The sequence below is a fragment of the Bradyrhizobium sp. PSBB068 genome (assembly GCA_016839165.1).
GTDB lineage: Bacteria > Pseudomonadota > Alphaproteobacteria > Rhizobiales > Xanthobacteraceae > Bradyrhizobium.
Map to the genome: position 1 here is coordinate 4,913,718 of CP069300.1, position 227,898 is coordinate 5,141,615.

At 63.2% G+C, this 227,898-nt stretch carries 230 protein-coding genes, 1 tRNA gene and 6 pseudogenes (2 of these 237 running past the window's edge); 89 read left to right on the plus strand and 148 right to left on the minus strand.

All coding sequences use genetic code 11. The annotated features are described in order from the left end of the window. The 23 genes and pseudogenes from JQ507_22925 to JQ507_23035 form a co-directional block, all read right to left on the minus strand. Positions 1-359 carry the 5' portion of a hypothetical protein gene (locus JQ507_22925; GenBank protein QRI67807.1) on the minus strand. The gene continues 22 nt to the left of window position 1, outside the view, so only the first 359 of its 381 coding nucleotides appear in the window; its start codon is at positions 357-359; its stop codon lies off the left edge, out of view. Between the two features lie 78 nt (positions 360-437). Then, complete coding sequence (locus JQ507_22930; GenBank protein QRI67808.1) at positions 438-824, minus strand: hypothetical protein; 387 nt, start codon at positions 822-824, stop codon at positions 438-440. A gap of 67 nt (positions 825-891) precedes the next feature. After that, positions 892-1,284, minus strand: coding sequence for a hypothetical protein (locus JQ507_22935; protein QRI67809.1), 393 nt, complete (start codon positions 1,282-1,284; stop codon positions 892-894). A 68-nt stretch (positions 1,285-1,352) separates the two neighbouring features. Then, the gene (locus JQ507_22940) at positions 1,353-1,790 is read right to left on the minus strand and encodes a hypothetical protein (GenBank protein QRI73468.1); all 438 of its coding nucleotides are present in this window, start codon (positions 1,788-1,790) and stop codon (positions 1,353-1,355) included. 72 nt (positions 1,791-1,862) lie between these two features. Next, positions 1,863-2,447, minus strand: a complete 585-nt coding sequence (locus JQ507_22945) for a hypothetical protein (protein QRI67810.1) — start codon at positions 2,445-2,447, stop codon at positions 1,863-1,865. Between the two features lie 973 nt (positions 2,448-3,420). Further along, positions 3,421-3,735, minus strand: coding sequence for a hypothetical protein (locus JQ507_22950; protein ID QRI67811.1), 315 nt, complete (start codon positions 3,733-3,735; stop codon positions 3,421-3,423). Beyond that, positions 3,732-5,207 (minus strand): hypothetical protein, encoded by a 1,476-nt coding sequence (locus JQ507_22955; GenBank protein ID QRI67812.1) that lies wholly within the window; start codon positions 5,205-5,207, stop codon positions 3,732-3,734. Before JQ507_22955 ends, JQ507_22950 begins: the two co-directional genes overlap by 4 nt. A 207-nt stretch (positions 5,208-5,414) precedes the next feature. After that, positions 5,415-5,978, minus strand: a complete 564-nt coding sequence (locus JQ507_22960; GenBank protein ID QRI67813.1) for a hypothetical protein — start codon at positions 5,976-5,978, stop codon at positions 5,415-5,417. A gap of 105 nt (positions 5,979-6,083) precedes the next feature. Beyond that, on the minus strand, positions 6,084-6,902 hold the full coding sequence (locus tag JQ507_22965; GenBank protein QRI67814.1) for a hypothetical protein: 819 nt from the start codon (positions 6,900-6,902) through the stop codon (positions 6,084-6,086). A 1-nt stretch (position 6,903) separates the two neighbouring features. Beyond that, positions 6,904-7,335: a hypothetical protein gene (locus JQ507_22970; protein ID QRI67815.1), complete on the minus strand. Its 432-nt coding sequence runs from the start codon at positions 7,333-7,335 to the stop codon at positions 6,904-6,906. A 13-nt stretch (positions 7,336-7,348) separates the two neighbouring features. After that, positions 7,349-8,002 carry a hypothetical protein gene (locus tag JQ507_22975; protein QRI67816.1) on the minus strand — a complete coding sequence of 218 codons (654 nt, stop codon included), beginning with the start codon at positions 8,000-8,002 and terminating at the stop codon, positions 7,349-7,351. After that, positions 7,999-8,331, minus strand: coding sequence for a hypothetical protein (locus JQ507_22980; protein QRI67817.1), 333 nt, complete (start codon positions 8,329-8,331; stop codon positions 7,999-8,001). Before JQ507_22980 ends, JQ507_22975 begins: the two co-directional genes overlap by 4 nt. After that, positions 8,331-8,642: a hypothetical protein gene (locus tag JQ507_22985; GenBank protein ID QRI67818.1), complete on the minus strand. Its 312-nt coding sequence runs from the start codon at positions 8,640-8,642 to the stop codon at positions 8,331-8,333. The genes JQ507_22980 and JQ507_22985 overlap by 1 nt, the downstream gene beginning before the upstream one ends. Beyond that, complete coding sequence (locus JQ507_22990; GenBank protein ID QRI67819.1) at positions 8,642-9,004, minus strand: hypothetical protein; 363 nt, start codon at positions 9,002-9,004, stop codon at positions 8,642-8,644. The genes JQ507_22985 and JQ507_22990 overlap by 1 nt, the downstream gene beginning before the upstream one ends. A gap of 77 nt (positions 9,005-9,081) precedes the next feature. Continuing rightward, a complete protein-coding gene (locus JQ507_22995) occupies positions 9,082-10,044 on the minus strand; it encodes a DUF5309 domain-containing protein (protein QRI67820.1) in 963 nt (320 codons plus the stop codon). Between the two features lie 504 nt (positions 10,045-10,548). Further along, complete coding sequence (locus tag JQ507_23000; protein ID QRI67821.1) at positions 10,549-10,983, minus strand: hypothetical protein; 435 nt, start codon at positions 10,981-10,983, stop codon at positions 10,549-10,551. A gap of 68 nt (positions 10,984-11,051) precedes the next feature. Continuing rightward, a complete protein-coding gene (locus JQ507_23005) occupies positions 11,052-11,357 on the minus strand; it encodes a hypothetical protein (protein QRI67822.1) in 306 nt (101 codons plus the stop codon). A gap of 52 nt (positions 11,358-11,409) precedes the next feature. After that, complete coding sequence (locus JQ507_23010; protein QRI67823.1) at positions 11,410-11,961, minus strand: hypothetical protein; 552 nt, start codon at positions 11,959-11,961, stop codon at positions 11,410-11,412. A gap of 103 nt (positions 11,962-12,064) precedes the next feature. Further along, positions 12,065-12,556 (minus strand): annotated as a pseudogene (locus JQ507_23015) (hypothetical protein). Between the two features lie 146 nt (positions 12,557-12,702). Beyond that, on the minus strand, positions 12,703-13,182 hold the full coding sequence (locus tag JQ507_23020) for a hypothetical protein (GenBank protein QRI67824.1): 480 nt from the start codon (positions 13,180-13,182) through the stop codon (positions 12,703-12,705). A 41-nt stretch (positions 13,183-13,223) separates the two neighbouring features. Next, a complete protein-coding gene (locus JQ507_23025; protein QRI67825.1) occupies positions 13,224-14,114 on the minus strand; it encodes a hypothetical protein in 891 nt (296 codons plus the stop codon). Positions 14,115-14,217: 103 nt separating this feature from the next. Beyond that, a pseudogene (locus tag JQ507_23030) lies at positions 14,218-15,762 on the minus strand (hypothetical protein). 1,006 nt (positions 15,763-16,768) lie between these two features. Continuing rightward, positions 16,769-17,137, minus strand: a complete 369-nt coding sequence (locus tag JQ507_23035) for a hypothetical protein (protein ID QRI67826.1) — start codon at positions 17,135-17,137, stop codon at positions 16,769-16,771. Between the two features lie 857 nt (positions 17,138-17,994). On the opposite strand from JQ507_23035, the gene JQ507_23040 reads away from it, so the two are divergent. Both JQ507_23040 and JQ507_23045 read left to right on the plus strand, forming a co-directional pair. After that, positions 17,995-18,225: a hypothetical protein gene (locus tag JQ507_23040; GenBank protein QRI67827.1), complete on the plus strand. Its 231-nt coding sequence runs from the start codon at positions 17,995-17,997 to the stop codon at positions 18,223-18,225. Positions 18,226-18,517: 292 nt separating this feature from the next. Continuing rightward, positions 18,518-18,832 carry a hypothetical protein gene (locus tag JQ507_23045; GenBank protein QRI67828.1) on the plus strand — a complete coding sequence of 105 codons (315 nt, stop codon included), beginning with the start codon at positions 18,518-18,520 and terminating at the stop codon, positions 18,830-18,832. A gap of 17 nt (positions 18,833-18,849) precedes the next feature. Here JQ507_23045 and JQ507_23050 read toward each other — a convergent pair whose 3' ends face one another. Then, positions 18,850-19,860: a hypothetical protein gene (locus JQ507_23050; GenBank protein ID QRI67829.1), complete on the minus strand. Its 1,011-nt coding sequence runs from the start codon at positions 19,858-19,860 to the stop codon at positions 18,850-18,852. Positions 19,861-19,952: 92 nt separating this feature from the next. Continuing rightward, complete coding sequence (locus JQ507_23055) at positions 19,953-20,525, minus strand: hypothetical protein (protein QRI73469.1); 573 nt, start codon at positions 20,523-20,525, stop codon at positions 19,953-19,955. A gap of 413 nt (positions 20,526-20,938) precedes the next feature. On the opposite strand from JQ507_23055, the gene JQ507_23060 reads away from it, so the two are divergent. Continuing rightward, positions 20,939-21,355 carry a hypothetical protein gene (locus JQ507_23060; GenBank protein QRI67830.1) on the plus strand — a complete coding sequence of 139 codons (417 nt, stop codon included), beginning with the start codon at positions 20,939-20,941 and terminating at the stop codon, positions 21,353-21,355. Between the two features lie 176 nt (positions 21,356-21,531). Here the strand turns inward: JQ507_23060 and JQ507_23065 are convergent, their stop codons facing one another. After that, positions 21,532-22,461, minus strand: coding sequence for a M23 family metallopeptidase (locus JQ507_23065; GenBank protein ID QRI67831.1), 930 nt, complete (start codon positions 22,459-22,461; stop codon positions 21,532-21,534). A gap of 129 nt (positions 22,462-22,590) precedes the next feature. On the opposite strand from JQ507_23065, the gene JQ507_23070 reads away from it, so the two are divergent. Then, the gene (locus JQ507_23070) at positions 22,591-23,454 is read left to right on the plus strand and encodes a hypothetical protein (GenBank protein QRI67832.1); all 864 of its coding nucleotides are present in this window, start codon (positions 22,591-22,593) and stop codon (positions 23,452-23,454) included. 41 nt (positions 23,455-23,495) lie between these two features. On the opposite strand, the gene JQ507_23075 is transcribed toward JQ507_23070, so the two are convergent. From JQ507_23075 to JQ507_23110, 8 genes are all read right to left on the minus strand, one after another. Continuing rightward, positions 23,496-24,782: a phage terminase large subunit gene (locus JQ507_23075; GenBank protein ID QRI67833.1), complete on the minus strand. Its 1,287-nt coding sequence runs from the start codon at positions 24,780-24,782 to the stop codon at positions 23,496-23,498. A 67-nt stretch (positions 24,783-24,849) separates the two neighbouring features. Beyond that, complete coding sequence (locus tag JQ507_23080) at positions 24,850-25,626, minus strand: hypothetical protein (GenBank protein QRI67834.1); 777 nt, start codon at positions 25,624-25,626, stop codon at positions 24,850-24,852. 216 nt (positions 25,627-25,842) lie between these two features. Then, positions 25,843-26,094: a hypothetical protein gene (locus JQ507_23085; protein ID QRI67835.1), complete on the minus strand. Its 252-nt coding sequence runs from the start codon at positions 26,092-26,094 to the stop codon at positions 25,843-25,845. A 467-nt stretch (positions 26,095-26,561) separates the two neighbouring features. Further along, positions 26,562-26,816 carry a hypothetical protein gene (locus JQ507_23090; protein ID QRI67836.1) on the minus strand — a complete coding sequence of 85 codons (255 nt, stop codon included), beginning with the start codon at positions 26,814-26,816 and terminating at the stop codon, positions 26,562-26,564. 1 nt (position 26,817) lies between these two features. Beyond that, positions 26,818-26,979: a hypothetical protein gene (locus JQ507_23095; protein ID QRI67837.1), complete on the minus strand. Its 162-nt coding sequence runs from the start codon at positions 26,977-26,979 to the stop codon at positions 26,818-26,820. A 606-nt stretch (positions 26,980-27,585) separates the two neighbouring features. Continuing rightward, a complete protein-coding gene (locus JQ507_23100; protein ID QRI67838.1) occupies positions 27,586-28,815 on the minus strand; it encodes a hypothetical protein in 1,230 nt (409 codons plus the stop codon). Between the two features lie 48 nt (positions 28,816-28,863). After that, positions 28,864-29,226 carry a hypothetical protein gene (locus JQ507_23105; GenBank protein QRI67839.1) on the minus strand — a complete coding sequence of 121 codons (363 nt, stop codon included), beginning with the start codon at positions 29,224-29,226 and terminating at the stop codon, positions 28,864-28,866. 253 nt (positions 29,227-29,479) lie between these two features. Next, positions 29,480-29,818 (minus strand): hypothetical protein, encoded by a 339-nt coding sequence (locus tag JQ507_23110; protein QRI73648.1) that lies wholly within the window; start codon positions 29,816-29,818, stop codon positions 29,480-29,482. 460 nt (positions 29,819-30,278) lie between these two features. Here JQ507_23110 and JQ507_23115 point away from each other — a divergent pair, with 460 nt between their 5' ends. Beyond that, the gene (locus tag JQ507_23115) at positions 30,279-30,464 is read left to right on the plus strand and encodes a hypothetical protein (GenBank protein ID QRI67840.1); all 186 of its coding nucleotides are present in this window, start codon (positions 30,279-30,281) and stop codon (positions 30,462-30,464) included. Positions 30,465-30,558: 94 nt separating this feature from the next. Here JQ507_23115 and JQ507_23120 read toward each other — a convergent pair whose 3' ends face one another. Beyond that, positions 30,559-30,846 (minus strand): hypothetical protein, encoded by a 288-nt coding sequence (locus JQ507_23120; GenBank protein ID QRI73470.1) that lies wholly within the window; start codon positions 30,844-30,846, stop codon positions 30,559-30,561. A gap of 215 nt (positions 30,847-31,061) precedes the next feature. On the opposite strand from JQ507_23120, the gene JQ507_23125 reads away from it, so the two are divergent. After that, on the plus strand, positions 31,062-31,322 hold the full coding sequence (locus tag JQ507_23125) for a hypothetical protein (protein QRI67841.1): 261 nt from the start codon (positions 31,062-31,064) through the stop codon (positions 31,320-31,322). A gap of 29 nt (positions 31,323-31,351) precedes the next feature. On the opposite strand, the gene JQ507_23130 is transcribed toward JQ507_23125, so the two are convergent. Continuing rightward, positions 31,352-31,705 (minus strand): phasin, encoded by a 354-nt coding sequence (locus JQ507_23130; protein ID QRI67842.1) that lies wholly within the window; start codon positions 31,703-31,705, stop codon positions 31,352-31,354. Between the two features lie 195 nt (positions 31,706-31,900). Between JQ507_23130 and JQ507_23135 the strand changes: the two genes are divergently transcribed. Beyond that, the gene (locus JQ507_23135) at positions 31,901-32,086 is read left to right on the plus strand and encodes a hypothetical protein (protein QRI67843.1); all 186 of its coding nucleotides are present in this window, start codon (positions 31,901-31,903) and stop codon (positions 32,084-32,086) included. A gap of 13 nt (positions 32,087-32,099) precedes the next feature. Here JQ507_23135 and JQ507_23140 read toward each other — a convergent pair whose 3' ends face one another. The 3 genes from JQ507_23140 to JQ507_23150 form a co-directional block, all read right to left on the minus strand. Further along, entirely contained in the window at positions 32,100-32,303 is a 204-nt protein-coding gene (locus JQ507_23140; GenBank protein ID QRI67844.1) for a hypothetical protein, read from the minus strand. Positions 32,304-32,446: 143 nt separating this feature from the next. Further along, on the minus strand, positions 32,447-33,580 hold the full coding sequence (locus tag JQ507_23145; protein QRI67845.1) for an alpha-hydroxy-acid oxidizing protein: 1,134 nt from the start codon (positions 33,578-33,580) through the stop codon (positions 32,447-32,449). Positions 33,581-33,730: 150 nt separating this feature from the next. Next, complete coding sequence (locus tag JQ507_23150) at positions 33,731-34,750, minus strand: DJ-1/PfpI family protein (GenBank protein ID QRI67846.1); 1,020 nt, start codon at positions 34,748-34,750, stop codon at positions 33,731-33,733. Between the two features lie 63 nt (positions 34,751-34,813). Between JQ507_23150 and JQ507_23155 the strand changes: the two genes are divergently transcribed. The 5 genes from JQ507_23155 (at position 34,814) to JQ507_23175 (ending at position 38,334) form a co-directional block, all read left to right on the plus strand. Continuing rightward, on the plus strand, positions 34,814-35,527 hold the full coding sequence (locus JQ507_23155) for a hypothetical protein (protein ID QRI67847.1): 714 nt from the start codon (positions 34,814-34,816) through the stop codon (positions 35,525-35,527). After that, on the plus strand, positions 35,527-36,819 hold the full coding sequence (locus JQ507_23160) for an MFS transporter (protein ID QRI67848.1): 1,293 nt from the start codon (positions 35,527-35,529) through the stop codon (positions 36,817-36,819). Before JQ507_23155 ends, JQ507_23160 begins: the two co-directional genes overlap by 1 nt. A 25-nt stretch (positions 36,820-36,844) precedes the next feature. Then, positions 36,845-37,600, plus strand: a complete 756-nt coding sequence (locus JQ507_23165) for a YqcI/YcgG family protein (GenBank protein ID QRI67849.1) — start codon at positions 36,845-36,847, stop codon at positions 37,598-37,600. Then, a complete protein-coding gene (locus tag JQ507_23170; GenBank protein ID QRI67850.1) occupies positions 37,597-37,917 on the plus strand; it encodes a cupin domain-containing protein in 321 nt (106 codons plus the stop codon). The genes JQ507_23165 and JQ507_23170 overlap by 4 nt, the downstream gene beginning before the upstream one ends. Before the next feature lie 231 nt (positions 37,918-38,148). Beyond that, complete coding sequence (locus tag JQ507_23175) at positions 38,149-38,334, plus strand: hypothetical protein (GenBank protein QRI67851.1); 186 nt, start codon at positions 38,149-38,151, stop codon at positions 38,332-38,334. Positions 38,335-38,480: 146 nt separating this feature from the next. On the opposite strand, the gene JQ507_23180 is transcribed toward JQ507_23175, so the two are convergent. The 4 genes from JQ507_23180 to JQ507_23195 form a co-directional block, all read right to left on the minus strand. Beyond that, entirely contained in the window at positions 38,481-39,743 is a 1,263-nt protein-coding gene (locus tag JQ507_23180) for a CoA transferase (protein QRI73471.1), read from the minus strand. A 305-nt stretch (positions 39,744-40,048) separates the two neighbouring features. Further along, positions 40,049-40,471 (minus strand): GFA family protein, encoded by a 423-nt coding sequence (locus tag JQ507_23185; protein ID QRI67852.1) that lies wholly within the window; start codon positions 40,469-40,471, stop codon positions 40,049-40,051. A 357-nt stretch (positions 40,472-40,828) separates the two neighbouring features. Further along, positions 40,829-41,401: a hypothetical protein gene (locus tag JQ507_23190; protein QRI67853.1), complete on the minus strand. Its 573-nt coding sequence runs from the start codon at positions 41,399-41,401 to the stop codon at positions 40,829-40,831. 92 nt (positions 41,402-41,493) lie between these two features. Then, positions 41,494-42,054 carry a hypothetical protein gene (locus tag JQ507_23195; GenBank protein ID QRI67854.1) on the minus strand — a complete coding sequence of 187 codons (561 nt, stop codon included), beginning with the start codon at positions 42,052-42,054 and terminating at the stop codon, positions 41,494-41,496. Positions 42,055-42,181: 127 nt separating this feature from the next. Here JQ507_23195 and JQ507_23200 point away from each other — a divergent pair, with 127 nt between their 5' ends. From JQ507_23200 to JQ507_23210, 3 genes are all read left to right on the plus strand, one after another. Next, the gene (locus tag JQ507_23200; GenBank protein QRI67855.1) at positions 42,182-42,817 is read left to right on the plus strand and encodes a S24 family peptidase; all 636 of its coding nucleotides are present in this window, start codon (positions 42,182-42,184) and stop codon (positions 42,815-42,817) included. 159 nt (positions 42,818-42,976) lie between these two features. Beyond that, positions 42,977-43,252, plus strand: coding sequence for a hypothetical protein (locus JQ507_23205; protein QRI73472.1), 276 nt, complete (start codon positions 42,977-42,979; stop codon positions 43,250-43,252). Positions 43,253-43,418: 166 nt separating this feature from the next. After that, positions 43,419-44,573, plus strand: a complete 1,155-nt coding sequence (locus JQ507_23210; protein QRI67856.1) for an OpgC domain-containing protein — start codon at positions 43,419-43,421, stop codon at positions 44,571-44,573. A gap of 38 nt (positions 44,574-44,611) precedes the next feature. Here the strand turns inward: JQ507_23210 and JQ507_23215 are convergent, their stop codons facing one another. After that, positions 44,612-45,916 (minus strand): glycoside hydrolase family 3 protein, encoded by a 1,305-nt coding sequence (locus tag JQ507_23215; GenBank protein ID QRI67857.1) that lies wholly within the window; start codon positions 45,914-45,916, stop codon positions 44,612-44,614. A gap of 319 nt (positions 45,917-46,235) precedes the next feature. Between JQ507_23215 and JQ507_23220 the strand changes: the two genes are divergently transcribed. From JQ507_23220 to JQ507_23255, 8 genes are all read left to right on the plus strand, one after another. Continuing rightward, entirely contained in the window at positions 46,236-46,940 is a 705-nt protein-coding gene (locus JQ507_23220; GenBank protein ID QRI67858.1) for a response regulator transcription factor, read from the plus strand. Then, positions 46,937-48,529 carry a HAMP domain-containing protein gene (locus tag JQ507_23225; GenBank protein QRI67859.1) on the plus strand — a complete coding sequence of 531 codons (1,593 nt, stop codon included), beginning with the start codon at positions 46,937-46,939 and terminating at the stop codon, positions 48,527-48,529. The genes JQ507_23220 and JQ507_23225 overlap by 4 nt, the downstream gene beginning before the upstream one ends. A gap of 85 nt (positions 48,530-48,614) precedes the next feature. Beyond that, entirely contained in the window at positions 48,615-48,764 is a 150-nt protein-coding gene (locus JQ507_23230) for a hypothetical protein (GenBank protein QRI67860.1), read from the plus strand. After that, on the plus strand, positions 48,740-49,771 hold the full coding sequence (gene dctP, locus JQ507_23235) for a TRAP transporter substrate-binding protein DctP (protein QRI67861.1): 1,032 nt from the start codon (positions 48,740-48,742) through the stop codon (positions 49,769-49,771). Before JQ507_23230 ends, dctP (JQ507_23235) begins: the two co-directional genes overlap by 25 nt. A 17-nt stretch (positions 49,772-49,788) precedes the next feature. Then, the gene (locus JQ507_23240; protein QRI67862.1) at positions 49,789-50,349 is read left to right on the plus strand and encodes a TRAP transporter small permease subunit; all 561 of its coding nucleotides are present in this window, start codon (positions 49,789-49,791) and stop codon (positions 50,347-50,349) included. Beyond that, positions 50,346-51,635 carry a TRAP transporter large permease gene (locus JQ507_23245; GenBank protein ID QRI67863.1) on the plus strand — a complete coding sequence of 430 codons (1,290 nt, stop codon included), beginning with the start codon at positions 50,346-50,348 and terminating at the stop codon, positions 51,633-51,635. The genes JQ507_23240 and JQ507_23245 overlap by 4 nt, the downstream gene beginning before the upstream one ends. Before the next feature lie 40 nt (positions 51,636-51,675). Further along, a complete protein-coding gene (dctP, locus tag JQ507_23250) occupies positions 51,676-52,713 on the plus strand; it encodes a TRAP transporter substrate-binding protein DctP (protein ID QRI67864.1) in 1,038 nt (345 codons plus the stop codon). Positions 52,714-52,748: 35 nt separating this feature from the next. After that, a complete protein-coding gene (locus JQ507_23255) occupies positions 52,749-53,948 on the plus strand; it encodes a CoA transferase (GenBank protein ID QRI67865.1) in 1,200 nt (399 codons plus the stop codon). Here JQ507_23255 and JQ507_23260 read toward each other — a convergent pair whose 3' ends face one another. From JQ507_23260 to JQ507_23300, 9 genes are all read right to left on the minus strand, one after another. Next, a complete protein-coding gene (locus JQ507_23260) occupies positions 53,949-54,803 on the minus strand; it encodes a CoA ester lyase (protein QRI67866.1) in 855 nt (284 codons plus the stop codon). 3 nt (positions 54,804-54,806) lie between these two features. Next, a complete protein-coding gene (locus JQ507_23265; GenBank protein QRI67867.1) occupies positions 54,807-55,262 on the minus strand; it encodes a MaoC family dehydratase in 456 nt (151 codons plus the stop codon). Next, positions 55,263-56,039 carry an enoyl-CoA hydratase/isomerase family protein gene (locus JQ507_23270; GenBank protein QRI67868.1) on the minus strand — a complete coding sequence of 259 codons (777 nt, stop codon included), beginning with the start codon at positions 56,037-56,039 and terminating at the stop codon, positions 55,263-55,265. Then, the gene (locus tag JQ507_23275; protein ID QRI67869.1) at positions 56,036-57,262 is read right to left on the minus strand and encodes a CoA transferase; all 1,227 of its coding nucleotides are present in this window, start codon (positions 57,260-57,262) and stop codon (positions 56,036-56,038) included. The genes JQ507_23270 and JQ507_23275 overlap by 4 nt, the downstream gene beginning before the upstream one ends. A 27-nt stretch (positions 57,263-57,289) precedes the next feature. Beyond that, positions 57,290-58,006, minus strand: coding sequence for an ABC transporter ATP-binding protein (locus JQ507_23280; protein ID QRI67870.1), 717 nt, complete (start codon positions 58,004-58,006; stop codon positions 57,290-57,292). Next, on the minus strand, positions 58,003-58,761 hold the full coding sequence (locus JQ507_23285; protein QRI67871.1) for an ABC transporter ATP-binding protein: 759 nt from the start codon (positions 58,759-58,761) through the stop codon (positions 58,003-58,005). Before JQ507_23285 ends, JQ507_23280 begins: the two co-directional genes overlap by 4 nt. Before the next feature lie 2 nt (positions 58,762-58,763). Then, positions 58,764-59,783 carry a branched-chain amino acid ABC transporter permease gene (locus JQ507_23290; GenBank protein ID QRI67872.1) on the minus strand — a complete coding sequence of 340 codons (1,020 nt, stop codon included), beginning with the start codon at positions 59,781-59,783 and terminating at the stop codon, positions 58,764-58,766. Beyond that, positions 59,780-60,682 carry a branched-chain amino acid ABC transporter permease gene (locus JQ507_23295; protein ID QRI67873.1) on the minus strand — a complete coding sequence of 301 codons (903 nt, stop codon included), beginning with the start codon at positions 60,680-60,682 and terminating at the stop codon, positions 59,780-59,782. Before JQ507_23295 ends, JQ507_23290 begins: the two co-directional genes overlap by 4 nt. 96 nt (positions 60,683-60,778) lie before the next feature. Continuing rightward, entirely contained in the window at positions 60,779-62,038 is a 1,260-nt protein-coding gene (locus tag JQ507_23300; GenBank protein QRI67874.1) for an ABC transporter substrate-binding protein, read from the minus strand. 170 nt (positions 62,039-62,208) lie between these two features. On the opposite strand from JQ507_23300, the gene JQ507_23305 reads away from it, so the two are divergent. From JQ507_23305 to JQ507_23325, 5 genes are all read left to right on the plus strand, one after another. Further along, the gene (locus tag JQ507_23305; GenBank protein QRI67875.1) at positions 62,209-63,705 is read left to right on the plus strand and encodes an AMP-binding protein; all 1,497 of its coding nucleotides are present in this window, start codon (positions 62,209-62,211) and stop codon (positions 63,703-63,705) included. Next, complete coding sequence (locus JQ507_23310) at positions 63,702-64,343, plus strand: TetR/AcrR family transcriptional regulator (protein ID QRI67876.1); 642 nt, start codon at positions 63,702-63,704, stop codon at positions 64,341-64,343. The genes JQ507_23305 and JQ507_23310 overlap by 4 nt, the downstream gene beginning before the upstream one ends. After that, positions 64,340-65,113 carry an SDR family oxidoreductase gene (locus JQ507_23315; protein ID QRI67877.1) on the plus strand — a complete coding sequence of 258 codons (774 nt, stop codon included), beginning with the start codon at positions 64,340-64,342 and terminating at the stop codon, positions 65,111-65,113. The genes JQ507_23310 and JQ507_23315 overlap by 4 nt, the downstream gene beginning before the upstream one ends. Before the next feature lie 9 nt (positions 65,114-65,122). After that, on the plus strand, positions 65,123-67,045 hold the full coding sequence (locus tag JQ507_23320; protein QRI67878.1) for an NAD(P)-binding domain-containing protein: 1,923 nt from the start codon (positions 65,123-65,125) through the stop codon (positions 67,043-67,045). Between the two features lie 505 nt (positions 67,046-67,550). Further along, positions 67,551-68,180 (plus strand): DsbA family protein, encoded by a 630-nt coding sequence (locus JQ507_23325; GenBank protein QRI67879.1) that lies wholly within the window; start codon positions 67,551-67,553, stop codon positions 68,178-68,180. Positions 68,181-68,219: 39 nt separating this feature from the next. Here the strand turns inward: JQ507_23325 and JQ507_23330 are convergent, their stop codons facing one another. Together JQ507_23330 and JQ507_23335 are read right to left on the minus strand one after the other, a co-directional pair. Further along, complete coding sequence (locus JQ507_23330; GenBank protein ID QRI67880.1) at positions 68,220-69,230, minus strand: glutathione S-transferase; 1,011 nt, start codon at positions 69,228-69,230, stop codon at positions 68,220-68,222. Beyond that, positions 69,227-70,723, minus strand: a complete 1,497-nt coding sequence (locus tag JQ507_23335; protein ID QRI67881.1) for a M81 family metallopeptidase — start codon at positions 70,721-70,723, stop codon at positions 69,227-69,229. The genes JQ507_23330 and JQ507_23335 overlap by 4 nt, the downstream gene beginning before the upstream one ends. 187 nt (positions 70,724-70,910) lie before the next feature. On the opposite strand from JQ507_23335, the gene JQ507_23340 reads away from it, so the two are divergent. Further along, positions 70,911-71,705 (plus strand): class II aldolase/adducin family protein, encoded by a 795-nt coding sequence (locus JQ507_23340; GenBank protein QRI67882.1) that lies wholly within the window; start codon positions 70,911-70,913, stop codon positions 71,703-71,705. A 221-nt stretch (positions 71,706-71,926) separates the two neighbouring features. On the opposite strand, the gene JQ507_23345 is transcribed toward JQ507_23340, so the two are convergent. Next, on the minus strand, positions 71,927-72,859 hold the full coding sequence (locus JQ507_23345; GenBank protein ID QRI67883.1) for a LysR family transcriptional regulator: 933 nt from the start codon (positions 72,857-72,859) through the stop codon (positions 71,927-71,929). Between the two features lie 113 nt (positions 72,860-72,972). On the opposite strand from JQ507_23345, the gene JQ507_23350 reads away from it, so the two are divergent. The 17 genes from JQ507_23350 to JQ507_23430 all read left to right on the plus strand — a co-directional run bounded on the left by JQ507_23350 (position 72,973) and on the right by JQ507_23430 (position 88,738). After that, entirely contained in the window at positions 72,973-73,299 is a 327-nt protein-coding gene (locus tag JQ507_23350; protein QRI67884.1) for a hypothetical protein, read from the plus strand. A gap of 47 nt (positions 73,300-73,346) precedes the next feature. Next, complete coding sequence (locus JQ507_23355; GenBank protein QRI67885.1) at positions 73,347-73,823, plus strand: hypothetical protein; 477 nt, start codon at positions 73,347-73,349, stop codon at positions 73,821-73,823. Positions 73,824-73,955: 132 nt separating this feature from the next. Further along, positions 73,956-74,093: a hypothetical protein gene (locus tag JQ507_23360; protein QRI67886.1), complete on the plus strand. Its 138-nt coding sequence runs from the start codon at positions 73,956-73,958 to the stop codon at positions 74,091-74,093. A 68-nt stretch (positions 74,094-74,161) separates the two neighbouring features. Beyond that, entirely contained in the window at positions 74,162-75,160 is a 999-nt protein-coding gene (locus JQ507_23365) for a helix-turn-helix transcriptional regulator (protein ID QRI67887.1), read from the plus strand. 400 nt (positions 75,161-75,560) lie between these two features. After that, a complete protein-coding gene (locus tag JQ507_23370; protein ID QRI67888.1) occupies positions 75,561-76,349 on the plus strand; it encodes a sensor histidine kinase in 789 nt (262 codons plus the stop codon). Then, positions 76,346-76,531, plus strand: a complete 186-nt coding sequence (locus JQ507_23375) for a hypothetical protein (protein QRI67889.1) — start codon at positions 76,346-76,348, stop codon at positions 76,529-76,531. The genes JQ507_23370 and JQ507_23375 overlap by 4 nt, the downstream gene beginning before the upstream one ends. After that, entirely contained in the window at positions 76,512-77,834 is a 1,323-nt protein-coding gene (locus JQ507_23380) for an alpha/beta fold hydrolase (protein ID QRI67890.1), read from the plus strand. The genes JQ507_23375 and JQ507_23380 overlap by 20 nt, the downstream gene beginning before the upstream one ends. Positions 77,835-77,890: 56 nt before the next feature. Continuing rightward, positions 77,891-79,945 (plus strand): FUSC family protein, encoded by a 2,055-nt coding sequence (locus tag JQ507_23385; GenBank protein QRI67891.1) that lies wholly within the window; start codon positions 77,891-77,893, stop codon positions 79,943-79,945. Continuing rightward, the gene (locus JQ507_23390) at positions 79,942-80,151 is read left to right on the plus strand and encodes a DUF1656 domain-containing protein (GenBank protein QRI67892.1); all 210 of its coding nucleotides are present in this window, start codon (positions 79,942-79,944) and stop codon (positions 80,149-80,151) included. The genes JQ507_23385 and JQ507_23390 overlap by 4 nt, the downstream gene beginning before the upstream one ends. After that, positions 80,148-81,122, plus strand: coding sequence for an HlyD family secretion protein (locus tag JQ507_23395; protein ID QRI67893.1), 975 nt, complete (start codon positions 80,148-80,150; stop codon positions 81,120-81,122). Before JQ507_23390 ends, JQ507_23395 begins: the two co-directional genes overlap by 4 nt. A gap of 278 nt (positions 81,123-81,400) precedes the next feature. Beyond that, the gene (locus JQ507_23400) at positions 81,401-81,865 is read left to right on the plus strand and encodes a GNAT family N-acetyltransferase (protein QRI67894.1); all 465 of its coding nucleotides are present in this window, start codon (positions 81,401-81,403) and stop codon (positions 81,863-81,865) included. 324 nt (positions 81,866-82,189) lie between these two features. Continuing rightward, positions 82,190-83,776, plus strand: coding sequence for an ABC transporter substrate-binding protein (locus JQ507_23405; protein ID QRI67895.1), 1,587 nt, complete (start codon positions 82,190-82,192; stop codon positions 83,774-83,776). 56 nt (positions 83,777-83,832) lie between these two features. Continuing rightward, positions 83,833-84,771, plus strand: a complete 939-nt coding sequence (locus JQ507_23410; GenBank protein QRI67896.1) for an ABC transporter permease — start codon at positions 83,833-83,835, stop codon at positions 84,769-84,771. 67 nt (positions 84,772-84,838) lie between these two features. After that, entirely contained in the window at positions 84,839-85,660 is an 822-nt protein-coding gene (locus JQ507_23415; GenBank protein ID QRI67897.1) for an ABC transporter permease, read from the plus strand. Continuing rightward, the gene (locus JQ507_23420) at positions 85,657-86,637 is read left to right on the plus strand and encodes an ABC transporter ATP-binding protein (protein QRI67898.1); all 981 of its coding nucleotides are present in this window, start codon (positions 85,657-85,659) and stop codon (positions 86,635-86,637) included. The genes JQ507_23415 and JQ507_23420 overlap by 4 nt, the downstream gene beginning before the upstream one ends. Continuing rightward, a complete protein-coding gene (locus tag JQ507_23425; GenBank protein QRI67899.1) occupies positions 86,630-87,643 on the plus strand; it encodes an ATP-binding cassette domain-containing protein in 1,014 nt (337 codons plus the stop codon). The genes JQ507_23420 and JQ507_23425 overlap by 8 nt, the downstream gene beginning before the upstream one ends. Before the next feature lie 57 nt (positions 87,644-87,700). After that, positions 87,701-88,738 (plus strand): AI-2E family transporter, encoded by a 1,038-nt coding sequence (locus JQ507_23430; GenBank protein ID QRI67900.1) that lies wholly within the window; start codon positions 87,701-87,703, stop codon positions 88,736-88,738. 97 nt (positions 88,739-88,835) lie between these two features. Here JQ507_23430 and JQ507_23435 read toward each other — a convergent pair whose 3' ends face one another. The 7 genes from JQ507_23435 to JQ507_23465 all read right to left on the minus strand — a co-directional run bounded on the left by JQ507_23435 (position 88,836) and on the right by JQ507_23465 (position 97,052). Further along, a complete protein-coding gene (locus tag JQ507_23435) occupies positions 88,836-90,593 on the minus strand; it encodes a metallophosphoesterase (protein QRI67901.1) in 1,758 nt (585 codons plus the stop codon). 8 nt (positions 90,594-90,601) lie between these two features. Continuing rightward, positions 90,602-91,744 (minus strand): epoxide hydrolase, encoded by a 1,143-nt coding sequence (locus JQ507_23440; GenBank protein ID QRI67902.1) that lies wholly within the window; start codon positions 91,742-91,744, stop codon positions 90,602-90,604. A gap of 75 nt (positions 91,745-91,819) precedes the next feature. Then, the gene (locus tag JQ507_23445) at positions 91,820-92,773 is read right to left on the minus strand and encodes a hypothetical protein (protein QRI67903.1); all 954 of its coding nucleotides are present in this window, start codon (positions 92,771-92,773) and stop codon (positions 91,820-91,822) included. Positions 92,774-92,882: 109 nt separating this feature from the next. Then, complete coding sequence (gfa, locus tag JQ507_23450) at positions 92,883-93,446, minus strand: S-(hydroxymethyl)glutathione synthase (protein QRI67904.1); 564 nt, start codon at positions 93,444-93,446, stop codon at positions 92,883-92,885. A 33-nt stretch (positions 93,447-93,479) separates the two neighbouring features. Further along, positions 93,480-94,589, minus strand: a complete 1,110-nt coding sequence (locus JQ507_23455; GenBank protein ID QRI67905.1) for an S-(hydroxymethyl)glutathione dehydrogenase/class III alcohol dehydrogenase — start codon at positions 94,587-94,589, stop codon at positions 93,480-93,482. Positions 94,590-94,639: 50 nt separating this feature from the next. Further along, complete coding sequence (locus tag JQ507_23460) at positions 94,640-95,122, minus strand: c-type cytochrome, methanol metabolism-related (GenBank protein ID QRI73473.1); 483 nt, start codon at positions 95,120-95,122, stop codon at positions 94,640-94,642. Positions 95,123-95,246: 124 nt separating this feature from the next. Then, positions 95,247-97,052, minus strand: coding sequence for a methanol/ethanol family PQQ-dependent dehydrogenase (locus JQ507_23465; GenBank protein QRI67906.1), 1,806 nt, complete (start codon positions 97,050-97,052; stop codon positions 95,247-95,249). Between the two features lie 420 nt (positions 97,053-97,472). Here JQ507_23465 and JQ507_23470 point away from each other — a divergent pair, with 420 nt between their 5' ends. Next, positions 97,473-98,447, plus strand: a complete 975-nt coding sequence (locus tag JQ507_23470; protein QRI67907.1) for a helix-turn-helix domain-containing protein — start codon at positions 97,473-97,475, stop codon at positions 98,445-98,447. Between the two features lie 30 nt (positions 98,448-98,477). After that, on the plus strand, positions 98,478-98,891 hold the full coding sequence (locus tag JQ507_23475) for a DUF1232 domain-containing protein (GenBank protein ID QRI67908.1): 414 nt from the start codon (positions 98,478-98,480) through the stop codon (positions 98,889-98,891). Here the strand turns inward: JQ507_23475 and JQ507_23480 are convergent. Next, complete coding sequence (locus JQ507_23480; protein QRI67909.1) at positions 98,872-100,245, minus strand: HAMP domain-containing protein; 1,374 nt, start codon at positions 100,243-100,245, stop codon at positions 98,872-98,874. The two genes, JQ507_23475 and JQ507_23480, sit on opposite strands and share 20 nt — an antisense overlap. A 181-nt stretch (positions 100,246-100,426) precedes the next feature. Here JQ507_23480 and JQ507_23485 point away from each other — a divergent pair, with 181 nt between their 5' ends. Further along, entirely contained in the window at positions 100,427-101,047 is a 621-nt protein-coding gene (locus JQ507_23485; GenBank protein QRI67910.1) for a response regulator transcription factor, read from the plus strand. Between the two features lie 30 nt (positions 101,048-101,077). Next, positions 101,078-101,917, plus strand: a complete 840-nt coding sequence (gene fghA / locus JQ507_23490; GenBank protein QRI67911.1) for an S-formylglutathione hydrolase — start codon at positions 101,078-101,080, stop codon at positions 101,915-101,917. Positions 101,918-102,067: 150 nt separating this feature from the next. On the opposite strand, the gene JQ507_23495 is transcribed toward fghA, so the two are convergent. After that, complete coding sequence (locus JQ507_23495) at positions 102,068-102,547, minus strand: DUF3280 domain-containing protein (GenBank protein QRI73474.1); 480 nt, start codon at positions 102,545-102,547, stop codon at positions 102,068-102,070. 177 nt (positions 102,548-102,724) lie between these two features. Here JQ507_23495 and JQ507_23500 point away from each other — a divergent pair, with 177 nt between their 5' ends. The 6 genes from JQ507_23500 to JQ507_23525 all read left to right on the plus strand — a co-directional run bounded on the left by JQ507_23500 (position 102,725) and on the right by JQ507_23525 (position 107,582). Then, on the plus strand, positions 102,725-103,906 hold the full coding sequence (locus JQ507_23500; GenBank protein ID QRI67912.1) for an ABC transporter substrate-binding protein: 1,182 nt from the start codon (positions 102,725-102,727) through the stop codon (positions 103,904-103,906). 5 nt (positions 103,907-103,911) lie between these two features. After that, positions 103,912-104,889 carry a YVTN family beta-propeller repeat protein gene (locus JQ507_23505; protein QRI67913.1) on the plus strand — a complete coding sequence of 326 codons (978 nt, stop codon included), beginning with the start codon at positions 103,912-103,914 and terminating at the stop codon, positions 104,887-104,889. A 59-nt stretch (positions 104,890-104,948) separates the two neighbouring features. Further along, complete coding sequence (locus JQ507_23510; protein ID QRI73475.1) at positions 104,949-105,701, plus strand: ATP-binding cassette domain-containing protein; 753 nt, start codon at positions 104,949-104,951, stop codon at positions 105,699-105,701. After that, on the plus strand, positions 105,698-106,546 hold the full coding sequence (locus tag JQ507_23515; GenBank protein QRI67914.1) for an ABC transporter permease: 849 nt from the start codon (positions 105,698-105,700) through the stop codon (positions 106,544-106,546). The genes JQ507_23510 and JQ507_23515 overlap by 4 nt, the downstream gene beginning before the upstream one ends. Before the next feature lie 35 nt (positions 106,547-106,581). Further along, positions 106,582-107,160, plus strand: coding sequence for a hypothetical protein (locus tag JQ507_23520; protein QRI73476.1), 579 nt, complete (start codon positions 106,582-106,584; stop codon positions 107,158-107,160). 125 nt (positions 107,161-107,285) lie between these two features. Further along, the gene (locus JQ507_23525; GenBank protein QRI67915.1) at positions 107,286-107,582 is read left to right on the plus strand and encodes a copper-binding protein; all 297 of its coding nucleotides are present in this window, start codon (positions 107,286-107,288) and stop codon (positions 107,580-107,582) included. Positions 107,583-107,606: 24 nt separating this feature from the next. Here the strand turns inward: JQ507_23525 and JQ507_23530 are convergent, their stop codons facing one another. Both JQ507_23530 and JQ507_23535 read right to left on the minus strand, forming a co-directional pair. Then, positions 107,607-108,161 carry a PQQ-dependent catabolism-associated CXXCW motif protein gene (locus JQ507_23530; GenBank protein ID QRI67916.1) on the minus strand — a complete coding sequence of 185 codons (555 nt, stop codon included), beginning with the start codon at positions 108,159-108,161 and terminating at the stop codon, positions 107,607-107,609. Then, the gene (locus JQ507_23535; GenBank protein ID QRI67917.1) at positions 108,158-109,039 is read right to left on the minus strand and encodes a substrate-binding domain-containing protein; all 882 of its coding nucleotides are present in this window, start codon (positions 109,037-109,039) and stop codon (positions 108,158-108,160) included. The genes JQ507_23530 and JQ507_23535 overlap by 4 nt, the downstream gene beginning before the upstream one ends. Positions 109,040-109,206: 167 nt before the next feature. On the opposite strand from JQ507_23535, the gene JQ507_23540 reads away from it, so the two are divergent. Together JQ507_23540 and JQ507_23545 are read left to right on the plus strand one after the other, a co-directional pair. Then, positions 109,207-110,133, plus strand: coding sequence for a quinoprotein relay system zinc metallohydrolase 2 (locus JQ507_23540; GenBank protein ID QRI67918.1), 927 nt, complete (start codon positions 109,207-109,209; stop codon positions 110,131-110,133). A gap of 43 nt (positions 110,134-110,176) precedes the next feature. Then, positions 110,177-111,001 carry a quinoprotein dehydrogenase-associated SoxYZ-like carrier gene (locus JQ507_23545; GenBank protein ID QRI67919.1) on the plus strand — a complete coding sequence of 275 codons (825 nt, stop codon included), beginning with the start codon at positions 110,177-110,179 and terminating at the stop codon, positions 110,999-111,001. Between the two features lie 25 nt (positions 111,002-111,026). Here the strand turns inward: JQ507_23545 and JQ507_23550 are convergent, their stop codons facing one another. Next, a complete protein-coding gene (locus JQ507_23550) occupies positions 111,027-111,398 on the minus strand; it encodes a hypothetical protein (GenBank protein QRI67920.1) in 372 nt (123 codons plus the stop codon). 86 nt (positions 111,399-111,484) lie between these two features. Here JQ507_23550 and JQ507_23555 point away from each other — a divergent pair, with 86 nt between their 5' ends. From JQ507_23555 to JQ507_23570, 4 genes are read left to right on the plus strand one after another with little or no spacing between them, the layout of a single operon-like run. Then, positions 111,485-112,465, plus strand: a complete 981-nt coding sequence (locus JQ507_23555) for an ABC transporter substrate-binding protein (GenBank protein QRI67921.1) — start codon at positions 111,485-111,487, stop codon at positions 112,463-112,465. Positions 112,466-112,467: 2 nt separating this feature from the next. After that, positions 112,468-113,205, plus strand: coding sequence for an ABC transporter permease subunit (locus tag JQ507_23560; GenBank protein ID QRI67922.1), 738 nt, complete (start codon positions 112,468-112,470; stop codon positions 113,203-113,205). Next, positions 113,195-113,905 (plus strand): ABC transporter ATP-binding protein, encoded by a 711-nt coding sequence (locus JQ507_23565; GenBank protein ID QRI67923.1) that lies wholly within the window; start codon positions 113,195-113,197, stop codon positions 113,903-113,905. Before JQ507_23560 ends, JQ507_23565 begins: the two co-directional genes overlap by 11 nt. 41 nt (positions 113,906-113,946) lie before the next feature. Continuing rightward, on the plus strand, positions 113,947-114,300 hold the full coding sequence (locus JQ507_23570) for a hypothetical protein (protein ID QRI67924.1): 354 nt from the start codon (positions 113,947-113,949) through the stop codon (positions 114,298-114,300). A gap of 3 nt (positions 114,301-114,303) precedes the next feature. Here the strand turns inward: JQ507_23570 and JQ507_23575 are convergent, their stop codons facing one another. The 4 genes and pseudogenes from JQ507_23575 to JQ507_23590 form a co-directional block, all read right to left on the minus strand. Continuing rightward, on the minus strand, positions 114,304-114,540 hold the full coding sequence (locus JQ507_23575) for a hypothetical protein (protein QRI67925.1): 237 nt from the start codon (positions 114,538-114,540) through the stop codon (positions 114,304-114,306). A 118-nt stretch (positions 114,541-114,658) separates the two neighbouring features. Further along, positions 114,659-115,543, minus strand: coding sequence for a hypothetical protein (locus JQ507_23580; protein ID QRI67926.1), 885 nt, complete (start codon positions 115,541-115,543; stop codon positions 114,659-114,661). Positions 115,544-115,829: 286 nt separating this feature from the next. Beyond that, entirely contained in the window at positions 115,830-115,910 is an 81-nt protein-coding gene (gene pqqA / locus JQ507_23585) for a pyrroloquinoline quinone precursor peptide PqqA (GenBank protein QRI73477.1), read from the minus strand. Between the two features lie 331 nt (positions 115,911-116,241). Continuing rightward, positions 116,242-116,484 (minus strand): annotated as a pseudogene (locus tag JQ507_23590) (EF-hand domain-containing protein). A gap of 318 nt (positions 116,485-116,802) precedes the next feature. Here JQ507_23590 and JQ507_23595 point away from each other — a divergent pair. Genes JQ507_23595 through JQ507_23605 form a run of 3 tightly spaced genes read left to right on the plus strand, consistent with a single transcriptional unit; the run spans position 116,803 to position 119,754 of the window. Further along, positions 116,803-118,467 carry a methanol/ethanol family PQQ-dependent dehydrogenase gene (locus tag JQ507_23595; GenBank protein QRI67927.1) on the plus strand — a complete coding sequence of 555 codons (1,665 nt, stop codon included), beginning with the start codon at positions 116,803-116,805 and terminating at the stop codon, positions 118,465-118,467. A gap of 34 nt (positions 118,468-118,501) precedes the next feature. Continuing rightward, a complete protein-coding gene (locus JQ507_23600; protein QRI73478.1) occupies positions 118,502-118,831 on the plus strand; it encodes a cytochrome c in 330 nt (109 codons plus the stop codon). Beyond that, on the plus strand, positions 118,828-119,754 hold the full coding sequence (locus JQ507_23605) for a transporter substrate-binding domain-containing protein (GenBank protein QRI67928.1): 927 nt from the start codon (positions 118,828-118,830) through the stop codon (positions 119,752-119,754). The genes JQ507_23600 and JQ507_23605 overlap by 4 nt, the downstream gene beginning before the upstream one ends. Before the next feature lie 18 nt (positions 119,755-119,772). On the opposite strand, the gene JQ507_23610 is transcribed toward JQ507_23605, so the two are convergent. From JQ507_23610 to JQ507_23660, 11 genes and pseudogenes are all read right to left on the minus strand, one after another. Then, positions 119,773-120,681 (minus strand): flagellin, encoded by a 909-nt coding sequence (locus JQ507_23610; GenBank protein ID QRI67929.1) that lies wholly within the window; start codon positions 120,679-120,681, stop codon positions 119,773-119,775. 10 nt (positions 120,682-120,691) lie between these two features. Then, positions 120,692-122,470 carry a flagellar hook-associated protein FlgK gene (gene flgK, locus JQ507_23615; protein QRI67930.1) on the minus strand — a complete coding sequence of 593 codons (1,779 nt, stop codon included), beginning with the start codon at positions 122,468-122,470 and terminating at the stop codon, positions 120,692-120,694. A gap of 27 nt (positions 122,471-122,497) precedes the next feature. Beyond that, positions 122,498-122,953, minus strand: coding sequence for a flagellar protein FlgN (locus JQ507_23620; protein QRI67931.1), 456 nt, complete (start codon positions 122,951-122,953; stop codon positions 122,498-122,500). Positions 122,954-122,972: 19 nt separating this feature from the next. Further along, positions 122,973-123,227, minus strand: a complete 255-nt coding sequence (locus JQ507_23625) for a hypothetical protein (protein QRI73479.1) — start codon at positions 123,225-123,227, stop codon at positions 122,973-122,975. Beyond that, entirely contained in the window at positions 123,227-124,534 is a 1,308-nt protein-coding gene (gene flgE, locus JQ507_23630) for a flagellar hook protein FlgE (protein QRI67932.1), read from the minus strand. Before flgE ends, JQ507_23625 begins: the two co-directional genes overlap by 1 nt. Before the next feature lie 19 nt (positions 124,535-124,553). After that, the gene (locus JQ507_23635) at positions 124,554-125,222 is read right to left on the minus strand and encodes a flagellar biosynthesis protein FlgD (GenBank protein ID QRI67933.1); all 669 of its coding nucleotides are present in this window, start codon (positions 125,220-125,222) and stop codon (positions 124,554-124,556) included. A gap of 470 nt (positions 125,223-125,692) precedes the next feature. Next, positions 125,693-125,914 (minus strand): annotated as a pseudogene (locus tag JQ507_23640) (hypothetical protein). 199 nt (positions 125,915-126,113) lie between these two features. Further along, positions 126,114-126,557, minus strand: coding sequence for a flagellar protein FliS (locus JQ507_23645; GenBank protein ID QRI67934.1), 444 nt, complete (start codon positions 126,555-126,557; stop codon positions 126,114-126,116). After that, complete coding sequence (fliD, locus tag JQ507_23650) at positions 126,557-128,263, minus strand: flagellar filament capping protein FliD (GenBank protein ID QRI67935.1); 1,707 nt, start codon at positions 128,261-128,263, stop codon at positions 126,557-126,559. The genes JQ507_23645 and fliD overlap by 1 nt, the downstream gene beginning before the upstream one ends. A 63-nt stretch (positions 128,264-128,326) precedes the next feature. Continuing rightward, positions 128,327-129,151 (minus strand): flagellin, encoded by an 825-nt coding sequence (locus JQ507_23655; protein QRI67936.1) that lies wholly within the window; start codon positions 129,149-129,151, stop codon positions 128,327-128,329. Between the two features lie 140 nt (positions 129,152-129,291). Further along, positions 129,292-129,993 (minus strand): RNA polymerase sigma factor, encoded by a 702-nt coding sequence (locus JQ507_23660; protein QRI67937.1) that lies wholly within the window; start codon positions 129,991-129,993, stop codon positions 129,292-129,294. Positions 129,994-130,501: 508 nt separating this feature from the next. Between JQ507_23660 and JQ507_23665 the strand changes: the two genes are divergently transcribed. Genes JQ507_23665 through JQ507_23675 form a run of 3 tightly spaced genes read left to right on the plus strand, consistent with a single transcriptional unit; the run spans position 130,502 to position 135,181 of the window. Further along, on the plus strand, positions 130,502-133,006 hold the full coding sequence (locus JQ507_23665; GenBank protein QRI67938.1) for a hypothetical protein: 2,505 nt from the start codon (positions 130,502-130,504) through the stop codon (positions 133,004-133,006). Positions 133,007-133,064: 58 nt separating this feature from the next. Then, entirely contained in the window at positions 133,065-134,423 is a 1,359-nt protein-coding gene (locus JQ507_23670; GenBank protein ID QRI67939.1) for a hypothetical protein, read from the plus strand. A 32-nt stretch (positions 134,424-134,455) separates the two neighbouring features. Further along, a complete protein-coding gene (locus JQ507_23675) occupies positions 134,456-135,181 on the plus strand; it encodes a methionyl-tRNA formyltransferase (protein ID QRI73480.1) in 726 nt (241 codons plus the stop codon). On the opposite strand, the gene JQ507_23680 is transcribed toward JQ507_23675, so the two are convergent. Then, positions 135,178-138,231 carry an AAA family ATPase gene (locus JQ507_23680; GenBank protein QRI73481.1) on the minus strand — a complete coding sequence of 1,018 codons (3,054 nt, stop codon included), beginning with the start codon at positions 138,229-138,231 and terminating at the stop codon, positions 135,178-135,180. The genes JQ507_23675 and JQ507_23680 overlap by 4 nt on opposite strands. 291 nt (positions 138,232-138,522) lie before the next feature. On the opposite strand from JQ507_23680, the gene JQ507_23685 reads away from it, so the two are divergent. Continuing rightward, positions 138,523-139,011, plus strand: coding sequence for a hypothetical protein (locus JQ507_23685; protein ID QRI67940.1), 489 nt, complete (start codon positions 138,523-138,525; stop codon positions 139,009-139,011). Between the two features lie 96 nt (positions 139,012-139,107). Here JQ507_23685 and JQ507_23690 read toward each other — a convergent pair whose 3' ends face one another. The 4 genes from JQ507_23690 to JQ507_23705 form a co-directional block, all read right to left on the minus strand. Next, the gene (locus tag JQ507_23690; protein ID QRI67941.1) at positions 139,108-140,061 is read right to left on the minus strand and encodes an aliphatic sulfonate ABC transporter substrate-binding protein; all 954 of its coding nucleotides are present in this window, start codon (positions 140,059-140,061) and stop codon (positions 139,108-139,110) included. Between the two features lie 10 nt (positions 140,062-140,071). Beyond that, positions 140,072-140,323: a hypothetical protein gene (locus tag JQ507_23695; protein QRI67942.1), complete on the minus strand. Its 252-nt coding sequence runs from the start codon at positions 140,321-140,323 to the stop codon at positions 140,072-140,074. Between the two features lie 364 nt (positions 140,324-140,687). Next, a complete protein-coding gene (locus JQ507_23700) occupies positions 140,688-142,142 on the minus strand; it encodes a short-chain fatty acid transporter (GenBank protein QRI67943.1) in 1,455 nt (484 codons plus the stop codon). Between the two features lie 51 nt (positions 142,143-142,193). Continuing rightward, entirely contained in the window at positions 142,194-145,595 is a 3,402-nt protein-coding gene (locus JQ507_23705) for a molybdopterin-dependent oxidoreductase (GenBank protein ID QRI67944.1), read from the minus strand. A 144-nt stretch (positions 145,596-145,739) separates the two neighbouring features. Between JQ507_23705 and JQ507_23710 the strand changes: the two genes are divergently transcribed. Continuing rightward, positions 145,740-146,417 carry a GntR family transcriptional regulator gene (locus JQ507_23710; protein ID QRI67945.1) on the plus strand — a complete coding sequence of 226 codons (678 nt, stop codon included), beginning with the start codon at positions 145,740-145,742 and terminating at the stop codon, positions 146,415-146,417. A gap of 36 nt (positions 146,418-146,453) precedes the next feature. On the opposite strand, the gene JQ507_23715 is transcribed toward JQ507_23710, so the two are convergent. The 5 genes from JQ507_23715 to JQ507_23735 form a co-directional block, all read right to left on the minus strand. Further along, positions 146,454-147,614: an acyl-CoA dehydrogenase family protein gene (locus JQ507_23715; GenBank protein QRI67946.1), complete on the minus strand. Its 1,161-nt coding sequence runs from the start codon at positions 147,612-147,614 to the stop codon at positions 146,454-146,456. 101 nt (positions 147,615-147,715) lie between these two features. Next, positions 147,716-148,483 carry a crotonase/enoyl-CoA hydratase family protein gene (locus tag JQ507_23720; GenBank protein ID QRI67947.1) on the minus strand — a complete coding sequence of 256 codons (768 nt, stop codon included), beginning with the start codon at positions 148,481-148,483 and terminating at the stop codon, positions 147,716-147,718. Between the two features lie 80 nt (positions 148,484-148,563). Continuing rightward, the gene (locus tag JQ507_23725) at positions 148,564-149,346 is read right to left on the minus strand and encodes an SDR family NAD(P)-dependent oxidoreductase (protein QRI67948.1); all 783 of its coding nucleotides are present in this window, start codon (positions 149,344-149,346) and stop codon (positions 148,564-148,566) included. An 18-nt stretch (positions 149,347-149,364) separates the two neighbouring features. Then, positions 149,365-150,615 carry an acetyl-CoA C-acetyltransferase gene (locus tag JQ507_23730; GenBank protein ID QRI67949.1) on the minus strand — a complete coding sequence of 417 codons (1,251 nt, stop codon included), beginning with the start codon at positions 150,613-150,615 and terminating at the stop codon, positions 149,365-149,367. Positions 150,616-150,725: 110 nt separating this feature from the next. Further along, entirely contained in the window at positions 150,726-151,088 is a 363-nt protein-coding gene (locus JQ507_23735; GenBank protein QRI67950.1) for a helix-turn-helix domain-containing protein, read from the minus strand. Between the two features lie 1,045 nt (positions 151,089-152,133). On the opposite strand from JQ507_23735, the gene JQ507_23740 reads away from it, so the two are divergent. The 4 genes from JQ507_23740 (at position 152,134) to JQ507_23755 (ending at position 157,045) form a co-directional block, all read left to right on the plus strand. Beyond that, positions 152,134-152,685, plus strand: a complete 552-nt coding sequence (locus JQ507_23740) for a spore coat protein U domain-containing protein (GenBank protein ID QRI67951.1) — start codon at positions 152,134-152,136, stop codon at positions 152,683-152,685. A 23-nt stretch (positions 152,686-152,708) separates the two neighbouring features. After that, positions 152,709-153,509 (plus strand): molecular chaperone, encoded by an 801-nt coding sequence (locus tag JQ507_23745; GenBank protein QRI67952.1) that lies wholly within the window; start codon positions 152,709-152,711, stop codon positions 153,507-153,509. 40 nt (positions 153,510-153,549) lie between these two features. Next, positions 153,550-155,955 (plus strand): fimbrial biogenesis outer membrane usher protein, encoded by a 2,406-nt coding sequence (locus tag JQ507_23750; GenBank protein ID QRI67953.1) that lies wholly within the window; start codon positions 153,550-153,552, stop codon positions 155,953-155,955. 85 nt (positions 155,956-156,040) lie between these two features. Further along, a complete protein-coding gene (locus JQ507_23755) occupies positions 156,041-157,045 on the plus strand; it encodes a spore coat protein U domain-containing protein (protein QRI67954.1) in 1,005 nt (334 codons plus the stop codon). 123 nt (positions 157,046-157,168) lie between these two features. Here the strand turns inward: JQ507_23755 and JQ507_23760 are convergent, their stop codons facing one another. Further along, positions 157,169-158,152 (minus strand): VOC family protein, encoded by a 984-nt coding sequence (locus tag JQ507_23760; GenBank protein QRI67955.1) that lies wholly within the window; start codon positions 158,150-158,152, stop codon positions 157,169-157,171. 161 nt (positions 158,153-158,313) lie between these two features. Between JQ507_23760 and JQ507_23765 the strand changes: the two genes are divergently transcribed. After that, on the plus strand, positions 158,314-159,105 hold the full coding sequence (locus JQ507_23765; protein QRI67956.1) for a DNA-binding transcriptional regulator: 792 nt from the start codon (positions 158,314-158,316) through the stop codon (positions 159,103-159,105). On the opposite strand, the gene JQ507_23770 is transcribed toward JQ507_23765, so the two are convergent. Beyond that, positions 159,102-160,283 (minus strand): cytochrome P450, encoded by a 1,182-nt coding sequence (locus tag JQ507_23770; GenBank protein QRI67957.1) that lies wholly within the window; start codon positions 160,281-160,283, stop codon positions 159,102-159,104. The genes JQ507_23765 and JQ507_23770 overlap by 4 nt on opposite strands. Before the next feature lie 27 nt (positions 160,284-160,310). Continuing rightward, positions 160,311-161,459, minus strand: coding sequence for an ABC transporter substrate-binding protein (locus tag JQ507_23775; protein QRI67958.1), 1,149 nt, complete (start codon positions 161,457-161,459; stop codon positions 160,311-160,313). A 208-nt stretch (positions 161,460-161,667) separates the two neighbouring features. Between JQ507_23775 and JQ507_23780 the strand changes: the two genes are divergently transcribed. Both JQ507_23780 and JQ507_23785 read left to right on the plus strand, forming a co-directional pair. Then, on the plus strand, positions 161,668-163,182 hold the full coding sequence (locus JQ507_23780; protein QRI67959.1) for a bifunctional 3-(3-hydroxy-phenyl)propionate/3-hydroxycinnamic acid hydroxylase: 1,515 nt from the start codon (positions 161,668-161,670) through the stop codon (positions 163,180-163,182). Between the two features lie 21 nt (positions 163,183-163,203). Then, positions 163,204-164,049 carry a fumarylacetoacetate hydrolase family protein gene (locus tag JQ507_23785; protein ID QRI67960.1) on the plus strand — a complete coding sequence of 282 codons (846 nt, stop codon included), beginning with the start codon at positions 163,204-163,206 and terminating at the stop codon, positions 164,047-164,049. Between the two features lie 134 nt (positions 164,050-164,183). On the opposite strand, the gene JQ507_23790 is transcribed toward JQ507_23785, so the two are convergent. From JQ507_23790 to JQ507_23945, 32 genes and pseudogenes are all read right to left on the minus strand, one after another. Continuing rightward, on the minus strand, positions 164,184-164,615 hold the full coding sequence (locus tag JQ507_23790) for a TonB-dependent receptor (protein ID QRI67961.1): 432 nt from the start codon (positions 164,613-164,615) through the stop codon (positions 164,184-164,186). After that, positions 164,546-165,244 carry a sulfite exporter TauE/SafE family protein gene (locus JQ507_23795; protein ID QRI67962.1) on the minus strand — a complete coding sequence of 233 codons (699 nt, stop codon included), beginning with the start codon at positions 165,242-165,244 and terminating at the stop codon, positions 164,546-164,548. The genes JQ507_23790 and JQ507_23795 overlap by 70 nt, the downstream gene beginning before the upstream one ends. A gap of 34 nt (positions 165,245-165,278) precedes the next feature. Then, positions 165,279-166,322 carry a hydrogenase nickel incorporation protein HypB gene (gene hypB, locus JQ507_23800; protein QRI67963.1) on the minus strand — a complete coding sequence of 348 codons (1,044 nt, stop codon included), beginning with the start codon at positions 166,320-166,322 and terminating at the stop codon, positions 165,279-165,281. Then, positions 166,322-166,663 carry a hydrogenase maturation nickel metallochaperone HypA gene (locus JQ507_23805; GenBank protein ID QRI67964.1) on the minus strand — a complete coding sequence of 114 codons (342 nt, stop codon included), beginning with the start codon at positions 166,661-166,663 and terminating at the stop codon, positions 166,322-166,324. The genes hypB and JQ507_23805 overlap by 1 nt, the downstream gene beginning before the upstream one ends. Before the next feature lie 10 nt (positions 166,664-166,673). Continuing rightward, positions 166,674-167,741: a hydrogenase expression/formation protein HypE gene (gene hypE, locus JQ507_23810; GenBank protein ID QRI67965.1), complete on the minus strand. Its 1,068-nt coding sequence runs from the start codon at positions 167,739-167,741 to the stop codon at positions 166,674-166,676. After that, on the minus strand, positions 167,738-168,871 hold the full coding sequence (hypD, locus tag JQ507_23815) for a hydrogenase formation protein HypD (protein ID QRI67966.1): 1,134 nt from the start codon (positions 168,869-168,871) through the stop codon (positions 167,738-167,740). Before hypD ends, hypE begins: the two co-directional genes overlap by 4 nt. Then, entirely contained in the window at positions 168,868-169,560 is a 693-nt protein-coding gene (locus JQ507_23820) for an SIS domain-containing protein (GenBank protein ID QRI67967.1), read from the minus strand. The genes hypD and JQ507_23820 overlap by 4 nt, the downstream gene beginning before the upstream one ends. A gap of 12 nt (positions 169,561-169,572) precedes the next feature. Continuing rightward, positions 169,573-169,854 carry a HypC/HybG/HupF family hydrogenase formation chaperone gene (locus tag JQ507_23825; GenBank protein QRI67968.1) on the minus strand — a complete coding sequence of 94 codons (282 nt, stop codon included), beginning with the start codon at positions 169,852-169,854 and terminating at the stop codon, positions 169,573-169,575. Further along, positions 169,824-172,295, minus strand: coding sequence for a carbamoyltransferase HypF (hypF, locus tag JQ507_23830; GenBank protein ID QRI67969.1), 2,472 nt, complete (start codon positions 172,293-172,295; stop codon positions 169,824-169,826). The genes JQ507_23825 and hypF overlap by 31 nt, the downstream gene beginning before the upstream one ends. Then, positions 172,292-173,494, minus strand: a complete 1,203-nt coding sequence (locus tag JQ507_23835) for an NHL repeat-containing protein (protein QRI67970.1) — start codon at positions 173,492-173,494, stop codon at positions 172,292-172,294. The genes hypF and JQ507_23835 overlap by 4 nt, the downstream gene beginning before the upstream one ends. Positions 173,495-173,496: 2 nt before the next feature. Then, complete coding sequence (locus JQ507_23840; GenBank protein ID QRI73482.1) at positions 173,497-174,366, minus strand: NifU family protein; 870 nt, start codon at positions 174,364-174,366, stop codon at positions 173,497-173,499. A gap of 29 nt (positions 174,367-174,395) precedes the next feature. Then, positions 174,396-174,620, minus strand: coding sequence for a hypothetical protein (locus JQ507_23845; protein ID QRI67971.1), 225 nt, complete (start codon positions 174,618-174,620; stop codon positions 174,396-174,398). A 12-nt stretch (positions 174,621-174,632) separates the two neighbouring features. Next, entirely contained in the window at positions 174,633-174,842 is a 210-nt protein-coding gene (locus JQ507_23850; protein QRI67972.1) for a hypothetical protein, read from the minus strand. Positions 174,843-174,910: 68 nt separating this feature from the next. After that, positions 174,911-175,873 (minus strand): annotated as a pseudogene (locus tag JQ507_23855) (hypothetical protein). Positions 175,874-175,969: 96 nt separating this feature from the next. Further along, positions 175,970-176,290 (minus strand): hypothetical protein, encoded by a 321-nt coding sequence (locus tag JQ507_23860; protein ID QRI67973.1) that lies wholly within the window; start codon positions 176,288-176,290, stop codon positions 175,970-175,972. After that, on the minus strand, positions 176,287-176,775 hold the full coding sequence (locus tag JQ507_23865; protein ID QRI67974.1) for a hydrogenase maturation protease: 489 nt from the start codon (positions 176,773-176,775) through the stop codon (positions 176,287-176,289). Before JQ507_23865 ends, JQ507_23860 begins: the two co-directional genes overlap by 4 nt. A 78-nt stretch (positions 176,776-176,853) precedes the next feature. After that, positions 176,854-177,162 carry a hypothetical protein gene (locus JQ507_23870; protein ID QRI67975.1) on the minus strand — a complete coding sequence of 103 codons (309 nt, stop codon included), beginning with the start codon at positions 177,160-177,162 and terminating at the stop codon, positions 176,854-176,856. A gap of 38 nt (positions 177,163-177,200) precedes the next feature. Then, a complete protein-coding gene (locus tag JQ507_23875; protein QRI67976.1) occupies positions 177,201-177,512 on the minus strand; it encodes a hypothetical protein in 312 nt (103 codons plus the stop codon). Positions 177,513-177,606: 94 nt separating this feature from the next. Then, the gene (locus JQ507_23880; GenBank protein ID QRI67977.1) at positions 177,607-179,205 is read right to left on the minus strand and encodes a nickel-dependent hydrogenase large subunit; all 1,599 of its coding nucleotides are present in this window, start codon (positions 179,203-179,205) and stop codon (positions 177,607-177,609) included. Between the two features lie 64 nt (positions 179,206-179,269). Next, on the minus strand, positions 179,270-180,232 hold the full coding sequence (locus JQ507_23885; GenBank protein QRI67978.1) for a hydrogenase: 963 nt from the start codon (positions 180,230-180,232) through the stop codon (positions 179,270-179,272). Positions 180,233-180,571: 339 nt separating this feature from the next. After that, positions 180,572-180,817: a hypothetical protein gene (locus JQ507_23890; GenBank protein QRI67979.1), complete on the minus strand. Its 246-nt coding sequence runs from the start codon at positions 180,815-180,817 to the stop codon at positions 180,572-180,574. 8 nt (positions 180,818-180,825) lie between these two features. Beyond that, positions 180,826-182,268: a sigma-54-dependent Fis family transcriptional regulator gene (locus tag JQ507_23895; protein ID QRI67980.1), complete on the minus strand. Its 1,443-nt coding sequence runs from the start codon at positions 182,266-182,268 to the stop codon at positions 180,826-180,828. A gap of 193 nt (positions 182,269-182,461) precedes the next feature. Beyond that, on the minus strand, positions 182,462-183,622 hold the full coding sequence (locus JQ507_23900; protein ID QRI67981.1) for a DUF2336 domain-containing protein: 1,161 nt from the start codon (positions 183,620-183,622) through the stop codon (positions 182,462-182,464). Then, positions 183,606-185,306 carry an EAL domain-containing protein gene (locus JQ507_23905; GenBank protein ID QRI67982.1) on the minus strand — a complete coding sequence of 567 codons (1,701 nt, stop codon included), beginning with the start codon at positions 185,304-185,306 and terminating at the stop codon, positions 183,606-183,608. The genes JQ507_23900 and JQ507_23905 overlap by 17 nt, the downstream gene beginning before the upstream one ends. A 578-nt stretch (positions 185,307-185,884) precedes the next feature. After that, positions 185,885-185,960, minus strand: a tRNA-Lys gene (locus tag JQ507_23910). A gap of 177 nt (positions 185,961-186,137) precedes the next feature. After that, a complete protein-coding gene (locus JQ507_23915) occupies positions 186,138-186,719 on the minus strand; it encodes a Spy/CpxP family protein refolding chaperone (GenBank protein ID QRI67983.1) in 582 nt (193 codons plus the stop codon). Between the two features lie 148 nt (positions 186,720-186,867). Then, positions 186,868-188,151 (minus strand): TRAP transporter large permease subunit, encoded by a 1,284-nt coding sequence (locus tag JQ507_23920; GenBank protein ID QRI67984.1) that lies wholly within the window; start codon positions 188,149-188,151, stop codon positions 186,868-186,870. Beyond that, positions 188,151-188,723, minus strand: coding sequence for a TRAP transporter small permease (locus JQ507_23925; GenBank protein ID QRI67985.1), 573 nt, complete (start codon positions 188,721-188,723; stop codon positions 188,151-188,153). The genes JQ507_23920 and JQ507_23925 overlap by 1 nt, the downstream gene beginning before the upstream one ends. A 201-nt stretch (positions 188,724-188,924) precedes the next feature. Continuing rightward, positions 188,925-189,929, minus strand: a complete 1,005-nt coding sequence (locus JQ507_23930; GenBank protein ID QRI67986.1) for a TRAP transporter substrate-binding protein — start codon at positions 189,927-189,929, stop codon at positions 188,925-188,927. A 58-nt stretch (positions 189,930-189,987) separates the two neighbouring features. After that, positions 189,988-190,215, minus strand: coding sequence for a hypothetical protein (locus tag JQ507_23935; protein ID QRI67987.1), 228 nt, complete (start codon positions 190,213-190,215; stop codon positions 189,988-189,990). 149 nt (positions 190,216-190,364) lie between these two features. After that, on the minus strand, positions 190,365-191,576 hold the full coding sequence (locus JQ507_23940; GenBank protein ID QRI67988.1) for an ABC transporter substrate-binding protein: 1,212 nt from the start codon (positions 191,574-191,576) through the stop codon (positions 190,365-190,367). Positions 191,577-191,689: 113 nt separating this feature from the next. Beyond that, positions 191,690-192,277 carry an exopolysaccharide biosynthesis protein gene (locus JQ507_23945; protein QRI67989.1) on the minus strand — a complete coding sequence of 196 codons (588 nt, stop codon included), beginning with the start codon at positions 192,275-192,277 and terminating at the stop codon, positions 191,690-191,692. Between the two features lie 88 nt (positions 192,278-192,365). Between JQ507_23945 and JQ507_23950 the strand changes: the two genes are divergently transcribed. After that, positions 192,366-192,887, plus strand: a complete 522-nt coding sequence (locus tag JQ507_23950) for a hypothetical protein (protein ID QRI67990.1) — start codon at positions 192,366-192,368, stop codon at positions 192,885-192,887. Positions 192,888-192,940: 53 nt separating this feature from the next. On the opposite strand, the gene JQ507_23955 is transcribed toward JQ507_23950, so the two are convergent. The 5 genes from JQ507_23955 to JQ507_23975 form a co-directional block, all read right to left on the minus strand. Beyond that, positions 192,941-193,645 (minus strand): substrate-binding domain-containing protein, encoded by a 705-nt coding sequence (locus tag JQ507_23955; protein QRI67991.1) that lies wholly within the window; start codon positions 193,643-193,645, stop codon positions 192,941-192,943. Positions 193,646-193,662: 17 nt separating this feature from the next. Then, on the minus strand, positions 193,663-194,418 hold the full coding sequence (locus JQ507_23960) for a dienelactone hydrolase family protein (GenBank protein ID QRI73483.1): 756 nt from the start codon (positions 194,416-194,418) through the stop codon (positions 193,663-193,665). 73 nt (positions 194,419-194,491) lie between these two features. After that, positions 194,492-197,278 carry a formate dehydrogenase subunit alpha gene (gene fdhF / locus JQ507_23965; protein ID QRI67992.1) on the minus strand — a complete coding sequence of 929 codons (2,787 nt, stop codon included), beginning with the start codon at positions 197,276-197,278 and terminating at the stop codon, positions 194,492-194,494. Positions 197,279-197,314: 36 nt separating this feature from the next. Next, the gene (locus JQ507_23970) at positions 197,315-199,027 is read right to left on the minus strand and encodes an NAD(P)H-dependent oxidoreductase subunit E (protein QRI67993.1); all 1,713 of its coding nucleotides are present in this window, start codon (positions 199,025-199,027) and stop codon (positions 197,315-197,317) included. Positions 199,028-199,227: 200 nt separating this feature from the next. Beyond that, positions 199,228-200,481: a molybdopterin molybdotransferase MoeA gene (locus JQ507_23975; GenBank protein ID QRI67994.1), complete on the minus strand. Its 1,254-nt coding sequence runs from the start codon at positions 200,479-200,481 to the stop codon at positions 199,228-199,230. A 184-nt stretch (positions 200,482-200,665) separates the two neighbouring features. On the opposite strand from JQ507_23975, the gene JQ507_23980 reads away from it, so the two are divergent. Beyond that, positions 200,666-201,550 (plus strand): formate dehydrogenase accessory sulfurtransferase FdhD, encoded by an 885-nt coding sequence (locus JQ507_23980; GenBank protein QRI67995.1) that lies wholly within the window; start codon positions 200,666-200,668, stop codon positions 201,548-201,550. After that, positions 201,543-202,160 carry a molybdenum cofactor guanylyltransferase MobA gene (gene mobA / locus JQ507_23985; protein QRI67996.1) on the plus strand — a complete coding sequence of 206 codons (618 nt, stop codon included), beginning with the start codon at positions 201,543-201,545 and terminating at the stop codon, positions 202,158-202,160. The genes JQ507_23980 and mobA overlap by 8 nt, the downstream gene beginning before the upstream one ends. 12 nt (positions 202,161-202,172) lie before the next feature. On the opposite strand, the gene JQ507_23990 is transcribed toward mobA, so the two are convergent. Continuing rightward, on the minus strand, positions 202,173-202,361 hold the full coding sequence (locus tag JQ507_23990) for a hypothetical protein (protein ID QRI67997.1): 189 nt from the start codon (positions 202,359-202,361) through the stop codon (positions 202,173-202,175). A gap of 190 nt (positions 202,362-202,551) precedes the next feature. Then, positions 202,552-204,111 carry a 2-isopropylmalate synthase gene (locus JQ507_23995; protein QRI67998.1) on the minus strand — a complete coding sequence of 520 codons (1,560 nt, stop codon included), beginning with the start codon at positions 204,109-204,111 and terminating at the stop codon, positions 202,552-202,554. Between the two features lie 745 nt (positions 204,112-204,856). Between JQ507_23995 and JQ507_24000 the strand changes: the two genes are divergently transcribed. From JQ507_24000 to JQ507_24010, 3 genes are all read left to right on the plus strand, one after another. Then, entirely contained in the window at positions 204,857-205,222 is a 366-nt protein-coding gene (locus JQ507_24000) for a nuclear transport factor 2 family protein (GenBank protein QRI67999.1), read from the plus strand. A 172-nt stretch (positions 205,223-205,394) separates the two neighbouring features. After that, positions 205,395-206,477, plus strand: coding sequence for an ISAs1 family transposase (locus tag JQ507_24005; protein ID QRI73484.1), 1,083 nt, complete (start codon positions 205,395-205,397; stop codon positions 206,475-206,477). 413 nt (positions 206,478-206,890) lie between these two features. Further along, positions 206,891-209,098 carry a hypothetical protein gene (locus JQ507_24010; GenBank protein QRI68000.1) on the plus strand — a complete coding sequence of 736 codons (2,208 nt, stop codon included), beginning with the start codon at positions 206,891-206,893 and terminating at the stop codon, positions 209,096-209,098. Positions 209,099-209,293: 195 nt separating this feature from the next. On the opposite strand, the gene JQ507_24015 is transcribed toward JQ507_24010, so the two are convergent. The 8 genes from JQ507_24015 to JQ507_24050 form a co-directional block, all read right to left on the minus strand. Further along, entirely contained in the window at positions 209,294-210,376 is a 1,083-nt protein-coding gene (locus JQ507_24015) for an ISAs1 family transposase (protein QRI73485.1), read from the minus strand. Between the two features lie 178 nt (positions 210,377-210,554). Continuing rightward, a complete protein-coding gene (locus tag JQ507_24020; GenBank protein QRI68001.1) occupies positions 210,555-211,490 on the minus strand; it encodes a polyphosphate kinase 2 family protein in 936 nt (311 codons plus the stop codon). Beyond that, the gene (locus JQ507_24025; GenBank protein ID QRI68002.1) at positions 211,456-212,466 is read right to left on the minus strand and encodes a branched-chain amino acid ABC transporter permease; all 1,011 of its coding nucleotides are present in this window, start codon (positions 212,464-212,466) and stop codon (positions 211,456-211,458) included. The genes JQ507_24020 and JQ507_24025 overlap by 35 nt, the downstream gene beginning before the upstream one ends. Beyond that, a complete protein-coding gene (locus JQ507_24030; GenBank protein QRI68003.1) occupies positions 212,463-213,344 on the minus strand; it encodes a branched-chain amino acid ABC transporter permease in 882 nt (293 codons plus the stop codon). The genes JQ507_24025 and JQ507_24030 overlap by 4 nt, the downstream gene beginning before the upstream one ends. Positions 213,345-213,531: 187 nt before the next feature. Continuing rightward, a complete protein-coding gene (locus JQ507_24035; GenBank protein ID QRI73486.1) occupies positions 213,532-214,236 on the minus strand; it encodes an ABC transporter ATP-binding protein in 705 nt (234 codons plus the stop codon). 5 nt (positions 214,237-214,241) lie between these two features. Beyond that, complete coding sequence (locus JQ507_24040) at positions 214,242-215,015, minus strand: ABC transporter ATP-binding protein (GenBank protein ID QRI68004.1); 774 nt, start codon at positions 215,013-215,015, stop codon at positions 214,242-214,244. 331 nt (positions 215,016-215,346) lie between these two features. After that, positions 215,347-216,048, minus strand: coding sequence for an NUDIX hydrolase (locus JQ507_24045; GenBank protein ID QRI68005.1), 702 nt, complete (start codon positions 216,046-216,048; stop codon positions 215,347-215,349). A 42-nt stretch (positions 216,049-216,090) separates the two neighbouring features. Next, on the minus strand, positions 216,091-217,116 hold the full coding sequence (locus tag JQ507_24050) for an ABC transporter substrate-binding protein (GenBank protein QRI68006.1): 1,026 nt from the start codon (positions 217,114-217,116) through the stop codon (positions 216,091-216,093). Between the two features lie 156 nt (positions 217,117-217,272). Here JQ507_24050 and JQ507_24055 point away from each other — a divergent pair, with 156 nt between their 5' ends. Then, complete coding sequence (locus tag JQ507_24055) at positions 217,273-217,722, plus strand: cupin domain-containing protein (GenBank protein ID QRI68007.1); 450 nt, start codon at positions 217,273-217,275, stop codon at positions 217,720-217,722. A 349-nt stretch (positions 217,723-218,071) separates the two neighbouring features. Continuing rightward, complete coding sequence (locus tag JQ507_24060; GenBank protein QRI68008.1) at positions 218,072-219,397, plus strand: 4Fe-4S binding protein; 1,326 nt, start codon at positions 218,072-218,074, stop codon at positions 219,395-219,397. Between the two features lie 6 nt (positions 219,398-219,403). Here the strand turns inward: JQ507_24060 and JQ507_24065 are convergent, their stop codons facing one another. After that, complete coding sequence (locus JQ507_24065) at positions 219,404-220,126, minus strand: SDR family oxidoreductase (protein QRI68009.1); 723 nt, start codon at positions 220,124-220,126, stop codon at positions 219,404-219,406. Between the two features lie 16 nt (positions 220,127-220,142). Beyond that, positions 220,143-221,036 (minus strand): SDR family oxidoreductase, encoded by an 894-nt coding sequence (locus tag JQ507_24070; GenBank protein ID QRI68010.1) that lies wholly within the window; start codon positions 221,034-221,036, stop codon positions 220,143-220,145. A gap of 91 nt (positions 221,037-221,127) precedes the next feature. Here JQ507_24070 and JQ507_24075 point away from each other — a divergent pair, with 91 nt between their 5' ends. Together JQ507_24075 and JQ507_24080 are read left to right on the plus strand one after the other, a co-directional pair. After that, positions 221,128-221,976: a helix-turn-helix domain-containing protein gene (locus JQ507_24075; protein QRI68011.1), complete on the plus strand. Its 849-nt coding sequence runs from the start codon at positions 221,128-221,130 to the stop codon at positions 221,974-221,976. 57 nt (positions 221,977-222,033) lie between these two features. Then, positions 222,034-222,615, plus strand: a complete 582-nt coding sequence (locus JQ507_24080) for a GNAT family N-acetyltransferase (protein ID QRI73487.1) — start codon at positions 222,034-222,036, stop codon at positions 222,613-222,615. 5 nt (positions 222,616-222,620) lie between these two features. Here JQ507_24080 and JQ507_24085 read toward each other — a convergent pair whose 3' ends face one another. Next, positions 222,621-223,406, minus strand: coding sequence for an ABC transporter permease (locus tag JQ507_24085; protein ID QRI68012.1), 786 nt, complete (start codon positions 223,404-223,406; stop codon positions 222,621-222,623). After that, positions 223,406-224,221 (minus strand): ABC transporter ATP-binding protein, encoded by an 816-nt coding sequence (locus tag JQ507_24090; protein ID QRI68013.1) that lies wholly within the window; start codon positions 224,219-224,221, stop codon positions 223,406-223,408. Before JQ507_24090 ends, JQ507_24085 begins: the two co-directional genes overlap by 1 nt. Positions 224,222-224,365: 144 nt before the next feature. Here JQ507_24090 and JQ507_24095 point away from each other — a divergent pair. After that, positions 224,366-225,350 (plus strand): annotated as a pseudogene (locus JQ507_24095) (2-dehydropantoate 2-reductase). A 305-nt stretch (positions 225,351-225,655) separates the two neighbouring features. Further along, on the plus strand, positions 225,656-226,036 hold the full coding sequence (locus JQ507_24100; GenBank protein QRI68014.1) for a DUF1330 domain-containing protein: 381 nt from the start codon (positions 225,656-225,658) through the stop codon (positions 226,034-226,036). Between the two features lie 426 nt (positions 226,037-226,462). On the opposite strand, the gene JQ507_24105 is transcribed toward JQ507_24100, so the two are convergent. Further along, positions 226,463-227,898, minus strand: the 3' portion of a protein-coding gene (locus JQ507_24105) for a hypothetical protein (GenBank protein QRI68015.1). The gene runs 2,332 nt beyond the window's last position; the window shows 1,436 of its 3,768 coding nt (coding positions 2,333-3,768); its start codon lies off the right edge, out of view; its stop codon occupies positions 226,463-226,465.

Genomic DNA, 227,898 nt, shown 5'->3' on the forward strand with positions numbered 1-227,898 from the left:
CGGCGCGCATGACCGCCTGTAACTGTCTCGCTGAGCCCCCTGTCGACAAAACTCAATTGAGCAATCAGCCCCATGTCATCGGCAATCTGAAACTCGAATGTCCTCTTCACCGGTGCGCGAGGGGCTGGAAGCTCCCGCAACAAGCGTCCTTGCGTCGTACCGAGGATGTCTGTTGCCGCGATCTTCAGCCATCGCTGACCGTCATGAAGGTCTGCAGGAGAGGCCTTTTTCAACGCATCGCAGGTCGCTTGATCACCTACCCAAAATCCACGGAATTCCGACGGGAATTCGGCCTCAGCGGCGGCCAAGATTGGTGAGCAAAAAATCAAGAAAAAAGCGGATACCAAAGCAATTCGCATTCAACATACCTCGCGACGTCTCGACCGCTTTGCCAATGTCTCGACCGCTCTGCTGGAGATCATTTCAGATTCCACCGGTCAGCATCTCAAATATGTAGCAACGCCACGCGCCTGGATGATTCGTTCGACGAGCCGATCGTCACGCGTCAATGCCAATTCCGACATAAGGTGATTGTCCGAAAACGTCTGGATAGCAACCGACAGCCGCGTCGAAAGAAAACTCAGGCTGTCGATCGGTAACTCACCGAAAAACCGTCCCTGCGTCGAACCGAGGACATCGGTTGCAGTTATCTTCAGCCAGCGCTCGTCTGCGCGAAGCGATCCGGGCCCTCTGCTCTTCAGGATATTGCAGGTCGATTTCTTGGCAACCCAGAAGCCCCGCATTTCATTCGGAATCTCATCAGCCGCGACGGCGACAGATGCACCGGGCAGCAAGAGCAAGAAACACAACAAGATGGTTCGCATGACGGCGCCTGTCAGAAGGATCAGACCGGACAGAGATGATCAATCGGCAAAAGCTGCGCGAGCGCGATCATGAACATCGCTGATATGTTCCGATTTCGCGTCGGCCTTCACCGAGCAAGATCTCGCGAAGCTGACCGTGGGCGGAAAGCGTCAGCAGAACGATCGCCCCTTTTGCATCCAGGGTCTGCATTTCGGCTGACACCTCGGCGGTCGAAGCGGCCGGAGCCTGGCCGGCGACCTCCTTCAAAAAGCGGCCCTCCGTGGAGCCGAACACACCCTTGGCAGATATCTTCAGCCACCGGTGGTCGCCGTGAACATCTGCTGCAGTTTGCGTTTTCCAATATTCGCATGTCTCCTTGGCTTCCCCCCACAGTCCGCGAAGCGGAGGCGGAAACTCCTCACTGGCGCCATACGACGGCCAGGACAACATGACGAAAACCCACGCCAGAAGAAACCGCATCCAACCTAACCTGCGCATGCAACCACAAGCTTAGTAGTCGCCTACCATTGAACAAACAGTGAACAATGTCAATCCCCGTTAGCATCGCTCAAGCCTGGACAATCCGGCCTCAAGACCGTGATCTCCTTGTCCATGATTACATGCTTCTCACGATAGCCGTCGAGCACACGCAGCCAACCTTTGCGACCGTAGATCCGCACGCGCGTGCAGCCTTCATCCCTTGCGTAGGCTTCGATCCCGTCGAGCAGCGGCAGCCAGCGCTTCATCCCGGACCCGCCGCACGCGGTGATGATGCAGACCTTGCCGATATCGGAATTGATGAGGACTGTCGTAGCAGCCGCCTCGATCGCATTTCCATTCCACGCGAACCACAAAAGACTGCGCCCCGATAGAACATCGGCGGCGATATCGCCAAACGCGTTCAATGTAGTCCGTCGACAGGCCTCCCTCAGCAGTTTAGCGATATGCGGCCAGAACTCATGCACCTTCGTGGGCGCAACGCAGATTAGTGCGGAGGTTAAGCGAGCACTCATCGACCACCTCACGCATTCACAACTAATCTCGCGAACGCGAGCAAGTCACATCATATCGTTAGCTGGCTTGAACGGAGGCAGTTCGTCCGGACTGCCATCGCATGCTCGCTTTGGACGGAATTCATTGTATCGTTCGAGGACGTTCTTCCGAATGAATCCCGGTGGCGCACCGTCCACGAAATCGCGCTCGCGCCCAATGTCGGGAACACCACGCACAATCTGCAGCGACATGATATCTTCGAGGACATCTGATAGCTCGCTACCTCGCCCGAGCATCAACAGTATCCGAGCCTTCTGGCCAAGCGCTTCTCTGCGCCAACACTTAGTCCGATAGGCACGCTCCAGCGCAACATCGATCCACTTTAAGGCTTCCTCAGGTCGATCGAGCGAGTAGAGGCAAATGTTGGCTTTGCTCATCGCACAGCGAACATCATCCGAATAGCGCCGCATAACCTCATCTAGGACCTCCAGCGCTTCGTCATCCCGCTCGGCTTCGCGCAGGAGCCAGACCAACTCATTGAGAATAAAGCGACGATCACTATCGCACGCACTCGACGCGCGATCTTTGACAATACAAATCGTCGAATGCAGCGAACTCTGACTTCGGAGCTCCCTGATCCAATCCCCCAATTCCTTTGCTGTACCGAACGACGCTATGGCTACACCTTACAGCCGAGTCGAATCATGGTTTCCGCAGGGAACGCTACTAGACTTCTGCGAAGGATATCATTGCTGGTTCACCGAGCGCAATCCTTGTTCCTAGCGCTGGTCATTGAACCAATTCTCTTCATCCTGCTCATTCCATTCGTTGGGCTCATCTAGTGCAGGTCGTCTCCCATTCTTGTTGCACGCGAAATACCTTTCCCATGCCCGATCCTTGCAACCCTGAAGGAAATCGTCCCACGGATATCCAACTTGTCCGCTATCACGACGCTCCTGCCACGTCTGCCAGCATCTACTTGTTTCCTCACCCCGTCTCTCAGTGCAAAAGTCACCGCCATCATTTCCGCGGCTGTTGCTGCCGCCGCTACCGCCGGCTCCAGTGCTGGTCGCGCGGCTAGCGGCGCTTCGTCTGCGCGATTTACCATATGGAGCCAACGACGGCGCCGCAACGTTCGGCAAACGCTCTCGATCACCCAAGACGGGAGGGCTCGCAGCATCACCGTCAGGCGGAATGCGCATCAGTAGCCTAGCATCTGGATCATGCGGTCCCGAACTAAACCCGTGGTTCGGCTTATTTTCAGGCTGCCCTCCCTGTGGATCGGCTGGCGTTGATAGATTTTTGTTTTCATCGCGTAGGATTGATTGCCGCCATTGCTCGTACTTCAGAATCAGACCAAGCAGTCCACTAAGCGGACTTGGCGGGCGAGGCGGCTGCTCCCCACCAGAATCAGATTGAACGGGCGGCGAGGGAAACGGATTGGGCATTCCGTACGGAACAAATCTAAATCCTGGAAATCGAGGAGCCATTGAAAACTTCCTTGCTAGAAGAGAGAGCATGGTCACAAGACGCAACGCGGTGCGGCCGGGCGGCGGCCGTCCGGAATGCGGGCTTTCTGAGAGCAGCCAGCGCTCAAACGCGATGCGCTAGTCTCTGTGATGACTAACCAAGCACCGCATAAAAGAATGTCCGCCCCGGCGTCGTCGAATTCACATGCGTGATCGTGAACGACCCGTTGGCTACCGCGCTGACGTAAATCGTGCCGTTGCCGAGCTCCGTCGCGGCGCTTGGCGATGCCGGCGTCAGGATCGGCGTCGAACCTGATGCCGCATTCGGTGTCGACACCGTCGTCGTCGACACGCCCGTCGCGAGCGTCACTGTCCCGACCGCGTTCGATCGGCCGGCGGCGAGACCCTGGATAGCGAGCACGATCTTCTTCAGATCCGTTTCGGTGATGCCCGGAACATACGCCGTCATAGCGCACCGCTCGCGATCACATCCGGTACCACGCCTGCGCAGAAGCTCCATTGCGTCGCCGCGGGAATCCGCACCTTGAAGCGCGAGTAGCGTGTATCCTGCATCATGTCGCAGCGTCCGGTCCTGGCATTCACGAGCACTTCGGTACCCGGGACCGCAGCGGCGGATGGCGTATCTCGGGTCGAGACGGAGCCATAGAGCGTCGACGCATCGGTGATCGGCCGGAAGCCGCGAATCGTGATCCGGTTCTCGTCGTTCCCCTGCTCCGCGCTTTCCAGCGTCGCTTCCAGATTCTGACCGCGGAAGAAGCCGAGCACATGCGCATTGTTGAACTGTGCGATTTCGGGCTGAACGGCCGTGGCATAGGCATCGAGACTCAATGTCATCGCATCGATCGAGGACGAGATGGTGTCGAGGTTCTCCAGCGTCAGGCCGGTCTGCGAGACGCCCAGCAGATACTCACCCGCCATCGAGACCGGGAAAAATCGATCAAGCAGAAAGTCGTAGCCGAGCAGCTTGTCATAGGTGGTTCCGACGGCGCCGGAGACCGATTTGTAGGCCCAGTACACCCGGGTGCTGCGCGGATCGGCGGCACCCATGAAGAGTTGCAGATTGCCCTTGTCGAGATCCGCCAGGAACGTTCGGTCGACCTTTTCGCGGCCGATCTGCTCCGGCACGCCGCCCGGCTCGATCTTGTGGAATCCCTGGCCTGCGTAGAAAAAGATGCGCTCTCCGGCCCGGATGATCGAGTACGGCGCGTAGAGGCCCTTGTCCTGCGTGATGCGATCGATCTGGAATACGATCGGCGAACCCGGAACATAGGACATCCGCCGGATCGCCTGGTCCTGAAAGATGATCCCTGCCTCGCCGCCGGCGACGCCGCGAACGATGCCGCCATCGGGAAAGTCCTGAAAGTCTGACGACTTGATGCCGCTGATCCAGCTGTCGGCCGCATTAAAGTTATTCAGCCCCGACCACTGAATTCGATAAGGGTTCGAGAGCAGCCCGGATAGCACCAAAAACCTGCCGACGACCCCGATATAGGCTGCCTGCGGCGGCGAGCCGAGTGCATTACCGAACGTCGACGCTGACGACAGGTCGAACATCTGCAACGTTGCGTTGGCTTGCGTGGCGAAGACAAAATTGCCGGTCTGCGCGAACTGCCACTGCGCGTTGGCGCTCAGCACGCTGTACGTTCCGCCCCCCGACGACACGTCGGTCCATGTAAAATCGGTATTGTTCAGCTTGAACAGCCTGTCGCTGGTTCCTGCGAATGTAACCACCGTGCCGTCTGACTTCAGCGCGTAGAAAGCGCCACGGCAAGCAGCTGGTAACGGTGCCGCGTAAGCCGACAGGCTCGGGAACGGTCCGTAGCCGTCACCACGCGGGATCACGTTCAGGATGTTTCGCGTGGCCTGACCTTCATAGTCGCTGACATCGGGGCGATACTCGCCAGTGGCAAGTAAGGGCATATTTCAATCATCTCCAGAGAATTCGGCCGCAGGCGTGGCGGACCGCATCACCGGCTCCGGCGCGACACCGCGCCGCAACCCCGCCGGCCATGACCGGCGGCGTCCGGCGGGGGCGCTTCGCGCAAAGCCGCACTCGTGCACATTTGGATTCCGGCTTGCCCGCTCGGAATCAACGATCCAGGCGCACGCTGGAACAGCCTAGAGCGTCTAGGCCGAGACCGCCGGAACGCCCGCGGTCCAGGCAGGCGAGACCGATATGCTGATCGTCCACTCAGGGGACGGAGCAATCTCACCGGTCCAGTTGCTTGCGATGGGTTGGGTGGGCCACCAATTCACGTAATCTCGACTCAGCGCCGCAGCGCTGCCGGTCACCTGGTAAGCGGCGATCCCGGCGTTCAGTGCAGCAGTTCCCGCCACCCGGTTATAAACAATGATGTAGCTTCCTACGGCAACGCTGAGCGCCATCGCCGTCTTCACGGGATTTCCAACGATGGAATAGTTCGTCCCGATTGACACTGCACTTATGGAGAAGAGAGCGGCGTCGCCACTCTCATGATAGCTTCCCGCGCTCCCACTCAGCGTCGGGATAAACGCGGCGGCATTGCCGGCAAGTGCGTAGTTTGTCGCCACCCCCGTCGTACGAAGGCCGAAGATCGCCCCATTTCCTCCGATGACGTATGATCCCGCGCCACCGGCCACAACGTTCGAGCCACTTACGCGCATCTGTCCCAGAGCGAGGCGTCCGATCGCATCGAACCCGAGTATCGACATTGCTAGACCCCCCTGATGCTCGAAATTGCGCGGCGGTGCCCCGCACCTCGACGATGAACCTCGTCATGTTGCCCAAAACTTCGCACCGAGGATCCAGCTGGTGCATCAGGCGCCAATTCTGAAGCCTTGAAAATGGGTGCTTGCCGCAGCGCCGAATAATGTCGTGACCCCGTTCGGCAAATAGACATAAGCCTCGACGTAGTCGGTGCTTCCGTTCATCGGGACGGCGCAAACAAGCAGCTTGTTGGCATCGGCCGACATTCCGTTCGAAACTGCCGTATAGGCGCCGTTTTTGATGCGTGCGCCGTTCTTGTAAAGCGACGGCTGACAGCTTTCGGTTAGAGACGTACCTGTTGCAGTCGAGCAATCCAGGACAAAGAGATAGGTGCCGGCAGTCTGCGGGGTGTATCTCCCGGTCGAGGTGTCGAACCAGGTTTCGTTATCGACCGGCTTGTTCGTCCACGTGATCTTGTTATATGCCGCTGCCGTTAGTCCGGTCTGATCAGTGCCGTTTCGGTCGACGATGAAAACACCGCTTTCTGAAGGGTTGGCCCGGATGTTGGTCCGAGCCTGGGCGCGTTGTGCCGCGGTGAAATTGTTCGCTTCCTCGATCGAGATCAGATCTTCTCTCAGGGCCACGATCGCTACTTGCGGCGATACAGTGAAATTGATCTTCGAGGTCGTTCCTGATGAGTTGAACAGGATCGTGGTTCGAGAAAGGACACCGGTAGAGGCGTTCCAGGTTCCTTCGCCGAGCTCCCATTGGGAGAGATCCGCGCTCTCCGCGCGGTACTTGTAGGTCCGGCCATTGACTGCTCCGGCCGCCGCGGGCGCCAGATATCCGCCGACGGGCCCCGCGACCAACCAGTCGGTGGTGCCGCCGGTCGACGGCGAAAATCTGCACGTGTCAAGAAATGCTGCCATGTTACGTAATCGTCAGAATGCCGTTAATCTGGTCGAGAGCGACCGTGAACGTGTTGCCGTTGGTGAGCATCAGGCCCGTGCCGTAGTCCCACCACCCGATCAAAGGCCTCGTTGGAGACGTCGAGTTGTAAAGGACAGCATATTGAAACGGGCCGATCGATCCACCGGCCGCGGTCCAAGCCGGATTCGTTGCGCCGAAGAACCTGAACGTGCCGGAGGTTTGTGATCCCGCGATCGTGCCGATTGACGTTCCACCCACCACGTAACCGTTGCCGGCGGAAAGATCGGCAGGCACATTGTAGACGGTGTTGGTCGCGGCAGGCAGCGCGTTGGTGAGATACACCTTGTAGACCTGCGCGGTTCCGGTCTTCATGTCATGCAGCGCGTTGGCCACGTCCTGCACGAAACAGTTGAACTTGTTGAAGGCAGCCATTGTATGGATTTTCCTAGATGATCTGACCGGAAGCGCGAACCGTCATCGGCCCGGCGTTGAAGGTCGAGGTCAGCCCCAGATTGTTGAGACTGCTGAGTGCGGCCGAGAAGCCGAGCGCCCAGGTCTGGATGCGCCCGTCATCCTTCAGGTAGGGTGCGGCTTCCAGCAGCGCGCCGTAGAGATACAAGTCCGGCGCCGCCGACAGCAGCCAGTTCGGATCATTGCTGGCGAGCGGCGGGACTACCCGCCGATAGACCATTTCAATCGTGTAGGCCTTGTCGGGCGTCGGTGCGATTTCGATCTCGTTGCCGAAGATTGTGAAGTAGCGCGGCTGTCCTGCAACGTCGGAGATGCCGAACCGATATTCGTCAAGCTGCTTGCCTGACTTGAACTCGAGACTGGGCATCCCCGACACACCCGACAGCCGAATCCGGCGCATCGACTGGAAATCCGACGGCAACGCAATGAACTCGGGCTGGTTGGAGGTGAGATCGATCACGGCGATCGCGCGCTGTTCCATCTGGCGAACAAACAACTCTCGATTGAGCTTCGCCTCGGAGAGCTGGATGAAGGTCGGAATCCGCGCGATCAGAACCGTATCCTGATCGCGCGCCAGATACTCCGTGACCGCCGACTGCAGCGAGGCATAATCCACGATCTGTGTCACGTCGCCCCCGTTGTCCATCCGGACTGCAGCTTCGGTCGATCGGTCCGCAAGTAGGCCCATTCGGGATCGTCGAGCTTGCGCTGTACGATGCCGTCGAACTCGGGCGAAAACATCCGCACCGAGGTGTTGCCCTTGGCGTGCTCTTCGTTGAGCCACTTGACGTAGATCACGTTCGGGATCCGCGCGACGTGGCGGCCCCATTCGTTGCGCTGCTGGTCGCGCCGCGCCTCATGATTCCATTGCAGGATCGGCTCGACATCCTGCAGGTGCTCGATCGCAAGGTCGCGCCCGTTGCCGTCGAAATGTGGCCTGATCAGGACGCCGTCCATCACGACATCTCCGCGATCCAGAGAGTTCCGGCAGTTGCTGTGACCAGGCCATTGGTTGCCGCCTTGATCGCTGCGATCTGCTGTCCGGGACTGACGATGACGTATTCGACGACGTTCGCCGGGAGATAACTATCCGCGATCGTCGCGGTCTGAGTGCCGTCGCCGATCCGATAGCAACAAGCGGAGTTGGCGACCAGGCGCAGCTGATAGGTCTCTGTACCGAACGCGTTCGCCGCGCCGACACTCGAATCGTAAGCAATCGTCTGGGTGACGCCGAGGCGCGACGCCGGCTGCTTGGGAAAGAATGACATCAGGCCGTCCTCACCGAGAGAGAGAAGTACATGGGAACGGCGGCCCCGGACGCACCCGACGGCGTCAGCACGACGACATCGTCTTCGTTCAGATAGGTCGGCGAAGGCGGCACCGCCGAGAACAGCAGCCCCGCGGCCGATCCGGCTTGAGGTACCGTGAAGGTCGCCAGTGTGTTGCCGTTGGCGGTGACCGTAACGCTGCCATCGGTCGTGGTGATCGCGCCGCCGAGTACTCCTGTCGCCTTCAGCACGCGGCAACGAAAGGGAATACGAATGTAGGCGGCAGCGGGAGACGCACCGCATGACGGCGTATAGGCCGTCAGATGCTCGGTATTGAGAGTGTGATTACCGGGAAGTGGCATAAAGGCCTCCTGATGCAAAGGAAAGCGGACAAGGGAAAGCGGGCAACCAAGGTTGCCCGCGGATCGCGATGACCCGGCTAGGACGTGGTGTTGTCGAACACACCGCCGGAGGCCTTCTCGTTACGCGCGACCAACGCGTACTCGGCGAGCACCTGACGCCGGTCGGAGTCGCCGGTCTTTGCCAGCGGGATCGAGATCATGTTGCGGCCGTTGAGATAGGCGACGGCCCACTTGTCCATTTCAAGCACCAGAACGTCGCGCGGACGCTGGAAGCGATTGGCGATGACCTTCAGCTTGCCGAAGTCGGATTCGTAGGCGTCGACCGACGCCACGATCTTCTTCGACTTGGCTTCCTCGATCGCAGTGGAGCGGCCGGTGAAGGTGGAGAAGACCTGCTTATTGAAGGCGCCGGTCATGATGGTGCCGGGCTTGCCGCCATTGGTCCAGATCGACGACAGCACGGTCTTCAGCCGCACTTCCGTGAACGCCAGCTGGGTGCCGTCGGTGCGCGTACCGGTGCCGTCGGCCGCAGCCGGATCGGCGCCGCCGCCGGCCGTTCCCTTCGACGTATTGCTCACGATCCACGACAGCACCGACGCCGTCTTGCGCGGTGCGCTGGTCGAGCCGGCAGCCTTCGCCTGGCTGCTACCGACGAGGATCGTCTCGATGTCGCGTTTCAGCTCGAGGCCACGCAGCATCTCCTGGTAAGCGAGCTCGTTGTCGCGGCCGGCATGGTCCACCGCCTGCTGGGTCCCCGACACCTGCGCCATTTTGTAGGAGATCTGGCAGAGGTTGCCGAGCCGCACGGTCGGTACCAGCGCGTTGGCGGTGGGATCGTCACCTTCGAGCTGAGCGTTAGCGTTCGAGGCCGGCGCCAGCGCCTGGGTCTGCCACTCGTGGTTGACGGCGGAGGCCTTTTCCTTGTCGACGCCGCTCATGAACGGCGTGTCGGTCGGATCGATGCGATAGATCATATCACTGAGGTCTTCACGGTTGCCGATCGCCTGATATGTCGTCACCGTGTTGGTAGGCAGAGCCATGTGTTGGTCCTTGTGCTGTCCGACAACGCATGCGACCGCGCCGCCGGTTGGCGGACGCGTTCGTCATCCTGATGTGCGGACGTGATGGTCTTGGGTGGTGAGCGCTCGGGCTGCGCGATGGCGCGGAAGCTTGCTTCCGGTTCGGCCCGCCCTTGTCTCCGCCGTGGCGCCTGCGTGTCGCACAGGGTCGGCGTCACGAAAAAACCCGCGACGTTTCCGGCGCGGGCTCAAAACTCTTGATGGTGAGATTATGCTAGTGAGTTGCCCGACGTGTCAACTCGTATGTTGGGTTTTCTTCATCGACTTGAGAAGCAACCGCCTCGGCGACCTCCATCGATTTTCAATATCTGACACGCGTACTGCCCAGATGGCGGATGGGTGCGGCTGGCGGCGTCGATAAGATCGATTGTATGCTCAGATCCATTGGACGCTCGCACTGTGACGGAATTGCAGATGCGCGTACGCGGGCAATGATGACTGCCACGGGAGATCGACAGCAGTCGATCAGGCCGAAAGCTTGATGAGGCTCAAAAGGCCGCTGGTCACCGCGACGAACAGAACGGGCACCAGATTGGTGGCAGCCACGATCATGCCCACGAGGACGCTATTGTAAACACCGCCTGAGACGGAAAGGAGCGCAACTAAACTCGCGATGAAAAAGACGTTGGCGGAGATCAGCACAAGGACGAACCTGAGGAGACGGCTGCGCCGAATGTTTGCCTCCTCAAGCGACTCCACAAATCTGCCACCGAGGAAAAGGCAGAGAAAATGAAGACTCGAAAGCGACGCCGCCAAGACAAGGCAAGCGATCACCGGCTCGAAGCCACCGGCTGCTATCATGCCCAGAGTAATGAGAGCAGCCGACCAATAGATGAGCGCGGTCTTAATCACGACGTCCAGGATGAAGGCTGCCCACCATTGCGATGTCGAGAGGATCATCCTGAGGCTCGCACGAGAAACACCAAGCAACCCAGAATTGAACATAACGGGAACGTTGTCAAGCGGTCCTACAGGATACCGAACCGCTTCCTCCGCTCCGCCGTCTGCGCCAGCTCCTTCAGTTCAGCCTTCGCCAGTCTGCCGTTTGTGACCGCAGCGGTAAGGTGATCGCGCACCTTGCCGACCACGTTGATGGCGAGGAACAGCTTTTCACGGCCGGACGCGTCGTCGATCGTCGTCGACCGCCAAGCAGCTGTATACGCATGCTCGAGGCTCGCGAATGCTTCGGCGAGCAATTCGTCGGCGAGCAGGCGTTCGGCCCTGACCGCGCGGCCTACGGCCTGGTCAAGTCTCGATTCATCAGTATTCGTCATTGCTGGGGTTCTCCAGAGAAGGGACCGTGTTCGACGGATGCTGCGCTTTGCTTCATTCTCCGCTTTCGGATCCGCATCGAGCAGCGCCGATCGTGGCTTTCAGCCCGGCCTTAGCTGTGGCCAGTTCGCTCTCTCGCGTCTTGGCGTAGCGATGGATGGTAGTGTTCTGCGCGTGCTGTTGTTGCGCCGGCGGGCGGCGATCGCGACTTCGATCCGCGTTCGTTGCCTGCACCGCGATCGCGGCCCGGATTGACGTGGACGCTACTTCGCCGTAGTGCTGCACATCCTCTTTGGAGGCGTCTATCGCTCGTTGCGGTAACGTCGCAGCTTGGACCATCTTGGCATAGGCAACCTTGCTGGCAATTTCGGCCGCCTTGTTGACGAATGGGATTCCGGGGGAGAACTGCCCCCCGTCATCAATGGCCGGCGGCCCGACATCGGGCAGACCTGTGCCCGTCGCAAGCGGTTGGGGCGGATTGTCCAGCTGTCGTCCGGCCTGTTGGGGCGCCTCATCGACGCTGAACGGGTCGTGGTCCACAGGGATTAAGGATACATCTGTGAAGTCCGGTTGATGGTCGACGGGCACCAGCGAAAAATCAGACACGATGAACGACCATCAGGAATTTGCCCGGTCGCTTCGGATCCGGAACATAGTGGTGACCGTCCCTCGCCCTTCGCGCACCGGGCAAGGAAGCACGTTCCGATCTCCGCGCCTCCGTCGCAGCCTTTAGATGTGCATCGAACACCTTGATCTGGGCGTCGAGCTCGGCCTAGATCTTGGCCAGCTCGATCTCGGCTTCGGCCTTGAGCTTTTGATGGATCGCATCGGCCTACGCCTTGGTCTGCAGTGCCAGCACCCGTGGATCGGGCGCCGGTGATGGCGGCGCCGGCGGCGGATACAATAGCTGCCCGGTCTGCGGATTGACCGCGGTCGGATCGTTGAAGAACCGGCTCGGGTTCTTGTGCCCCATGATCCGGGTCAACTCGACGGCCGTGTTGTACAGTTCGCGGTCTCCGACCATGTTGGCCTTGCCGCAACTAATCAGCTCCTTCTGCACATTGGCAAGCGCTGTCACCTGCGCGAATTGTTGCGCCTTGCCGCCGGTGCCGAGGCCGACATTGATCGTCATGTCATCGCGGGTCTTCCAGTTGCGCGGATCGACCGTGATCCAGGCGTTACCCAACCGCACCGTCTGCTGTGCTAGCGAAGTGCACGTTAACCGACCCGCAAGAGCCGCTAGATTGGCATTGCGGCGCTGAACCTTGTCGTTGCAGCATCAAACGGCTTTCGGCGACGTCGAAGCTATGCCCTGCTGATTTCGCATTGGTGCCGGCAACCGCTCCACTAAATGGCTGGCCGAGCCGTCTTTAGCAATTCATCACCGATCGACAGTTCCGGATCTGCGCGAACAACCGCGAAGCGAGGAGCGTCCTTCTTCGCAAAGGTTAGTCGCACTCGCTCGTCTTCATGGGTGCCAGACGGTTGGAAGAACTCGCAGCGTAGCAGAAACGATCCGGCCGGCAGCTCCAGCGGAACGGTCTCCGAAATACTTCCGACTTCTATGGCCCCGTCAGCGGGAACCTCGAAGGGGACCTCTACTGCGCGTACCGCATTGGGGTGAACGGGAGCGGCGTGGTTCACCACATGGATATCGACCGAGTGTCGACCGGACCCGACCATAGAGCTGAACGACACGCTGCCAGGCCGCCAAGTGAAGCCCTGCGAGATATGTTGATCAGTCCAGTCATTATATGGATCCTTCAGCGCGCTCGCGAACACTGAAAGTTGCCCATAGGAGAGCTGGAAACCGATCGTGACTGCCATCGTCAATCTCCAATGTTGATCTTGATTCGCGCCCCGTTGGGCTATCCACGACCTGAATTGCCGACAGAAGCACCGCCCGACCGGTTGTGATTTCGATTGATCGCCCGAACGTCAGCCTCAGCACCGCCTTCTCGAAACATCGCACCAGGGTACTCGTCTAGGTCCTTGCCAGCAACCTTATCCAGCTTGCCAGTCGCTGCCCGTCTGTTCGCGCGGCTGCCAGGGCGATTAATCGTCAGGACGCTTGGGTGACCTGCATTAATGGCATCGGCCGCATGCGCGGCTGCCTCACCGTGAATCGAGCGCGAAAGAGTTATCTCCTTCGCAATATTTGCGGCCTTTAGCGCACCCAGCCGCTTTGCGCCCGGTATCATTCCGGTTGCCGCCGCCGCGGCCCTCGGGAGATCGTCGCGACGTTTCGCATCGATAAGGTCGAGCGCAGAGCCGACAACGCCAAACGGCGTTAACCCAAGCACATTGCCAATGCGCGAGGCCAGATCGTTGGCGGTGTAGGGCTGCATGCCAAGCGCTATCAGCGCGTCGGCTGCGAGATAGCCAATGCGTTGCGTGGGCGTGTACTTCGCCGTCTTCAATTCGCCGGTCGGCCGATTGTACGTCGACCAATCGCCGTTCGAACCGCTGGGAGGAGATATCGCCGCTGACGTCGAATTCTGTGCGGCGATTTGACCCGCGACACCATTGTCCACGGAATCTTGATCATAGGGTACACTTGGCCTTGCTGGCGGCGCGATTGATGCACTGACATTCGGGGCGACAGCGCCGGTCGGACGTGGCTGAGGTTGGCTTTGGGCTTGCGTTCCAGCAGCCTGACTCAAATCGTCCAGGCTGAACGGGTCGTGATCAACCGGAATGAATGAAACATCTCCGAACTCCGGTTGATGCTCGACGGGCACCAGAGAGAATTCAGACATGATGAACGACCATCAGGAATTTGCCGGGCCGCTTCGGGTCCGAAACATAATGGTGGCCGTCCCTCGCCTTCCGTGCGCCCGGCACCGAGGCGCGCTCTGATTTTCGCGCTTCTGTCGCGGCCTTCAGATGCGCGTCGAACACCTTGATCTGGGCGTCGAGTTCGGCCTTGATCTTGGCCAGCTCGATCTCGGCCTCGGCCTTGAGTTTTTGGTGGATCGCATCGGCCTGGGCCTTCTGCTGCTCGACCTGAGCACGATGCGCGACGGCAAGCTGATCCGCCTGCGCCTTGGCCTGCAGCGCAAAGACCCGCGGATCTGGCGGCGGCGCTGGCGGCGCCGGCGGCGGATACAACAACTGGCCGGTCTGCGGATTGACGGCGGTCGGATCGTTGAAGAACCGGCCCGGGTTCTTGTGCCCCATGATCCGGGTCAGCTCGACGGCGGTGTTGTAAAGCTCCCGGTCGCCGACCATGTTGACCTTGCCGCCGCCGATCAGCTCCTTCTGCACATTGGCAAGCGCCATCACCTGTGCGAATTGCTGTGCCTTGCCGCCGGTGCCGAGGCCGACATTGATGGTCATGTCGTCGCGGGTCTTCCAGTTGCGTGGATCGACCGTGACCCAGGCGTTGCGCAGCCGCACGGTTTGTTGCTGCTGGCCGTGCTTGCGGATCGTGCCGTGCAGCAGCGCAAACATGTCGCGCACGCCTTCCGCCATGATCCGTGCGATCAGCTTGATCCGCATCTGCGAGGCCGAGAACACCTGGGCCACCGCGGTCGCCGACTGGTTCTGCAGCGCGTCGGCGTCGATGCCCTGCGACTGTCGGCTGAGGCCGGTGCGGCTCTCGAGCTCGGCGTCAAGATACTGCATCATCGGATAGATCGACGTGGTGATGTCGGGCACCACCTGCCAGTTCAAGCCGCCTGCCGTCTTGGTGCGCACGACGCCGCCAGGCCGCGAGACCAGCAGATCGTCGAGCGTGTTGGGCCCGGCATTACTCTCGGCGACCTCGACGCGCGGATTGTTGTGCAGATAGAGATTGTCCAGCGCGCCGCGCTTCAATGCGGTCTTCTCGCGCTGCAGCGGCATCACCAGGTCGGCGATCGAGCGGCCGAAGAAGCGGTGCGTCATCGGCACCGGCGTCGTCGACGCGAACGGAATGGTGTCGAACGGCGTGATGCAGTCACGGCCGTCTTTGCGCAGGATCTCGCTTTGTTCGCCGCCGGTGATCACTTGGTAAAGGCACGGACGGCCGTTATCTTCATAGTCCATCCGCACGTAGTGCTCGGTGATCCGCACCTGCCGCGCCGCCGAATTGGCACCGCCGGCGCCGGTGCCGAAATGCTCGTCGGCGGTGTCGCGCGCCAGCGTCTCGATATTGGCGTAGCCTGTATAGTCATTCAGCGACTTGATCTGCGCGGCATCGAAGCCTTCGGCAATGAGCTGCGCTTCCGTCTTGGTAACCACTTCGTGGAAGCAGTAATTGCAATCGCGGATGCTGCGTGCGCCGCGTTCGATGCCGAATTCTTCCGGCGGCACGCCCATCACCCTCGCCTGCGCGAGCTTTCGCGTGGTGACGATGGTGACGTCGTGCGTCACGATCGAGGCAAGCGGCATCGCCGCCGGCCCCGGAAGCAAGGGAACAGCCATTTTGTTGAGCTCATCTGATGGAGGTTGGCGGCGGCTTAGGCGCGCGACACGCGCAGGAGCAAACGCCGCGCGTCTATCTGCGCACGAAGCTGCTGCGCACGTAATCTTGCAGAAGATCGTTCAGATCGTACGATGACGGATCGGAAATCCGCGGGTCACCAAGGTCACGCTGCAACGGTCCGGAAACTCGATCGAGAAAACGGACGGGAGGCGCACCTTCGCTGAACACCTCGGCCGGTCGCCGCGGCTCGATCGCGGGTGCCGACCATTCTCGATTCCGGGCGTTGTCACCTAACGCAGCAATCTGCCCCAGAAGGCCGCCGCTCGCACCAGGATGCACGCCGCCATGCGCCGGCGCCTCGTTCAGGGGAGGCGACCCCGACGCGGGCTCCGGATATCCATACTCAAAGACGTTATTGCGACTGGGTACACCGGCCCCCGCGGCGGAGTCGCGCACGAATGTGCTGGTTCGCCCCACTCCATCAGGCTGCGGAGAAACGAAGAACCGAGCAAGAAAGTCTGCGATTTCACGAGGCGAACGGACTGGCGCGGAAGCCCCTGCAGCGTCAAATGACGTAGACCGCCCTGTGCTAGCGTCCGGGTAGTCGTATTCCCAGACATTGCTTCTGGTAGGGATTCCCGCAGCTGCGGCAGAATCGCGGATCAGTGGCCTCTTCCAGGGCTGCGAATAATCATCGGACAGCTCGTAGGGCCCAAAGCCATATGTTATGCCGTAACCAGGCGTACCAAAGCCAACACCGGTGGCACCACCGCTCGTCCCGATATTCCCGCGAACTGGCCCGAATCCGACGCCGCCGGATGCAGACGGTCCCGTCAGCAATCCTTCAAGATCTGAAGTATATCCCGCAGACAGTCCTAAGCGAGGCGTTCCAACGTAAAACTGAGGATAGAGCCTGCCACGATTGTCGATATATGCACCACCTCCAACACCCCACTTGCTGCCAAACGTTCCTCCACCATAAGTACCTGCTGTCATATCTGCTCCTTATCCCGCCTGACCGTCTGCCAGCGCGCAGTTCGCTTGATAGATCTTCCGGGATTTGAATGTCTGATAAGAGGCCCAGAAGAACCCGATCAGAACGAGGCATCCGAATACAGGGTTTCCTGCCGCGAAGAATCCGAGCGAACCGCTCAGGGCTGCCGCACACCCGCCGTACAGCGTCTTCATGTATTCAGCTTGCTGAGATAGTGGCGTCGACGACGCGAGAGCATAGGTGTGGAGCGCGTATCTCGACATGAGGTCGTCCTGAAACTGGGGAGGAAATGAATCGACAAGCTCGCGGTGAATAACTTCGGTTTTGACGGCCGACCAGATCACGGCGATCGCGGTGATGACAAAGAAGACGGCGGACATGGCAATTCCCCGGACATTTCGACGACAGTCGACACTATGCACCGAATTCCGGGCGCTTCGCCATCCCACGGCAGACGTCAGCGACCCGTCGACGGTTGTCGCGCGGATAATCCAGCATCAAACCGCACAAGCCACCCGGTCGCGGCCGCGATGCCGCCCCTGCTGGACTCCAAGGCTCGACGGGCGCGGTTGACGTAGGCCAATCCCCCATGCTCTCGCGGAACGGACCTCGCTCGCTCCGGCCCAGATAGCTGACCGGCGATTCGCTGGCAGCGCCGACCGATCCGACACCGATACGTACACGGAAAAACCGTCGATACATTTCCGCTGATGCCTGGACCAAGCGTGTCATTCCCTGCCTGCGGAAGACCACAGTCGCGCCGGCGCCCGGCAGACCAAAGCTTCGCGTTACGGTAAAGTGTGGGGCATCGGCCTGCGCCCGGGCTCCAGTAGTACGTTCCACCGACCCTTCCGAACGGAACAGGCAGACAGACGGACACGCCATCTGGCTACCGGACCTTCCTTTCGTTGACTGTCATTCATATGCTCCGGTTTGAACGTTACCGTGATAGCGAATATCTCTACGATCGAACCGGCACGCCAGAGCGACGCCCGGGATGCCCCGATCCATAGCGTTGCCGGCATCGAGAGAAACTCAAATGGCGAGACGACCATGAGTTACCTGCTAAGCGGCCTCATCGCGATATGGCTTTGTGGTTTGTATCTTCTCGCTTCATTGAATGTGAGAGATGAGAGAAGGATTGTCCGCCACATCTCGCCAGACGAACAGATGCGGCCGCAAGACGTGCGATCATCGCAAGCGGCGGTGGTGCGCAAGGGCGGGCTCTGGCTGATTGATGCGCTTTTCGTTTGGCCCCGGCATCGCTGTCGCCATGCGAGTGTTCGGACGCATCTTCAACCTCGGTGATTTCCGCGGCGTCCGTCCGACACAAATCGATCCAGCGCGCCTCACCGAGGACGGCCGCGAACATCTCGCGCGGGCGATCCGCAACGAACGGATATTGTATATGTGGTTGGCAGCAGGCAGCGTGCTGCTGATATACGCGGTGTACTATTTCAAGAACTGAGAGTGAGCGATCGACGCCCGAGGATACCAGAGATCGGAAATTGACCGGAAGCCCGAGAGGATCGGAGCGCTTACGGCGAAATCCCGAGCGAGACTTGAGTCCGCCATCCCAATGCAAACCGCACCGCGCGTGGCGGACCGTTGGAGACAAAAGTCATGACCAACGGGGCTCGCAGCAAAGACAAGTGGGTTGAAACTTCTGGTAGCAATCAATATTTTTATCAAGAAAGGTATCGATAGGCACAACCGGTCGAACTGCTCGATGCAGACGAAAGGAAGCTAGATGTGACAAAATGTCCGCATCTGCGCAGATCATGACAAACGAAGCACTACCACCGCCTGACGATGAGAAGCGCTCGATTGCTCGCCTTGTGCTTTCGGTATTGTTTTGGATATGCTTTCTGGCTTGGCCATGTTTGTTGGCGATTCCCAATCCGCTCCTGGGAGAAGACAAAGATGGCTCTTGGAGATTGATTCAGGCGGGCTGGCTGATATTCGTGTTGATCGAAATACAATTTCCAAGTCCTCAGCCCGATTTGAAACGCAGTTCAATCGCAGGCAATATCGTGAATTTCCTGGTGGAGGTCCTGCTCGCATTCCGAAAGTGAAGCGAGGGACGAGATTTTCACTTTCCACGATTTCCCCGAATTGCGAGCGCCAACGGAACACCGCGGCGCAGCCAGGGCCAGCCTTTCTGCAAAGCCTGCCCCGCGGAACTCTCCGGATAGGCATCCTCCATCGCCTGAACCGCCACGCCTGGCAGCACGGCATGTTTGGACAATGTCGCGGGCAGCCGACGTAGAACTGCGCCCGACTTCGCCAGGTTGCGTGCGGCGACGAGCCCTTCTCCGCCGACCAAGGTCGGTACCATTTCGCCAATCGTTTCCGCGTAACGTCCGGCCGCAGTCTTCGGCTGATACAATTCGCCGACAAGGTTTTCGAGCGAATGCCGCCAGGCGTCTGCATTCCACGACTCGAAGTAATCGGGTGCATCGTCGGGGAGCGGCGGAAGATCGTTACTCCGTCTCCACAGGTTCGGAACGGCGTTCTTCGGAAAATGACCAAAACCGGTAAGCACATCGCCGGGCAAGCCGGCGATACCGATAGCACCGTTGACGGCTCCAATCCCTGCTGACTTCGCGATATCAAGCGGATCCGGTGCCGGCGCATTCGCTCGAACCGCACTTCTCACGCCGCGAGCCACTCGCGCCGCAGCCACCTCTCGCGCTTGCAGCGCCTGATCGCTCTCAGATTGTGGAATCGAAGGTGGAGGTGTCGCCCGTGACGCTGGATCGTCGGGCACCTGCGGTTGAACGTTGTTTGGAAGTCGCGAAAGCTGCCTGAAGCTTGGATCACGCGGCATACGAAGCGTTCCTTCGCCAGAGCCTGGAATCGACTGGTCCTGGTCCTGCTCCATTTTCAACGCCTGGAGTCTGCGAAGCAGCCCGCCCTGCGCGCTACTGAAAATATCGCGGCCGTAGTTGGGCACGGCGTTCGGCGGTTCGCCAGAATCACCCTCCATCTGCAGCAAATTCCGCTGTTGCATCGCACGCCGCAGCAGGCCGGACAGGCCACCGCCGGTGGCGTAAGTACCGGGGTCGAATTCGTACCCGTCGCGAAAATTGATTGCGCCCATTGCTGCGATCTCCCTCCATCGTGATGTTCCTGCCTTCATCGCGCCCCGGCGACGACCCATCCGAGATCAGGCGTCGACAGGGGACGGCAATGTCAGCTCGTCGCTTCGGTCTGGGTCTCGCCGGCAAGATCGTGCGCGGTATGCTCGATGATCTTCATCGCGCCGTTCGACTCCGTCACCGCCTGCGCCAGCAGCGCGAACTGGTCGTCGGTGAGATCATAGTAGGTCTCGCGGCTCTCTTCCTCGCGCTCCTCCCACCACACTTTGACGACGCCGACCTTCGACAACAGCGCGTCCTTAACGAAAGAATAGAGCGTCATGAAGCCGGGGTTTTGCTGCATGAAGACGTGATTGACGTAATCGGTCTCCTGCTGCGCGGCGGCCTCGTCCTCGGGGCCGACAGGCTCGAAGCGCACCACCTCGTCGGAGCCAGCGAAGATGTCCATCAGCGAAGGCATCAGCCCTTCGATGGTGTCGGCGACGTCCGTCGAGACGGCGCGCGAGCGGCCGTCCTGCGCCGGCATGTCCTTGCGCATGTCGCCGAGATAGTAGTCCATTGCATCCGCCCGCTCCTCCGCGAGCCGCGCCGCGGACAGCGCCGCGAGCGCGTCGGCCTTTTCGGAGGCGAGCATTGCCTTGAGGTCGGAAGTCGACATTTTTGCCATGATTGAAAACCTGGGTATGGGAATGTGACGTCTGAGATCGCTATTCTGACAGGCAGTTGCGCCGGTCAGGACGCACGCCAAAGCAGCTTGATTGCCTACTCGTTCGCAGAGGCGCATCCGCAAACAACCAACTCCGACGATTGCCCGGCTCGCATCGGTGGCCACGATCTTGACGGCCATTTTGTCGCATCAACCACCCCGGAGATAAGCATGACAACTTGGAATAACGTAATGAACTGTCAACCGCGGCATGTTTCGGGCCGATAATTGCAGAACCCGGAGCTAGCGCGATATATTGCGCAACATCGAACCCGCGGTGCGAGGACCAATGCAATCTCGACGTCAATCTCCAAACATCAAACCATCGACCGGCCGCTCGGCGATACGGTTCACCTTCGGCATCGCGGGTCCTGGTGATTGCGGCTGAGACGGTCTCTGCGCAAGAACCCGCAAAGCCCGCGATGGACGCTTGGCGTCCGAAGGATGGTGTCTACGCCGTGACTGGACGAGGATTTAACGACCGATGCCTGGAATTTGGTGACACCAGTATCGATTGGAAAAACAATAGTATCAACGGCGGCGAAGAAGAATGCAAGATCAACCGGACGACGGATACGGCGCCGGGTGAATTGCGGCTTGACCTGACCTGCACTGACATCGAGAGGCCGACGCCTCACACCGAAATCATCCAGCTCAAGAAGATCAACGAGACGACGCTCTTTCTTCGTGAGACTCAGAACGGAAAATTTGGGCGCCCGGGCGCACAGTTTGCATATTGTCCTGCGGCAACTCAGAAAGCGTACGTCAACGCTCGAAAGAAACCTCAGTAAGCGCCGCTTCTCCGGCGAACTGATCAAACGACGGCGGGCTGACGGCTGGTCCCGCGATACCTGATCCCTCGGTTGATATTTCCTGCCCAGCCCGGCGCCTCGGGCAGGTCGAAATCAGGACAGTCGAGCCGGCGGGGCGGCGGCTCGACCCAGCCATGCTCCGGGCCAACATTGAACTACTGTGTTCTCTTCCAGTTAGGTGACCGCAACTTGCCGTTAGCCCATTCACCTGGCGCGCCGGCCTCGTTTACAACGCCTCGGATCGACATCGGAAACGGATAATCCGGCGTCGGATCGCCAGAGACGATCCCGGATTGCGAGTAGACGTTCGGTGATATCGCTTGATAGGGGCCACGTGGTGCGGCTGTCGGCCCCGAAGACGTCCAATCCCCGAAGCGGCTTTCGAACGAGGCGGGCTGGTCGTCGGGAAGCTCGTTGGGCATTGTGGCTGGTCTTGTCATTTGGTCGGAAAGGATCGCCGCGGTCTGCGGTGACATCCGCACAAGGCGACGAACGTCCCTGTTATCGTCGGAGCCGGCGCCCGGGGCATCTCGATCCGCGGCGGATCTACCGGCTGCTCCCAGGTAACGCCGGTAGTCGTCGACGTGGGCTGGCGGTGCCGGGTTGGGGTCAAACGGTGCGTGTTGATCCCAGAAGGCGCTCGGGTCGATCACACGACCCGCGGGGTCTCGAAGTTGGTAGTGGACGTGATTTGCCTTTTTGGGATCGCTTGATGCGCCCGTATTGCCCATGGTTCCAATAAATTGGCCTGCAGCGACCGGATCGCCAACGGAGACGTACTGTGAATGGCTATGCAGAATTTCGTGAGAGAAGCCATCTGCATCTCGGATGGCTATCGTTCCATACCGACCTCCGCCTGCCTGCGTAACGACACCCGCCACCGGCGAACGCAATGCCGGATTGATTAGATTGGGGCCAAATTGCCCCGGGACGTTGTAGTTGAAATCGACGCCTCGGTGCGGGTTCGTTGAGCCCGGTGGTCGCTGCTTTACCTCACCATATCGGCTAGTGACATGAGGGTCGATCCCAACCAGTGGAGGCAATGTTCTTCGCATCGTATCTTGCCATGACATATCGAACTCCATAATCGGTTATTCTATTGATCAACCTTGAATTGATCAGGTATCTTCGGTCCGACAACTCTTCGATTTGACGGAGCAGGCACCGTGCGTGAGAGACTCGGACCAGATGCAAGATCGACGTCGGGTTCGCGCATGACATACGCCGCCTTGGCGCTCGCCTGCGTTGCCGGCCAAATCACCGATGTCTCGGCGCAGAACACGACCAAATTGACCGTCGAGAAGTGGCGTCCAGCCGATGGCCTTTACGCCAGTCCCGGCAAGGATTTCGAGGCGCAATGTTTGGAGTACGGTGACTTCATTATCGAGCTTTCGCGAAACTCAGTCGGCGGAAACGAATGGGGCTGCAGGGTCAGAACGGTTTCCGACATGGCCGATGGTACCGTCAAACTTGACATGAGCTGCGACGATTACAACCTCGCGGAAACTCTCGGCTCGCGGGGCCGCAACGCTGAGGACAGGAAATTCCGGGAGACCATGCTGGTCAGACAGGTTGACGGGAAGGCGATCTCGGTCCGGAAAACACTTAATGGAAAATTCAAAGGACCGGCATGGAGGGCCGACTATTGCCCCCCGGGGGCTCAGCGCCTGTATGCCGACAACAAAGCACAAGACGAAAGGAAGGCCGCCGAGCAAAGCGCGATGCAACATCCTTGGCGACCGAAGCCTGGCGTCTATGCGACCCCTGGCACTGATTTCAGCGAGCGCTGTCTGCAGTCAGGAACCACCACCATCGATCTCGATCAGCGATCAATTGCGAGCGGCACCGACAAGTGCGGCGTGACCTCCATCCGAGACAATCCGGACAACATCCAGGTTTTCGTCGCCTGCAACACGCCACCAAGTTCAGAAACCGTGATCTTGAAACGGATCGATGACAAAGCCCTGCTCCTGCGGAAAAGCTCGAACAGGGAATTCAAGGACGATGGCAGTCCACTTGCATACTGCCCGGAAGCGGTGCAGCGAATCTACGACGCCACTTCAAAGCAAAGGAAGTAACTGATCTCCGGATCCGGTCTGATGGCGCCTCGTACCACGACTTACACCCACCCCTGCTCCCGGTACTTGATCACTCGATTGAAACTCCCTGCCCTCCCCGGCGCTTCGTAGCAGATCGCCATCAGGCCGAGCGCGTCGGCGGCGTGGCTCGACCAGTCGTGCTCGGGGCCGAGGCCGACATTGCGCAGTTCGTCCTTGCGCTCGTGATAGAAGCCGATTGCGTCGCGCCCCGCTTCGGTCGTGTCCTCGTTCCACCAGATCTGCGGTCCGAGTCTGCGCAGCGCCTCGATCCGCATCATCACGGCGCCGCGGCCCTGGTTCTTCACCGGCGGCTCGACGGCAAAGCCGGCGTCGCGGAGATGGTCCTCGTAGCGTTTTCCCGTGACGTTGTTGGTTGCCATGCCGTCGTGCGGCAGATAGAGGATCGCGTTTTGATAGCCACGCGAGCGCAGCCAGTTGACGTGATACGCCAGTACCTGGCCGGCCGACTCGTAGTAATCGAGCACCTTGATCTCGCTGCCGGCCCATTGGACGATCCAGATCGTGAATGCGTCGGCCGTCGCACCAGCACCGCCGATGTCGATGAAGGCCCGTAGCGGCAGTAGCGGGTCTGCGGCGACCTTGCCGATCCGTCCGTCCTTGCGCGCCTGGCCGAGCAACTCCGCGAAGTAAGCGCCTTCGAATGCTTGCACGTATCCGCCTTCCCAGATGTGATCGTAACGGCCGGGGTAGAGCGAAAGGTCGGTGCGTCGCTCCTCGTCGAGCACGGGTGGAAACCACGGATTGTCGCGCCAGCTCGCGTTGATGACAATCGATCCCGGCGGCTTGCGGCCGCGCAAGAAATCATCGATCGCATCCGACTTGCGTCGTGGATTCCAGCTCGCCCATAGCTCCGAACCCGGCGCGCGGATTGTCGGCCGCAGCAGAGCCAGACTATGCGCGCTGAGGGACTGCGCCTCGTCAACCCACGCGACCTTGAACCCCTCGAGGCTTTTGATCGAGTCGGCCGTATGATCCTTCATGCCCCGGAAGATGATCACGCCATCGCCGGGCGCGGCGATCTTGTCGGAATAGAGCTTGAAGCCCGCACCGATGCCGAGAGACGCAATCTTGCCCTCGATCAATCGCTTGGAAGATTGCGCGAGCGTCCGCTGCGCCTCGCGAATGCAGACCGCGAGCGTGCCGCGTTCGGCCTGGCACATCTCGACCAGAAGCTCGCCAAAGAAGTGAGATTTGCCGGAGCCCCTGCCGCCAAATGCCCCCTTGTAGCGCGCGGGCTGCAACAACGGCTCGAACACTTTTGCGGTTGGAATTCTCAGGATCGACAAGGCTGCTCTCGATAGGCAAACGGGTCTGCGCCGGGCGGTGTCCTCGACGATCGTCGGCCGTGAACCGTCACTGACGAGGACGCGGCCGGATCCGGCCGGCAAGCCAATCGTCGAAATTCGTCTCCGGAACCTCGGACTCTTCAGGAAAGCCAAAGACCGACGGAGGCAGAAATCGCATGGGCTGTCCGCTGAAAGGGCTCAGCGGCCTCATCGCGTCCGAAGGCGTACCCGCCGGCGGAGCGGACGCTGGAAAGCGCTCTTCGAACGAAGCGAGCGGGCCGGGGCGAGGCATCGAGCCTCGCGGAGCGAACGGCACAGCCGGCGCTCCAGCCTCGAACGCATTTTGCTCCTCGCCTGAGACCGGGACACGAACGAGACGACGAGGAGGCGGTCCATCGCTCCTCGAAGCCTGCCAAGGACTGTCAGGTGGTGCGACGAATGATTGCGTCTCGTAGAGCGGTTGCGACGACGACGCTGATCCAGGCGAAAATTGCCGGCCGGTACCGAAACGACCGAATGCGCCGGCATTCGTTGGCTCCGGATTGAGATAGTTGTAGCGCGGATCCCGCGCTGTCCCGACGCGTGGTAACAAACTAGACGGCGGGAAGGCGGGATGATGGCTGGAGTTCAGTGGATCGTTGCCATAGAGCCCCTCCCAATATGACGGATCGGAGTCATAGAGAGCCCGCGCCTGAGAATAATCGTGAAGATTGAACTCCCGCTTGATTCGATCGACATACGGTTCATCGCGGTTGGTACTCACCTTCATGATTTCATTGGCAATGGCTTGAGCCGCCAACCATGTCGACGCTCCTCTGCCCATCTTGGCAGGCAATTTGGACATATTCGATCTCCATAGAAATCTGAAGTATCAGCGTGAAGCCAATCGAACTGGCTCGCGCATGCGCGATCTGCTGAGTACGCTCTATTGGAAGTTGGCCACTCGTTCGAAAATCGTCGGAGCCTCGAGTTACGCAGTCAGGACGGAGGCTGCGAACCTACGTGCGGCGGCTTCTGCGGACGACGGCCCACGCGATCCATTCGCCAAAATGCGCACTGATCAATGGGAAAAATACAGAGCTACCGCAAGGCCGGCGCAGCAGATCAACAAGCCGACCAAAGCAGCGAGCGTGGCCTTGATTTCCAGGCAACCGACTTCATTGCGCCTCCAGCCGAACCAATTGAATCCATCAGATTCGAATGGAGCAGCCCGGACTTTGCCGAACGAGACAAGAGGCAAGACTAGCCGAGCGACGGCATAGCCGGCCCCAAGCCAAATCAGATCGAAGATCGCAACTATTACCAGAGCCATCGCTACATCACCCAACGAACCATTATACCGCAGCCAGATAAAGCGCGCGAATCAGAAGCCCTGTTCCGCTCGCGATGCCTGCCCCAAGCATCAACCGTCCAGGGCCGTCACGCCGGCCGCCAAGCCAACCGAACTCTTCTTCGTCACGGCTGTACGCCGCGACTGTATATGTCCCAAGGAGACGGCGGGCAAAATGAGCCGAGCTGCGGTGTATCCGATCACATCCACAACAAAGGAGAGGAACAGCCCAACAAGATTCTCAATGACCCACATTGGCCCGCGCCGTGGCGGCTACTCCGCCTGAACACGTCGTGATTGATAGCATGCTGTCGAGCACGCAGGTAGAGCGGCTCCGTTGGAACCCGGCGAGCGTCGGCGAAGTCGTCCGACCTCTCACAGATGTGATTGAACGTGCCGGGGTGAGCTTCGACAAAGCGACACGGCCCAGTCGCGACGCCCGGCGGCGCTCAAGTCTCTTCCCCTTCAACCACCTCAGGCTCGACGATGATCCGTTCAATGCGGTGCACAAGCTCGAGCGCGCCGTCGCCGTTCTCGATCGCCTGCGGCGCTTTGCCCCAGCCGCGATCGAGGATGGCATTGGCGGCGGAGACCCGGGCAGCCGGGGTTGCGCTGGTCGATCGCATCACACCGACCAACACGTTGATCGCGCTTCTCGTATGGCTCCTCGCAAGCGAGCGGATCTGTGTAATCGTCTTCGCCACCCTACTTCTCCTGCCAATCGGACGGGAGATATTCACTCGGAGCCGTGTCCGCGTGATCCGTATCGGGATCGGGCGACGCCGAACGAAATGCGATTGTGGGAAAGTCCGTCTGGACGCGATCCTGGCGCGGTCGCGGGATGAACTGGATGATCTCGGCGCTCATGCCGCCTCCAGCAATGCAATGGCGATCAGACTCACGACCGCAAGCGATATCAGATAAGCAGTCATGCAAACCTCATTGATCGGCCGCCAGCGCGCGATGCGGCCACGGAAAGAAATGTGCGGCAGATCGCGCAGCGGGCGGCGATCTTTGGGGCGCGAACCTTATCCCTGACGAGTGGGGCCGCGGGCGGCGCCGGCTTTCGCCGCGCCGCAGGACCGGCGCGTTCGCGCGCGCCGGCCAATCTCGTGCTTGTCGCAATGGGTTCGGACGACGGCGCGCTGTCGACGCTCAGGCGACGGGCTGGGAGGATGTGGCGTCGTGACGTTGCGGCCGCCGTCCGATGGGTGACACGGCAAACAAAAAGCCCGCCGCGGATGGCTCCGCGCGGGCTCAACAATTTCTGATTTTCAGATTATGCACCTGAGTTGCCCGACGAGTCAATCGCTTTTGCAAACTGAATGCGATCGGTAAAAATGCGACGCGTCAGCTGCTACAGCGGCTCGTGCACTTTTGCGGTGGGAATTTTCAAGATCGACGAGGCATCTGCCGATAAGGCGAGACCACATGTCGAGTTGCCGCCTTGCAGCGATGGTTGCCCGTGCACGGTTACCGGCGAGAACGTGGCCGGATCAGGCCGGCGAGCCAATCATTGAAATCCGTCTCCGGAACGTCGGAACTGTCCGGAAAGTCAAACACCGACGGCGGCAGATATCGCATGGGCTGTCCACTGAACGGGCTCAGCTGTGTCATCGAAGTTGAGGACGCATCTTTCGGCGGAGTGGATGCAGGAAACCGTTCATCGAACGCAGCAGACCGGCCAGGACGTATTGTCGAAGCGGGAGCGAACGGTACAGGCGGCGCTCCAGCATCGAATGCAGATTGCCCCTCGCCTGTGGCCGGTACACGTGCGAGATGTCGAATAGTAGCCCTCTTGGCGACATCGTCCCGCAAACAGTCGTCTGGTGCCGCAGCGACGGACGGCGCAGCGACGTCGGTCGAAGCAGTTGCTGGCATCGCATTCCAGCGCCCTGCAAAGTCTGTCGGCGCGTCAGCCAACGCCCGAGCCACTGCGGCTTGGTTTGCCAGATATGTCGCGCCCGCACCATCTGCGCCAATCTGCGGAACATAGGGAGCACCGCGCTCCGCAGCATTCGATTTGCTTCTTAGCACCCGCTCCGGAGTCGGGCCCTGCTTGTAAAATTGCACAAGCAACGCCTGTTGCAGCGCCGGATTTAGGTTATTCCAAGCACTCAAGCCCGTATCAGGATCTCCACTGACACTCATGTTGGCTTGGTAAACACCAAGGCCATGCCGCAAATATGCGGCCATCGATGATGCCAATAGAGCTTTGTCGCTGCCGTTCTGTAAGGCGACGCCTGCGGAAAACAGATTGTTCCGATAAGGCGCAAAGGCGGGATCGTCTGGATTTTTCAGAATCGCTTGAATGGCGTTGTGGAATTTCACTCCCGCCGCGCCAAAGTCGGTAAGCAGAGGGTTCTCCCATTTTTTCTGATAATCCGATCCGACCGTTATCGCATTTGGAGCGACATTGTATCGGCTGAGGATATGGTCCGACGCGCCGCGCTTCGGGTCGAGAGGGTTCGTTATTACGCCCTCCGCAAATGCGTCGGCGAGAAGTCGATATGCATTGAGAGATGAACCAACTGCCCTTGCCTGATTCTCGTAGCTTGCCGTTCGATCGAGTAGCTCCTGAGCCAGACTTCCCGCAATGGCTTCGGCGGGCACTCCGTACCTTGCCGCCGCAGCGTTGATCTGTGGCGTCATCGACTGAACGTCAGCCAGGATTTTCTTGCCGTATGACGGAAGAGCATTCATGGACGGCCTCTTTTTGGATATCAGCCAGCGGGATCGGTTGGTGACAATTTATGAATGTAACCAGACCTGACCGGCAAGTTGCGCCCAATCGATAATGACGCACACCAGGACTACCGTGCTCCACAGACTCACGCGGTTCACGCGCGCGATCCGGAGCAGTATCGCAATCAGCACGACCGTGAACGGTGGAAAGACCAAAACCAGCAGATACGGAGCAATGAAGACTGCAACCGTGATCTCCGCCGCCAGTCGGGCAAGAGCGAAAGCGATGCCCAAGGACAAAACCAGTCTGTAAGTCGCAGGTCGAAGGCGAAGAAAATACGTTGGAAGCACGAACCCGATAGCGGCAATCGTGGCGATGTGATTGATCAGCGGTAGTGCGTCGAAGATCTGGTCGGCGACGTTTTCCACAGAAGCGCTCTAGCTAGGTCGCCGCCTGTCCGGTTCGGCAAGGGCGTGTTTGGCTTTTTGGCTGCTCACCTAAGATATCAGGCATCGTTCATTTCGACTCGAACATTCTTTGCGCACGGCTTCAGGATTCTTTGTGCAGAATGCCCTACGAATCTTGAAAAGCGATTTTCAGACGACGTATTCGTCAGAACATCTGTCTGTTGAAGTGCCGCACCGGGCGGACCGCCGACATTTGGACGGCTTGCGACCTCCGTCAGGTCTCAACCTCCTCGGGCACGATGATCCGCTCGATGCGATGCACAAGTTCTAGCCCACCGTCGCCATCCTCAATCGCCTGCGGCGCTTTGCCCCAGCCGCAGTCGAGGATGGCATTGGCGACGCAGGCGTGTGCAGCCGGGGTTGCGCTGCGAGTCTCGATGATGGCCGGCGGCACACGGTTTGGCCATCGAATGAAATGTGCGGCAGACCGCGCTCGGGCGACGATCTTTGGGGCGCGAACCTTATCCCTGACGAGCGGGGCCGCGGGCGGCGCCGGCTTACGCCGCGCCGCAGGACCGGCGCGTTCGCGCGCACCGGCCAATTCGTTGTTCATTTCAATTGAGTTCGGACGGCGGCACGCTTGCGACGCTCAGGCGACGGTCTGGGAGGATGTGGCGTCGTGACATTGCGGCCGCCGTCCGATTGGCGAAACGGCAAACAAAAAGCCCGTCGCGGATTGCTCCGCGCGGGCTCAACAATTTCTGATTTTCGGATTATGCCCCTGAGTTGCCCGACGTGTCAAACCCTTTTTCGAGCTGAATACGATCGGTAAAATGTGATGCGTCAGCTTCGGCAGTGAGAAACCGAGTTGATCGAAAGTCTGAGTTTGATCCGGGTATCGCAATACGAGCCGGCGGGGATCGCCTTATCCTCGTTGCGATGATGTCAGTGTGCCGCTGAGTTGCCCGACGCGTCAAGGGGACAAAGCAGCTTATCATTGGATCGACATCAGGACAGTTTTGGCTCGCGTCGATCGACCCGCGCCGCAGTTCGATTGCAAGGAGGAAGCGTCGATGTATTTCGTTGCTGCCGTGCTCGCGGTGCTGTCCGGCCTGTTCTATGCCGCCGGCCATCATCAGATCGGTTCGCTCGGTACCACCATGTGCCAGTATGGCGGCCTCTTCTGCGACAGCCCGGTGCTGGTTCTCGTCGGTGCGGGATTCGCCGCCGCGTGGGGTATGCTGGTCAGCGTGCGCTGATCACCAGCGACGTCGCCGACGATAATTTTGTCGCCGCTGATTTGCCCGACGAGTCAATTCCCGCACTTTGCGCCGGGTGCGTCGGCGCCTCGCATTACTGCGCAGCGATCGGGTTAGCCGGTTGTGCGGGCTTGGGACCTGGTGGAGCTGGTTCGATCGGGGCCCTTGGCTCGGTCGGCATCACCCTTGCGCCAGCCGCACGCGCCGCCTCGCCGGTCGTTGAATAGTTTGCGGTCGCGGCCGGCTGCACCTTCGGCTTGCTCCACGGACCGTGGTCGACGATCAGCATGCCCGACACGCCGAGGATCGCAACCACGGCCGCAACCAGCAGCGGCGCGCCGCCGTGCCGGTTTCGATGCTCGGCCGAACGGCCGTCCGCCATGCCATGCGCATGCATTGTCATCGTTGTCTCCTCCATGGAGACAAACCGCGACCTGCGCGCAAGTTTCCAGTTCCCCGATGAGAAAGCGAGACGTGCCGATGGAACCAATCCACAACTACTGAACTTTATATATGTGGCCGCGACCCACCGTTCAGAACACGCGATCGCGCAGCGGCCAAAGACACCTGACCGACAGTCAAACAGCAGCACGCCACATGAGCACCGAACCGCCCGAATCCCCACTTCAGCCCACGCTCGGTGAGCGCGCGATCGACGCCGCGACGGACGTTTCGCGCACCATCACGGAGGTGTCGGACGGACTTCGAGCGGCGGCCGATCGCCTCAGCGACGCGATCGCGACCTCGCGCCGGCCGGGCGGGGTCCTCGCCACGGTCAGTGCGGTGACGCGCGAAGCGCCGCTCGCCAGCCTGTTCGTCGCGTTTCTGCTCGGTGTTGCTGCAGCGCGCCGACGCTAGACGCCGACGCGCCGTGAAGGCCGTCCGCCCTAGAACTTGCCCTTCGTGGCGTCCTTGGTCGCGGACATCACGCTTCCGCTGATCTGCCGCATATGTTCTCCGGCATTGGTGAACTGGCTGCGCAGGAATTCCGACTGGATCCGCATCGCCTCCTGCAGATCGGTCGCGTGCACCAGTTTGCGCGCATGCTCGAACGCGGCCTTCATGTTCTGCTCGGTGAACGACAGCGCCTGTTTGGAAATCTCGGTCCCCGTCCCTGGCATCGCCGTCATCGACTTGCTCGCGGCATCAAAGAACAGGCTGAAGGCCTGTTCGGCCTGGTCGATGGTCTTCTCCGCGAGATCGCGCAACTCGGCGGGAACTTCAAGCTTCGGTTCAATCATGATCGCGTCCCCTGAAATAAGCGTTGCCGAGGTTAGCATAGATCGCGACGCCGTCAGCGCCGGCGTCGAGGAATAATTACCCAGTCCGGGTCGGACCGCGCCTCAGCCGATTCCAATCTTGTCAGCACTGTGGCATAGTGATTCGGCCTTCGCCGTTGGTCGCGTTCGCGTCTCTTGGGGAATTAAGGGGATCCGATGCTGCGCGCCCTTCGTCCGACACCGACCTGCACTCGCTTCAAGACCAGCATAGAGATGCCGTGCATGAAGTGCGGCACGCAAATGCGGCTCGCCTTGATCGAGCCGCGTGACCAAGTCTACGACGTGCTGACTTATCAGTGCACGCCCTGCAATTCCGGTGAAAGCTTCCTGAACGCCCGCTAGGCTGCCGGCCCGTTCAGTCGTTCAGCACCGCGGCCCCCGCCTCCGTCAGTTCGGGCTCGCCATCATGCAATTCGATCAAGCCGAGCCCGATGAGGACACGCAGATCCTCGTCGCTGACTGGTGACAATTTGAGCCTGCGGGCCTGGATATCCCGAAGGGTCCAGCGCAAGCCGATCGCGCGCTCGAGTGAAAATTCAGCGAATGGATTATCTGCCATTCGCCTCGACTAGTGCGGCATTGGGATCAGACTTTGTCTTTGCCGCGGCGGCTTCATGGACACCACAGATTGATGGCCCGCTGCTGCGATCAGGATGCCTGCACCCCGATCGCGTTATCGCTCCAATCGCCTCTCGCAGCGGCTCAGTAACGGTAGGGGTCAATATCGAGCAGCGGGAATGCGCTGAACACACTCGGCAGATTGGTCGGCGTTGCCGGGTGCAGATAGGACTTGTCCAGCTCGGCGAAACTGGTGGCGCCAAGCAGACCGAGGCAGCGCATCACCTCGTCCTCCAGCAATTCAAGCATCCGAACGATGCCGGCCTCGCCGGCCGCGGCGAGCGCCCAGCATTGCAGACGGCCGATCCCGACAAGGTCGGCCCCCGAGACGATGGCCTTGACGATGTCGGTGCCACGGCAGATCGAACCATCCACCATGATCTTGGCACGGCCGGCCACGGCTTGAACGATCTCGGGCAGCACATGCATGGACCCGCGGCCGTGATCGAGCTGCCGTCCGCCATGATTTGAGACGTAGATCCAGTCGACCCCGTGATCGAGGGCGATCCTTGCGTCCTCGGCAGTAGCAATACCCTTCAGAATGAGCGGAATCTTGAACTTGTCCTTGATCAACTTCACCGTCCGCCATTCCAGCCCTTTCTGGAAATCGCCGCCAGTGGCGCGGATACGGCTTTCCCGGACATAGCGTTTGGCGATGTCGCGCTCGCGCCGGCTGTAATGGGCGGTGTCCACGGTGAGGCAGAACGCGGCGTAACCATTGTCGATGGCGCGGCTAACCGTATCCTCGACGAACGCATCGTCGCCGCGCACATAGAGCTGGAAGATACGCAAGGCGTCGGGCGCCGCCTTGGCGGTATTCTCCAACCCGGGTTCCGACACCGAGCTCAGCATGTGCGCCGCGCCGAACGTTCCAGCGCCGCGCGCGACGGCAGCGCCGGCGTCGGGATCGAAGATCTCGAGCGCACCGACCGGCGCGATCATCACGGGAAGCCGAAGCTTGCGGCCGAATAACTCTGTGGAGGGATCGACGTTGATGACGTTGCGAAGGACGCGTGGCCGGAACGCGATCTCATCCAGCGCCATCCTGTTGCGGCGCATCGTGGTCTCTGTCTCCGAAGCGCCGACGATGTAGTCCCAGGCGTTCTGATTGAGCTTGGCGCGGGCCTTTTGCGCGAATTCGTGCAGGTTCTGGAATTCCTCGCCGCTGGCGCCGAGTTCGACATTGCGCGCCTGCCGAATGGAGGTCCCGTCGTTCATGGTGTTTCTTCTCCCGATTTGGCCGGCACATTAGCCGCAGACAAACCGGAAAAGCTACCGCCTTGACCCGCGAATCCGGCCAGCGAAGGCCAGCTATTCGCTTGTGAGATAGATCAGCTTCCTCGGCGACGCGGTTACCACCGAACCGAGCTAGCTGCCCGAAAACCGGTTTCGGTACTCGGTCGGCGACACGCCGAGGTGGCGCAGGAAGGCTCGCCGCATCCGCTCATCATCGCCAAACCCGGCGCGTTTGGCGACCTCGACCACGCCGCCGATCTGGCGGCTTTCGAGCAGCAAGCGCGCGGTCTCGACGCGCAGCGCTTCGACACCGCTGGCGGGTGTCATGCCCGTTCGGCTGACATAGGTCCGGGCAAAGGTGCGTGGCGTCATCCCGGCCTTTTCCGCAAGGGTCTCGACCTTGAGGTCGCTCGTGATGTTCTCGATGATCCAGGCATGCAGCGCACTGAAGCGTCCCTCGACGTCGGACGCCTGGGCCGCAAGGACGGTCGAGAACTGGCTCTGACCGCCCGGCCGCTTCAGGAACACCACAAGTCTGCGCGCGACGTCGAGCGCGATGGTGTGGCCGAAATCCTCCTCGATCATGGCGAGCGCCAGGTCGATCCCGGCGCTGACGCCCGCCGACGACCAGACATGTCCATCCTTGACGAAAATCGCGTTGGGCTCGACGCGGATGCTGGGAAAGCTGTCCTGCAAGCGAGGACAATAGCGCCAGTGCGTTGCAGCACGCTTGCCGTCGAGAATTCCGGTCCAGGCCAGTGCGAATGCGCCGAGGCAGACCGATGCGATACGGCGCGCCTCCGGCAGTGCCTGCGCAATCCAGTCCATCAACGCGGCGTCGTTGCGGATCTTCCAGATGCCTGGCCCGCCGGGGATGACCAGCGTGTCGACTTCGGCAGGCGCGATACTGGTGATCGGCGCCGTGTCGATCATCATCCCGACATCGGTCGGCACCAGGCCGCCTGACGTCGACAGGTAGGACAGCGAGTAGTCCGGTCCAGGGAGTTCGATGGCCTCGAGCTCCGCGAACACCTGAGCCGGCCCCGAGATGTCGAGCAATGTCACGCCCGGAAAGGCAACGATCGCGATCCGCCGCGTCGCTTTCCTGTCGCGCGGCTCAGGCCGGGGCGGTTTGGCAGTTTTCGAGGGCATATTGTCCTTTAAGCCATTCGAGGCCGCCCTGTATAGCTCGCGATAGAATTCTGGAGTTCTGCCATGTCGCGAAATCTGGGCAGTGGATACGAGGCGATCAAATCGCCTTGGACGGATTACGCGATTTACAGCCTGCCCGACGCCTCCCGGATCGAAGCCTGCGACCGTCAGCCGCTGATGGACGCCATGAACGGTATCATTGCCGTCAACTGGCAGGCCACCGAGCCGCATTGGACAGCAACCTCCTCGCCGTTCGACCGGAAGTACAGCCTGGTCCTCGTCTATGACGGCTCCGGGCTCGTGGCCTTCTCGGTCTACCGCATCCTGCAGATGTCCGCCGGACTTGGAATTTATCGTAGCGGCACGGAAGTGCTCCCGGCGCATCAGGGCCGCGGATTGTACGGCTTCTTCACCGCCGAAGTCCTGAAATGTTCGGGCGCCGCCGAGCGGGCCGACGGCAACGTGCTCTACGGCTGGCGGACCCGCAATCCGATCGTGTGGGCAGCGAACGCTAAGATTTGCGAAAAAGTGTCTCCATCTTTGCTCGATGACGCGCAGGACCCGGCGCTGCAGGCCGCCTGTGTCGAAATGTGCACGTCGCTTTATCCCGGCAAGCCACTCGAATTGCCCGACATGATCATGCGTGGCGCTTACGGCCACATTAAGCACCATCGGCAGGCCTATCATGGCACTGCGTCGCTGGTCGACGCCGCGATGTCGCGAAAGATTCCGAATTCAGCGGATGCTCTTTTCTCGGTGGGTTACGCGAGGGTGTGATGTCGATGCTCGGACAACAAGCTGTTTACGTCCCGACGACGCGCTTCACCGATCGCGCCTATCTCGCCTGGGCAGCCGTCGCCATCGCCTATGCCATAGCCTTCCTGCAGCGCGTGTCGCCGCAATCGGTCAGCCTCAGCTTCATGCACGACTTCAACACCGACGCGGCCGGTGTTGCGATGCTCGCCTCGAGCTACTTCTGGGGCTACACCCTGATGCAGATTCCGGCCGGACTCCTGGTCGATCGCTACGGTGTCAAGCGTGTCGTCCTCGTCAGCATGGTCGCTTCATCGCTCGGCAGCGCGGCATTTGCACTGGCGCCGAACCTGCTCGACGTGTTTGCGGCGCGCCTGATCGTCGCCTGCGGCGATGCGCTGGTCTTCACCGCACTCTTGAAGCTTGTCGCGCAGAGCTTTGCGGACGAGCGGTTCGGCATGATGTCGGGCATTTCGCAAGTCTCCGGCTATGTCGGCGGCGTGATTGCCACCACACCGCTCGCGGCCGCCGTCTCGGGGTTCGGCTGGCGCGCCTGCTTCCTGTTCATCGCCTGCATCGGCCTCGCCAACCTCGCCTTCGCCAAGGTCACGCTCAAGCCCGATCCGGCCTCGCATAGCAACAAGACGCTGAAGAGCGTCGTGATCGCTGCGCGGCAATCGCTGGCTCATATCGCGAACTGGGGTTGCGCAATGACGTTTGCGTCGCACTTCGCGGTCGTGACGACGCTGTCGGGCGTCTGGGGCATTCCGATGGTCGCCCACCTCTTCCATATCTCCCCAACGGCTGCCGGAACGCCGCTGCTCGCCTTCATGATCGGTAATGCGCTCGGCTCGATCTTCCTCGGTCACGCCGCCGATCGTGCCGCGACGGCGCTCGACCGCGCGCTGATCGGCATCTGCGTGCTGCGCATGCTGCTGATCGCGATGCTGCTGCCGCCGATCGCCGAGACATTCGGCCTCGCTTACGTCACCGTCGTGTTCACGGTCTTGGGCCTCGTTGCCGGCGGCACGGTCCCGCTGGTGCTGAAATGCGTCAAGAAGCTCTACACCTCCGACTTGATCGGCGTCGGTGCTTCCGTGAACACCACCGCCGCCGGGATCTTCGCCGGTATCTCGCAGCCGATCATCGGCTTTGCGATGCTTACCGCCAGCAACGCCTCCGGCACCGATGCCGTGCACAACACGGCCGCGATCGGTGACGGCGGCTACAGCGCCTTGATCGTCATTCTGCTTCTGATGTCGCTGCCGGGCATTGCCGGGCCGCTGCTGATGAGAAGCAAGTTGATAGCTCGTTAGTATCGTTATGTCTGTAGGGGGTGTTATGGAGCGCTTGTTCTTGAGAAAAGGCGACGTTGCGTCGAACTTTCCGGTCAGCAGCTGGCAGAGCGTGATGTTCTCGGAGTTTGAAGCGCAGATGAGCAGCGAAGCAAGGCCGTTTCCTTGCGTGTTCGGAGTGACCGGGCATCGCCAGGATCAGCTGCGCTACCTCTTCCTCGATCCGTATGATGTCGCGGTGCTCGGCGAACAGCTCGCACAATATGTTTCGGAGGCGCGCTCGTTCGGCCCCAACACATCGTTGATCGTGTTCACGCGGCCCCGCCCGGTGCAGACGCTCGACGCCTATTATCGCAAGATGTGGCTGACGCTCGACCAGCTCGCGCGCTTGGACAAGAATCCGTGGCCGAGCGATATTCCGGAACAGATCGACCACCCGATGTGGGAATTCTCGTTTGCGGGCGAGCCGATCTTCGTCGTTTGCACGACGCCCGCCCATGTGATGCGCCAGAGCCGCCGATCCAGCGCCTTCATGCTCACATTCCAGCCGCGCTGGGTGTTCGAGAAGATCCTCGGGACCGAAAAGGCGGCCAACGCCGCCTTCGCCGAGGTGCGCAAACGCCTGATCCCGTACGACAGCGCGAGCCCCTCTCCGCTTCTCGGCCGCTACGGCGCGACCGACGGCCGCGAATATCTGCAGTACTTCCTGCACGACGACAATAATGCGAGCGGCGGCTGCCCCTATGCCAAGCTCGCGCAGAACAAGACGCCATCGATCGCGAACAAGGAACAGGCGGCATGACCCAGATCATCGCAGGCACGAAGACCGAATTTGCCATCGACCCGGATATCCTGAACCTGCTCCCGGCCCAGGGTTCCGTCGAGCTGCAGCACGATGCGGCCGGCAAGGTGCATCACTTCCACACCCATCCGGTCGATGAAATCCTGATGATCATCAGCGGCCGGCTGAACTTCATCTGGGACGGCGGTGAGCGGGTCGTCGGTGCCGGCGACACCATCTTTCTGCCTGCTGGTACCCGACATCAATCCGAAGCGCTTGAGGGCGGTGCGATCTACGTCATCGCGACGCAGCCGCCCGCAAAGCCGATGAACAACTGACATCCAGGGAAACGCGAACACCTCAGGACAGTGAAGGATCGCGCGGCGGCTCAACCGCCAAACGTTCGACCAGCTCGATGACCTCGCAGCGCCGGTCGGGCGCCAATCGAAGGAAGGCCTTCAGCAGTCCGCAAGCCTTCCAGTGTTTCGCTCGATGGAGCTCCGAGCTTGTTCTGCAGCTCCGCAACATATGCGGGATTTTTCATCTCGCACCTTAAGTGAGGATTACGAATGGCATACCCAGGTAAGCGTGAAGGCTTGGCCCAGAAGGTCGACACCGCAGCACAGGAGGCCGAACGCCTCGGCCTGACCACGGCAACCTTGATACTCCGGATGGCCCGCCTCGAGATCGACCGGGCGGAACCCGAAGAGGCTGAAAGTATGCCAAGGAACAACCTGCGCAGCAAGCCGAACTGAGGTTGCGGATTCTCGCCCGTTCCGACTCCGAGGCGCCGTCGCGCGGCCGGCGACGTTTGAACGACATCATCCGAGGCGAGAGGCTTTGCTCTCGCCTGCGCTCGGGTTGTTCTATTCGTGCTTTATCTCTGGTGCAGATCGACCCGCTAGCCAGTGTTGCCGGCCCTGCCGAACGCACCTGCCTCTGCCAACGCGTCAATGCGCCGGTCGTCATAGCCGAGCGTCTTGATCAAGACATCCCTTGTATGCTGACCGAGCAGCGGCGCCGCAACGGGATCGACCGTCGGCGTCAGGCTCATATTGACCGGCGACTCGATGTTCGGAACCGAGCCGGCGGTTGGATGTGCGATCTTGCTGAGGCGATGACGATCGCGCACTTCGGGCGCGTTGAACCCTTCCTCAACCGTGCGCAGATAGCCGACCGGGATGTTGGCCTTCTTCATCTTCGCCATCCAGTGCTCGAGCGTATCGCTCGCAAACACGCTGGCAATGATGGCGCGCAGCTTTTCCTTGTTGGCGGACCGCGCCTTGCGGTGAGAAAACTCGGGGTCGGTGACGAGATCCGGGCGTTCAAGCACGTCGGTGACGAGCCGGCGATAGAGCCGGTCATTGGCACAGGCCATGTAGAGTGGGCCATCGGAGGCCCGGTAGACGCCGACGGTCGGCGAACCGTTCGGAGAGTTGCCAAAACGGCCGGGGTTGGTGCCATTGATGAGATAGGCCATGCCGTAGAAGCCGGTCATCGACACCGCAGTGTCGATCAACGCGACCTCGACCTGCTGCCCGCGACCGAGCCGGTCCCGTGCGATCAACGCCAGCAGAATGGCATTGCAGGCCGACATGCCGGTTGCCATGTCCACAATCGGCGGCCCGGTACGCACCGGTTCGCCATCCGGAAAGCCGTTCAGCGACATGAAGCCGCTTTCGGCCTGCGTGATCGGATCGAACCCCGGACGCAGCGCGAAATCGCCCTTGCGGCCGTAGGCTGAGATCGAGCAATAAACCAGCCGCGGATTGGTCGGCGCCACCGACGCATAGTCGAGACCAAATTTCTTCATGACGCCGCCGGAGAAATTCTCCACCACGACGTCAGCCTTGGCGATCAGCGCGCGCGCGATTTCGAGCGCAGCCTCATTGTTGAAATCGAGCGCAATGCCGCGCTTGTTGCGGTTGAGGCTCAGATACGCGGCGCTCTCCCCGCCGATTTCGGCGTGCTCGTAGGCGCGCGTATCGTCGCCGCCATCCGGATTCTCGATCTTGATGACCTCGGCCCCGAAGTCGGCCAGCGTCTGAGTGCAGGCCGGGCCGGCGACAACGCGGGTGAAGTCGACAACCAGCAGGCCATCGAGCGCCGTCGGAACGCCCTCCCCACGCGGCTCTCGTCCCGGCAATTCTGGTTTGGTCATGATCCGACGCTTCCTCTGTTATTTTGTCAGGCGAAATACGACGGCCCCTGCCAGGACCGGCACTGCACGCCTTTTAGCGGAAGCCCATCACCAAGACCAAACCCGGATTTTGCAGGGCGGGACGTTCGCCTGACATGGCTGTCGTCGGCATGAAGGTCCGCAGCGCCGACACGATCGGACGAACCGAGAGGCAAGTAAGCCGCCCGGATACTGGATATCGATCGGTGCGTCCGGCAAGCGGAAGAATGGATACAGGCCGGCAGCAACGTTCTGTTGCCACCCGCCTGTCCTCATCGAGAGTTGTCGCGTTATTCGGCGATCATTTCGCCGGAGCCGCCGAACTCAGCCGGAAAGTCCTTCAGCTTCGGCAAGCCATCGCGTATCGACAGCACCGCCTCTGAGTAGTTGACGTGAACGCCAGGGCTAAACTTCAGCGTCGGGATCGTCGCCGTGAACACGTCGACGAGTCCAAGCGTCGGGTGGTTGGTCATCAGGTGACCGCCGCACTTGGCGCAATATTTGCGCTGGCTCATCGCGGTCTTCTCGAATGTCGCGACGTGGTCGGCGCCCTTGGTGACCTCGACCGCTTCTGGCTTCCAGAGGCTGAACGCATTCACCGGACCACCGGACCAGGAGCGGCATGAACGGCAATGGCAGTAGCCCATCGCCTCAGGCTCCCCCGTAACCTTGAGCTCGACGGCGCCACAAAAGCAGTTTCCAGTGTGATTCATCGGTCGGTTCTCCCTTTCGTGAATTGATCGGACTCCGCGCCAGCATCGACCCACGTTACTCGTGATGTTCGCGATGCGGGATGAGATGTAGGCGGGCGTAGCCGCTGCGAACTCCGTTGTGGACGTACCGGACCTTTCCCCACACAGAGGCAATTACGCAGCGCTCGAATGCAGGCAGGTCGTCGACGCGCGCGAAGTTACATGAGAGTCAACGCCGCTGTCGACCATCTTCCGCCAGCCGAGCACGTCACCCAAAGGGGGCACTCGGGGTGAGGCAACGCACAGTGCCGCAATGCGATGAGCCGTTGCCGTGCCGGATGCTGCGCGGCAACCGGCACGTGAGTAAGTCACCTCAAGTCAGCCTTGACGGTGCTTTCCGGGAACCCGGTTCGCGGTCGCAAGTCCGTACGTCAGCGCCAGCCGATCCAGGCATTCCTTGAGGCGCCGCGCAAAATAGTCCTGCCAGCGCTGCGTACGCAATCCGCGTCGCTGCCCGACCTGCTCCATGGTCATGCCGAGGATCAGGACGTCGTGCACCAGCGCCGAACCGTCGGCGCCAAGCTCATGTTCGGCACGATTCAGGCGCAAGGTCGCCTGGCGCTGCCCCTCGGTAATCGGCTCGCGTTGCTGACCGCCGTCAACGTATTCACGCGTCGTATCCATCGCGCGAGGGCCACGCTCAGCCTTCTCCCAGTCGCCCTGGAAGGCCCGGCCGCTGCGATACTGTGTGTCGTCGATCTGCCGATGTGCATGCAACCGGCCGAGCGGATCGTTGCGGATCGAGCGAAACGTGATGATCTTCTCACCCGGTTCGAGTGCCAGGGGATCGTCGACCGCAATGGTCGCAACCTGGGCATTAATGGGCAGATCCTGCGAGCGACGGTCATGTGTTGCGGGATCGTATGGTTTCCGGCGTTTTGCGCGCGGCATTGGCAACCTCCAAAAACGTGTCACGAGAGCGCGCGGAGCCTTCCGCGCGGTTGCGGTTGCAGGACCGGCATCCGTCGGTCGGACAAGCGGCCTCAGGTGGCCCCGACGGCTCGAAGCCAGGCGTCGTTCAGCACCGGCCGCGCCGAGGCCTCAGGATCGCGGCTCAAGTGAAAATGCGCCGTGCAATAGCTCGAACCCGGCCGGCGCGGATGACCACAGAAGGTCATGGCTTCGCCGTCGGTATCCCCGCCATAGGGATAGCGGCAATCTCCGCGTTCGAGATCGAGCAGCGAAAGGTGCCGTGGCGCGACCGCCGCGCAGCGAAGTTGCGGCATCTCCACCGTTTCGATGAAGATTTTCGGCCAACGGAGCGGATCGGGCGTCGACTCGGCCTGCCCCTCGCGCGCTCGGCCGATTCGCGGGAGCTCCGGCAGGGGCGGCTTGGGTGCTTCAAGATGTCCCGGCAGGGACGGCTCGGGCCGATCGAGGCCCGCCATTCCCATCCGCTGCGCCCGGCTGAGCGCCGCGTTGCGGGTATAGGCCGTATTGAAGGTTGCGTTGATCGTGTCAGCAATTTCCGAATAGGACAAGCCGCGGGCGCGCAGGTCCTTCAAGGCTGCCGAATGCTCCGGCAGCCAGTTCATCGTTTCCATTCCAAATTCCCATTTCTGTCATTCCGCCGGCGCCTCGCACAACTTCCGATATTCCGAACAAAAAGTCAAGCTTGATTTCTGATAATCGTAACGGTAGTAATGTATCCGGGTTTGGAGAGGATGGAACATGTTGGACGCGGCACTGATTGAACGAGCACTGGAAAAGACGGGTAAGAGCAAGGGCGGGCTGGCCCGCGCGATGGGGGTTCGGGCCGGGGCGGTGTCCGAAATCCTGTCGGGAATACGATTGATCAAGGCATCGGAGATCGCCCCGATCATGGAGTATCTGGAGCTGAACTCGGTGCCGATCGTGGGCCGGGTCGGCGCCGGCGCTTCGATCCAGCCGGAGCTGGAACAGGTGCCGCCGGAGGGTCTCGGGGAGATCGAACTTCCGTTCCCGATGACGGAGGAGACCGTTGCTTTCGAGGTTTCCGGCGATTCGATGCTGCCGAAATACGAGAACGGCGATGTCATCGTGGTCTATCGCGAGCAGCGCTATCCACTGTCGAGCTTCTACGGAGAGGAGGCTGCGGTCCGGCTGAAGAGCGGCGAGCGTTATCTGAAGACGATCGAACGCGGCAGTTCTTCCGGCACGGTCAACCTGAAGAGCTTCAATGCCAAGCCGATCAACGGCGTTAAGCTCGAATGGATCGGCGAAATCTGCGTCACCTTGCCCCGCGGCCAGATCGAGCGGCTGCGCGGCAAGACGGCGGCGAAAGGGCGCAAGTCGGGCCCCAAGGGCGGCCGATCGTCCGAGAAATAGCAACGCTGCAGCTGCCGGCCTGACCGATTCGGACGCGATCGCACCGGATCGGTCTCGCCGCGAGCGGCGCGAATTCTGATTATCGTCAATTTATCTTGACAAAATTCCGATTATCGGAAACAATGGGTGGTAACAGTCAACACACCGGCCTCTCGGGCAATGCAATATTTCGTCGTGATGATCGACTATGGCCGGCGTGGCCGCGAGGCGATCGTCGATCCCGAACTGACGCGGCGCGAGGTCGTCTCGCGGATCGCGTCGGGAGAATATGCAAATATCAGCTTCATTCACGAGATTGACGGGTGTTCGGTCGAGGATGTCACAGACGATATCCTTTCGGAGGCCGCCCTGCCCGAAATCCCGCTGACCGGCGCCGAGCTGCAAGCCAATACGCTTGATCACGTCCGCGACCGGCGCAAGCACGAGCCGGTGTGACAGCGTTCACATGGCAATTGCGAAAACGTGATCTTTCTTGAGCCGACCACTTGGCCGGAACCCGAAACCGACTAGATAGGGTTCACGCAGAGTCTATTCGGACCAGGCCTGGGTTCCCTTTAGATTGGCGAATCGTTTTCTCGGGCCGGCAAGATTTCAGCTTCAGATGAGTTCGACAACCAACGCCGAGATCGCGAGAGCCGACGGCAATCTCCGGATCGCGCTGCTGCTTGGCATCGCAAACTGGTTTCTGTTCCTCGACCACATTCCGCATAACTTCGTCAGCGCGCTGACCATGCGCAATTTCGGCTTTAGCGGCGCGACCGACCTTTTTGTATTCATCGGCGGTTATGCGGTGACGCTCTTCTACGCCCAGATGGCGCTGGAGCGCGGATTCCTGGTGGCGGCAACCCGCATCTTCAAGCGGGTATGGCAGCTCTATGCCGCCTACATCGTCCTGTTCGTGATCTATGTCGAGTTGATCAGCTATGTCGCCGCACGCACCGCAGCGCCCGAGATCATCAGCGAATTCAACATCACCGGCTTCATCGACCACCCGGTCCGGACGCTGATCTACGGCTTGTTCCTGCAAGCCAAGCCGCTCAATCTCGACGTGCTGCAACTCATCATCGCGCTAATGGCATTCCAGCCGATCGTCATCTTCGGACTGCTGTACGTCCCGAACGCGACGCTTCTCGCGTCCGTCGCACTTTACGCGGCCGCCCGCGTACTCGACTGGAACCTGACATCCTATCCGTATGGGGCCTGGTATCTCAATCCGTTCTGCTGGCAATTGCTGTTCGTGATGGGCGGTTGGCTCGCGCTGATCGGCACGCGCTATGCTCCTGCGATCCGCGCGATGCAGGCCAATTCCGCGCTACGCGCGACGGCGCTGCTCTATCTGCTGTTCGCGCTGACGATTGTTTCCAGCAGCGAAATCCCGGCACTCGCCCAGATGATGCCCAGCGGATTGAGCGACGTGCTGCTGCAGAACGACCGCGAAGATGTCGCGCCTCATCGCATCCTGCATTTCCTGACCCTGACGTTCCTGTTCACCTGGTTGGTCCCGCGCGATTGGGGATACCTGCGATCTTACGCCCTGCAGCCGATCATCAAATGTGGCGAGGAATGGCTGGCCGTGTTCTGTGCAGGCGTGTTCCTCTCTTTCGCCGCGCACTTGATTCTGATCACCGGCCCGTATTCGCTGGCGCGGCAGATCGGGGTCAGCCTCGGCGGCATCGCGGCGATGACGGCCGTTGCCTACTACGTCTCGTGGTCCAAGCAGCAGGACAACAAATCGGCCGTCGGCGCTCATTCCTGAGCCCGCGCGATGACGCCTCAACCTGGTCTCATCGCGCTTTAGTCGATCAGCTGCGCGCGCCTTAGCCGCGTCTCGCTGTCGCGCAACATTGCGGTGTCGAGGCCCCCTCGCTCCGCTGCATCGGTTGCGCAAGCGAACAGACGGTAGAATTGCAACCCGTCATAGGCAACCAGCAAGAGATCGACGCCCGCGTTCAATGCCTCCACGACCGCCGTGCAGACGTCGTGCTGATAGATCGCGCCCATTACCAGATCATCCGTCACAACGATACCTTGGTAGTTCCAGGTCTTCCGGATCAGTCCGTCGACGACGGCCTTGGAATGCGACGCCGGCCGTCCGGGGTCGAGCGCACTCACCGCCACATGCCCGACCATCAGGCGCGCGCCGCTCGTCGACAGCACATCGCGGAACGGACGCCAGTCGGTGGCCTCGAGTTCGCCGACCGGCGTATCGAGATCGGCATCAAAATGGTGCGTGTCGGCGCGCACGCGGCCCAATCCGGGAAAGTGCTTCACGGTCGCACTGACGCCAGCGGATTCGAGGCCATGGATGTAGGCGCCAGCGACCGCGCTCACCTTGGCCGGATCATCGGAGATCGCACGCTGATTGGTCAGTGTGTTGAAATCGAGCTGATTGCGCTTGGCTTCCGGCCGAAGGTCGAGCACCGGGGCGAAATTGAGGTTGATACCAAGCGATGCCAGTTCGCGTCCATGGATACGCCCGAACTCCTCGGCTTTTGCCTTTCGCTCATCCGGCGCCAGCTCCGCCAACGAGGCAAGCGCGGGCAGCCGCGTCAGCGGCGGCGCGAGGTGCGAGACGATGCCGCCTTCCTGATCCGTCGCGACCATCAGCGGCGGCAGCCCCGCGGCATGCCGCCTGGCCTGGAGCGCCGCGATTTCCGCCTTCAACGGCTCAGCCGCCCGGCCCGCGACATTGCGCCGGGTGACATAGATGCCGGCAATGAACCCCCTCTCCACAAGTGGTACGACCTCGTCAAACGAGCGATAACCGACGATAAAATGCCGCCCAAGCGACCGGGTAAGCACCGGGTCCGCCTGGAGAACGCGGTGCTTCCGCACCTCGAACACGCCATGTGCGGCCAGCATCGCAAGCGGCGGCAGGCTCCACAGGACGACCAGAAGCCTGCCTGCCCAACTCCGCCTGCGCCACGCGACGCGGCGGATCAGGATATACGCGACGGCGATGCTTGCGACCGCGAGGAGAAGGTTGCCCGGCCCGCGCAGCGGAACCAGATACGGATCGTTGGTGTTGATGCCCGCGAAGACGAAGACCAGCCCTGCGATCCAGAGCAGGACTATTCCGATACACTTGCCGACTTGCATGGGACCACGTGCGACTGAAGAGGCTGATCGGCTTCGTCCGTATCAGACGAGATTCACCAGCGCGAGCCGACAAGCCGCCCCTGCACGCAATCTGCATAAAAATCCTGAACTCCTGCTCACCGCGTTCTCGGGCCCTGCGCATGCACGGCTCAACCTCTCCAGATTGCGGGGCTGAAGCAATCCACCCGCGATGGACTAACCCGCACGAGCCCGCTGACATGAAGCCGTTCGGTTCTTGTCTCCCGCCGCAGTTGCCTTGTAGAACAATTGGCTCAAGCGAGAGCGAGGCGTGGCCAGAACGCCGCATTCGGAGATCCCGTTGACCCACCGTATTCTCGTCGTCGACGATGACCCGCATATCCGCGAAGTCATCCGCGTCGCTCTCAGGAAGGCCGGCATGAGCGTGATCGAGGCCCGCGACGGCAAGGACGCATTGGCCCGCTTCGCCGGAGAAAGACCGGACCTGATCGTGCTCGATATCGGCATGCCGGAGTTCGACGGCCTCGACGTCTGCCGTGAGATTCGCAAATCATCCGACGTGCCGATCCTGTTCCTCTCCGCCCGTGACGAGGAGATCGATCGGGTGCTCGGCCTCGAGATTGGCGGCGACGACTATGTGACCAAGCCGTTCAGTCCTCGCGAACTGGTCGCGCGGATCAACGTCATCCTGCGGCGGTTGACGCCGCGCGCGGCGTGCGCAATGCCGGAGGCGACCGTGCTCTCGCGAGGGCAGCTCTCGCTCGATCCCGAGCAGCACGTCGCAACGTTCGCAGGCGCGGCGCTGCATCTCACCGCGATCGAGTTCGGAATCCTGCGCGCCTTCCTGACCCGCCCCATGGCGGTGTTCAACCGCGAGCAGATCATGAGCGCGGCCTACCAGCTCAACATCCAGGTCTCCGATCGCACGATCGACAGCCATATCCGCAATATCAGGGCCAAGCTTGCGGCCGCCAAATGCGACAATGTCATCGAGACCGTGCACGGCGTGGGCTTCAAGCTCGGCCGCTGCGAGCCGCAGGCATGACGTCTCACCGCGCCGATCAGAAGTGGCGACCGTCGCTCGGTTTCGTGATCTTCACGGTGCTCGCTTTGGTCGCGGTCCTGCCGCTGATGGGGCTGTTCTTCTTCCGTCTCTACGACAACCAGCTGATCCACCAGACCCAGGCCGAGTTGATCGCGCAGAGCCGCGTACTGGCCGCAATCTATGCGCGGGACGTACAGGCACGGCTCGACAACGGCATTCCGCTCGGCGCGGCAGTGCCGCCGGAGACGCTGCCTGATCCCGGCGATCAGGTGACGCCGATCCGGCCCGCGCTCGATCTCGCCGGCAACGACCTGTTGCGGCGACGGCCCGATGCGCTGCCGGCACCGAAACCCGCGGATCCCGGCTATGTCGAGATCGGCGCCCGGCTCATGCCGATCATCCTGGAGACCCAGAAAGTCACCCTGGCGGGTTTCCGCATCCTCGATCCGCAGGGCGTGGTGATTGCTGGACGGCAGGAGGTCGGACAATCGCTTGCCCATATCGAGGAGGTGGCCGCGGCCCTGCAGGGCCAGTACAGCGCCGCGCTCCGCATCCGCGTGCCGGACAAACCCCCGCCGCCGATCTACTCGATCAGCCGTGGCGTCGGTGTCCATGTCTTTTCCGCGATGCCCGTGATCGTCAACGACCACGTCGCCGGCGTGATCTATACGTCACGGACGCCGAGCAACATCTTCGATCATCTCTATCAGGAACGCGGCAAGTTCGTGCTCGCCACATTGGCCGTGCTGCTGACGACGATTGCGATCGGACTGATGTTCTCACACACCGTCACCCGGCCGATGCGCGAGCTCGTCGAGCGCGCCGCGCGAATCGGCCGCGGCGACCGCAATGCATTTCAGCCGCTGCAACATTATGGCACCCGCGAGCTCGCCCAACTCTCCGACAGCTTCCTCGACATGGCCCAGCAGCTGTCACGCCGCTCCGACTACATCGCAACCTTCTCGGCCCACCTGACGCACGAGTTGAAATCTCCGTTGACGGCGATCCGGGGGGCCGCCGAGCTGGTGCAGGATTCGCTGCAAAGCAAATCGGATACGCTGACCCGGTCCGAGCAACGGAGCTTCATCTCCAACATCCTTGGCGACGTCGAGCGGCTCGATGCGATGAGCCAACGGCTGCGCGAGCTGGCCCGCGCCGAGAGCGCGCCGCAGAATGAGCAGACCTCGCTCTCGAGCGTCATCGCGAATTTGAGGAGCCGCTTTCCCGGGCGGACGATCGTGGCCAAGGGCTGCCTCGACCGCTCGATCGGGATGTCCGCCGAGAAGGCGCTGATCGTGCTGGCTCATCTGGCCGACAACGCGTTCCGTCACAATGCCGGGTCGGTGCAGCTCGAGGCGACCGCCGACGTCGCAACCGTCCGGGCGACCGTGAGCAACGATGGCGACCCGATCTCCGATGCCAACAGCGACAAGATCTTCAATGCCTTCTTCACCACCCGCCGCGACAGCGGCGGCACCGGCATGGGGCTCGCCATCGCCCAAGCCGTCATGGTGACTCATGGCGGCACGATCCGTCTCCTGCCGTCCCACCGGGGTGTCGCCTTCGAGCTGGAGTTTCCCGCGGTCTGACCGGTCTCGGACTGCGCGACGATAACAGTAGGCACCGTGCCGAGCTGTCGACCGCACGCTCGAAATTTCCCGCGTGATGGACAAAATGGATGTCGAGATCCGGGGCTTTCTCAGGATCGGCTTTCATCATGCTGAGCGGGCCATGCTTGACGCGCAATTTCGTTTATGCGCAGCTGCTCAAAACAACAGTGATATTCAGGGGCAGGAGATATGGGCGGGCTTCGGCGCATATTAGCCGGTTACGGCTTCCTCATCGCATCGGTCAATCTGGCGGCAGCGGCGGAACCGATCAAGCTGCGGGTCGCCGACTCCTTTCCGAAAGGGCACTATCTCGTCCGCCTCGTGCTCGAGCCTTGGATGGCCGAGGTCCAGAAGCGCACCAACAATGCGGTGACGTTCGAGCACTATCCGGCGCAGCAGCTCGGCAAGGCCGCCGACATGCTCAAGCTGACGCAAACCGGCGTCGCCGACATCGGCTATGTCGCGCCCGCTTACGTCTCCGACAAGATGCCGGTCTCCGAAGTCGCGATGCTCCCCGGCGTGTTCGAGCATTCCTGCCAGGGCACGCTCGCCTATTGGAAGACCGCACGGAGCGGCGTGATCGCGCAGCAGGATTATACCGCGAACGGCATCCACCTGCTGCTCGCGGTGAGCCTGCCGCCCTATCGCATCCTGACCGTGAAGCAGCCGGTCAAGGATACAGCTGACATCAACGGACTGAAGCTGCGGTCGACCGGCGGCGCACAGGATCTCACCCTGCGCGCAATCGGCGCGGTGCCTGTGCGCATGGCGGCGCCCGATGCCTATGAGTCGCTGTCACGCGGCACGATGGACGGCCTGCTGTTTCCGCTCGAAAGCGTCGTCGCCTATGGCGCCGACAAGCTGGTGAAGCATTCCACCGACGGCTTTGGCTTCGCAAGCTTCGTGGTCGCCTATTCGATCAGCGAGACCGCCTGGAAGAAACTGTCACCGGATATCCAGAAGGCAATGGTCGATGCCGCTGAGGAAATCCTGCCGTCTGCCTGCAAGGAAGTACAGAAGCAGGACAGCGAGACCATGAAGTCGATGGAGGCCGCCGGCGTCCATTTCGACACCTTGCAATCCGATGTCGTCGCAAAGCTCAAGGACCTGACGAAGGGAGTCGGCAAGGCGTGGGCCGACGGGCTCGATGCGCGCGGCAAGCACGGCAGTGATGCGCTGACGGAATTCAGCACCGCCGTTGCGGCGGTGCCGGCCAAGTAACGCAGACGGAGCCCAAATTGATCAAGACAAGCCTGAAGGCCCTGGCCGCCATCGAGAAGGTGACCTCGGCCATTGCCGCGGCCTTGATGTTCGCAATCATGATCATCGTGTTTTCCGACGTCGTGATGCGCTACGTCTTCAACCGGCCGTTCTCCTGGGCCTACGACCTGATCTCGCTCTACGTGATGGCCGGCGTGTTCTTTCTGTCGCTCTCCGGCACTTATGCGGTCGGCGGCCATATCAGCGTCGATATCCTGCTGCCGCGCTTCTCCGTGATCCTCCAACGCCTTTGCGTCATCATCTCAAACATCGTTGGCCTGGCGATCTTCGTTCCGATCACCTGGCTCGGCTACCAGCGGGCGCTTGACAACTATGTCTCCAGCGACGTGATGGCGGGCGCGATCCCGTGGCCGACCTGGGCATCCTCGATTTTCGTGCCGATCGGCGCCGGCATCCTCGCGCTGCGCCTTGCCGTTCATCTCATCGCCAATATCGCAAGCCTGCTGACCGGCGAAAATCTGCTGCCGCTGCCGGCCATCTCCGGCCATTCGGAGAAGGCTGCCGGAGGTTTCGAATGATCCCGACTTTTATTCTCGCGCTGCTGTTCTTCCTGCTGGCGATCGGAACCCCGGTCGCGTTCGCCATGGCATTCTCCGGCGGACTCGGCCTCTATCTCACCGGCGGCCTACCGATCCTGCTCGGCGTATTGCAGACGACGCCGCTATCGGCCGTCACCTCCTACGAGCTGATCACCATCCCGATGTTCCTGCTGATGGCGGATCTCGTGCTGCTGTCGGGCGTCGCCGACGATCTGTTCAAGACCGCGGCGGCCTGGGTTGGACGCATACCCGGCGGCCTCGGCATGGCGACCGCACTGGCCGGCGCAGGGTTCGGCTCGATCTGCGGCACCAGCACGGCTTCCGCCGCAACACTGTCCTCGACCAGCCTGCCCGCCATGATCCGCCAGGGCTACGAGCCGAAAATGGCGGCCGGCGTCGTCGCGATCTCGGGCACGCTCGCGATGCTGCTGCCGACCTCGGTGGCACTGGTCATCTTCGGCCTGTTGGCCGAGGTCAACATCGGAAAGCTCCTGATCAGCGGCATCATCCCGGCGATCTTCGTCACCATCATCATCATGTCGACGATCTACATTCTGGTGTTGCTCGATCCCTCACGCGCGCCGACGATCTCGGCGGTGACGTGGTCGGAGCGGTTCAGCCTGCTGTGGCAGGTCAGCCCGATGGTGGTGCTGTTCTCGATCGTCACAGGCACGATCTATCTCGGAATCGCGACCCCGACCGAAGCTTCGGCCTTCGGTGCATTCGGCGCCTTCTGCCTCGCCTGCTGGAAGCGCAAGATCAACCTGACGTCACTCTATACGACGCTACGCCACGCTGCCCAGGGCACTTGCATGATCGTGCTGATCATCATGTGCGCGCATATCTTCGGTTATTTCTTCACTCTGACGCAGGTCACGCAGAATATCGTCGGCTGGGTCGGCGGGCTCGACGTCTCGCGCTGGATCATCATCACGCTGATCCTGTGCGGCTATATCGTGCTCGGCTCGTTCATGGATCAGATCGCGATCCTGGTGCTGACGGTTCCGATCGTGCTGCCGCTGATCAAGTCGCTGGGCTTCGACCCGATCTGGTTCGGTGTCATCAAGATCGTGACCGCCGAGGTCGGCATGATCACGCCGCCGATCGGATTGAACTGCTTCATCGTGGCGCGCTACGCACATCGCCCTGTGGGTGAGGTATTCCACGGCACCTTCCCGCATTTCATCGCGCACCTGATCGCCATCGCCATTTTCGTGGCATTTCCGGAGATCATCCTCTGGCTGCCGAACCACATGCAGCATTGAAGAAGCCGTCGGTTGAGATGGCCATGTCTGGGAGACCCCAATGAATCTCTATTCTCGTTTGCTCGCCGGCGTCGGCACGGTCTTGCTGGCCGCTTCCACATCAACGGCTTCTGCCCAGGAGAAGATCACGCTGCGTCTTGCCGACAGCCTGCCCTCCGGTCACGTGATCCATGAGCTCGTCGGCAAGCCGTTCTCAGAGCTCGTGACCAAGCTGACCAATGGTCAAGTCACCTTCCAGCATTTCCCGGCCGAGCAGCTCGGCAAGGCCAAGGACATGGCCCAGCTCACCGCGCTCGGCGTCGCCGACGTCTCCTACATCGTGCCGTCCTATTCGTCCGACAAATTTCCTCTGACGGCGGTCGCCGAGTTGCCCGGCATCTTCGACAATGAATGCCAGGGCTCGCTTGCCTTCTACAAGGTCTCGCACAATGGCGGCATCCTGGAGACCAGGGAGTTCGCACCCAACCAGCTTCGGCCGCTGGTGACGCTGGCGCTGCCGGCGTATCAGGTGCAGCTTGCGACCAGCCGTGAGATCAAGGCCGCAAAGGACCTCGAAGGCCTCAAGATCCGCACCACCGGCGGCGCGATGGATCTGATGATGCGCTCGATCGGCGGCGTACCGGTGCGGATGGCCGCGCCGGAAATCTATGAATCGCTGACCCGCGGCACGCTCGACGGGTTGATCTTCTCCTATCAGAGCTCGGCGTCCTACGACTTCGGCAAGTTGCTGAAATCCGGCACCGAGGGACTGAACTTCGGCACGGCGATCTTCACTTATTCGATCGGTGAGCTGAAGTTCAAGTCGCTGCCCGAGAACGTCCGCAAGGCGCTCGTCGAAGCCGGCGAGCAGACCACCCGCGAGGCCTGCAAGCGGTTCGAGGACGGCGAGAAGGCGGCAGCCGAAAAGATCAAGTCGCAAGGCATGAAGGTCATCAGCTTCGGCGCCGACGACAAGAAGGTGTTCGATACTGCCTTCAAGTCGGTAGCGCAGGACTGGGTGAAGGACGTCGACAAGCGCGGCAAGCCGGGCAGCGACGTGTTCAAGGCCTTCACCGAAGCGCTGGCGGCCGCCCATTGAGCGGGGCTTCGACGAGGGACGGATCATTTGCGCCGGTGGGCCCACTCGCCGGCGTCAGGATCATCGACCTCACCAGCGTCATGATGGGACCCTACGCGACGATGATCCTCGGCGACTACGGCGCCGACGTGATCAAGGTCGAGAGCCCTGATGGCGACGTGATGCGCCACGCCGCCCCGATGCGCCATCCCGGGATGGGCGCGATGTACCTGCAGGGCAACCGCAACAAGCGCTCGATCGCGCTGGACTTGAAGAAGGCGAGCGGCCGCGCGGTGCTGCTGCGGCTTGCTGCAGCGGCCGACGTGTTTGTCCACAACGTCCGTCCTGCGGCGATGGCGCGGCTGAAGCTTGGCGCCAGCGATCTTCTCGCAGCCAACCCACGGATCGTCTACGCCAGCCTGCACGGCTTCGGCGAGACTGGGCCCTATGCTGGACGGCCCGCCTATGACGACCTGATCCAGGGACTGACGGCGCTGCCCGCGCTCACCGGCCGGATCACCGGCGAGCCGCGCTACTCGCCGGCCACCATGGCCGACCGCATCGTCGGCCTCAACGCGGTCCATGCCATCCTGGCGGCACTGTTCCATCGTGAGCGCACCGGCGAAGGACAAGCCATCGAAATCCCGATGTTCGAGACCATGGCGCAGTTCGTGCTCGGCGATCACATGGCCGGCCGCAGCTTCGATCCGCCGATCGGACCGCCCGGCTACTCCCGTCTGCTGTCGCCCGACCGCCGGCCCTACCAGACCAGCGACGGCTACATCTGCGCGCTGGTCTATTCCGACAAGCAATGGAACGCATTTTTCGCCAAGATCGGCCTCGCCGACGAGGCCGACCGCGACCCGCGGCTGAACAGCATCTCGGCGCGCACGCGGAACTACGATTTCGTCTACGACTGGTTCTCGCAGATGATGAAGACCCGCAGCACCGCCGAATGGATGCACTTCTTCGCGGAGGCTGACATTCCGCACGCGCCGCTGCACGATCTCGACAGCTTGATCGACGATCCGCATCTGGCTGAGGTCGGATTGATCCAGTCGCTGGAACACCCAACCGAAGGCACGCTACGGGTCGCGGGTCCGGCCGCTACCTGGAGCAAGACGCCGCCGTCGATCCGGACCTATCCGCCGAACCTTGGCGAGCATGGCCGGGAGATCCTGCACGAGGCAGGACTTGCGGATGCGGAGATTGCCGCCCTCCTCAAGGAGGGCGCGCTGATCGAACCAGACCGCTGACTATTTCCTACGTGACGCCAAGATCTTCTCGGCGGCGCGCAGATGCGGCTTGTCCAGCATCTTGCCGTCCATCTTGGCGACTCCAGATGGATTATCGGCGAATGCAGCGATCACCCGCTCCGACCATGCGATCTCCTCGTCGGTCGGCATGAAGGCCGCATTGACGACGTCGACGTGCTTGGGATGGATCACGGCCTTGGCCAGAAAGCCGTCTTGCCGCGCGGCGATCGCCTCGGTCTTCAACGCGTCGAGATCGTTGATATCGGTGGCGATGGTGTCGATCGCGACCACGGCGGCCGCGGCCGCGCCGATCAAGCAAAGATCGCGGGCCAGGATGAAGGGCGAATGGTAGCGGCCGTCGGTCCTGTTGCGGGTTGCGCCAAGCGAAGCCGCGAGGTCTTCTGCGCCCCACATCATGCCCCAGAGCCGCGGGCTCATATTCTCGAAGTCGAGGATTTTCAGGACCGCCCGTGCCGTCTCGGTCGCGACCGTGATGATCCGCGTCGTGCCTTGCGCGATGCCGGAGGCCGCCTCGAACGCGTCGAGGTAGAGCGCGAGCTTGTTGACATCGGCAGCGCCGGCGCATTTCGGCAACACGATACCATCGGGCTTGCCGGGCATCACGGCGGCGAGGTCGCCGAGCGTCAGGTCGGTATCGAGCGCGTTGACGCGGATATAGAGCTTCTGCTCCGGATTGCGTGCATCGAGCATCTCGCGCGTGATCCCGCGCGCAACCACCTTCTGGTCGGGCGCGATGGAATCCTCGAGATCGAGGATCAACGCATCGGCCGCGGTCTTCTTCGCGCTCTCAAACTTCCGGGTGCTGTCGCCGGGAACGAACAGAAAAGATCGCATCGTTTACGCCTTCGGCTTGCAGTGCATCAGCCCGGTGCGTCGGCAGCTCGCCACCACCTCGCCGCGTTGGTTGGTCATGGTATGCTCGAATTCGACGATGCCCTGGGTCGGTCGCGACTTGCTGGCGCGCTTGCCGATGATCTTGGTATGCGCTTTCAAGGTATCGCCATGAAACACCGGCTTCGGAAACTTGACGTCGGTCATGCCGAGATTGCCGACCGTCGTGCCGAGCGTCGTGTCGTAAACACTCATTCCGATCATGATGCCGAGCGTGTAGAGGCTGTTGAACAGCCGCTGGCCGAATTCGGTCTTCTCGGAGAAATGCGCGTCGAGGTGCAGCGGCTGCGGGTTCATGGTCAGGAGGCTGAACATGGTGTTGTCCATCTCCGTCACGGTGCGGCTGAACTCGTGATGGAATTCCTGCCCGACCTCGAACTCTTCGAAATACAATCCAGCCATTTACCGTCCCTTGTAATTTGGCGTCCGCTTCTCGACGAACGCATTCAGCCCTTCCTGGCAGTCCTCCGTCGAGGCGACCACCACGAAGCTTTCCGCCGTGTTCTCCACCGAACGGCGGAAATCGGCGTCGACCGCGCGCATGAAGGCATCGCGGCCGATCTTCATCACGATCGGCGATTTCGTTGCCAGCTTCCCTGCGATCTCGCGAGCACGCTCCAGCGCCGTCCCCTTCGGCACCACCTCGCTGAGCAGGCCCATTCGATGGGCGGTCGCGGCATCGAAGGGCTCGCCGAGGAACAGGGGGCCGAACGCCTGGTGCTTGCCGACCAGTCGCGGTAACTGCACGAAATGGATCGCCGGGATCAGGCCGACGTCGATCTCGGGATAGCCGAAGGTCGAGCCGTCGCCCGCGACGATCATGTCGCAGGAGATCGCGATCGTCATGCCGCCGGCCCGCACCGCACCGTCGATCGCTGCGATCGTCGGCTTGCCCATGCGGTACTGCGTATCGTTCAGCGCGAAATACAGCCGCTCGAGGAACTTTTTGGTCTCGATCGCCGGCTTGCCCCTGACGATGTCGAGGTCGAGGCCGGCGCAAAACACCTTGTGGGCGCTGCTGATGATGACGGCGCGCACCGCGTCGTCATCGCGCGCCTTCGCCAGCGCCGCCAGCAACGCATCGATCAAGGGGATGCTGAGCGCGTTGACCGGCGCGCGATCCAGCACGATCTCCGCGATCCGGTTGCTGACCGAGTAACCAACGAGGTCCGTGCTCATGATGTTTTGCCTCCTGTCATCGCCCTGGCCTGCCGCACCGCGCCCGACATCAGCAAGCCGTCGATCTCCGCGGAGTCAAGTCCAGCTTCCATCAGCACAGCACGGCTGTCCTCTCCGACGTCCGGCGCGGGACAAAGATCATCCTCGGACAGGCTCGCGATCCCCGGCGTCCGCGGCGAATAGACCGCGCCGACACCGGGCGTATCCTGGCACACCGACGCCCTGGTCGCCTCGACGTGCGGATTGCGCAGCCATTCGCCGGGGTTGAGAATCCGCTCTGCGATGATATCGGCCGCGTGCAGCGCCTTGAGCCAGGCATCCGTCGGCTGGGTCAGGAACACCTCGCGCAGCTGCGGGATCAGCGTGTCCGCCGCGTCGGCGCGCCGGGCAAAGTCGGCGAAGCGCGGATCGCTTGCGAGATCCTCGCGCGCGATTGCACTGCACAGCCGCTTGTATTGCGGCTCGTTCACCAACGTCACCATCATCCAGCCGTCCTGCGTCTGGTAGGTGCCGGCCGGCACATTCAGCGCCCGCGGCGTGCCGCCCTCGAGGATGAACTCGGCGACCTTGTGCCCCAGCAGCGCGGACGTCGACTGGCAGAGATTGACGTCGATCCAGCGGCCGGTGCCGACCGTCGCGCGCGCGAACAGAGTCGTCGCGATGGCCTGGAATGCGTAGACGCCGGTGACGACGTCGGAAATGGTCGTACCGACCCGATGCGGCACGCCATCGGTGCCGACATTGACCGAGACCAGCCCGGAAAAGGCCTGCGCGACCGAATCCGAGCCCGGTCGCTTCGAGTACGGCCCACTCTGCCCGAAGCCGCTGACCGACAGATAGACCAGACCCTTATTGTCGCGCGACAGGCTCTCATAGCCGAGCCCGAGCCGCTCGGCGACGCCAGGTCGGAATCCCTCGATGAGCACGTCGGCCTCGCGTGCCAGCCGCTGGGCGACCGCGATCCCGTCCTTGTGCTTCAAGTCGAGGCACAGGCTGCGCTTTCCGCGGTTGTACACTGCCGACAGCGTCGTGTGATTGCCGTAGGTCGTGCCGAGATAGCGCGACCAGTCCCCCTCGGGCGGCTCGACCTTGATGACGTCGGCGCCATAGACCCCGAGCAGCATCGCGCAATAGGGCGAGGCGATCCCCTGCCCGAAATCGAGCACCTTCAGCCCGCGATACGGCGCCTCATGCGTCGGCGTCAACTTGCGTTCGCCCGCCATTTATCCTCCCACGTCTTACTAAGAGCCCTACAACGCCAGATAGCGCTGCCGGATGTTGTCGTTGGCCTTCAGCTCTTCGATGGAGGATGTGTAGACGATCTGCCCCTTGTCGATAACCGTCGCGTGGCTCGCAAGGCCAAGGCAAAAATGCATGTTCTGCTCGGCGATCAATACTGTGGCACCGGTGCCACGGAGCTGCCGCAGCAGCTCGCCGATGCGCTGCACGATGATCGGCGCCAGCCCCTCGCTCGGCTCGTCCAGCAGCAACAGCACCGGATTGCCCATCAGCGTGCGGGCGATCGCCAGCATTTGCTGCTCGCCGCCGGACAGCCTTCCCGCAATCCGATGCCGCAGCGGCTCCAGCAGTGGAAACACGTCGTAGACACGCCGGATCGACCATTCATCCTCGCCGTCAGGCCCCTTCTTCTGGCCGATCACGAGATTGTCCTCGACCGTGTGCTCGGGAAAGATCTGGCGATCCTCCGGCACGAAGCCGAGCCCGGCCCGCGCGATATGATGCGGCCGCATCCCCGACACCACCTGGCCACGGAGGCTCACCTTGCCTCGGCGCGCCGGTGCAAGGCCCATGATGGCCTTCATCGTGGTCGACTTGCCGGCGCCGTTGCGGCCGAGCAGCGCCATGGTCTCGCCCTTCCGTACGGAGAGGTCGACGCCGAACAGGATCTGGCTGGTGCCGTAATAGACGTTGAGGTTCTCGACCTGCACCACCGGCTGCGCGCTCATGCCACCACTCCCGCATGGTCGTCACTGCCGAGATAGGCCTCGATCACTGCTTCATTGCTGCGGATCACGTCCGGCGTCCCGGTCGCCAGGATCCGGCCGTAGCACAGCACGACGATTTTCGGCGCTATCTTGAACACGATGTCCATGTCGTGCTCGATGAACACGACCGTGATCTTCTGCTTCTCCCAGAGCTCGCGCACCTTGTCGATCATGCGCCAGCGTTCCTCGGTACCCATGCCCGCGGTCGGCTCGTCGAGCAGCAGAACCTTGGGCTCGAGCACCAGCGCGAGCGCGATATCGAGCAGCTTCTGGTCGCCATGCGACAGTGTCGCCGCGGTCATGTTGCGCTTGCCGGCAAGGCCAAGCAGCTCCATCGCATGCTCGGCGCGGTCGCGCGTCTCGGCCAGAGGGAAGCGGCGATGCATGACGCCGGCGCGGCGCTGATCGGCACAGACCGCGGCCAGCATCGTCTCCTCGACCGTCAGCGACGGGAAGATGCTCGCAACCTGGAAGGCGCGGCCGATGCCATGGCGCACGATCTCCGGCGGCGCCTTGCCCGCCAAGTCGATGCCATTGAGCAGGATCTGCCCGGCGTCCGGCCGCAGCGCCCCCGTGATCAGGTTGAAGAAGGTGCTCTTGCCGGCGCCGTTGGGGCCGATCACGGCGGTGAGCGAACCATCGGCAAAGTCGAGCGAGACGTTGTCGGTCGCCTTGACGCCGCCAAAGGATTTCGAGAGGGCCCGAATCTCCAGCATGGCTAACCGCGCCCCTCTCCGCGACGCTGCGCGAGCCGCTCGACGACAAAGTCCATCAGGCCCTTCCGCAAGCCGATGGCAAAGAACAGGATCACAATGCCGAGCACGATGCCGTGATACTCGGTCAAGCGCGTGACGGTGTCGTTGAGGATCAAGAGCAGCACCGTGCCGACCATTGGCCCGAGGAAGGTGGTCACGCCGCCGAGCATGTTGATGAAGATACCTTCACCGGAGACCGTCCAGTAGGCGAATTCGGGATAGGCGCCGGAGACGAACAGCGCCATGATCATGCCGCCGGTCGCGGCGAACAACGCCGCCAGCACAAAGATCGTCAACTTCGCGCGCCAGACATCGATGCCGATGAAGCTCGCCCGCGTGGCGTTGTCGCGGATCATGCGCAGCGTGTAGCCGAACGGCGACTGCGCGATCTGGCGCATCAGCAGCAGCCCGATCACCAGTAGCGCGCAGCTCGTGATGTAGAGATGCAGATGGTTGGACAGGTCGATGCCGAGAAACGGCGGCCGCGGGATGCCGCCGCGCAGGCCCTGGTCGCCACCGGTCAGCGATTGCCATGACAGGATGGTCGAGTGGATCAGCATCTGGAACGCGAGCGTGACGAAGGCGAAGTAGATCTCCTTCAGCCGCACGCAGATCGCGCCGATGACGACGGCGACCAAGAAGGTCATCGCCAGCGTCGCGACGAAAGCCACCGGGATCGGGACGCCGGTCTTCTGCATCATCAGGCCGAAGCCATAGGCGCCGAGGCCGAAGAACATGCCGTGCCCGAACGAGATCAGTCCGGTGTAGCCGACCAGGAGATTGAGCGACGTCGCGAACAGTCCGTAGGCCGCGCAGCGGATCACGAAATCGAGCAGCTGTTTGCTGCTGAACACCATTGGCAGCAGCGCCAGCAGGGCAAAGGCGATCAGCGCGATCAGCACGTCGCGATAGCGCTGCGGCCTGGCGTCGATCCGAGGCACCTTGAGGGGCTGCGCGCCCTCTCCGGCCTGCAACTCGGTCATGCGACCTCCTTGCCGAACAGGCCGGTCGGACGCGACACCAGCACAATCACCATGAAGAGGTACATCAGCCCCTCGGTGAACAGCGGAAAGCCGAGCGAGCCGAACGAGCGGATCAAGCCGATCAGCAGCGCACCGATCAGGGCGCCCAGGATCGAGCCCATGCCGCCGATCACGGTGACGATGAAGGACTCGATCAGAACCGAGAAACCCATGCCCGGCGTCAGCGAACGCACCGGCGCGGCCAGAGCTCCGGCCAACCCCGCCAGCATGCCGCCGAGCGCGAACACGCCGCCGTAGATCAGCCCGGTGTTGATGCCGAGTGCCGAGACCATGCCGGGATTATGCGCCGCCGCGCGGATCACCTTGCCGATCCGGGAACGCGCCAGTCCCAGTCCGAGAACCGCGGCCGCTGCGAGCGCCACGCCGATCAGCAACAGGTAATACGGCGGCACCACGCCGCCGGCGATGAAGAGCGGCGGAACCTGGAACGCGGCCGGCATGCCCATCGACTTGAATTCAGGTCCCCAGATCATGCGGACGACGTCGTCGAAGATCAGCACGAAGGCGTAGCAGACCAACAACTGCATCAACACGTCGCGGCCGTAGACCCGGCTCATGAATACGCGCTCGAAGATCAGGCCGAGGATCGCGGTGCCGGCGGCGCCAGCCAGGATCGACAGCGCGAAGCTGCCGGTGAGCTGATAGGCCGTCATCGCGAAATAGGCGCCGAACATATAGAAGGCGCCGTGGCTGAAATTGACCACCTTGAGCACGCCGAAAATCAGGGTCAGCCCGACGGCGACGAGAAACAGCAGCATGCCGATGATCAGCCCGCTGGTGGTCTGGGTCACCAGGCAAGCGGGGCTGACGAAGCAACTGGCAAGCGCGTCGAGGTCCACGGGAATCATCCATTACGGCGGGCCGCAACGCCGGCGCGCGACAAACATCAAATGGGAGGCGGAGGCAGTCGAGTGCGCCTCCGCCCCGCATGCGGGTCAGGTGTAGCCCTTACTCTTCTTCCACTCGGCTTCGAGTTCGAAGATGGTCTTCCAGTCACCGGCCTTCATATCGAGCACGTAGGGCTCCTGCGGGATCGTGGTGCCCCAGCCGATCGCGTAGCCAACCAGCGTGCGGTCGTCGGCGCGCATGGTGACGGTGCCATCGGCGCCGAACGGGCACTTGATGGTCAGTCCGGTCAGGACCTCGGCGAGCTTCTTGCCGTCGGTCGAATTGGCCTTCTTGGCCGCCTCATTGAGGAACATGACCGCGGTCGCGTTCTGCCACGACCAGTTGGTCGGGTATTCGTTGTACTTCGACTTGTAGGCATCGCCCCAGGCGGCATTCTCCGGCGTCGGCGGGAAGGTCTTGATGTAGCGGTCGCCGGAATGGATGCCCTTGGGCAGGTTCTTCACCACCGTGAGCGCGGTGTAGTCGGCCATGTTGACCGCGAACACCTCCATCTGGGTGAACAGCGCGTAGATGTTGGCCTGATCGATGTAGGAGGTGAGATCGCCGCCCCACAGGCACGAATACATCGCCTGCGGCTTGGCCTGCAGGATCTTGGTCACGACCTCGGTGTAGTCGGGCTGGAACAGCTTCGGCCAGGACTCGCTGATGATCTCGACGTCAGGCGCGAACTTCTTCAGGTACAGCACGAACTCGCCGGTGGTATCGCGGCCATAGGCATAGTCGGGCGAGCAGGTCGCCCACTTCTTCAGCCCCTTGGCCTTGGCGATGCCTGCCGCGTAACCCGCACCGATGATCGAGTCGTGGATGCCCTGCCGCACGCAGCGGAAGGCGTTCGGAATGTGCTGCTTCGGATCAGCCGTCAGCGACGATGCTTCCGAGCAGGTATGGATGCAGAGCACGCCGAGATCACGCGCGACCTCGTGAACTGCGAACGATCCCGATGACGCCTCGCCGTCGAGCAGCATCTCGCAGCCGTCGGTGTTGACGAGCTCGCGCGCGATCCGCGCGGCTTCTTGCGGCTGCCCTTTGGAATCGCGGATCACCATCTCGATCTGCCGTCCGGCAAGGCCGCCGGCCGCATTGACCTTCTCGACTTCCAGCATCACCGCGTTGCGCGAGGATGTGCCGAGCTGCGCGACGCGCCCCGACAGAATCGTCGGCATGCCGATCTTGATCGTCTTGGCCTGCGCGCGCGCCACCCATGGCGCAGCAAAGGTCGCCGCACCGGCGCCCATGAACGCAAGCGTCGCGCGCCGGCTGATGCCCGGTTTCCGGGTCCTGTTCATATTCCCCTCCCTATCGGGTTCGCGTTCCCAAAATCCCTGTCGGAGATCGTGCCGTCTCCGTGACCGCGATGTTTTCAGAGCAAGGGGGGTGACGTCAAGCCAAAGATGAATTACGAGTCATAATTCATCCAGGGAGAAAACCGGCGCCGGAATCGGCCCGACGGACGCAAATGATCAATCTTTCCAGCTTCATCGCATTCCATGCCAGGCGGACTCCGGATCGCTGTGCGCTGAAATATCGCGGCGAGAACGTCTCTTATGCGGATTTTGACCTGCGCATCCGCCAGGTCGGCAGCTGGCTCGTGTCATGCGGGATTGCGCCGGGCGATGTCGTCGCGGTGCTGATGAAGAACAGCACCTCCTTTCTCGAGCTGGTGTTTGCAACAAGCCATATCGGCGCGGTGTTCCTGCCGATCAACTATCGGCTGTCGGCCGATGAGGTCGGCTACATCGTCGGCAATTCCGGCGCGCGGCTGCTGGTCGCCGACGAGGAATTTGCCGCGATCGTAACCGGCGGCGCGCCGGTGGTGCTGCTGGGTGAAGTCGCGCAGTCCAGCGTCACCAACCTCGCGCCCGACATCGCGCCGGCACCGATCCATGTGCGGCAGCCACGCGATTTAATGCGGCTGATGTACACCTCGGGCACGACTGATCGCCCCAAGGGCGTGATGCTCACCTACGAGAACATTTACTGGAAATCCGCCGACCAGACGCTGGTGCTCGGGCTTAACTCCGAGACGCGGCTGCTCGTGGTCGGCCCGCTCTACCATGTCGGCGCGCTCGACCTGCCAGGCATCGCCGTACTCTGGCATGGCGGCATGCTGTGCATTCATCGCAACTTCGAGCCCGAACCGGCGCTCGCCGCGATCGAGCGCGAGAAACTGAACGCCGCGTGGTTTGCGCCGGTCATGACAACGGCGCTGCTCACCTGCCCAAACCGCGAACGCTACGATGTCGCCAGCCTGCAATGGGCGATCGGCGGCGGCGAGAAGACGCCTGAGGTCCGCATCCGCGCCTTCTCGGACTATTTCAGGAATGCGCGCTACATCGATGCCTACGGCCTCACCGAAAGCTGCGGCGGCGACACTTTCATGGATGCCGGCCGCGAGATCGAGAAGATCGGTTCGACCGGCCGCGCCATCGCCCATGTCGAGATCGAAATCCGCGACGACGCCGGCAAGCGCCTGCCGGCCGGCCGCAATGGCGAGATCTGCCTGCGCGGTCCGAAGGTGACGCAGGGTTACTGGAAAGATCCCGAGAAGACCGCGTCCGCCTTCTTCGGCGACTGGTTCCGCACCGGCGACATCGGCTATCTCGATGAAGACGGCTTCCTCTATCTGACCGATCGCAAGAAGGACATGATCATCTCCGGCGGCGAGAACATCGCCTCCTCCGAGGTCGAGCGCGTCATCTACGAAATGCCTGTAGTGCGCGAGGTCGCGGTGATCGGCTTGCCGGACGAACGCTGGGGCGAGAAGCCGGTCGCCATCGTGGTTCTGGCCGACGATGCCAGGCTCGATCTGTCTGATCTGATCGATTTCTGCCGCGCACGACTCGCTGCCTTCAAGGTGCCGAGGCAACTCATCCTCCGCGACAGCCTGCCGCGCAATCCATCCGGCAAGGTTCTCAAACGCGTGCTCCGCGCCGAACTCGAGGCCACCGCATGACACAAGCGACATCCGCCAAGGTGACGAAGCTCAACCGGGTCGAGCGCAACGCCTGGACCAAGCAGAAGATTTTCGACGCCGCGACCAAGGTGGTCGGCAAATACGGCTATGCCGAAGCCTCGGTTGCCCGTATCACCGAAGCCGCCGGCGTCGCGCAGGGCACCTTCTACAATCATTTCGAAAACCGGCAGGAGCTGCTCGATCAGCTGCTGCCGAAGATCGGCCTCGACATGGTCCGCTTCATCCATGCGCGCACCGGCACCGCCAGCGAAGCCCGGCAGGAGATCGAGCGCTTCAGCGCCTTCTTTGATTTCATCCGCGAGGTGCCGGAGTTCCTGCGCATCCTCAATGAAGCCGAGTTCTTCGCACCGACCGGGTACCAGAAGCACTTTGACAACATCTCGAATGCCTATGTCCGGATCCTCCAGCGTGCGCGCGCTGCCGGCGCTACCAACACATTCAGCGACGAGGAATTCGAGGCCGTCGTCCAGGTCCTGATGGGCGCGCGCGGCTATCTCAGCCGGCGCTATTCCTACTCCGAGCAAGGCGTTACCGCCGTGCCCGACTATGTCATCACGGCCTACCAGAAGCTGGTCACGCATGGCCTGTTCAACAGCAACGTAGGGAAGAAGCGATGAGCGCTGACGGCACCATCCTCATCACCGGCGGCAGCCGCGGCATCGGCGCTGCAACCGCAACGCTGCTTGCCGATCAGGGGCATCGCGTCGTCATCGTTGACATCGCGCCCGAGCCATTGGAGGGGACCAGCGCTATTCTTTGGCCCGCGCCATTCGACGTCGCAAGCGAGAGCGCCGTCGTCGCTGGAATCACCGACATCGAGAAGGCGCACGGACCGATCTCCGGTCTCGTCAACGCAGCAGGCGTGTTCGGCAAGATGCATACGATCGAGCGGGTGCGGATGGAGCAATGGGACCGCGAAGTCAATATCGACCTGCGCGGCACCTTCCTGGTCGCGCGCAGCGTCGGCATCGGCATGGCGAAGCGGCGACGCGGCGCGATCGTCAACGTCGCTTCGGTGGCCGGCATGACGTCGGGGCCGATCCACGCCTATACCGCGGCGAAGGCCGGCGTCATCCAGATCACCCAGACGCTCGCCGCCGAATGGGGCCGGACCGGCGTCCGCGTCAATGCGGTGTCCCCCGGCTTCACCCGCACGGCCGCGCTCGAAGCCGGCATCGCGTCGGGCGCCCTGAACAAGGACCTGCTCGCCAGCCCGACGGCGATGAACCGGCTGGTCGAGCCGATGGAAGTGGCGCAGGCGATCGCCTGGCTGCTCTCGCCGCAGAGCAGCGGCGTGACCGGCATCAACCTCCCGGTCGATGCCGGCTACATCGCGGGTACCACATGGGCGGCCTATGGCGGCCTGCCCGAAGCTCCACGCAGCTGAGGACAACGCATGAATATCGAGCTTCCGCGCCAACGCCTCGACCTGTCCTCCGCCATCGCCGAGGGCGATATCCGCGTGCTGCTGATGGTGCTGGTGCACATGACCGGTGACGAGAAGTGGCTCGAGCCGCCCTACAAGCCGAAGCGCGACGTCCGCCTGATCCCCGACCCGGACGCCGGCGTGCCGAAAGAGATCCAGGACGAGATCCGCGCGGCGGTCCTGAACTTGTTCGCGAACGGTGCGCCGAAGCCCGTCATCACCGATCCCGGCAATGAGCTGATGCTGCGGATGATGCGCGCGACGCTGGGCGAGAACGTCGCACCGGAATATGCACCGCTGATGCGGGAGGAGATGGGCTTCGTTCCCCGCGATGCACGCTGGCGTGCGCGCCCCTCCGACGAGAGATTGGCGCGGCAGCATGTGCTGATCGTCGGCGCCGGGGTCTGCGCGATCGCGCTCGGCGTTGCGCTCGGGCGACTCGGCATTCCCTACACGATCGTCGAGAAGCAGGACGAGATCGGCGGCACCTGGTACGTCAACCGCTATCCCGGCTGCGGCGTCGATACGCCGAACCACTCGTATTCGTTTTCCTTCGGCGCCCGCAATCCATGGACCCGCTATTTCGCGCAGCGCCAGGAATTGCTGGATTATCTGCTCAAGGTCGTGCGCGAACACGACATCCGCAGGCACGTCCGCCTCTCGACCGAGCTGGTCGCTTCACACTGGGACGAAGGCAACCGCCGCTGGATCTCGACGCTGAGGACGGCGAACGGTGAACAGACCTTCGAATCCACCGTGCTGGTCAGCGCGATCGGCCAGCTCAACGATCCCCAGCCCGCCCGCTTCAATGACGACGAGGATTTCGGCGGTCTCAAGGTCCACTCGGCGCTGTGGTCCGACGACATCAAGCTCGATGGCAAGCATGTCGCCGTGATCGGCACCGGCGCCACCGCGATGCAGCTGGTGCCTTCGATCGCGGACCGTGTCGCCTCGGTCACCGTCTACCAGCGTACCGCGCAGTGGGCGCGGCCGGTGAAGGGCTATTCCGATCCGATCAGCGAAGGCGCGCAGTGGCTGCTGGCGCATCTGCCGTTTTATGTGCAGTGGTATCGCTTCAACATGTTCTGGCGCTACGGCGACGGGCTGCTGCCGTTCCTGCGCAAGGATCCGGCCTGGCCACATCCAGATCGCGCCGTCAACAAGGGCAACGACCGGCATCGCCAGGAACTAGCCGACTTCATCCTCTCCGAGCTGAAGGATCGTCCCGATTTGATCGAGAAGTGCATGCCGACCTATCCGCCCTACGGCAAGCGCATCCTGCTCGATAACAACTGGTTCAAGACACTGACCAAGCCGAATGTCGAGCTGGTCACCGACAAGATCGACCGCTTTGCAGCCAACGGGATCGTCACCGCCGACGGCACAACGCGGCAGCACGAGATCATCGTGATCTCGACCGGCTTCAAGGTCTCCGAGATGGCGGCGCGTCTCAACATCACCGGACGCGAGGGCAAGAACCTGAAGCAGGTCTGGAGCCATGACAATCCGACCGCCTATCTCGGTCTCACCGTGCCCGACTTCCCTAACCTGTTTCTGATGCTAGGCCCGAACTCGGGACCCGCGCATGGCGGCAGCGTGATCTTCCAGTCGGAGTGCCAGAGCCGCTACATCTCTGCCTGTCTGGTCGAGATGATCGAGAACGACATCGCGGCGATCGACGTCGATCCCGCCGCGCATGACGAATACATCCGCAATGTCGATGCCGAGCATGAGCAATTGATCTGGACGCATCCGGGCATGACGACCTACTACCGCAACAGTCGCGGCCGGGTGTTCTCGGCGATGCCGTGGCGGTTCGTCGATTACTGGAAAATGACGCATGATCCCGACTTCACGCAGTATCGAAAAACCAAGGCGCGACAGGAAACCTGACCTGAATTCTCTTACGCGTTAACTTGACAGCAGGCCACAACTGCCGCAGCATTTGGCTGACTGCACCTGTTGGGGTGCTGGAGCGCCTGCTCCTCGCGTCGCAGGAATTGGCGGACGATTATGGGATCGGCCGCCAGGCAGCAGAAGCGGACAGATGTCCGTCGGCCCACCCTTGGAGAGGAGCATGACGCCACCGGCGAAAGCCAGCGACCTTGCTCAGCGGCAAGGTCTCGGTGCACGTTGAGGCGATAGCAGCTGCTAGCCGCGTGCGCTGCCGACAATCTGAACATATCCGCAGGACGAGAGCGCAAAGGCCAAGCGCTCTTGGATCCCGAAACACCACTGGTCTATACCAGATATCCTTCGCTAAAACGAAGTGGCAGGACCCCGCGATGCTTGAATGCACCGGGGTCCATTCGTTTGCGCGGCGCATCCCCTTCATCACGTCGCATTGCGCGATCGCACTGGATCAGGAACAATTGTCCTGACGGGGTGAGGAACGCTGATGGAAAAGCCGAAGGTCAGGATCTACACCGACTACAAATCTCCTTACGCTTATGTCGCCAACAAGCGGCTGTTCGAGCTCGAGAACATCTGCGGCGTCGAACTGGAATGGCTGCCCTACACGCTGCGCATTCCCGAATTCATGGGCACGGTCGAAGGGCGCACGCCGCATTTCTGGCGCAAGGTGCGCTACTCCTACATGGATGCGCGGCGGTTCGCCAATGCGCAGGGACTGACCATGAAGGGCCCGCGCCGGATCTACGATGCCTTCTATTCAAGCGCCGGGATGCTGTTCGCGCAGCGCCATGGGCTGTTCCGGCCCTATCACGACACGGTTTTCCAGAGGTTCTGGAACCATGAACTGGAGATCGACGAATTGTCGGAGATTGCCGGCGTGATTGCCGCGATCGGCGGTTCTGCCGACGCGTTCGAGGCCTATGTCAACGGCCCTGCCCGCGCCGAGCACGATCGCATCATCGACGAGGCCGAAGCGCTCGGCGTGTTTGGCGTTCCCAGCATGGTGTTCAACGGGGAACTGTTCTGGGGCGGCGACCGCATCGACCTGCTGATCGAACGGATCAGAAATCCGGGATCGATCGCACTCGCGCTCGGGAGCAGACACCGAACTTAAGCTCACGCTGTTTTGAACCTGCGTGCCCTCCGCGGTCGATCAGCCTCCATCCAGGATGGCCCAACATCCGGTGCGTTCCAGCACGGGCTTCACCGCAATGCGATCGCCGGTATCGAGCGCGGCGAACTTCTCGCGCAACTGCAGCAGGCACTTCACCTGATACTTGAACGGCGCCAGCGCATAAGGCAGGCCCCAGACGTTGATCTCGAGGCGCTCAAGGCCCTTCGCGAACGCATCTGCATTGGCGGCCAGGAATGGCAGGTAGAGTTCGCCTGCGATCCGCAGCAACGCCTCGGCGAACCCGCCGAGCGCCTGCTCGCGCGAGTACCAACCGCCCTCGACGCCGGACGCGTCGTCGAGCCGTCGCACCCAGTGATCGGTGAGCGGCGCGCGTTCGCGCATGATGCGCATCGGGGTCGGGTCGGTCGCCATCTCGCTGAGCTGGCCAAACCAGGCGAAATCCGCCAGCGACGGCCGGTTGCCGAACAGATAGTTCGTCATGCCGACATGGGCCTCGAACGCTGCCAGCGTCCGCCGATAGCTCTCCTCGAGCAGCGGCCTGTTCTCATCCGTCGCGCCGAGAATGACCATGCGCGAGATCTGGCGCTGCCGGAACTCCTCGATCTCCTCGCGGCTGCCGGTCTCAGCTTCCGACGTCGACCATTCCTCACCGGCCCAGCGCGAGACGTAGGCCTGGTCTTCCGGGTCCCACCAGCGATAGAGAAACAACGGCTTCACCGCCCATTCATCGGCGAGGTCCTCGAGCAGATCGCAGACGAATGCGACGGCCTTGTCCTCGGGTATCACCGAGCGGCCCTGATGGCGCGCTTCCAGATCATAGGCGAGCGTCGTGGTCTCGCCGCGAAAGCTGCCGTCGGGATATTGCAGCACCGGGATCAGCATCGGTTTCAGATGCGCGGTGGCCGCGCGCAGCGCCTTGGTCATGATCACCCAGTCGTGCGGGATCCGCCGGTAGCGCATCAGTGCGCGCAGCTTGATCGCATAGGGCGACGCGGTCGAACCGATCAGGCGGTAGCGGCCTCCGGTCATGACGACGCCTCCGGAAATGCTGGATTGCCGTAGGGATAGTACCGCGTGAGATCGACATTCCTGTAAGGCAGCTTGTCGAGACGCGTGGTGCCGAGGAATGGCTGCTCCGGCTCGACCAGCAGGATCGTCTTGGCGAAGCCATTGTCGTCGAAGCCGCGCCGGAAGTGGACCCGCGACTTGATGGCCATCACGTCGAACGCACCGATGTCAGGCACCAGCGCCTTCAGCGAAAACGGCTCCATGATCTGCACCAGATAGGTGGACAGGATCAGCACATTGTTGCGGCCAAAGCGCACGCAGACCCAGAACTGTCCGTAGCCCTCGGCCGCCGCCGAGATGGTGCCCTGGATCCGTACCGGATCGCCAGCCGACTCGTCGGCGAGGCCGCCGATCTCCATGTCGAAGTTATCGCCGGCCTTGGCACCGGCAGCCTTTAGGCTCGCCGTCGCTTTGCCATCCGCGATGGTCGCAATCACTGTATTGGCGAGGTCCTGCGCGATGATCTCGCGTAGCAGCCAGGTCGCCGATCCCGAACGGTCGCTGTGATCGGCGAGCACCACCGGCGTGTTGCGGTCGGCCGTGGCCTGCTTCGCCAGCGCGACGCCCTTGGTGATGCTGTGGAGCTTCGTCGATTGCAGCAGGGCCTCACGCAGCCGCCAGATCGTGCCGGCGAGATCGCGCGCGATTTGCTCGGCGAGCTTCGGGTTGTCGTTGGTCAGGACCTGCACGGTCATGCCGACATCAGGAACATCGGCGAATGGAAAGCCGAAGAAGATGTTGACGTAGACATCGACCTCGCGGGCCTCCCACACCAGCGCGCGCTGCACGAGATCCATCCACGGGCGCGCCCCGGTCCATTGCAGAACGGTAGGTGAGATCACCGGAACCTTGATGGTCCTGTGCGCCGGCTTGTAGTCGCCGCGGATCGCCCGCACCAGCATGCGTGCCGCGCGCTCGCCCTGCAGATGCGCATCATAGTGCGGGAAATATTTGACGGCGAACGCCATGTCGGCCTGTTCGAGGAACGCCTCGTCCTCGTTGCCGTGAGGATCGAAGGTTGCGGCGATGAATGCCGAGCGGCCAACCACCTCGCGGACCTGTCGCGCCAGATCAGCCTCCGGCCGCGGCACGTCGCGCACCGCCATGGCGCCATGCAGGCACAGATAGACGCCGTCGAACGGCCCCTCCTCCTTGAGCCCGGCAATCATCTTGCCGGTAAAGGTCCGATAAGCCTCCTGGGTGATCCAGCCCGATCCGGTGTAGGTCTTGGGCCAGAGCGGCGATTCGATGCCGACCAGCTCGACCTCGGAGAACTCGCGCGCAACCTGCACGAAGCCGCCCATGTAGTTCTTGGGATCGAACTGCAGCAGCGCCTCGCCCTTGGCCGGCGAGCCTGGATAGATAAAGTCGTCGAGCGTGGTCTCGTTCGGCAGGAACGAGACGGTTTCGTGGGAAAAATGCAGGACGGCGATACGTATCTTGCGATCGCTCATTTTGATGCGCCTCGGCTGTTTTCCGCAGTGTGGCATCGATGGCGCCGCGCGCCAATCCGCATTCGGTTTTTGCCCGCCAGACCTGCAAATAAGCAGACGCGTCACGGCTTGCCGCCGCGCCGATTCTGCTAAGGTCCCGCCAAATAGTCGGGCCCCTGCCTCGCAGACATCTCAAGGAGAGAACGCCATGAATCCCCCCGTCAGCTCGCCCGCGATCAAGGTCGTGAAATCCGTTCGCGAGCAGGTGAGCGCCGAGGAGTGGCAGGCCCGCGTCGATCTGGCCGCCTGCTATCGGCTCACGGCGATGTACGGCATGACCGAGATGATCGCAAACCACATCTCCTGCCGCGTGCCCGGCACCACCGACCAGTTCCTGATCAATGCCTACGGCATGCTGTATGAGGAGATCGACGCCTCCAGCCTGATCAAGGTCGACGTCGAGGGCAACACGCTGCTCAACGCCACCGACTATGACGTCAACGTTGCCGGCTTCGTCATTCACAGCGCGATCCACATGGCCAAGCACGACATGGACTGCGTTGCGCACACCCATACGCCGGCCGGCATGGCAGTCTCCGCAATGGAATGCGGCCTGCTGCCGCTGGCGCAGACCTCGATGCGCTTCCTGCACATCGCCTATCACGACTTCGAAGGCATCGCCGACAATGTCGACGAACGCGAGCGGCTGGTCCGCGACCTCGGCGACAACGAAGCGATGATCCTACGCAATCACGGTCTCCTGGTGGTCGGCCGCACCGTACCCGCCGCCTTCAACGTGCTGTTCCGCCTCGAGCGCGCCTGCCAGACCCAGGTGATGGCGTTGTCCTGCAACACCAAGCTGATCTATCCGCCGCAAAACATCCTCGAAGACACCTATGAGCGGATGCTGCCGAAGCCCGGCCGCGCTGCACGTAACGGCGAACTCGCTTGGCCGGCGCTGCTGCGCAAGCTGGATCGGGCCGATCCTTCGTATCGGGATTGAGGCGGTTGAAGACGAAGGGCGATGTTGAATAACCCTGTCGTCCCGGCGAAGGCCGGGACCCATACGCCGCAGCAGCCGTTGTAGGCGGGACCCGGCGTTCCAGCATCAGGTGACAATTTGCATTTGGGGTAATGGGTCCCAGCCTTCGCCGGGACGGCTGCGAGCATGTGGCGCGGCCTGCGAGTCATACGCCCGCTTTCTCGCAGCATCGCCGTACCGGCTCACAGCTCGGCAGCCAGCTGGGCCACCTGGTTTCGCAACCAGGCATGGGCCGGATCGTGGTCGTAGGAGGCGTGCCACAGCAACGTCACCGGCATCTCGCTCAGCTCCACCGGAGGCGGGCTGAGGCTGAGCCCGAGTTCGGCCGAGAACCGCGTGGCCAGCCGTGCCCCCATCGTGACGATAACAGGCGCCTGCGCCACCAGATGCGGAACGGTGAGAAAACGCGGCGTGGTCAGCGCAACGGTGCGCCGCAGGCCGAGCTTGTCGAGCGCCTCGTCCACGATCCCGCGCACGGTGCGGGCAGGCCGCAAGCTGGTCAGCACGTGAGGCAGCCTTACGTAGTCCTCGAGCGAGATCGGCGACGTGATACCGGTTTTCTCTGCATTGAACATGCACACGAAGCGCTCGGTCAGCAGCGTGCGTTGCTTGTGATGCAATTGTCCCTGCGGGAGCGGCCCATGGGCGACTGCGAGATCCAGCTCGTCGGCGTCGAGGTCATCGAGCAGCCGGGACGCGTCGACGTTGTGAATCCGGAAGTGAACGCCAGGTGCGATCTCGCGCATGCGCGCCAGCAGCGCGGGCATGATCAGGATTTCCATACTGTCCGATAGTCCAAGCCTGAAGGTCCGCACCGCCGTGGCCGGCTCGAAAGTCTGATCGCGCAACACCACGGCCTCGACCTGCGCCAGCGCGCTCCGCACTGGCTCGCGCAGGATTACAGCACGCGGCGTCAGACGCATGCCATCGGCCCCACGCGTGAGAAGCTCGTCACCGAACAGCTCGCGCAAGCGGGCAAGGTTGTGGCTCATCGCGGATTGCCCAATGCCGACGCAGGCCGCAGCCTTGGTCACGCTCCGTTCGGTCAGCAGCGCATCAAGATGAACCAGCAGATTCAAGTCGATACGACCTAGATTAGCGATATCGATGGCCATTATCGATCCCATCTGTTTGATCGATGATCATAGCCTGACCATGTCCTCCGACAAGGGAGCCGTCGGGCAACCGCCCGCCGCCCAAGTCCACACCCAAGCCAACGGAGGATCCCATGTCGATCCGCAGCACAGTCCTCGCCGCCGCGTTCACCCTGGCCTCGCTGGGAGCCGTGCACGCAAGCTCGCTCAAGCCGATCGAAGGCCACAGCGTCCATCTCGGCGATCTCGCAGGCGTCGTCTACTACACCGTCGAGCCCGACGGATATCGCGTGGTGACCACCCTCGCGCAGGGCGAGGCCGGGACGCCGGTCCGCTTCGTATCAGTGCTGGCGCCCGGTCAGCGTGCCCTGCTCTCGACGCCGAACGAGAGAGGCGCGCTGGAGATCAGCCGGAACGGCGAAGGCTTGACCGTCCGCACGTCAGGCCCGGTCTCCAACTAGTTCCGACACCGCCACCCGTCTTTCCGTCACTTGTGCAGGAACCACAGATGTCGACGATCCGCCTTCATCGAACAACCAGCCTGACAGCCGAGCAGTACGTCGCCGGCCTCACCGACTTCGGCCCGGGCCGCTCCAAACTCTTCAGCAACAGCGCCGACGCCTATCTCAAGGTGCATCATCGCGGCCCTTCGGCCGCCGACGTGACGGAAGGCTCGGGCGGCATCTGGGAACGTCTGCGCTACGACTGGTCCGATCCCAACCATGTCATCCTGACGACGACCGACTCCAATGTATGGGGCGGCGCGTCCGGCCACACCTACAACTTCACGCGCCGGCCCGATGGCACCACCGACATCGAAGTGGTCGTGGTGCGCGACGGCAAGAACCTCAGGGGATGGCTGCTCGGCCTCGTGCTCCGCACCGTCGGCAGAAGCGTGCTGGAGAAGGCGTTCGAAAACTCCGTCAAAGCCATCGAGCAGCGACACGCGGATGCGCTTCGACGGAGCGGGATTGCCGCCGCCTAGCGCAGAGCATTGGAAGAATTGCACCGAGATCAATGTTTCTATTGTACCGATCTTTGTGTCGGATCATACCTAAGCTCATTGGACGGATTGCACCGGGCCGAGCCCGCGCAAGCCAAGATGGAGGCAAGTGCAATGGATCTGAATTATCTCGACACCTTCCTGGCATTCCTCGGAATGACCTTCGGACTGGTCTCCGTGCTGCCCGGCCTGTTCTTCCAACCCAAGGCCGAGGCGCGCAGGACGACAAGGCTGGCCTCGCGGCGCGACTGAACGACGACCGGCCGGCGCCATGCACGCCGACAGACACAGATCGACGTCAGAGTAACAAGGACCGCTCCATGTCGACGCACAGCGCGCATCTCGTCACCGAGAGCCGGCACGAACCGCGGCCTTACTGCGACTTCTGGCAGGGCCGCGGCCCGACAAAACTGCTGTCGTCTTCGATCGATCGAGGCTGGTCGGGCCTGTCGGCGGAGGTGCGGGCGCATGGCAAGAGCGTGGTCCCGTGGACCGGGACGCAATCCGACACGGAGATATGTGTCGATGTCCACGGCAATGGATTTCCGGTCACGCGTCAGGCTAGCGGCGTGTCGGATCGAACCATCACCCGCCGCGATACGATTTGGCTCACGCCCGCGCGCTGGCGGGAAGGCTCCATCGATATCGGCGGCGACCTGCCGGAGATCGCTCACATCTACCTTCCGCCAAGCCAGTTCTCCCCAGGCAAGCTCGGCGTCGAGGTCGACGCTTCGGTACTCGGCGCGTTGCGATACGACAGCGCCTTCGAGGATCCCCTGCTGGGTGAGATGGCACGCGCCATCGCATCGGAGCTGCGGAGCGAAACCTCCGCCGGCAAGCTGCTGGTGGAATCATTAGCAAGCGGCATGGCGATACGGCTTGTTCAAAAGTACACCAGCAGTTCGGCCGCACGGTCCGCCGCCGCCTCGGCACGAGAAGGGCTGGACCGGCGTCGGCTTTTCCGCGTGCTGGACTACATCGAAGCAAACCTCGAAGGCAATCTCACGCTCGATCGCATGGCATCGATTGCCTTTCTCAGTCGATTTCACTTCGCTCGCGGCTTCAAACAGGCCGTCGGCCAACCTCCTCACCGTTACGTTGCCGCACGACGGCTCGAGCGTGCGAAAGCCCTTCTGATCCAGGGCGATCGGCCACTGGTGGACATTGCGCTGGCGCTCGGCTTCTCCAGCCAGGCCAATTTCAACCGCGCGTTCAAGCAGGCGGCCGGCGTAGCGCCGGGCCAGTATCGCCGCGGGTCCGGATCGCAGCCGGCGTTGTCGCTGGCCGACATTCGGAACGCGATTCCGATCCTGGCGTAATGCTGACGGTCGCGCTCTCCGCGACCTTCAGCAACCTATAAAAAACGACGGCATTCGACACAAAGCGATCGGCCGCACACCTCGATATTCTCATCTGCAGCAAGGAGCGAGGCGCGCACGCGGCAGCAGCGATGCGCGCGCCATCGTGCTCGCTTGCGCATCGGCATAGGAGATGTGCAGCCATGGACCTGATCCATTTTCGATCGTTCACCATGCTCGTGAGCGCGGGCCTCAGCATGGTGTCGCTCCTGATCCACAGATTGACCGAGCGCTTCGAACTTCGTCGACAGCAAGCAACGACAACATCACGGCAATCTAGGCGAAACAATGGGAGGCCGGACTCCCCATAATTCGGGTCAGGCCGGAAAGCCGCACATCCAGCGAATGCCAGGAGGCCCGCGTGCCCAGCGTTGCACCTACTCACGAGCTCGATGACCAGACGCTGCTGCGTGCACTCACGCACCGCATCCACGGCGACCTCGTCTCGTCGATCAACACGGTCTCCGCCGCAGTGCTGCGCACGGACAACCCTGCCGTCAAGCGCGCACTTGCCGGCGTCATCGAACTGCTCCAGCAGCATGCGAGCGTTCATCGCGCACTGGCGATGCCGGACCGCGACCGATTGGTGGACGCCGCCGAATCGATCCGCAAGCTCGCTCTCGGCCTCAGCCGATCCTCGCTGGAGCCGATCGGGATTCGTCTCGCGCTGAGCGCCGACAGCCTGCCACTCGAGGCGGAGCGCTGCTGGCGCCTCGCCCTCGTTGTCCGTGAGCTCGTGACCAATGCCGCGCAACATGCGCATTTCGAAGGCCGGGAGGGAGCGATCAAGATCAGGCTCTCCGTCGTCGGAACGGTCGTCAATTGCATCGTCGCGGACAATGGCTCGCACTCGGAGCGCTTGCGGTCGGGGCGCGGTCTGAAGATGGTCAGCGATCTGGCCCGCGGCCTCGGCGGCCGGATCGAGTATGGCTTCGGTCCGCAGTTCTCGTCGTTCCTCGTCGTGTTTCCGCTCGGCGCACGCGAACTGCGCGCCAACCGCGTCGTCGCGCGGCGGCGCCTGCACAGCCTACGTCAAGCAGTGCCACCGCGAATGCGGCCGCGATCGGCGCGCGCCCCTGTTGTTGCCGTGCCGGACGGCCTGCGCAGCGATGTCCCCGCCACGACGGAAGCTGCACTGGAGCCGCCATGAAGAGCATCTTCAGCCTCCTTCTGTTCGCGACCGGCGCGCTTTGCTTTGCGATGTTCCTGGCAACGCTGCGGCCGGAACCCACCGGACGCCCCACACGCGTCGCCAGTGCTTTCACGCGAATTCTCATCTCAGTCGAAGCCAACAATGCACAAGGAGAGAGCCATGACCACCAGCACAACTGACGAAATCATCGACCTGCGTCGCCGCCGAATTTTGAGCACCGCCGCGATGGGGGTCGCCGCCTTCGGCGCGGCAACCGTGCTTCCACCGGGAATCCGCACCGCGGCTGCCGGCGAGGCCGTCCGTCCCTTCCGCATCGATGTACCAGAAGAGCTGCTGATCGACCTGCGCCGGCGTGTTGCCGCGACGCGATGGCCCGACAAAGAGACCGTCGCCGATCCATCTCAGGGCGTGCAGCTCAAGACGGTGCAGCAGCTCGCTCAATATTGGCAGAACGGCTACAGCTGGAGAAACGTCGAGGCGCGGCTCAACGGCCTTCCGCAGTTCATCACCGAGATCGACGGACTCGACGTTCACTTCATTCACGTTCGCTCCAGGCATCCGAACGCGCTGCCGATGATCGTGACGCACGGCTGGCCGGGCTCGATCATCGAGCAGATCAAGATCATCGATCCGCTGACCAACCCGACCGCACATGGTGGCAGCGCCGCGGATGCGTTCGACCTCGTGATTCCGTCGCTGCCGGGTCACGGCTTCTCCGGAAAGCCGACTGCACCGGGCTGGACCCCGGTTCGTATCGCGCGGGCCTGGACCACCCTGATGCGGCGCCTTGGCTACAAGCAGTTCGTGGCGCAGGGTGGTGATTGGGGCAACGCCGTCTCCGAGACGCTCGCCTTGCAGGAGCCGGTCGAGCTGCTCGGCATTCACACGAACATGCCGGCCACCGTGCCGGCCGACGTCTCAAGGGCGCTGGCGTTCAATTCGGCGCCGCCGGCCACTCTCACGACCGACGAGCGCCGTGCCTGGGATCAGCTGCGCCTCTTCTACGACAAGGGCCTCGGCTACGCGATCGAGATGGCCAATCGCCCGCAGACCCTGTACGGGCTCGTCGATTCGCCGGTCGGCCTCGCGGCTTGGATGCTCGATCACGACGCGCGCAGCCAGGAGATGATCGCCCGCGTCTTCGACGGCGAGACGGAAGGGCTGTCGCGCGACGACGTGCTCGACAACGCCACGCTGTATTGGCTGACCAACACCGCGATCTCCTCGGCTCGGCTCTACTGGGACACCCATCAGGTATCGACGGGCGGCTTCTTCGATGTGCGCGGCGTCAAGATCCCGGTCGCCGTCAGCGCATTCCCTGACGAAATCTACACGGCACCCCGGAGCTGGGCGGAGCAGGCCTATCCGAAGCTGATCCACTACAACAAGCTCGACAAGGGCGGGCACTTCGCGGCGTGGGAGCAGCCCGAGCTGTTTGTCGCCGAAATGCGCACCGCCTTCCGCCCGCTGCGCAACGCCTAGTCATGCAACCGGCGGTGCGCGCGAATGTGCGCACCGCCATTCCTGTCGGACTTACGATGGACCAGTCGCATTCATTTCTGTCGCGGCATTCCGCTTCCGTCTTCGCGGTGCGGACGTTTGCCGCGGCCATGGTGGCGCTCTCGATTGCGCTGCTGCTTGACATGCCACGCCCCTACTGGGCGATGGCGTCCGTCTACATCACCTCCAACCAGCTGACAGGAGCGACGTCGTCGAAGGCGGTCTACCGCGCGCTGGGAACGCTGATCGGCGCCACTGGGACGATCGTGCTGATCCCGAATCTCGTCAACGCACCTGGGCTGCTCAGCCTTGCCATCGCACTGTGGGTCGGCATGTTCCTGTACTTCTCGCTGATCGACGGCACCCCGCGCAGTTACATGCTCCTGCTGTCCGGCTACACCGTCGCCCTGCTCGGCTTCCCGATCCTTTCGACGCCCGAATCGACATTCGACATCGTCGCCGCTCGCGTGCAGGAAATCCTGCTCGGCATCGCCTGCGCGAGCATCGCATCAAGGATCGTGCTGCCGAGCACCGTCGCCGACACGATCGCGGCGCGCGCGGACGCCTGGCTCGCCAACACGCGCCGGCTCACGGTGGACGTCTTCACCGGCCAGGGCAGCGACCAGGAGCACGATGGCGAACGCATGCGGCTTGCCGCTGCCGCCGCCGAGATCGACCAGTTGAGCCGGCATCTCGGCTTCGAGACCGTGACATCGGCGAACACCGCGCGCGGCCTCGAGCTGCTCCGCCAACCGATGCTGTTACTGCACCCGCTGCTGGCGTCGATCGAGGCCCGGCGGAACGCGCTCAACGCTCACGGCGGTGTGCCAGCGGCCATCGCCGATGTCATCCAGAGGATCGCAGGCTGGCTCGCGAACGGCGACCAGGACGGACGACAGGCCGACGGATTGCGTGCAACACTTGGTGACGTCGCACCACAACTCGGCGCCGACGCGGGCTGGATCGATATCTCGGCGGCCGGCCTCGCCCTTCGATTGCGCAACCTCGTCGACCTCATGCGGGATTGCCGCCTGCTGCACGAGGCGATCGCCGATGGCCGCGATCCGGGCTCGCTTGCGCTCGCCGTGACGCTCGATCCTGCGGCACCGGCCGCCCGGCACCGCGACCACGGGCTTGCGCTATGGGCCGCCGCGGCAACCACGCTGTCCGTTCTCGCCTGCTGCACATTCTGGATCGCGACCGGCTGGACCGATGGCGCATCGGCGGCTCTGTTTGCAGCCCTCGTAGGGTCGTTTCTCGCCGGCCTGGACGATCCGTTGCCGGCTTTTCGCAGGTTCTTCGGCGTGATCCTGGTCGTCATCGCCGTCACCGGCATATATGCATTTGGCATTCTGCCGCGCGTCACCACGTTCGAGCTGCTGGTCGTCGCACTCGCGCCGACCTTCCTGCTGTTCGGCTGGATGACGGCGCGGCCGGCGACCGGGTCCGCTGGCTCCTGGCTTGCCATCTTCACGTCGGTGCAGCTTGCATTGCAGTCATCCTACTCGGCTGATTTCGGCTCGTTCGCCAACGCCAGCCTGTCGCTCGTGGTGGGCGTCGCGCTCACGGCCGCGACGTGCGGCATCGTTCGCACGCTGGGCGCGGCTTGGATCGCGAGCCGCCTGGTGCGAAGCAACTGGCGCACGCTTGCTGCCGTGGCCGCGCGCAGCGCGCCGCGCGATCGCGCCGTGATCGGCGGTCTGATACAGCATCGTCTCGCCCTGCTTGCGGCTCGTATCGCCGTGGTGCCGGCAGAGGCGCAGAGTGACGCCGCCAACCTTCTGCAGTTGCGGACGGCGCTGAACGTCATCGACGTCAGGCACGCGAGCCTCGGTCTGTCACGCGCTGCCGTCGCCGGCATCGACGCGCTGTTCGACCGTCTTGCATCGGCTGCCCGGAACCACACGGCCGGGCGGCTGCCGGATGAGCTGGTCGGCCGGCTCGACAACGCGATCGCGTCGACGTTGCGGGAGCCCGCGAGCAAGAGTCGTAACGACGCGCTGATCGGCCTTGCCGGAATCCGCGCCGGCTTGTTTCCCGGCGCCAGGTCCTATCAGCCGCGCTTGTCAAATCAAGAGGGTATCGCGGCATGAGATACGAGTTCGACCTGTTTGGCGTGATCGTTCCAAGCTTCCTGCTGTGGGGCGTCGTCGCATACATGCTCACGCGCGTGGCGAGCACACTGTTCGCACAGGCTGGTCTCTATCGCCACGTCTGGCACGGCGCGCTGTTCAATTTCGCGCTTTACGTCTGTCTGGTCGCCGGCCTGATCTTCATCTCCAGGGAGTTGATCTCATGAAATCCGTTCTCAACGCGCTGCGTCGCGTCTCACCCACCACACTCGTGGTTCTGGTCGCGGTCTGGGCCGGCTACAAGCTCTGGGATTACTACATGAACGAGCCCTGGACGCGCGACGGCCATGTGCGGGCTGACGTCGTTCCGGTTGCCCCCGACGTATCCGGCTTCGTCACCGACGTGCTCGTCAAGGACAACCAACCGGTCCAGCGCGGCGACGTGCTGTTCCGGATCGACCGAGCGCGTTACGAGATCGCACTGAAGCAGGCCGAGGCGGTGCTGCTGGGCAAGGGCGCCCAACTCGATGAGGCCAACGCGGACCTGAAGCGCTACAGCGCGCTGACGCCCGACGTGGTCGTTTCCAAGCAACGCCTGGATCAAGTGATCGCCGCCCAGGGCGAGGCGCAAGCCGCCCATGACCGGGCCGTCGCCGACCTCGATCTGGCCAAGCTCAATCTCGAGCGCAGCGAGGTGCGTGCCGCCGTCAGCGGCGTCGTCACCAACAACGAGCTGCGTCCGGGGACCTATCTCACCACCGGCAAGGGCGTCATGGCGCTGCTCGATTCCGACACGCTGCGCGTCGAGGGCTATTTCGAGGAGATCAAGCTGCCACGCATCCATCTCGGCGACGCCGTCAGTGTTCGACTGCTGGGTAGTGACCACGTGCTGCACGGGAGGGTAGACAGCGTCGCGGCCGGCATCGAGGATCGCGATCGCAGCGCCGGCGCGACCTTGTTGGCCAACGTCAATCCCACCTTCAACTGGGTGCGGTTGGCGCAACGCGTTCCGGTCCGGATCGCGCTCGATCCCGCCGCGCGAAGCCAGCTCGTTGCGGGAGCCACCGCGACCGTCGAGGTGCTCGGATCTCCATTGCACGGCGACCCGCGCGAGGCGCGGGGCGAGCACGGCGCCTCGCGCCCGAGCTTATGCCGGGCGGTGCAGGCCGCCTTCCGAGTTCCGCCGCGATGTGGCTGATCGCACGCCACTTGCGGCCTCGCAGCGCGCACGTCGGCTGCCAAGTTGAATGGTGCGCTCCAGCGCCGCGGCGAAGCCGTTGAGCGGGACAATGAAGACAACCGCCTGGCCAGTGTTGATGTTCTGCGCTGCGACCGTTACGTCCGGCAACCGATTATCCATGTTGTGGGCATATTTCCCACATACGCGAGGTACATGTACTTAGAGAGCCGCGGGCGTGCAAGAGCTTATCCTCGCGCGATTTGCCCAGGGGGCGCGTCTTCAACTAAGGTCGCCGGATGGACATGCTCGTCAAGCTCTACGCCCTGCCCGACTCCCGGCCCGCCTACGATCGGCTGCAGCAGGCCGGAATTGTGATGCGCCGTGCGCTCGCCCCCGAGAAGCACAAGGTCACAGCCTGGGTGCGGGAGACCTTCAGTGAGGCTTGGGCCAGCGAAACCGAGGTCGCGTTCAGCCGCCAGCCGGTTTCCTGCTTTATCGCGATCCAGCAAAAGGCGATCATGGGATTCGCCTGCTACGACGCGGCCTGTCGCAACTTCTTCGGTCCGACCGGTGTCGCACCGAAGTCGCAGCAGAACGGGATCGGCAAGGCGCTGCTGTTCGCCTGTCTCGAGGACATGAGGCACCAGGGCTTCGGCTACGCCATCGTCGGCGGCGTCGGACCGGCGGACTTCTATGCGAAAGCCGTCGGCGCGGTGGCCATCGACGACTCCGCGCCGGGGATCTATCGGGGACTGCTGTAATTCACATGATCGCGGGTCTCGCTTCGCCCGACCCGACCTACCAGCCTCATCAGAAGAAAACCCTGCCTTCGCGAATTCAGGACGGAACCTGAAATCCGTTCAATCGCAATCCCTTACATACAAGCAAAAGTTGCACGCCGCTCGACACCACCCCGGACCGGATGCACGCCGCGCGCTGCGCGTTTATGAATCCACCCCTCAGATCGAGGCAGCACAAATATTTGGTGCCGGTCGCCATTGACCCGACACGAGGACCTTGCGCTTGACGTGCTGCCGATGGTCAACTCGCTGATCGGAATGCTTCTGCATCGTTGGGGAAACATGATGTTCAAGATGATTGCGATCGCGGCCGGCCTGGGTCTCGCACTCGCCGCCACGGCGGCGGCCGAGACGCCGCGCAAGGGCGGCACCATTCGCATGACGGCGCCCTATGGCTCCAGCTTCACCAGCATGGACATCCACACGACACCCCGCGCGCAGGACGAAATCTACGCCAAGGGCCTGCACCGATCGCTCTACATCTGGGACTCGACCGAGGGCAAGCCGGTCCTGGAACTTGCCAAGGAGGTCGTCGTCTCGGGCGGGGGCCTCGTCCACACCTTCAAGCTGCGCGACGACGCCTATTTCCACAACGGCCGCAAGATGACGGCGGACGACGTCATCTGGTCCTATAATCGCATCATGGACGGCACCAAGGCCTATCCCGGCGCCCGCTTCGTCCGCATCATCGAGGGCGCGGCCGAGGTCGAGAAGGGCCAGGCCAAGGAGATCTCCGGCCTGAAGAAAGTCGACGACTTCACCCTCGAAATGAAGCTGACAGAGAAAGTCGATCCGGCCTTCTATTTCTTCACCGCGCTGACCTCGATCTATCCCGCCGACGAGGGCGGCAAGGAAAGCTTCCTCCAGAAGCCGATCGGTCTTGGTCCGTTCAAGTTTGTCGAGCACGTGCCGGGATCGCGCATCGTGCTGGAACGCTGGGACCGTTTCTACAAGCCCGGCAAGCCCTATGCCGACAAGCTCGTGATCTCGCTGATGGGCGAAGCCGCGGCCCGCGACGTCGCCTTCCGCAACAAGGAGATCGACACCTCGGTGCTGGGGCCGGCACAGTATGTCGCCTATCAGGCCGACCCCGACCTCAAGGGCACCATCGTCGAGGTCGCCGAGGTCTTCACGCGCTATATGGGGATGAATCCGGCGTTCAAGCCGTTCGCCGACAAGCGGGTTCGGCAGGCTGTCAACTACGCGATCGATGCCAATCTGATCATCAGCAAGCTGGTCAAGGGCAAGGCCTATCGCGCCACGAGCTGGCTGCCTTTGACCTCGCCCGCCTACGACAAGGCCATGAAGCCCTACCCCTACGATCCCGCGAAGGCGAAGCAATTGCTCGCAGATGCGGGTTATCCCACGGGCTTTGAGTTCGAATGGACCACCAGCCAAAATGAAAGCTGGGGGCTGCCGATCGTCGAAGCCGCGATCCCGATGCTGGACAAGGTGGGCATCAAGGTGAAGGTCAAGCAGGTCGAGACCGCGGTGCTGGCGGAGGTCATCCGCAAGGGCGACTTCCAGGCCTTCATCTATTCCCAGGCGACCGGTCCGGATCCGCAGGCCGCGTTGAAATGCTTCCACTCGGCGACGCCGCAATCGGCCTGCAACTATGCGAACTTCAAGAACGCGGAGTTCGACAAGACGATCGATGAAGCCGGGCAGACCGACGACGCCGAAAAACGCGTGCAGCTGCTGCAAAAGGCCAATGCGCTGCTTTTCGACGAAGCGCCGATCTGGTTCTTCAACTACAACAAGGCCGTCATGGCGGTGCAGCCCTGGCTCAAGGGAATTCAGCTGGACGCAACCGAACTGACCCATCAAAACGTCGAAGACCTCTGGGTCGACGAGACCTCACCCGCGAAGTGACAGGTGCCGTGCTCCTCCATCGCGACAAACGATCGAGGGAGTGAGGAAAGCGTCCCATGCTGTCGTTCGCGATCCGTCGGGTCCTGCAAACCATTCCGACCGTGCTGGCCGTCGTGCTGCTGATCTTCGTGCTGTTCAGCGTCGTTCCGGGCAGCATCGTGTCGAGCATGGGCGACGATGGTCGAGGTCCGACGGACCCGCAAGTCGTGGAACGCATGAAGAAACAGCTCGGCCTCGACGATCCCGTTTACGTGCGTTTCGGCGCCTATATCGCCAAGCTCGCGACCGGTGATTTCGGGACCTCGTTCCGGACCCGCGAGCCGGTCACGATCATGATCGCCAAACGGATGTGGCCGACGCTGCAACTGATATTCGCAGCCCTGGCATTCGCCGTTGTGGTCGGCGTACCGCTCGGCTTCATCGCGGCGCTGAAGCCAGGCAGCCTCGTCGACACGCTCTCGATGGTGCTGGCGGTGTCCGGCCTCTCGATGGCCAAATTCTGGCTCGGGTTATTGCTGATGTATCTGTTCGCATTGAAGCTCGGCTGGCTGCCGAGCTTCGGCTATGGCGATGGCGGGCTCAAATTTCTGCTGCTGCTGCCTGCCGTGACCCTCGGCGTCTCGCCGATGGCGCTGCTGGCGCGAACGACCCGTGCCGCGGTGCTCGAGATCATGACTGCGGATTTTGTCCGCACCGCGCGCTCGAAGGGCATGAGCGAGACCCGGGTCGTGACCTGGCACGTGATGCGCAACGCCCTCGTCATCATTCTGACGGCGATCGGCCTGCAATTCGGGGTGGTGATGGGCCAGGCGGTGGTCGTCGAGAAATTGTTTTCCTGGCCGGGCATCGGCTCGTTGCTGGTCGACAGCGTGCTGCAGCGTGACATTCCTACCGTACAGGGCACCATTCTCGTGGTGGTGCTGTTCTTTCTCGCCGTCAACACGCTGGTTGACCTGCTCTACGGCGTGATCGATCCCAGGATCCGATACGCATGAGCGGCAGCCGGTTTCATTGTGCCCGTGCACGATCGGCCGTGCAGGCCGCCACCGCGGAGCGGCCGCGATGAAGCTTGGAACCAGCGCGATCATCGGCGGGGTGCTGTTCGCGCTGGCGGTCTTCGTCGGCCTGTTCGCGCCCTGGCTGGCACATACCGATCCGGTCATGGGCGCCAATCTCATGAACGCGGAGGAACCGCCGAGCTGGATCTGGTGGTTCGGCACCGATGCGCAGGGGCGGGACATCTATTCCCGCGTCGTGCACGGCGCCCGCATCTCGCTGACGGTCGGCATCGTCTCGCAGCTCGTCAACAGCATCATCGGCGTGACGCTCGGTCTGACCGCAGGCTATTGGGGCGGCTGGTGGGACGATTTCGTCAACGGGCTGACCAATGTCATGCTGGCGATCCCGTCGCTGATCTTCGCACTCGCCATCATGGCGGTGCTCGGACCCGGCCTGACCAGCCTCCTGATCGCGCTCGGCTTGACCAACTGGTCTTTCACCTGCCGGATCGCACGGGCCTCGACACTGTCGCTCAAGAGCCAGGGCTATGTGCAGGCAGCAAGAGTGCTCGGCTATGGAGATTTGCGCATCATGATCACGCAGCTGCTGCCGAACATGGTCGGTCCCATCATCGTCATCGGCACGCTCGGCATGGGTGGCGCCGTGCTGGCCGAAGCCTCGCTCTCGTTCCTCGGCCTCGGCATCCGTCCGCCCTATCCAAGCTGGGGCAGCATGCTGTCGGAGGCCCGCGACCAGATCACCACGGCGCCCTGGCTGTCGGTCTTCCCCGGGCTTGCGATCTTCCTGACGGTGCTCGGCCTCAATTTGCTTGGCGACGGCTTGCGTGACGTGCTCGATCCCCAGTCGCGGAGCCGGCGTGCATGACCACGGCTCCGCTGATCGAAGTCCAGGACCTGCGCATCGATCTCGCTGACGGCGGCAGCCATGTCGCAGCGGTCGAGGGCGTTTCGTTCCGCATCGATCGCGGCGAGACATTCGGCCTGGTCGGCGAGTCCGGCTGCGGCAAGAGCATTACGGCGCTTGCCCTGATCGGCCTGCTGCGCCGGCCGCTCTCGATCGCCGCCGGCGCCATCCGCTTCGAGGGCCGCGAAATCCAGGGACTGTCCGCGGCCGAACAGCGCGCACTGCGCGGCAACCGCATCGCGATGATCTTCCAGGAGCCGATGACCGCGCTCAATCCGGTCTCGCCGGTCGGCCGGCAGATCGCGGAAATGTTCGTGCTGCACAAGGGCAAGAGCTGGCGCGAGGCCAACCAGCTCGCGGTCGAGGCGCTGGCGAATGTCCGCGTCCCCGCGCCGGAGCGGCGGGTGAAGGATTACCCGCACCAGCTTTCCGGCGGCATGCGCCAGCGCGTCATGATCGCCATCGCCCTTGCCTGCGATCCGGATCTTCTGATCGCCGACGAGCCGACCACCGCACTCGACGTGACGGTGCAGGCCGAGATCATCGAGCTGATGCGCAATCTGTGCGCCGAGCGGGGCACCGCGATCCTGATGATCAGCCATGATCTCGGCCTGGTCGCCAATGTCTGCCGCCGCGTCGGCGTGATGTATGCCGGTCGCATTGTCGAGGAACGCCGCTCGGACGACATCTTCCGCGCCGGCGCGCATCCCTACACCCAAGGCCTGGTCGACTCGCTGCCGCGGCTGGGAAGCCGCGCGGCACTTGGCCGGGCGCGGCTCAGGGAAATCGCCGGCGTCGTACCGGCGATCGCGGACTTCCCGGCCGGTTGCCGCTTCAATCCGCGCTGCGCGCTGGCCACCGAGATCTGCCGGACCACCGTGCCCGAGACGACATGGCTGGATGCTGGCGGGCTCGTCAGGTGCCACCATCATGCCTGAACCCACGGCGAATCCCGGCGACGACGTCATCCTCAGCGTTGAGGATCTCGCGGTTCATTTTCCGCTTGGCGGCGGCCTGCTCGGCAGCGGCCGGCGGCTGCTGCGCGCGGTCGACGGCATCGATCTCGAGCTCAAGCGCGGCGAGTGCCTCGGTCTCGTCGGCGAATCCGGCTGCGGCAAGTCCACCGTCGCCCTTTCGCTGCTTGGGCTTCTGACACCGACGCGCGGCCGGATCGTGCTGGACGGCCACGTCGTGACGGAACAGCAATCGGTCGATCGAAAGCGATTGGCCCGTATCGCCCAGATGGTGTTCCAGGATCCCTACGCTTCGCTCAATCCGCGCCAGACGGTTCGCCGTACGCTTGAAGATCCGCTGCGCCTGCACGGCGTGACGGCCCAAAGCGAGATCGACGGGCGCGTTGCCGAGATGCTCAGGCATGTCGGCCTGCGGCCCGAGCAGGCCGGCCGCTACCCGCATGAATTCTCGGGCGGTCAGCGCCAGCGCATCGGCATCGCCCGCGCGCTGATCCTCAATCCGAAGATCGTCATCTGCGACGAACCGGTCTCAGCGCTCGATGTCTCGATCCGTGCCCAGATCATCAACCTGCTGCTGGAGCTGAAGGAAAGCCTCGGCCTGTCCTACATCATGATCAGCCACGACCTCGGCGTGGTCGAGCACATGAGCGACAGGGTCGCGGTGATGTATCTCGGCCGCATCGTGGAGACGGGCGGCTGGCGCGACATCTTCGAACGGCCGGCGCACCCCTATACGCAAACCCTGATCGCTGCGATTCCCGATCCGCTGCGCCGCGCACCGTTGGCGACGGCGAGGGGCGAGCTTCCCAATCCGCTTGATCCGCCGGACGGATGCGCATTCAGTCCGCGCTGTCGTTACGCCGAAACAGCGTGTCATCGCGAACCCGGGCCTTCGCTCGAGACGCGTCCGGACGGGCACGCGGTGCGATGTTGGCGGGCGGACGAGATTGCCGGTCGGCTTCCAAGCTGAATGGCGCGCCCGAGCCTCGATTTGCCTGCGGGACGCGTTTTCCACTAAGGTTGCCGGATGGCGACGGGCGGGTTGAAGATCACGACCGGCATCATTGCCGCGGTACTGGTCACTGCGGCGGTGGCTCAGGCGCGCAGCGTGCTGGCCCCGCTTGCGGCCGCCCTGTTCATCATTGCGATCGTCTGGCCCGTTCAGAAGCGGCTACAGTCGTGGCTGCCGAAACTCCTCGCGCTTGCCATCACCGTCGTCGTTACGACCACTGCCTGCGTCGCGTTTGCCTCGCTCGCGGCGTGGGGATTCAGCCGTGTCGGGCGCTCCCTGATTGCGGATGCGGTGCGATATCAAGCCTTCTACGACGCCGCGGTGATATGGCTGGACGGCCACGGCATCTCGTTCGCAGGCCTTTGGGCGGAGCATTTCAATGTCGGCTGGCTGCTGCGCGTCACGCAATACGTCACCGGCCGTGTCAACACCACGTTGAGTTTCTGGCTCATCGTGCTGGTCTATGTCGTGCTGGGACTCCTCGAGGTCGAAGACGCTGGTCGACGCATCCAGCGACTGGAGAATCGCACAGCCGCGCGCGTCTTGCTCGAGGGCAGCAAGGCTACGGCCGCCAAGTTTCGTAAATATATGCTGGTGCGGACGCAGATGAGCGCGGTCACGGGTCTCCTGGTCGGCCTGTTTGCCGCCGTGACCGGACTGCCATTCGCGTTCGAATGGGGCGTCATCGCCTTTGTCCTCAACTACATTCCTTTCATCGGCCCTTTCATCGCGACACTGTTCCCCACGCTGCTGGCCATGACGCAGTTCGACAGTTGGCCCGCGGTGTTTGGCGTATTCGCCTGTCTCAACGTCATCCAGTTCGTGGTAGGCAGCTATATCGAACCGCGGGTGGCTGGCTCGACGTTGTCGATCTCGCCATTCCTGGTGCTGTTTGCGATCTTCTTCTGGAGCTCGCTTTGGGGCCTGTTCGGGACTTTCATCGGCGTGCCAATCACGCTCGCCATTCTGACCTTCTGCGCCGAGAGTCCGTCGGCTGCATGGATCGCTGATTTGTTCGGCGGAACGCACGAAGACAGGCCGGAAACGTCCTAAAGCATGATCCGGAAAAGTGCGAAGCGGCTTTCCGAAAAGATCATGCTCAAACAAAGAGCTAAAACGCGATGACGATTCAACCAAATATCATCGCGCTTTAGCTTCCGGCAATTTCCACCCGCTCGGGCTCGGCGAGGCGGAGCTTCCGGTCCGGCCCGACCACCATTCTGTGGATATAGAAATAAGTGACGGCGTCATCGGCCGCCCCCATCACCGGCGACGGGGCAGAGACGATCTTCGACGCACCGCATGTACCGATCCAATCGATATGCCGGTGACCGTGCATCACGACCGAGCGATCGGAGAACTTTTGCAACCTGCGTACAAACCAACTGCCGTTGATCAGGGCCGTCCCGATGCGTTCGGCAAACGTCTTGACCGGCATCGGATACTCCATCAGGTGATGATGCAGCGCGATAATCCAGCATGACGTCGGGAGATGACGGATTGCGGCCTCCAATCGCCGTGTTTGGGCTTCCGAAACCAAACCGAGCGCGTTGGTGAAGGAAAAGTGGGTTTCTGCGTTGGAGTTGAGAATGGCGATCCCGAGGCCGCCATCCTGGTCCGGCGGCAGGACCATTGGGAATTGGTCGTCGAACAAGCCGCGGACCGCCATTGCACGTCGCACACCTCCGTGCTGCGCAAATTGCGTTATCCGGTCCTGGTAAGGTTCCAGCGCCTGGTTCAGCGTAGCCGATGGTTTGCCGGAACCGTCGATGACGCGCACGCGATCGCCCTGAACGGCCGCAATCGCCGACAGGGTGCGCATCTGCCGTAGCCGCTTGCCTGGGCTGAACGGCAGGTCGAGGCGCGCGGGATTGGCGCGGTCCACGACGTTAACGTCATGATTGCCCGGCAGCATGATGATGCGTGCTGCAAGCTCAGGATGCCCCGCCAATGCATCGAGAAATTCCGCCCATTCGCCGGTCCGGCCGGCATCCGTCATATCGCCGCTGATCAGCACATGGTCGAGCGGATCGACGGCGTGGATTTCCGCGAGGCGAGCCAGCACGCGATGGAAGCGTCGGTTTCCCCGCGGACCGGCCGTCCCGCTTTCGATGCGGAAGCCGTATCGCTCGCCGACCACGTGAAGGTCAGACAAATGCGCGAGGCGCCAGCAGCGGCCTCCGGGCGGCGTCCCGTCGAAGGCAGCAAGGTCGGCCGGTTGATCCATGCTGGCGTCGGCCACACTCCAGGCCAGTGATGCGACTGCAAGATAGCCGGACACCAGCACCACGGCGTTCGCGAACGTCGGCACTACAAGACGATGGATCAGAACGAGGTCATTGACGGTCGCAGTCCATTGCGAAGCAGGCCAGGCCAGGACCGCGAGCAATGCCGCACCTGCGGAGAGCAGCATGCCGGCGCCGATTGAGCAAATGCGGCGCAGCCTTATGCGAGAAGCAGGAGTTGCGCCGGTTCGCCAGAGCAGTTCCGCCAGATGGCCCAGCGCCTCGCGCGTGAAGGTGTAGCTCGGTTGCACCGCGAGCGCATTCAACGACCAGAAGTTTGTTTCTGCGATTTGAAACAGCGGTCGCCCGCCGAGCCACCCTAACGCCGCGATCACGACCAACGCCAGCACTGCCCCCACTTCGGACAACGCCAGAACGTGTTGCGAAAGGCTCGAGATCCAGGCGGACGCGACCAGCGGCGCAAGGCCGAGCAGCAGGCCGGGAAGCAGAAGGGAAACCGTCCAGGCGAATAGCAGCTTCGCCGGGCTTATCTCAACCAGAAGGCTGCCCACGATCGCGAACAACGAACGTTGTTCGGGACTGGCGGCATTGTCCTCAAAGTCGCCGTCGCGGGGATCAAGCAGCACGCCGACGTCCCTCCGTTGCGCAGCGCATTCTGACACAAACGCAGCTAACGCAGCTTCCCGAAAAACTCCCGCACCTCGCCGACGAACAGCTCGGGCTGCTCGAACGCCGAAAAATGCCCGCCCTTCGGCATCTCGCTCCAGTGCTGGATGTTGGTGAAGTTGGTCTCCATCCATTTGCGGACCGGCGTGACGATCTCCTTGGGAAACACGGCAACCCCGGTCGGCACACTGACCTTGTGCGGGGTTCGCTTGCCCGGCCCAAAGCTTTCCCAATACAGCCGCGCTGACGATGTCGCCGTCTCGGTGACCCAGTACAGCATCACGTTGTCGAGCAGCTCGTCGCGGCTGAGGATGTTTTCCGGATGCCCGTCGCAATCGGTCCAGGCCCAGAACTTCTCCAGGATCCATGCCGCCTGCCCGCTCGGTGAATCCGTCAGGCCATAGCCGAGCGTCTGCGGCCGGGTGGACTGCTGCTTCGAATAGCCGGAATCCCAGTCGGCATAATATTTGATGCCGTTGAGCGCACGTGTCTCCTCCGGCGTCGGCTGCCCCTCGACATTGGGCCGCGTCGACATCGCAAGCGTGATGTGGATGCCGCCGCAATGCGCCGCGTCCTGGCCGCCGATCGCGGTCGTGACCGCCGAGCCCCAATCGCCCCCTTGCGCGAAATAGCTGGTGTAGCCGAGCCGCTGCATCAGGACGGCCCAGGCGCTGGCGATCCGGTCGACGCCCCAGCCTGTCTCAGTAGGCTTGGCCGAGAAGCCGAAGCCCGGCAATGATGGGCACACCACATGGAACGCATCCGCGGCACTGCCGCCATGCGCCGTTGGATCGGTCAGCGGTTCGATCACCTTGTGAAATTCGACCACCGATCCCGGCCAACCATGCGTGATGATCAGGGGCCGCGCCTCCGGATGCTTCGAGCGAACATGGATGAAATGGATGTCGAGCCCGTCGATCTCGGTGGTGAACTGGCTGAACCGATTGAGCCGCGCCTCGCGCTGCCGCCAATCATAGGTCTCGGCCCAATACTGGCAGACGTCCTTGATCCATTGCAGCGGCGCGCCCTGGCTCCAATCGTCGACCAGTTCGGCTTCCGGCCAGCGGGTCCGGCGTAGCCGGGTGCGCAGGTCCTCAAGGACATCGTCGCTGACGGCGATACGAAACGGGCTGATGGCGGTATTCATGGCGTCTCCCCGGCGTGCAGAGCTGTCCGGGAAAGATAGGATCAGAACATCAGCCGATCAAACTACCGGCTGACGCTATTTGCCGATCGCCGTCTCCAGAAGCGACTGGGCCTGTTTGGTGGCCGCGGCGAAGGCCGGCTGCTGTGGCGCCTGCTGGACGAAGCACCGCTTGAATGCGTCCTCGCCTTGCTGATGCAGGTCGCCGAGCTTGTCATAGGCTGCCTTGCTGATCTGCTTGCGCTCGAGCTTCTCGGCCGCCGCATCGGCCTTCCTGTTATAGTCGGTGCGGATCGCGGTGCAGGCCGGCACCTGCACGGTGGGCTCGATCTCGCCATAGGCGATGTAGACCTTGCCGTCGGCGAGCGCTGCGACGAAAACCTCGTCGGCGGCCTCGGGCGTCGAGTCCTGGGTGCGGCCGGCCAGAAAACCGTAGGTAACCGTGGCCGACGCCGGCTTGGCGACCGGCAGTTCGTTGAAGTTGATCACGGCCGCATCGGTCGAGATCGCCTGGGTATAGAGGCCCTCGAACTTCAGCGCCGGTTCGATCTGCTGCGGCACGTTCTTGCTGCCCTTGTCCCACCAGGTCTTGTGCTCGTGCAGCCAGCGGGTGAACAGGGATTCTGACGTGACGATGATATGGGCTTTCGGCTCGACGAAGCTGCCGTCGGCGCGCTTCTCGCCGATCTTGGCGCCGTCCCTGCCGGTATCGGCGTCGAAGCGCAGGCCGTCCAGCATGCCGAACCCCATGTCGCCCCTATATAGAGTGTCGAGATTGAGCTGGGCGGGCGCAAAGCCCGGCCGGGCGGGCTGGGACAGGATCGCGACCAGCTGCCCCTTGAGCTCGTCGCGCGCGGCCGCCTCGGCCTTGTCGACGGTCTCGTTGATCTTGTTGTCGTTCGACAGCTTGGCGAATTTGGCGATCGCGGCGTCACGCGTCGCGATGTAGCGATCTTCCGGCGACGCGGCACTGGCCGGCGACAGGGTCAGGATCGGGAAGAGGACGAGGGCAAGGCGGCAAATAAAATGCATGCCCTGTGGTCGCCCGCAGGGCATGCAAGGTTCAAGGTCACGGGTACTACCAGCATATCCGCCGCCGGCAGGCCCTCTGCCGGCGCCGAATCTCGTCAGGCCGCCCCTATCAGGCGGCTTTGGATTTCGCGACGTGGGTGGCGATCGCGTCCATCAACGCCGGCGACAGGCAGTCATAGGGCTCGAGCCCAAGCTCCTTCAGGCGCGACCGGATCCCGGCCATATCGGCCGGCTTGACGCCGGACTCGATCACCGACGACACGAAGGCGGCAAATCCCGGTGCCGCCGAGCCTTGCTCCTGGAACAGCTCGGGATGGATGAAGTCGAGGCCATAGAACGGATGGCCCTTGTTCTCGATCCGGCCGTACATGTGGGTGCCGCATCCGGTGCATGCATGGCGCTGGATCACCGCGGCGGCATCCACGATCTTCAGCTTGTCGCCGTTCTCCAGCACGGTGACGTTCTCGCGCGGCACGACTGCGACCACCGAGAAGGTGGCGCCCGAAGGCTTCCAGCACTTGGTGCAGCCGCAGGCATGGTTGTGGGCGACATCGCCCTTGATCCCGACCTTGACCTTCTTGTCCGCGCATTTGCAGACGAGCGTGCCGCCGGCAAAACTGCCTGAGCCTTGTTTGACGCCATTGTCGACCGACGGGTGGATATGAACAGTCATTGGTCTATCCTCCTAGTGCTTGGTGTTTTGATTTCAGAATACGACGACCGAACGGATCGACTTGCCCTCGTGCATCAGGTCGAAGCCCTTGTTGATCTCGTCGAGCTTGAGCACATGGGTGATCATCGGATCGATCTGGATCTTTCCGTTCATGTACCAGTCGACGATCTTCGGCACGTCGGTGCGACCGCGCGCGCCGCCGAACGCGGTGCCCTTCCAGACCCGCCCGGTGACGAGCTGGAACGGCCGGGTCGCGATCTCCTTGCCGGATTCCGCAACGCCGATCACGACCGAGACGCCCCAGCCGCGATGGCAGGCTTCCAGCGCCTGGCGCATCACATTGGTGTTGCCGGTGCAGTCGAAGGTGTAGTCGGCGCCGCCGTCGGTCAGGCCGACCAGATGCTGGACGATGTCACCCTGCATCTTGGTCGGGTTGACGAAATGCGTCATGCCGAACTGGCGGCCCCAGGCATCCTTCGCGTCATTGATGTCGACACCGATGATCTTGTCGGCGCCGACCATCTTGGCGCCCTGGATCACGTTGAGGCCGATGCCGCCGAGACCGAACACGACGACGTTGGAGCCCGGCGTCACCTTGGCGGTGTTGACCACCGCGCCAACGCCGGTGGTGACGCCGCAGCCGATGTAGCAGCTCTTGTCGAACGGCGCGTCCTCGCGAATCTTGGCCACCGCGATCTCGGGCAGTACGGTGAAGTTCGAGAAGGTCGAGCAGCCCATGTAGTGGAAGACCGTCTTGCCCTTGTAGCTGAAGCGCGAGGTGCCGTCGGGCATCACGCCCTTGCCCTGGGTGGCGCGGATCGCGGTGCAGAGATTGGTCTTCTGGCTCAGGCAGCTTTTGCACTGGCGGCATTCCGGCGTGTAGAGCGGGATCACGTGATCGCCCGGCTTGACCGACGTCACACCGGCGCCGACTTCGCGGACGATGCCGGCACCTTCATGCCCGAGGATCGAGGGGAAGATGCCTTCGCTGTCGAAGCCGTCGAGCGTATAGGCATCGGTGTGACAGATGCCCGTCGCCTTGATCTCGACCAGGACCTCGCCGGCCTTCGGGCCTTCCAGGTCGAGCTCGACGATCTCAAGCGGCTTCTTGGCTTCGAATGCGACTGCGGCGCGGGTCTTCATCTTGGTCTCCACAAAACATCAAACAGGTTTGTCATTCGCGCCGGTCACGCTCACTTCTTGTCGTTGTGGCCCATGCAGGCGTCTTCCGCCTTGCCGTAGGCTTCCGATTTGTCTTCGTGCTTGGCCGGCCGTACGCGCCCAACCGCATCATTGGAACGAGCGCGCAGGTACACATAGAGGTCGTCCATGTAGCAAGCAACGTTCGGATTGTCGCCGAACGCGGGCATGACGTTCTCCTGCGACGTCGAGACGTTCTTGCGTCCGCTCGCGACCACGCCGAGAAAATCGGCATAGTTCATGCTCTTCAGCGAGTCCTTCAGCGCAGGCGCGTACGTCGAACCCATGCCATCCGGCCCGTGGCAAACGTGGCATTCCGAATGGTAGCGCCGATATCCGGAGTAGGTGTACCAATCCACGGTCCCGTCAGCCTCAATCTTGTAGGTCGGGTTGCCGTCTTTATCGAGATACTTGCCGTCCTCGGATTTGACCGCTGTCGGGTCGCCGGGAGCTTCGGCAAAGGCAACTCCTCCCATTGCCACGACCAAGATCGCAGCAGTCACAAACCAGATCTTACGCAAAAGCATATCCTCGCGTGCGGATTGACAACGGACCGGCGCATGGAGATCGCCCCATGCGCCGGAACGAGGGTTGCTCAGCTCACTGCTGCGGCAGCGAGAACACGGTGAGCGTTCCGCCGAGCGCGGTGTAGTTGCTCAGCGCCGCATAGCCGCCGACTGCACCGAGACCGGCCGTCGGATCGGTCAGACCGGCCGCGAGGCCGATGCCTGCCCAACCGCCAACACCCGACAGAACGGCGACGTACTGCTTGCCGTTGTTCTCATAGGTGGTGACGTTGCCGATGATGCCGGACGGGGTCTTAAACTTGTAGAGCTCCTTGCCCGTCTTGGCGTCGACTGCCTTCAGATAGCCTTCCAGCGTGCCGTAGAACACAACGCCGCCGCCGGTCGCGAGCGCACCGGACCAGACCGAGAACTGCTCCTTGTTCGACCAGACGATCTTGCCGGTCTTGCCGTCCCAGGCGATGAAGTTGCCCATGTTGGTCTCACCGGGAGGCGGATACATCGACAGCGTCGCGCCGACATAGGGCTGACCTGCGGTGTAGCTCACCTTGAACGGCTCGTAGTCCATGCAGACGTGGTTGGTCGGCACGTAGAACAGTTGCGTGTCCGGCGAGTAGGCTGCCGGCTGCTCGTCCTTCGAACCCAGCGCCGCCGGGCAGATGCCCTTGACGTTGTGGTCCTCGCCGGCCTTGTCGGTCGACGCTGCGTCGAGAACCTTCGGACGACCATAGGTCGGCGAGCTCTTGTTCATGTCGACGCCGGAGGTCCAGTTCACCTTCGGATCATACTTGTCGGCGACCAGCAGTTCGCCGGTGGCGCGATCGAGCGTATAACCGAGGCCGTTACGATCGAAGTGCGTCAGCAGCTTGCGCGCCTTGCCGTCGATCGACTGATCCGAGAGGATCATCTCATTGACGCCGTCATAGTCCCATTCGTCGTGGGGCGTCATCTGATAGACCCACTTGGCAACGCCGGTATCCGGGTTGCGCGCCCAGATCGTCATCGACCACTTGTTGTCGCCGGGACGCTGCTTCGGATTCCAGGTCGAGGGGTTGCCCGATCCGTAGTAGACGAGGTTAAGTTCGGGATCGTACGAGATCCAGCCCCAGGTCGCGCCGCCGCCGATCTTCCACTGATCGCCTTGCCACGTCTTCAGGCTCGAGTCCTTGCCGACCGGCTTGCCGAGTTCCGTGGTCTTGTCGTCGACCAGGATCTGGTCATCCGGACCTTCCGAGAATCCGCGCCAGACCAGCTTGCCGGTCTTGATGTCGTAGGCGCTCATGTGGGCCTGAACGCCGAACTCGCCGCCGGAGATGCCGATCAGCACCTTGTCCTTGATCACCATCGGTGCCGAGGTGCCGGTCGAACCCTTGCTGGGATCGCCGTTCTTCACCGACCATTCGACCTTGCCGGTCTTGGCATCGAGCGCGACCAGTGTGGTGTCGGCCTGGTGCAGGAAGATCTTGCCGTCACCATAGGCGACGCCGCGATTGACCGTGTCGCAGCACATCACCGGAATGACGTTCGGATCCTGCTTCGGCTCGTATTTCCAGACGATCTGGTTGTCCTTCGAAAGGTCAATAGCGTAGACCTTGTTGGGGAACGGGGTATGCACGTACATCATGTTGCCGATGATCAGCGGGCCGCCTTCGTGGCCGCGCAGCACGCCGGTCGAAAACGTCCAGGCGACCTGCAACTTTCCGACGTTCGAGGCGTTGATCTGATTCAGCTTCGAGTAACGCTGATTGGTGTAGTCGCCGGTCGGCATCACCCAGTCCTTCGGGTTCTGCGACATCTTGTGGAGTTCGTCATTGGCGCTGGCAGCACCGACGGCAAACACCGCCATTGCCCCAAGACCGGTCGCGTAAAGCATCTTGCGCATCGTGGATTTCCTCCCAGGTTCAAGAGCTCAAGGGTTTCCGCCGAAACGGCCCCACTTCTTCCATTTTGGTTCCCCAGTCGTAGTCCGATCGAGCCCTGCTGACTTGCCCAATAGAGAAGAGCCGTTTGCTCAAAAGCGAAGCTGCGACAGATTTTTGCAGGCCCGCCCCGAATTGGCAGGACAGGTTGCTTCATGTTGCAGGGCATCAATGCGGGCCGCTGCAATTCGAGCGCCAGATCGACGCGTGCTAAGGTTGCGCTTGACGAGTCCAGAACTAAGTCGGAGGATCGCCCGGCCGTAACCGGGAAGAAATCCCGCCGCCTCCCTAAACTATTCAGAATCAGGGAGAAGGCGCATCATCCGGGCCAGACTCAAACGCGGTTGGCGGTCACGTTGGGGATCGAATCGGTGGCTGGAAAGATGTCCGATACAGTCCATTCACTCAGCACGAACGGATTGACGCCCAAGCGGCAGATCCAGCGCTGGTCGGATGCGCTCACTGACCTCTGCGGTCAGTTCGACGTCGACGCGCTCGAGGGGTCCTCGCTCGAGGGCCGGATCAATTTCACGACGGTCTCGCGCTTGAAGCTGTGCCAGATCGAGGCAAGCCAGCACCGGATCGCGCATACCATCTCGCGCATCAAGCTGAGCGAGCATCCCTACATCAAGATCGTCTTCCAGACCCACGGCGTGTCGCATTTCGAGCAGGACGGCTTGCACTTCGACATCATGCCGGGCGACTGCTTCGCCTACGACGTGTCCTGTCCGCATACCATCATCAGCCCGTCCCTGACGCGCCATGAGGTCGTCATCGTTCCAAAGGACCTGCTCAAGGAGCGCGGCTTCCAGCTCTCCAAGATGGCGCCGTGCAAGCTCTCGGCGCGCAACGGCACCGGCCGCATCGCCTATGATTTCGTCCATGCCGCGTTCGGCGAGGCGCCGACGCTGACCCCGGTGAATGCGGTCGGCGTCGCCGATGCGCTGATCGACCTGCTGCTGTTGCCGCTGCGCGAGACCGGCGCCATGTTCGACCGCGGCAGTGCCGAGGCCACCTATGTGCGGGCCCAGGGCTTCATCCGCGAGCATCTGCGCGATCCAGATCTGTGCATCGACCGCATTTCCGCGGCGCTCGGCTGCTCCAAACGGTATCTGCACATGCTGTTCAGCGATCGCGGCATGACGGTCAGCGATTACATCTGGAAGGCCCGGTTGCAGAACTGCCGTCAGGAGCTGGAATCCCAGAACGGCAAGACCATCACCGACGTCGCATTCTCCTGGGGCTTTTCGAGTTCCTCGCATTTCAGCCGCGTGTTCCGAAAGTATTTCGGCATCGCGCCCTCCTCGGTCCACAAGGGTCTGCACGGCGGCCTGCCGGCGGATGTGGTGCTGGAATAGTGCTGCTGCCCGGCGTGCAGGCGTCACGCCATGCTGTCCGCCCTCAAACTCTCCTCGATCAAAGCTTTCTCCTCAATCAAGGCTTGGGCGCGCAACCTCAAACGCGACAGCGTTGCGCTCTATTTCGCATCGCGTGACCCGCGCGTACCGTGGTACGCAAAGGCCCTCGCGATCGCCATCGCAGCCTATGCGCTCTCGCCGATCGACCTAATTCCGGATTTCATCCCGATCATCGGCTATCTCGACGATCTGATCCTGCTGCCGTTTGGCATCTGGCTTGCCATCTCGCTCATTCCAGATGACGTGATGGCGGAATGCCGCGCCAATGCCAGCGCGGTATTGCAGCGCCCGACCAGTCGGGCGGGAATGATCGCAATCATCGTGCTCTGGATCGCCGGCGCATTGGCACTGGCGTGGGCCGCTTTCAAATACTGGCCGCGGTAGCAGCCTTCGGCACCAGCGCTTCGACCGTCACGCCATCATCGGTGGAGTTGATCTTGAGCGAGCCGCCGAGCGCGAGGATCCGTTCCTGCATGCCGGTCAAACCGCGCCCAAGCCTGTGATCCCTTAGCAGCCCGCGGCCATTGTCGCGAACCCGCACCAGCGCGCAGCCGCGGCTGCCGCGCAGGCCGGTCTGCCGCTCCGCGGGCTCGATCGTGATATCGACCGCCGTCGCGCCGGCGTGACGGAACACGTTGGTGAGGGCTTCCTGAACGATGCGATAGATCGTCAGATCGGCCATCTCGCCGGTATCACCGAGATCAGGCGAAATTCGGCTGTCGATCTCCACCTCCGGGTGCGTCTCGCTCCACAACCGCACCAGCGCGCCAAGCGCTTCCGCAAGCCCGAGCTCGGCCAACCCTACCGGCCGCAATCGCTCCAGGATGCGGCGGGTAAACTGCTGGAGCGCATTGACCTGCTCGAGGATGGCGTTGCCGTGCTTGCGCAATGCCGCAGGGTCAGCCTTGTCCACCTCCGACAGTCGGGTCAGCGCGCCGGCATGTGCGCGCAGCGCAAACAGATAGGGCCCGAACTCATCGTGCAGCTCGCGCGCGATCTCCTTGCGCTCGGAATCCTGCAGCGAGACGGCACGTTCGGCGAGCTGCCGTTTGCTGTCCACGGCCTCGCCGAGCGTCGCCGCCAAATGGTTCAGTTTGGCACATATCGCCGCCAATTCAGGCGAGCCGCCGGGCTCGACCCGCGCGTCGTAATCCCCGGCCTCGATGCCGATCATGGCCTGCGACAATGCCTCCAACGGCGCCAATGCACGGCCGACAACAAGCATGGTGACCAAGAAAAGCGCGAGCGCGATCGCGGAGCCGACTTCGAGCTGGGTGACGATGCCGTCCCAGATCTCGGCGATTTCGTCGTCGGGATGCGAGGTGATGACAAGCGATTGCGGCTTGCCGTGGACCGAGATCGGCACCCGCACCGAGGTCTGCTCGGGATGAACCAGCGCGACGAACCACTCCGGCGGAGCGCGCGGATCGGTGGGCTCCTCAGCTCGCTCGGGAGACTTTGCGGTCGCGTCATCCTGCCGCGTGATGCTGACGTGACGCAGCCGGCTCAGGTCCTGCACGATCCGGTCGAGCCGCGCATCCGGATCCGGCGCCTCGTCGAGACCAGCCACGATGGTCGTAACAAACTCGCGCGCCAGCCTGATAACACTTTGGTCTTCTGCCTGTACGCGAGGTCCCGCCTCCAGCACCAGGCGCGCGATATTGATGCTCAATCCAAGCGCCAATATCAGCGCCAACAGCAGGTTGATCCGTGCGCGCAAGGATAGCTTTTGCCACATGACGTTGCCCCCGACCGCGATCCCTCCTCCGAGAGGATCGTTGACAGCCAAATTTGCCCGGCTATCTAATCGCACCCTATCGCAATCCCGTGCGAGGTGCACAACCGGTCGGAACCGAGGTGTTCTTCGTGCAAGCCGACGTGACGACACGTGAATCGAAGCAGGTCGCCGGAACAACGCCATGCGCATTCTGATCGTTGATGATCATCCCATCGTTGCCTCCGGCTGTCGCACCGTGTTCGCCGACGATCCCGAGATCATCCTGCTCGAAGCATCGGATGCCGAGAGCGGCGAGCGCGCGTTCGTCGCGGAGAAGCCTGATCTCTGCGTGATCGACATCAACCTGCCCACCGTCTCCGGCTTCGAGCTGGCCCGGCGCATCCTGACCCGTGATGCCTCCGCGCGCCTCATCATGTTCAGCATGAACGACGACCCGGTGTTCGCCGCCCGTGCCATCGACATCGGCGCCAAGGGCTACGTCTCGAAGACCGGCGACCCCAATGATCTGGTCGAGGCGGTGCGCGAGGTCGGCAATGGCGGCGTCTATCTGCCGCCGGCGATCGCCCGCAATGTCGCCTTTGCCCGGCCGGGCTTTGCGCAAAATCCGCTCTCCAAACTCACGTCGCGCGAGATGGAGATCCTGCGCCTGCTCAGTTCCGGCAAGAGCCTGTCGGAGATCGCCTGGCTGGTGCATTCGTCATACAAGACGGTCGCGAACACGTCATCGATCATGCGCCAGAAGCTTGGCGTGCGCACCTCGGCCGAGCTGGTGCGCCTCGCGATCGAGAGCGGTGTCGGCTGACGCCGCGCGCCAACACAGAGGAATACGACGATGCAGACGGTTTCCCAGAACAAGTCGCATGGCGGCACGCAGGGCGTCTACCGGCATCCGAGCCGCGAGACCAGGACCGACATGACCTTCTCGGTGTTCATCCCGGAGCATGCAGCCGGCGCCAAATTGCCTGTCGTCACCTACCTGTCGGGCCTGACCTGCACGCACGCAAACGTCACCGAGAAGGGTGAATTCCGCGAGGCCTGCGCGGAGCTCGGCCTGATCTTCGTTGCGCCCGATACCAGCCCGCGCGGCGAAGGCGTCCCCGGCGATCCCGCCAACGCATATGATTTCGGCCTCGGCGCCGGCTTCTATGTCGATGCGACCGAGCAGCCGTTTGCGACCAATTACCGGATGTGGAGCTACGTCACCGAGGAATTGCCGAAGCTGATCGCCGAGCAATTCCCGGTCGATACGACCCGACAATCGATCCTCGGTCATTCCATGGGCGGCCACGGCGCGCTGACGGTGGCGCTGCGCCATCCCAACCGCTATCGCGCGGCCAGCGCATTCGCGCCGATCGTGGCGCCGTCGCAGGTGCCGTGGGGCAACAAGGCGCTCGGCGGCTATCTCAGCGGCAACAAGCAGGCGTGGCGCAAGCATGATGCGGTCGCGCTGATCGAAGACGGCGCCCGCTTCTCCGATCTGCTGGTCGATTACGGCGACGCCGACGGCTTCCTCACCGAACAGCTACGGCCCGAGCTCCTGAAAGCTGCCTGCGAGAAGGCCGACATTCCCCTCACCTTGCGGCGTCAGCCGGGCTACGACCACAGCTACTACTTCATCTCGACCTTCATGGCCGATCATCTGCGCTGGCACGCCGCGCGGCTGAAAGCGTGATCCTTCCCGCGCCAAAGCGGCGTGATACAAAAATGTCGAAAACAACCCCATGCAAAGGGGCCGGTTCCGGTGTTCGACCAGACGACTTGACACGTCGGGCAACTCAGGGGTATATTTCTAATATTCAGAAATCATCCAAGCATCCGTCGCTCATCGTGCCTGCGGGGCGCCGTAGTTCGGCGCGAGCAGACGGTTGCGCACGAGATAGGCGGTGGCGCGCGACCAGGATTCGTCGGTGTTGCCGCGCATGTCGGCACTCGCCGCGGCCACCAACTGCCCGGTATGCACGTCCCGCAGGTACAGATTGATGTTGAGGATGAGGTTGGAGACCTTCTGTACCACGCCGGTCATCGCGAGGTCGGCCCCGAGCTCGCCGGCCAGCTTCACGTCGCATCCGCCGCAGGCCTGAAGATTGCTGCCGTGCGCCGCAGCATTGACGGGCGCGATATCGAGCACGCGGAACTTGCCGGAGTCCGCGAGCTCCTTGCGCACCTGGTCGCCGGCCCGGAGCAGCCGCGCCTGCTCGTCGGTGCGCGGCCCGTTCATCTCTCCCTGCAGGCTGGTGTCGATCAACTCGAGATCGAACACCGCGAGCTTGGGCGGTTCGGCTCGCACCGCCCCCGCCGACATCGCCAGCAACGATACGACCAACGCGAACGCTGTTCTCATGATTGTGAACCAATCGAAATTTGGTACCTGGCAACGACAAAAAGCGGGGTTGCAAGCCAGGCCAATTCGGTCATCTTGCACGTCAACGCATGGTGCGACAATGCCATGCCCGAATGAACAAGGACTGCGGGAGGAGTTATGTTCCGATGGTTGATCGGCACGATCGCGCTCAGCATGATGGCGACCGGAGCGCTGGCGGCTGATCCCGTCGAGATCCATATCGGCTATCTCGGCCATGCCGGCGTCAAATCGACGCTCTCGCTGGTCGAGCAACCGGCCGACAATGACGGCATCGCCGGCGCGCGGCTTGCGATCGAGGACAACAATACGACCGGCAAATTCCTCAACCAGCGCTTCACGCTCGACGAGGTCAAGGTCAAGGACAGCGACGATGTCGCCAGGGTCGCAACCGATCTCGCCGGCCGCAACGACTACATCATCACCGACCTGCCCGCCGACGCACTGCTCAAGGTCGCCGATGCGCTGCGCGATCGCGGCACCGTGCTGCTGAATGCCGGTGCGATCGACGACCGGCTGCGCGAGCAGGACTGCCGCGCCAACATTATCCATGTCGCGCCGACCCGCTCGATGCTGGCGGACGCGCTCGGCCAATACCTGGTGTGGAAGCAGTGGAAGCGCTGGCTGCTGGTGGCAGGCTCGCACGACCAGGACAAGCTCTACGCCGATGCGCTGCGCCGCGCCGCCATCCGTTTCGGCGCCAAGATCGTCCAGGAGCGAACCTTCGAGGACACCGGCGGCGCGCGCCGCACCGACTCCGGCGTAACGCTGATCCAGCGCCAGATGCCGGTATTCACGCAGCAGGCACCGGCCTACGACGTGCTCGTCGCTGCCGACGAGAGCGAGGTGTTCGCGAACTATCTGCCCTACCGGACCTGGGACCCGCGACCCGTGGCGGGCTCGGCGGGGCTGGTGCCGACCAGCTGGGACGCGGCACATGACCAGTGGGGTGCGGTCCAGATCCAGAACCGCTTCGTCAAGCTGAACATGCGCCGCATGACGGCGCTCGATATGCAGGCCTGGACCGCCGCGCGCATGATCGGGGAAGCCACGTCCCGCACCAATTCGGGGGATTCCAAGAAGGTCATCGCTTTCCTCAAGAGCAAGGATTTCTCGATCGCCGCCTTCAAGGGCACGCGACTGACCTTGCGCGACTGGAATCTGCAGCTGCGCCAGCCGATCCTGCTGGCCGACGGTCGTATGGTCGTTTCGGTCTCGCCGCAGGAAGGTTTCCTGCATCAGGTCTCCGAACTCGACACCCTCGGAGTTGACCGGCCTGAAACGAAGTGCAAGCTGCAGTGAGGGAGATGAAACGCATGTGGCGCCGCCGTCTGTTGACCGGGATGCTCGTTTGGCTTGCCGCGACACCGGCGTCCGCTTTTGTTGCCTATGTCTCGAATGAGAAAGGCAACACGGTTACCGTGATCGACACCACTAGCTGGACGGTGACAAAGACCATCAAGGTCGGCCAGCGGCCGCGCGGCATCGAGTTCTCGCGCGACGGCAAGTTCGTGATGGTCGCGGTCGGCGACGACGACACCATCCAGGTGATCGACACCAAGACCCAGGAGATCGTCGACACCCTGCCCTCCGGCCCCGACCCCGAATTGTTCACCCAGGATGCCGCCGGCAAGACCATGTATGTCGCCAACGAGAACGACAACACGGTCACCGTGATCGATCTCGAGAAGCGCGCCCGGCTTGGCGACATCCAGGTCGGTGTCGAGCCCGAGGGCATGACCATCAGCCCCGACGGCAAGATCCTGATCAACACGTCTGAGACCACCAACATGGCGCATTTCATCGACACCACGACGCGCCAGATCGTCGCCAATGTGCTGGTCGATTCGCGGCCGCGCTTTGCCCAGTTCAAGCGCGACGGCTCCGAATTGTGGATCTCCTCCGAGATCGGCGGCACGGTGTCGATCATCGATCCGGTCAAGCGCGAGGTAACCGGCAAGATCACCTTCGAGATTCCCGGCCTGCGTAACGAGGCGATCCAGCCGGTCGGCATCGGCATGACCAAGGACGGCAAGACCGCGTTCGTCGCCCTCGGCCCCGCCAACCGCGTCGCGGTGGTCGATGGTGCGACCCACAAGGTGCTCAAATATCTCCTTGTCGGCCAGCGGGTCTGGCACATGGATTTCACCCCGGACGAGAAATATCTGATGGTCACCAACGGCGTTTCGAACGACGTCTCGGTGATCGACGTCGCGGCCCAGAAGGTGATCAAGACCATTCAGGTCGGTGAGCTTCCGTGGGGGATCACGATCGCGCAGCCATGACCGCAACCGACACCCATATCGCGAGCCAGCCTTCGCCGGATGCAGGCACCGTAGCGGCGGTGCAGCCGGCGCTGTCGATCGGCAATGTCAGTCACAGCTACGGTCCGCGCCGCGCGCTGATCGATGTCAATTTCACGGTTCGGCCCGCGAGCTTCACCGCGCTGCTCGGCCTCAACGGCGCGGGCAAGAGCACGCTGTTCTCGCTGGTGACGCGGCTGTTCGGCATCCAGAACGGCCAGATCAAGATCTTCGGTCACGACATCAGCCGGACGCCCGGTGAAGCGTTGCGGCTGATGGGCGTGGTGTTCCAGCCGCGCACGCTCGATCTCGACCTTTCGCTGACGCAGAACCTGCTCTATCACGCCGCGCTGCACGGCATCTCGCGGCGCGAGGCGCGGCAGCGCAGCGCCGAGGTGCTCGGCCGTATCGGCCTTGCCGACCGCGCCGGCAGCAAGGTGCGTGACCTCTCGGGCGGCCAGATGCGGCGGCTCGAGATCGCCCGCGCATTGCTGCACCGTCCGCGGCTGCTGCTGCTCGACGAAGCCACCGTCGGGCTCGACGTCAAGGCGCGCGCCGACATTCTCGACCATGTCCGCCAGCTGGTCACCGAGCAGGGCATCGGCGTGCTCTGGGCAACCCATCTGTTCGACGAGATCATGCCGGGCGACGACCTCGTGGTACTGCACCAGGGCCGGATGCTGGCGCACGGCCCGATGTCGCGCGTCATCGCGGATGCCGGCGCCCAGGACGTCAACACCGCGTTCATGCGCCTGACCGGAACGGCAACCCTCACCGGAAAACCGCCAACATGAGCAGCACGACGGCTACGCCCGAGCGACGCGGCTTCTCGGTGTCGGAATACATCGTCTGCCTGAACGGCATCGTGTGGCGCGAGGCGCTGCGCTTCCTGCATCAGCGCGAGCGCTTCGTCTCGGCACTGGTCAGGCCGCTGGTCTGGCTGTTCATCTTCGCGGCCGGCTTCCGCCAGGTGCTCGGCATCTCGATCATCCCGCCCTACGAGACCTACATCCTCTACGAGGTCTATATCGCGCCCGGCCTGATGGCGATGATCCAGCTGTTCAACGGCATGCAATCCTCGCTGTCGATGGTCTATGACCGCGAGATGGGCAACATGCGCACGCTGCTGGTCAGCCCACTGCCGCGCGGCTATCTGTTGTTCTGCAAGCTGCTCGCCGGCACCGCGGTGTCGCTGCTGCAGGTCTACGCCTTCCTGCTGATCGCGTGGTTCTGGGATATCACGCCGCCGACCATCGGCTACCTCACCGTGCTGCCGGCGCTGGTGCTGTCGGGACTGATGCTCGGCGCGCTGGGGATGCTGATCTCGGCCAGCATCAAGCAGCTGGAGAATTTCGCCGGGGTGATGAACTTTGTCATCTTCCCGATGTTCTTCGCATCGTCGGCCCTCTACCCGCTCTGGCGCGTGCAGGAAGGCAGCCCGATGCTGTACTATGTCTGCCAGTGCAATCCTTTCACGCACGCCGTGGAGCTGATCCGGTTTGCGCTCTACGGCAAGATGAACTGGGTTTCGCTCGCGGTGGTCGGCGGCTGCACGGTGGTATTCATGATCGGCGCGATCCTGGCTTACGATCCGTCGCGCGGCCTGGTGCGCCGCGGACCCGGCGGAGGCGAGGCGTGACAGGCTGGCGAACAGGACGTGGCGCACTGCTCGCAATGGTGCTGTCGAGCCAGGTCGCAACGGCCGCGGATCCGCGTTACCCGGACTGGCCCTGCCAACAGGCCAAGGTGCCGGAGATATCGCTCGCCGCGGTGTGGGCCGGACCGCCGCTCGGGGATGCCGAGACCAAGTGGAGGGACGACCCGAAGGTCAGCGCACTCGCGACCAAGCTCGCGGCGCGCCGTATTCCGCTCGAGGATGCGCAGAAGCAGATCGCCGAGTTCCTGCAGTCCGCCGCAGCCGACAAGGCCAATGCGGGAAAATTGCTGTTCGCGGGCCTGTTCGATACGCTCAATGGGCAGCGGGCCTCGGTGATGAATGGACTCGAACGCGTGATGCGCAAGCAGCGCGAGGCCGCGGAGAAGATTCGCGACGATACGATCAAGCTGCAGGCATTGCAGGACGCCACGCCGCCGGATCAGGCCAAAGTCGACGAGCTCGGCAACCAATTGGTCTGGGAGACGCGCATCTTCGAGGACCGCGGGCGGGTGGTGAAATTCGTCTGCGAGGTGCCGACCACCATCGATCAACGGCTGTTTGCGCTCAGCCGCACCATCCAGCAGGAACTGGATTGAGGCCTCCGCCCGATCGCCCCGGCAATCATTGACCTGTTCCCAGCCGCTTCTTGACCGCGCCGGTCCGGAACCAACCGCGCTACCCGTTCGTTGTCTCCAACTATATCTGAAGTTGGGAGACCTCGATGAGAGCAGCCAAGATCGTCATGACCAGCCTCGCCGCCGCGAGCCTGATCACCTCAGCGGCTTTCGCCCAGCAACCGTTGACTGGAATTGTCACCAAGATTGACCGATTGAATGGAACCATCTCGCTCCAGCAGACGCAAAGCGGAACGGTGGGCGCGGCCGGCGGCGCGATGCTGGAATACAAGGTATCCAAGGGTCAGTCCCTGGAGGACTTCCACGCCGGCGACAAGGTAACGTTCACCACCTCAGACAGCGATGGCGGCAAGACCATCAACAAGCTCGACAAGCAGAAATAACCGGCACGACGCGTGAGGACGGGCTCAATGCTCGCCCTCGCGCGGCTCGGGCTCCGATTCCGCCAGCGGCAATTTGGCGCGTCCCCAGCCGTCGGTTCCTTCCGGATACCACGCCACGTTGCGGTAGCCGTAGGACAGCACGCGCTTGGCCGCGTTCCACGACATCCAGCAATTCTCCTGGCAGTAGATCACGAGCAATTTGGCCTTGTCGTCGCCGGAGGCGCGGGCCAGGCCGCGTTGCAGATAGCCCTCGGTCGATGCGGCGAGCTTGCCGTAGCCGGTGTCGGGCAGCCAGATGCTGCCGGGAATGTTGAGATGCGGCCGCTCGCGCCACACCGTGCCGGCGGGCAGGGTTGGCTTCGGCGCGCGTGGCAGCACGTCGACGAAGGCACCGGACTTGTCGCGCCAGATCGCTGCCGCGTCATCCGTCGTGAGCACGCGTGCGCCGGCGAGCGTGGCCGGCACCGGTGCGCGGTAGTCCTCGGTGCGATACCCTTCGGGCTCCGCAGGCTGGTCCTGCGCGCGGACAGGCGAAGCGGCGACCACCAGCACCGCCAGGATGGCCGCGAACCTGATCATGGCGACTTGGTTGCGCTCTCCGGCCCGATCGGACGGTCGTTCTCGTCGAGCAGCGGAACGCCGAAGTCGAGCAGGATCTTGTTGATCGCGGGCTGGTTCTCCTGGATCAGGCGATTGAGCTGCCGCTTCCAGTTCTGATCGGACCCGCGCACACCCATGCCGATGCGATACACCAGCTTCGGGCCCGTGGTCTCCTTGACCAGCGGCGTGACATGCAGCGGCGGGTTCGCCTTCTTGGCATAATAGCCCGCCATCGGCCCCCACAGGATGCCGGCATCGATCTCGCCCTTGTCGAGATCGTTCATCATCGCCTCAGCCGACGAATCGTAGCGCGTGTCGATCATCAGCGGATATGGCTTCGCATTGCCCATCAGCCCGTTGATGGCCATGTTGGTCGCGGGCGGCGTTCCGGCGACGATGCCGATATGCTTGCCCTTCAGCCGCTCATCCTCGAGCGTCGTGACCTCATCCAATCCGCTGCCCGGCTTGGCGACGATCGCGTAAGCCGTGCGGTAATATGGGTTGGTGCCTTGTGCGAGATCATCGCCTTGCGGGAATCCCATGATCACGTCGCAGCGATGCGAGCCGAGGGTGACCCGCACGAAGCCGGTCGCCTGCGGGAAATACATGTAGTCGAGCTTCTTCTGCAGCTTCTCAGCGAACAGCTCGCCGATCTTGTTCTCAAAGCCTTCGCCCTTGTCGTTCGAGAACGGCAGGTTGCGCGGATCGGCACAGATGCGGAGCACCTTGGGATCGACCAGCTCGATGGAGAGCTCGCCCTGCTCATTGACCTGTGCACGCGCGATGTCGCGGCCGGCGAGACAGGCGATGAAACCGACAAGCGCGAACAGGACAGGACGGCATCCGACAACTCTCATGACGCGGTCTCCTCTCGAGCGGACAGGTCACCGTGGTCAAGCAATTGCCCGGCGCGCCATGACGTGCAACAGGGATAATGATTGCGACGGCGCCGCGTTGCTTGTTGCAGCGCAAACGGACGTGAGACGACATCGTTCGCGCGTCCCGGAGAAACTGAGGCGGAAACATGGCTCATGGCGGTTCGGTGCTTGCGCTGCTCCTGATGCTTTGGGCGCCGACCATAGCGCGGGCGCAAGAGGCGGAATTGCCTGTGAGCGAAGTCGCCCCCGGAATATTCGTTCACACCGGCGTCACTGCATTGATGACGCGCGAGAACGAGGGCGCCATCGCCAATGTGGGGTTCGTGATCGGCGATAGCGCCGTCGCCGTCATCGACACCGGCGGCAGCGTCCGCGAAGGGCGGCAATTGCTCGCCGCGGTGCGCAGCCATAGCGACAAGCCGATCCGCTACGTGATCAACACCCACGCGCATCCGGACCACAGCTTCGGCAACGCGGCGTTCGTGGCTGACGGGACCAGCTTTGTCGGCCACAAGGCCCTGCCCCGCGCGCTGGCGGCGCGCGGGCAGTTCTATCTCGACGGGTTTCGGCGCACCATGGGCGATGCCTTGATCGACGAGGTGCGGATCATTCCACCGACCGTGCTGGTCGAGGACACGCTCAAGCTCGACCTCGGCGGACGGAGCCTCACCCTGAAGGCCTGGCCGCCCGCCCACAGCGACAACGACCTCACCGTATTCGACGAACGCAGCGGCACCCTGCTCGCCGGCGACATGGTGTTTCTCGAGCATATTCCCGTGGTCGACGGCAGCCTCAAGGGCTGGCTGCGCGCGCTCGACCAGCTCGCCGCAATTCCCGCCGAGCGCGTGGTTCCCGGTCACGGGCCCGTGAGCGCGTGGCCTGCGGCGCTCGCCGATGAGCGGCGTTATCTCGAGACGCTGGCCGCGGACATTCGTGCACTGGTCAAAAGCGGCAAGCCGATCACGGCTGCGGCGGAGCACGCCGCGGCAGCCGAGCGTCCGCGCTGGCAATTGTTCGACGATTACAACGCCCGCAACGCAACTGCAGCATTCTCGGAAATTGAATGGGAGTAGCTGTTGGTCCTATAATGAGCTGGATGCATAGGATTCCGCGAACATGACCGGACATCGCGCCCGCCTGTTTTGCATCGCCAGCCTCGTTGCGATCGCGCTGGGCACACCGGCTGCGCCCGCGGCGGAGACCTATGATCCCTGGCCGGGTCTCGTCCAGGACATCTTCAGCAACCGTCCGATGAATGACGGCAATGATGTCATCGGCATCGAGATGCCGGCGCGCGCCGAGGATGCGGCGATCGTTCCGGTGACACTGCGCACCAAGCTATCGCCCGGCGACAGCCGCCGCGTCGTCGCCATCACGCTCGTGATCGATGAGAACCCGGCGCCGATGGCTGCGAAATTCACGCTGGCCCCGGACGCCAACGTTACCGAGATCTCGACGCGAGTCCGCGTCAACAACTACACCAACGTGCATGCCGTCGCGGAGCTCAGCGACGGCAAGCTCTATGTCAGCAAGGTCTATGTCAAGGCATCCGGCGGCTGCTCGGCGCCGGCCGGCAAGAATGTCGAGGAAGCCAAGAACCGTCTCGGCCAGATGCGCTATCGCCAATTCACGAAGGCCGAACAGGGAGCGGCGACAAGCACGCGCGAAGCCCAGATCATGATCGGGCATCCGAACAATTCAGGCCTGCAGATGGACCAGGTCACGCAGCTCTATATCCCGGCCTTCTTCGTCAACGAGCTGCACATCTGGCAGGACGACAGTCCGGTGCTGGCGATGGAGGGCGGAATCTCGATTTCCGAGGATCCCAACATCCGCTTCACCTACGTCTCGAACGGCGCCAGGCGCTTCCGCGCCGAAGCCAAGGACACCGACGGGCACGTCTTCGAGCACGAATGGAAGATCGAGAATCCCGGGACCTGAAGGGTCCGCGAACTCGCGGTCAAGACTAGAAACAGCGGACTTCAGCTTCGGCCTGGGCGCGCCTGAGGTCGTTGAGTGCGTTGGCGGCCTGCTCGGATGAGCGGAACTGGCCGCCCAGATTGCCGCGCACCTGCGCCATGCTCAGCACCGTTTCGGCGGTGACGTAGCGATCATAGGGGATGATGGAGGCGACGACGTCGATCGAGCAGGAACATTGCTCGATCGATTGCCGGGATTCGCCATTGGCCTTCATGCAGCCGAACACATATTCTGCCCGCGCCGAGGTCGGGTAGTCATTGATCTCCTGGGCCCGCGCGCCCACGGAAGTCCCGGCGAGCACTGCCAGGAGCATGGCCGGGACGGCGACAATCGGTCGTAGCATGCCAGCTCCTGCCATGGTCGTGCTTCCTCTTCTCTTCCCGCAAGCTATGCTATGGGTGTCGATCAGAAAAGAAGACATTCGGGGAAGTGGCTCAAGAAGCGATGATCATGTCTGTACGCACGGTGTTGGCTGCGGCAGTTCTGGCGGTCATGCAGTTCGGCACCTCGTGCAATGCGGAGACCATCCGCGTTGCAGCGCAGAAGACCGGAACGTTCGCCTGGGAACTGGCGGTCATTCGCTCCCATGGTCTCGACAAGAAGGCCAACCTGTCGATCGACGTCGTCGAGCTCGCCAGCCCCGAGGCCGGCAAGATCGCGCTGCGCTCCGGCACGGCCGACGTGATGGTGTCCGACTGGCCCTGGGTGTCGCGCGAGCGCTCGCTCGGTGCCAAGCTGCAGTTCTATCCGTATTCGAGCGCGCTGGGCGCGGTGATGGTGCCGGCTGCCTCACCGGTCAGGACGCTCGCTGACCTCAAGGGGCGCAAGCTTGCGGTCGCCGGCGGCGCGATCGACAAGAACTGGCTGCTGCTGCAGGCCGCCTTGAAGCAGGACGGCGTCGACCTGAAGTCGCAGGCGACCATCGTCTACGGTGCGCCGCCGCTGCTCGCCGCCAAGACCCTCGGCGGCGAGATGGACGCGACGCTCAACTACTGGAATTTCTGCGCGGCGCTCGAGGCCAAGGGCTTTCGCCGCCTCGCCGGCATGGAAGAGATCCTGCAGAAGCTCGGCAGCAAGGGCCGCATCGCGATGATCGGCTATGTGTTCGACGAGGCCTGGGCTGGCGCCAACAAGGACCTGGTGGCCCGCTTCATCGCGGTGACGCGCGCTGCGAAAGAGGTTCTGGCGACGTCGGACGCCGAATGGGATGCGATCGCGCCACTCACCGGCGCGCAAGATCCGGCGACGTTGCAGGCCTATCGCGACCGCTACCGCGAAGGCATCCCGCGCCGTCCGATCGTTGACGAAGAGGCTGATGCCCGCGTGCTCTACCGGGTGCTGGCGCAGCTCGGCGGCCGCGATCTGGTCGGCACTGCGACCGAGCTCGATCCCGGCACCTTCTATCAAGCGATCCCGGGAGACTAGCGGTGCTGCGCCTGCTGTCATTCGCGCTGTTCATCGCGACCTGGTGGATTGCCTCGCTCGTGATCGGCGATGCGAAGCTGCCGGCACCGCCGGCGGTGCTGTCGGTGCTCATTGCCGAGGCCCGATCGGGCGCGCTGTTCGTCAACCTCGGCGCAACGCTGGCCCGCGTCGCGCTGGCCTTCACGCTGGCGATGGCGCTCGGCTCGGCGATCGGCTACCTGATGGGCCGCGTCTCGCTCGCCAATCGCCTTGGCGATCCCTGGCTGATCCTGCTGCTCAATTTGCCGGCGCTCGTCGTCATCGTGCTGGCCTATATCTGGGCCGGGCTGACCGAGGTCGCGGCGATCGCGGCCATCGCCATCAACAAGCTGCCGACCGCCGTCGTCACGTTGCGCGAGGGTGCTCGCGCGCTCGATCCTGCGCTCGACGAGATGGCGACGGCGTTCGCCTTGCCGCGCGGCCGCGCGTTCCGGCATGTGATCCTGCCGCAGCTTGCGCCCTATATCGCTGCCGCGGCGCGCTCCGGGCTCTCGCTGGTCTGGAAGATCGTGCTGGTCGCCGAATATCTCGGCCGGCCGAACGGTGTCGGCTTCGAGATCGGCGTCGCCTTCCAGCTGTTCGACATTCCCCTGCTGCTCGCCTACTCGCTGAGCTTTGCCGGTGTCGTGCTGGTCATCGAGACGGTGATGGTGCAGCCGTTTGAAACCAGGCTAACGCGGTGGCGGCTCCGTGCAGCTTGAGGTCAATATCACCGGCAAGAGTTTTGAGAGCGCGGCCGGGAAGCGGCACGACGTGCTCGACAACGTCACCTTCACGTTGAACGCCGGCGAGGTGGGCGTGCTGTTCGGCCCATCGGGCTGCGGCAAGAGCACCCTGCTCCGGATTCTCGCCGGGCTCGACGGCAACTACCGGGGCCATGTCGCGCGCTCGCCGGGCATGCGCCTCGGCATGGTGTTCCAGGAGCCGCGGCTGCTGCCCTGGCGCACGGTCGAGGAGAACGTGCGCCTGGCCGCACCTGGCGCCGACGACGGCAAGCTGTCGGCGCTGTTCGAGGTGCTCGAACTGAGCGCGCATCGCAACCACTTTCCGGGCGAGTTGTCGCTCGGCCTCGCACGCCGCGTCGCGCTTGCCCGCGCCTTCGCCATCGAGCCGGACTTCCTGATCCTCGACGAGCCGCTGGCCTCGCTCGACAATGCCCTCGCGGGCAGGCTGCGCGACCAGGTCGCGACCCTGGTGGCGAGCCGGACGATGATGACGCTCCTTGTCACCCACGATCTCGACGACGCCGTCCGCCTCGGCGACCGCCTGTTCTTCCTGTCGCCGCGGCCCGCCCGAATCCTTCACGTCGAAACCATAGCCGCGCCGCGTGCAATGCGAGGTGAGCCGGAGATCGGCGAGATCAAGCGACGGCTCTCGCAGTTGGACCTTGCAAATATGTGAGACGCCGTCATCCTTGGATGAAAGCTGCAGGGAGAGGTTTGATGTTGCGCGCGTTGATTGCTGTTGGTGTCGCCTTGCTGGTGCTGCCGGCGACCGTGCTCGCCCAAAGCAAGGGCAAAGGCATCCGGCTATGGAATCTGACCAGCGCCACGATTTCGAGCTTCGAGCTGTCGCCGGCCGGCAAGAATGAATGGGGCCCCAACCAGACGCTGAACGACAAGGACAAGGAAGTCGACCACGACGAGCGCCTGCGCATCACCGGCGTCGAGCCCGGCCGTTACGATGCCAAGGTCGGCTACAGCGGCGCCAGGCAGTGCTTCGTCCGCGACATCGAGATCAAGGCCGATGCCGTGTTTTCGGTCTCCGACAAGGACCTGAAGGACTGCAACAAATAGGGGTTAGCCCGCCGGCGGCTTGCCGTCCGTGCTCGCGCGATCATTGCTGTGCGGATATTCGCAGCGCCATCGCACCGCGGTCCATTTCGGATGCTCGCCGACCCATTGCGCGATGTAAGGCGGCGCAGCCATGGCGCATTGCTGCAGCGAGCCATTCCAGTTGAACACCAGATGCTGCTCCTCGCAGGTGGCGGGCGACAGCACGGCACATACGGTGACGATCAGATCAATCGGGTTCATGCGCGATCCCTAAGCGTGCCCATGAAAAAGATAACACGACGGAATACGGAGTCAGCCGATCGCAAGTTTCACAGCCCCGTGAAACGACGCGAGAACCCGGTCTCGAGGCCTTTGCGTCCTAGAAATTCAGACCATACACCAGCCGCGCCTGTTGGCGCTCGAAATTGACCAGGTCGAGCGCGGCATTGCTCCCGGCCCGCTGTCCCCAGGCCTGCACGCTCCAGGTCGCGGTCAGGCGCGTGCGCTCGGAGAGCTGGAAATAGGCGGTTGGGCCGACGAATAGCGCCTGCCCGGACAATTCATCGAGGCCGATCCCGTCATACTTCCTCAAATAGCGCACTTCGCCGCCGATCAGGACATCCGGCTTCACCTTGGCCATCAGCCCGAACGCGACGCCGACCGTGGCGTCCTGCTCCGCCGCACCGGTGCGCGGCATGCGTGTCCATTCCGGCTCATAGCTGACGTTGAGGGCCGCAACCGCAAGATTCGGGATCACCTCGCGGTCGAACGCCACTATGAGTTCGGTGCCGTAGCTGCGGACCGCCGCGGCGGTCGTTTCGTCGATGCGGTTGGCACGCGTCGCCAGCGCGACCGTCATGCCGAAGGGCGCGGCCTCGCGACCGAGGAAGCGATAGCGGAAATCGACCGAGACGCCCTGCCACGCCGATTGACGGCGATCGTCAAAGCCCGGGACGCCGTTGATGTCGTACGCGCCGAACGAAGTGCCGAGCTCGACACGAAAGTTCGGTGCCGGAACGAGCTCGAGCTCCATTTCCTGGTTGAGCGCGCGGTAGCGGCCGCCGTCCTTGGCGAAGCGGCCGGTGGTCTGGCTCTGGAATTCCCGCTCGCCGACCTCCCCGACATCGGAGCCGATCATGAAGCCGAAGATGTGCTCGGTATCAAATCCTTCCGCGTAGGCAGCGAGCGGCAGCACCGCTGCAACGCCGGCGACCGCAGCGCACAGCGCCCCCACCCAACGCCCTCGTTTGATTTCCAGACCCATCGACCCCGGACCACCGCCTCAGGCCGCACTGTAGGGCAAAGCAGCACGGCCTGCCAATCGCGCACGCGGTGTCAGTGTTTCGTGGGAAGGATGCGGGGGAAGCTATCCGGGCGGCGGCATCGCGGCCGCGAAAGGCGCCTGCCCGGCTCGATACAGCAAGCTGCACGAGTCGGGCGGGCTGTCTCGCATGACTTGTCTTAGATCACTTGTCTTAGATCACTTGTCTTAGATCACTTGTCTTAGATCACTTGTCTTAGATCACTTGTCTTAGATCACTTGTCTTAGATCACTTGCGCGCTGCGCAGGCGTACATGTTGATTTCCATGCCGACCGGCACTTCGACGATCTTCGGTGCTTTCCAGGCCATTTCCTTCTCCCAAGTACAGGTTGGCGCAAGCCTCGCGCCGCACGGCAAGCTAGGGCTGGCGCTTCCAGGGCGCAAGCCGGCCGGATAAGGACCCGACTTCGCTGCTGGACATGCCGACACGGACGACGGCTCGCGGGCATCAGCCCGGCTTCGAAACGGCTGGGAAATTCCGACACTGATCTGTCAGGCATTTTCCGGCTGCCGGAGGACGACGCGCGCATAAGCAGACCGGATTGCGTCGGCCAAGTCTTGCCCGGGAGCGAAATCGCAACTTTATTTGTTATGCGCGGAATCCAGCGTCAATATCCGGAATTCGCCCGGCAGAACGAGCCTATTTGAGCAGGCGCAACAGTGCCCGACCGGCGCGCGATTTGAACTCTTTCGCATCCGGTGTTCCGTCATTGTCGGGACCGGCGGCCCTGAAACGCTGCTCGACGAGCGCGAGGTACTCGTCGAGCGTCAGGGTGCCGTCGTGATCCGGATCCGCCGTCTTGAGCTCCTTCGCGGTCAGCCGCCCGCGTAATTCGCGCACACCGAGCGTGCCGTCATGATCGGGATCGAGCTTCGCGAACAGGTCGACGTATCGACAATTGCAATGTGCCGCCGGACAAGCGGGGAACCAAGCCGCGTCCAAGTGCCTGTCCCCATGCGCCGTCGAGCTGATCGAACCGTTCGCGCTGCGGCACAAGTGCGAACCGCGCTTGGCATTGCGTATTCCGCACTACGGTAAGCCACGGACGCATCAGCGGAAAAGCTGACGCCTTCGACCGGCCTGCTGCCGTGGCTGGGGTTCGTTCACGTTTTCGTATTGACCCGTTTTGGTTTCAGGCCGATGGTTCCGTCCGCAACGTCAGGAATAGGCGTGCAGAGCAAGGTTCATTGGGAGGATATGATGAGACGCATTGCGCTGGCCGCAAGCCTCGTAATTCTTGCATCCTATGGTGCAAGCGCTCAAACCAACGAGCAGTTGGTCAAGGGTGCGACTGATACATCGAACGTTCTCAATTACGGAATGGGTTACAATCTTCAGCGCTTCTCGACGCTGAACCAGATCAACAAGGACACCGTCAAGAATCTGGTGCCGGTCTGGAACTACAGTTTGAACGACGACCGCAGCGAGGAATCGCAGCCACTCGTCTACCAGGGCGTCCTTTACGTCACCACGCACAACGCCACGATCGCGATCGACGCCAAGACCGGCAAGCAGATCTGGAAGACCAAGGTCGAATATCCCGCCGAGACGCCGCGCATCGTCTGCTGCGGCATCATCAATCGCGGCGCCGCTCTCTATGACGGCAAGCTGTTCCGCACCACCCTCGACGCCAATGTGATCGCGCTCGATGCCAAGACCGGCAAGGAGCTGTGGCGCGAGAAGGCTGCGGACATCAAGGAAGGCTACTCGATGACGGTGGCGCCGCTGGTCGCCGACGGCGTCGTGATCACCGGCATCTCGGGCGCCGAGTTCGGTACCCGCGGTTTCATCGACGGCTGGGATCCCGCGACCGGCAAGAAGCTCTGGCGCACCTACACGATCCCGACACCGGACGAGCCCGGCGGCGACACCTGGAAGGGCGATACCTGGAAGCTCGGCGGCGGTTCGACCTGGATCACCGGCTCCTACGACGCCGAACTGAACACGGTGTATTGGGGCATCGGCAATCCCGGACCATTCAATGCCGCCGTGCGCCCCGGCGACAATCTCTACACCTGCTCGGTGCTCGCGCTCGATCCGAAGACCGGCAAGATCAAGTGGCACTACCAGTTCTCGCCGAACAACCCGTTCGACTACGACTCGGTGGCCGAGATGGTGCTCGCCGACATGAACGTCGAGGGCAAGCCGACCAAGGTGCTGATGGATGCCAACCGCAACGGCTTCTTCTACGTGCTCGACCGCACCAACGGGAAGCTGCTGGCGGCCAATCCCTATGTGAACGTCAACTGGGCGACCGGCGTCGACATGAAGACCGGCCGCCCGATCGAGACCGACATCGTCAAGGACGCGCGTGACGGCAAGAAGGTCACGGTCTATCCGTCGATCCTCGGCGGCAAGAACTGGGAGCCGATGTCGTTCAATCCGCAGACCGGCCTCGCCTACGCCAACACGCTCGCTTTCGGCGGCAAGTACAAGTCCGAGCCGGCGACGTTCAAGCAGGGCGAATGGTATGTCGGCATGGACCTCACCGATCCCTGGGAATGGGGCACCGGACCGCGCGGCCATCTCAAGGCCATCGATCCGATGACCGGCAAGGCGAAGTGGGAAGCGCCGAGCGATATTCCGCGCTTCTCGGGCGTGCTCTCCACCGCCGGCGGCGTGGTGTTCTCCGGTCAGTTGACCGGCGAATTCGAGGCGTTCGACGCCGACACCGGCAAGAAGCTCTGGCAGTTCCAGACCGGCTCGGGCATCGAGGGACAACCAATCACCTGGCAGCAGGACGGCGTGCAGTATGTCGCCGTCAACTCAGGCTATGGCGGCGTGTATTCGCTGTTCTCGGGCGACGAGCGGTTGGCCAAGGTGCCGCCCGGCGGCTCGCTGTGGGTTTTCGCGGTCAAGAACTGAGCGCGGAGCACACGTGACTGAAAGAGTACCCCTGTTGACGGCGGCGATCTTCGCCGCCGTCGCGGCAGCCTTGATCACCTTGATCCCGGCGGCCGCACAGCAAGCCAGTGCAATCGACCTCGAAGGTCAGTCCGACCAGGGCAAGGTCACCTACGCCAAGAACTGCTCGCATTGCCATGGGCCCAACATGGTCAACTCCGGTACGATCACGCCGGACCTGCGCGCGTTCGCCGGCGACAAGACTCGCTTCGTGACCACCGTGAAGCAAGGCAAGAACGGCAAGATGCCGCCCTGGGCCGATATCCTGAGCGAACAGGAGATCGCCGACGTTTGGGCCTTCCTGCTGAGCCGGAGGCCCCAATGAAGGCCCTCCTGGCGACTGCCGCGACCGCGCTGCTTCTCGGCATGACGGCGGCAACGCATGCCGGCAACGAACCGCTCAGAGTATGCCTCGACGAGGACCTGCCACCCTTGTCGGCGCATCATCGCGGCAAGCCGGATGCCGGCTTCGACGTCGCGCTCGCGCAAGCGATTGCCGAGCGGCTCGGACGTCCGCTCAATATCCAATGGTTCGAGAGCAAGCTCGACGAGGATTCCAGTCCGGCGCTGGAAGCTAATGCCTTGCTCTCGGACGGGCGCTGCTCGCTGGTCGGCGGCTATGCCCTCACGACGGATTCGCTGAAGGCGCCCGGCGTCACGACGGCCAAGCTGCCGGACTTTGACGGCGCCACCCGCGACGATCGCCGCCGCCGGATCCCGATCGGGGTGCTGGTGCCGAGCCAGCCCTATATCTATTCGCCGATGACCGTCGTGCTCGGTCCCAAGGCCAAAGACCGCAAGATCACCGATATCGGCGATCTCGCCGGCCTTCGCCTGACGATCGAAAGCGGCACGCTGGGCGATGCCGTCCTGATGAACTTCGACAAGGGAAGGCTGATCGACGACATCACCCACCTCGTTCCCGGCCGCAGCGACCTGCTCGGAGAGCTCGAGCGCGGCGAATTCGACGCCACGTTGCTCGACCTCCGCCGGTTCGACGCCTACCGCGCGAGCCGTCCGGATACCAAGATCACAGCGTCGGGCTATTATTATCCGATCGGCGCCAACCGCGGTTACGTCGCACTCGAGACCGACAAGGCGCTGCTGGACGCCGTCAACAAGGTGCTCGCCGATCTGCAAGCCAAAGGCACCATCGCCGAGCTCGGCAGAACCGCCGGCCTCACCTGGCTCGCCCCGCGCGAGCCGATCATCCTCGGCGATGTCTGGCTCAAGATCCTGAACCGCTGAGCCGCTCGCGGCGGCCCGCTATTTCAGATAGTTGGCCAGGTTCATGCTCTGGATCTTGGCGATCGCCGAATAGGACGCCGTCAGTTGCGCCTGATAGGTCGACAACTGCGCCGTCACCGCAGCGACGTCGACGCTGGTGAGGTTGGTCGACAGGGTTTTCGCGAAATTCTGGTAATCGCTCTGGCTGGTGCTGGCGGTCTCGATCTGCGACGCGGCCGTCGAAAGCTTTGCCTGCACCGTGGATGTCGCATCCAGCGCATTGCTGGCAAGGTCGAGCGCCTGCGAGATATTGCTCGACGTCAACGTCGTGCTGTTGCCGACGTATTTCAACAACCGCATGACCTGCTCGAAGGCCGGATTGTCGGCGGTGACGCCGTAGGAAACGGACTGACTGTCCGAAACCCGCACCGAGGCGATCTCGCTGTCGCCCTTGTAGTAGCTGGTGTCAGACGTCGTCAACGATCCGGTGCCGGTGTCATAGCTCGACAGATCAACGGGCGCGGTGTCGGTGCGGGCGCCGCTGAAGACATACTCACCGTCATACTGGGTGTTGAGCAGGCCCTGCATCTGCGATATCGCCTGCTGGGCATAGTTGATCACCGACGCCGTCGCCGTGCTGCTGCCGGTGGTCGCCGCGCTGAGTTGGGTGCGAAGCTGTGTAATGATATCGGTCACCGAGCCGACCGCCGAATACATCGCCTGCACCTTGTTGTCGGCGAGATTGCTGGCATCGATATAGGTCTGGGCACGCGTCACCGACACCTGCAGATTGATCACGCGCCCGGCGTTGGAGCCGTAGCCGCCGAAGTCCTCGGATTGCAGTCCGGAGGACTCCTGCACCTGTTCATTGGCCATTGCGGCCTGTAGGCGCAGCGCACCGGTGACCATCTGATCCGACAGCGCAAAGGTAGCAACACGCATCATCATGACGATGGCCTCACGCTGTGGTCATCGCGGTCATCAACGCCGAGAACATGGCGTTAATGGACGTGATGATCTGGGACGCGGCAGCGTATTTGTTCTGCAATGCACTCAGGTTCGCGCTTTCCTGGTCGATGTTGACGCCGGATTGCGACGACATCGAGCTCGCATAAGTCGACTGCGCGGTCTGCTTGGCGGTGTAGGTCGACGACGCCTGAGCGGCCTTGCCAGCGACGTTGGCAACGATCGCTGCCGCGTAGTCGGTGAAGGAGCCGGTGGTGGCGCCGAGCCCGCCCGCCATGGCGAAATTGGTCGACCCCGTCAGCGCGCTCGAGAGTGCATTCACGACGGTCGCCGAGCCCGCCGACAGCACCGAGCTTCCAACCGCCAGGGTTGACGACGCGTCGAGCGTCGACGTCGGCAGCGCCGCCGTGCCGTTGAGGATATCGCTACGTACCGCAATATTCGAAGCGCTGGTGCCGGTGATCAGGTCGTTGAGCCCGAAGTAATCCGAGAATCCCTCCGCCGAGCTGCCGACCGAGCTCGTCATCTCGTTGATGGCAATGCCGTTGCCCGATCCAGAGGCAGAGATCGTCAGGTGTCCGTTGGCATCGACCGACGCGGACACGCCCGAGATTCCGTTGATCGCTGTGGCGAGCGCGCCGACTGTCGTATAGGACGCCAGATTGAGGTCCTGGTAGGAGACGAGGTTGCCGCTCTTGTCCGCGACCGCGATCCGCACCGTGCCGGTCGCCGAGAGCGGCGTCGCGTTGCTCACGGTGGCAGTTCCGGTCAGGCTGGCCGGGGGCGGCACCGATGTGCCCTGGTTCGATACCGCGTTGACGCTGGCGGTCAGCTGCTGGGCGAGCTCGTCGAGCTGCGACTGCGCGGCCGGCAGCGTCTGATCACGCAGGTTGACCAACGCGCTGACCTTGCCGGAGGAGATCTGCGAAGTGATGTCGACCCCGTTGACGGTGATGCCACTGAAGCCGCTCGTCGGCGAGCCCGCGACATACGTCGTCGATGCCGTCACATTGGACGTCGGGGTGAAGCTTAGGGGATGGGCCGTGCTGTCGACCAGCGCCTGCCCCGAGCCGGTATAGATCTGCAGATCGCCGCTCGATGTGGTGAAATAGCTCACATTCATTTGCGACGCGAGGTCCTGCAGCGCACTGTTGCGCTGGTCCTCGAGGTCGGCAGTGGGCTGGCCCGCGGCCGCCTCCTGCTTGATCTGCTTGTTGAGGTCGGAGATCTGCTGCAGATCGGAATTGATGTCGCTGACCGACGAGGCGATGTCCTGGTCGGCATTGGCACGCAGCTTCTGGATACCCGTCGAGGTCTGCTGCAGCTGCGTCGTCACCGCGCTGAGCGCGCTGACGGCGTTCGACTGCAGCGACGCGCTGCTCGGCGTGCTCGCCAGCGACGACAGCGCCGATTCGAATGCTGCGAGCGTGTTGGCGAGCGAGGTGCCCGTCGTCGAACTGCCTCCACTCGACGTGCTGCCGTAGAGCTGCTGCAGCTCGGTCAGATAGCTGTTGTTGGTGTTGGCGGCACCGAGATCGGAATCGGCTCCGACCAGCGACTTCAAGAGCAGCTTGTCGACCGCGCTGCTGATCCCGGTGATCGTGACACCGGTGCCGACGCCTGCAGTGACGTTGCTGCTCTGGTTGGCGGTCTTCTCGGTATAGCCCTTGGTGTCGGCATTGGAGATATTCGCCGAGGCGATGCTGATCTGCACCTGCGTGGCGGACAGCCCGCTGAATGCGATGCTTCGTGCAATATCGAGCGACGACACGACCCACTCCCTCCGGCGCCGGCCCGATCAGGCCCGCACGTTGGTGCCATAGGACATCGCGGACGTGACGCGACGGCCGCCGGCGCCGTAGGGCGATACGTTGGCGATCTGCTCGCGGATCGCCTGCATGATCGCCTCGATCCTGCGGTTGCTGGCATCGATCGCCGCGCGCAGCCGCATCACATTCTCGTCCATCGCGACCCGGAGCTTCAGGATCCGATCCAGCAGCTGCTCCCGCAGCACGCGATCCTGGACGTTGAGGTTTGCGGCCTTGCCGACGGCTTCCGCCACGCACTGCTCGAACAAGGAGGCAAGCCGGTTCTTCTCGTCGACCTGCTTCAGCCGCGAGGCCGGTAGCCCCTTGGCGAGCTCGACATTCTCCTCGTTCACGATCGCGATCAGATTGTCGATCAGCGTGATCAACGACCTGGCGCGCTCGTCATTGCCCGCGGGATTGATCTTGATGTTGCGTTCCGGTGTCATGTCATCGCTCCCGTTCAAGCTAGTGTCCGCGACGCAGGGCGCGAACCGATTGTGCGCTGCGCCCATATGCGGTGATGGCCGTTACCCGGGCCGAAGCCCGGTTGAATTCCTGGTCGAGCCGTACGCATTCGCGCATCAGCAGATCGCGTAAGGTTCCGATATCGTCGAGCAGCGCAATGAGCTGCGCCCGATCGCCGGCCCTGACGCTGGCGGCTCGCGCGGTCAGGCGCCGCAGCTTTCGCAACAGGGCATCTTCGCGGCTTGCGTTTGCCATCATCGCGACACCGCCGAGATCAGCGTATCGAACATCTTGTTGACGGTGGTGATCACCTGCGACGCAGCCGAATAGGCCTGCTGGGCCGAGATCATGTTGGAGAACTGGCCGCTGGTATCGGTGGTGCTCGATTCCAGCTCGCTGCCGTAGATCGTGCCCGCACCGTTGTTGCCCGAGGTCTGTAGCGTGGCGTTGCCGGAGGCCGCCGTCGCCGAGTACATGCCGTCGCTTGCCGCGGTCAAACCGTTGGGGTCGCTGAAGGTCGCGACCGCGATCTTGTAGATCGCGATGGTCTGCCCGTTGGAGTAGGTGGCGTCGACCACGCCGCCCTTGCCGATCGCGATGCTGCTCAGCTTGCCGTAAGGCAGGCCGTCCGAGTTGATGCTGGTAAGATTGATCGCGGGTGTCGTTTGCCCCGACGAGTATTGCGTCAATCCGTCGGTCTTGCCGGCCGTGCCGAAATCGAGCGCAATGGCGCTGGTGCCGGAACTGTCGGCCGCGCCATCGGTCCAGCCGGTTATGCTGATGCTCGGATTGGCCGGCGTCGTCGAGGCCAGCGACCCGTCGGGGTTGAAGGTGATCGATACAGTATCGGTGATCGGAGCGGCTGTGGTCTTGGTGGGGTCCGACGCCAGTTTCGGCTGGCCAAACGAGGCCGTCCAAGTGTTGGTGCCGGTCTTCGCCCAGGTGACCTCGACCGAACTCGCGGTTCCCAGCGAATCGTAGACCGTCATCGAGCTGGTGAACGCGGGAGCGGCGGCGGTGGGGGGTGTTGCCGTAACTGCCGCATCAGACGGCAGGTTCAAGGCAAATGTCGTCTTTGTGGTGGCGCTGCCACTGGTGGCGACCGCTTGCGTGTTGATCGGCGCCAGGCTGGAGGCGGAGGCATTACCGATGATGTTGCCTTGAGCGTCGGTGCGCCACCCCTCGAGGTAATTGCCGTTGTTGACGAGATATCCCGAGTTGTCCGTCGTGAACGCGCCGTTGCGGGTGTAGGAGGTGGTGCCGCCGGTCGTCGCATTGGTGGTGACGAAGAAGCCGCTGCCCTGGATCGCGACGTCGGTGGCGTTGGTGGTCGCGGCGAGCAATCCCTGCTGGGTGATGTTGGCGCGGCCGGATACATTGACGCCGCCGGATGTGTATGAGGTGGCGCTGCTCGACGCCGTCACCAGATCGTTGAACATCGCCGACGTGGTCTTGTAGCCCGTGGTGTCGGCGTTCGAAATATTATCGGAAATCATTGCCAGCGACTGGCTCTGCGCGTTGAGCGCCGAGATCGCCGAGGAAAGTGCACCAGTGAGACTCATGATAATACTCCGGAAGCAATCAGGACGTGACGCCGATGATGTTGGCGGCGCTGACCGGGACGCCGTTCACGAGCAACGAGGGCGTCGAGCCGGAGGCATCGATCCCGGTCACCGTTCCAGTCATCGTGGTGTAGCTGAGCAGCGAGTTCCCGGCCGCGTCGGTCGCGTTCACCTGGATCGTGTACTGGCCGCCATTGCTGAGCTGGGTGCCGCTCGTGGTCTGACCATTCCAGGCGAAGGTGTTGGAGCCGGCATTTCCGGTCCCCTTGCCGCTCCACACCGTATTGCCGGAGGAATCCTGGATCTTGATCGCGACGTTGGAAGCGGCCGAGGTGAGCGAGTAGCCGAAGGTCGCCGAGCCGTTGGTGAGCTCCGCCGTGTTCGTCTTCGCCTCGACGGTGTGGCCGATGTAGTTGACCGAGTTGAGCGTCACGAGGCTCGAGAACGAGTTCGCGAGCGACGTCATGCTGGCGTTGGTCGACTGCTGTTCGGTGAAGTTGGCGTAGGAGGTGAGCTGGTTGATGAAGTCGGTCGTGCTGGTGGCGTTCAGCGGATCCTGGTTCTGCAGCTCGCTGACGAGCAGGTTGAGGAAATCGGTCGAGCTCATCCCCATCGACGCGCTCGTCGACGAACTCGACGAGCCCGAGGCGGCGGAGGTTGCAGCAGAGGTTGCCGAGGAAACGGTCATGACAAGGCTCTCTTCGCCGCTGGCTAAGGCGACGGAACGCGTTGAAACATTGGGATCGTGAAGTCGTTCGCAGATAAAACGGATGACGCGCCGAATTCAGGCGCGGATTCATCCGTGCGGAATCACTTGATTAATCGGCAGAATCTGCCGATCGGCCGCGGTCCCGAGGCGTCCAAATGCATGCAGGCCAACGCGCCACGCGAAGGCGCGGCGTGCCGCAAAGGCGATGCGGAAGCTTAGAGCGAGAGGCTGAGCAGCAGATCCGGTTCGCCGAGCATCAATGCCGGCGGCGCCAGCGCGGGCAGCAGGCACAGCGCCAGCAACAGGGCCGGCAGCACCTTGCCTTGCTGGGCGGATTCGCCTGGCCCTTGCGCATCGTTTGGCTGCGCGTCGGGCGAAGCCGGCTCCGAGCCCGACGCTTGCGGCAGATCCTCTTGCGGCAGGTCCTCTTGCGGCAGTTCCCTTTGGGGCAGTTGCGCCGCCGCGGTCACGATGCGGTCGGCAAGGCCCTTGGGGGCACGAACCGGTGGCGCCGCGAGCGCCCGGCGCACTGCGCTCGCCTGCTCATAGAGCGTCCGCGCTTCGGCCGAAGAAGCCAGCAGCTGGACGGCGGCAAGACGCTGATCATCGGGCCAGCGGGATAGGTCCTCCCCCAGCCGGTCGATCAGGTCTTCGAATGTCGCAACGTCCATCCCGCGTGCAGATCCAGCCTCGTCGCCAAGGCCGTCATAAAGCATTCGCGGGACGGCGGAAATCAATTTCCGCCGCCGCAGCGTCAGGTCCAGCATGGTGCTCACCGGGCGGCCATTTTCCCCATCAGGACGCCCGCCCGGGCGCCCTGCCCCCCGCCCGGAAAGGCCGCTTCGCCGGGCGATTCGTGCCGTCCCGCGCTCAGCGGCCGGCGGCTGATTCGAGCGTCTTCTCGGATGTCTTGGCCTTGGCGGCCTTGCCGGCGGTTGCCTCGACGAACTTCCAGGCGTCGCGAAGCTCCGTCAGGCTGGCGATGATGCGCCGGAAATTCTCCTTGGCCTGCGGTCGCCCATAGGAGCGCAGGCATGCCATGATCAGGGCATTGTAGGTCCGGAACAGGCGATCGGCCATCGCCCCGCCGCGGGTGACGTCGAGATTGTGGCTCAGTCCACGCAGGATCGCGGTCGCCCGCGTCAGATGGGCGTGGCCTTCCTCGAAGCGCTTCGCCTCGTGCGCATCCAGCGCCTTCTGCAGAAACGTGATGGCGCCGTCGCACAGCATCACCACCGCCTTCAACGGCGGCACCGCCACCGCGGCGGATCGGTAGGCATTGTTGGCGTGGTAGGCCATTGCATTCTGGGTCATTATTTACTCGATGATGCGTTCAGGAGGGCGCTCAGGTAGCCCAGCGTGTTGTTCGCGCTTTCGATGGCGGCCTGGTAATTGGCGAATTGAAGCTGCAGCTGCGCCTTGAACGTCGCCGCATTGCTCTGGATGTCGCTGACCTGGGATTGCAGGTCGGTGTCGCGCGACTGCAGATTGGTGATCAGCGTCTGCAGCTGGCCGCTGGTCCCGGCATTGGTGTGCGCGAGCTGGTAGATCTGCGATGCAAGGCCTGATGTCGACGACACGGTGATCGATTGCGAGGTCGAACCGGTGTAGGTGAACGCCATCCCGGCGTAGATCGTGCCCGAGTTGCCGATAATGGTGTTGCCGACGACCGAAAAGCCGGAACTGTCGCCGCCGACGGACGCGCCGTTCAGCGTCCCGGTCGAATCCACCGTCACGTCGAGCGTGAAGGATTGCGGCGACGTGCCGGTGTTGACGACGTTCAACTGGCTCGACGAGGTCGTGGTCTGCGCCGACAGCAGCTTGGTGACACCGGCGAGATTCTGCGTCAGCACGGTCGACAGCGTGCCGGTGTCGAGCTGCAGCTCGTTGTTCTCGTTGAACGACAGGCCGAGATCGGCCATCGTCATGCCGTTCACGGTCCCGCTCAGCACCTGCTGGAGCTGGGTCATGATATCGCGCATCGTGCTGTCGCCGAACAGCACGGCGCTCGATGCGGCCGTGCCGTCGGAGTTCTGCGCGGACTGTGCGATCACCTGGTCGCGAAACGCATTGTAGTTGGTGACGAAGGTCTGCAGCGCCGTGGTGATCTGGCTGGTGTCGGTCTGGATGCTGATGTTCAGGCTGGTGCCGCTCGGCGTCGGCTGCAGCAGATCGAAGGTGACGCCGGAGAGCACGTCGGAAATATCGTTGGTGTTGCGGGTAAGCGCGATGCCGTCGAGGCTGAATTGCGCGGACTGCGCCTTCTGCAGCACATTGGTGAAGGCCCCCGTCGTGTCGGTGACGCCGAGCTTGTTCATGATGTCGTCGCCCGAGGTCGACGAATAGGTGATGTTGGCGGCATCCTGGGTCCCCGTCAGCACCATCTCATAGGACCCGCTCGACACCTGGACGATCGAGGCCTGGACGTTGGTGGTCGAGGTCTGGGCATTGATGGTGTCGGCGACATCCTGCATCGACATGCCGCTGGTGATCGAGATCGCGGCGCTGCTGCCGCCGGCCAGCCCCAGCGAAAACGTGCCGGAGAGGCCCAGCGCCGTCGACGTGCTCGATTGCGTCGAGCCGATCACCTTCTGCGCGGTCGCGAGCTGGGTGATCTGGAGCGTGTGATTGCCGGTCGCCGAGCCGCTGTTGACGCTCATGTTGAGTGCCGAGGAGGCGCTGACGTCGCCGGTGGAGGAAATCGTCGCCGAGCGCGTGGCGAACGCATTGGTGGCGATCGAGTTGATGATCGAGGTGCTGAGCGACGACAGGCCGCTGGCCAGCGTCGACAGCTCGGTCTGCAGGGATTGGTAGGCGGTGATCTTGGCCTGGTTCGCAGTGATCGATGTCGTGATGTTGGTCGCCTGCGCGAGCTTGGCGTTGACCTCGGCGTTGATCAGCGCGGTCCAGTCGATACTGGCCGAATTAGTGGTGCCGGTCGTTGTCACCGTGCTGGCGGAGCTCGCCGACGTCGTGCTTGACGTGCTCGAGGTGCCCGAGGTCGCGCTGCTAACCGTCATGTCGACACTTCCGCCGCAACAAGAATCGGGCCGGCATCATGCCGGCCCGATCAGCCGTTCAAACTAGCCGAGCAGCTTCAGCAGGTACTGCGGCATCTGGTTTGCCGCCGTTTCCGCCGAAACCGCGGCCTGGGTCTTCACTTCGGCCGAAGACAGCGTCGCCTGCTCGGCGGCGATATCGACGTCCTTGATCGCCGAATTGGCGGACTGCAGGTTCTGGGTCTGGGTCGAAATCGAGTCGGCGCTGAAGTTGAAGCGCGATTCCTGGGCACCGATCTCGGCACGGGCGGACGACACGCTGTCGATGGCGCTGTCGAGGGCCGACATCGCGCTGGTGGCAGCCGACAGCGTCGAAACGTCGAGCGAGGTGACGCCGAGCGAGGACGCGGTGAGGTTGGTCAGCGTGATGGTGATGGTGTCCGCCGAGGTCGAGCCGACCAGCACCGCGACGCCCGAGGAGAACACGCTCGAACCATCCAGCAGGCTCTGGCTGCTGTAGCGGGTGCCGGTAGCGATCGAGTCGATTTCGCCCTTGAGCTGCGTGAATTCCGAGTTGATGTAGGCACGGCTGGAATCGGCGACGGTGCCGGAGGCGGACTCGGAGGCCAGCGACTTCATGCGGGCCAGGATGTCCGAGATGTTGGAGGCGCCGCCGTCGGCGGTCTGCAGGATCGAGGTCGCCTGCGCCGCGTTGGTGGCGGCCTGCTGCAGCGTCGTGATGTCGGAGGAAATGCGGGTCGAGATCGCGAGGCCGGCGGCGTCGTCGGACGCCGAGGTGATGCGCGAGCCGCTCGACAGCTTCGACAGCGCGCTGGTTTCCTGCATCGAATTGATGTTGAGGTAGCGGACCGCGGAGTTGGCGGCGGTGTTGGTGGAAATTGCGGGCATGAGTAGCTCCTGTGCTGATGGGGCATGGCATGCCGCATCGTGAGAAAGTGAGGTGACGCGGTTCCAGCCCCCGTCCGCCCGATCAAACGGGTCGGCCGTCGGTGGTCAGGCGCGAAATCTTCAGAAGCCGGAATTTATGGTTAGCAGTCGGTAAACGCGCCGCGCAGGTCACGCTCGTGCCGCTTCAGCATCTCGCGAAGCTGTTGTCGCCCGCGCTTCAGCAGCGACTCCACTGCGGCTACGGTCGTGTCCATCACCTCGGCGATCTCGCCGTTGCTCATGTTCTCGTGATACGAGAGGATCACCGCGACGCGCTGCTGCTCGGGCAGCCGCTGCATCGCGACCTCCAGCAGATTGCCGATTTCATTGCGCTCGATCACAGTGCTCGCATCGAGCTGCGTGTCGGCGACCTCGGGCACGACATCGACATTCTCGGTGCGCGGCTTGCGACGCAGATCGATGCAGCGGTTGCTGACGACGCGATAGAGCCAGGTTGAGAACTTGGCGCGGCCATGCTGCCAGCGGCCGCGATGCGTCCACACCTTCAGCATCGTGTCCTGCACCACGTCTTCGGCGTCTGCGGCGTTGCCGACGATGCGCAGTGCGATCGCGTAGGCGCGATCGACATGACGTTCGACGAGAGCACGAAACGCCGCCTCGTCGCCGGCGGCGAGGCGGTCGAGCAGTTCCTTGTCCTCGTCCTGGATCTCGACGGTGTCGAGCGGGCCTGCATCGGCAACGGTGGGGACGTTGCTCCAGGGAGCAGCCGCTTCGACCGGCGCAGCCGCGGCCGCCGTGGCCTCCACCTCGACCGCTGCCGTCACATCAAGCGCGTAACTCATCCGCCGCTCTCCAACCAACGCCGCTGGCACACATCCCATACGGCTTCTGAGCGTTGAACGGAGGGCTGGAGTAAACCAGGCGAACTTTTTTTGTTATTTTTCAAATGCTTAGCTGGATTATTTTGCCGACTGCCCGGCAAAAGCTGCCGCTGCGCGGAGGCGCAGCCGGCAATTCTACGGAGAATGGAGCAGTCGTTCAGCATCGCCTCGCATGCCCGCGGAAGAATTCGTCGCGTCGGAAAACGCTGTTGTCACATCAACTAACGCCACGCGAACACATGCATGCGCGGAGCATGCGGGTGATCCATCGCCGTTGGTCGCCATCTTGCATTCGATGAATTCGACTAGGCAATTTTTTCCGAATCACTATTTCGACGTTATCGGATTTTTTGAATCTGTCAGTCGCGAAGCGCGCGTTTTCGAATCCCGCATCAACTTTTTTGAATGATCGCGCCTGATTTGTCTCACGCAGGCGTTCAACGCATGAGGACCGGCGGGAATTTTGCGCATGACGATCATGACGGTCGACGCAACGCGTCGAGCGCAGAATATTTCTGCATGTTCATTCGATGTTTTCGATACATTTCTGTTGCGTGCCTGCACGACGCCAGATGGCGTATTTGAAAGGGTTTTTCAGCTTTCGCGCATTGCTGAAAAATTTCCGAGCATGTCCGTCAGTTTCGTTCAGCATCGAATCCAGGCAGAGGCACGCGCGCGCAAGCTGGCGCTGGAGCGCAGCGCCACCACCGAAGTGCGCATCGCCGACATCTACAAGTACTTTCCGTTCAGGTTGTTCGGCCTGAACCGCGATGCGTTGCAGGATCTCGCACGGATCGAATTCGACGCCGAGCTCGAGCTGTGCCGCGTCAATCCGGAAATGCTCGAGCAATATATCGACATGAAGCGCGGCGGTTTTCGCACCGGATTCATCTCCGACACCTATTGGAATACCGACCAGCTCGCGCAGCTGCTGCGGTCCTGCAGCCCCGGACTGACCTGGGATTTCCTCTACGCATCCTGCGATCACGGCAGCAGCAAGAGCGAGGCGCTGTTCGGGGCCTATCTCGCCGAGCAGGGCATCGACGCCGCGAGCTCGTTCCATGTCGGTGACAATCACAACGCGGATATCAAAGGCGCCCGCCGTCACGGCATCCGCCCGCGCTATTATCCGCAGGCCAGCGCGGCGCTGGCATCGAAGCTCCAGCGAGAGACGTCGATCTTCGAACTGCTGTGCCCCGATCAGCCGTCGCGACTCGATTGCGGCGCGCGCACGCTACGGCGCGCGGTGACGGCCCGGAGCGCAGAGCAGTCTCCGGCCTTCAACCTCGGCGTGACCGTGCTCGGCCCTGTCATGGCGGCGTTCGACGCATTCATCGAAGCGCGGCGGACGGCGCTGGCGCGCGAGGGCGCACGCGTTGCGATCGGATTCCTTGGCCGCGACGGTCTGCTGCCCTATCGCGTCTGGCAGGCAAGTCACGACGAAACCGGCGCCTATCTCGAGATCAATCGCCGTGTCAGCCTGGTCGGCTCCGCCGACACGCTCGAACCTCTCAGTGAGCTATTGAGCCGGGTCGTCAAGATCGACGCGCCGACCTTCGTCGATATCGTCAAGGTGCAGCCACCCGCGGTGATGAATTTCTTCGCGCAGTATCCCGACGGCATTGCGAGCGGCCGCGAACTCGCCGACGCGCTGCCCGATCTGATGGATCCGCGCGAAATCACCGATATCGCCGCCGGTATCCGCAGCCGCCTGCTGGCCTACATTCGCGCCAAGATCGCGAATTTCGACGACTGCACCGACCTGATCCTCGTCGACCTCGGCTATTCCGCGAGCGTGCAGAAGTCGCTGCGGCGGATCTTCGATCGCGAAGGCATTCGCACTCGCCTGCACGGCGTCTATCTGCTGACGCTTGACGATGCCTTCGACGACGTCGCCGACGACGACACCGCGGAAGGCCTGATCTCGGATCGCATCGTCACACCGCACGTCAAGCGCATGCTGATCCGCAACGTCGCGTTGCTGGAGCAGCTTTGCTGCTCTGACGAAGGATCGGCGCGCGATTATCGCGGCGGCGAAGTGTTGCGCGAGGGCGATCAGCGTCCGGCCGCCCAGCTGGCGCTGGCAAACGAAGTGCAATCCGGAGCGCTGGCCTATGCATCGCGCGCCCGCGATTTGGCCCCGCGCTACGCATTGCAGCCCGATGCGGACCCCGCTGTTGCGGCACGATGGGCCACCGCCGTGCTCGGACGCCTGCTGCTGCTGCCCGACGATGACGAACTCGTGCTGCTCGGCGGTATCAGGCATGACGTCAACCTCGGCACGCAGGCGCTGGCGCCGCTGCTCGACGCCAACCTCATCAATGACTGCATCATTGCCCGCGGCCTATCCACGGCATGCACTGCACCGGCGCCGCCGATGTGGCTGGCCGGAAGCTTTGCCGCGCTGTCGCCGTCGCACGCCTATCTCTACACGCTGTTCGGCGCCAACCGCCTGCCTGCGAACGTGTTCGGCGAGGCGCAATGCGGCACCTTGCAGGTCGGCCTGTTCGGGCACGACGGCCAGGCAGCGCTCGAACCCGTCAGCGTCTATCACACCGGGCTCGGCGACCTCCGCCTGCGGATTCCGCTGTCGCGGCGCATGGCGGTCGCGACCATTGCACTGCCGCTGGCAAAGCTCACCCGTCACGGAATGCTCCACGGCATCACGGTGCAGTACGGCGAGAGCGCCGCGAAGGCTGCTGAGAGCTCGAACCTGAAGACGGTCGCGGAGGCACGGCTGATCGATGCCGGCCTCGAGAGGCGCGGCCGTCAGTTCCGTGCCGACACCGACGACGGCATGCTGCTGATCCCGGTCGACGGCTTCGAAGCCGATGTTGCGATCTACACGATCGCGCTGACCGCACTCGACCACGACCGCATCCTCGCCGTCGAGGACCGCGACGATAACCGGGCGCCCGCGGCCACGCTGAGCTGGCGCAACGCCAACGATGCGAAAGCGACCAGCGCCGAGTGATTTGTCCGCCTGATCTGGCCGCCCCGCCCGTAGAAGGTTAACGAGGGGTAGCGCGGGCATGACTTCGGCTGACACGGTGCAAGCGGACGGCTTGCAGACGAATTTTGATCAATTGCTGGCGGAGAGCGGCATCCGGATGAGCGCTGCGCAGCGCCGGCGGGTCGCCTGGCTATCCGACCGGCTCGGAGGCGCGACCGTCCATCCGGCTGGTTCCGAGCCGGGGCGCGACCATGGCGTCATCGTCCTCGCCGAACCGCCGAGCGGCCCCGCTGCTGAATTGCTTTACCGGTCGCTCCGCACCGACTGCGCGATCGTTATCCCGTTCGGCGAGAATCCCGCGTTCGATTTCCTGAAGTCCAAGCTGACCGACTTCGGGACGATCGGGCCGAGCTTCGACGGCCCGCACGAGATGTGGTGGGGAGGCCTCAACTGGCGTCCCATCGCACCGGCGGAGGGCGCGCGATCCGACGCAGCGCTGCGCGTGGTCTCGTGCTATCCCCGCGCCCGCGGCGACGATCCTGCCCGCGCGCTCCGGGAGAAGCTGGCTGAATTCGAGATCGCCTGCGACATCGTGCCGATCGACACTGCCGACGGCGAGCACATGCGTCCATCCGAGAAGTCCGGCTTCATGCTGCGAATGTGGGAAGAGCATCGCGAGCCGCTGCTCTTCATCGAGGCCGATGCAACGCTCAGCGAGCCGCCGCTGCTACCGTCATTCCTCGATTGCGACATCGCGCTCCACAAGTGGAACCGGTGGGAGATGTCGGCGCGCACTCTGTATGTCGGTCGTTCCCCGGCCGCCGAGGCGCTGCTGCGCAACTGGCATCACATCGCGACCGCCTATCCCGCGGTCTGGGAGGGCTACCTGCTCGACCAGGCCTGGAGCCTGACCTCGTCGCAGATGGCGCTCGACACCGTCTGGCTGCCGCGCTCGTATCATGCCCCCGCGGAGGACGCCGGCACGCCTCGCCATACGACGATCATCCACAACCTGCCCACCGACAACAGCGATCTCGGACCCGACGCCGAATTCGGCGTCGCGATGCGCCCGGCGCGGCGCGCCAGCCGCAGCGGCGGTCGCGACGCCATGATCGTGGTCAAGTCGCAGGCAGCCTCGAATGACGCGATCACCGTGATCATGCGCGACATCGCGACCAGCGACGCGCGCGAGATGGCTGCCAGTATTGAGGCAATCACCGACGCGTTCGCTGCCGATTGCGGCGGGTTCGGCCGGCTGGAGCTCGCGCTCTGCCCCTGGCAGGACGATATTGGCTCGGCCAAATCGGCCGCCGCCAGCACGAACAACCGGATCATCGAGATTGCGCCGTGGCAGACTTTGCCGGCCGACCTGTTCCGCACCGTGGGCCAATCCCGCGACGCCGGCAGCGTCGTCGTCATGGCCGGGCAACGCGGCTGACATCAGGACAAGAGTAAGAGAAGGATACCGACATCATGAAGACCATCATCCTTCTCACCGGCGTCGCCAGCCAGCAATTCGCGCTCACCGAACTGTTGAAGGCGCACAATCCGGCGCTGTCGTTCCGCTGCGCGGTGACGGCCGAGGACCTCGCGGCGATCGAGCCTGAGGTGTTGCGCGGGGCCCGGCTGCTCGCATTCACCACCAGCGTCATCGTGCCTGAAAGCATTCTGGCGGCGCTTGGCCACGGCGCCTACAATTTTCACCCCGGCCCGCCGCAATATCCCGGCTGGGCGCCGGCGCATTTCGCGCTCTATGACGGCGCCCGCATGTTCGGTGCGACGGCCCATGTGATGGCCGCGCGTGTCGATTCCGGTCCCATCGTCGGGGTCGAGTCCTTCATCGTTCCCGATAAGATCAGCGTGCGCGGGCTCGAGCAGATTGCCTATGTTCGGCTTGCGCATCTTTTCTGGCGGATGTCGCGCGAGCTTGCCCGCGAGCCCTCACCGCTCAGGGAATTGGACATCGCCTGGTGCGGCATCAAGAGCACCAGGCAGATGTACCGCGACATGTGCGAGCTGCCCACCGGCATCAGCCCGGCCGAGCTCGCCCGCCGGATCCGCGCCTTCCACGACGACTTCCGCACGATCCCGTTGACCGTTTCCGTGCACGGTATCCGCTTTCAGCTGGCGACGACCGCCACGCTGGAGCCCGAGGCACCGCAGGTGTTCTCGCCGCCGCTCGCCGCAGCTTCCTAGCGCCGCCAGAAGCTTCCCTGAGAATCGGCGAGCATTTCGTTTAGCAGCGCTTCGGCCCGGTGCAGCAGCGGCTTCGCGCCATTGTCCGATGCAATCGCGATTGCCGCGCGCAGCTGGTTGAGAACCAAATTCGTCTCGTCCGCATTCGTGGCAGGCGATATAGTTGCCTCGCTGAACAGCGCCTCGGCTTCCAGGCCGGAGAAGCCCTGCTGCCGCGCAGTGTTGCGCGCCTCTCTCAACGTGTTCAGCGCAGCCTGCGGATCGCCAAGCCGGCTGACAGCGAGCGCCAGGTAGATCGAGGTTCGCAGCACAATCGAGGTGTAACCGACCGATCTGGCTTCCTCCCGGGCTTCAATAAGCGTCAGCCGCGCTTGATCGAGACGCCCCTGCTCCAGATATGCGATACCGAGATGGCACGCGACAACCGGCACGAAGAGCCGAATTCCATACTTCTGCGTGAGCGCGAAAGCCTCCTCCAGGATATCAGCTGCTCGCGCGGGGTTGCCCTGCCCGAGCATCAGGAAGCCGCCACTGTATCCCGCGGCGACGCGATCAAACGGTCGATTGCTCTCATTGGCGATCGCTGCCGCGCGCTCGTGAAATTCGATACCGCTGTCGATCTCTCCCAGCGTCGTGTGGGTTACGCTCTTCATCATGCAACACAGCAACAGCAGTGTTCTCGGTGTGGTCCCTGGCGGCGCGCTGGCATCCGGCCCGGAAAGGCGGAGGCACGCCTCTCCCAGCATCTGCTCGGCCTCGCGGAACCGGCCGGCGATGAAATAGGCCTGGCCCAGGCTATACTGAGCCAGGTTGAGCCAACCGGGATTGCCCCATTCCCCGGCCAGGCGAGCAACCTCCTCGCCGGTTTCGATTGCCTCTATCGGCGTGCCGTAAAAGTTCTGGGCTCCCGACCTGACCGCCATCGCCGCGACTTTTCGCCCGATATCGTCGACTGCGTTGGCACGTCCCTCCGCATCCCTTCCAAGGTCGAACCATTCGGCGACCTTGCCGGCGCTCATGAACGCCGTGCGCGCCTCGATACGAAGGTCGATCGCATCCGCTTCGCGCGAGCGGGCGAACGGCGTTTTGTCGAGCGCGGCCATTGCGATCTCGAAGTAGTTGATCGCATCGGCAAATGCCGATCGTGCCAGGCTCTTGCGCGCGGCAGTTCTGCCGTAAGCGAAGGCCTTCTGCCAATCCTTCGCCCGCATTGCGTGATAGCAGAGCTTGTTAGGCTCATCGTAGGAACTGCCGTTGTCTTCCAGCGTCGCAAGAATACGGGCATGGACGCTCTCTCGCAGCTTTTCGACCATCGAGTCGTAGGTTACCTGGCGAACCATCTCGTGCGGGAATTCGAGCAAGCTGTCCTGCTCGAGATCGATCCTCACGAGAAACTCGGCGCGATCGAGCGCCGTCAGGCAGCGCTGAAAAGCCTCTTGCGGCAGGCCGGCCACCTCACGCAGCAGGGATTCCGTCGAAGACGGTCCCAACGCCGCCGCAATCTGCAACAGCGAGCGCTCTTCCTTCGATACGCGATCCAGACGCGTGGCGATGACGCCTTGAATGCTGCTCGGAATTCCGAGATCGCCGACCGGGCGCGCGAGCGCCAGGTCGCCCCAATGTCCCCGGAGGACTCCACTGTCCTTGAGGCTGCGACAAACCTCTTCAATGAAGAGAGGTACGCTGGCCGTATGGAGAACGACGCGGCTCTTCAGATCAGCCATGTTCGCGGACGCGCCCAGGATGTCGTCCAGCATCTCGCGTCCCGCATCCTCCCCGAGCGAACGCAACGCCGTGATTTCGGCGTTGCTGCGCGCAACCCAATCCGGAATTCCGTTGGGCCGGCTGGTCAGCAACACCAGCAGGCCGGGTGCCCTCAGCGAAGCGAGTGCAGCCATAACGGTCTCGCTGGCGCGATCAATCCAGTGCAGATCCTCGATGAGGATCACCGCACGCCGGCGGACGACCAGGCCTTCGACAATCGCACAGCATGCTTCGCTGATCGCACGGCCGCGCGCGTGCGGCTCCAGCTCGCCCCATTCCGAATCCGATATCGGTCGGTCAAGCACCGCGTCGATGGCCGAACGTTGAATCCCTGTCAGATTCGCCAGGCTGTCCGTGTCCGTTGAGGCTCCCTCCAGGATCGAGAGCATCAGTGCCTTGAGCGTGCTGAACGGCGCGCCTTGAAGGTTCGGGCTGCATTCGGCATGGATCGGCAGCCAACCCTCCCGGGTGAGTTGGTCAACGAACTCATGCACCAGCCGCGATTTCCCGATGCCGGGATCGCCAACCAAGAGTGCCGTTTGCCGGTTGGGGTCAGCGTCGCGCGCCAACTGCCTGAGCAGCGCCGTTTCCTTCGACCGGTTGACGAATCGCGCAACGCTTCGGGCCCTGCGTACCCGCCAGCTGGAGACATCCGTTGCGCTTGCAACGCGGTAGATGGGTAAGGGCTCGCTAAATCCCTTGAGCTGCCTCCGACCCAGATATTCAAACTGCACGTTGCCTTCGGCAAGGTTCTGGCAGGCCTCGGACGCGTAGATCTGGTTCGGTTCGGCGACCGCCTCAAGCCGTGCCGCAAGGTGCTGCGCGGCCCCCCCGATCTCGTAAACCTTGGAGTACTCGCTCGCGACCATGTAGGCGACCACGCGCCCCGAATGGAGCCCGACCCGAACCTGGAGCCCCGGGTCGCCCAAACCCGCGACTCGTCGGACCAACTCGATCGCCGCATGGCAGGCGAGCGGCGCATGGTTGTCGTCAGCGACCGGCGCGCCAAATACCGCGGCGAGCCCATCGCCGAGCTCCTTGCTGACGATGCCGCCAAACTGGCGTACGGCGCCTCGCATCGCGATCAGGGCCGGCTCCAGGCGCGAGACGGCCGCTTCGGGGTCCAAATCCGCGACGAGCCCCGTCGAGTCGACCACGTCGGCGCGAAGGATCGTCACAAATCGTTGTTCGCTATCGGGGTCCACGCGCTTAGCTACAGCAGCACCGCATTTGGCGCACCAATTGTCGTCCGCTCCGATCGTCGACTGGCATGCAAAGCAAAGCATTCCCCTGCTCTCAAAGGCTACTGCGGTATCGCCGGCTCCCCCGGTGAGCAGCCTAGAGTAGAGATTACCCATCGGGACATGCTTATCAATCCGGACGTGCAGCCCGCCCGCATCCGCGCCAATCCGGGAAGTTGTTGAACTGGACGAGATACAGTCTTGAGTGGTAGGTCGAAGCACGACCGAAATCGGACGGCGGAACTGGAGCTGCAAGACCTATTCGTTCGACGTACCAGCGTTGCATAACTTGCGTATAGCCAGAGCAATCCAAAGTTGCAATGAAAGGGCAATCTTATGGGCGGAAGAGTATTCAACAATCAGCAATTTAAAGATCACATCAACGCGCACTACTATCCTTTGCAGAACATGATCAAGAGCGTCGCAATACTTAAGGCGTCGGATCACATCGACATCGAGACGCTGGAATATGGCCAGTACCAGCCGATCCTGTCGCCCCGGGACCAGTGGCCGGGCGGAAGCGGCAAGCGGTGGCAGCGGGAGATGGGCAAGGCGCGGCTGGATCTCGCCACGCAGGCAAGCACTGCAGCCCTCTCCAAGGACGAGCCCGGTGTCGTTCCGCTAACGAAATGCGCCCTGCTGGATGCCAGCGTGCGCAAGTGCTTCAACTCCGAACCCCCGATCCCGATCAAGATTGACGTCAAGGAGCAGGACAAGAACGCGCCGAACGCCGATCGGCACGACATCCTGCTGGTCTGGGAACATGCAAATGGCGACGATCAGCCCCCGACGCTTCTCCTGTTGACGATGGTCTGCCCGGCCTGATCCGGGCACGGGCCGCGCGTCGCTCGCTCGGGCGTATCGAGCCCGAGCGACGACCGCCGCAAGCGAGGCCTGCGCTCGCCAATGCCCGAAGGACGTTCAGGAGCCTGGCGTCCATTTCCAGACGATGTCGGACACATTGATCGGCCGCGGAATCAGCCCGATGGCCTTGAAGCGATCGGCAATCGCCTGCTGGCTCCTGACAATCTCCGCATCGACCGGCACCACCTGGTAATTCGAGCGCGCGACGAAGCGCCTGATGGCCTCGATGTCGACGCCGGTCGCCTCGGCCTGCGCCCGAGCCACCTCCTCGCGATGATCGGCAGCCCATTTGCCTTCGGCCGCGAAAATGGAATTCAGCTTCGCGACGGTGGACGGATACTTTGCCACAAAGTCCGACCCCGCGATGTAGAACGCATTCGGCTTGTGCACGTCCTTGTCGAAGGCGATCACACGCACCTTGTCCTTGATCTCCGCCAAGGCGAGGTAAGGATCCCAGATCGACCACGCGTCGACGATGCCCCGGGAGAAGGCGACGGTAGCGTCCGCCGGCGCCAGTGGTGTCGGCGTGATGTCGCTCCAGGAAAGGCCGGCCTTGTCGAGCGCCGCAACGAGCAGGTTGTGCGCACTCGAGCCCTTGCCGAACGCGACGCGCTTGCCCTTGAGGTCGGCGAGCGTTTTGATCGGGGAGTCCGCCGGCACGATGATCGCCTGGGTGTTGCCGTCAGACGTCACCGCCGCCACGTACGTGACCTTGGCCGCGCCGGCTTGTGCGAAGATCGGCGGCGTGTCGCCGACGAAACCGAAATCGACGCTGCCGACATTGATCGCCTCGAGCAGCGGCGGCCCGAACTGAAAGTCGATCCACTTCACCTCGATGCCGAGCGGCTTGAACGCGTCCTCGACGGTGTGACGCTGGCGGACGGCCGGAAACAAGCCGCCCTTTTGCGTGCCGATGCGAATCTCGGTCGGCTTGTCTTCGGCGTGGGCCGGCGCGACCGCAAATGCGGACAATGCCAGCGCGGCTGCAAGGATGGTGCGTCTCGTATTCATGATTGCCCTTTCATGGCGTGCTGGAGATCGATGACGACTTGGCGCGGACCTGGCGGCGCTGCAAAAGCGCCCTCACCGCGCGCTCCGCCGCGCGCGCGGAACCGAAATAGTCGCCGTCGAGACCGTCGAAGGCGCGGTCAGACGAGAAGAAGCAGAAGCCACGGCTGTCGCCGACGACGATCCCCGCGGTTCGATCCGAGACTTCGATGACGTAGGCTTGCGGTTGAGGGCTTTGGGCTTGGGAGATCTGGGCTTGGGACATGCGTGCTCACGCGCCGAAGACGGCGCTCCTGTCTGACTGTCGGGTGCTCTGGATTATGAAGCGATCAACAACAGACGCCGGTCGCCGCCGAGACACAGCGATGCTGCATGCGGCGTCGCATGTCGCACATCAAGCTGCGGTGGTTATGTCTCATTGCGGTGACCTTGAACGACGCGGATACGCATCAATATCCGACCGAACCGCACCGCGGTCAATGAAATGACTGACCAAAGATCGTGGCCCGGCGCGATGCCTTATTCGCGGCGGGTGGAAAAACAGCACAGTTTTGGTGACGTCGGACGCGGCCGGCCTGAACTGGCGGAAAGTGGCCGGCCACCGTGTCCCGGTGCCCGGCCACGATCGCTCAGGGCAGGATCGGCGGATGATAGGTGAAGGTCGCCATCAGGATCGCCGCCAGCAGCATCACGATCGGGAAGTGGATGAAGAACTGTACCGACGTATAGCCGATCAGATCCTTCGACTTCAGGCCGAGGATGCCGAGCAGCGGCAGCATCCAGAACGGATTGATGAAGTTCGGCAGCGTTTCGGCGATGTTGTAGACCATCACGGTCCAGCCGAGATGCGCACCGATGTCGTTGGCCGCCTTCATGATATAGGGCGCCTCGATGATCCACTTGCCGCCGGCCGACGGCACGAAGAAGCCGAGCAGCGCGGAGTAGATTCCGACCAGGAACGAGAACACGGTCGAGTTGCTGGAGGCGCCGACGAACCAGTGCGCGATGGTGTCCGATAGCGTGGTGCCGCTGCTGTTCGGCACCTTGGTCAGGATCTGCGCGATGCCGGCATAGAACGGAAACTGCAGCAGTACGCCGGAGACGCTCGGCATCGCCTTGGAGAACGACTCGATCAGGCTGCGCGGCCGCCAGTGCAGCACGATACCGAGAATGAGGAAGACGAAATTGTAGGTGTTGAGTCCGGACAGCGTGATCAGCGGGTTACCCGACTGGAAGGTCTGCCACAGCCAGCCGGCGGCAAGCAGCGCGATCAGGATCGTCAGCAGCGGACTGAACTCGAGCCAGTCGCCCGGACGCGCCGGCTTCCTCGGCTCGATGCGATCATCGCCGAGCGCGACGTCGAGATCTTCCGCCGTCTTCGCCTGTTCGGGCGCGGGCGTCGTGAAATAGCAGATCGCGGCCGAGACGACCGTCACCATCACCACGGTGACCATGTTCTGCCAGGTCAGGATGGTCTCCGAGAAGCCGATCACGCCGGTGATCGGCAGCAGCGACGCCGGAATGCTGCCGGCGTTGGCCTGGAGCTGCGCGGCCGATGACGTGATGCCGAGGGTGAAGCCGCAGCCGAGCCCGAGATAACCGGCCGCGCCGGCGGCCCGATAGTCGAGCCTGATGTCGGTGCGTCGCGCGATCTCCCGCACCAGCAGGCCGGAGAAGATCAGGCTGAGGCCCCAGTTCAGCAGCGAGAGGACAATGCTGAGCACGCCGACGAAGACCACCGCGCCGCGTCCGGTCTTCGGCACGCTCGCGAGCCGCGCCAGCACGGCCGCCACCGGCGGCGACATCGCCACGACATAGCCGCCGATCGCGACCAGCGCCATCTGCATCGTGAAGGGAATCAGATTCCAGAACCCGTCGCCAAAGGCGCGGCTGACGGCGAGCGGCGAACCGCCATGCAGGATCGCGCCCGCGGCAACCGCAATCACGGCGATCAGGACGAAGACATACGCATCCGGAAACCAGCGCTCCGCGAACGCCACCAGAGCCTGCGAAAATCGCGCCATGATGTTATCCGCGACGGGCTTCCGCAGGCTCAAGGTCTGGTCGTGCGTTGCATTCGTCATCAATCTGATCCCCTTCCGGTGATGCGGTTGGCCGTCAATCGTGTTTGGTCATCAAAGGGCGAGCGTGAGGTCGGTAAGCGGCACGGCCTGGCAGGCGAGGCAACGTCCCTCGCCGCCGTCAACCGGGCCGAGATGGGTGAACTCCCCATCGACGACCTCGACCGCGCAGCTCTCGCACTGCCCGACCCGGCAGCCACTCGGCAGCGCGACGCCCGCCGCGCTCGCCGCGTCGAGCAGCGTGCCCTGCTCCGGTCCCCACGAAAAGCTCTGCTTGCTGTTGGCGAGCCGGATGGTGCGCGGCGCGAGGTTGCTCGGCACCGCCGGCGGCGACACGAAGCTTTCGGCAAAAATGTCGAACCGCGGAATGCCGAGTACCGCTGCGGCCTCGATCTGCGCCGCGACGAAATCCGGCGAGCCGCAGATGTAGACCAGCGGCCGGCGCGCCAGCAGCGGCTTGATCTGTTCGAGATCGATCCGCCCCTTGCGCAACGCAGGCGAGCCGATCTGATCCTGCGCTAAGGGCGCCGAATAGAATGTCAAGCGCGTCAGCTCCGGAATGCCGACTTCCAATTCCGCAAGCCGTTGCGCGAACGGATGCTCGTGGCTGCTGCGGCAGCCATGGAGCAGCAGGATCTCGGCGACGCGATCCTGTTGCGCAATGCGTTGCAGCGTCTCGAGATGGCTGATGAACGGCGTGATGCCGATGCCGGCAGCGAGGAAGACCAGCGGCCGCAGCCCTTTCAGGGGCGGGGTGAAGACGCCGCCCGGCGGCTCCAGCAGAACCTCGTCGCCGACGGCAAGGCCATGCAAGCGATCCGGCATGAAGAACGGCGCATCGCCGCACTTTACTTCGTCGAAGAAACGTCCCTTCACCGCAATCGACAACGACTGCGGCAGATCGCTCGGCCCGGTCAGCGAATAAGCGCGCGCCTCCGTTGCGCCCGGCAATGCGGTCATCACGTGCTGCCCTGGCAGGAAGTCGGGCAGCGGACCGCCGTCAAGCGGCAGCAGGCTGAGGGCGACGACGTTATCGGCCTCGGCCCGGCGCGCGCCGACCACGAACCGCCTCTGGCCGCTCCAGACGCCGCGGCTGGCAACGCCGTCACGCCGGATATCGCAGACGATGGCGCGCAGCGGCACCGAGCCGCTGACCGGATCGCGCGCGTCGTCATGCAGCACCGCGTTGATGTTGCGCGTGAGGGCGCCTGCCGCAGCCGAGCGATCGCGGCCGAGCGGCGGACAATCCTCCCACCAGCCGAACTCGGCGACGACGACGCGCTCGTCGAGCGCCGCGTTGAGGCGCACCTTCAGCCGCACCCCGCCGCCCTGTGTCTCCACCACGGCCCAGTCACCTTCGACCAGCCCGCGCTGCGCGGCGAGCTGCGGGCTGATCTCGACGGCCGGGTCGGGCGACTTCCGCCGCAGCGACGCGACATGCCGCCAGGAGGAGTGAATGAACCAGCCGCTCTTGGCGGTGGACAGCACGAGCGGAAAGCGATCGTCCGCGGCCGTCGTGAGCGGGCTGCCGACCGGTTCGACGTGATCGGGCAACGGATCATGCCCGTGTCCCAGCATCAGTTCCGAATAGATCTCGACACGCCGCGTCGGCGTCGCGAAGCCCGCCGCCGTGCCGTCCTCGCGGGTGACGGCGTACTTCTCGTCGCGGAAGGCCTGCGGGAAGCGTCGTCCTTCGGGATGACCACGCAGGTCCTCGACACCGACGCCGAGCGGCGCCAGCTGATAGTTCCAGCCGGCCTCGATGTCGCCGCCGAAGAACAGCTCGTGCATGCCGAGCTTCAGCGCAAGCGCGGCGGCAATCTCGTAATCGGCCTTCACCTCGCCGACCGGCTCGACCATGCGCGGGCGAAACTGCACGGTCTCGACCGCCGCCTGCGTGATCTCGAACCCGATCTTGAGCGCGTCGCGCTCCCACGGCGTGCTCGCCGGCAGCACGAAATCGGCGCTCTCCGCGGTCGGGTTCATGAACATGTCGATATGAACCTGGAATTCCAGCGCGTTCAGCGCGGCCTTGTTGCGCTCGGAATGGCCCTGCGAGACGACGAAGTTGGTGCCGAACGCGACCAGCGCGCGCACGCGGTAAGGCTCGCCCTCGAGCACCGCCCGGCTGAAATCGCGCGCCGTGATCCAGCCCTTTGCGGGCGGCCCGAGCGGCAGTTCGGCGATGCCGAGCGCTTTGGCCTGCTGCTCCGGCGGCAGGATGTTGTAGTCGTTGAGCGCACGCGTCGGCGGCGGAACCGGCCAGCGATTGCCGCCGGGCCGGTCGCAAGCGCCGGTCAGTGCGTAGAGTGAGGCGATCGTGCGCTCGATCGCGGTCGCATTGGTGTGCTGGCCGACGCCGGTCCAGGAATGATAGGCGAGCCGCGGCCGCGTCGCGAGCAGCGCGTTGAACGCCTCGATGTCCGCGATGGGTAGCCAGGTCAGCTCCGCCACGCGCGCCGGCGTGTACGGTGCAGCCCGCTCGACGAGCAATTCGAACGCGGTTGCGGCCGAGATCATGCGGCCATCGCGTGCACGGACCGACAGCACGCCGCGCAACCGGCCACCGCTCTGCTGCGTGTAACGGGTATCACAAGGCACCGGCGAGCCCGACGCATCGAGGCGAACGAAAACGTCCGCCGCGCCATCCGGCCACAATGCATCGGCGCGCAGGAAACGCCCGGTCGCGCGATCGACCAGCAGCGATCCATTGGTCCATGCGTCGACGAAGTCAGCATCGAAGCTGCCGGTCGCGATGAGATGGCGGATCGCGCCCATCGCCAGCGCGCCATCGGCGCCCGGGCGGATGCGAAGCCAGAGGTCGGCCTGCTGACCGGAGCCGTTCGGCTTGGGATCGATGACGACGACCTTGGCGCCGCGCCGCCGCGCGTCGGCGATCCGCGTCGCCTGGGCGAGCCAGGTGCGCGCGGGGTTGTGGCCCCACAGGATGATCGCATCGGCATTGTCGTAATCGGGAAAGCCGATGCCGCGACCGAAGGTCAGCGCGTGCGCAAAATCCTTGTGCCAGCCGCAGATCTCGACGGAGTAGATCAGGTTCGGGCTGCCGAAGCCGCGGATGAAGCGCTCGACCCACTCGAAGCTGTCGACCATCGGCGTGCCGCTCGGCGTGGTGACACCGAACGCCACCGCCTCGGCGCCGCTCTCGGCGCGGATCGCGCCGAGCCGGTTGGCAATCTCGGTCAGCGCCTCGTCCCAGGACACCTCGACCCAGCCCGGGTCGGCGGCACCGCGCGGACGCGTCCGCTTGAGCGGGACGGTCAGCCGGCGCGGGCTGGCGACGATTTCCGGAGCGGCGCGGCCTTTGGCGCACAGCGCGCCGCCAGTCGGATGGTTATTTAATACCTCTACGCTGACCAAGCGTCCGTCCTCGACGACGGTGACGGCACCGCAGCGCGAACGACAAAGCGTGCAATAGCCGGATATCCGCTGTTTCACCGCCGCCTCATCGTCAAGTCAGCCCTTGTGACGCATTTTGGTAATGCGTTACACATTTACGTCATACGCTACCGCGCCCGTCAAGGCTAAGTAATAATCAGCGGACGAATCGAAGTTCCCAGCGAGAAGCGGCTGCGACCACCCATGGACCAAAATTTGCGAGAACAGGTGCTGCAGCGGGTGCGTGCCGAAATCATTTCCGGCCAGAGCCTGCCCGGCACGATGTATTCGGTGCCGAGCCTCGCCGCGAGCCTCGGCGTCTCCTCGACGCCTGTGCGCGAAGCGCTGCTCGAGCTCAGCCGTGGTGGCCTGGTCGAGCCGATGCGCAACCGCGGCTTCAAGGTCGTCGAGCCGACGCTGACCGAGCTGCGCAACCTGTTCGACATGCGCGAGGTGCTGGAGCTGCACGCCGCCGTGCTGGTCGCCGCCAATCCGCCAAAGGATTTACCGGCGGTGCGTGGCTGGGCCGACCAGATCGCCAAAGCCGTCGAGACCGACGACGTCCAGCTCTATCTTGAGGCCGACCGCGCCTATCATCGCGAGTTCATCGCCGCCGCCGGCAACGAGCTCTTGACCGAGATGGTGATGGGCCTGCGCGACAAGATGCGGCTCTATGGCATCAGCTCCCGCGCCGGCCACGAGCGACAGCTGGCCTCGGTGCCCGAGCACTACCGGCTGATCGAACTCGCGCTCGCCGGCGAGACCGAGGCGCTGCCGGCCTTGCTTCGTAGCCACATCCGCTCCTGGGAGCCGATCTTCGTCGACGCATTGATGCGCTCCAAGGAGCACGCGCGCGAGCCGCTGCGGCAGGCGCGTGGGTAGCCACGAGCAAGATAGACGGCTGGCCGCGGTGAGCGGCTAATCGAGAATGCTCTTGTACTGTTCCGAGAAGACGTCGCGGCCGATGATCAGCCGCATCACTTCCGAGCTTCCTGCCAGGATCCGGTTGACGCGCGCATCGGTGAACATCCGGCTGATCGGATATTCGTCCATATAGCCGGCGCCGCCGTGCAGCTGCACGCCGAGGTCGAGCATCTTCCACTCGACTTCCGACGACATCATCTTAGCCTTGGCGCCCATGTTGCTGGTCAGGCGTCCGGCATTGTGCTCGACGACGCAGTGATCGACATAGACCTGGACGAGATCGATCTCGGCATCCATCTCCGCCATGCGGAACTGGGTGTTCTGCTGCTCGGCGAGCGGCCGGCCGAACAGCTTGCGGTCCATCACGTAAGCGCGCGTGATGTCGAATGCCTTACGGGCATTGGCGATCGATCCGACCGCGGAGATCAGCCGCTCCTCGGCAAGGCCTTCCATGAGATAGTAGAAGCCCCTGCCCGGCTCGCCCAGCACGTTGCCTTTGGGCACCTTCACATTCTGGAAGAACAGCTCGGCGGTGTCCTGCGCCGGCATGCCCATCTTCTTGAGATTGCGGCCGCGCTCAAAACCGTCCATGCCGCGCTCGACGATCAAGAGCACCATGGCGTGCTTCTTCTCGGCACTTGCGAGCTTGGCCGCGACGATCACGACGTCGGAATTGATGCCGTTGGAGATGTAGGTCTTCGAGCCATTGAGCAGGAAGTGATCGCCCTTGTCCTCGGCCGTCGTCCGCATGCCCGCGAGGTCTGAGCCCGCTCCGGGCTCGGTCGTCGCAATCGCCAGGATGGTCTCGCCGCTGACGCATTTGGGCAGGAAGCGATCGCGCTGCTCCTCGGTGCCGAAACGCTTGAAATAGGAGCCGACCAGGCGGCTGTGCAGCGTGTTGAACCAGCCCTTGCAGCCCGAGCGCGCGGTCTCCTCGATGATGATCTGCTCGTAGCGGAAGTCCTCGTCGCCCATGCCGCCGTATTTCTCTTCAGGCCAGATCATCAGGAAGCCGAGGTCGCCGGCCTTCTTGAACGCATTGCGGTCGACGATGCCGGCCTCTCGCCACTCTTCCATATGGGGCGCGATCTCGCTGGCGAGAAACTTGCGGTAGGAATCGCGGAAGATGACCTGGTCTTCGGTAAAGCTGCGCATCGTTCACCCAATCACGCTCTGCGGCGAGGCACTGACGAAAAAATGGAGCGTCGGTTCTGCTTCAACAAAACCGACGCTCCGTCATCGAAACAGTCGATGCTCTACTTGCCCTTCCAGTTCGGAGCGCGTTTTTCTGCAAAGGCAGCCGCGCCCTCGCGGGCATCCTCGGACACGAAGACCGGACCGACGATCTCCTGCTGCTTCTTCCACATCTGGTCTTCGGGCCAGAGACGGGATTCGACGACCACCTGCTTGGACGCCTTGACGGCCAGCGGGCCGTTGGCACCGATCGCTGCCGCAAGCTCGAGCGCGGCGTCGAGCGCCGGGCCATCGGTGACGCGGTTGATGATGCCGAGTTGGTGAGCACGCTCGGCGCCGAAGAACTCGCCCGTCAGCGCGAACTCCATCGCCACACGGATCGGCATCTGCCGCGGCATGCGGATCAGGCCACCGGCCGCGGCCGCCAGCCCGCGCTTCACCTCGGGGATTCCGAACTTGGCGTTGCGGTTAGCGACGATCATGTCGCACGACAGCGCGATCTCCATCCCGCCGGCGAGCGCGTAGCCATCGACCGCCGCGATCAGCGGCTTCTTCGGCGGCGCCTCGGTGAGGCCGGCGAAACCGCGGCCTGGGATCGACGGTCGCTCGCCCTTCAGGAACCCCTTGAGGTCCATGCCCGAGCAGAACGTGCCGCCGGCGCCAGTGATGATGCCGACGCTGAGCGTATCGTCGGCATCGAGCCGGTCGATCGCCGCAGCCACGCCCTTGGAGAGCGCGAGGTTGGCGGCGTTCTTGGCCTCCGGCCGGTTCAGCGTGATGATCAGGATAGGTCCGCGGACCTCAGTGAGGACCGGAGTTTCTTCGGACATCGTTTCGTCTCCTGTTGCCGTGCTTATCGTTTGAGCATGATCTTTTCGGAAAACCGCTTCGCACTTTTCCGGATCATGCTCTAGCGCGGCGCCATGCGGATGGCGCCGTCGAGACGGACGTCTTCACCGTTGAAGTAGCCATTGGTGATCATCGTCAACGCCAGATGCGCGTATTCTTCCGGCATGCCGAGACGCTTCGGGAACGGCACCGACGCGCTGAGCGCAGCCTTGACGTTCTCAGGAGCGCCCTGCAGCAGCGGCGTGTTGAAGATGCCCGGCAGGATGGTGTTGACGCGGATGCCCTCGGCCATCAGGTCGCGCGCGATCGGCAGGGTCATGCCGACGACACCGGCCTTCGAGGCGGAATACGCCGCCTGCCCCATCTGACCGTCCTCGGCAGCAACCGACGCCGTGTTCACGACCGCGCCGCGCTCGCCGTGCTCCAGCGGAGCCAGCGACAGCATGCCCTGCGCCGACTTGGCGATGCAGCGGAAGGTGCCGACGAGGTTGATCTGGATGATGCGATTGAAGGCGTCGATCGGGAAGTGCGTGGGTTCGCCGGTCTTCTTGTCCCGGCCCGCAGTCTTCACCGCATTGCCGGTGCCGGCGCAGTTCACCAGGATACGCTCCTGGCCATGCGCCGCGCGCGCCTTGGCGAAGCCGGCATCGACCTGCTCGTCGGAGGTGACGTCAACCTTGCAGAACACACCGCCGATTTCCTTGGCGATGGCTTCACCCTTCTCTTCGTTGAAGTCGAAGATCGCGACCTTCACGCCGTGCGCGGCAAGCGCGCGCGAGGTAGCCGCGCCGAGGCCCGACGCGCCGCCGGTGACGACGGCGGCGACCGATGAATCGAGTTTCATTGCGTTATCCTTTCGCGATCAGAGGCGTTCGATGATGATGGCGGGCGCCATGCCGCCGGCGGCACACATGGTGACCAGACCATAGCGTCCGCCGCTGCGCTCGAGCTCGTCGAGCGCGGTGCCGATCAGGATCGACCCGGTCGCGCCGATCGGGTGGCCGAGCGCGATCGAGCCTCCATTGATATTGACCTTCTCGCGATCGAGGTCGAGGTCGCGGATGAACTTCTCGGCGACGACCGCGAACGCCTCGTTGATCTCCCAGACGTCGATGTCGTTCTTGGTCAGGCCGGCCTTGGCGAGAACCTTCTTGGCCGCCGGGACCGGCGCGTTGAGCATCAAGGTCGGGTCATCACCCTGGTTGGCATAGGCCACGATGCGGCCGCGCGGCTTGAGGCCGTGCTTCTCGGCATATTCCTTCGACGTGATCAGCACCGCGGCGGCGCCGTCCACCACGCCGGAGCTGTTGCCGGCATGATGCACGCCCTTCCACTCGAGGCCCGGGTAGCGGCGCTGGATCTGCTTCTTGAAGGTCGTGCCGTTGCCGAGATCGAAATCGGCAAGCTGCTCGAAGCTCGGCTTCAGCGAAGCCAGGCCTTCGGCGGTGGTCTCGGGGCGCGGGAATTCCTCACGGCCGAGGGCGATGCTGCCATCCTCGTTGAGGACCGGGATCACCGACTTGGCGAAGCGGCCTTCATCGATTGCCCGCTTGGCGCGCTGCTGGCTGGTCAGCGCCAGGGCATCGCAGGCCTCGCGGCTGATCCCCTCGCGCGTGGCAATGGCGTCGCCGCACACGCCCTGGTGCGACTGGGGATGAATCTCGTCCAGCGCCGGGTTGCCGGAACCCATCATCCGCGCCGGCTGGCCGGCCTTGGAGCGCTCGGCAGCGAGGGTCTGCTGATAGCTCATCATCTCGGTGCCGCCGGCGATGACGCAATCTTCCATCCCCGACATCACAGAGGCTGCCGCCAGGTTCACCGAGGTGATGCCGCCGCCGCAGAAACGATCCAGCGTCGTGCCGCTGGCATTGATGTCGTAGCCGGCCGCGAGCGCCGACATGCGGCCGAGATCGCCGCCCTGCTTGCCTTCCTGGGTCGACGTCGACCAGATGATGTCGTCGACGGTCGACGTATCGAGCTTGTTGCGCGCCTTGAGCGCGGCGAGCACGGTGGCCGCCAGATGCTGCGGATGCAGGTGCGACAGCGCGCCCTTGCCCGGCTTGCCGATCCCACGCGGCGTGCGGACGGCGTCGATGATGTATGCTTCAGGCATGCGTTTCCCCCTCGTTTCAGATGTCTCGCTCAAATTGACTCGTGCCGACGTCCCAACCGTTCCGCTGCGTCTGCCGCTTCGGAATGAGATGGGTCGTCAGCGGTGTGGCGTCACGGCTCGGCAATCGCGTTGCGCTGATCTTCGAAATACTCGAAGCGCGGCACCGTGCGGAGCTCCCGCTCGTCGGCACAGGCTGGCTTGTCGCCCCCTTGCGCGAACAACGGCGCGCCGGGTGCGGCAGCGTGCGGACCGAGAGCATATTTCTGCTCTTGCGGCAGGTAGATCAACTGGCCGATCTGGGTGAGGGTCAGCGTGAGACGGGAAACCGTCGATCGGGGAAGACCGCAACGATCGGCGATTTCGCGATTGCCAAGGCGTATGCTTCGGCCTTCGAAGCAACGCACGATGTCGAATGCGCGCGACACCACCTGGATCACGCGCCGGTTGTCCGTGCCGGCGGTCTCTTGCGCCATCAGTACCTCAGATCGACGTCCCATCGTTTACGCCTCACTCCTCATTTTGCGTACGGGTGAATGAAGTCCGCCCTGGTTTGGGCGGGACGAGCCGATCCGCGACGTCGCTGTCGCGCGTGCAACACCACGCGGCGCTCGCGCGAGCGGACCTGCAGAAAGGAGCTGACCGCAGGCGGCGCCTGGTCTTCCAGACCGGTGAAGCCGCGACCGCGGGGCAAGCAGCTTCTGGTATCGATGGCCGGCCGGCATCAGGCGGATTCTTTCCCTAGGATTCAGACCTTAATTAATTGATTAATTAGTCAGGTGATTAAAGTGGGCGCCTCCCCCTGTCAACTGCGGTTGTCGCAGGGCGCCCCGCGCCCGGATGGCACCTCGGGCATCCGGCAGCCAGCTACCGATCCAGTTGCGGCCGGATCAGCGTTCGACGTTCCCGCGAACTCTGCTGCTTGCACCGCGTATCGCTCGGCGCCGAAAACCAGACGCCCAACCTGACCGGGCAGACCGACACCGCGCCTGGAGTACACCTGCTCGATGAACGGCAATCGTGTGGCCGGCGCGAGCGCGCGGAAATCGGCGAGCGCCTAGTCGCGACCGGAGTTGGCGCCCTCGTTCCCACTCATGTAGCTGGTGTGCTGTGCGAGATAACCTTGCGTCGTCGCATCCGAGCGGGATCACAAACGGATTCGGCAGCCGCATCGTATGGCAAGCGCGAGCCGGAAGCCCAGAGCCGGGAGCGAACGGCCGGCCCGTCCGCTCGGACCGCAATTGCACGACATGCGTATCCTCGCGCGCACCCGCATCGCGACACCGCATTATATCGGTTTTTGATGGGGCGATAAATTCCGATAGTTCGATCAGGCGCCGCTAAGTCTTTGCTCATTCAAAGTTTACCAAAGTTTGATGTTTTTGTTCACGACGACGGTCCGCTTGTCCGAGTCGAAAAGGCACAACCGGCCACTAGAACGAGTCGTTTGAAGGACGCCTGGGAAGCTCGCGGACCGGGAACGCGACCAGCAAGATTCTCGATCACTGTTGAAAGATTCGCATGCGCTACAACGGTGGGAAGCGACAAGTCGGGCAGGCCGCGCGAATCCGAGCGGTCGTGCTCTTCGTAGCCCTGGCATCCGGTTGTCAAAGCTCCGCCCAGGCCGGCACGTCGACCGCGAATTTGACCGTGCAGATCACCATTACCGCATCCTGCACAATCAACGCTGCAACACTCAATTTCGGGAGCGTCGCCGGAACAACGCTTGCGACCACCCTGCAATCCGGCAGCACAACAGTCTCGGTCACCTGCACCAATGGCAGCCCCTACTCCATCGCCATGGATAATGGAGCAAACGCGTCCGGCAGCCAGCGGCGGATGGCGAACGCCGGAAATTTCATCAGCTACAATCTCTTTACTGATGCGGCCCATACCAATCCCTGGACCACGGCCACCAGCAGCACAACCTGCACGACCACGAACGGCTGCTTTCTCGGCACCGGCAACGGATCGGCGCAGACGATCAACATCTACGGTAACGTTCCTGCTACCGGCACCGCGCCGAACACCGGCACCTACACGGACACGGTGGTCATGACCATCACGTACTGAGGAAAAGGCCGCAGCAGCGGCCGATGTTCCGTTGCGTTCGCGTATCGACGAATTGCCTTCCGGCTCAATTTTCGAAATCGATCGGTATTGCGATGCATCACAATTCAAATTTGCTGGCCGCATTTGCCGTAAGCCTGGCATGCATGGGCGCTGCGCATGCCACAGCGCTTCGCGTTGAACCCGTCCTCCTGGAACTGAATGCCCCGGCCGCGGCGGCGTCCCTGACGCTGCGCAATGATGACGATGCCGAGGTCGAGGTCCAGACCCGCGTGCTTCGTTGGTCGCAGTCGGAAGGCAAGGAGAGCCTTGAACCGACAACGGACGTGGTGGCATCGCCGCCAGCCGTCAGGATGGCCCCTCATTCCGACTACGTCGTGCGAGTCGTGCGGGTGTCGAAGCAACCGATCCAGGGCGAAGAAAGCTATCGTGTCATCGTCGACCAACTACCGCGAGCAGTCGGCAGGCAAAGAGGTACCGTCAATCTCCTGGTACGACAGTCGATCCCGGCGTTTTTTCGCGGCCGCGAGATCAGCCGGCCAGAGGTCTCCTGGGCGTTCCGCACCGAAGCCGGTAAACTGACCGTCGTAACCCGCAATGCCGGCGACGAGCGGCTACGAATCGCAAACCTGCGGCTCAAGGATTCCACGGGAGCCACCCTGTCCTTTGGCAACGGCCTGCTCGGCTACGTGCTCGGGCGGTCCTCCATGAGTTGGACCACGCTGAAATATCCTCAGGGTTTTGGATCCGGCGGATCCATCTCTGTCACGGCCGAAACGGACAAGGGCCCGACTCATGCGGTTATTGAGTCGCTGGCTCGTCGGTAGAAGGGGCTCAGCAGTTGTGTCCATCGCAGCACTACTCGGCATGATCCTCTATGCCGGGCGTGCTCGCGCGGGCGAAAACCAGACAAACCTGCAACTCGACGTCGTGATCAACTCGGTGCCTGCCCGAACGATCGGATCGTTCGTCCGGTTCGATAACGGTCGCATCGGAGGAACGCTGGACGAATTGGAGAGCCTCGGACTGCGTCCGCGCCGGCCGCTTCGACCGGACGAGATCATCGCGCTCGATGATATCCCGACCCTGAAGTATCGATACGAGGAGAGAACACAGCGGATATTCATCATCGTCGACGAAGCCGGGCGCAAGCCGCAGCTGCTTGACGCAGGCGGCTCCAGTGGCAACGTGCCGAGGGCGCAGGCCGATCCTGGCGCGGTGCTGAATTATGATCTGCTGACTTCAACCAGCAACATCTCGACGTCGAGATCGATCGGGCTCGCCAACACATCGCTCTTGCTCGATGCCCGCGCGTTCTCGCCTTACGGCACCGCCGAACAGTCGGCGATCATCCGCAGTGGTCCGCAGCAGCCTGCGCAGGCGACGAGGCTGAATTCGTCTTTCCAGTATTCCGACCAGGACCGGATGATCAGCTACGTCGCAGGGGATACGATCAACGGCGGACTCGCCTGGTCGCGTCCGGTCAGGATCGGCGGCTTGCAGGCCCAACGCGATTTTACCCTGCGGCCCGATCTCATTACCGCGCCGCTCGCGACGATCGGTGGTAGCGCGGCAGTGCCGTCGACCGTCGATGTCTATGTCAACAACATCAGGACATTTTCTCAGGATGTCGCGTCCGGCCCTTTCAGCGTGAACAACGTTCCGCTGATTTCGGGCGCCGGCACGACGCAGCTCGTGGTGCGGGATTCGGCAGGTCACGAAACCCGGACCTCGGCGCCGTTTTATGCGAACGCGAACCTGCTTGCGCCCGGGCTAAGCAACTGGTCGGTGGAGGCCGGATTGCCGCGCCTGTCCTACGGTTCGAGCAGCGACGTCTATGTTGGCTCGCCAGTCGGATCCGCGACCCTGCGGCGCGGCATCTACGACGGGTTGACGGCAGAGGCACACGCCGAAGGCGGAGCCGGCGTCATCAACGGCGGGATCGGTGGTGTCCTGAGGACCGGGACGATGGGTGTTGCGGCCGTGGCCCTGGCCGGCAGCGGCAGCGGCAGCGGCACGAACCGCGGCATGCAGACCTATGCATCCTACGAGACCCGGCTGTTCGACGTGAGCATTTCGGCCAGCTCGCAACACACCTTCGGCACCTATGACGACCTTGCCTCGGCCACTGCGCGATTGCAGAACATCGTGACGTTCAACGGCGGCCTGCAGAACCTGAACGGTCTGTTTAACTACCTGCCCGGCGGCGTCGCTTCGCTGTCGAACTCGTTTGCCTATGTGACGGGCATCTATGGCAGCGCCCGTGCGCCGGTCGCACTCGATCGGATCACTTTCAGCACCCCGATGCCGTTCGACTCCAGGGCCAGCCTCAGTGCAAGCTTTGTCGATCTGCGCGATGCCTCGGGCAATCGTTCGAATATTGTGACGGCTTCCTACTCGCGTTCGTTGCCGTACAATGCGTCGATATTCACCACCGTCTTCCACGATTTCGGTACCAAGAAGAATACCGGCATGTTTGCCGGTTTGAGCATGCCCCTTGGCGACTCTGCTTCGATCACGAGCGGGGTTTCAAGCGGACGGAGCGGTACAGTCGGTAGCGTCGATGCCGTCAAGTCGCTTGGGCCGGAGCCCGGCAGTTATGGCTGGCGCGTGCACGATTCCGAAGGCTCGGCAAGTTACCGGGAGGCCACAGCTTCCTACAGGTCGAGCTACGGCACCGTCCAGGCCGGCGCAAGTCAGGCCGGATCCGGCGCGGTGGGATCGCTGGAATTGCGCGGTTCGATCACGACCATGGGAGGCGGCGTTTTCCTTTCGAACTGGATCGACGACAGCTTCGCGGTGGTCACGACCGGCGTGCCGGATGTCGAGGTCCTCAACGAGAACCGCCGGGCGGGCGTCACCGATTCCCGCGGCATGTTGCTGATACCGACGCTTCGGTCCTACCAAAACAACAAGATCGCGATCGATCCGACGAACCTTCCAGTCGACAACGAAGCGGCAACGACGCATGACATCGCAGCTCCCGCCGATCGCGCCGGGATACTCGTCAGATTCGATGTCCGCAAGGAGACGACGGCCGCGCTGGTTACCTTTGTTGGACCTGACAATCGTGTTCTGCCGGCCGGCGCCGTCGGCCGCATGACCGGTGGAGGAGAGTTTGTCGTCGGCTATGACGGACAGGCCTACATCAAGGGACTGTCGTCAACGAACGAAGTCGAGATCGACCTGGCCGAAATGCGCTGCCGTACAACGTTTGGGTTTGTCCCGAAGCCCGGCGAACAGGTCCGGATCCCCGGAGTGGTGTGCCGATAATGCAGTCGTTCATCCGCGAACAGCGGCTCCGCAATTTAACCGCCTATAATCAGTTCCGATTAACTCGCATTGTGAGATTGAGATCGTGGTCATCGGCTTGAAGCGAACCCTGCTCTTGGCCCTGTTCTTGGCCCTGCTCCTGCAGCTTGCGGCATCATTTTCGGCTCACGCCCAAAGCTGCTCCGTTACCTCGGCGTCGGGCAACTACGGATCGGTCGACATTCTGGCCGGCGGCGCCGTCGATACGACCTCGACCTTTACCGTGACGTGCAGCGGCTGTGCCCTCGGCTGCACGGTCAATGCGTGTGTGCAATTCAACCAGGGGGCGCCCAACAGCAGCAATTCGGTTCGATCGCTGGGAAGTGGCGCGAATGCGGCAATCCACGAGCTGTATTCGGATTCAGGGCGCACGCAGGTCTGGGGATCCTGGGGATACGGAACCACCGCGTATGGCTCCGGCGGCGTCAGCATCAATCTGAGTCTTCCACTTTTGGGCGGACCCGCGCAACAAAGTCTGACTGTCTATGGGCGCTTCCTGGCCAATCAGCAGGCAACGATACCCGGAACCTACGTCTGGAGCACGACGTCTCCGGTCGTCGCCTACGCGGCCTATCTTCTGGCAAGCCCGAATTGCTCATCGAATCCGGGAACGACGACAAATGCCGGCGCCTCGCCCTGGACGGCGACAATCGCCGGAAATTGCATTGTTTCGACAACCCCACTCAATTTCGGCAACGCTTCGCTGTTGACGTCAAACATTGACGGCGTTGGAACGATTTCAGTGAAGTGCACCAATACGACCCCGTACTCGATCGGTCTCGATAACGGAGTGAACCCAAGCGGCAGCCAGCGGCGCATGCAGGCAGGTTCGAGCTTCATCACATACAATCTCTATACCGACGCGGCCCGGACCAGCGCCTGGACAAGTACGACATCCGCCACGACCTGCACTTCTGGTGCCAGTACCTGTGTCCTTGGTACAGGAACAGCGTTGAACCAGAATGTTTCAGTCTATGGGCGCGTTCCGCCGCAGACCTCACCACCCGCCGGAAGCTACGCGGACACCATCGTCGTCACCGTGACCTTCTAGCCAGCCTGGTTTTCCGGATGGAGTAGCTGGGCCTGGTTCGCGCACCGTGGGAATGGGCGCGGCGAGAACGGCGATAGCCGGCGTGCATGAACGACCGAGGTTGTACCGATGCCAGCGCGGAGGCTATTCCCGAGCAACTACGGCATCGAGCCACGCGCAGTTCAGAGGCGGCACGACTGGATCCGGCACGCGTACGCCGCGCTGCGCCGCATCGATCCGCATGTCACGTAGGCGCTTGCGCTGTTCATCGGGCATATAGAGCCGCTCATGCCCCCAGAGCGATGGCCCATCAAACGTCTCATGCGGTTGCCAGGTAACCGGGTCGATGACGCGAGCTCCCCAACCGTATTCGATGAAGAAGCCCGACGGCGTGTTTACGTAAAACGACGTCATGTGATCGTTGGTGTGTCGTCCCAAGGTATAGGCGACCCGCCCGTCATCCAGCTGCGCAAGATCGTAGCATTGACCAACGTCGTCGAGGGTGCCGAGTTCGACCATGAAGTGGTGCAGCGCTTTCCGGCCGGAGCCCACCATCGCAAAGCTGTGATGGCGTCCGTTCACATGGAAAAAATACAGGCTGTAGGGCTTGAGCCCGAAATCGGACACGTGGAAGCCGAGCACGTCGCGATAGAACGGCAGCAGAAGATCGACGTCCTCGACGTTCAGGACGACGTGTCCCATTCCGAGGGCGCCGGTGCGGAAGCCGGAGATCGGCCTCCCCGGTCGGAACGGATCCGTCGCGAGGGACGGCTCGCAGAACGCCTCAAGCCGGTTGCCAGCGGGGTCGGCGAACTGGATCAAGTCGCGAACGTGCCGTTCATCGGCCAGCGCGCGCGATCCGCGCGTGACTACGACACCATGGCTTTCCAACCTGGCGGCGAGACGATCAAGCTCCGCTGGGGTCGGAACTTCCCAGCCCATCACCGCAAGACCGGAGTCGTTGCCGCCGTCGACGATCAGACGTTGCCTGCGGTCGTCCATCCGGAAAGCCCGCGTCTTTCCGCCGCGATCGATCTGCTGCATGCCGAGCAGCTTCGTCGCCATGTGGCTCCACTGCTCCAGCTGCGAGGAGCCTATGCCGATGTAGCCGAGTGCGGAAATCTCCATACAGGTTCCTTAAGTGTGTTCTTCGCACGCGTTGGTCGCGCGCGGCCCCTTCGCCGGAGTTTGATGCCGACGCGGCGCGATCGTGCCCAAAGCCTTGCGGCCGCATCGCATTTGCAGCATCGTGAGCCTGCGTACCCGGCGGCACAAGGACGAAAATAGAAATGTCCAAGGAGCGGACGAGCGACGGACGGCCGAAAGCCTCGGCGGGGGTCCGCGCCTTCAAGCGCGGGCTGGACGTCCTCACCGAGGTCAACAGGTCCGGCGGCGTGAGGGCCGCAGACGTGGCGCGCGCGCTCGATCTTCCCCGGCCGACCGTCTACCGGCTGCTCGAGACCTTGGAGGAACTCGGCTATATCGCTCGTTCGGCGAGCGACGACCGCTATCGCGTGACTCGGTTGGCCTCCAGCCTCGGGGACGGCTACAATCCCAGCGTCGTCATCTGCCAGGCGGCGGCGCCCTACCTCAACGAGTTGAGCAAGACTCTCGTCTGGCCCGTCGACCTTTCCACCTATGAGAACGCCGCGATGGTGGTCCAGGAGACCACCCATTCTCGCAGTCCAATGTCGATCGACCGCGGGATGATCGGCAAACGCCTACCCATCCTTCGGACATCGGCCGGTCGAGCCTATCTGGCGGCCTCGGCGGAGCGCGAGCGAAACTTGATCGTCAATCATTTGCGGCGGATCGATGAGGCGGATGACCGCCCCTTCCTCGGCGGCGACTGGCTCGAACGCATGATCGCGGAGACCCGTGAGCGGGGTTACGGAGTCCGCAACGAGGGAGAATACAATCCCAAGACGGCATCGATCGCGGTGCCGATCGTCCGGGACGAGGCCGTCTTCGGCTGCATTTCGATCATATGGATCCGTTCCGCCCTTTCTCTAGAGGACGCGGTTTCGCAGTTCGTGATGCCAATGCGCCAAGCTGCGGCCGCAATCACGATCGACGGCTAATTCACCCTTACGGGTAGAGAAGCCAGGCCACGCAGCACGTTGTTCAGGGCGAGCACGGGTTCACCGATATCGAAGCTGCGCACCTTCTCGACGAGGACTTCGAGAAGAGCCGTCATTTCGAGACGGGCGAGATGCAGGCCGGCGCACATGTGCGTGCCGTTTCCGAAACCAAGATGGTCGTTGGCGCGCCGGCGCACATCGAACTTCTCCGGATCTTGCCATTTGCGCTCGTCACGGTTGGCCGACGCATACAGCAGCAGCACCCGGCTTCCTGCTGGAACAAGCGCATCGCCGAGGGCAGCGTTCGAGGCAGCATGACGCGTGAAGCCCCGGATCGGAGACTCCAGGCGGAGGGCTTCGTTGATGGCATTCGGGATCAGCTTAGGATCATTGCGGACAAGCTCCCATTGATCCGGATGTCTGCCGAACAACAGGATCAGATTAGCCGTCGCGAAGATCGTCGTGTCCAGGCTGGGCCCGAGATAGTCCCGCATCAGGACGGGACAACGCTCCGGCTCGACCTCGCCACGATCGGCGGCCTCGAAAATGCGCCTGCCCCAGCTCCCGGGCAGCAACCGTTCGCGCATATCCGGAACGCTCAGGTAGGAGCGCATCTCGCGAAAATCCGTCATGGCGGCGCAGCCACGTTCGTTCATCGTGCCCAGCACGTTGAACGTGGCCGACGCCCACCTGAGCATGCTGCCCCGGCCGTAGTCTTCGAGGCCGACCAACTTGGACACGATCGTGAGCGGCAAGTGTTGCGCCAGATCCGTCACCGCGTCGAATTGCTCCTGCTCGACGAGGTCATCAACGAGCCGTCTTGCTTCCGCCCGGATCTGTGGACCGATCTCTTCGAGAGCTCGGGGCGAAAGAGGAGCGCCGATGATCGCCCGGAGCCGGTCATGCAAGGGGGCGTCGCTCGCAAGAGTCGTGCCCCGCGCCATTTCGTTGACGGTGCCGTTGGCTGCGACGCCCTCCGCGGACGAGAAGACGGTCGGATTCCTCAACGCTGCTCGGACGTCATCGAAGCGACCCACGGCATAGAGATCGTGTCGAGGAAGCCAGACGGCGGCGCCGCGCGCCCTGATAGCTCGATAGTGAGGATAGGGGTCGCGAAGAACCTCGTCGCTGTAGAGATCGACGTCGTAGGTGGGCGCGTCCAGATCGGCTATGCTCATGATGTTCCGTCCGCTTGGATGCTGGTGTCAGCGCACCGCGACCCACTCGCCCTTTTCGAGCTTGCCCAGAACCAAAGCACTCTGGTCCAACCCCGTGTGGTCGTCGGGTCCGTAATTGTAGACGCCTCGTGACCCGGCAACGCCCTTCAAGGATTCGATCGCGCCTCTCAGGGCCTGTCTGAACTCGGGCGTACCCGGCTCGGCGGTCTTCAGAGCGATCGGGGCGGCCTTCTCGAGCAACAGCAAGGCATCGTAGGCCGTTCCCGCGAAGATGTTGCGGCTTCCCGGCCCGAACTTCGCTTCGTAGCGCTGGATGAACTCCAGTGCGGACTTCTTCGCGGGATATTCGTCGGGGAAGGACGCGGCCCCGACGGCGGGGCTCAGTGGAACGAAGATGCCGTCGCCTTGGGCACCTGTGAGCTTCTTGAAATCGCCGAATGTCGCGCCGAGCGTGCCGTAGATCTGACCATCGTACCCCTTCTCGCGCAATTGCAATAGCGGAAGCGCCGCCGGCGCACCCGAGGCCGCGATCAGAACGGCATCCGGACCGGCTGCGAGGATCTTCAATATCTGTCCCACCACCGTCGTGTCGGTCCGGGCGTACTTCTCGTTCGCGACGAGCTCGATGCCGGCGGCCTTGGCCATGTCGGCGCTGACCTTGCTCCAGGCGTCGCCATAGGAGTCGCCAAAACCGATCAGGGCCAGCTTCTTCACCCCGGACTTCTTCATGTTCGCGAACAGCGGCGTTGCTTCGTGATCGTCGTTGGTTGTGGTCTTGAACACCCAACGCCGCCTGGCGTCGATCGGTGCGACGAGCGCATTGACTGGCGCGAGCGTGATCATAGGCGTCTCGTACTCGACCGCCGGCTCGATGACCGCGAAGGAGCCCGGCGTGGTGGTCGGCCCGATCAGCAGGTCTATCTTGCTCTCCTCATGCAGCTTGCGCAGCGCCGACACGGCGGCCGTAGCGTCAGAAGCTTCATCGAGGAATAGATAGTTGACCTTCTTCCCTGCGATCTCGGCGGGACCGAAGGCCGTGCCGTTGCGCTCGGCGTTGCCGATGGCTGCGGCGGGGCCCGTCGCGGACAAAAGGATCCCGACGTTGATGTCGGCGGCAAAGCTCGGCGCAGCGAACAATTGCGCAACAAGACATGCACTCAGCACGGATCGCAGCATCGTCGTTTCCTCCGCCTTGGACTGCCTCGGCAGACCGGCCTTATTGGCTTTGCTTCCTCCCTAGCGAAACCGGATTGCCCGCGAGTAGCATTATCGCGAAGCTGTCCGGCTGGCGGACAAGCCACCGAGCAGCGCAGCCTCGTCCGCTGCGCGGACAGTTGGCGACTCGATGTTGAAAGTGGAGCGCGGCTGAGAAACAGATGGCGTCATGCAGGATGGATCCGCTTCCCAGAGCTATGATGTCGTGATCGTCGGCCGCGGGCCCGTCGGGGCCACGCTCGCCAATCTGCTCGGCCTATGCGGCGTGCGGACGCTAGTGCTGGAGCGCGAAGCCCGCGCCCACCATCTCCCGCGCGCTGTACACTTCGACGACGAATGCATGCGCGTGTTCCAGACCATCGGTCTGGCCGATGCGATCCTGCCGCAGGTGATCCTCAGCCCCGGCATGCTCTTTCTCGACGCCAACGGCCGCATGCTGCTGGATTGGTCGCGTCCGCTGACGCTCACCCCGCAGGGCTGGAATCTCAGCTATCGCTTTCATCAGCCCGATCTTGAGGAGGTGCTGATCGGCGGCCTGCAGCGTTGGCCGCACGTGACGATGCGCAACCGATGCGACGTGTTCGCTCTCGACCAGGACGAGACCGGCGTGCGCGTGCGCTACGAAGACCTCTCCAACGGGCAGCTCGCCGAGGTGCGCGCTGGGTATGTGATCGGCTGCGACGGCGCCCGCTCGCTGGTGCGCCGCTTCATCGGCTCCGGCATGGACGATCTGGGTTTCCACGAACGCTGGCTCGTGGTCGACGTTCTGCTGAAGCGAGCTCGCGACGATCTCGGCGATTACAGCCTGCAGCATTGTGATCCCCGGCGGCCCGCCACCTATGTGCGCGGCACCGGCACGCGCCGCCGCTGGGAGATCACGGTTCTGCCCGACGAGGTTTCACAAGAGGTCACCCAGCCGGCGAAGGTCTGGGAGCTGCTGTCGCGCTGGATCACGCCCGAGGATGCCGAGCTTGAGCGCGCCGCTGTCTACACCTTCCATTCCACCATCGCGCAGAAATGGCGCGACGGCCGCCTGCTGCTCGCAGGTGATTCAGCCCACCAGACCCCGCCCTTCCTGGGTCAGGGAATGTGCGCCGGCATCCGCGACGCCGCAAACCTCGCCTGGAAGCTCAGCGCGATCCTTGGCCGCCATGCCGACGGCCGCCTGCTCGATACCTATCAGAGCGAGCGCCAGCCGCATGTCCGCGAATTCGTCGAGCTCGCCATCCGGCTCGGCGGCTTGATCAACACCAAGGCAGTCGAAGCCGGCCTCGCCGCCGGCCGGGCTCGCGAGAAGGCGCCAGTCAAGCTCGAGGTGAAGAAGCCCCTGCTCGGCCCCGGCCTTGCGCCGTCGGATCTGCCTTTGGCCGGGCATCTCGCGCCGCAATTCACTATGCCCGACGGCCGTCGCAGCGACGACGCCATCGGCTACGCCTACGTCCTGCTCACCGAGGCCGCCGGCGTCATCCCGTCCCCGTTGCAACGCGCGTTCGGCGATGCCGGCGTGTCGATCATCACTGGCGACACGACCGCGGGCGTCGGCACTTGGTTGCGCGACAACGGCCTCAAAGCCGCTCTCGTCCGGCCTGACCGCTACGTACTCGGTACCGCCCGAAACGACGCGGAACTCGAACGGCTCGCCGCCGCCATCAACCATCCCACCCACGTGCCGTCCGCGGCCTGAACACATTCGCTAGGATATCTTATGAAGCTGCTTTCTTTCGTCGCCGACGGCCGTGCCTCCTTTGGCGCCGTCAAGGACAACGGCGTCGTCGATCTCGGTGCGCGCATGCCCGAATGCGCCTCGCTACGGCAGTTGCTCGAGACCAACCGCGTCGCCGAAGCGACCGCATTGGTCGCAGCCAACGCGGCCGACCGCGCGATCGACAAGATCGCCTTCGCGCCGGTCATCCCGGACCCCGGCAAGATCATCTGTGTCGGTCTTAACTACCGGGACCATGTCGCCGAGACCGGCCGCACCGTCACCGAGAAGCCGGCGCTGTTCGCGCGCTTCGCCTGCAGCCAGGTCGGCCACATGCAGCCGATCGTCAGGCCGAAGGTCAGCGACAATTTCGACTATGAGGGCGAGCTCGCGCTGGTGATCGGCAAGGAAGGACGCCACATCCCGGCCGGCCAAGCGCTCGACCATGTCGCAGGCTACGCCTGCTACAACGAGGGCAGCGTCCGCGACTGGCAGCGGCATACCAGCCAGTTTCTTTCCGGCAAGACCTTTGCCAACAGCGGCAGCTTCGGCCCTTGGCTGGTGACGAGGGACGAAATCCCCGATCCGTCAAAGCTCACGTTGCAGACCCGCCTCAACGGCACCGTCGTGCAGCACACGACGACCGATCTGTTGATCACCGGAATCCCCGAGCTGATCACCTACATCTCTACGATCTGCCCGCTGGTCCCCGGTGACGTCATCGTCACGGGCACGCCCGGCGGTGTCGGTTTGAAGCGCACGCCGCCGCTATGGATGAAGCCCGGTGACACTGTCGAGGTCGAAATCTCCGGGATCGGCGTCCTCCAGAACTCCGTGATCGCTGAGTAAAGCACCGGCCTGGCTGACTCGCTCCGGTCCCGATCCGGAGCGGGTTGTACCCCCGATCACCAAGCGGCGTAGTCAGGCACGTGCCTTAGAGGAGTCACATGATCAGTAATATCCGATCATCGATCGACGATGCGCTAGAAATCTCCGCGCAGGCCGACCGTGGTGCGCAGCCGGTCGGCCCAGCGCACCGTGTTCCGCGCATAGACGCCGACCGATGCTTCGCTGACCTTGTCACTCCTGACATTGGCAAGGACGCTGCGCTGCCAGGCATCGGTCAGGGCCAGTGCGATATCGTCGTAGCGCGTCTGCATCCCGAAAGTCGTCTCCATCGAAAGGCCAGCGAAGGAGCCGAGCAACGTGCGCGAGGCGTTGACGCCAAGCATCACGCGGTCGTCATGCTGATGGAATTGATCGCCAAGCACCGGATTGGTCAGGAAACAGGTGAAGTCGTTGAACAGGTCGAGCTGGCTCTTCACCACATAGGCATTGACGCAATTCATCCTACCGACGCCGTTGAGTAGATCGTCATCGCACCAATCCCGATGGTGACCGCGCCTACCAGACATTGCAGGCTACGATTGGCCCAGGTCAGCGACCGTGCGGAAACCGCAAGCGGTACCGCGATGAGAGTCGACAAGGCGCCCATCCCGAGCATCGAACCGATGCCAAACAGCAGAACGTAGAAAATCCCGTAGACGGGATCTTTCGCCTGCGCGATTGCAAGGACGAGAAGCGCAGCCGAACCAGCCATCCCATGCATCAAGCCGACCAGCAGCGAGCGCCAGCGGAAACCATGCTGATGTTCGTGCGAACTCTTCTGATGGGGGATCGGTTCATTGACGTGGCTGTGGACATGGAAGTGTTCCGTACCGTCGTCATGGCCGTGCTGGTGAAAATGCACGCCGTCGCACCACAGTCGCCAAAGAACGTGGGCACCCAGGCCGACCAGCATCACGCCCACCGCAGTCTCGAGCGGGCGCGCCAATTGCTCCGGAATTGCGTGACCAATCACGATCGCGGCACCGGCAAAGACGAACAAGGTCAGCGTGTGGCCAAGTCCCCACGTCAGACCGTGCTTGACGATATCACTGACATCGGTCCGCCGGGCAGCAATGCTCGACACCGCCGCGATATGATCGGCTTCGAGCGCATGCTGCATTCCGAGCAAGAAACCGAGTCCAAGGACCCCGAACATGCGCTCTCCGATTTCGTTTGATGGACAAGTCCCCTCAGGCGAACGCGGATTCGCGGCTCTTCACGAGTTCGCCGCGCAGCCAGCCATACCAGTCCAGCAGACCCTCGCCGCTCCGTGCGGACACCTGAAACACCCTGATATCCGGATTGACCTCGCGGGCGTTGGCGATGGCACGGGCCACGTCGAAATCGACGTGAGGCAACAGATCGGTTTTGTTGAGGATCATGAGCTCGGCCGCGCGGAACATATGCGGATATTTCAGCGGCTTGTCCTCTCCTTCAGTCACTGAGAGAATGACGATCTTGGCTCGCTCGCCGAGATCGAACATCGCCGGGCAGACGAGGTTTCCGACGTTCTCGATCATGACGACGGAGCCTGACGCAGGCCTCAACGCCGCGAGGCCACGTGCCACCATGTCGGCCTCGAGATGGCATCCAGCGCCGGTATTGACCTGCACGGCAGGCGCACCCGCAGCCCGAATCCGCTCGCCATCGTTCACGGTCGCCTGGTCCCCCTCGATCACATAGAGCTTGAGCTCACCCTGGAGATCGCGAATCGTTCGCTCCAGCAGCGTGGTCTTGCCGGCTCCCGGCGAACTGACCAGGTTCAGCGCGAGAATTTCCCGGCCTGCGAACCAGGCCCTGTTCTTCGCCGCCAGCGCATCGTTCTTGGCGAGGATGCGCGTCTCGAGTTCAACGACACTGTCGTCTGCATGCGAGTGATGGTCGTGATCGTGGCCGTGGTCATGATGCCCGTCATCGTGGGCGTGGCTGTGCCTCGTGCCATCGGCATGAGCATGATCGTGCTCGTGAGCATGGCTGTGATCATGTTCGCCGTGGGCATGGCTATGGCGGGTCCCGTCGGCGTGGACGTGATCATGCCGGTAGGAGTGACCGTGCTGATGATCGTGGCCATGGTCATGATGGTGGCTGTGCCGGGTGCCATCAGCGTGAACGTGGTCATGCTCATGGTGATGTCCGTGATCGTGTGAATGCGCGCCCATCGTCATCGTCTCCCCGGTCTGAAGGTTGTGGATGGTGGCTCCGGTCTTGTCTCCGCACCCGCAATGTCCGCACATCAGGCGATCCCCGCTTCGAGTTCCATGCTCTTGATGTTCAATTCCTCACCCTGCAATCGTGTCAGCCGGTTTGAACCGCAGGGGCAGGAAGCAAACAGCGTTTCGGTGACGAATTCGACGCCGCAGCCGTTGCAACGCGCTCTGCCCTCGACCTGCCTGATCTCAAGCGTTGCGCCTTCGAGCGCCGTTCCCTGTGCAACGGTCTCGAAGCAGAACACGATCGCGTCTGCCATCACGCCCGACAATTTTCCGATCTCGAGCGTCACACGCCGGACGCGGCGCCCTTTTGCGGCATCGCCGACGATGGCGACGATGTTCCTGCTGATGCCGAGTTCATGCATGGCGATACCCTCAGCAGATCCGGGGCAACTGCTCGCCAACCAGCATGTCGACGATTCGCCGCCCTCCGAACACGGTCCGCATAGTGACGCGGCCCGGCTCCCCATGATCGATGCGCCCAATGATCGCAGAGCACGCACCGAGCGGATGCGCTCGCATCGCCGCCAGCGCTGCGTCGGCCTGCTCCGGCGGCGCGATCACCACGATCTTGCCTTCATTGGCGAGATAGAGCGGATCAAGCCCCAGGATCTCGCAGAATGCCTTGACTTCCTCGCGGATCGGCGTGCCGACCTCGTCGATCTCGATCGCGACCCGCGAAGCATCGGCGATCTCGTTAAGGACGGTCGCAAGCCCGCCCCGCGTCGCATCGCGCAGAAAGCGGATGCCGGGCGCGGCCGTCAGCAACCTGTCGATCAGGCCATGCAGGCAGGCGCAATCGCTTTCGATCAAAGTGTCGAGCGCCATATCGCCGCGCGCGCACAGGATCGCCGCGCCATGATCACCGAGCAGTCCGTTGACGAGCACGACGTCGCCCGGCATGGCCATATCGACGCCGAGCGCGACCCCTTTTCGAATCATGCCGATTCCCGTCGTAGTGATGAACAGTTTGTCGCACGCCCCGCGCTGCACCACCTTGGTGTCGCCGGTGACAATCTGTACGCCGGCCTGCATTGCCGTCCTCGCCATCGAGAAAGCAACCCGGCGCAGCACATCGACGCGCGTCCCCTCTTCAACGATGACGGCGCAGGACAGATAAAGCGGAGTCGCCCCGCCGACCGCGAGATCGTTGACCGTTCCACACACCGCGAGCTCGCCGATATCGCCGCCGGGAAAGAACAGCGGATCGACCACAAATGAATCCGTCGTGAACGCCAGCCTGTCGCCGTGGCTTGCAAGCCCGGCGAGGTCGATCCGGGCTTGGTCTTCCAGCGGTGCCAGCGCGCGATTGTCGAATGCGGCGACGAACACGTCGTCGATCAGGTCCTTCATCGCCTTGCCGCCGCCGCCATGCGCAAGCGTCACCGTGTCGACGTTGACCTTGCCGCGCCGGCGGGAACGGATAAACGGTGCGACGTTCATACCGCCTCCTCCTTGTAGCGCTCGACCCCGCCATACTGGTAGTACGCCGCACAAGCCCCCTCCGAGGACACCATCAGCGCGCCGAGCGGCGTTTCAGGCGTGCAGGCCGAGCCGAATACCTTGCATTGCCAGGGTTTGATCACGCCCTTCAGCACTTCACCGCATTGGCACGACTTCGGATCCGCGATCTTCGCGTTCGGGATTGCGAATTTCTGCTCGGCGTCGAAATGCGCATAGGCCTTGCGCAGCCTGACGCCCGAATGATCGATCGAGCCGAGCCCACGCCACTCGAAGAACTCGCGCAGCTCGTAGACCCGCGAGACGGCCCGCAACGCCGGGGCATTGCCGCCATCAGGCACAATGCGCGCATACTGGTTCTCGATATCGGTCCGACCGTCCTTGATCTGTTTCAACACCATCCAGATCGATTGCAGGATGTCGAGCGGTTCGAAGCCGGCAATCACCATCGGCTTCCGGTAGAATTTTGCGATGAACTCGTAAGGCGCGGTGCCAATCACCATCGAGACGTGACCGGGCCCGAGGAAGCCATCGAGCTGCAGGCCCGGGCTGTCGAGAATCGCCTTGATGGTCGGCACGATCGTAATGTGATTGCAGTACACCGAAAAATTGCCAATGCCTTCTGCTTCCGCCTGAAGGATTGTCAACGCAGTCGACGGCATCGTGGTCTCGAAGCCGAGCCCGAAGAACACCACCTCGCGGTCCGGATTGTTGCGCGCCAGCGCCAGCGCGTCCATCGGCGAGTACACCATCCGCACATCGGCGCCCTCGGCCTTGGCCTGCAGCAGACTCTTCTTCGAGCCGGGCACCCGCATCGCATCACCGAACGTGGTGAAGATGACGTTCGGATGTTCGGCGATCGACACGCAGTCGTCGACGCGGCCCATCGGCAGCACACAGACCGGGCAGCCCGGTCCGTGGATCAACCCGATCTCCTTGGGCAGCATCCCTTCGAGGCCGTAGCGGAAGATCGAATGGGTATGACCGCCGCAGACTTCCATGATGTAGAGCGGCCGCTCCGCTGGCATCCGCATGGTCGCGACCAGCGCCTCGATCTCCTTGATCAAGACCCGCGCCTTGCCGCTGTCACGAAATTCGTCGAGATACTTCATGCGGCGGCTCCCTTGGTGGCTGCCGAGCCGCGGTCGTCGGCCAGCAGCGTGTGAACCAGGTCCCACAGGATGTGATAGGCCGCGACGTGACATTCCTGGACACGGTGGATCGACGTGGTCGGAACGACCAGACAGAAGTCGACCGCACCCGACGACTTCATCTTTCCGCCATCGCCGCCGGCGAGCCCGATGGTGACGAGGCCCATTTCCTTTGCCTTGGCGAACGCCGACATCAGATTCGCAGAATTTCCGCTGGTGGAAATGCCGATCAGCGCATCTCCTGCCCTCGCCTGCGCCAGCAACTGACGGACGAAGACGTGCTCGAAGCCGAGATCGTTGCCGACCGCCGAGATCATCGCGAGATCCGCCACCAGATTAGTGGCCGCAAGCGCTGGACGTCCGGCCGTGATCGGATGCACGAATTCCACCGCGACGTGAGAGGCATCGCAACTCGAGCCGCCATTGCCCATCGAAAACATGCGTCCCCCACCGCGATAAACGTTGGCCAGCGCCTTGGCGGCCGCAACGAGGATGGGCGCATGCTCTCCGAAGAAGCGCGCATTGGTGTTGCGGGAATCGCGGGCCTTCTCCTCGACCGAATGCAACAGCATCTCGTCGAGCCGCGCCGGCGCTTGGGGCTGGCCGTGCAGGAAAGGATAGAGCGCCTGGAGGTCAGCATCGTTTGACATGGTCAAAGCCTCCTATTCGGCCGCCGACAACCGCATCGCTTCGATCTCGGCCTGCGCCTCGCCAAGTTCGGTCAGGATCTGCAAAGTCAGCGCCGCTTCCTGCTCGTTGATCCGGCTCATCGCGAAGCCGACGTGGACGAGCACCCAGTCGCCTACGCAGGCGTCCACCGGATGCTCGTCACTGACGATGCATGCAATATTAACCTGCCGCTTGACGCCACCGACATCGACGGTTGCGAGCTTCCTTGTGGCGTCGTCGATTTTTACGATCCGTCCGGGAATGCCGAGACACATGGCGCGTTTCCTTCCGGGTGGTTTTTTATAAGGTTGTTGCTTGAACTGATGAGATGGGCAGCGCCGATTGCGGCCTGCCCGAGCGCCAGGCCACCGTCATTGGCGGGCACCTGCGCATGCGATAGTACGGTGAAGTCGTGGCTTTCGAGGCGACGGCTGACCTCCTCGAACAGGATGCGGTTCTGGAAACAGCCGCCGGACAGCGCGACCGTCGCGAAACGCCGGGGACCAGTTTCATCCTCTCCGCTGGCGAGCCTTCGCGTCATCGCGACGATGGATCTCGCCAAGCCCTTGTGGAACCGCGCTGCCATCACGGGCGCCGGCGTCTTCAGGATGAGATCGCCGAGGACCGCGTTCCACATCGCCAGCGGCTCGATATAGGGCAAGCCGGAGCCACGCAGGTTGGGGATGCTCATGGGATAGCCGAGGGTATCGTCCTCGTTGCGCAGCGTGTCTTCGTCGACTATGGCTTCCAGGCGCGCGGCGGCTTCGCCTTCATAGCCCTGCCGCTCGCGGCAGATATTCAGCGCGGCAGCAACTGCGTCGAACAGCCGCCCGCAGGACGAAGCAAGCGGCGCATTGATGCCGTTTTTGATCATCGTGTCGAGCGTTGCCCGCGGCTTGCTCGCGAGATAGGCGTGTACGTCGAGGTCTTCGAAGTTCATCGTGAAGGCGGGCCACGCCATCTCGGCCATGAGATGGGCATAGAGATTTCGCCAGGGTTCACGGGCCGCCTGCGCACCGCCCGGCATCGCGACCGGCTTGAAGGTTCCGAGACGTTGATAATTGCGGTAGTCGGCGAGCAGGAATTCGCCGCCCCATAGCGTGTCGTCGCCACCCCATCCCAACCCATCGAGCACGATGCCGAGCACCGCCGGCCCGTCGAGCGGATGACCGTTCTCGGCGAGGCAAGCCGCGACGTGGGCGTGGTGATGCTGCACTTCCAGCAAAGGCAGCCCATCGGTAGCTGCACGCTCGCGCGCGAGTTTCGAGGACAGATATTCCGGATGCAGATCGCCGGCCAAGGCTGTGGCCGCATGGTCGAACAGCTTTTGATACAGTGCGAGATTGTTCCGATAATCGTCGAAGGTCCTGACATACTCGAGATCGCCCTGATGCTGCGACAGGATCGCCGCCCCGTCCTTCACCAGACAGAACGTCGACTTCAGCTCACCACCCGTCGCCACCAATTCAGGCGCGGCTTCGAAGCCCCTCGGCAGAGTGATCGGCTCGGGCGCGTACCCCCTGGCCCGGCGCAGCACGCGCACCCGCCCGGCAACGACGCACGCCACCGAATCGTCGATCCGATTGGCGATCTCGCGATTGTGGGTCAGTACGTAGGTGGCAACGCCGCGGAGCCGCTCGGCCGCTTCCTGGTCGGAGATCACCTGCGGCTCGTCCGACAGATTGCCGCTGGTCATCACCACCGGTCTGTTCATCCGCCGTAGCATCAGGAGGTGCATTGGCGTAGTCGGCAGCATGAAGCCGAGCGTCGCGAGGCCTGGCGCGACGACTTCGGGCAGCTTCTCGATGCCATCGGCGCGCAGCAGCACGATTGGCGCCGACGGCCCGGCAAGCAGCGCCTGCTCCGCTGCACCGACGCTGCAATACCGCCTGATCACGTCGAGATCCCGCGCCATCAGCGCGAACGGTTTGGCGTCGCGGTGCTTGAGCTGCCGCAGCCGCGCCACCACATCGGCCTTGGTGGCGTCGCATGCGAGCTGATAGCCACCGATGCCCTTGATGGCGACGATCTCGCCATTCTTCATCAAGCCGCAGGCAGCGTCGACATCGTCCATCATTGAAAACTGGTCGAAGCCGAACGCGCTGCCGTCGAACCGGACCAGCCTCGCCTTCGGGCCGCAAACGTGACAGGCAATGGCTTCAGCGTGGAAGCGCCGATCGGCCGGGCTATCATATTCGGCGCGGCAGGCCGGACACAGGTCGAATGGCGCCATGCTGGTGTTGGCGCGGTCGTAGGGAACGCCGCCGACAATGCTGAGCCGCGGCCCGCAATGGGTGCAATTGGTGAACGGATAGCGGTAGCGCCGCTCGAACGGACTGGCGACTTCCTCGGCGCAGGCCGCGCAGATCGCCGCGTCCGGCGCAACCTGGGTATGGACACGGCCTCCAAGGCTGCCGGCAATGGTGAACGCGGCCGCGAGTTCGCCGAAATAGGGTTGCGTGTCAATCGCGTCGATGCGGGCGAGCGGCGGCGGATCGCGCCGGATCCGCGCGATCAACGCCTCAACCGCCGACGCGCTGCCGAAGACGCGGATCAGCACGCCGCTGGAATCGTTGAGCACCTCACCGGAAAGGTCCAGGTCGCGCGCGTAGCGCCAGACGGTCGGCCGGAAGCCAACGCCCTGCACGCGGCCCCGCACCCTGATCTCGACGGCGAGACGGCCGTCTGCTGCGGCGATGTTGGCACGGCGGCTCACGGCGCAGCCTCCCAAAGTAGAATGCGATTATTGCCGGCGTCGGCCACGACCAGCAGATTGCCGCAGGCCGCAGCACCATACGGCCAGCACACGCTGTCGCGGCCGGCGGCGCGCCAGCGATTGTCGCCCTTTTCCGAAAACAGCCGTTGCCCGGCCAGCGCGATAGCTGGCGAGTCCATCCCGAGACCATCGAGCTCGAAGCCCAACAGGCGGGAATTTGCGGTATCCGCCACCACAAGCATGCCGTCATGGACGGTCAGACCGTACGGCATGTTCAGTGCGCTTGAGTTCGGATGGTAGAAGGCGCGGTTGTGATCGAGCCCCATGAAGTCGGCTTGCCCGATCACGAAATCGCATGCGCTGCCGTTCGCGCCGGGAAAATGTCTCCATGCCATCACCCGGTTGTTGCCGGCGTCGGAAATGAACAGCATGCCACCCGCGACCGCGATGCCGTGCGGCCAGCGCATGCCGAGCGCACCGCCGGCTTCGCCGGCGTTGTCGTCGCGTGTGATGAAATCGCGCTGACCGAGGACCAGATCGGCCGCAGCACCGTTCACCGACGGAATCGCGTTCCAGACCAACACGCGGCGATTGCCGGTATCGGCAACGATGAGCTTCCCGTCGGCAATCGCGACGCCATAGCACCAGTTCAGGGTCGCGGCGGTCGGCACGCCGGCGCCGCGATTGGCAACATGTCCGCTAAAGTCGGCATGGCCCAGCACAACGTCGGCAGGTTGATTCGAGGTTGCGGGATAGCCATGCCAGATCAGGACGCGATGGTTCCAGGCATCGGCGACCGCCAATATGCCGTCGCGGGCCGCAACTCCGGTCGGCATATTGAGCGTGGCAGCGCCAACCTCGCCCTTGGCGTTGCGTCCCTCGCGCGAGAAATCCGGCTGGCCGATCACAAGGTCGGCGCCAGCCTGATCGCCGGATGGCGGCTTGCGCCAGATCATCAGCCGGTGATGCCCCGTATCGCAGACGAACAGCGGGCCGTGCTCGTTCGCCAGGCACGCGCCGCGCGGTCCGAACAGGGTGTCGGCGCCCGGGACGATCGATTTCGCCAGCCCATTCGCCAACGCCTCGCCGCCGAGCACCACGTGCGCGCCGCGCAGCGACAGCAACGGCCGCGCCACATGGTTGTCGCCGGCCCGGAGCGGGGCCTTTTGCAATCTGTTCGGTGCGAACGAGACCTGCATGGCTATTTCGAAATCCTCACTTCGATTCGTGCGCCGATCACGCGCACAGCGTGCGATTGCAACTGCACCTCCGGTGCGGTCAGGCACTCCCCGCTGGCGAGATCGTATTGAAAGCCGTGATGCGGACAGGTGATTATGCCGTTCTCGATCTCTCCGTCATGGATCGGGAAACCGAGATGCGCACACGCGTCCTGGAAGCAGGTGACGGTCGCACCATTGCGCGACAGCAGGACTCTTTCACCGCCAAGGGTGGTTGAGCGGATTCCGCCATCGGGAATCTCCGACAGCAAGCCGGCGGCGATCCAATCGCCCTTGGCTCCGAGGGCGAACGGACTGACGAAGCGAACGCCGTTTTCTTCCGGGCCGCCCAGTCCCTTCACCTGGATGATCTCGGTGATCTCCGGGCAGCCTTCCTGAACCGCTTTCTTGACCCCGGCGTGAAACGTCAGCGCGGAGGCCGGGCATCCGTCGCAGGCACCGATGAAGCGCACCTCGACGACGGGCGGCCTGACCTTGACGAGTTCGACATCGCCACCGTGCGACGCAAGCATCGGGCGGACACCGTCAAGCGCCGCTTCGACGCGCTCGTTCAGGCTCGGCTTGACGATCTCATGCCGCCGCAGCACCGCGTAGACGATTTCGTCGGCCAGCGCATTCTTCATAGCAACAAGCGCAGCCGGGTCTGTCTTCAGGCTCCGGATCAGCCGCCGCAGCGCCTCGCCGTGCAACTGTTCGATCGCAAGCTTGTAGGCGCCGACCGCGGCCTGCTGGTTCTCGTCCCAAGTCGCGAAGATGGTCTCAAGACGCTCGACGTCGCCAAGAAACCCGGTGAGGTCGGTACGCATCGTCGAGGCCATGTCGTGGACGTTCATCCTGAACTCACCGGTTGTCTTCGATGTCCTCAGAGGTATCTCAGATCCTTGAACAGGTAGGGCTGCAAGCCGCCGCCGAGCAGCGCCGCCACCAGCGCGGCCAGCCACAGTGGTGCGCCGGCCTTGGCGAGGCCGACAAACAGGATCGCGGTGACGACGATGCCGATCGCCAATTGCCTGGTGACCATGCGTGGATCAGCGAACAACTTGCCGCGGAAGAACAACACGATGGAGTTTTTCGTCATTTCCCACATCGAGGAAACTCCTCAGCCGATGATTGCGAGAACGATGATGCCGATCACGATGCCCGCGACCCCGGCAAGCGGCCCGTAAAACCCTCCCATCATCGCTGCGAGTTCATTTCCCAGGACCTTGCCGCCGACGAGCATGCCGCCGGCGGCGCCGCCGGCAACCGACGCGAGCGCGCTCGCGATGAGGGCTAAGACCATCGCCAGAGGCGTCAGTGTAGGCATCATTGCTTCGAGACTCCTGTTGATGAGTTCAAGGATTGCTGCGCACCGCGACCGTTCGTCGCCGGCAACATCAGCAACTCGCGCTGGGTCTGATCGACGGCCTCGGTGACGATGCGCGCCTTCTCGAGGTCGCCGTGCTCGACAAAGACGGCGCGCGCCTCGCGGTAATAGGCATTCGCCAGGGTGAGGTTGGCGCGGTTGCCGACATCCGGATTTGCCGGATCGTCCGGCAAATTCCACAGGCAATTGGCTTTGTTGGAGATCGTGTTGGCGTATTCCAGCGGCGTGGTCTCGCGCGTGCGGACCTTCAGCGCCTCGTCATAGGCGTCGAGCGCGCGAAGATTGTTTTCCAGCGTATGGCTCGACGAGACGTATTGCAGCGCGTTGCCGAGGTTGTTCTGCAACATCGCATATTCGGTCGGATAATCGATCAGATTGACGACCTTGAGGCCCTCTTCGAAGGCCTGCACGGCAAGCGCTTCGCGCATCTTTCCGCGCTCGTCCGTCATCGGCATCGATAGGAAGGCGGTCGCGAGATTGCTCTGCAGAATGACGAATTCACGCGGGTATTGGCTTTTGGTGAAGACACGCAGTGCACGCTGATAGGCCGAAATCGCGTCGGTGATCCGCGCCCGGCCGGCGCCGGCAAGATTTTGAATCACCAGGCCGAGATTCATTTCGGCCTCGGCGATCTCTTCCGGCTTGCCGGACTCGATCAGCGACGGCATCGCGTTTTCGAACGTTGCGCGTGCCTGCTCGAGCGCCGTCGTACCTTGTTCCGGGATCGCCTGCAGTGCGGTGGCCTTGCGTGCCAGAATGCGCGCGCGCAATAGGTGCATGTCTTGCGGGCAAACCGTGAGGGCTTTGTCATACAGCGCGATTGCGGACTGCAACTGATCGGGTGACTTCGGCTGCTGCTGCAGCCCCATCGCGATCTCCATCAGCATCTCCGCGCGTTCGGCCGGCGTCGCATCCGCATCATCTGCGGCCGAGAGCGCGGCACGGATTTCGTCTGCGATGAGGCTCGCGGCCACCGGCTCCTCCCTGTCGTGCGTCTCACGCACGTTCTGCTTGGAAGTCACTTTAGCGCTGGCTTCCGCTCGATGTCTACATGTTATACGAATTGAAAACTAAGTTTGCAGTCCGAAGACGCCAGCCGATACCAGGGCCGCCTGCTCCGTCGACCAGACCACGGAAAGGTCGAGCACTGCGTTGTCGTCGATGCCGTGTTCGCGGAAGAAGTCCGGCGCGTGCACGACACGATCACCGGCCTTGTTGCGCAGCTTGAGGAGATAGCCCCCGGCAGCCGCATGCTTGACTGGCAGAATGCAGAGATCCTGACCGCGGCGCAGCAGAATGACCGCCTCGAGCCCGGCGAAATAGCGGTCGCAGACGTCGCAGCCCAGATAAAGCGCGCCGCGCTTCAGGGTGACGGCCGATCCGGCGTTCATCCGGTTTCACCCTGCACAACAAGGCGCGATCTGATCAGCACCTCAACGCGATCCGTCACTCTGGCAACCGCGGACGCAACCCGTTCCGAGAGACCGATCCCAAGCTCGGTTGTCTGCACCTCGATGAGCAGCACCACCACGTCGGAAGGGAATTGCTCACGAAAGATCTGCCTACCGGCGTACAGGGCGTGATCCCAGCGAAAATCATGCAGATTGAGTGACGGCTGGTAGGGCTGCTCCAACTCGTCGCCCGGCACCTCGAAGACCGCCCCCGGGTCGGAGCCCGAGCGACATGCGTCGACGATGATCAGGCTCCGGCAGCCGCGCGCAGCGAACATTGTTGCCATGCCGTCCGTCCCGGCGGCGAGCAGACGGACGCGCTGCTCATCCGTGCCGATGCCGCGCGCCCGCAGCCGATGCAACACCTCGATGCCGGCACCGTCATCCAGGCGATTGGAGTTTCCGCATCCGATTACAGCGATCACGACAGCTACCCTGGGCTCGACGTGTTGGTGATCCGGCGCATCCGGACGCAGCCCGGTAAACTGCCTTGAGCCACCCGGTCAGATCCGCCAGAGTCTGCACGACCACCCGGGCTCGACCGGGAGGTTGAGCTCTGGCAATTCACAGAAGCGCTGATGGACCTTGTAGTACATGCAGGTCTCACAGGGCTGCTCGATGTCGCCATGCGTGATCGCATGAAGCGTAAAGCCGCTGATCACGAGCTTGGATTTGAGGTCGTCGCCGGCCGATTTCAGTCGGCCAACGATCGACTGCACCTCCTCGTGGGTATCGGCGCGCGGAAAAACCTCGGTCTTGAGACCGCTTTCGAGCAGGAATTTGATTTCGGCGCGCAAGCCCTCGCTGCTCATAGCTCATTCCTCGCATCCCGACCGATGTTTCGAGGCAGCTAGATTCGCCACAAGCGACACCACCATTCCGGTTCGACCGGAACGGCGAGTTCGGGCAGATCGCACCACCTCCGATGCACCAGGTAATACATGCATTCGAGGCAGCGTTGCCTGTCCGGCCCGTACGGATGATCCAGGAAGCCGCCGACAACCAGTTTGCTCTTCAGATCCTTCGGATCGAGCTGGCGCAACTGGTTCAGGATATCGGCGAACTCCTTTTCGGTCTCCGGAAAGGGCTCGACCTGCGTTTCGAGCCCCTTCCCGAGCATATCGGCAATCGCCTTGAGCACCGCCCCGTTATCGGACCCCATCGATGCTGCCTTTCAGGATATCCGTTCGACACTATCAGGGCAGCGCGCCCCGATATCAATCATGACGTACTCCACTTTGCCCGCCTTTGAGTCATCAGGCGGTTCTGAACCGGGCCAACTCCTCTCCGGTCTTCGCGTCATGGGCGTGAACGGTGCATACCAGACAGGAATCGTAGGAGCGGCAGACGTGCCCCACCTCGACCGGATCATGGACATCCTTAATCGGCGAGCCGATCAAGGCCTGCTCCATCGGGCCGCGAACGCCGTCGGCCGATCTCGGTCCGACATTCCACGTCGTCGGCGCGATGATCTGATAGTTCTTGATCTTGCCGTCCTTGACCTCGATCCAATGACAGAGCGCCCCGCGGATCGCCTCCGTAGCCCCCCAACCACGGCCGTCCCGCTCGGTCGGCTTGATGTACCATGGGTCGTTCAGCTTGAACTCGCGCAGCGCGTGCTCGGCCTGGCGATACAGCTTGACGCCCTCGTGCATCCGCGCGAAGTGGCGGAGCATTACGCTGGCGCCGCCCAGCTTTTTGTACATGTCGAGTACCACCGGATCGTGGTGCTGCCAGGATTCGCCGTGTTTGCCGCCGGCGACCAACTGCCGCGCCAGAGGGCCGGCCTCGAGCCGGCCGTTTTCTTCGTGCCGAACTGCAGTCGCCCAAGAGTATTTGCCCGACATGTCGACGGTGTTCTTCTGCGTCGGGACGGTGGTGCGGTCAAACGGATGCAGGCCGCCGGGCTCGTCATACCAGGCGTGCATGGTGTCCTCGCGGGTGTACTTTTGATCCATCAGCTTGAACTGGTCGGTCTTACCGTCATAGACCCCGCTCTTCATAATCAGCGCAGCGTTGCGGCCGTCGATCGTCGGCTTCTGGTACTTGTCCTCGTGCGGCAGATATCCCCAGGAAATGAACCGGCCATGACCGTGGCCGAACTTGTCCATGCCGCAATCCTCGCTCATGCGCCAGAACATGCCTAGATCGGAATTGGCATGCTCGGGCTTCTCGTCAAGCCAGGCCTTGAAATCGTCATAGGACTTGATTTCTTCGTAGCGTTCGAGCGAGCAGCCGAGCCAGATCTTCTCCATCCAGTCGCGGCGGAAATATTCCAGGATCGACCATGCGCGGGTAACGTCGGTGAGGGTCGGCGCGCACATCACGCCCCCGGGCACCATGTAGCTGGAATGCGGCCATTGGCCGCCGAGCAGCGCGTAGATCTCGACCGGCTTTCCGGAGATGGTGACGCCGATCTCGTAATTGGTGCCGGTGAACGGCGCCCACCGCTTGACCGCCTCTTGGTAGAATTTCGACTTCGCGTAGTTCTTGTTGGTGTAGTCGATCATGAAGAGCCCATAGTGATGACGCGGCAGGCTCTGCAGGCTCTCGACGATCTGGCCGAGATTACGTGCCAGAATCGCATTGCGGGGCACCTCGGTTTGCCACGCGGTATCGAGCGCCCATGCGGCACAAGTCAGGTGCGACGCACCGCAGATGCCGCAAGCGCGCGGCGTCACCACGAGGCCTGCCTGCGGATCCTTGTCGCGCAGGATCACCTCGAAGCCCCGAAACAGTTCGGCCTGAGTCCAGGCGTCGACGACGACGCCGTCCTGGATGTCGACACGAACGTCGAGATCGCCCTCGACGCGGCCGACGGGTGAGATATCGAGAGTTTGAACAGCTGATGGCATTTGAGTTCATCCTGTTTAATCTGGGGTGTGAAGATGTTCTCGCGATCCGTCCGACGAACACCCGTCAAACGACGAAGATGTCTTCTTCGGCCCAGGCTGGAGATGCCGCTTTCGCTGCTGCGGTAAGTTTGATGTAGCCGGCCTTGTCGACGCCGGTCGGCATGTCCTTCGGTACGCCCATCACGGTCTGCGTCTTGAAAACGGTACCCGGCATCAACTCGAAGAACGGGAACTCGGGCTCGGTGCAGCCCATGCACGGCATCCCCGCCCGCGTCTTCGACGACTGGCGATTCCAGAGAATGCGGTTGCAGGGCGAATGCGTCATCGGACCGCGGCAGCCCAGATCATAGAACAGACAGCCCTTCCGCTGACCGTACTCGGTCGCCGAAACCTTGTAGGCGAAGTGCATGTTGCGCGTGCAGCCGGTCTGCGTGAAGCTGGTGAAGAAGGTCTTCGGCCGCTGGAATTCGTCGAGTGAGAGATCGCCGCCGCGCCCGGTCGCGACCGCCACGACGATCTGCGTGATCCAGTCGGGGTGCGCCGGGCATCCGGGTACGTTGATGACGGGCAAGCCCGCCTTCGACTTGTAGCCGGTGCCCAGGAAGCCGCCGTGCTTGCGCTTGAGAAACTGCAGTCCCTCGCTTTCCGACGGGTTTGGTGCCGTTGCCGGAATCCCGCCCCAGGTCGCGCAGTCGCCGATTGCCACCGTGTAGGACGCGACCTTAGCCAGGTCGGCGACCCAATCCTTCATCGGCCGGCCGGCGAAGCGATTCCATTCGCCCGTTCCGTTCGGTGCATTCACGACCGTGCCCTCGAACACAAAGATATCGAGCGGCAGCTGGCCCGACGTGAGCGAGTTCAGCAGCTTCTTCAGATTGTCGCCGAGCTCCATGCCAAGCGACGGATGCCAGAGCACGTTGATGCCGAAATCGGTAACGAGATCGCACGCACTCGGCTCTTCGGCATTGAGGAACGACATCGTATTGCCGGAGCACGCGCCGCCTTGAAGCCACAGCAGATTGGCCATCATTCCCTCCCAAGTCTGTTCAAAAGGCGCGCGCTGGCGCCGTCTCGCGCTAGCGAAATTTGCAAGTCGCGTGCCGCGTCGCTATCGAATGGGATGTCCAAGTCAAAGCAATGACTTGCGCGGAATGATGCAATAGCACTGACGCATTTTCACGAGCGCCGACGCTGCAAACTATCTTCGCAATGACAAGATGGTTTTCAAAAAGCCGACCGCCGCGCGACGAGCCGATCGAACGCCCATAGCGTTTTCGAACGAAGTGGCTGCTGGTTCGTGCGAAGAAAACCCGTCCATCCTACGAGCCGGAGCTTCTGTTCTGATTCCATCAGAATCGAAAATGCTCTAGCCGTGACGGTTGCCACAAACCGGACAGCTCACCTCGAGCAGATATCCGTACCAGATCCCGTGGCAGCGGCTGCACCAATGGCCGGTGGCCTGGCGCTCGGGCAGGCCCAGCTTCTTGGACAGGCTGCTGAGCCCCAACTCCCTGAAGGGAGCATTGCTCCCCGGAGGCTGCGCGCGGGATTGCGGAAAGCGGACGATTTCAGCCTCTGGGTGATCGCCGTCAGAATCACTGTCATCCGGCATGAGACACCTCAATGAGGATGGTCGAGACCGTAGCGCTTGATCTTGTTCGCCAAGCCGACGCGCGACAATCCAAGTTCGTTTGCTGCTCGGCTTTGATTCCAGCGGTGGCGCGTCAAGGTTTCCTCAAGGATGTGTTTCTCGAGACCCTCGACCTTCTCCTTCAGCGTTGTCCCCTGTGCCAAATAACCGGCTCGATCTGGCCGCGGGCGCGGCGGCGCCGACAGAATCGCGGGGGACATATTTTTAGTCGTCAGATATTCGCCGTCTTCGGCCAGCGCCACCATTCGGCGGATTTCATTTTCGAGTTCGCGGACGTTGCCCGGGAAGTCGAAGCCGACAAATTTCTCCAGCGCTCCCGCCGATATCCCCAGAATCTTGCGGCCGATCGCATTGCTATGCTTTGCGGCAAAGAATTCCGCCAACGCAGGGACGTCATCAGGCCGGTCACGCAGCGGCGGCACTTCGAGTTCGAACCCTTTGAGACGGAAATAGAGATCCTGGCGAAATTTTCCGGCCGCCACCAGCGCACGAAGCGGGCGGTTCGACGCCGCGATAATCCGGACATTGCTCGATTCGATCTTGTCGGAGCCGAGCGGCTTGATCTCGCCCTCCTGGAGAAAACGCAGCAGGCTGACTTGGAAGGACGGCGACACTTCCGATATCTCGTCGAGAAAAACCGTCCCGCCGTCGCCGGCGCGAAACAGGCCGAGTCGATCGGAAATCGCACCGGTGTAGGCGCCGCGCTTGTGCCCGAACAATTCCGATTGCAGCAACTCGTCCGACATTCCCCCGCAATTCTGGACCATCAGCGGGCTCGCACGGCGATTCGAGTTGTAGTGAATCGCGCGGGCGAGCAACTCCTTGCCGGTGCCGGTCTCACCCTGAATCAGGATCGGCAGTTCGGTACGCGCTGCCTTGCGCGCGAGTTCGCATAGCTCGGTCAGCTTCTCGCTGACATAGACGAGCTTCTCGAATCGCTGGCTTTCCGCCTGCAACGGCATGCCATGGCGTGCATGAATCTGGATGGAATCGGCGGAAAACTTGAATTCGCGTGACAGCAGGCGATGACGTCTCGCCAGTTCGCGGGATTCCAGACCCCGCTCCACCACGAGCCCGATCTGCTTGGCGTCGAGCGGCTTGCGAACGAACTGATAGATCGCCGCCGGCGAGATCGCCTGCTTGGTCAGCACGGTCTTTGCCTCGAGCGCCAGGACGCGAATGATATCGGGATGGGAGATGCGGAGATTGGCAAGAAACTCCAGTCCGTCGCCGCTGGCGCCGTGCTCGGCCAGCACGATATCGACATGCGCGTCCGATAGCGCGCTCGCCGCGTCCTCGGCGGAGCGGGCCGTCAGCACCCGATAGTCATATTCGTCCGACAGCACGTCGGCCGTGGCGGACCATTGCGGCCCGCCTCGCGCAACGATCAAAACCGTTCCGAGCGCATCCATGTATTCTTCTTTGTCAATTTGAAAACTTACTTAGCAGCCTTGCGGGAGGCGTTCAATCGCTTTGTCCGCGCCGGCCGATCGCCGCCAGGCCTGAAGCGAAAGGTCCAGGCTTTCAGACAGCAAGAAGCGGAGGCATTGTCACATCATCGGCAGCCGGCCGGATAGGCATCATCTTGGCACCATCCGCGGCGGCCTATTTCGCTGCGCGTTCCCGCAACCGGTAGAACTGGATGGCGGTGCGGGCGGTCTCCGGCTTCAGCTTGTTGAAGGGGACGAGGAATTTATCGACTTCCCCGAGCGGGGTACGTTTGGTAGAGGCCTGCAGCGTCAAGACGGCCCTGGTCGCGCTCCACGACAATTCAATGGACTTTGCCAGCATCAATATCTGATCTGCCCCATCATGGACCAGCGCGCGCTCAACCGCGCCAAGGGGCACAGCGCACATCAACGACAGTGCGATGGCTGTCTCGTCGAACCGCCCGGCCGAAGCAAACTCGCGCAGGCGGTGCTCATTCAACCCACCGGACTGGTTCAGCAGTCGGACGTGGGCGTCGGCCGACGCAAAATCGGAAGACAATTCACGGGTCTTCGCTTGAATCTGATCCGAGGCCTGCTTGAGCATTCCCTGAATCAGGCCTGCCTTCTTGCGATCCGCCGCCTCGAACTGACGCCGAACCGCCTCGGACGCGGCGGCGAACAATGCGAGCAGGTGTTCCCGCGGGATTTCAGGACGAGACCAGACCGCGAGTGCGAGTTCATCGTCGGTTTTTGAGCGCGACACCAGGGTCGAATAACCGAACTCGGAGAATCTTGCGCCGAGGTTCGCCGCCGTGCTGACGACGACGTCATGGTCGCCGCGCTCCACCAGAACATCGGTAACGTCCTCGTTCAGCAATTTGCGTCGCGAAATCGCCAGCAAATGCGCCTGTCCCTTGGTCCTTGCTCCCGTAACCAGGGTCTTATCGTCGAGACTTTCCGAGCGCGACAGCAATGGCCCGGCCACCTCAATCGAATCGTGCAGCGCTAGCGTGCGACTGACCAGTGGGGGCGCGTTCGCGATCGTGGAAAGTCGCAGCCCGAACGCCGCGCACGCGGTATGATCGATTTCGTCTATCAACCTGCACATGACGTCGTCGAAAAGCGCCACTTGCTCAACGTCGAAGCGTTTGGCACCGGCAACGAACAGATCTGTCACCCGCTGCAGGATTCCGACGCGAGCGCCGATGTCCCGGCTCGCGAAGGCAGTTTCCAGTTGGTCGAGCAGCGACTGGTGGCCGGCTGCATCGGCGCGATTGTGTAACGGTGACCGGTTGATGCCGTCGTTCCCGTGTCGCCCCCTATGCGGCATCTTCAATGCCCTGGCGCTCGTGGGTCACGTCGAAGTCAATCTCGCAAAGCGGCCGGGCGCGGCTGAACAGATAGCCCTGCAACGAAGTTGCACCGGCCAACCGGAGCAGGCGGTACTGCTCGTCGGTTTCGACGCCCTCGGCGGTAGTGTGCATTCCGAGCCCCTGCGCAAGAACCAGGGTGGACTGAACGATTGCCGCGCAGTCGGCGCGGGTGGTCATGTTCTGGGTAAAGGACTTGTCGATCTTGATCTTGTCGAACGGGAACATCGTCAACTGGCTGAAGGACGAATAGCCCGTCCCGAAATCGTCGAGTGCGATTGTGATGCCGAGGTTCTTGAGCTGGGCGAGCGTACGCAGGCATTCTTCCGGCGACTCGATGAGCGACGTTTCGGTGATTTCGAGTTCCAGCCGTTCGGGCGAGAGCCCGGAATGCGCGAGCGCGTATATCACCACGTCAGCGAGATCGCTGTTGCTGAATTGCCGGGTGGACAGGTTGACCGCAACCTTGACGTGGGCGGGCAAGCTCGCCGCATCGACGCAGGCGGTTCGCAGTACCCACTCCCCAATCGACATGATCAGACCGGTCTCCTCGGCGAGTGGAATGAATCGATCGGGATAGATCATGCCCTTGACGGGATGCCGCCACCGCAGCAGTGCCTCGGCGCCGCATATCCGCGAACTGACGGTGTCGATGATTGGCTGGTAATGGAGCTCCAGTTCGCCATGCTCGATGGCGTGCCGCAAATCGCGCTCGAGTTCTCGGCGCGCCTTGGCGCTCTCGCTCATTTCCTGATCGAAGAAGCAATACCCGTCGCGGCCGGCACCTTTGGCCTGGTAGAGTGCGACGTCCGCCGCCCTCAGGATGGTCGCGGCGTCACTGGCGTGATCGGGCGCCAAGGCAATGCCGATGCTCGCGGAAACCCTCAGGACGTGTCCACTGATCTCGATCGGTTCGGCTATCATCTGGACGATGCGGTCGGCAAGTGCACTGGCATCGTCGGGACCGTCGATCCCGCATTGCATGATCGCGAACTCGTCACCGCCGAGCCGTGCAACGGTATCGCCCTCGCGGACCGAGCCACGGAGCTTCGCCGACACGACCCTCAGCAATTCGTCGCCGAGCGCGTGGCCCAGCGAGTCGTTGACGTCCTTGAAGCGGTCCAAATCGATGCACAACAGCGCGTGGCGCACCCCATATCGCACACGTGCCAGAGCATGATTGATCTCCAACTGCAGTAAGGATCGGTTCGCAAGACCGGTCATGGCGTCGTGGTGCGCCATATGGCTGATGCGCGCTTCGGATTGGCGCCGTTTGGTGACGTCAACCATCGTAACAAGGGCGCCCGCCCGCCCCTCATAGGTCACCGCCTGCGTATAGACGTTGGCGTCGATCGTCACTCCGTTCGCTTTACGGTGGCGCCAGCTCCGGTCCTCGAACTCATATCCGCCGAGATCGATGATTTCCTTCAGTTCGTCCCGATCTTCGGCCGGTCGAATGTCGAATATGGTCTTTGCCAGAAACTGTTCGCGGCTGTGTCCATACAGCAGCACCGCGGCATCATTCACGGCGAGAAATTTGAGGTTTTCGCGATCATAGACCCACATCGGCAATGGGGCACGATTGAATAGCGTCTGGAACGCGTCATGCGCCAGGAAGAAACCTTCAATTTGATCGTTCGGATCAGACATTGCGGCAAAATTGGCCGCGAAGGCTCAACTTCAAGTTAAGCGGAGGTTGTCGCAGCGGCGCTTGGTTAACGGCTGATAAGAGTCTGCTGCTGCTTACGTCAATAGGGATATCAAAATCGCTTGTTCCCGCCAGGAATGGAAAACTCCTCCAACGCGGCCAGGCATTGATGTCGGGCTCTCCGCCCGCTCCCCAGTAGGCAGACACGTCCCATAGCCGCAGATTCAGCGGATGTCGTCCGTTTGTGTGCTTTCGACTCCTTGGCTCTCGCAACATGTAACTTGGTCTTGTCGACAAATCGTCGAGAGCACAATCGAGCCACCCATTATCTAAGTGAAGGCCTGCGCCGACGAGCCGACCAAAACGTCCGTTTGGCCGCTCAAATATCCAATTCTACGACGCGAACGTATTCGACCTTTGCATCGGATCCCCGCACTGTATCGAATGGGGTGAAGATACAGAAAACAAGGGAGAGCCGAACAGTAACCTGGCCGAATCCGCCGGCACAAAAGCGCCGCACGAGACCCACTTTTTCTCAGCGTCTCTCTCTCGAAGGTCTTGGAAAACAACAATTTTCCAATGGTGGGCGCACCAGGGCTCGAACCTGGGACCCGCTGATTAAGAGTCAGCTGCTCTACCAACTGAGCTATGCGCCCGGAACTTGTCCGGAAATGACCCTCGCAAGAGAGGCCGTCGTTTAGCAAAGCGATTCCGCGATGTCCAGCAAGCTCGCGCAAGTTTTCCCGACTTTTACCAACCCTGCCGCCAGCCGAAAGGCCGCTGGATTCCGGCGGCCTTTCATGGGCTTGGCGAGGATGCCGGGCAGCTGGCATTCAGAGCCTGCCGGAGCGCTCCTGATCGGGGCCGTCATCGCGGTTGAAATGGTGGTCGCGGCCGCCGCGCTCCCAGCGGTCCATGTCGCGCTCGAGCCGATGGCGCCGCCAGCCCTCGGAACCGAAGCCGCGCCCCTCCATGTGAGTGAGCATGGTCAGCCGCCGCTTCTGGTTGTCGTCGAGCGTCTTGTAGAGCGGGTCGGCGGCATCGGCGATCTTCTTCAGCGAGGTGGCGGTCGCCGCCATGTTGTCGGCACGCTCGCGCAGGCGAGTGACCGGATCATCCGGCCTCGCGGCCTTGTCGGCATCGGTCTTCTCCGCGGTCATCCGCGCATTGGCGCGATCGAGCCGCATCTTGGCGAAGTCGCGCACCGCGGCTTCCACCGGCGGCCACAGCTTCTCCTGATCGGCGGTCAGCTTCAGCCCGGCATGCACGGCTGCGATGCGCGCGTCGAGAAAGGCGGCCCGATCCTCTTGACTCATCTGCGTATGGCCATGGAACCAGGGGCGATGCTGGGCATAGACCGCGGTCGAACCGGCTACCGTGAGCGCTGCGATGCCGGCGAGCAGAACGTTCCTCATGCAAACCTCCTTCAAGGGTTGCTTTTAGGATGATACCGCCCGCGACAGCCTTCAACTTACGGATTAGACAGAGAGACCTCTCTTACCAAGATGTAATCCGCTTCATTGCCCGCCAGAAACATCCAAAGCGCAAATGTTGCGCCTTGGTTCAGATCATTCCCAATAGCCGCGGCAGCCACAGCGAGATCTCCGGCACGTAGGTGATCAGGCCGAGGAAAACCAGCATCGCGCACAGCCACGGCAGCACCGCGATCGTGATCTCGCTGATGCCCATCTTGGCGATACTGCTCGCGATGTAGAGGTTGAGGCCAACAGGCGGATGGCACAGCCCGACCTCGGTGTTGACGATCATCAGGATGCCGAGATGCACCGGATGCACACCGAGCTTGGTCGCCAGCGGAAACAGGATCGGCGCCATGATCAACAGGATCGACGACGGATCCATCACGTTGCCGGCGAGCAGCAGGATGACGTTGACGACCAGCAGGAACATCCACACCGAGAAGTTCTTGTCGATGATCCAGGCCGCCATCTCCTGCGGGATCTGCTCATGCGTCATCAGGAACGAGAACAGCACCGCGTTGGTGATGATGTAGAGCAGCATCGAGCTCATGCTCGCCGCTTGCAGCAGCACCTTCGGCACCTCTGAGAGCTTCAGCTCCTTGTAGACGAACACGGTGATGAAGAAGGCGTAGGTCGCGGCGACCGCGGCGGCTTCGGTCGGCGTGAAGACGCCGCCATAAATGCCGCCGAGCACGATCGCGATCAGCAGCAGGCCCCAGATGCTTTCGCGGAATGCCGTGAACTGCTGGCCGATGGTCGCCCGCGGCATCTTCGGATAACCGTTGCGCTGGGCGACGAAGAAGGTCACCGCGGCCAGCATCAGCGCGAGCAGCACGCCCGGCACGATGCCGGCCATGAACAGCGCACCGATCGAGGTGTTGGTGGAGACGCCGTAGAGCACCAGGATGATCGAGGGCGGCACCAGGATGCCGAGCGCGCCCGAGGTCGAGATCACGCCGACGCCGAACCGCTTCGGATAGCCGTGATCGACCATCGCCGGCATCATGATCGAGCCAATCGCAACCACGGTTGCGACGCTCGAGCCGGAGATCGCCGCGAACATCGCGCAGGCTGCGACGCCGGCAAGCCCGAGGCCGCCGGGCAGATGCCCGACCAGCGAGGTCGTGAATGCGATCATGCGCCGCGCGACGCCGCCGCGGGTCAGGAAGGTGCCGGCCAGGATGAAGAACGGGATCGCCATGATGCCGAAATTGTCGAGACCCGAAAACAGCTTCAGGCCGACGCTCTCGATCGGCACCTCGGTCATCGTGAACAGGAAGGTGAGCACGGTCAGGCCGAGCGAAATCGAGATCGGCATGCCCGTCAGCATCAGGGCAAACAGCAGTCCGAAGATAAGTGCGGCGCTCATCACGCTTCTCCAAGCGCGACGGGCGCGGTCTTGCTGGTCTCGACGCCGTCGACATGGGAGGCGTCATGGTGCGGCAGCTCGTCGGTCCACCAGTAATTCCAGCACACCTGCAGGAAGCGGAAGCACATCAGGTAAGAGCCGAGCGGGATGCAGGCGTAGACGATCCAGCTCGGGATCTCCATGTCGGGCGAGACCTGGTCGGTGTGCATCAGCTCGTAGACGAATTTGGCGCCCATGGTGCCGACGATCGCGGTGAACAGCGCGCCGCCGAGCAGGCCGAAGGTAATGGTGCGCTTGCGCCAGGTGTCATTGAAGCGATTGATCAGCACGTCGACGCCGACATGGATGCCGGTGCGCACGCCATAGGCGGCGCCGAACTTCGCCATCCAGATGAACATGTAGATGCAGAGTTCCTGCGACCAGGCGAGATTGATGCCGAACAAGTACGGATAGAGCACGGGAACGTCGACCAGGAATCGGTGCACGACCGTGACGAAAGTCAGCAGGGTCGCGGCGCCCATCAGGCTCGCGATGATGATTTCCTCGAGCCGGTCCAGAATCTTCAGCAGCATAGATCTCCCCTGTCATGGCCGCCCCCGCGGCCAGAGCACTTGATCTCCCTCCCCCCGTTCTTACAGGGAGAAGGTTGGGGTGAGGGGCTCCATCCGCGCGCAAGTTGATCATTGCGCTCGCGGAGCCTCCCCCTCACCCGACATTCAAGCTCCGCTTGAATTTCGACCTCTCCCCGCAAGCGGGGCGAGGTGAAGCACGCCTTAGTTCATCGGGCTGCGGCCCGTCTCTTTCAGGAATTCGTCGATCAGCGGCTGGCCGACGCGCGAGGCGACGTCCTTGTAGACCGGCAGCATCGCCTTGCGCATCGCTTCGTCCTGCTCCGGCGTCAAGGTCACGATCTCGGTCTTGCCGGCCTTCTTGATCTCGGCGAGCGCGTCGTCGTTTTCCTTGGCCGACTGGTTGTTGCCGTAGTCGGTGGCTTCCTTCATCGCCTTGGAGAGCTCGTCGCGGACATCACCCGGCAGGCCGTCCCAGAACTTCTTGTTCACGACCACGACATAGCCGATGTAGCCGTGATTGGTGACGGTGGCGTACTTCTGCACCTCATGCATTTTCTGGGTGTAGATGTTCGACCAGGTATTCTCCTGGCCATCGACCACGCCAGTCTGCAGCGCCTGGTAGACGTCCGAGAACGCCATCACCTGCGGTATCGAACCGAGCGCGCGGAACTGGGCCTCCAGCACCTTCGACGACTGGATGCGGAATTTGAGCCCCTTGTAGTCGGAAGGCGCGACCAGCTTCTTGTTCGCGCTCATCTGCTTGAAGCCGTTGTCCCAATAAGCGAGGCCGGTCATGCCCTTGGAGTCGAGCTTCTTGAGCAGCTGGGCGCCGAGCGGACCGTCGGTCACCTTGCGCAGCGATTTCAGGTCGGGGAGGATGTAGGGCAGATCGAAGACTTCGAATTCCTTGATGCCAATCGGGCCGAACTTCGAGTTCGACGGCGCCAGCATCTGCACCGCGCCGAGCTGCAATGCCTCGAGTTCTTCCTTGTCCTTGTAGAGCGTCGAGTTCGGATAGACCTCGACCTTCACCTTGCCGCCGGTATACTTCTCGGCGAGCTCCTTGAACTTGTCCGCCGCCTTGCCCTTCGGCGTATCCGAGGCCACCACGTGGCTGAATTTGAGGACGATCGGCGACTGCGCCGACGCCTGCCCGACAAAGCTCAAGGCCGCGATCGACGCCGCAGCCAAAATGAATTTACGCATGTTTCCTCCCGCGTAATTGCGGGGCACGAGACCGGCCCCGAGACATCCGGTCGCACCATTACAGAGAAGCAACGACGATTGCCATTGCCCCTTTAGCAGGGGCCGATTGCGCCATTGCTGCACTGCAAAATTCGATACGGCGGTATTCCCGTCGGCTCTTGCGACCGTTCAACGACACTGCCCGCACGCAGTGCCCGGCCACGTCCGCGTGGTCAATGCGAGGTTGGGCAATGGCGGGTTCGCCGGGCGCGAATGTTGGTGCCTGAAGCGGATCGATCGTCGACATCGAACCGCGCCTTTGCGATATCAGCTCTGGGCCACCAGCGGCCGTGGCAGCCACCATCGCAACTGCCACGACGAGACGCTCGGGCCTAGGTGCAGACAGTTTGCTGCGCCCAGGGGATGCCGACCGGCATGGCCACGTCTCGCTGGTCCTCAGCGCGACGCCGTGCTGATGTTCTCGCCGAAGAACTTCCAGGTCTTGCCGTCGAACTTCGCGAGCTTGAACGTGTCGAAGGTGGAATAGTCGGTCGGCGACACCGAGACCGTGATGCCGGGAAGCAAAAGCGGCAGCGAGACCTTGCTGATGTTGGTGGCCTGCTTCAGCAGGTTTTCGCGCGTCAGCTCGTCGCCGCAGTTCTTCAGGATGATGGCCGTGAACTGCGCGGAGAGATAACCGATCTGGTTGCTGCCATCGATCGGATTGCCCTCGGGATACCACTGCTTCATGAAGGCGAGATAGTCCTGCACGCCCTTGTCGGTATCCCAGGCCGGATCGCCCACCACCTTGGTCGCCAGCGCCGTCATCAGTCCGGTGGATGCTTCGAGGCCCGCAGGCTCGAGCACACCGCCGATCGAGCTCGCAACCGACACGATGAAGTGCGTCGGCTTCCAGCCGAGATCGGCAACCTTGCGGATCGCCTGCGCGCCGAATTTCGGCGTCGTGATCGTCATCAGCACGTCGGCGCCCGCGGCCTTCAGATTGACGATTTGGGAATCGATCGTGGGATCGGTCACCTCGTAGCTGAGCTCCTTGACGATGAGACCGGCCTTGTCGCCGAGCGCCTCCTTGAAACCCCTGAGATAGTCCTTGCCGAAATCGTCATTCTGATAGATCACGCCGATCTTCGCGCTCGGCAGCTCCTTGAGGATGTACTTGCCGTAGATCTTCGCTTCCTGCGCATAGGGTGGATAGAACGGCGTGGTCCAGGGAAACTCCTTCGGATCGTTCCACTTCGAGGCCCCTGTGGAGATCAGGAGATGCGGGATCTTCTTGCTGTTCAGATATTTTTGAATCGATGAATTGGTCGGCGTGCCCAGAGAGCCGATGTCGGCGAGGATCTCGTCCTGCTCCACCAGCTTGCGGGTCTGCTCCACCGTCTTCGGCGGGCTGTAGCCGTCGTCCATGCTCAGCAGCGTGATCTTGCGGCCGTTGATGCCGCCCTGGCTGTTGATCATCTTCCAGAAGGCGGCCTCCGCCCTACCCTGCGTGCCATAGGCCGAAGCCGGACCGCTGTAGGGCATGGTCTGCCCGATCTTGATTTCGGTATCGCTGGCGCCAGGATCGTATTTCTTGTCGGCGGCAAGTACCGCCGACGTGGACACAAGGCTGAACGCGGCGATTGCCGCGAGCGTGATGCAACGCATTTGTTCTCCCCATTCGCGTCGCTGTTTGCCGCGACGTCCGGCGAGATAATGATCATGCCCGCGCGCGATGTCGACCCCTGGGGGCGGAAATCTGCATCGACCGACGTCGAAGGTTACAACCCCAACCAGCTCATCACCGCTCCGAACGATGCCCAGAGCGTCCATCCGAGCCCGAGCAGGCAAAGCAGCGCCGCCGCCATCGCGATCGTGAGCAGCAGGCCGTCCTCCTGCAGATAGGCGATCGCAATCAGCACGACCACCATTCCCGGAATGACGTTGACCAGCGGCAGCGGCCAGCCTGCCGAGAAGGCCAGCAGGAACACCACCAGACCGACGAGGCGGTCGATCACGTCGCGACGCGCGTCCCAGCGCGGCCGGCTGATGCGTTCGATCGCCTGCAGCATCGGGCGGACAAAGACGGTGAACCGCTTGAAGCGCTTGAAATCGAACTGCCGCTTCGAGACGAATCGCGGAAACGCCGGCGCGCTGCGGCCAAGCATCATCTCGACCGCCGGAAACAGCAGCGCCAGCGTCGCGATCGTCGCGACGCCGGGAATGATCACCAGGAGCCCCAAAAGCAACAGGAGCAGGCCGAAGGACCGCTTGTCCAGGTTGCTGAGGAGCCATTCGAGGTCGACGGGGCCGTCCGGTGCTTGAGCGACGAGTTCCTCAAGAAGCTGGGACGTGTGCGTGGGGGCCAATGGGGCTCCGGACGAGGGGGACATGCCTGCAAAGTGGTCAGACTCGGCCTCGATTGCAACTGCTGCCGAAGCGGATTAGGAAGCATAGGTGACCAATGATTCCGATCAGGCATGGCACCACCATGCGCCGACAAGCCCGATTCCTGCCGCTCGCCGCCGCTGGCCGTGGTTCCTGCTGGTCGTCGTCCTCGCCTGCGCCGGTGCCGGGGGCGTCTACGCTTGGCCCCAGATCGCACCGCTGGTTCCGTCGCTCGGCAACACGGCGGCCAGCGACAAGACGGCCGCAGGCGACAAGGAGACGTTGCCGGATCTGCTCGCGACCCAGCAGAAGCTCGAGGATGACATCGGGGCACTCAGCAAGTCGATGGCCGACCAGCAGGACCAGTTGAAGACCATCGTCGACCAGCTGGCGGCCCTGACGTCGAAGGTCGACGCGCTGCAGCGCCCGGGTTCGGCTCCGGTGCCGGCAGCGGCGATCACCGAGCAGCCGCATGCACCGGTCGCGCAGGCTGCGGCGAAGCCGCGAAAGCCGCCAGTTCGAGCGCCCAAACCATCTGGTCCGATTTCGACCGGGGGTGCGCCGCTCAACGTCGCACCCGGCGGTCGCTGAGCCGGCGTCTCGCATCAGTTCATGATCGATGCAGGCCTGTCCGCGGCGGCGGTCTAGTCGCGGGGCCGCTCCATGCCTGCCCGCCTGATGGCCGCGAGCAGCAGGTCGGTATCCGAGGAAAGAAACTCGATCAGGCGCCCGGCCGCTTCAGGGGCTGTCGAGTCGCCGACGATTGCGGCAGTGAAGGTTTGGACAAGCTGAAGATCAGCAGGCAGCAGACCCACGACCTCGATGCCGGTCTCCTGCACCAACTCGCTGGTCGGCCCGATCGAGAGATCAGCCCTGCCCGCGCGCAGCGCTTCGGCCGCCTCGGTGCCGCGCGCCTCGAGGGTGAGCGTCACCGTGTCCGGCAGGTTCAGCTTCGGGACGACCTGGTCGCGAACAAATCGTCCGCTGGTGCTGCTTGGCGCCACCACCCGGCCGGCGTCGATCAAGGCTTGCCTGAGCGCGGCAGCATTGCCGATGTCGGGCTTGGGCGAGCCGGCGCGAACTGCGGCAGCCAGCGGCGCCGTCGCGAGGCCCGATTCGGATCCCGCACGAATCCGGCCATCTTCGTGCAGCCCGCGCAGGCCCTCGCGCGACAGGATCACGACGTCCGCTTTGGCGCCGTGCGCAAGCTGGTGCCTGATGGTCTTCGGACCAATACCCTCCGACGCTCCTGATCCGGTTTCCACCTTGATGCCGGTGCTGCGCTCGAATTCAGGCAGCACCTCGCGGTAGACCGCAGCGAAGCCGCCCGAAATGATGACCTTGATCATGCGGGCGGCCGGTCCGGCTATTTCTGCAGGTTCGCGGCGAACAGCTTGGCTGCTTCGGCCTTGGATTCCTGATCGGCCTTGGCGTCGTATCGGAGCGGCAGGTTGAACTTCTTGCCGAGCTCGGTGGCCTCGGGGTTGGTGAACGCGTGCACGGCGCCGGGATATTCGATGATCCGGTAATCGGCCTTCGCCGCGTCGAAATCCTTCTTCAGCGCATCGTATTGCTCGCGCTTCACGAACGGGTCGTCGGCACCGTTCAGGATCAGGATCTTCGCCTTGACGGTGCCCGGCGCCGGCGCGGGAGTATTGAGGCCGAGAGATGCGTGGAAGCCGGCAACGGCCGCAAGATCAGCGCCGGTGCGCGCCATGTTCAGCACGACCGCGCCGCCGAAGCAGTAGCCGACGGCCCCGATCCGCTGCGGATTGACGGAAGGCTGCTTGGCGAGTTGCTCGCGCGCGGCGTTGAAGCGCTGCTCCATCACCTTCGGGTCCTTCATCACCGAGCCGGACAGCGCGCCTGCATCCTTAGGATTGTCGGCGGTCTTGGCGTCGCCATACATGTCCGCGATGAAGGCGACATAGCCCTGCTCCGCGAACTTCTTCGCCTCGTTGTGGATATGCGGGGTGATGCCCCACCATTCGTGCACCATGACGATGCCGGGCCGCTTGGCCTGCGTCGCGTCGTCATAGACCACGAAGCCCTTCATCGTGGTCTCGCCGTCGGTGTAGGTGACCGGCTCTTCCTTCACCGCCGCTTGCGCGCTCGCCATCATTGCGATGGCGCAAAGGGCTCCCAAGATGTTCGTTCGCATACCGATCTCCCTTTACCTTGCATATCCCGGATGGCTACTCCGCCGCCGTCCGGATATCGATCTTCTCGGCGCGGACCGCGCAGAACTTGAATTCGGGAATCTTGCCGAACGGATCGAGCGCCGGGTTGGTCAAGAGGTTCGCCGCCGCCTCCGCGTAGCAGAACGGCATGAACACCATGTTCTCGGGCACGTCGCGGTCGGCGCGCACCTTGACCTCGACCGCGCCACGGCGGGTTTCCAGGCGAATGAAGTCGCCGGGCACGAGCCCCTTCTTGCGCATGTCCTTCGACGTCATGAACGCGACCGCCTCGGGCTCGATCTGGTCGAGCACCTGCGCGCGACGCGTCATCGAGCCGGTGTGCCAATGTTCGAGAACACGCCCGGTCGACAGCACCATCGGATACTCGTCGTCGGGCAGCTCGTCCGGCGGGATCACCTTGGCCGGCACGATCTTGCCGCGACCGCTTGCGGTCGGGAAGCCGGTCGTGAAGATGATCTCGTTGCCCGGCTTGTCGGGATCGTCGACTGGATAGGTCACCGCGCCCTCGCGAACCAGCCGCTCCCAGGTGATGTTCTTCAGCGACGGCATCAGCTCGGCCATCTCGGTGAAGACCTCGCCTGGCCCGGCATAATTCCAGGGCAGTCCCATCCGCTTGCCGATCTCCTGGATGATCCAGAGATCCTGCCGCGCATCGCCCGGCGGCTTGATCACCTCGCGCGCCAGCTGCACGCGGCGGTCGGTGTTGGTGAAGGAGCCGGACTTTTCGGCGAACGCCGAGGCCGGCAGGATGACGTCGGCGTGGAACGCGGTCTCGGTGACGAACAGGTCCTGCACGACGAGGTGATCGAGCTTGGCGAGCGCCTGTCGCGCGTGCTGCAGATCCGGATCGGACATCGCTGGATTTTCGCCCTCGACATACATGCCGTGGATTTCACCGGCGTGGATCGCGTTCATGATCTCGACGACGGTCAGCCCGCGCACCGGATCGAGCTGCTGCCCCCACAGTCTCTCGAAGGCACCGCGCATGTCGTCGCGGCCGACCGGCTGATAGTCCGGCAGGAACATCGGGATCAGGCCGGCGTCGGAGGCGCCCTGCACGTTGTTCTGGCCGCGCAGCGGATGCAGCCCGGTGCCGGGGCGGCCGACCTGGCCGGTGATCAGCGCCAGCGCGATCAGGCAGCGCGCATTGTCGGTGCCGTGGACGTGCTGGCTGATGCCCATGCCCCAGAAGATGATCGACGATTTGGCGCCGGCATAGGCGCGCGCGACCTCGCGCAGCGTCTCGGCGGGAATACCGCAGATCGGCGCCATGCGCTCCGGTGTGAACTCCTGGATTTTCGCCTTGAGGTCGTCATAGCCCTCGGTGTAGCCGGCGATGTACTGCTCGTCGGTGAGACCTTCAGTGATGATGGTGTGGATCATCGCGTTCAGCATCGCGACGTCGCTGCCGGGCTTGAAGGCGAGGTGCTGCGTGGCATGGCGCGACAGCGTCTGCCGTCGCGGGTCCATCACGTACAACTTGGCGCCGCGCTTGGCGGCGTTCTTGATGAAGGTCGCGGCGACCGGATGGTTCACGGTCGGATTGGCGCCGATCACCCAGATCACCTCGGCATCAGCGGCGGCTGCAAACGGCGCCGACACCGCGCCAGAGCTCAGTCCTTCGAACAGCGCCGCCACCGACGAGGCGTGGCACAGCCGCGTGCAGTGGTCGACATTGTTGGAGCCGAAGCCGGTGCGCACCAGCTTCTGGAACAGATAGGCCTCTTCATTGGAGCCCTTGGCCGAACCGAACCCGGCGAGTGCCTTGGCACCCTTCTCGTCGCGGATTTTTAGCAAACCCGCGGCGGCAAGATCGAGCGCTTCTTCCCACGATGCTTCGCGGAAATGGGTGTAGGGATTGGCCGGATCGACCTGGTCGTTGGCGTCCTTCTTGACGCCGGGCAGCCGTACCAGCGGCTTGGTCAGGCGATTGGGGTGATGGATGTAGTCGAAGCCGAAGCGGCCCTTGACGCAGAGCCGGTTGTGATTGGCAGGCCCATCGCGGCCTTCCGCGTAGATCACCTTCTCGTCCTTGACCTCGTAGGTGACCTGGCATCCGACGCCGCAATACGGGCACAACGAGTCCACCTTGCGGTCGGGCCAGGTGACGCGGGTCTGCTTGTCGTCGAGCATCACGGCCGGCATCAGCGCGCCGGTCGGACAGGCCTGCACGCACTCGCCGCAGGCGACGCAGGTCGATTCGCCCATCGGATCGTCGAAGTCGAACACGATCTTCGAATCGTGATTGCGATAAGCCATGCCGATCACGTCGTTGACCTGCACCTCACGGCACGCCCGCACGCACAGCCCGCACTGGATGCAGGCATCGAGATTGACGCGCATCGCCGGGTGGCTGGTGTCGGCCTGCCAACGCTCGGCCGCCGGGAATCGGCTTTCGGTGACGCCGGTCTTCTCGGCCCAGTGCCAGAATTTCGAGTCCGGATCGTGCGAAGTCTCGCGCGCCGGCTGATCGGCGACGAGCAACTCCATCACCATCTTCTGCGCCGCGACCGCGCGTTGGCTCGCCGACTTCACCTTCATGCCGACCGCAGGCGTGCGCTTGCAAGACGCTGCCAGCACGCGCTCGCCCTCGATCTCGACCATGCAGGCGCGGCAATTGCCGTCCGGCCGATAATCAGGCGCGGGCGAATAGCAGAGATGCGGGATCTCGGTGCCCTGACGCTTGGCGACCTGCCAGATGGTTTCGCCGGCCCGCGCTTCGACTTGCTGCCCGTCGAGCTCGAACTTGATCGTCTGGCCGGAGTTCTGATGGTTGCTCATTCGAATCCTCGTCGAAATTCGCCCTGCCCGGCCCGCCTATTCGGCGGCTTGCTGCGGACGAAAGCCGTCCGGAAAATACTTGATCACTGATGTCAGCGGATTGGAGGCGGCCTGACCGAGGCCGCAAATCGACGCATCGCGCATCGCCTGGCTCAACTGGTCGAGCAGTTCCTTGTCCCAGACCGGTCGCTGCATCAGCAGCGCCGCCTTCTCGGTCCCGGCGCGGCAGGGCGTGCATTGCCCGCAGCTCTCATCCTCGAAGAACTTCATCAGGTTCAGCGCGGCCTCCCTGACGTCATCAGCCTGCGAGAGCACGACGACGGCGGCCGAACCGATGAAGCAGCCGTATTTCTCCAGCGTGCCGAAATCGAGCGGGATGTCATCCATCGAGGCCGGCAGGATGCCGCCGGATGCACCGCCCGGCAGATAGGCCTGCAAGGTGTGGCCGTCGGCCATGCCGCCGCAGAACTCGTCGATCAGTTCGCGCAAGGTGATGCCGGCGGGCGCGAGCTTGACGCCGGGATCCTTGACGCGTCCAGACACCGAGAAGCTGCGCAGGCCGTGGCGTTCGTTGCGGCCGTGGCTCTTCCACCAGTCGGCGCCCTTCTCGACGATGTCGCGCACCCACCACAACGTCTCGATGTTGTTGATCAGCGTCGGCAGGCCGAACAGCCCGACCTGGAACGGATATGGCGGCTTGTGCCGCGGCAGGCCGCGCTTGCCCTCGATCGATTCCAGCAGCGAGGATTCCTCGCCGCAGATATAGGCGCCGGCGCCGCGCCGCAGATGCAGGGTCGGACCACCGGGCGGAAGCTTTGCGATCTCGCGCTCGAGGATCTCGCGGCAGGCCGGGTATTCGTCGCGGATATAGATGTAGACGTCCGGCGCCTCCACCACGTGCGCGCCGATCAGCATGCCCTCGAGGAAGCGATGCGGATCGGTCTCGAGATAATAGCGGTCCTTGAAGGTGCCGGGCTCGCCCTCGTCGCCGTTGACGGCCATCAGCCGCGGCCCGGGTTCGCCGAGCACGGCGCGCCATTTGCGGCCGGTCGGGAAACCGGCGCCGCCGAGACCGCGCAGCGAGGCATCGTCGAGCGCCTTCAGCAGGTCTTCGCGCGGCAGCACGCCTGAGCGCAGCCGCGCCAGCAGTTGGTATCCGCCGCCCGTAACATAGGCGTCGTAGTCGACGTAGGGCGGCAGATGCACATGGGTATCGCCGCTCTTCGCCGCCGCGAGCACATTGGTGACGGTCGCATGATCGACGAAGTTGTGGCCGACCTCTGCAGCAGGCGCGGTGTCGCAGCGGCCGACGCACGGTGCACGCACCACGCGGATGCCGGGGCCGGCGCGGGACTGAAGATCCTTCAACAGCTGCTCGCCGCCGAGCATCGCGCAGGTCAGCGAATCGCAGACGCGCACAGTGAGCGGCGCGATGTCAGGCTCGCCCTCCTTCACGATGTCGAAATGCGCGTAGAAGGTCGCGGTCTCGAACACTTCGGCGAATGACAGCTTCATCTCGTCGGCGAGCGCGGCCAGATGCGCCGCCGAGATCTGATGGTACTTGTCCTGGATCAGATGCAGGTACTCGATCAGGAGGTCGCGCCGGCGCGGCCGGTCAGAGAGCAGCGCCTCGATCTCATGCGCGGCGGCAGGGTCGACCTGGCGTCCCTTGGGCGTGGCTTTCGCCCGCTTTCGGCCGGCTCCGGGATGCTCGAACGCGCGAACCTTGTGAACGTCGTCTCCGCTCATGAAACCCGCCTTGGAACCTCTGGCTCTTGCACAAACCGCGCTTGTTGCACCAACTCTATTCTCTGGCATGCCACAGGCAAGCATATTTAGAACGCCTCCAGCGGCGTCGGGTTGCCGCGCAGGTCGTTGTTAATGTTTGCCTATCGAGCGATCTGATTTTCCAATCGCGCGATCGCCCGACCCGCGCGATCTCGACCGCGTCACAGCAGATCGGCGTAGCCGAGGAAGCCGACGGTATCGCCCGGCTCGACCCGCACGACGGTCTCGCCGAGTTCGACCAGTCCATCCGTCTCGACCAGCGACGACAGCAGGCCGGCCCCTTCGCGAGGAAACTTGGTCGCCTCCAGCGCACCATCCGCCGCCCGCCGCAGCGAAACGCGGACATATTCGCGCCTGCCGCTCTTCTTCTTGTAGCTGAAGGCGGCGCGGATCGGCAGCGGCAGCAGCGGAGCCGGCACCGCGCCCGAGAGCGCCAGCACGGTCGGCCGCACTACATGGACAAAGGTGACGAAGCTCGCCACGGGATTGCCGGGCAAGCCGATCAGCGGCGTGCCGTCGATGATGCCCATCGCCACCGGACGGCCCGGCTTGATCGCCATCCGCCACAGCACCAGCGAGCCGGCCTGCTCGATGCCGGCCTTGACGTGGTCCTCTTCGCCGGTCGAGACGCCGCCGGTGGTCAGGATCAGGTCAAAGCTGCGTGCGACCTGCTTGAGCGCCGCAGCGAGTTCGGCCCGCTCGTCGCGCAGGATGCCGAGATCGCCGACCTCGCAGCCGAGCCGCCGTAACATCGCCATCAGCATGAAGCGGTTGGAATCATAGAGCTGCGCTTCGGCACGCGCACTCCCCGGCGCGGCCAGCTCGTCTCCGGTGGAGAACACCCCGACCCGCAGCCTTCGCACCACATCGAGCGTGCTCAACCCGAACGCCGCGGCGACGGCGATGTCCTGCGGGCGCAGGCGCCGGCCCGATGCCAACGCGACAGCACCGCGCGCAATGTCCTCGCCGGCCGGCCGCACATTGGCGCCGGGCTTCAGGCCGGGCGGCAGGATCACATTGCCGGCGTCGTCGATCCGCACGTCCTCCTGCATGAACACGGTATCGGTGCCGCCGGGCATCGGCGCGCCAGTGAAGATCCGCACCGCCTGGCCGGGCCGTGCGGGCTGTGCCGGCGCACCCGCCTGCACGCGTCCGGCGACCGGAAATGCGCGCTCGCCATCCGTCGGCAGGTCCGCACCCGATACCGCATAACCGTCGACGGCGGAGTTCATGAATGGCGGCAGCGGCAGAGGCGCGGCAATGTCGCCGGCCAGGATACGTCCGTCGGCATCCACCAGCGCAACGGCCTCGGTCTCGCCGACCGGCTTGACGCGCGCGGCGATGATCGCGACGGCCTCGTCGACCGACATCATCGGCCCGCCGAATGCGAAGCAGTCGTCGGAAAGCTGCGCCATCGTCTCTCTCAATCCTCGGCCATCGACAGGATGTGTTCAAGCCGGATCGCCAATTGCGGCGTGATCTCTAAAGCCGGACCATCAGTGGCAGTTCCGGCGGAGCGGCGGAAAGTGGCCAGTCCATCTCCGATCGTGCTTATATCCCCAGCTCCATTGCCGTGTGAACCCATCGGGACTGCGACCTGTGACCACGAAAACCACCGCTCCCATCATTGTTCCAGACCCGGACGATCCGCGGCTGACGGAGCGCGTGGTCGGCGTCGACCAGACCGGCGCGCGGACCGAGATCAAGGTGCCGGTCGAGCGGCCGCTCACGCTATACCTCAACGCGCAGGAGATCGTCACGATGATGACGATCAACGACTATCCCGAATACCTCGCGCTCGGATATCTGCTGAACCAGAACATGCTCAAATATGACGACGTCGTCACCGAGGTCGAATATGACGACGATCTCGAGGTCGTCGTGGTGCGCACCGCGCACCACACCAATTTCGAGGCGAAGCTGAAGAAGCGCACGCAGACCTCGGGCTGCGCCCAGGGAACGGCGTTCGGCGACCTGCTCGAAGCCGTCGAGAAGGTCGCGCTGCCGAAGGCCGAACTGCGAACGTCCTGGCTCTACCGGATGACGCACACCATCAACACGATGCCGTCGCTGTATCTGGAAGCGGGCGCCATCCACGGCTGCGTGCTGTGCAAGGAGAGCACGCCGGTGTGCTACACCGAGGACGTCGGCCGGCACAACGCCGTCGACAAGATCGCGGGCTGGATCTACCGCCACAATGTCGATCCGGCCGACAAGATCCTCTACACCACCGGGCGGCTGACCTCGGAGATGGTGATCAAGACGGTCCGGATGGGCATCCCGATCCTGGTCTCGCGCTCCGGGTTCACGGCATGGGGCGTCGATCTGGCGCGGCAGGTCGGATTGACGCTGGTCGGGCGCGCGCGCGGCAAGCGCTTCATCGCGCTGTCCGGCCAGGAGCGGATCGTCTACGACCAGAACCTCGACTATGTCGAAGAGGAATCGATGCGTCACAAGCGCAAGGGCGAGACCGACAATGACTGACATTCCCGGCGTGCTGCTGGCCGGCGGCCTCGCGCGGCGGATGGGCGGCGGCGACAAGCCGATGCGCCAGATCGCGGGCCGCACCATCCTGCAACGGGTGATCGACCGACTCGCGCCGCAATGCAGCGGGCTGATCATCAACGCCAATGGCGATCCCGCGCGGTTCGCCGCGTTCGGCTTTCCGGTCGTAGCCGACGATGTCGTCGATTTTCCCGGTCCCCTCGCCGGCATCCTCGCCGCACTCGACTGGACCGCGGCCAACCGGCCGGATGCGAAATGGGTGCTGAGCGCGGCGGGCGACTGTCCGTTTCTTCCGCGCGATCTCGTCGCACGCCTGGAGCAGGCGCGCGCCGCCGAGAATGCCGAGCTCGCAGTCGCCTCATCCGGCGGCCAGACCCATCCGGTGATCGGCCTCTGGAGCGTGCGCCTGCGGAACGAATTGCGCCATGCGCTGGTCGAGGAGGATGTGCGCAAGATCGATCGCTGGACCGCGCGCTATCCGCTGGCAACGGTCGAATGGCCGACCGAGCCGCTGGATCCGTTCTTCAACGCCAACACCGTTGAAGACATCGCGGAAGCCGATCGTCTCGCCGCGCTGGACGGCGGATAGGCGGCTGCGTGCCTAGCCGGTGAAGCTCACACCGCTGAGGTTGCCGCCGGCGTCATATGTAAAGGTCCATCCCCATGCCGTGGTGGATCCACCTCTTGCGTCAATCACGTTCTCGCTGACATGATTCTGGTCCCACTTCATGCCGCCCGCGACGTCATCCAGCTGATCGAGGCTCAGTTCGGTTGCGTTGAGATTCGCCATCGCCGTTGCTCCTGTTTGAGACTGCGGCGGAGGCTTACGTCGATTGGATTTGAGCTACCGTGACGTGGGTCACATCATCGCGGGTGGACGACTGGAGAAGCCGCTGCGTTCGTCAATCCGCCCTGCAATCCCTCCAAACAAAACGCGGCGCCGAAGCGCCGCGTCTCAACTTGCCGATCGTGCCTGTCCGTCAGCTCGCGGCGGCCGCCGGCTCGTCGCGCTGGCGCTTCATCACGATCTTGTTCAGCGCGCCGAGATAGGCCTTGGCGGACGCGACCAGCGTGTCCGGATCGGCCGCGCGCGCGGTCATCGAGCGGCCTTCATGCGCCAGGCGCACCGAGACCTCGGCCTGCGCGTCGGTGCCTTCGGTCACCGCGTGGACCTGATACAGCTCCAGCTTGGCCTCGTGCGGCACCAGGCGCTTGATGCAGTTGAAGACGGCATCGACCGGGCCGTTGCCCTCGGCCTCTTCGATCTTGATCTGGCCGTCGACGTCGAGCTTCATGGTCGCGCGCTGCGGGCCATGGGTGCCGGCGATCACGGTCAGCGAGGTCAGCTTGATGCGGTCGTGGGCGGCCGCCATCTCCTGGTCGACCAGCGCCTCGATGTCCTCGTCGTAGATGTCCTTCTTGCGGTCGGCCAGCGCCTTCATCCGCGTAAAGGCATCCTCCAGCTGGTTGGCGCCAAGCTTGTAGCCCATCTCCTCCAGCTTGTGGATGAAGGCATGGCGGCCGGAATGCTTGCCCAGCACCAGCGAGGACTGCTTCAGGCCGACCATCTCGGGCCGCATGATCTCGTAGGTCGAGGCGTCCTTCAGCACGCCGTCCTGATGGATGCCGCTCTCATGGGCGAAGGCGTTACGGCCGACGATCGCCTTGTTGTACTGCACCGGGAACGAGGTCGCGGCCGATACCACCTTGGAGGCGCGGGTCAGCTGCGTGGTGTCGATCTTGTTCCAGTACGGAAACTTGTCGTTGCGCACGTTGATCGCCATCACGATCTCTTCCAGCGCGGCGTTGCCGGCGCGCTCGCCGATGCCGTTGACGGTGCACTCGACCTGCCGCGCGCCGCCGACGATGCCGGCCAGCGAGTTGGCGACCGCCATGCCGAGGTCGTTGTGGCAATGCACCGAGAAGATCGCCTTGTCGGAGTTCGGCACCCGCTCGATCAGCGTCCGCATGAAGTGGGTGTATTCCTCCGGCACCGTGTAGCCGACGGTGTCGGGGATGTTCACCGTGGTGGCGCCGGCCTTGATCACGGCTTCGACGATCCGGCACAGATAGTCCATCTCGCTGCGGGTGCCGTCCTCGGCCGACCATTCGACGTCGTCGATCTGGTTGCGGGCGCGGGCGACCATCGCGACCGAGGTCTCGATGACCTGCTCGGGGGTCTTGTTCAACTTCACGCGCATATGCAGCGGCGAGGTCGCGATCACGGTGTGGACGCGGCCGCGGCGGGCGAACTTGACGGCTTCGGCGCAGCGGTCGATGTCGGCCGGATGGGCGCGGGACAGGCCCGCGATCACCGAGTTCTTGGAGCGGCGGGCGATCTCGCTGACCGCCTGGAAGTCGCCTTCCGAGGTGATCGGGAAGCCGGCCTCGATGACGTCGACGCCCATGTCGTCCAGCAGTTCGGCGACCTCGAGCTTCTCCTCGAAGGTCATGGTGGCGCCGGGGCACTGCTCGCCGTCGCGCAAGGTGGTGTCGAAAATGATGACGCGGTCCTTTTCGGACTTATCAGCGGTGGCCATGTCAGAAATTCCTTTGAGCTTTTGCGCCCGTCATTGCTGCTTGAGCGATTGGTTGGGCGATTATCAGGGTCCGGTGATCTCGTACAAACCCCTGAGTGCCCAGGCACAGATGCCCAGCCGGCCCTCAGGGGCAGGTAAGAAGCAGGCCGCCAATAAGCAGGGTGGGCCGCGCGGCCGGGATCGTGGCGGTAGCCTGGGCCACCTCCCCCGAAATCCCATCGATTTGGCCGCGAATCAGCATTGCCAGACCCTGTTGAGCGCCAAAACCCTCGGTCAAAACCATTGACGGTTGGTTGCCGGGACGCGCTTTGCGCCGTCGTTCTAGACGATTATGGCAAGCCGCCGCAATGGGTAAAGATGGTCAGGGGGATTGACCTAACGTGGCGAGACAGCTTGGCGCATCAGGGACGCGAAAGCGGGGGGCTCTCCTCCCCTCGGGCGACCGCCGCAGCCACGCTTGGCCAAATCTCGCAAAACAACCCCATGCAAAGGGGAGCGGGCGGCCGCCGGCGTTGGACAAGGCACTTGACGCGTCGGGCAACTCACGGCTACATTTCTAATATTCCGAAATCATTCAAGCGCCTCGCATCGGACCCCAGCAAGGCGAGCCGAGCCCAACCGGTGGGCTCACCTCACATCGGCCAGCGATATAGCGCGGGTTGCGCCGCAGCCGCGCCGCATTGCAGACCTCGAAGCATGGTCGGACACTGGCGCGTCGCGCGATCCGGCAAAGGGGCCGGCGGTGATGAGGTCCGATTCCGGCCAGCACGTCCCGCCGCGCCGACCTGGATCGAACCGATCAATCAGCCCCGGAGATATCGCGCTCGATCACACCGATCACATGATCGGCGCGGAGGCGATCGCCCGCTTCATCTCGACCGAGATGCACCGCCCGTTCTCCGAGATCGACATCGCGTTCCGCGCGGTTCATGCCGACGGCGACAGCGTCATCGTCGAGGAACGCATGCGCGCCACGCTGCCCGGCGGCCGGACTTACGACAACGACTACTGCTTCGTGGTCGAGGTCGAGGTCGGCCGCATCAAGCAGGTGCGCGAATACATGGACACGCGCAAGGGCTGGCAGATGGTGTTCGGAGAAGCTGCGGCGTGAAGCGTGCTGGGCGCGCTCCGGCGCAGTTGCATGCACACGTAAGGGACGCACCAGCGGGCGGGTTCCCTCCCCCCTTGCGGGGTAGGGGAATCGCATATGGCGATGGAGGGGTGTTGCCAAGCGGTTGGAACTGGATTCTTTGGGTGTCTCTCGCTTCCCGAGGGAGACCAGAATGCGCCAACTCAAGCGCCTGCTTCGACCACTCAAGGACCCCCGCGCCAGCAACGTGCGGCACGATCTGGTGGAGATCATCGTCATCGCCTTGGCGGCGACACTGGCCGGCGCCAAGACCTGCACCGAGTTCGAGTTCTTCGGCAAAGGCCGAGAGGAGCTGTTGCAGCGGTTCCTGGAGCTCAGATCCGGCATCCCCAGCCACGATACGTTCAGCAACGTCTTCCGTGCTCTGGACCCGAAGGGGTTGGAAGCGATTTTGCGCAAGCTCAGCAAGGGCTTCGGCATCAAGGGCGTGGTCAGCATCGACGGCAAGGCGTTGCGCGGCGCCTTCATGCGTGGGCGGCAATCCACACCGCTGCATATGGTCAATGTCTGGGCGGCAGGCACACGCATGGCGCTGGCTCAAAGGAAGGCCCCCAATCGCAACGAGGTTGCCGGCGTTCTCGAAGTCCTCGCCTCGCTCGATCTGGACGGCGCTCTTGTCACTGCCGACGCCTTGCATTGCCGGCCCGATGTCGCGCAAGCCATCCGCGACCGGAAGGGCCACTACGTTCTGGCCATCAAGAGCAATCGCGGCCGGCTCTTCAAGGCCGCCAAGGCGTTGCTCGACACCGCCCGACGGCCTGCGCGAGCAAGCCAGCGAAGAACCGCCGCCCACGATCGCATCGAGCGCCGGCAAGCCATCATCGTGCCGGCACCGCAATTGGCGAAGCAACATGGCTTCCCCGCTATCGTCGCGGTCGGCCGCATCGACAGCTGGCGCGCAACTGCCGGCAAGCCTGCCAAGCGGACGGCCCGATACTTTCTGGCTTCGCGGCGGCTGCCAGCCAAGAAGCTGCTCGACGTCGTCCGCGCCCACTGGAGCATCGAGAACAACCTGCACTGGGTTCTCGACGTTCTGTTCGACGAGGACGCTTGCCGCAGCCGCAAGGACCACGCCCCGGAGAACCTTGCCGTCATCCGCAAGCTCGCCATCAACGCCCTGCAAGCCACGCCAGGTCCAGCGCGAACCAGCCACAAAATGCTCCAGGCAAGATGGAGCAACGACTTCCTTCTCACCGTCCTGGCCCATATGCGATAGCCCTACCTTGCGGGGGAGGGTTAGGGAGAGGGGTGGCCACACGGAGACTCTCTCGACTTTTTGCAACGACGCACGATCAAGATTGCAGACGCAACGCTTCGCCTCGATGACCTTCGCCCGGGGCTCACCCCTCTCCCCACCCTCCCCCGCAAGGGGGGAGGGAGCCGCCGAGGGTGCTCACCTCACGTTCGCAGGCAGACTGAACACGCTGAGCGGCGTAGTCACACGTGCGCCGGGACGCGCACCGCGAAAACCCTTCCTACACCATGACATCAGGCATGATCTCGACCGGCGACAACCATCGCGCGTGCGCGGCCGCCGAAGTCAATCTTTGCTCAACGGGTTGCCTTTAGGGTGCCGGCGGCGGCCGGATGTTAGGGCGCGACCTGTTTGGTTAAGGAGATATAGCGATCATGCCCGCGACGAACGTGGCCGAAGGGCCCAATCAGCGACAAGCCGGCTTCAATCTCTTCCTCGTCGGCTTCCTGATCCTGTTCCTCGAGCTGGCCTGCATCCGCTGGTTCTCGGCCAAGGTCGTCTTCCTGCAATTCTTCACCAATATCGTGCTGCTGGCGGCCTTCCTTGGCATGTCCTGCGGCTGCCTTGCCGCGCGGCGGACCACCAACTGGCTTGCGCTGTTTCCGGGGCTCGCGCTCGTGACCTTCGCCGCCGTGGCCACGATCATGGTGCTGTATTTCCAGTGGGGCGAGTTCGCAGTCGACGTCGGCCATCAGGCCTCGCCGCAGGAGGTGTTCTTCGGCACCGAATATCGCAACCCGGATCTCGCCAAATTCGTGGTGCCGATCGAGGCGATCGCCGGGCTGTTCTTCGTGCTGATCGCGCTGATGTTCGTCGGCCTCGGCCAGACGCTCGGCCGCGCCTTCGATGCCTACCCGAACCGCGTCGCCGGCTATTCGCTCAATATCGGCGGCAGCCTGGCGGGCATCGTGGGGTTCTCGCTGCTGTCGTTCGCACAGGCGCCGCCGGTGGTCTGGTTCGGCATCAGCTGCGCCGGCATCGCCTATCTGCTCTATCAGGACAAGGCGCTGTCGCTGCTGCGCCTCGTGACGATCATCTTCGTGGTCGGATTTACCGGATTCTACACCGATCGTTCCGGCAACCATGACATCCGCTGGTCGCCTTACTACGCCGTCGACCTCAACAAGAAGAGCGGCGAAATCACCGTCAACAGCATCGGCCATCAGGAAATGATGCCGTTCAGCGAACGCGGCTCGTCCTATTCGCTGATCCATTTGCTGCAGCAGCACAGCGGCGGCGCGCCGTTCAAGGACGTCATGATCATCGGCGCCGGCTCCGGCAACGACCTGGCGCACGCCTTGCGCTTCGGCGTGGAGCGCGTCGATGCGGTCGAGATCGATCCCGCGATCCAGGACATCGGCATCCACAACCATCCCGACAAGCCCTATCAGGACCCGCGGGTGGTGCCGCATCTCGACGACGGCCGGCATTTCCTGCGCACCACCGAACGCAAATACGATCTCGTGGTGTATGCGCTGGTCGACTCGCTGATCCTGCACAGCGGTTATGCCAACATCCGTCTCGAAAGCTACCTGTTCACCGAACAGGCGTTCCAGGACGTCCGCCGTGTGCTGAAGCAGGACGGCATCTTCGTGATGTACAACTACTACCGCCAGGGCTGGATCGTGCAGCGCGTCGCCGAGATGGCCAAGCAGGTGTTCGGCTGCGATCCGCTGGTGCTGCCGCTGCCCTACAAGGAAACCCTGACGTCATCGGAAGCGGTCGGCTTCACCACCATCATCGCGGGCTGCAATCCCCGCATCTCCACCGCGTTCCGCGACCGCGGCAAGTTCTGGCTGAACAGCATTCCGCCGGAGAACCTCGCGGTCGACGGTTTCGACAAGCCGCAGGAGAAAGCCAAAGACAAGGCAACCACGCAGCGCGGCGACTGGGTGCCGCTGGCGCCGGCGAAATTGGTGGTCGACAATGAAGGCGCCAGGCAATCGACCAGCGACGACTGGCCGTTCCTCTATGTCAGCGGGCGGCTGATCCCCGACCTCACCGTTCGCTCGATGATCCTGCTCGGCGTGCTCGGGCTCGGCCTCGTCTATCTGTTCAAGCCGAAGGGCGCCTGGCGGCCGAACAACCGGATGTTCTTCCTCGGCGCGGCCTTCATGCTGCTCGAGACCAAGGCGGTGGTGCAGATGGCACTGCTGTTCGGCAGCACCTGGCTGGTCAACTCGGCGGTGTTCTTCACCGCGCTGCTGCTGATCCTCGCCGCCAATCTGTATGTGATCAAGGTGCCGTCCACCCGGCTGGTGCGGCACTATGCCGGGCTGCTGCTGCTGCTCGCGGTCTCGGTGCTGGTGCCGCTCGACACCTTCCTGAGCGGCGGCATTGTCTGGCGCTACGTGATCCCGTGCGCGCTGGCGCTCGGCCCGATGTTCTTCGCCGGCGTGATCTTCGCCCGCACCTTCCGCGACGAGGCCAATCCCGACCAGGCGTTCGGATCCAACATCGCGGGCTCCGTGATCGGCGGCCTCGCCGAGTCGTGCTCGACCCTGCTCGGCTTCCGCTATCTCCTGATCGTGGCGATCGGCTTTTACCTCTTGTCCGCCTGGATGCCCTCGCGCAAGGGCTAGCGTGGGGCGAGTAAGGGACGCAACAGCAGAAGGGTTCCCTCCCCCCTTGCGGGGTAGGGTTAGGGAGAGGGGTACCACACGGGGACTCTCTCGATTTGTCTTTCGACGACGCGATCAAGATTGCAAAGGCAACACTTCGCCTCGATGATCTCGCCCGGGGCCACCCCTCTCCCCACCCTCCCCCGCAAGGTAGGGCTATCGCATATGGGCCAGGACGGTGAGAAGGAAGTCGTTGCTCCATCTTGCCTGGAGCATTTTGTGGCTGGTTCGCGCTGGACCTGGCGTGGCTTGCAGGGCGTTGATGGCGAGCTTGCGGATGACGGCAAGGTTCTCCGGGGCGTGGTCCTTGCGGCTGCGGCAAGCGTCCTCGTCGAACAGAACGTCGAGAACCCAGTGCAGGTTGTTCTCGATGCTCCAGTGGGCGCGGACGACGTCGAGCAGCTTCTTGGCTGGCAGCCGCCGCGAAGCCAGAAAGTATCGGGCCGTCCGCTTGGCAGGCTTGCCGGCAGTTGCGCGCCAGCTGTCGATGCGGCCGACCGCGACGATAGCGGGGAAGCCATGTTGCTTCGCCAATTGCGGTGCCGGCACGATGATGGCTTGCCGGCGCTCGATGCGATCGTGGGCGGCGGTTCTTCGCTGGCTTGCTCGCGCAGGCCGTCGGGCGGTGTCGAGCAACGCCTTGGCGGCCTTGAAGAGCCGGCCGCGATTGCTCTTGATGGCCAGAACGTAGTGGCCCTTCCGGTCGCGGATGGCTTGCGCGACATCGGGCCGGCAATGCAAGGCGTCGGCAGTGACAAGAGCGCCGTCCAGATCGAGCGAGGCGAGGACTTCGAGAACGCCGGCAACCTCGTTGCGATTGGGGGCCTTCCTTTGAGCCAGCGCCATGCGTGTGCCTGCCGCCCAGACATTGACCATATGCAGCGGTGTGGATTGCCGCCCACGCATGAAGGCGCCGCGCAACGCCTTGCCGTCGATGCTGACCACGCCCTTGATGCCGAAGCCCTTGCTGAGCTTGCGCAAAATCGCTTCCAACCCCTTCGGGTCCAGAGCACGGAAGACGTTGCTGAACGTATCGTGGCTGGGGATGCCGGATCTGAGCTCCAGGAACCGCTGCAACAGCTCCTCTCGGCCTTTGCCGAAGAACTCGAACTCGGTGCAGGTCTTGGCGCCGGCCAGTGTCGCCGCCAAGGCGATGACGATGATCTCCACCAGATCGTGCCGCACGTTGCTGGCGCGGGGGTCCTTGAGTGGTCGAAGCAGGCGCTTGAGTTGGCGCATTCTGGTCTCCCTCGGGAAGCGAGAGACACCCAAAGAATCCAGTTCCAACCGCTTGGCAACACCCCTCCATCGCCATATGCGATTCCCCTACCCCGCAAGGGGGGAGGGAGCCGGACGAGTGTGCTTACCTTACGTGGCGGGGCACGAGCGCGAGAAAAACGCCGCCGCTTTTCACGTCCTACTTCGCCTTCTTCTCCGCCGCGCCGCCCTTGCCTTCGGCTTCCAGCGCCGCGCGGATGTGCTTGAACTCGCTCAGATCGGCCTTGCCGACCACGGGGAATTTCAGATCGAGCCGGTCGAGCGCGCTCACGATGGTCGAGCCGATCACGGCACGGGCGAACCATTTGTGGTCGGCCGGCACGATGTGCCAGGGCGCGTCCCTGGTCGCGGTGTGGTGGATCATGTCCTGGTAGGCGGCCTGGTATTTGGCCCAAAGCTGCCGCTCGGAAATGTCGGCCATCGAGAACTTCCAGTACTTGGCCGGCTCCTCGAGCCGGTCGAGGAAGCGCCGGCGCTGCTCCTCCTTGGAGACGTGCAGGAAGAACTTCAGGATCATGGTGCCGTTGCGCGACAGATAGCGCTCGATCGCGGAGATGTCCTCGAAGCGCTCGCGCCAGATGTTCTTGGTCACCAGCTTCTTCGGTATCTTCTGCTTGTCCAGCACCTCGGGATGCACCCGCACCACGAGGCACTCCTCATAATAGGAGCGATTGAAGATGCCGATGCGGCCCCGCTCCGGCAGCGCGATCATCGCGCGCCACATGTAGTCGTGGTCGAGCTCGCGGGTCGAGGGCTGCTTGAAGGAGGAGACCTCGCAGCCCTGCGGATTGACGCCCTCGAACACGCTCTTGATCGCTGAATCCTTGCCGGCGGCATCCATGCCCTGGAAGATCAGCAACAGCGACCAGCGGTCCTGGGCGTAGAGCTTCTCCTGGAAATCGTTGAGCCGCTTGCGGTTGGCCTCGATGATCTTGCCGCCGGCGTCCTTGTCGATGCCGCCCTTCTCGGCGGTCGGGTACGACTTGAGGTGAAATTCGCCACTCCCGTCGAAACGGAACGGCGCAACGAAGGGTTTCAGTTCATCGGCGAGCGATGGGGACGGTTTGTTGTTCATGACCTCTCGGCGGCTTGCGTGGCGATTTGATCCGGTCGATCACGCTACCAAGAATGCCCTTGGGCAGGAAGATGATGAACAGCACCAGCAGGACGCCATAGACCAGGTTGTCCCAGCCGACCGCCTTGGTGCCGAACGAGATCCGCAGCACCTCGGCCAGCACGATGGTGATGACGGCGCCGACCGTCGGCCCGAGCGCGACATAGACGCCGCCGACGATCGCCGCGAACACCATCTGCAGGGAGACCGCAATCCCGCTCACCGTGTCGGGCGAGATGAACATCTGGTACTGGCAATACAGCGCCCCCGAAAGCGCGGTCATCAGCGCGCTGATCAGCGTGATCTTGAGCTTTTCGGCGGTGACATTGACGCCGGCCGCGGCAGCCGCGTCCTCATCCTCCGAGATCGCCTCCATGGCGTGGCGGATCATGCTGCGGTCGATCGCGCGCCAGATCACGAGGCCGAAGGCCCAGACCGCAAGCGCGATCAGGTACCAGGTGATCTTGTCGTCGAATTGCAGCGCGAACAGCCCCTTGCCGCTCGGCGCGCGTTGCGGCGTGTAGCCGAGCGAGCCGCCGGTATAATCGCGGGTCGCGGTGATGACCTGCAACACGATGCCCGACAGCGCGAGCGTCACCAGCACGAAATAGTGCCCCGTGATGCGGAAGCGGAAGCAGGGATAGGCGACGACGAGCGCGAGCCCGCCCGCGGTCGCCATGCTCAGGGGAATCCCGATCCAGGGCGACAGCCCGAGATGGTTCCAGAGCAACGCGGTGACATAGGCGCCGATCCCCATGAAGCCGCCATGGCCGAGCGAGACCAGGCCGAAGCGGCCCATGATCGACCACGAGGTGTAGGCGAACGACCAGATCAGGATCAGCACCAGGAGATGCAAATGATAGGGATCGCGGTGCACGAAGGGCAGCGCGACGAGCACGAGGAGTGCAATGATCCAGCCGGCAGCCTGCCTGCTCACGAGCGCCTCGCGAGCAGGCCCGCAGGCCGGATGAACATCATGACGATGAAGAAGGCGAAGGCCAGCACGTAGCCCCATTCGAGATCGGAGAACAGGCCGCCGAGCGAGATGATCTCGGCGAACACGAAGGCGGCGACGAACCCGCCGATGAAATTGCCGAGGCCGCCGAGCACGCAGATCAGGAAGGTGATCGGCCCGAACGACAGGCCGACGAACGGATGCACGTCGTATTGCAGCACCAGAAGGCAGGCCGCGAGGCCGGCGAGCCCGCCGCCGATCGCCGAGGTGACGAGATAGATGCGCTTGGGATCGACGCCCATCAGTGGCATGATCTGACGGTCCTGTGCGATGGCGCGGATCGCGGTGCCGGTGAAGGTGCGGGTCAGGAACAGATAGACGCCGATCATGCCGGCCAGCGCCGCGGCAAACGACAGCAGCCGGGCGTAGCTGAAATTCATCTCGCCGAGCGCCAGCACCGGCAGGCGGATGCCGAGATTCTTGAAGTCGATGCCGAAGGCGACGGTGGCAAAGCTTTGCAGGATGAACAGCACGCCGCCGGTGGCGAGCAGCTGGTTGATCGGCGGCGCGGTCAGCAAGGGCGCAATGACGAGGAAATGCAGCGCGGCGCCGAGCAACGCCACCAAGAGGATGACGAGCGGCGCGGCGGCCCAGTATGGCAGATGGAACACCTGTACGAGATAGTACATGCCGTACATCCCGATCATCACGAGCTCCGCATAGCAGATCCAGGTGACGTCGATGACGCCGAAGATGAGGTTGAGCCCGAGCGCGAGCAGCGCCAGCACGCCGCCGAGCAGAATGCCGTTGATGACGGCCTCCAGCAGGTAGATGTCGAAGATGTCGAGGAAGGATTGCATGGCTGCCTCTCTCTTACCTCTCCCCGTCGGGGAGAGGTCGGCGCGGAGCGCCGGGTGAGGGCAACAGGTCCCACGAGAGAGCGTGCCCCCTCACCCGGATCGCATCTGGCGATGCGATCCGACCTCTCCCACAGGGGGAGAGGTGAACCGCCGATGCCGCAACACTTTCCGATATTGTCAGCACGTCCTACACCCCCAAATACGCCTGCTTGATGGTGTCACTTGCCGCGAGTTCCGCCGCCGTGCCGGCGGCGCGGATCGTGCCGGCCTCCAGCAGATAGGCGCGGTCGACCACGCGCAGCACCTGCTGCACGTTCTGCTCGACGATCAACACCGTCAGCCCTGCGGCGCGGATGCGCTTGACCAGCTCGAACACCTGCTGCACCACGACCGGCGCGAGGCCGGCCGACGGCTCGTCGAGCAGCAGCAGTTTCGGGTTCGACATCAGCGCGCGGCCGATCGCGCACATCTGCTGCTCGCCGCCCGACATGGTGCCGGCCATCTGCTGCAGGCGCTCCTTGAGGCGCGGGAACAGCTCGAACACGAAGTCGAGCCGCTCGGCGTAATGCGCGCGGGCGCCTTGCATGTAGGCGCCCATCTTCAGATTGTCGGCCACCGTGAGCCGCGGAAACAGCCGGCGATTTTCAGGCACATGCGCGATGCCGAGACTGACGATGCGATGCGCAGGCGTCGCGACGACGTCGGTGCCCTGCATCGTGATGGAGCCCCTGACCGGGCGGATCAGGCCGGAGATCACGCGCATCAGGGTGGTCTTGCCGGCGCCGTTCGGGCCGATCACGCCGACCGCCTCGCCCGCCCTGACGTCAAGGTTGACGTCGAACAAAGCCTGGAAGCTGCCATAGCCCGCATCGATCGATTTCAGCTCCAGCATGCGGCTCACGCCCCGATCCGGCGGCGCGCCTGCGCCGCGGCCGCCGCCGCAAGGCTCGCATCCGCATCGGTGCCGAGATAGACCTCGATCACGCGGGCATCGCCGGCGATGTCGGCCGGCAGGCCTTCGGCGATCTTCTCGCCGTGATCGAGCACCATGACGCGGTCGACCACGCGCATCAACACGCCCATGATGTGCTCGACCCAGATGATGGTGATGCCGAGCTCGTCGCGGATCCGGCGCAGCATGTCGGCAGCCTGGTCCATCTCGGCCTCGTCGAGCCCGCCGAGACTTTCGTCGGCGAGCAGGAGTTTCGGCCCAGTGGCGAGCGCCTTTGCCAGCTCGAGCTTCTTCAGGCCGGCGGCGCCCAGACCCTCGACGCTGCTGTGCCGATCGGTCGGCAGGCCGACCATCGCAAGCGCCCGCTCGGCCGCCGCCTCCGCCTTGCTGCGGCTGTGGCGGCCCTGGCCGTAGAAGCCGGCGAGCGCGACATTCTCGAAAATGCTGAGGCGATGGAACGGCCGCGGGATCTGGAAGGTACGGCCGATGCCGCCGACGATGATCCGGTGCGGCGCGAGCCCCGCGATCTCGCGGCCGTCGAACAGGATCGAGCCCGAGGTCGGCGGCAAGGTGCCCGACAGCATGTTGAAGATCGTGCTCTTGCCCGAACCGTTCGGGCCGATCAGGCCGAGGATCTCGCCCTGCTCGACGCGGAACGACACGTTGTTGACGGCTCGAAAGCCGCCAAACCGCTTGACCAGGCCTTCGACGGCGAGCACGGCGATCCCTTTCGCAGCGCGATGAGCCGGCGCCTATCGGCGATGCCGACGTGTCGCAACACGCCGACGCGCAGCCTTGGTGACCCGCATGAATCCCTCCCGGAGATTGTGCACTGCATTTTTTGTTGTCTTGCCGCCCTATCACAGGGGGAGCGGCGGATGATGTCAAGCGCGATGGCTGCGGACGTACGGCGCCAGGTGCTTACGTACAGAGCCGCATCCACCTTGCCCTCCCGGGCAAGCACGCGCGATCCGCTGTCGGGATGGCGGACTTCCGTTCAATAATGCCGTGGAGGTCGAGATGATCGTTGAAGCGGCCGAGTGATCACCATTACTCCGACAATTGCGTCTCGATGAACGCGGTGACGAAGCGCGGCATTGCCGCGGTGAGATCGGCGCGGCTGCGCACCAGATGGATGCCGACAAGCTCGGGATTTTCCTGGCGTGCGAGGTTGGACTCGATCTTTGTCCGCAGCGCGTCAGCAGGCATGTCGACGCGCAGAATCCGCATCATCGCGAGCGCAACCCCGGTGTAGATGCAGTGCCAGTCGGCGTCGCCGCGGCAATCCGACGGCTTGAGCCCGGTCTCCTCCTCGAGCTCGCGCATCACGCTGCCGGCGATATCCACCGTCTCGCCCCTGATGTCGTCGAGATCGGGCGTACCGGAGGGAAAATAGATCCGTCCGGCATTCGCAGTCCGCTCGCCCATCACCCCGCACACGAAGGCGCCGTCGCTCGAGAGCAGCGCGCCCATGCCGAAGCCGTTGAAGACCTCCTTGTCCGGAAAGCCCCAATCACGCCAGGCGAGGAAGCTTGCGAAGTCGGTCTCGAAATAGCTCGCGCTGAGCCGCTCACCGGCAAACACCGGATCGCGCCCGAGCAGGACGCGGCCGTTCCACAGGTTCGGGTTCAGCCGCTGCTGCTCGGCGAAATGCGTGTCGATCTCGGCGCGCCGCTGGTCCGCGAACGGCCAGGGACGCCGCTGCAGCGCGAGGTCCAGCGCGGTGACGCGGCAAATCAGCGGAGACTGCATGTCGCTCACCACGCACTCATTCCGGCATGATCTTCGTGCAAATTACTTCGCGCTTCCGGTCGTCTTCTTCACCTGATCGACGAACCTGTTGGTGTAGGTCTTGGTGACGTCGATGCCGGCCTTCGCGACCTCGGGCGAGCCCTCGCTGAACACCGCGAGAACGGCTTCGGCGCCCTTCGGGTCCATCTTGCCGGTTTCCGAGTACATCGGGATCGTGTTCTTCAGCGCGGCCAGATATTGCTCCTTGTTCTTGCCGACGAGGTCTTCCGGCATCTTGGCCATGATGTCTTCGGCGGAATGCGAGTGGATCCAGCCGAGCGTCGCCATGATCGCATTGGTCAACGCCTGCACTTCCTTCTCATGGCCGTTGACCCAGGCGGTGGTCGAATAGAGCGCGCCGCCCGGATACTCGCCGCCGAACACCGCAAGCGTGTCGTGCTGGGTGCGGGTGTCGCTGAGGATCTTGAGGTCCTTGTAGCTGCCTTGCAGCACCGTGACGGAGGGATCGAGCATCACGGCGGCGTCGATCTGGCCCTGCTCCATCGCGGCCACCGCGGTGGCGCCGAGGCCGACGCCGATCACGGCGGTGCCGGCCGGATCGAGGCCGTTCTTCTTCAACAGATATTTCAGGAAGAAGTCGGTCGAGGAGCCCGGCGCGCTGACGCCGACCTTCTTGCCGACGAGATCCTTAACCGAGCTGATCTCGCCGGTGTGCTTCGGTGACACGACCAGCACGAGGCCGGGATAGCGGTCATAGACCACGAAGGCCTGCATCTCCTGCTTCTTGGCGGCAATATTGACGCAATGGTCGAAATAGCCGGAGACGACGTCGGCGCTGCCGCCGAGCACGGCCTTCAGCGCGTCCGAGCCACCCTTGAGGTCGACCAGTTCGACCGCAAGCCCGGCCTTGTCATATTCGCCAAGCTGCTTGGCCAGCACGGTGGGCAGGTAGCACAGGCAGGCGCCGCCCCCGACCGCGATGGTGATCTTGCTTTGCGCCGCGGCAAGGCCCGTGGACAGGGTCAGCGCCAGCAGCGTTCCGGCAAGTGTGCCAAGCAGTTTCTTCATGACGTCCTCCGTTCGATTGGCCGGCAAGATAGAGGAGCAGGCGCGCCTTGAGAAGGCGACTTTCCAGGTGCTGGCCAAGCCTGTGGCCACGGCATAGCATCGCGAAATACAGGAGAACACCAAGAATACTTCAAGGAAACACCAAGGGAGGCCTTCATGAATCGCATTGCAACCGCGCTGTCGCTCGCCACCGCCTTCGCCGCCGGCTGTGGCGTCATCCATCTGCTGCGGCCGGCGCTCGCGGCCGAGAGCATCACCGCGCAAATCATCCACACCGGCGAGATGGAGGGCGACAAGCTCGGCGACGCCAACAAGACGGGCTTCCGCTCCAGGACGTTCGTTTCCGCCGACGGCGCCACCGTCTCGATCCAGGACGGCAATGTGCCGAAGCACATGCATCCCAACACCAACGAGATGCAGTTCATCCTCGAGGGCACCGGCACGGTCTGGCTCGGCGACAAGGAAGTGCCGGTGAAGCCGGGCGACCTGATCGTGATCCCGAAAGGCACCCCGCATGGCGGCACCAAGCCGAACGGCCGCCCGTTCAAGGCGATCGCGATCAAGACGCCGCCGCAGGCGCCTGACGATACCAAGCTGCTGGATTGAGAACGGCGGTCTTTCTACCGTCATTGCGAGGAACGGATTTCCTGCCGAACTTGTGACCGTCACCCTGAGGAGACCGCGGAGCGGCCGTCTCGAAGGGTCGACGGCCCGACTGTGGGCCGTCCATCCTTCGAGACGCGCGTTCCGCGCTCCTCCAGCGACAAAGGCGAAGCCTTTGCGCGGGGATGACGTAGCTCACTTCGTTGGCGGTGCATGAGCGTCATCCGGGCTCTTGCAAATCTCGTCGCTTTCAGGATGCAGTTCCATTGCATGACGATCGACAGATAATTCACTTGCCTCGCCTCTCGCCACTCCATAATATGACGATTGTCATTTCATGGAGATCAGGACCATGAGCCTGGATGATCACCCCACGGTCAGGGCCGTGCGTGCGCGCAGCAGCCAACCGGTCTACGACGCCCCGGTGTCTTCGGACCTGCTCAAGCGGATCGCGCGGGAATGCGGCGCCGACGATGTCGGCATCATCGAGTTCGACCGCGCTGCGATCGCGCCGCAGCGCGACTTCATCCGCAAGGTCTATGGCCGGACGCGTTCCCTGCTCGCGATCGCCTGCCACATGAACCGCGAGCCGGTGCGCTCGCCGTCGCGTTCGGTCGCCAACGAGGAATTCCACTCGACCTACGATCACGTCAACGAGACCGCCCGCGCCATCGTTCGCGCGCTCGACGAGCACGGTATCCCGGCCTGCAATTCAGTCGCCGCTTTCCCGATGGAGATGGACCTGCCGAGGATCATGATGGTCCAGCACAAGCCGATCGCGGTCGAAGCCGGGCTCGGCCGGATGGGAATCCATCGCAGCGTGATTCACCCGAAATTCGGCAGCTTCGTGCTGCTCGGCACCGTGCTGCTCGGCTGCGAGGTCGACGCCTACGACCAGCAAATCGACTACAATCCGTGCCTGGAATGCAAACTGTGCGTCGCCGCCTGTCCGGTCGGCGCCATCAAGCCGGACGGCGGCTTCGATTTCCTGTCCTGCCACACCCACAATTATCACGACTTCCTCGGCAACTTCACGCAGTGGGTCGAGAAGGTCGCGGACGCAAAGGATGCCAGGGATTATCGCGCCCGCGTGCCGCGCACCGAGACGCTCAACATCTGGCAATCGCTGTCGTTCAAGCCGGGCTACAAGGCGGCCTATTGCATCTCGGCGTGCCCGGCCGGCGAAGACGTGATCGGCCCCTTCCTCAGCGATCGCGACGCGCATTTTTCCGACGTGGTGCAGCCGCTGATCGACAAGGACGAGTTCGTCTACGTGATCCCGGATACCGACGCCGAGGACACCGTGACGCGGCGCTTTCCGCACAAGAAGATGCAGCATGTCAGCTCCGGCCGCCATACCGGCAGCATCCAGGCCTACATCTTCTCGCTGTCGCTCGGATTCCAGCGCGGCCGGGCGCGGGGCCTCGATTTCGTGACGCATCTGCGCTTCACCGGGGCGAGCGCGCTCGACATGACGGTCGCGATCAAGGGCCGGGATCTGCAGGTGGTGCCGGGACGTCACGTCGGAGAGGCGGCCTTGAGCATCACCGCCGACACCCAGGCATGGCTGCGCGTGCAGAACCGCGACCTCGATCTTGCAGAGGCGATCGACGCAGGCCTGGTGAGCCACAGCGATGAAAAGCTGTTCGCGGCCTATATGCGGTGCTTCCCGCTCTGAGCCTGCTCACACCAGCAGGCCACCGCCATCCACTGCAAGAACCTGCCCGGTCACGTAGCTGTTCAGCATCACATAGACATAGGTGGTAGCCGCCTCGTCCGGCGATGCGGCGCGCGGCAGCGGCAGGCCTGCCACATAACCGCGCACCCGCTCCTCCGGCATCTGCCTGACGCGCTCGGTGAGGATGAGCCCGGGGCACACCGCATTGACGCGGACCGGCGCGAGATCGACGGCAAGGCCGCGGGCCAGGCTCTCCATCGCGCCCGCAGCCGCGGTCACGAACGGCATGCCCTTCTGCGGGCGATGGGCCAGCAGGCCGCCGGTCAGCGTGATCGATCCGTTCGCGGCGATCGCACGGCTGGCGTGCTTGACCGCCGCAAGCGAGCCCCAGAAGCGGAGGGCGAGAGCTTCCCGCGCAACCGCGAGATCGAGATCGCGCACTGTGCCGAACGCAGGCAGGCCCTGATCGCCCGCCGTGATCGCGAGGTGATCGAAGCCGCCGACCTGATCGAAGAAGCGCGACACGCCGGCTTCGTCGCGCAGATCGACGGCGCTGCCCGATGTTCCCGGCAGCCGCGCGACCGCCGCATCGACGTTGGCCTGATTGCTGGAGGCGATCACCACGTCCGCCCCCTGCTGCTGCGCGAGCGCGGCGACGGCAAAGCCGATCCCGGACGATCCCCCGATCGCGATCACGCGCTTGCCGGCAAGCGACATTGCGTTGGTCATGGTCTCGTCTCCGGCGCTACAGCGCAAAATAGGCGGGATGATCCATGTCGGCGAGCAGCCCGGGCTGCTGCGGCTGCCAGTCGAGCCGCGCACGCGTCCGCGCACTGGAGGCCGGCATGTCGGCGCCGGTAAACCGGCCGAGGAAACCGAAATGCTCCAGTGCCTCCTCCGGCGACTTCGACACCAGCGGAATGTCCAGGCGCCGCGCGATCACCTCGGCGATCGCCTTGAACGGCACGCCCTCGTCGGCGATGGCATGGAAGGGACCGCCTTCGACGCCGCGCTCGAGCGCGAGACGATAGAGCCGGGCCGCATCGAGGCGATGCACGCCCGGCCAGCGATTGAGCCCTTCGCCGACATAGGCCGAGACGCCCTTGTCGCGCGCAATCGCGATGAGGCGCGGCACGAAGCCGTGATCGCCATGGCCATGCACCGACGGCGCCAGCCGGACCACGCCGGCGCGCACGCCGCGCGCCGCAACCGCGGTCGTGGCCGCTTCGGTCATGCGCGGCAAAGCGGGCGACGGCGGATGCGGCGCGTCCGCCTCGGTGGCGACGCGGCCCTGCGCCACGGTCGCGACACCAGACGTCGTGATCAGCTGCCGGTTTGATCCCTCAAGCACGGCGCCGAACGTCTCGATCGCACGCCGGTCATCCTCGGAGTTCTGCGCGAATTTCGAAAAGTCGTGGTTGAAGGCGCAGTGGATCACGGCGTCCGCCTGCGCCGCGCCGCGTTTCAAGCTATCGAGATCTTCCAACGTTCCGTAGTGAACCTCGGCACCGGCGGCGGCGAGCGCTTCCGCGCCCTTGTCCGAACGGGTCATGCCGAGCACCTTGTGGCCGGCGGCGATCAGATCATTGGTGACGGCCGAGCCGACCCAACCGGTGGCTCCAGTAACGAACACACGCATAAGCAATCTCCAGGTTTTGCTGGAGACAGAATTGGGACGCCGCGCTATCGTGGTAAAGTAGTGACCTTATCATGGTATAATGGCTAACAGGATGAGCGAACCGCTCGCACACGAGAACCTTCTCGGTGCCTACCTGAAGGACCGTCGCAGCAAGCTCGATCCTGCGACGTTCGGCTTTCCGCCGGAGCGGCGGCGGACGCCGGGCCTGCGCCGCGAGGAAGTGGCGCAGCGCGCCAACATCAGCGCGACCTGGTACACGTGGCTCGAACAGGGCCGCGGCGGCGCGCCGTCGGCCGACGTGCTCGACCGCATCGCGCGTGCGCTGATGCTGACCGATGTCGAGCGCGAGCATCTGTTCCTGCTCGGCCTCGGCCGGGCCCCCGAGGTGCGCTATCACCGAAGCGAAGGCGTCACGCCGCGGCTGCAACGCGTGCTCGACCTGCTGGAGCCGCATCCCGCCATCATCAGGACCGCGACATGGGACGTCGTCGCCTGGAACCGGGCGGCGACCGTGATGCTGACCGACTACGGGGCGCTGCCGCCACGCGAACGCAACGTGCTGCGCTTCATGTTCCTCGATCCGCGCGTCCGCGCCGCGCAACACGATTGGGCCAGCGTGGCGCGCTTCGTCGTCGGTGCGTTCAGGGTGGACGCGGCACGCGCAGGGGCTGCCGCCGAGGTGCAGCCGTTCGTCGACGAGCTCTGCCGGCTCAGTCCGGAATTCGCGGCGCTGTGGCGCGACAACGACGTGCGCGCCCATGGCGAGGCTATCAAGCAGCTCCGGCACCCGATCCTCGGCCCGGTCAGGTTCGAGTATTCGGCATTCGCGGTCGATGGCCGCTCCGACCTCAGCATGATCGTCTACAATCCTGTCGACCCCGAGGTGAAAGAGAAGATCCGCGGGCTGATGGAGGCGTCGCCGGCGCACGAACACGCGTGATCGCCAGCGCAAGGGACAGGCCCGAACTGGAATACGACTGTCGTTTGAGTCGAACGAATCAGACTGCACGCGCACCGACTGACGCTGCGGACATGGCAAGAGGCCGACAAGGCCCCATTTGCCGGAATGTCCGCGGACCCTGCCGTGATGCAGCATCTGCGTCCTCTTCCGACACGAGAGGCAAGCGATGCCTGGGTCGATTTCCAGATCGAGCATCAATCGACCCACGGATTCTGCATGTGGGCCACGGAATTGAGCTCCTCCGGAGTGTTCGTCGGCGCAGTCGGGTTGCTGGTCGTCAACTTCCGGGCTCACTTCACGCCTGCCGTGGAGATTGGCTGGCGCCTGGCTCGTGAATTCTGGGAACAGGGACTCGCCACGGAAGCCGGTCGCAAGGCGCTCGAATTTGGTTTCCGAGAACTGGCTTTGCCCGAGATTGTCGCGCATGCGAGCGTTCACAACACGCGCTCTCTTCGCGTCATGTCGAAATTGGGGATGTCCCACGACGAGGCTGACGATTTCAATCATCCGCGTGTCAGCGAATCCGATCCGCTCCGACGACAGGCGCTCTATCGCCTGGCACGAAACGATTGGCTTATCTCGACAGGGCCGACGCAGCGGCCCGGCGCGACAAGCTGAAATATCTAGTCCCGCGCCGCCGCCGTCGGGCGCCACACCAAGAGCCGCTTCTCGACCGCGGTCACCGCCATGTCGATCAGGATCACGAAAGCCGACAGCACGAACATGCCGGCGAACACGCCGGCGACGTCGAACACGCCTTCGGCCTGCTGGATCAGATAGCCGAGGCCGGCGGCGGAGCCGAGATATTCGCCGACCACCGCGCCGACCACGGCAAAGCCGACCGAGGTGTGCAGCGAGGAGAACATCCATGACAATGCCGACGGCCAATAGACGTGGCGCATCAGCTGCCGCTCGTTCATGCCGAGCATGCGGCCATTGTCGAGCACCGTGGCCGGCACTTCCTTGACGCCTTGATAGACGTTGAAGAACACGATGAAGAACACCAGGGTCACGCCGAGCGCGACCTTGGACCAGACGCCGAGCCCGAACCACAGCGCGAAGATCGGCGCCAGCACCACGCGCGGCAGTGCGTTGACCATCTTCACATAGGGATCGAACACGGCGGCGACGCGCGGCTGCCGCGCGAACCAGAAGCCGACCAGGATGCCGCCGGCCGAGCCGATCACGAAGGCAAGGATGGATTCCCACAGCGTGATCGCAAGGTGCTTCCAGATCACTCCGGTCGAGAACCACTTCACAATCTGGCTGAAGACGTCGACCGGGTTGGAGAAGAAGAACGACGGCAGCAGCACCTTGCCGAACACCGGCACGGTGGCGAAGACCTGCCACAGCGCCAGCGTGACGACCGCAACCAGGACCTGCAGCGCCAGCAACGTGATGCGCGACATCAGGCGGCTCCCGCCTGCGTCGACTGGGCATAGCCCTTCATCACCTCGTCCTTCAGCACGCCCCAGATCTCGCGGTGCAGGGCATGGAAATCCTTCTCCATCCTGATCTCGGCAATGTCGCGCGGCCGCGGCAGCGTGATGCGCCAGTCGCCGATGATGCGCGCCGACGGGCCGGCCGACATGATCACGACGCGGTCGGCGAGCGCGATCGCCTCCTCGAGGTCGTGGGTGACGAACAGCACCGCCTTGCGGTCGGCGGTCCACAATTCGAGCAGTAGATTGCCCATGATCTGCCGCGTCTGGGCGTCAAGCGGACCGAACGGCTCGTCCATCAAGAGGATCTTCGGATCGCGGATCAGCACCTGCGCCAGCGCGACGCGCTTGCGCTGGCCGCCCGACAGCATATGCGGATAGCGGCTAGCGAAGGCGCCGAGCCCGACCGAGGCCAGCCATTGCTGCGCGCGCGCCAGCGCATCAGCGCGCGGCGTACCGCGGATCTCGAGCCCGATCGCGACATTGTCGATCGCGGTCTTCCACGGAAACAGCGCGTCGGCCTGGAACAGGTAGCCGGCGTCACGGTTCAGGCCGTTCAGCGGCTTGTCGAAGATCCGCGCCGTTCCTGCGGCCGGTTTCAGCAGCCCCGCAGTGACGTTGAGCAGCGTCGACTTCCCGCATCCGGTCGGGCCGACAATGGCGACGAACTCGCCATGATCAACCGAAAGATCGGCCTGCTCGACCGCGGTATAAACCCGCCCATCCGCCAACCGAAACGCCACCGTCGCACCGTCAAGTGCGACCGCCGTCGGCTCCGCCATTGCCACGATTCCTCCCCGAACTTTCCGAAATGGCTTAGCGGTTCGGGCAGCCAAGTTCAACGCAGGAAGATGGCGCAGGAGGCGCTGAGAGGACCGCGGTCACGCGGTTTTCAGGCCGACGAGGTTGCGCACTGCGCAACCGGGTTGCCTGTCGCGCCGACTTCGTCGAGGCTGCGGTCCAAAGCGACGGACAGGGAGATGATAGATGCGGATCGCAGTGGTAGGCGCCGGAGGCGTCGGGGGCGGCTTTGGCGCGGCGCTGGCGCATGCTGGAGCCGACGTTACCTTTATCGCGCGCGGCACCCACCTCGCCGCCATGCGCAGCGAAGGCCTGAAGGTCCAGGGCGGCCGCGGCGAGACCCATCTGGTCCCGACCCAGGCGACCGACGACCCCGCAAGCGTCGGCCCGGTCGATATCGTGCTGTTCTGCGTCAAGCTGTGGGACGTCGAGAGCGCCGGGGCGCACATCAGGCCGATGGTCGGCCCCGACACCGCGGTGATCCCGCTGCAGAACGGCATCGACGCGCCCGACCGGCTGATCCCGATCCTGGGCCGCGACGCCGTGATGGGCGGCGTGGCGCAGATTTCGGCCTCGATCATCAAGCCCGGCGTGATCAACCAGGTCGGCACCTTCATGCGCATGATCTTCGGCGAACTCGACGGCCGCATCACGCCGCGCGGCAAGGCACTGCTCGAGCTCTGCCTGAAAGCCGGCTTCGATGCGACGCTCAGCGAGGCAATCAACACCGAGCTGTGGATGAAGTTCATCGGCCTCGCCACCAATGCCGGCATGACCGCGGTCACCCGGCTGCCGATCGGCAGGCTGCGCGACGATCCCGACCTGCGTCCGTTGTTCGTCTCCGCCTGCGAGGAGACCATCGCAGTTGCCCACGCCAGCGGCATCGAGCTGCCAAAAGATGCGCTGGCGAAGGTGCTCGACTTCATCGGACACGCGCCGCCGGCGATGAAGGCGTCGATGGCGCTTGATCTGGAACGCGGCAACCGGCTCGAGCTGCCCTGGCTGAACGGCAAGGTGGTCGAACTCGGCCGCAAGCTCGGCGTGCCGACGCCGACCCACGCCATGCTGTATGCCGTGCTGAAGCCCTATGCGATGGGCGCGCCGTCGTAAGCAGGCCGCCGCGCGAACGCGCGATGCTGCGTTGGGCGCGACGCAGGGTCAGCCGGAATGTGACCTGCCGGCCCGAAACAGCCATAGGTGTTGATCGGATAACCGTGTAGGCTGCCCTTGCGGTCAGCGTTTGGCTGACCGAGAGCTGCAATAAGGCGGAGACATGCCGAACTCTCCGCTTGCGACGGTTGGCAGCCTATTCCATCGGCAACCATTGTTTTCGACTCCCGTATTCACGCGGCAGCGAATGTGGGCATCCACATGCGACACGCATGACCTAAACATTGATCACAGGGAGAATGACAGTGAGAGCAGAAACCACCGTTGCCTTGTCCATGCTGGCCGGCGTTGCGATCGGCGCCGTCGCAATCGAAGGACTTCACGCACAATCCACCCCGAAGGCCTATGTCGTCACCGAGGTGGAGGTCCTCGATCAGGACGCGCAGAATGCCTATATCCCCAAAGTCACGGAGGTGATCAAGTCGACCGGCGGAACATACCTCGCTCGCGGCGGAACCACCGTCGCGTTCGAGGGAGAGGCGCCCAAGCGCGTGACCATCACCGTCTATGACAGCCTTGCAAAGGCTCAGGCTTCGCGCAGTTCGGCCGAGTGGAAGGCACTGAGCGCAGAGCGGAGCAAGGCGATCAAGGCCAGATCTTACGCCACCGAAGGTTTGGCCAACTAAAGCGCGATAAAGTTAGGTTGAATCAGTTGGGCCACGAACCTCTCCCTTTGGAGAGATCGATTTGCGCAGCAAATCGGGTGAGGGATTACGGTCTATCGAGGGAGCAAGAAGCCCTCACCTGGATTGCTCTGGACGATGCTTCGCATCGCCGGGCGCAATCCGACCTCGCCCCGGCGGGGAGACGTGAACCGAGGGCGCGCCAGGCCGAGTTAATCAAAACTCATCCCGCTGTAGCCCGCGATGAGATTGGGTTGAATCGTCATCTCGCTTTGGCTGCTTGTTCGAGCATGAACTTTTAGGAAAACCGCCTCGCACTTTTCCGGATCACGCTCTAATCCCGGAAGCAAGGCGCCTGTCGACGCTGGACGATGGCGCAGGCAGGCGCCTCTCCGTGTCACGGCCGCGCGAATGGAGCCGCAGCTCCGCTCACGCATGCTGGGGCGGGGCAAGCGTGGCGACCTGGTCGGAATGCACCGTGATTGCCGTGCCGCCATGTCCATCGCTCGCGGCGACGAAGGTGGATGCCATGTAGTTTCCGAGCAGGGCGATGCTGGCGGTGTGGATGCCGTCCGAGACCGTGACCGATCCGCCGGCGCTGTTGCCGGCAAAGCCCACGGTTTGCCCGGCCGCAAAATTGATGTTGGCGAGATCGATCGCGTCGGCGCCCGACATGCCGGCGACGGTGCCGGAGAAGCCGGCGGGGTCGTCGAGCCTCAGCGTCCCGGTGTCCGATGCAAAGGAGATCTGAGCCGCGCTCGCGGACGCAAGCTCGAGGGTCTGTCCGGCCGGAATGATCGAGGGATCGCTGATCGTGAAGGCGCTGGACCAGGCGCCCCAGACGGTCCCGTCATTGGCCTTGATCCACAGCGTGTCGGTGCCCGATCCGACGTGATACGCAAGTTGCGAGAGCTGCGAGGCCGAGACGATGTCGTCCTGATTTGCTCCGAGCGTGACACCGTTCAGCGTGAAGTAGCCGCTCCCGCCGCCGCTATTCCAGACATCATACGATGTCGCGGAACTGCCGAACGGATCCGAATAGCTGAACAGCGAGGACACAGCGAAGGTCTGGCCTTGAACGGACAGCGTGCTTGAATTGGTCGGGGTGACGACCGGACCGCTATCGACCGGCGCGGTCACGGTGAAGGCACTCGACCATGCTCCCCAGACGGTGCCGTCATTCGCGCGGACCCACAGCGTGTCCGCTCCCGAACCGGATTGATAGCTCAGCGACGCCAACTGGGCAGCCGTGACGTAATTGTCCTGGTTGGTCGACAGCACCGCCCCGTTCAGAACGAAGTGCCCGCCTCCCGTACCCGTGTTCCAGACGTCATATTGGCTCGCAGCGCTGCTGAACGGATCGCTGTAGGTGAACAGCGACGAGGCCGCATAGCTCTGGCCGTGGGGCGCGATGATGTTCGACACCGCCTCGACGGGCCCGCTGTCGATCGGAGCATTGACGGTGAAGGCGCTCGACCACGCCCCCCACACCGTGCCGTCATTGGCGCGGATCCAGAGCGTGTCGACGCCGGAGCCGGATTGATAGCTGAGCGAGGCCAGCTGGGCGGCCGTGATGTAATTGTCCTGCGTGGCCGAAAGTGCCGCTCCGTTCAGAACGAAGTGCCCACCGACGGTGCCGGTATCCCAGACATCATATTCGACGGCCAGGCTGTTGAACGGATCGCTGTAAGTGAACAGCGACGAGGCCGCATAACTCTGACCGTGGGGCGCGGTAATGTTCGACACCGCCTCGACGGGTCCGCTATCGACCGGGGCTTGAACGGTGAAGGGGTTGGACCAGGCCCCCCAAACCGTGCCGTCATTGGCGCGGATCCAAAGTGTGTCGGTCCCCGAGCCGGACTGGT

Bases quoted from the DNA above. Each gene is read 5' to 3' on its own strand.
- JQ507_23095 (QRI67837.1), bottom strand. From the start codon at position 26,979: ATGAGCGCCGAGATCATCCAGTTCATCCCGCGACCGCGCCAGGATCGC.
- JQ507_23580 (QRI67926.1), bottom strand. From the start codon at position 115,543: ATGGGTCTGGAAATCAAACGAGGGCGTTGGGTGGGGGCGCTGTGCGCT.
- JQ507_23740 (QRI67951.1), top strand. From the start codon at position 152,134: ATGCGCTACAACGGTGGGAAGCGACAAGTCGGGCAGGCCGCGCGAATC.
- dctP (QRI67864.1), top strand. From the start codon at position 51,676: ATGAATCTCTATTCTCGTTTGCTCGCCGGCGTCGGCACGGTCTTGCTG.
- JQ507_24065 (QRI68009.1), bottom strand. From the start codon at position 220,126: ATGACCAACGCAATGTCGCTTGCCGGCAAGCGCGTGATCGCGATCGGG.
- JQ507_22955 (QRI67812.1), bottom strand. From the start codon at position 5,207: ATGCCCTTACTTGCCACTGGCGAGTATCGCCCCGATGTCAGCGACTAT.
- JQ507_23055 (QRI73469.1), bottom strand. From the start codon at position 20,525: ATGGCAAAAATGTCGACTTCCGACCTCAAGGCAATGCTCGCCTCCGAA.
- JQ507_23885 (QRI67978.1), bottom strand. From the start codon at position 180,232: ATGGCCAATCTGCTGTGGCTTCAAGGCGGCGCGTGCTCCGGCAATACG.
- JQ507_23020 (QRI67824.1), bottom strand. From the start codon at position 13,182: ATGGCAGTCACGATCGGTTTCCAGCTCTCCTATGGGCAACTTTCAGTG.
- JQ507_23780 (QRI67959.1), top strand. From the start codon at position 161,668: ATGCAGGATGGATCCGCTTCCCAGAGCTATGATGTCGTGATCGTCGGC.
- JQ507_23040 (QRI67827.1), top strand. From the start codon at position 17,995: ATGCGCTTTTCGTTTGGCCCCGGCATCGCTGTCGCCATGCGAGTGTTC.
- JQ507_23595 (QRI67927.1), top strand. From the start codon at position 116,803: ATGAGACGCATTGCGCTGGCCGCAAGCCTCGTAATTCTTGCATCCTAT.
- JQ507_24050 (QRI68006.1), bottom strand. From the start codon at position 217,116: ATGAAGAAACTGCTTGGCACACTTGCCGGAACGCTGCTGGCGCTGACC.
- JQ507_23135 (QRI67843.1), top strand. From the start codon at position 31,901: ATGCTGCGCGCCCTTCGTCCGACACCGACCTGCACTCGCTTCAAGACC.
- JQ507_23905 (QRI67982.1), bottom strand. From the start codon at position 185,306: ATGTCTGATCCGAACGATCAAATTGAAGGTTTCTTCCTGGCGCATGAC.
- JQ507_22985 (QRI67818.1), bottom strand. From the start codon at position 8,642: ATGTCATTCTTTCCCAAGCAGCCGGCGTCGCGCCTCGGCGTCACCCAG.
- JQ507_23715 (QRI67946.1), bottom strand. From the start codon at position 147,614: ATGCGCAGCTTTACCGAAGACCAGGTCATCTTCCGCGATTCCTACCGC.
- fliD (QRI67935.1), bottom strand. From the start codon at position 128,263: ATGACGGTTAGCAGCGCGACCTCGGGCACCTCGAGCACGTCAAGCACG.
- JQ507_23145 (QRI67845.1), bottom strand. From the start codon at position 33,580: ATGAACGACGGGACCTCCATTCGGCAGGCGCGCAATGTCGAACTCGGC.
- JQ507_23500 (QRI67912.1), top strand. From the start codon at position 102,725: ATGTTCCGATGGTTGATCGGCACGATCGCGCTCAGCATGATGGCGACC.
- JQ507_23210 (QRI67856.1), top strand. From the start codon at position 43,419: ATGAGTTCGACAACCAACGCCGAGATCGCGAGAGCCGACGGCAATCTC.
- JQ507_23280 (QRI67870.1), bottom strand. From the start codon at position 58,006: ATGAGCGCGCAGCCGGTGGTGCAGGTCGAGAACCTCAACGTCTATTAC.
- JQ507_23670 (QRI67939.1), top strand. From the start codon at position 133,065: ATGACTTCGGCTGACACGGTGCAAGCGGACGGCTTGCAGACGAATTTT.
- JQ507_23860 (QRI67973.1), bottom strand. From the start codon at position 176,290: ATGAACGCCGGATCGGCCGTCACCCTGAAGCGCGGCGCGCTTTATCTG.
- JQ507_23355 (QRI67885.1), top strand. From the start codon at position 73,347: ATGTCGACGATCCGCCTTCATCGAACAACCAGCCTGACAGCCGAGCAG.
- JQ507_23205 (QRI73472.1), top strand. From the start codon at position 42,977: ATGCAATATTTCGTCGTGATGATCGACTATGGCCGGCGTGGCCGCGAG.
- JQ507_23570 (QRI67924.1), top strand. From the start codon at position 113,947: ATGTTGCGCGCGTTGATTGCTGTTGGTGTCGCCTTGCTGGTGCTGCCG.
- JQ507_23695 (QRI67942.1), bottom strand. From the start codon at position 140,323: ATGTCCCAAGCCCAGATCTCCCAAGCCCAAAGCCCTCAACCGCAAGCC.
- JQ507_23575 (QRI67925.1), bottom strand. From the start codon at position 114,540: ATGAACCCGATTGATCTGATCGTCACCGTATGTGCCGTGCTGTCGCCC.
- JQ507_24045 (QRI68005.1), bottom strand. From the start codon at position 216,048: ATGCAGTCTCCGCTGATTTGCCGCGTCACCGCGCTGGACCTCGCGCTG.
- JQ507_23890 (QRI67979.1), bottom strand. From the start codon at position 180,817: ATGCCGGATGACAGTGATTCTGACGGCGATCACCCAGAGGCTGAAATC.
- JQ507_23460 (QRI73473.1), bottom strand. From the start codon at position 95,122: ATGGGAGGAGTTGCCTTTGCCGAAGCTCCCGGCGACCCGACAGCGGTC.
- mobA (QRI67996.1), top strand. From the start codon at position 201,543: ATGACTGACATTCCCGGCGTGCTGCTGGCCGGCGGCCTCGCGCGGCGG.
- JQ507_23345 (QRI67883.1), bottom strand. From the start codon at position 72,859: ATGGCCATCGATATCGCTAATCTAGGTCGTATCGACTTGAATCTGCTG.
- JQ507_22950 (QRI67811.1), bottom strand. From the start codon at position 3,735: ATGACGGCGTATGTTCCGGGCATCACCGAAACGGATCTGAAGAAGATC.
- JQ507_24090 (QRI68013.1), bottom strand. From the start codon at position 224,221: ATGGCGGAGCCGACGGCGGTCGCACTTGACGGTGCGACGGTGGCGTTT.
- JQ507_23245 (QRI67863.1), top strand. From the start codon at position 50,346: ATGATCCCGACTTTTATTCTCGCGCTGCTGTTCTTCCTGCTGGCGATC.
- JQ507_23540 (QRI67918.1), top strand. From the start codon at position 109,207: ATGGCTCATGGCGGTTCGGTGCTTGCGCTGCTCCTGATGCTTTGGGCG.
- JQ507_23000 (QRI67821.1), bottom strand. From the start codon at position 10,983: ATGATCCTCTCGACATCGCAATGGTGGGCAGCCTTCATCCTGGACGTC.
- JQ507_23005 (QRI67822.1), bottom strand. From the start codon at position 11,357: ATGACGAATACTGATGAATCGAGACTTGACCAGGCCGTAGGCCGCGCG.
- JQ507_23470 (QRI67907.1), top strand. From the start codon at position 97,473: ATGTCCGATACAGTCCATTCACTCAGCACGAACGGATTGACGCCCAAG.
- JQ507_24010 (QRI68000.1), top strand. From the start codon at position 206,891: ATGCCCGCGACGAACGTGGCCGAAGGGCCCAATCAGCGACAAGCCGGC.
- JQ507_23290 (QRI67872.1), bottom strand. From the start codon at position 59,783: ATGACCGAGTTGCAGGCCGGAGAGGGCGCGCAGCCCCTCAAGGTGCCT.
- JQ507_22980 (QRI67817.1), bottom strand. From the start codon at position 8,331: ATGGACGGCGTCCTGATCAGGCCACATTTCGACGGCAACGGGCGCGAC.
- JQ507_23150 (QRI67846.1), bottom strand. From the start codon at position 34,750: ATGCCCTCGAAAACTGCCAAACCGCCCCGGCCTGAGCCGCGCGACAGG.
- JQ507_23955 (QRI67991.1), bottom strand. From the start codon at position 193,645: ATGATCAAGGTCATCATTTCGGGCGGCTTCGCTGCGGTCTACCGCGAG.
- JQ507_23440 (QRI67902.1), bottom strand. From the start codon at position 91,744: ATGAATACCGCCATCAGCCCGTTTCGTATCGCCGTCAGCGACGATGTC.
- JQ507_23125 (QRI67841.1), top strand. From the start codon at position 31,062: ATGAGCACCGAACCGCCCGAATCCCCACTTCAGCCCACGCTCGGTGAG.
- JQ507_23420 (QRI67898.1), top strand. From the start codon at position 85,657: ATGACCACGGCTCCGCTGATCGAAGTCCAGGACCTGCGCATCGATCTC.
- JQ507_23680 (QRI73481.1), bottom strand. From the start codon at position 138,231: ATGCTTTGCTTTGCATGCCAGTCGACGATCGGAGCGGACGACAATTGG.
- JQ507_23455 (QRI67905.1), bottom strand. From the start codon at position 94,589: ATGAAGACCCGCGCCGCAGTCGCATTCGAAGCCAAGAAGCCGCTTGAG.
- JQ507_23360 (QRI67886.1), top strand. From the start codon at position 73,956: ATGGATCTGAATTATCTCGACACCTTCCTGGCATTCCTCGGAATGACC.
- flgE (QRI67932.1), bottom strand. From the start codon at position 124,534: ATGAGTCTCACTGGTGCACTTTCCTCGGCGATCTCGGCGCTCAACGCG.
- JQ507_23665 (QRI67938.1), top strand. From the start codon at position 130,502: ATGACGATCATGACGGTCGACGCAACGCGTCGAGCGCAGAATATTTCT.
- JQ507_23385 (QRI67891.1), top strand. From the start codon at position 77,891: ATGGACCAGTCGCATTCATTTCTGTCGCGGCATTCCGCTTCCGTCTTC.
- JQ507_23635 (QRI67933.1), bottom strand. From the start codon at position 125,222: ATGACCGTTTCCTCGGCAACCTCTGCTGCAACCTCCGCCGCCTCGGGC.
- JQ507_23550 (QRI67920.1), bottom strand. From the start codon at position 111,398: ATGGCAGGAGCTGGCATGCTACGACCGATTGTCGCCGTCCCGGCCATG.
- JQ507_23825 (QRI67968.1), bottom strand. From the start codon at position 169,854: ATGTGTCTCGGCATTCCCGGACGGATCGTAAAAATCGACGACGCCACA.
- JQ507_23395 (QRI67893.1), top strand. From the start codon at position 80,148: ATGAAATCCGTTCTCAACGCGCTGCGTCGCGTCTCACCCACCACACTC.
- JQ507_23545 (QRI67919.1), top strand. From the start codon at position 110,177: ATGACCGGACATCGCGCCCGCCTGTTTTGCATCGCCAGCCTCGTTGCG.
- JQ507_23065 (QRI67831.1), bottom strand. From the start codon at position 22,461: ATGGAGTTCGATATGTCATGGCAAGATACGATGCGAAGAACATTGCCT.
- JQ507_23970 (QRI67993.1), bottom strand. From the start codon at position 199,027: ATGAGCGGAGACGACGTTCACAAGGTTCGCGCGTTCGAGCATCCCGGA.
- JQ507_23400 (QRI67894.1), top strand. From the start codon at position 81,401: ATGGACATGCTCGTCAAGCTCTACGCCCTGCCCGACTCCCGGCCCGCC.
- JQ507_23025 (QRI67825.1), bottom strand. From the start codon at position 14,114: ATGTCTGAATTCTCTCTGGTGCCCGTCGAGCATCAACCGGAGTTCGGA.
- JQ507_23795 (QRI67962.1), bottom strand. From the start codon at position 165,244: ATGTTCGGGGTCCTTGGACTCGGTTTCTTGCTCGGAATGCAGCATGCG.
- JQ507_23975 (QRI67994.1), bottom strand. From the start codon at position 200,481: ATGGCGCAGCTTTCCGACGACTGCTTCGCATTCGGCGGGCCGATGATG.
- JQ507_23300 (QRI67874.1), bottom strand. From the start codon at position 62,038: ATGAACAGGACCCGGAAACCGGGCATCAGCCGGCGCGCGACGCTTGCG.
- JQ507_23875 (QRI67976.1), bottom strand. From the start codon at position 177,512: ATGGGGTCCGATAACGGGGCGGTGCTCAAGGCGATTGCCGATATGCTC.
- JQ507_23805 (QRI67964.1), bottom strand. From the start codon at position 166,663: ATGCATGAACTCGGCATCAGCAGGAACATCGTCGCCATCGTCGGCGAT.
- JQ507_23340 (QRI67882.1), top strand. From the start codon at position 70,911: ATGAATCCCCCCGTCAGCTCGCCCGCGATCAAGGTCGTGAAATCCGTT.
- JQ507_23120 (QRI73470.1), bottom strand. From the start codon at position 30,846: ATGGCGGACGGCCGTTCGGCCGAGCATCGAAACCGGCACGGCGGCGCG.
- JQ507_24005 (QRI73484.1), top strand. From the start codon at position 205,395: ATGCGCCAACTCAAGCGCCTGCTTCGACCACTCAAGGACCCCCGCGCC.
- JQ507_23190 (QRI67853.1), bottom strand. From the start codon at position 41,401: ATGCCGCGCGCAAAACGCCGGAAACCATACGATCCCGCAACACATGAC.
- JQ507_24015 (QRI73485.1), bottom strand. From the start codon at position 210,376: ATGCGCCAACTCAAGCGCCTGCTTCGACCACTCAAGGACCCCCGCGCC.
- JQ507_23920 (QRI67984.1), bottom strand. From the start codon at position 188,151: ATGAGCGCCGCACTTATCTTCGGACTGCTGTTTGCCCTGATGCTGACG.
- JQ507_23115 (QRI67840.1), top strand. From the start codon at position 30,279: ATGTATTTCGTTGCTGCCGTGCTCGCGGTGCTGTCCGGCCTGTTCTAT.
- JQ507_23310 (QRI67876.1), top strand. From the start codon at position 63,702: ATGACACAAGCGACATCCGCCAAGGTGACGAAGCTCAACCGGGTCGAG.
- JQ507_23840 (QRI73482.1), bottom strand. From the start codon at position 174,366: ATGAACGTCCACGACATGGCCTCGACGATGCGTACCGACCTCACCGGG.
- JQ507_23320 (QRI67878.1), top strand. From the start codon at position 65,123: ATGAATATCGAGCTTCCGCGCCAACGCCTCGACCTGTCCTCCGCCATC.
- JQ507_23770 (QRI67957.1), bottom strand. From the start codon at position 160,283: ATGAGCATAGCCGATCTGGACGCGCCCACCTACGACGTCGATCTCTAC.
- JQ507_23895 (QRI67980.1), bottom strand. From the start codon at position 182,268: ATGGATGCGCTCGGAACGGTTTTGATCGTTGCGCGAGGCGGGCCGCAA.
- JQ507_24055 (QRI68007.1), top strand. From the start codon at position 217,273: ATGAATCGCATTGCAACCGCGCTGTCGCTCGCCACCGCCTTCGCCGCC.
- JQ507_23215 (QRI67857.1), bottom strand. From the start codon at position 45,916: ATGCAAGTCGGCAAGTGTATCGGAATAGTCCTGCTCTGGATCGCAGGG.
- JQ507_24085 (QRI68012.1), bottom strand. From the start codon at position 223,406: ATGTCGCGCATCACGTTGCTGGCGCTGCAGGTCCTGGTTGCGGTCGTC.
- JQ507_23155 (QRI67847.1), top strand. From the start codon at position 34,814: ATGTCGCGAAATCTGGGCAGTGGATACGAGGCGATCAAATCGCCTTGG.
- JQ507_23285 (QRI67871.1), bottom strand. From the start codon at position 58,761: ATGCTGGAGATTCGGGCCCTCTCGAAATCCTTTGGCGGCGTCAAGGCG.
- JQ507_23685 (QRI67940.1), top strand. From the start codon at position 138,523: ATGGGCGGAAGAGTATTCAACAATCAGCAATTTAAAGATCACATCAAC.
- JQ507_22965 (QRI67814.1), bottom strand. From the start codon at position 6,902: ATGGCAGCATTTCTTGACACGTGCAGATTTTCGCCGTCGACCGGCGGC.
- JQ507_23625 (QRI73479.1), bottom strand. From the start codon at position 123,227: ATGGCAAACGCAAGCCGCGAAGATGCCCTGTTGCGAAAGCTGCGGCGC.
- JQ507_23710 (QRI67945.1), top strand. From the start codon at position 145,740: ATGGACCAAAATTTGCGAGAACAGGTGCTGCAGCGGGTGCGTGCCGAA.
- JQ507_23160 (QRI67848.1), top strand. From the start codon at position 35,527: ATGTCGATGCTCGGACAACAAGCTGTTTACGTCCCGACGACGCGCTTC.
- gfa (QRI67904.1), bottom strand. From the start codon at position 93,446: ATGACTGTTCATATCCACCCGTCGGTCGACAATGGCGTCAAACAAGGC.
- JQ507_23655 (QRI67936.1), bottom strand. From the start codon at position 129,151: ATGCCCGCAATTTCCACCAACACCGCCGCCAACTCCGCGGTCCGCTAC.
- JQ507_23850 (QRI67972.1), bottom strand. From the start codon at position 174,842: ATGATGCCTACACTGACGCCTCTGGCGATGGTCTTAGCCCTCATCGCG.
- JQ507_23165 (QRI67849.1), top strand. From the start codon at position 36,845: ATGGAGCGCTTGTTCTTGAGAAAAGGCGACGTTGCGTCGAACTTTCCG.
- JQ507_23445 (QRI67903.1), bottom strand. From the start codon at position 92,773: ATGCATTTTATTTGCCGCCTTGCCCTCGTCCTCTTCCCGATCCTGACC.
- JQ507_23620 (QRI67931.1), bottom strand. From the start codon at position 122,953: ATGACACCGGAACGCAACATCAAGATCAATCCCGCGGGCAATGACGAG.
- JQ507_22930 (QRI67808.1), bottom strand. From the start codon at position 824: ATGCGAACCATCTTGTTGTGTTTCTTGCTCTTGCTGCCCGGTGCATCT.
- JQ507_23260 (QRI67866.1), bottom strand. From the start codon at position 54,803: ATGCGATCTTTTCTGTTCGTTCCCGGCGACAGCACCCGGAAGTTTGAG.
- hypD (QRI67966.1), bottom strand. From the start codon at position 168,871: ATGAAGTATCTCGACGAATTTCGTGACAGCGGCAAGGCGCGGGTCTTG.
- JQ507_23330 (QRI67880.1), bottom strand. From the start codon at position 69,230: ATGACCGGAGGCCGCTACCGCCTGATCGGTTCGACCGCGTCGCCCTAT.
- JQ507_23315 (QRI67877.1), top strand. From the start codon at position 64,340: ATGAGCGCTGACGGCACCATCCTCATCACCGGCGGCAGCCGCGGCATC.
- JQ507_23645 (QRI67934.1), bottom strand. From the start codon at position 126,557: ATGACCCAGAATGCAATGGCCTACCACGCCAACAATGCCTACCGATCC.
- JQ507_23690 (QRI67941.1), bottom strand. From the start codon at position 140,061: ATGAATACGAGACGCACCATCCTTGCAGCCGCGCTGGCATTGTCCGCA.
- JQ507_23990 (QRI67997.1), bottom strand. From the start codon at position 202,361: ATGGCGAATCTCAACGCAACCGAACTGAGCCTCGATCAGCTGGATGAC.
- JQ507_23505 (QRI67913.1), top strand. From the start codon at position 103,912: ATGAAACGCATGTGGCGCCGCCGTCTGTTGACCGGGATGCTCGTTTGG.
- JQ507_23515 (QRI67914.1), top strand. From the start codon at position 105,698: ATGAGCAGCACGACGGCTACGCCCGAGCGACGCGGCTTCTCGGTGTCG.
- JQ507_23410 (QRI67896.1), top strand. From the start codon at position 83,833: ATGCTGTCGTTCGCGATCCGTCGGGTCCTGCAAACCATTCCGACCGTG.
- JQ507_24000 (QRI67999.1), top strand. From the start codon at position 204,857: ATGAGGTCCGATTCCGGCCAGCACGTCCCGCCGCGCCGACCTGGATCG.
- JQ507_23365 (QRI67887.1), top strand. From the start codon at position 74,162: ATGTCGACGCACAGCGCGCATCTCGTCACCGAGAGCCGGCACGAACCG.
- JQ507_23110 (QRI73648.1), bottom strand. From the start codon at position 29,818: ATGAACAACGAATTGGCCGGTGCGCGCGAACGCGCCGGTCCTGCGGCG.
- JQ507_24030 (QRI68003.1), bottom strand. From the start codon at position 213,344: ATGCAATCCTTCCTCGACATCTTCGACATCTACCTGCTGGAGGCCGTC.
- JQ507_23085 (QRI67835.1), bottom strand. From the start codon at position 26,094: ATGGCTCTGGTAATAGTTGCGATCTTCGATCTGATTTGGCTTGGGGCC.
- JQ507_23335 (QRI67881.1), bottom strand. From the start codon at position 70,723: ATGAGCGATCGCAAGATACGTATCGCCGTCCTGCATTTTTCCCACGAA.
- JQ507_23790 (QRI67961.1), bottom strand. From the start codon at position 164,615: ATGTCTGGTAGGCGCGGTCACCATCGGGATTGGTGCGATGACGATCTA.
- JQ507_23130 (QRI67842.1), bottom strand. From the start codon at position 31,705: ATGATTGAACCGAAGCTTGAAGTTCCCGCCGAGTTGCGCGATCTCGCG.
- JQ507_23430 (QRI67900.1), top strand. From the start codon at position 87,701: ATGGCGACGGGCGGGTTGAAGATCACGACCGGCATCATTGCCGCGGTA.
- JQ507_23100 (QRI67838.1), bottom strand. From the start codon at position 28,815: ATGAATGCTCTTCCGTCATACGGCAAGAAAATCCTGGCTGACGTTCAG.
- JQ507_23925 (QRI67985.1), bottom strand. From the start codon at position 188,723: ATGCTGCTGAAGATTCTGGACCGGCTCGAGGAAATCATCATCGCGAGC.
- JQ507_23185 (QRI67852.1), bottom strand. From the start codon at position 40,471: ATGAATCACACTGGAAACTGCTTTTGTGGCGCCGTCGAGCTCAAGGTT.
- JQ507_23225 (QRI67859.1), top strand. From the start codon at position 46,937: ATGACGTCTCACCGCGCCGATCAGAAGTGGCGACCGTCGCTCGGTTTC.
- JQ507_23140 (QRI67844.1), bottom strand. From the start codon at position 32,303: ATGGCAGATAATCCATTCGCTGAATTTTCACTCGAGCGCGCGATCGGC.
- JQ507_24075 (QRI68011.1), top strand. From the start codon at position 221,128: ATGAGCGAACCGCTCGCACACGAGAACCTTCTCGGTGCCTACCTGAAG.
- JQ507_23660 (QRI67937.1), bottom strand. From the start codon at position 129,993: ATGAGTTACGCGCTTGATGTGACGGCAGCGGTCGAGGTGGAGGCCACG.
- JQ507_23050 (QRI67829.1), bottom strand. From the start codon at position 19,860: ATGGGCGCAATCAATTTTCGCGACGGGTACGAATTCGACCCCGGTACT.
- JQ507_23960 (QRI73483.1), bottom strand. From the start codon at position 194,418: ATGATGGCGAGCGCGCAAGCGGCGGTGAAGGAAGAGCCGGTCACCTAC.
- JQ507_23325 (QRI67879.1), top strand. From the start codon at position 67,551: ATGGAAAAGCCGAAGGTCAGGATCTACACCGACTACAAATCTCCTTAC.
- JQ507_23230 (QRI67860.1), top strand. From the start codon at position 48,615: ATGGATGTCGAGATCCGGGGCTTTCTCAGGATCGGCTTTCATCATGCT.
- JQ507_23465 (QRI67906.1), bottom strand. From the start codon at position 97,052: ATGCGCAAGATGCTTTACGCGACCGGTCTTGGGGCAATGGCGGTGTTT.
- JQ507_23525 (QRI67915.1), top strand. From the start codon at position 107,286: ATGAGAGCAGCCAAGATCGTCATGACCAGCCTCGCCGCCGCGAGCCTG.
- JQ507_23820 (QRI67967.1), bottom strand. From the start codon at position 169,560: ATGTCAAACGATGCTGACCTCCAGGCGCTCTATCCTTTCCTGCACGGC.
- JQ507_24020 (QRI68001.1), bottom strand. From the start codon at position 211,490: ATGAACAACAAACCGTCCCCATCGCTCGCCGATGAACTGAAACCCTTC.
- JQ507_23415 (QRI67897.1), top strand. From the start codon at position 84,839: ATGAAGCTTGGAACCAGCGCGATCATCGGCGGGGTGCTGTTCGCGCTG.
- JQ507_23170 (QRI67850.1), top strand. From the start codon at position 37,597: ATGACCCAGATCATCGCAGGCACGAAGACCGAATTTGCCATCGACCCG.
- JQ507_23745 (QRI67952.1), top strand. From the start codon at position 152,709: ATGTTCCGTTGCGTTCGCGTATCGACGAATTGCCTTCCGGCTCAATTT.
- hypB (QRI67963.1), bottom strand. From the start codon at position 166,322: ATGTGCGGACATTGCGGGTGCGGAGACAAGACCGGAGCCACCATCCAC.
- JQ507_23535 (QRI67917.1), bottom strand. From the start codon at position 109,039: ATGAGAGTTGTCGGATGCCGTCCTGTCCTGTTCGCGCTTGTCGGTTTC.
- JQ507_23845 (QRI67971.1), bottom strand. From the start codon at position 174,620: ATGTGGGAAATGACGAAAAACTCCATCGTGTTGTTCTTCCGCGGCAAG.
- JQ507_23045 (QRI67828.1), top strand. From the start codon at position 18,518: ATGTCCGCATCTGCGCAGATCATGACAAACGAAGCACTACCACCGCCT.
- JQ507_23390 (QRI67892.1), top strand. From the start codon at position 79,942: ATGAGATACGAGTTCGACCTGTTTGGCGTGATCGTTCCAAGCTTCCTG.
- JQ507_23700 (QRI67943.1), bottom strand. From the start codon at position 142,142: ATGACGAATGCAACGCACGACCAGACCTTGAGCCTGCGGAAGCCCGTC.
- JQ507_23725 (QRI67948.1), bottom strand. From the start codon at position 149,346: ATGAAACTCGATTCATCGGTCGCCGCCGTCGTCACCGGCGGCGCGTCG.
- pqqA (QRI73477.1), bottom strand. From the start codon at position 115,910: ATGGCCTGGAAAGCACCGAAGATCGTCGAAGTGCCGGTCGGCATGGAA.
- JQ507_23730 (QRI67949.1), bottom strand. From the start codon at position 150,615: ATGCCTGAAGCATACATCATCGACGCCGTCCGCACGCCGCGTGGGATC.
- JQ507_23475 (QRI67908.1), top strand. From the start codon at position 98,478: ATGCTGTCCGCCCTCAAACTCTCCTCGATCAAAGCTTTCTCCTCAATC.
- JQ507_23380 (QRI67890.1), top strand. From the start codon at position 76,512: ATGACCACCAGCACAACTGACGAAATCATCGACCTGCGTCGCCGCCGA.
- JQ507_23870 (QRI67975.1), bottom strand. From the start codon at position 177,162: ATGAGCAGCGAGGGCTTGCGCGCCGAAATCAAATTCCTGCTCGAAAGC.
- JQ507_23035 (QRI67826.1), bottom strand. From the start codon at position 17,137: ATGTCCGCCGTCTTCTTTGTCATCACCGCGATCGCCGTGATCTGGTCG.
- JQ507_23835 (QRI67970.1), bottom strand. From the start codon at position 173,494: ATGCAGGTCTCGTTCGCACCGAACAGATTGCAAAAGGCCCCGCTCCGG.
- JQ507_23070 (QRI67832.1), top strand. From the start codon at position 22,591: ATGACATACGCCGCCTTGGCGCTCGCCTGCGTTGCCGGCCAAATCACC.
- JQ507_23605 (QRI67928.1), top strand. From the start codon at position 118,828: ATGAAGGCCCTCCTGGCGACTGCCGCGACCGCGCTGCTTCTCGGCATG.
- JQ507_23195 (QRI67854.1), bottom strand. From the start codon at position 42,054: ATGGAAACGATGAACTGGCTGCCGGAGCATTCGGCAGCCTTGAAGGAC.
- dctP (QRI67861.1), top strand. From the start codon at position 48,740: ATGGGCGGGCTTCGGCGCATATTAGCCGGTTACGGCTTCCTCATCGCA.
- JQ507_23080 (QRI67834.1), bottom strand. From the start codon at position 25,626: ATGTCCAAATTGCCTGCCAAGATGGGCAGAGGAGCGTCGACATGGTTG.
- JQ507_23555 (QRI67921.1), top strand. From the start codon at position 111,485: ATGATCATGTCTGTACGCACGGTGTTGGCTGCGGCAGTTCTGGCGGTC.
- fdhF (QRI67992.1), bottom strand. From the start codon at position 197,278: ATGAGCAACCATCAGAACTCCGGCCAGACGATCAAGTTCGAGCTCGAC.
- JQ507_23305 (QRI67875.1), top strand. From the start codon at position 62,209: ATGATCAATCTTTCCAGCTTCATCGCATTCCATGCCAGGCGGACTCCG.
- JQ507_23915 (QRI67983.1), bottom strand. From the start codon at position 186,719: ATGAGGAACGTTCTGCTCGCCGGCATCGCAGCGCTCACGGTAGCCGGT.
- JQ507_23375 (QRI67889.1), top strand. From the start codon at position 76,346: ATGAAGAGCATCTTCAGCCTCCTTCTGTTCGCGACCGGCGCGCTTTGC.
- hypE (QRI67965.1), bottom strand. From the start codon at position 167,741: ATGAACGTCGCACCGTTTATCCGTTCCCGCCGGCGCGGCAAGGTCAAC.
- JQ507_23610 (QRI67929.1), bottom strand. From the start codon at position 120,681: ATGATGATGCGTGTTGCTACCTTTGCGCTGTCGGATCAGATGGTCACC.
- JQ507_23275 (QRI67869.1), bottom strand. From the start codon at position 57,262: ATGGCGGGCGAACGCAAGTTGACGCCGACGCATGAGGCGCCGTATCGC.
- JQ507_22960 (QRI67813.1), bottom strand. From the start codon at position 5,978: ATGTCGATACTCGGGTTCGATGCGATCGGACGCCTCGCTCTGGGACAG.
- JQ507_22990 (QRI67819.1), bottom strand. From the start codon at position 9,004: ATGCCACTTCCCGGTAATCACACTCTCAATACCGAGCATCTGACGGCC.
- JQ507_23530 (QRI67916.1), bottom strand. From the start codon at position 108,161: ATGATCAGGTTCGCGGCCATCCTGGCGGTGCTGGTGGTCGCCGCTTCG.
- JQ507_23930 (QRI67986.1), bottom strand. From the start codon at position 189,929: ATGCGTAAATTCATTTTGGCTGCGGCGTCGATCGCGGCCTTGAGCTTT.
- JQ507_22970 (QRI67815.1), bottom strand. From the start codon at position 7,335: ATGGCTGCCTTCAACAAGTTCAACTGTTTCGTGCAGGACGTGGCCAAC.
- JQ507_24070 (QRI68010.1), bottom strand. From the start codon at position 221,036: ATGCGTGTGTTCGTTACTGGAGCCACCGGTTGGGTCGGCTCGGCCGTC.
- JQ507_23480 (QRI67909.1), bottom strand. From the start codon at position 100,245: ATGTGGCAAAAGCTATCCTTGCGCGCACGGATCAACCTGCTGTTGGCG.
- JQ507_23760 (QRI67955.1), bottom strand. From the start codon at position 158,152: ATGGAGATTTCCGCACTCGGCTACATCGGCATAGGCTCCTCGCAGCTG.
- JQ507_23785 (QRI67960.1), top strand. From the start codon at position 163,204: ATGAAGCTGCTTTCTTTCGTCGCCGACGGCCGTGCCTCCTTTGGCGCC.
- JQ507_23940 (QRI67988.1), bottom strand. From the start codon at position 191,576: ATGCGTTGCATCACGCTCGCGGCAATCGCCGCGTTCAGCCTTGTGTCC.
- fghA (QRI67911.1), top strand. From the start codon at position 101,078: ATGCAGACGGTTTCCCAGAACAAGTCGCATGGCGGCACGCAGGGCGTC.
- JQ507_22935 (QRI67809.1), bottom strand. From the start codon at position 1,284: ATGCGGTTTCTTCTGGCGTGGGTTTTCGTCATGTTGTCCTGGCCGTCG.
- JQ507_23765 (QRI67956.1), top strand. From the start codon at position 158,314: ATGTCCAAGGAGCGGACGAGCGACGGACGGCCGAAAGCCTCGGCGGGG.
- JQ507_23425 (QRI67899.1), top strand. From the start codon at position 86,630: ATGCCTGAACCCACGGCGAATCCCGGCGACGACGTCATCCTCAGCGTT.
- JQ507_23350 (QRI67884.1), top strand. From the start codon at position 72,973: ATGTCGATCCGCAGCACAGTCCTCGCCGCCGCGTTCACCCTGGCCTCG.
- JQ507_23735 (QRI67950.1), bottom strand. From the start codon at position 151,088: ATGGCGCAAGAGACCGCCGGCACGGACAACCGGCGCGTGATCCAGGTG.
- JQ507_23495 (QRI73474.1), bottom strand. From the start codon at position 102,547: ATGTCGGCGGGGGCGGTGCGAGCCGAACCGCCCAAGCTCGCGGTGTTC.
- JQ507_24035 (QRI73486.1), bottom strand. From the start codon at position 214,236: ATGCTGGAGCTGAAATCGATCGATGCGGGCTATGGCAGCTTCCAGGCT.
- JQ507_23995 (QRI67998.1), bottom strand. From the start codon at position 204,111: ATGGCCACCGCTGATAAGTCCGAAAAGGACCGCGTCATCATTTTCGAC.
- JQ507_23200 (QRI67855.1), top strand. From the start codon at position 42,182: ATGTTGGACGCGGCACTGATTGAACGAGCACTGGAAAAGACGGGTAAG.
- JQ507_23265 (QRI67867.1), bottom strand. From the start codon at position 55,262: ATGGCTGGATTGTATTTCGAAGAGTTCGAGGTCGGGCAGGAATTCCAT.
- JQ507_23520 (QRI73476.1), top strand. From the start codon at position 106,582: ATGGTGCTGTCGAGCCAGGTCGCAACGGCCGCGGATCCGCGTTACCCG.
- JQ507_23175 (QRI67851.1), top strand. From the start codon at position 38,149: ATGGCATACCCAGGTAAGCGTGAAGGCTTGGCCCAGAAGGTCGACACC.
- JQ507_23720 (QRI67947.1), bottom strand. From the start codon at position 148,483: ATGTCCGAAGAAACTCCGGTCCTCACTGAGGTCCGCGGACCTATCCTG.
- JQ507_23775 (QRI67958.1), bottom strand. From the start codon at position 161,459: ATGCTGCGATCCGTGCTGAGTGCATGTCTTGTTGCGCAATTGTTCGCT.
- JQ507_23485 (QRI67910.1), top strand. From the start codon at position 100,427: ATGCGCATTCTGATCGTTGATGATCATCCCATCGTTGCCTCCGGCTGT.
- JQ507_23405 (QRI67895.1), top strand. From the start codon at position 82,190: ATGTTCAAGATGATTGCGATCGCGGCCGGCCTGGGTCTCGCACTCGCC.
- JQ507_23270 (QRI67868.1), bottom strand. From the start codon at position 56,039: ATGAGCACGGACCTCGTTGGTTACTCGGTCAGCAACCGGATCGCGGAG.
- JQ507_23750 (QRI67953.1), top strand. From the start codon at position 153,550: ATGATCCTCTATGCCGGGCGTGCTCGCGCGGGCGAAAACCAGACAAAC.
- JQ507_23935 (QRI67987.1), bottom strand. From the start codon at position 190,215: ATGTCGACGATCGATCCGCTTCAGGCACCAACATTCGCGCCCGGCGAA.
- JQ507_24060 (QRI68008.1), top strand. From the start codon at position 218,072: ATGAGCCTGGATGATCACCCCACGGTCAGGGCCGTGCGTGCGCGCAGC.
- JQ507_22995 (QRI67820.1), bottom strand. From the start codon at position 10,044: ATGGCTCTGCCTACCAACACGGTGACGACATATCAGGCGATCGGCAAC.
- JQ507_23880 (QRI67977.1), bottom strand. From the start codon at position 179,205: ATGCCATCAGCTGTTCAAACTCTCGATATCTCACCCGTCGGCCGCGTC.